We start from the raw sequence: 230686 nt of genomic DNA on the forward strand, positions 1-230686 counted from the left end.
GTCGATACGCCGTCTGTGTGGATCCCGATCTCAGCCAATGAATCTTCGAAGGTGGTCATCATACCGAAGATGCCGATAGATCCCGTCAGCGTTGTCGGTGTGGCAAAGATATAATCGGCGCTCGCCGAGATCCAGTAGCCACCCGAGGCGGCGTAGGTGCCCATGCTCACTACCACAGGTTTATTGGCCTCCTTCAGGGCCAGTACTTCCTGGCGGATCTGCTCTGAGGCAAACGCGCTGCCGCCAGGGCTGTCGACTCTCAGAACGACCGCTTTTACCTTGTCGTCGAATCTGGCCTTGCGTAGCAGGGCAGAGGTGCTCTCGCCGCCGATCTGGCCAGCCGCCTGGTGACCATTGAGAATGTTACCCTTGGCCACTATGATACCGACGGCATCGTGCATCAGCACCGGTGGGAATTGTTGAATAACGCTCTGGTAGTCATAGAAGCTAATCTGCTTGAAACTGTGACCCTCTTTGGCTTTACCAACTTGCTCTACCATGTCCAGACGGAACTGCTCGGCGGAGGCGAGTTTATCGACCCAGCCAAGGTTCATCGCCATCTGTGATGAGCGGCCTTTGGCCTTGTCGAGTTCGCTAAGGTAACGCTCGGCGCTGAGCATGAGGTCTTCCTGCTTGATGCCGCGGTTCTCACTGACTGTGGCTTCGTAGCTATCCCAGATGTCTTGCAGTAGTTCGCGGTTGGCCGACTTGGCGGCCTCAGACATGTCGTCGCGCATGAAGGGCTCGACCGCTGACTTAAAGGTGCCCACCCTAAAGACGTGCGCCTTGATCTTAAGCTTGTCCAGTGCCGACTTAAAATATTGACGATAGCGGCTCAGGCCTTCGATCTCCACCGAACCCTGGGGATTAAGGTAGATGGTATCGGCGAAGCTCGCCAGGAAGTATTGGTTTTGTCCATACCAGTTGCTCATGGCAATAATTGGCTTACCCGAGTCTTTAAAGCGACTCAGCGCATCGCCTATGCTTTGTAGCTTGCTGATCCCCGTCCATCTCAGGTGACCAATGTCGAGCACTATGGCGGAGATACGCTTGTCGCTGGCGGCGTTATCGATAGCATTTAGCAGATCGGCGAGCAGGATCTCCCCGTCACTCTGGCCCCCTTTGCCACTCTTCATGGCTGCCTCGATGGGGTCCACCTGGCGCTTCTGCTCAACCACACTACCGGAGAGATCCAGCACCAATGCTGATCCCTCTTCGACGGTCGGGCTCTCCTCGCCGGCGAGGATCACAACTAATAGGGCGATAAAACCGAAGAAGAATAGATTTAAGATCACCTTGCGTGTGGTATTCACCACCTTCCACAAGGTGGAAAAGATCCGTTTAAATATTGAGGGCTTAGCGGACATTATCCACTCCTTTATGACTCTGATCCCTCTATGCTAACTGAAAATAGCCATGGGGGCGAAACACAATTGTAAATGAATCTTAAGCTTTGGCGTGCATTGAGTATTGAGCAAAATGGAAACACCGGGTATGCTGATTTAAATCACTTGTTTAAAAAGGATGTTTAAATGTCGTTTCCGCATTTATTAGAACCCTTAGATCTTGGCTTCACACAACTGAAGAATCGTGTGCTCATGGGCTCCATGCACACTGGACTCGAAGAAGAAAAGGGCGGTTTTGAGAAACTGGCAAAATTCTATCAAGAACGTGCTGCCGGTGGTGTTGGTCTGATTGTCACCGGTGGGATCTCGCCTAACCTCAGAGGCCGACTGGCGCCTAATGCCTGTCAGCTTAGCTTTCCCTGGCAGGTGGCCAAGCATAAAATCGTCACTCAGGCGGTACACGAGGCTGGCGGTAAGATCTGTATGCAAATCCTCCATGCAGGACGTTACGGTTATCATCCTTTTTCCCAGGCGCCGAGCAAGATAAAGTCGCCTATTACGCCTTTTACCCCGTCGGCCATGTCGGGACGTCAGGTAAGAAGCACCATTAAAGATTACGCCACCACGGCGGCGCTGGCTAAGAAGGCGGGCTATGATGGTGTCGAAGTGATGGGATCTGAAGGTTACCTCATTAATCAGTTTATCTGTGCCAGAACCAATAAACGCAGCGATGAATGGGGGGGGGAATTTAGCCAAAGAGCCAGATTCCCGGTGGAGATCGTCAAGGGTATCCGCGAGAAGGTCGGCAGCGATTTTATTATCGTGTTTCGTCTCTCTATGCTGGATTTGGTGGATAACGGTTCTTCCTGGGAAGAGGTGGTGCAGCTGGCTAAATGGTTGGAAAGCGCCGGCGTGACCATTATCAACACAGGAATAGGCTGGCATGAGGCCAGGGTGCCGACCATTGCCACCAGCGTGCCTCGCGGCGCATTCGCCTGGGTTACCGAGCGCCTTAAGCAAGAGGTGAGTGTGCCGCTTATTGCCACCAACCGCATCAATACCCCTGAAATCGGTGAGCAGATCATTGCATCGGGTCAGGCCGACATGGTCTCTATGGCCCGTCCATTCCTGGCCGATGCCGAGTTCGTCAATAAGGCGGCGGCTGGAGAGAGCAAGCTAATCAACACCTGTATCGGTTGTAATCAGGCCTGTCTGGATCATACCTTTGCGCTGAAACGCGCCACCTGCCTGGTTAATCCCAGGGCCTGTTATGAGACCGAGCTAGATTTTACGCCAACTAACAACAAGAAGCGCATCGCCGTCATGGGCGCAGGACCTGCCGGCATGGCATTTTCCATCTATGCCGCCAGCCGCGGCCATCAGGTCGTGCTGTTTGAGGCCAAAGGCGAGGTAGGCGGTCAATTTAACCTGGCCCGTAAGATCCCGGGCAAAGAAGAGTTTGATGAGACCATACGTTACTTCACCGAGCAGATGAAGTTGCATAAGGTCGAACTCAGGCTCAACACCCGACTGGACGCCTCAGTGGTTAGAGACGAGCCCTTCGACGAGGTGGTGATTGCCGCAGGTGTCGTGCCAAGAGCGCTCGATTTACCTGGCTTTAAGAGTCCCAAGGTTGTGAACTATCAACAGGTTCTCAATGGCGAGGTAGAGGTTGGCGAGCGGGTAGCGCTTATCGGCGCCGGCGGCATAGGCTTCGATATGGCTCACTATCTTGGTGAGCAGGAGTCGACAACGCTTAAACCCGATACCTGGCTGAAGCAGTGGGGTATCGACAAGTCCTATGGCGAGCGAGGCGGTTTGACTACACCTGAGTCTGAACATCCGAGCCGTAAGATCTATCTGCTGCAACGTAAAACCAGCAAGATGGGTAAGGGACTTGGCAAGACTACAGGTTGGATCCACCGCGCCGTGGCTAAACACCATGATGTCGAGATGCTAAACGGCGTCAGCTACGAGAAGTTCGATGAGCAAGGCCTGCATATCAAGGTGGGTGAAGAGGCCAAGGTACTCGAGGTCGATAATGTGGTCCTATGTGCCGGTCAAGAGTCCAACCGCAGCCTGGTCGACGAGATGAAAAACAGCGGGCTGCCGGTACACCTGATTGGCGGAGTGGATGTCGCCGCCGAGCTCGATGCGAAACGGGCGATTCGCCAAGGCGCCGAGCTGGCCGCAAGCATCTAAGAAACTTAAAAGTTGGCTACCGCTAGCTTGTGGTTGTTAAAAGTGAAAAGCTAATCCTTTGGGTTAGCTTTTTTTATGGTCTTGACATAACTTAAGCTAATGCTTACTAAGGTGGATTAGATAATGAACGAAATTAGAACAAACGCTAATACAAGAACGAGTACCAAAAACCATCGCTTGCTCGTTACTTTGATGGGCGCAGTAGCGGCTCTGGTGGTGAGTTTGCCCCTAAGAGCCGAAAGCTATGATGCCGAGCTCGCAGCAAGAGTCGGCGCCGATGAATATGGCATGAAGCGTTATGTGATGGCCATGCTCATGAGCGGTCCTAATCGCGACCAAACCGAAGAAGAGGCAGAGCGGCTGCAGCGGGCGCACCTGGATAATATCACTCGATTGGCCGAGGCTGGCAAACTGGTGCTGGCAGGGCCCTTCTTGGAAGAGGGTGCGCTTAGGGGGATCTATATTTTCAACGTTACCAGCGTCGAGGAGGCCAAGGCATTAACCCAGTCCGACCCCGCCATTAAGGCCGGTCGCCTGGTGATGGAGCTGCATCCCTGGTATGGCAGCGCCGCCCTGATGGAGGTTAATCGGCTGCACGATAAGCTAGCGAAAAAAGCGATCTAATTGACAGCGCAGTAAGACAGCTGAAGACTGCCAAAGCAATATGCGCAGTTTGTCTGCTGCTTTTCTGATGGACTGTCTATGTGGGCTAAGGCTTTGCCTAAATTTCTGTACAAGGTTTTGTTGAAGGCTTTGGCTAAGTTTCTGTACAAGTTTTTTTTAAGGCTATGCCAAGTTGAGCGCAGAGAGGGGCGCTGAGTGAGTATCTGGGAGTTAGTCGGCGGCACAGGCTAACTCGACAGAGACCTGTGCGGTAACGACCTCTGCCCCCTGGGCCGAGAGTGCCAGATCCAGATCGCCATCGGGATGACAGCAGCAGGGCAGGCACTCATCCTCTTCCAGCTCGACCAGCGGCTCGGTATGGTAGACGACACTGCCGCTATTGACCTTGGTCTTACAGGCACCACAAAAGCCGTTGCGACACTCAGAGAAGATACGGACTTTCTTCTGCTCGAGCGCCGCCAACAGGCTCTGGTGGTTGCTGGTATAGAGTAGGACAGGTTGCCCTTGAAGGCTCACGATAGGAGCCTTCTTAAAGATCGCCTTGTTAAAGGCCTCTTTCTTATAGATCAAAGTCGGCAAACTCACTTTCGTCGACAGAGGCGTCGATCTGACCCACAAGATAAGAGGATACCTCGACTTCCTGTGGCGCGACCTGTACCGAATCACTCTCCAACCAGTTCTTCATCCAAGGCAGAGGGTTGCTCTGATCGGCATATGGGCTTGCCAGGTTGACTGACTTCATACGCTCGTTGGTGATGTACTCGACGTACTGACAGAGGATCTGCTCGTTCAGGCCGATCATAGAGCCATCCTTAAACAGGTACTTGGCCCACTCTTTCTCTTGCTCGGCTGCCTTAACGAAGATATCGATCGCCTGCTGTTCGCACTCTTTGGCGATCTCGGCCATCTCAGGATCGTCCTTGCCGCCTTGCATCAGCTTAAGGATATGCTGAGTGCTGTTAAGGTGTAGGGCTTCATCACGGGCGATCAGGCGGATGATTTTGGCGTTACCTTCCATCACCTTACGCTCGGCGAAGGCGAATGAGCAGGCGAAGCTGACGTAGAAGCGGATCGCCTCGAGCACGTTAACCGACATCATGCACAGGTAGAGGGCTTTCTTTATCTCGCGGGTGGTGACCACTAGGGTCTTGCCGTTGATCTCGTGAGTGCCTTCGCCCATTAGATGATAGATCTGGCTGAGTTCGATCAGGTTATCGTAATAATCGGCAATATCGCTGGCACGCTTGAGGATCTCTTCGTTCTGGACGATGTCGTCGAATACTACCGAAGGATCGTTCACAATGTTACGAATGATGTGGGTGTATGAGCGAGAGTGAATCGTCTCGGAGAAAGACCAGGTCTCGATCCAAGTCTCAAGTTCTGGCAGCGACACTAATGGCAGGAAGGCTACGTTTGGCGAGCGTCCCTGAATAGAATCCAGTAGGGTCTGGTACTTGAGGTTAGAGATAAAGATATGCTTCTCATGATCCGGCAGCGCCGCATAATCAATCTTATCTTTGCTGACATCCACCTCTTCTGGACGCCAGAAGAAAGAGAGTTGCTTCTCGATCAGCTTTTCGAACACTTCATATTTTTGCAGATCGTAACGGGCAACGTTAACCGATTGACCGAGAAACATGGGTTCAAGCAGGGCATTGTTAGGTGTTTGACAAAATGTTGAATAGGCCATTTTTCTATCTTCCGATAAAGGGGGCAAGGCCCCCTGATAAAAGGTTAAAACACGTAGAGTTAGATCTTACAGGCGCCGCCTGCACAGCTATCGTCTTCTTTCTCAATGGAGGTGATATCGTCATATTTATCTGACGCACCGTCACGTGTGTTGTGATAGTAAAGTGTCTTCACACCATATTTGTATGCCGTTAGTAGGTCTTTCAGCAGCACCTGCATAGGCACCTTGGCACCTGGGAAGCGGCTTGGGTCATAGTTGGTGTTGGCCGAGATAGATTGGTCAACAAACTTCTGCATCAAGCCTACCAGCTGCAGGTAACCTTCGTTGCCTGGCATGTTCCAAAGTAGCTCGTAGCTGTACTGGTACTTCTCGAAGTCCGGTACCACTTGCTTGAGCTGACCGTCCTTACTGGCTTTTACGCTGATAAGGCCGCGTGGAGGCTCGATACCGTTAGTCGCGTTTGAGATCTGCGATGAGGTCTCAGATGGCATCAGGGCCGACAGGGTCGAGTTACGCAGGCCGTGGGTCTTGATCTCCTCACGTAGCGTTTCCCAATCCAGGTGCAGTGGCTCGTCACAAATCTTATCGAGATCGCGCTTGTAGGTATCGATAGGCAGGATACCCTTTGCGTAGTTGGTCTCGTGGAAGGCAGGGCAGGCGCCTTGCTCTTTTGCAAGCTTCATCGAGGCCTTAAGCAGATAGAACTGGATCGCTTCGAAGGTCTTGTGCGTGATGCCGTTGGCGCTGCCGTCTGAGTAACGTACGCCTTCTTTAGCCAGATAGTTGGCAAAGTTGATCACACCAATTCCGAGCGTACGACGATTCATCGAGCCTTTGTGCGCCGAAACGATCGGGTAGTCTTGATAATCAAGCAGGCTATCGAGTGCACGCACGGCAAGATCTGCTAGGCTTTCGAGCTCGTCCAACTTCTTGATGGCACCCAGGTTCAACGCAGAAAGGGTACAAAGGGCTATTTCACCATCGGGATCGTCGATGTTGTTTAGCGGCTTGGTCGGCAATGCGATTTCAAGACACAGGTTAGATTGACGCACCGGCGCAACCTTAGCATCGAACGGGCTATGAGTATTACAGTGATCCACGTTCTGGATATAGATACGACCCGTTGAGGCCCGCTCTTGCATCATCAAGGAGAAGAGTTCTACCGCCTTGATCTGCTTCTTACGAATGCTCTCATCTTGCTCATACTTCACATACAGACGCTCGAACTCGGCCTGATCTTCGAAGAAGGCATCATATAGGCCTGGTACGTCTGATGGGCTAAACAGGGTGATCATGCCGCCCTGAATAAGACGCTGGTACATCAGCTTGTTGAGCTGCACGCCGTAGTCCAGGTGACGAATACGGTTATCTTCTACGCCGCGGTTGTTCTTCAGCACCAGCAGAGACTCAACCTCAAGGTGCCACATCGGGTAGAACAGGGTTGCTGCGCCGCCGCGAACGCCGCCTTGTGAACAAGACTTAACCGCCGTCTGGAAATACTTATAGAAAGGCAGACAGCCTGTGTGGAATGCCTCACCGCCGCGGATTGGGCTGCCCAGCGCGCGGATGCGGCCAGCGTTGACCCCGATGCCAGCACGTTGCGACACATATTTCACGATAGAAGAGGCGGTCGCATTGATAGAATCCAGGCTGTCACCACACTCGATCAGTACGCAGGAGCTGAACTGACGAGTCGGCGTACGCACGCCTGACATGATAGGTGTCGGTAGCGAGATCTTAAAGGTCGAGGTCGCGTCATAGAAATCTTTAACGTACTGAAGACGCGTCTCTTTCGGGTAGTTGGCAAACAGACAGGCCGCCACCAGAATATAGAGAAACTGCGCGCTCTCGTAGACTTCGTGGGTGACACGGTTTTGAACCAGGTACTTACCTTCCAGCTGCTTAACCGCGGCATAAGAGAAGTTCATGTCGCGCCAATGGTCGATATAGCTGTCGAGTGTGTCTAACTCCTCGCGGCTATAGTCGTTAAGAATATGCGTGTCATATTTGCCTAGCTCAACCAGCTTCACCACATGGTCGTATAGCGAAGGCGGCTCAAACTGACCGAAGGCTTTCTTGCGCAGGTGGAAAATGGCCAGACGTGCAGAGAGGAACTGGTAGTCTGGTGATTCCGGCGAGATAAGGTCGGCAGCGGCCTTAATAATGGTTTCGTGGATCGCTTCAGTTGGGATTCCATCATAAAACTGAAGGTGTGAACGTAATTCGACTTCCGATACTGAGACATTATTCAGTCCTTTGGCCGCCCAAGTGATCACTCGGTGGATCTTATCGAGATCGATAGTTTCACGTTCGCCACTGCGCTTCGTGACTTGCATATTGCTGTTCATTGAAGATAAGCCTTGAATTAAATATCGCTAGGGGTGAAAAGCTCCACCCTACGTTTCCATGTAAAAACAATCGAAGATGTTAAAAAAGTACCTGAGCACTACTGCAGTTCTAGTGGCTTCGACCGCCGCCCATACACAAGATATGGTGTTTTTTCTTTAATAGGATACAAGATAGTGAGGTTGGTGGGATATTGCAAGCGGGTTTTTAGGGGACAAGTTGTGGATATCTTGGGGGTAAACCAAAGGGTTAGTAATGGCTTACCTTTAACCCTTGTTTTCAATTACGATAGCAAAGTCGGGTCAAGTTTTAGACGACCGATAACGCCTATCACGAAAGCTAAAATATTGGCCAGATCCTATGGATCTTTTTGTGCTAAAAAAGGATCGCGCTCCCAGTTAAGACGACTTTTTACTGATGCGTCACACGCCAGCACACAATAGCATGTGATTCATCTCTCTTAACAGACACTTATCCCTGTTTTAGCAGCTCAAGTACCTTAGATGGCGCCTCGAAACCAAAGTCGTGCGGCCATAGGTGTGCGTGGTCATTGTTTCCAATATAACCCCAATGCGCGATGCCGCCGAGCATGTCACTATTGCGTGCCGCCTCGAGGTCTCGTTTGGCATCGCCGAGATAGAGAATATGCGCACAGCTCACACCCAGTTGGGATGCGGCCAGCCGCATCGGTGCGGGATGGGGTTTACTCTGGGTGGTGGAATCGCCGCTGATGATGGCTGGCATCTTACTGGCTAACTCAAGCCTGTGCAGTAGGGGCCGGGCAAAGCGCGCCGCCTTATTGGTGACGACACCATAGGGGATGCGCTGGTCACTAAGGTGTTGCAGCAAGGGGAGCATGCCATCAAACAGCTTGGCCGCCTGGCCATTGACCCTGTGATAATGAGTAAGTAGCGCCTGCTGGATTGCCGCTTTCTCTTCATCATTAAGGTGGGGCTGAGCGGCTTCGACCAAGGCCAGGCTGCCATGAGACGCCGCAAAGCGAATATCTTCCAGCAATTGGCTGGGCAGTCCGAAGTCGTTTAGTGCGAGGTTTAGCGCCAGCACGAGATCTGGCGCCGTGTCGACTAAGGTGCCATCGAGGTCGAACAGTACACCTTTTATCTGCATTGTATCGATAGCCACTGCATCGATAGGCACTGCATCAATAGGCATTGCATCGATAGACATGCCTTCTGTCGCCAACCCTTTAGTCATCCTGCTTAACCGTGGCGATCATATAGTTGACGTCTAATGACTTGGTGTAACGGAAGATATCGGTCAGCGGGTTATAGGTGATGCCAGTGGCGTCGACGCACTCTAGCTCCACCGCATCGGCCATGCCAATGAGTTCCGATGGCTTGATGTACTTCTTATGATCGTGGGTGCCCACAGGCAACATCTTAAGTAGATACTCGGCGCCAAGCACTGTCTCAACATAGGCCCTCAGGTTGCGGTTGATGGTCGAAAAGAACACATAGCCGCCAGGCTTGACCATGTCGCTACAGGCCTTGATCACAGAGGCAGGGTCGGGCACGTGTTCGAGCATCTCCATGCAGGTGACTACATCATACTGACCTTTATGGCTGTCTCTGTGGTGCTCTGCCGTGTCCTGGATGTAGTTAATCTCAACGCCCATCTCTAAGGCGTGAAGTTTAGCGACATCGAGGGGCTCGGCGCCCATATCCAATCCATCTACCTTAGCTCCCAGACGCGCCATGCTTTCGGAGAGAATACCGCCGCCGCAGCCGACATCCAGCACACGCTTACCAAATAGGCCACCGACGGCTTGATCGATATAGTTGAGTCTCAGGGGATTGAGCTTATGAATCGGTTTAAATTCCCCTTCGGGATCCCACCAAGTGGCAGCCATCTTCTCAAACTTGGCAATTTCTTGCGGATCGACATTGGCATTACTAGTCTCAGAAAAATTTGTCTCAGAAAGGTTAGACACGGAGAGTCCTCTGAAGGGGATAAATGATGTAGCTATTATACCCATCGCCTTAGATAAACAAAGAAGAAGCCAGCGAAAATGTCTGCTTAGTCATCAGATTGCTGTTAAAGCGTTCATTCTACCTAAAACCGACTTAGGTTTTACGCCGTAAACAGATATTTGAGGTGAAATTTCAATAGGGTCTAGCGCCTTTAAATATCTGTGTTAGAATGCCAAATCACGTTTTCTGGCTTGGTAAAATATTGCCTGGTTTTTAAGCAGTATTTTGTCGGCTAAATTTCAAGGGATCGAGCAGTTTATGACTGATCTGGCTTCATCTATAACACCAATTAATATTGAAGACGAATTAAAGAATTCATATTTGGATTACGCCATGAGCGTGATCGTTGGCCGTGCGTTACCCGATGTGCGTGACGGTCTAAAGCCGGTTCATCGCCGCGTATTATTCGCGATGAACGAGTTGAAGAACGATTGGAACAAACCTTATAAAAAGTCGGCGCGTGTCGTCGGTGATGTGATCGGTAAATATCACCCGCACGGTGACTCGGCCGTTTACGACACTATCGTTCGTATGGCGCAGCCGTTTTCTATGCGCTACACCTTGGTCGATGGTCAGGGTAACTTTGGTTCGGTCGATGGTGACGCCGCGGCGGCCATGCGTTATACCGAAATTCGTATGGATAAGCTGGCGCATCAACTGCTGGCTGACCTAGAGAAAGAAACCGTCGATTACGTCCCTAACTACGACGGAACCGAGCAGATCCCGGCAGTGTTGCCGACCCGCATTCCTGCTTTGCTGGTCAACGGTTCGTCGGGTATCGCCGTGGGTATGGCGACCAACATTCCACCTCATAACCTTTCGGAAGTGATCTCCGGCTGTCTTGCGCTGATCGATGAGCCAAGTCTCTCTATCGAGCAGTTGATGGAGCATATTCCAGGTCCAGACTTCCCAACGGCGGCGATCGTCAACGGCCGTAAGGGTATCGAAGATGCCTATAAGACGGGTCGTGGTAAGGCGGTCATGCGCGCCCGCGCTACCGTTGAGACTGAAGACAACGGTCGTGAACGCATTATCGTTACCGAGATCCCTTATCAGGTGAACAAGGCGCGTCTGATCGAGAAGATCGCCGAGCTGGTAAAAGATAAGAAGATCGAAGGCATCAGCGGCCTGCGCGACGAGTCTGATAAAGACGGTATGCGTATCGTTATCGAGGTGAAGCGTGGCGAAGTGGGTGAGGTGATCCTCAACAACCTATACGCCCAGACACAGCTACAGACCTCTTTCGGTATCAACATGGTGGCCTTGACCAATGGTCAGCCTAAGTTGTTTAACCTTAAAGAGATGCTTGAGTGCTTCATCCTTCACCGTCGTGAAGTGGTGACTCGCCGTACCGTATTCGAACTGCGTAAGGCGCGCGAGCGTGCGCATATCCTCGAAGCATTGGCGATAGCGCTGGCCAATATCGATCCTATCATCGAGCTGATTAAGGCATCACCAACGCCAGCCGAAGCGAAAACCAAGCTGGTTGCGCAAGGTTGGGCCCTTGGTAATGTACAAGGCATGCTGGAGAAGGCTGGTGATGATGCCGCGCGTCCTGAGTGGCTGGCGCCCGAGTTTGGTATTCGCGATGGCCTCTACTTCCTGACCGAGCAACAGGCTCAGGCGATTCTTGATCTGCGTCTGCACAAGCTGACCGGTCTGGAACATGAGAAGATCCTAAGCGAATATGAAGAGCTCCTAGAGCTGATCGCAGCCCTGCTATATATCCTCCGCAGCCCTGAGCGTCTGATGGAAGTGATTAAAGAAGAGCTTCAGGAAGTGCTGGAAAACTTCGGTGATGAGCGCCGCACAGAGCTTAACGCCTCTGCGGTCGACATTAGCCTTGAAGATCTGATCAACGAAGAAGATGTGGTAGTGACTCTGTCGCATCTGGGTTACGCCAAGTATCAGCCTTTGAGCGATTACCAGGCCCAGCGCCGTGGTGGTAAAGGTAAGGCCGCGACTAAGGTGAAAGATGAAGATTTCGTCGAGAAACTTCTGGTCGCCAACACCCACGACACCATCTTGTGCTTCTCCGATTTCGGTAAGATGTACTGGCTCAAGGTGTACCAACTGCCGCTAGCAAGCCGTCAGGCCCGTGGTCGTCCTATTATCAACCTGCTGCCGCTGGCGGAAGGTGAGCGCATTACCGCTATCTTGCCGGTGCGTGATTACGACGCCGACAAGTATGTGATCATGGCGACTTCTCACGGCACAGTGAAGAAGACCTCGCTGGATCAATACTCTCGTCCGAGAGCTAACGGTATCATCGCCGTGAACCTGAAAGATGGCGATCAGCTGATCGGCGTCGATATCACTAACGGTGATAACGAAGTAATGCTGTTCTCTAACGAAGGTAAGGTCGTTCGCTTTAGCGAAGATCAGGTTCGTGGAATGGGCCGCACCGCGACAGGTGTTCGCGGTATCAAGCTAGAAGATGGTCAGAGCGTGGTCTCGCTCATCGTGCCTAAGAATGATGGCGCCATCCTAACCGTCACCGAGAACGGCTATGGTAAGCGTACGGATCTGGATGAATACCCAGCTAAGAGCCGCGCGACCAAGGGTGTAGTCTCAATCAAGGTCAGCGAGCGTAACGGCGCCGTCGTAGGTGCGGTACAAGTGCTTGAAAACGACGAGATCATGTTGATCAGCGATAAGGGCACCCTGGTACGTACACCTGCATCTGGTGTATCGACAATTGGTCGTAACACTCAAGGCGTGACCATTATCCGTACGGCAAGTGACGAGACGGTAGTGGGACTGCAACGTATCGACGAGATCCAAGATGAACAGGAGTTTGACGAAGAGGGCAACCCTATCATCACAGATACTGTCGAAGAGCAACAAGTCGAAGGCGAGGCGCCTGAGGATGAGCCAGACGTTGAGCCAAACGAATAGCGTTTAGCGAGATTAACGGGCGTCCCTATGGACGCTCGTTTTGTTTGAGCAAGTCAAACCCGCAATAAACAATAAGCCAGTGGCATTTAATCTGACGCAACACAGTTGAAAGAAGAGCAAAGGAGAAAGCAGTGAGCGCGACATATAATTTCTGTGCAGGGCCGGCCATGTTACCTCAGCCCGTAATGCAAAAGGCACAAGAGGAGTTATTGGATTGGAACGGGCAGGGTGTCTCCGTGATGGAGATCAGCCATCGTAGTAAAGAGTTTATCGCGCTGACTCAGCAGGCCGATGCCGACATCAGAGAGCTGATGAATATTCCCAGCAACTACCATGTACTCTTTATGCATGGCGGTGGTCGTGGCCAATTTGCCGCTGTTGTGAATAATTTACTTGGCAATAACGGAAAGGCGCTCTATCTGGTCGATGGTAGCTGGTCTTCATCGGCAGTCGAGGAAGCCAAGAAACTGGCCGGTGATGCGCAGATCGACACACTTAATATCGTTGATAAAACCGATGGTATTAGCCGGGTTGTGTTACCTGAGCTGAGCGAGATCAAGCAAGCTTATCGTTATCTGCACTACTGCCCAAATGAGACGGTAGATGGTATCGAAATTTTTGATGAGATAGATTCTCCTTGGCCAATTGTTGCCGATATGTCTTCTAACATCATGTCTCGTGAGATAGATGTCAACCGTTACGGCCTGATCTATGCTGGTGCCCAGAAAAACATAGGCCCATCGGGTTTGAGCATAGTTATCGTTCGCGATGATTTACTGCAATATCCGCAGCTGACTCAGGCGTCCATTATGGATTATCGACTGGCAGTAAAACATGACTCCATGTTCAATACGCCGCCAACCTTCGCCTGGTACCTGGCCGCCGAAGTGTTTAAGTGGCTTAAGGCGCAAGGTGGCGTGGCTGAAGTCGCCAAGATTAATGAGCGTAAGGCCGAGACCCTATATGGCTTTATCGACAGTTGTGACTTCTATGAGAACCGCGTAGCGAGTGCAAATCGCTCGAATATGAACGTGACCTTTTATTTGAAAGATGAGTCCCTTAACGAGGCGTTTTTAGCCGAGGCCAAGGCCGCTGGCCTGGTCGCATTGAAGGGCCATCGCAGTGTCGGCGGCATGCGCGCCAGCATCTATAACGCCATGCCTTTGGCCGGCGTCGAGGCGCTGGTTAGCTTCATGAAAGCCTTTGCCGATAAACATGCTGCCTAACTGTAAAGAACATCAAAACAAAAAGGGGACCATCTGGTCCCCTTTTTTATGAGTTTTCAGGCTGTATTACAACACCTTGGCGATGGACTCGGCGAGGTAATCGACATTGCCATTACCTATGCCGGCGATGCTGATGCGGCTAGAATCTACCATATAGATACTGTGGTCCGCTTGGAGCTGCGCAACTTGCTCTGGGGTAATGCCGAGGAAGGAGAACATGCCTTTCTGCTTGGCAATAAAGCTAAAGTCACGGGTCACACCTTTTTCGATCAGCTTGTTCACCAGCATGGCACGGTTGCCATTGATGCGGTCACGCATCACTTTTAGCTCATCTAGCCACTGCTGCTTGAGTTCATCTGAACCCAAAATGGTTTCTACAATCGCCGCGCCATGGGCTGGCGGCATAGAGTAGATGCAGCGCACCACGTAGAGCAGTACAGAATAAGCCACATTGGCCTTTTGGCTATCTTTAGCGACGATAGAGCAGGCGCCGATACGCTCGCGATACAGGCCGAAGTTCTTCGAGCAAGAGCTACACAGGATCATGTCGTCGACGTTAGCGGCCATGTGGCGCACGCCATAGGCATCTTCATCGACACCATCACCAAAGCCCTGATAGGCCATGTCGATAAGCGGTGTGAACCCCTGTTGCTTGGTCAGCGCGATTACCTGATCCCACTGCTCGTTAGTGAGGTCCATGCCACTTGGGTTGTGACAACAGGCATGGAACAAGACCACATCGTCTGCGCTAATCTGGCCAAGGGTTGCCAGCATCTCCTCGAATTTCAGCGTTTTGTTTTCATGATCATAGTAGGGGTAGGTCTTGACCTGAATACCGGCCGCCTCAAACAGACCCGTGTGGTTGGCCCAAGTCGGGTCGCTCACCCAGATCACGCTATTTGGATTGATGCGCTTGATGAAATCCGCCGCGACACGCAGGGAGCCTGTGCCGCCTGGGGTAGATACGGTGCGAATGCGATCGGCTAGCAGCGCCGGATTGTCTTGGCCAAACGCCAATTCGCCCATCAGCTGATTAAAGGCGGGGGAGCCCGTTGGACCTATGTAAACTTTTGTTGCCTCGGTATCGATACGGTGCTGCTCGGCGCGTTTGACGCAGGCTAAGATCGGGGTGTTTCCCGCTTCGTCCTTATATACACCAACGCCTAGATCTACCTTGTTTGCATGGGGATCTTCACGGAATTTTGTCATCAGCCCTAGGATAGGATCGGCGGGCATAGGGGAAAGATTCTCGAACATGGCTCCAACTACCTTATTGTCTTGTTATAGGCCCTTAATGGCCTTCGCTGTGCGTAGCCTTAGGATAAACTAATTTTGCTCGGGATTTACAGCACAAGACACGATTTTATCGAAACTTAAACTTGGCAAATTTTCATGCCAGTGGCGGATGGCTTGCCTGTTTTTACCGTTTATTTGTGGGCCGATAGCGTACTAAGAAAGAAAATTACTCATTAACGGCCAAAAATCGTAAAAAAGGGTTGAATACTGCGGCTCAATCAGTAATTTTATAACCACGAGGCTCAGGTTAATTGAGCAGATGGCCATTTTGTCGTGATGGCAAGTGTTAAGTATCTAACAGTATCAATAATCCGCGGCCAGCCTTGGCTGCATCCAATTAAGAAGTGATTAATGAAACAACTACGACTCGATCCCATATCTAAGGTTCATGGCACCGTCAATATTCCCGGTTCCAAGAGTATTTCTAATCGCGCCCTGTTGTTGGCGACCTTAGCTGAAGGGAAAACCCGGCTCACCAATCTGCTCGATTCCGACGACATTCGTCACATGCTAACGGCCTTGAAACAACTTGGGGTGAATTATCAGCTGTCAGACAACAACCGGGTTTGCGAACTCGAAGGCCTGGGCGGCGCCATTAATAGTGACTCGGCTCAGACACTGTTCCTCGGTAACGCTGGTACGGCGATGCGTCCCTTATGTGCGGCGCTTACACTTGGACGCGGTGAATTTACCCTAACCGGTGAGCCTCGTATGGAGGAGCGTCCCATAGGTGATCTGGTCGACGCCCTTAGCGCCCTCGGCGCTGATATTCGCTACCTGAAGCAGCCAGGCTTTCCGCCATTAACCATAAATGCCACCGGACTCAATGGTGGTGATGTAGAAATTGCCGGTGGCCTGTCGAGTCAGTTTCTTACCGCACTGCTGATGGTTACGCCACTGGCTAAAGAGCAGGTGAATATCAAGATCAAGGGAGAGTTGGTCTCTAAACCCTATATCGATATCACCATCGCCTTGATGGCAAAATTTGGCGTCACCGTCATTAATCATGACTATCAGCGTTTCGAGATCCCTGCAGGCCAGAAATATGTCTCGCCCGGTACTGTGCTGGTCGAGGGCGATGCCTCCTCGGCGTCTTACTTCCTGGCCGCTGGCGCCATTCAGGGCGGTGAGGTGAAGGTCACTGGCGTTGGGCTAAAAAGCATTCAGGGCGATGTGAAGTTTGCCGACGTGCTCGAGGCCATGGGCGCCGAAATAGAGTGGGGCGATGACTTCATTATCGCCAGAAGCGCGCCGCTGCATGGGGTGGATCTCGATATGAACCATATCCCGGATGCCGCCATGACGATTGCCACGACGGCGCTGTTTGCCAGCGGCACAACCACCCTAACCAATATCTATAACTGGCGTATCAAGGAGACAGACCGTCTCGCTGCGATGGCGACCGAACTGCGTAAAGTGGGCGCCGAGGTCGAAGAGGGCCACGACTTTATTCGCGTCACGCCACCGGCTCAGCTAAACACTGCCGATATCGATACCTATAACGATCATCGTATGGCCATGTGTTTCTCGCTGATGGCCTTTGCCGATTGTGGCATTACCATCAACGACCCAGATTGTACCTCCAAGACCTTCCCTGACTATTTCGCCCAATTCGCGGCGCTGGCCCAGTAGGCTAAGTCTTTCACCTAAGTCCTCCAGCGCGGGGCAGCTCATATGACCCGCGCACTTAAATGATCCATTTGTGTTAATTCGTAACTTTTTGCCGCTTTATGCAAGCTTTTAGTTTATAATGCGCGCGCAGTTTTTCGAGGACGACATTCAGGATCTTTAGGGAAGATAGATTTAATTTGGAGAATCATATGTCACAACGGGCTCCCATCGTCACTATTGACGGCCCAAGCGGTGCAGGTAAAGGCACTATTAGTCAGATACTTGCTTCGCGTTTAGGATGGAAGCTGCTTGATAGCGGTGCCATATATCGTGTCTTGGCCCTCGCGGCTATTCACCACAACGTCGAGCTGGACAACGAAGCATCACTGGCTCTGTTAGCGGCGCACCTAGATGTGCAATTCATTTCGGCTAACGGCAACGGCATTAAGGTGGTGTTAGAAGGCGAAGATGTGTCCCACGCCATTCGTAGCCAAGAATGTTCAAACGCCGCCTCTAAAGTGGCAGCTTTTCCCCGCGTTCGTGAGGCGCTTCTTCGTCGTCAACGCGCCTTTGCCGAGGCTCCAGGTCTTATCGCAGACGGTCGCGATATGGGGACGGTCGTTTTTCCCACAACTCCAGCTAAACTTTATTTAACCGCATCGGCTGAGGAAAGGGCCCAAAGGCGCTATAATCAGTTGCAGGACAAGGGCTTCGATGTTAATATCGACCGTCTTTTGGCCGAGGTCGTAGAACGCGATGAGCGTGATATGAATCGTCCGGTTGCGCCTCTGGTTCCTGCCGAGGATGCGCTGGTGATCGATACGACTGGCATAGGCATTGATGAAGTGGTTGAGCTTGCGCTCTCACACATCAAGGAAAAATTACCTGATCTTGTTCTCTAGGGGGCAGGGTCTTTACGATTTGTCACACGGATGCGACAAATGATTAATCTGACTCCACGTCTAGGATGGGCCGTGGTTTATTACTTAAAGTAAATTAACATGACTGAATCTTTTGCTGATCTATTTGAACAATCCCTTCAACAACTTGAGTTCCGTCCAGGTTCTATCGTTCGTGGTACTGTAGTATCAATCCAGAACGGTATGGTACTGGTTGACGCTGGCCTTAAGTCTGAAAGCCCAATCCCAGCTGACCAATTCAAAAACGCTCAAGGCGTTCTAGAAATCGCAGTTGGCGACGAAGTTGACGTAGCCCTTGACTCTGTTGAAGACGGTTTCGGTGAAACTCAACTTTCTCGTGAGAAAGCTAAGCGTCACGAAGCTTGGATCGTTCTAGAAAAAGCTTACGAAGATGCTGAAACTGTAATCGGTGTCATCAATGGTAAGGTTAAAGGCGGTTTCACCGTTGAACTAAACGGTATCCGTGCATTCCTACCAGGTTCTCTAGTTGACGTTCGCCCAGTTCGCGACACTGCTCACCTAGAAAACAAAGAACTAGAATTCAAGGTTATCAAGCTAGACCAGAAGCGTAACAACGTTGTTGTTTCTCGTCGTGCAGTTATCGAGTCTGAAAGCAGTGCTGAGCGTGATGCACTACTTGAGAACCTACAAGAAGGTCAAGCCGTTAAGGGTATCGTTAAGAACCTGACTGACTACGGTGCATTCGTTGACCTAGGTGGCGTTGACGGTCTTCTACATATCACAGATATGGCTTGGAAGCGCGTTAAGCACCCATCTGAAATCGTAAACGTTGGTGACGAAATCAACGTTAAAGTACTTAAGTACGATCGTGAGCGCACTCGTGTTTCACTAGGTCTTAAGCAACTTGGCGAAGATCCATGGTTAGAAATCAGCAAGCGCTACCCAGAAAACACTAAGTTGACTGGTCGCGTAACTAACCTAACTGACTACGGCTGCTTCGTTGAAATCGAAGAAGGTGTTGAAGGTCTGGTACACGTTTCTGAAATGGATTGGACTAACAAGAACATCCACCCATCTAAGGTTGTTAACCTAGGTGATGAAGTTGAAGTTCTAGTGTTAGACATCGACGAAGAGCGTCGTCGTATTTCTCTAGGTCTGAAGCAATGTAAGACCAACCCATGGGATGATTTCGCAGAGCGTTATGCGAAAGGTGACAAGGTTACTGGTAAGATCAAGTCTATCACTGACTTCGGTATCTTCATCGGTCTAGACGGCGGTATCGACGGTCTGGTTCACCTGTCTGACATCTCTTGGAACGGTACTGGCGAAGAAGCCGTATCTGATTACAAGAAAGGCGACGAAATCAGCGCAGTTGTACTGTCAGTTGACCCAGAGCGTGAGCGTATCAGCCTAGGCGTTAAGCAGACTGAAGACGATCCTTTCAATGCATACCTTGCAGATAAGAAGAAAGGTGCTATCGTAACTGGTACTGTTACTGCAGTAGACGCGAAAGGCGTAACTATCGAGTTGGCTGAAACTGTAGAAGGTTACCTACGTGTTTCTGACATCTCTCGTGAGCGCATCGAAGATGCATCTACTGTATACTCAGTAGGTGACACTGTTGAATCTAAGTTCATGGGTGTTGATCGCAAGAACCGTACTATCAGCCTGTCTATCCGTGCGAAAGACGAAGCTGATGAGAAGGAAGCGATGGCTAACTTGAACAAGCAAGATGACGTTGCTATGAGCAATGCCATGGCTGAAGCGTTCAAAGCGGCTCGCAAATAATTCGCCTGAAGTTCGGGGATGGCAACATCCCCGCTAGGTGACTGTGTTTGGCTTGATTATAGAGGGTACAGGATGACTAAATCCGAACTGATCGAAAAACTTGCCAGTAGGCAGTCGCAGCTGTCGGCAAAAGAAGTAGAAAGCGCTATTAAAGAGATGTTGGAGCAGATGGCAACAACATTGGAAGGCGGTGACCGTATCGAGATCCGTGGCTTTGGTAGTTTTTCCCTTCATTATCGTGCACCACGTACAGGCCGCAATCCTAAGACTGGTACTTCAGTTGAGCTGGAAGGCAAGTATGTACCGCACTTTAAGCCTGGCAAAGAACTGCGTGAGCGCGTTGATGCTATCAACTCGTAAATGACATTGTTTTAAAAGCCTCCGAAAGGAGGTTTTTTTATGCCTAAATTCTAGGTATGGCTAGCTAGTTCGCTAAATTTCTTGGATAATCAACCCACCACCACGGGTTTATGGAGAGTAACGTGAAGTCATTTATCGCGACCGTGCTTGTCGCCCTGTTTTTTGTCTTGGCTTTATTGTTTGGTGCGCGTAACGAACAGCTGGTGACCATCAGTTATTTCGTCGCTCAGGGTGAATATCGACTACCTGTCGTGCTCGGCGTGGTGTTTTTGGCGGGTTTCCTGGTCAGCTGGCTGTTTGCCATCTATCACATTACCAAGGTGAGACTGCAACTGCGTAAGGCCAATAAGAAAATCGAGCAGCTAGAGGCCAAGTTACCGGTTGAGGCGCTCACGCCATCTTCTCAAATCGAACATCAAGCGAAGGAAGTAAACGCTTAATATGTTAGAGATTCTGTTTCTGTTGTTGCCCATCGCCGCCGGTTACGGCTGGTACATGGGGCGCCGTAGTATCAGGCACAAGCAGAATAGTAAGCGAAAGCAGTTAAGCCGCGATTACTTTACCGGCCTTAATTTCCTTCTGTCCAACGAATCGGACAAGGCGGTCGATCTCTTCATCTCCATGCTCGACGTGGATGATGACACCATAGATACCCATCTCTCGCTAGGCTCGTTATTTCGTAAGCGAGGCGAGGTGGACAGGTCTATCCGCATTCACCAAAATCTTATCGCCCGCCCAACCCTGACCACTGAGCAGCGCGACATCGCCATGATGGAGCTCGGCAAAGACTATCTGGCCGCCGGCTTCTACGACAGGGCAGAGGAGATCTTTCTCAATCTGGTTCGACAGGAAGATCACAGCGAAGAGGCCGAAGATCAGCTTATCGCCATCTATCAGGTGACCAAGGATTGGCAGAAGGCGATCGATATTATCAAGAGCCTTAAACGTAAGCGTCAGCAATCTCTCAAGCACCTGCAGGCCCATCTCTATTGTGAGCTCGCCGATGAGGCAAGCGATAACGAGCTAAAGCTCAAGCACCTGGCTCAGGCAATCAAGCAGGACGGGCAATGTGGCCGCGCCATGTTAACCAGCGCCAAGTTGTTTCTTGCGCAACAAGAATTTGGCCGAGCCAAAGAGATGTTGTGCCGGTTGAAAGATGCCGATATCGAACTCTTCCCCGAGGCGCTCGCCATAGCAAAAGAAGTTTACCAATCGACTAAGGATCTTGGTGCCTATCGCGAGCTGCTACGCGAGGCGTTAGAGCATGGGGCCGGTGCCAGCGTCGCCATCACGCTTGCGCAGCAGATGATTGCCCAGGGAGAAACCCAGGATGCCGAGAAGTTGATCCTCGATGGCCTCTATCGTCATCCCACCATGAAGAGCTTTCAGCATCTGATGAAGATGCAGATCCAACATGCCGAAGATGGTCAGGCCAAACAAAGTTTGAATATGCTCGCCGAACTGGTCGAGCAACAGATAAAATTCCGTCCCAGTTACCGCTGCACCGAGTGTGGTTTCCCGTCACACACTCTCTACTGGCATTGTCCCTCTTGTAAGAGCTGGGGCACCATCAAGCGGATCCGCGGACTCGACGGGGAGTAAATAGCTAATAAAATGCAAAGCAACAGGAGAACAGCATGAGCAACAAACCTATTATAGTGGCGTTAGATTACGATAATAAATCCGAAGCTTTGCAGCTCATCGATCAGTTAGACCCCAACATGTGCCGCCTTAAGATAGGCAAAGAGATGTTCACACTCTTTGGCCCTGAGTTGGTTAAAGAGATCCATAGCCGTGATTTCGACCTCTTCCTGGATCTCAAATTCCATGACATTCCCAATACGGTTGCCAAGGCAGTCACCGCAGCCGCCGAGCTCGGCGTATGGATGACCAATGTGCATGCCAGCGGTGGTCTTGCCATGATGCAGGCCGCGCGCGAGGCGCTGCTTCCCTATGGTGATAAGGCGCCGCTATTGATCGCCGTGACGGTACTGACCTCAATGAGTGATGAAGAGCTGGCGCTGCTTGGCATCAATGTGCCAGCGGCAGAGCATGTTAAGCGTCTGGCGAGCCTCACAAAACAGGCTGGACTGAACGGTATCGTCTGTTCGGCCCAGGAGGCCAGTATGTTAAAGGCCGAATTTGGCGCCGACTTTAAGCTGGTGACCCCGGGCATTCGTCCGGCGGGCAGTGACAAAGGCGATCAGCACCGCGTGATGACGCCGACCCAGGCACTGGCAGCGGGTTCTGATTACCTGGTCATAGGTCGTCCTATTACCAAGGCGGCTAATCCACTGGCTGCGCTAACCGAGATCCACGCGTCGCTTAAATAGCTTGACCTGATCCGCTGAGCCTCCTAATTTAATCGTTAAGGTTTTATCAGACAGGGAAAGAAGATGTTCGATTATCAAGGGAAAAACGTCTTTGTGGTGGGCGGTACCAGTGGCATTAATCTCGGTATCGCCAAAGCCTTTGCCAAGGCGGGGGCAAACGTAGCGGTAGCCAGCCGTCGTCAGGAGAAGGTCGATGCCGCCGTTGAGGCGCTGCGCGCGCTTAACGCGAAAGGTAATATGCTTGGCGTGGCATTCGATGTACGAGATCTCGACGCCCTAAAGGTTGGATTCAAGCTGGTAGCGGATGCCTATGGCCAACTGGACGTGCTGGTCAGTGGCGCGGCTGGAAACTTCCCCGCAGCAGCGGCGGATCTTTCCGAAAACGGCTTTAAGTCGGTGATGGATATCGATTTGCTAGGCAGTTTTCAGGTGCTCAAACAGGCCTATCCCTTGATGCGTCGCCCAGGCGGTGCAATCGTGCAGATCTCGGCGCCACAGGCCTATATCGCCATGCCGATGCAGTCCCATGTGAGCGCCGCGAAGGCCGGGGTCGACATGTTGACGAAGAGCCTGGCACTGGAATGGGGAGCAGAGGGAATAAGGGTAAACTCAATCGTGCCCGGCCCCATCAGCGGCACAGAAGGATTCAATCGCCTAGCACCGAGTGAAGCACTACAAGCGGCCGTGGCCCAAAGCGTGCCGCTTAAGCGAAACGGTATCAGCGATGACATTGCCAATGCCGCGATGTTCATCGCTTCGCCGATGGCAAGTTATATTACTGGTACAATCTTGCCGGTAGACGGTGGCTGGTCGCTTGGTGGTGCAAGTATGGCCATGAACGAATTGGGCAAGTTGGCCCGACAACCAAAAGATAAGTAGGTAGCGCCAGGCGCGCAACCCAGTAAGTGAGAAGATAGATGGCAAACCCATTTCAAGAGCAGTTGCTCAAGGCTGGCCTAGTCAGCAAACAGAAGGTTCGCGATGCCAAAACCCAGAAGCGTCGCGATCGTAAAGCCAAGGTCGATGATGGTTCGGCGGCGTTGAAACAGGAGATCGCGGCAAAGAAACAGGCGCAGATCGATAAAGACAAGGCGCTTAACGAACAACGCTTTGCCGAGGCGATGGAGAAGGGCCAGGTACGCGGGCTAATCACCGAATTTAAGCGCTGCGCCATCGAGCCGCCAAAGGATGCCGAAGTTAAGTTTAACTACACCTTAGGCACTAAGATTTTTAGCCTGTATGTGACCGAAAAACTCCAGAGTCAGCTGCTCAACGGCCAACTCGGTATCGTTCGTTACGAAGAGGTGAGTTACCTGGTGCCTCATAAGTTGGCCGAACGGGTTAACCTCTTGGTGCCAGACTGGTGTGGTTACCTATGGCAGGCCGAAGACGCCACCCAAGTGGTCGAAGAAGACGATCCCTACGCCGATTATGTTATCCCTGATGACCTCATGTGGTAACGCACAAACATTCAGTAAGCCTCGCACTCTAAGCGGGGCTTTTTTATTTGAGCGATCGGACAATATTTGACTAAAGGGCTTTATTCTCAGTGACAACTAAGATAGATTAAAACAACTGTTTTAATCTTACGTTTGAGAGAGACGAGATGAATCCATACCAGGCGCCATTAGCCGACATGAAATTTCTGTTGGAGCGCGTGTTCGATGCTCCGCAAACTTGGGGTGAACTAGCGGCCTTGGCTGAGACCGTCGATATGGACACGGCCGTGGCCATCCTCGATGAGGCCGATAAGATCTCGCGGGATCTTATCCATCCTATTAATCGCCCTGGCGACGAGCAAGGCGTAAGCTTTGAAGATGCTAAGGTGATCACACCGGACGGTTATCGTGAGGTCTACGACCAATATGCCGAAGGCGGTTGGGTCGGTCTGTGCGGCGATCCTGAGTTTGGCGGTATGGGGATGCCCAAGATGCTTGGCGTCCTGGTGGATGAGATGGCCTACAGTGCCTGTAACGCCTTTACCCTCTATGGCTCGCTTACCGCAGGTGCCGCGCTCTGTATCAATGCCCACGGCAGCGATGAGCTCAAGGAGAAGTACCTGCCAAACCTGTACTCGGGGCAGTGGGCTGGCGCCATGGATATGACAGAGCCACAGGCAGGCTCTGATCTTCGTAATATTCGCACTAAGGCCATACCTCAAGATGATGGCAGCTATCTGATCTCCGGCAGTAAGATTTTTATCACAGGTGGCGATCATGATCTCACCGAGAACGTGATTCACCTGGTACTGGCAAAACTGCCTGACACTAACGGTATCTCACTCTTCCTGGTGCCTAAGATAAAAGTCGACGACAACGGCGAGCTGGGCGAAGCCAATGGTGTCACCGTAGGTTCGATCGAACACAAGATGGGGCTTAAGGGCTCGGCTACCTGTGTGATGAATTTCGACGACGCCGAGGGCTACCTTATCGGAAAGGCCAATCGCGGCCTGGTGTGTATGTTCACCATGATGAACTATGAGCGCCTGGCGATTGGCATCCAAGGCCTGGGCACCTCGCAGGCGGCTTATCGAATGGCCAGTGATTATGCTAAGGAGCGTCTGCAGGGCCAGGCGGCTGGCGGTAGCGCCAACGCTAGCGATCCTATCCTGGTTCACGGCGATGTGCGTCGCATGCTGATGACGATACGCTGTTACACTGAGGCGGGCCGCGCACTCTCTGTGTTTACCGGCCAGCAACTGGATCTGGCCAAACATGCCGAGGGTGAAGTACAACAGAAGGCCGCGCGTTATGTTGGCCTGCTTACGCCGGTCGCTAAGGCGTTCTTGAGCGACCGAGGACTGGACGCGGCCGTCATGGCGCAGCAGGTGTTTGGTGGTCATGGCTATATTCGTGAGACGGGTATCGAGCAGCTGGTTCGTGATACGCGTATCGCGCAGATCTATGAGGGAACAAACGGCATTCAAGCCATCGATTTTCTGGGCAGAAAGACCACGGGAGACGACCTGCGAACTCTGACCGAGTTTGTTGCCGAGTGTCAAAGTCAGTTGGCGGACATGGCTAATGTGAGTGATGAACACAAGGCGCTTATTACGCCGCGCTTCGAGGCCTTACTGGCGAGCGGCGAATATATCAACGCCAACAAGTTAAACCAACCAGCCTTGATTAACGCCTGCGCCGTCGACTTCCTCGACGCCTTCGGTCACCTGGTTTACGGTTACTTCTGGCTACTGATGGCCGATAAGGCGAGTGATCACGAAGACGCCAGCTTTAGTAAGGCTAAAAGGCAGTTGGCCGATTTCTATCTGGCCAAACTGCTGCCTAAGGTGGACTATCACCTGGCTCAGGTTAACGCCGGGGATGCCAGCGTCATGGCCATGGCCGATGAGCTATTTTAATATTTGCCTAAACAGCTAATGAAAACGCCCGGATTGTTTAACCCGGGCGTTTTTTTATTGGGCGGTTTCGCGTTTCGCGTCGCTACTTGAATCGCTGTGATTAATGGCCGTTTGCTCGGGTTTACCGAGCAGGCTCTGCAGGAAGAGTGCACTAAATGGCACCAGGCTTTGCTTTTTACTCTTTTGGCTCTGGCCATTTTCCATCACCACAAATAACAGCTGTTGGTCGCTACCCAGTGAAAGGTAACCCGCTAAGTTATCGACGCCTTGCATTGAGCCCGTCTTGGCCGATACCTTGCTCATCAGCGGTGGCTGGTGAAAGCCTCTCTTATAGGCCAGAGTACCACTTATCCCCGCAACCGGAAGCAGTGCCATAAGAGGTTTTAATTTTTCATCTTTGGCGATAAGGCTTAACGTCTGCGCCAGTTGGCGCGCCGAGATAAGGTTATAGCGTGACAGGCCAGAGCCATCGATGAGCTGGGAGTGGGTCAGGTCAATTCCATCTGCCGAGAGTATCTCCTTAACGGCCTTTGCACCGGCATGAAAGCTCTCGGGCACCTTATAGTAGCGTGCACCAATGGCTTTAAACAGGCTGTCGGCAATCAAGTTGTCAGAATCGAGCAGCATGGTGCTGAGGAGCTCATTCAACGCGGCCGATTCATGGGTGACTATCGGTTTGAGTTCAACAGGCGCTCTGTGTGCGATGGCCACTTGGCCGCTTATTTTGATGTGGGCACTCTTTAACATGCGCTCCAGCATCTGTTTGGCATAAAGTGCAGGGTCGTCAACGGCAATGGCAAGACTAAGCGGCTTGTCGCCAGGATAGCATCCGCTGATGTGATAGTGATTATCGGGAAGCCTTGCCAGGTTTAGCTCACAGAATGCCTCTTGCTGCGACTTATCAAACACGGCGGTAGTCGATACCTTGATAGGCAGGTAACGCGGAAAGTTCAACTGGCTGGCATTGCTCGCCAGCTTAGGCTTTAGCTGTCCCTTGACGCAGTTTTGGTTGACGATAAAGCTTGAGACCGGCGCGGCGTAGCAGACCCCGAGATCGTCCCACACCCAACCAGGGGCTCGCGTCTGTTCCTTGGCCTGGCCAAGGAGCAAAAGGTTGCCCTTAATGGTATGAATACCCGAGTCTTTTAGCTGCTTTAGCATAGCCCTCAGGTCGTCGGTATTTAAGGTGGGATCGCCACTGAAGCTCAGGTAGAGATCGCCGGTTAACACACCGTGAGACAAGCGCCCCTTTGTCGAAAACTGGGTGGGAAAGGTAAATTCACTGCCGAGCACCCGCATCGCGGCTACGGCCGTCAATAGCTTCTGGGTACTGGCGGGCAATAACAAGGTGTCGGCATTGCGCTGATAGAGTATCTCTTTGCTGGTGAGATCTTGCGCAAACACTGCCAGTTGCGAGTGGGGGGGCGCAATCACCGACAAGAGGTTGTCATAATAACCCTGGCTATCAAGATCGCTGACCTCGGCCCTCGCACTGCCCATTAGCGGGAGAGTGAAGGCCGCGAGGATTAAAGGAAACGCTCTAGTCAGCGACCTTGGGAGAAGATGGGGAAGGGCGGTAAGCCTTCGAGTCAATCTGGTATACATAAGCGTCGAAACATGTCCTTGTTTACTGGGTTTAGGCTAATCGTCCTGGGAAGGCTCATCTTTTTCCATCAAGCGGTATAAACGTAGCGTGACAAATAGCACCAAGACAATGAAAAGCGGCAGCACCATAAAGCCTAGTTGCGCCTTAAAGTGAAAGATACCCCAAGCGGCTAACAGGGTTAATGCCAGGGTGAGAAGTATGGTTTTATTCATGCTGGAACCTAAAAGCAGACAGATGTGCCTATTGTAAGGTGTTTTACGCCCAATGTTGGAGGGTTAAACAATAATTAAGACAAAGGAGGCCAAAGTCACCCCTTTAGCCGCTGATTCTGCTTAATTTTAACCCGGTTTACCCCAAGTGCGACGCACAACAACAGAAAACCCTTGCCCCAAACCCGGTAAATGGGTAATTTCTACCCCTTAAGATTTGGGATGGAACCAGTATGCCACACATTCGTATGCGCGGTTTACCGCAAGAGGCGGTATGTCGAATCAGTGAAACCTTGCTCGGTGAGTTAGCGAACCAGTGTCAGGTTAAGACCGATAGTTTCACCTTAGACTGGGAGCCGAGCGTTGCTTTTCGTCATGGTAAGGTCGATAAGGCATTCGTGCAAGTCGAGGTACTCTGGTTTGCCAAAGATCCCGAAATTCGTCACGCAGTAGAGCAGATCATTCGTCAGGCCGTATTAGCTGTATATTCGCCTGCAAAACATATCTCAGTCATGTTTATGGCGCTCACGCCACAATGCTACTACCGTGATGGGCAGCATTTTTAAAGGAGGATACCTTGCTGGATAAGCTAGGTGGAATTGCGTTACCCGCCGACGCCATACGTTGGTTGCTGACGCCTGCGGCGCTAAAAGCCGAACTACTCAAACAGATTGCAAACGCCAAACGGGCGATCACCCTAGCCGCACTCTATCTCGAAGATGATGAAGCGGGTAGGGAAGTATTGGCTGCCTTGATGGCGGCTAAGGCGGCAAGACCCGAGCTGGACGTCACCATTTTGGTGGACTTCCACCGCGCCAGACGTGGCCTTATCGGTCATAAGGGTGACAGTGGCAACTACCTCATGTATCAAAAGGTGGTTAACGCCGCCGAGCATCCGATCAATATCCTTGGTGTGCCGGTAAAGTCCCGTGAATTTATGGGCGTGCTTCACCTGAAAGGCTTCATCATAGATGATACGGTGATCTACAGCGGTGCCAGCCTGAACAACATCTATCTGCACCAGGGCGAGAAGTATCGCTTCGACCGTTACCATGTGATCGAATCTAAGCCGTTGGCAGAGTCTATGCGCAACATGGTGATGGAGTATATCGCCAGCGACAGAGCCGTGACCTCGTTAACCCAGGACAAGGCCACCGAGAAGCTGCCCGAGAAGAACGACGTGCGTAGCCTGAAGCAGCGTCTGGCAAAGGCAAAGTACCGTTTTTCAGGCACCAAGACGGGTAATCGCATCACCCCAGTGGTTGGTTTAGGCCGTAAGAAGAATAAGCTAAACAAGCTAGTGATCGATCTGGTATCTCAGTCGCAGCGCTCACTGTTTATCTGTACGCCCTATTTTAATCCGCCTTATATCCTCTCCAGAGCCTTGGCCAAGCACCTCAGAAAAGGTAAGCGTATCGATATCGTGGTGGGTGATAAGACGGCAAACGATTTCTACATTCCGCCGGAAGAGACCTTCTCGACCATAGGTGCCTTGCCTTATATGTATGAACAGTCGCTGCGTAAGTTTGCCAAGCGTCAACAATGGGCTATCGATGCTGGGCTACTCAATATCCATCTTTGGAAGCATGATCGTAACAGCTATCACCTCAAGGGGATAAGCGCCGATGATCGTCTTCATCTGATCACAGGCTCAAACCTCAATCCTAGGGCGTGGGCCTTGGATCTCGAAAATGGCTTGTTGCTGCAAGATGAAACCCAAGCCTGGACCGAGCAGTTTAAGCAGGAACAGGCGCATATCCTCGAACATACCGAGCGACTCTATCATTACAGCCAGATAGATACCTTGAACAACTATCCTAAGCCGGTACGTAAGATCATGAACCGTATCAGACGGTTAAGAGCCGATTTTCTGCTGCGCCGCATCTTGTAACGCAAAAGATAGCAAGGCAAAGCTAATATGATGATACCTTTAGCTAGCCAGTTCGGATGATAAGTGAAAAGGGCGAACATTATGGTTCGCCTTTTTCACGATTGCGATTTAATTGGCTTTGCGAGCGTTATACTTAACCAGGTAGACAATCACACGTAAGGCTCAAGTTTTTAATAGGTTACTCAATGACACTTCCTCCCCATGCGGTGCATCAGCGCTATCAATATCGTAAGGCAATCTCTACCCGGCCCTACAACGCCCGCGGTAAGAACCTGGAGCGCTGTGATGCCTGTTTGCTGGCGACACGCTACTGCACCTGTGATACGCGTACACTGCTAAAATCTCAGGTGAGTTTTCTGTTGGTGATGTATGACGATGAGGTGTTAAAACCGAGTAATTCCGGGCGCCTAATAGCCGACCTGATCCCCGATACCCATGCCTATATCTGGGATCGCACTCGAACCAATCGCAGGCTGTTGGCGTTACTTAACTCACCCGAATATCAGCCTTACTTGGTGTTCCCTAGCGAGTATGCCATGCCTTCTCAAGTCGTGGTGCCAGATAGTGCGCTGAAAGCGCGTTTAGACACAGATACCAAGCGCCCCCTGTTTGTGCTGCTCGACGGTAGCTGGCGTGAGGCGATCAAGATGTTTAACAAGAGTGACTATCTACAAGATCTGCCTATGCTCTCGTTTGCACCGGATGCCGCCGCCCGTTATGGCCTGCGTAAGGGGAGTCGTGACTTTCAGCTGGGTACCGCCGAGGTGGCCAGTCTTGTGCTCAGTGCGGCGGCAGAGCCTGACAACGCGGCCAGTCTTTCGGCCTGGTTTTCACTTTTTATCGAATCCTCACTCTATAGCCGTAGTCGCAAGAGCCCTAAGGATCTCGAGCCATTAGACAGTCTAAAGGCCGAATTTCTCGCAAGCTTAAAGTAAGGGGCCAATCTGCGGTGTTGTGCTTCTTGCAAAGGACTTGGGCCATTTGCCGCAAACCACGCCTTGCATCTAGGTCTGTAAGCCGACGCAGAGCATGTTCGCAACTTACCTAGGTTTTGCGCCGCGGTGAATATTTTCTTATAGTGAAATAAGGGCCTTCACTTTAAATGCCTAGTATTTGTACCTGCTTTTCGTTAGGGGCCAGTTAGAAGAGCGTCGGGCATAGGACAAAATAAGGAGTGGCTATGTTAAATAGACTATTGCATAGATACTTGCGTAAACCTTTACCCATGAGTTTGCATGGCTTAGCGTTCGTTGGCTTCTTATTGTTACTAGGCAGCTTACCAGTAAGCACGCAGGTTAATGCATCGGCTACCGTATCTCGGGACGCTAGCGCATTTGATGCAGTGAGCTATAACCGTTATCAAGCCATCTATTTTTGCAAACAAAATCGCTGGGCCTTCTGCCAGAGTTGGGGCGAGCTGGGTGTCACGCGCCTTGCCTAATACCTAGAGAAAGCACTTAGAGCAAACTCCTAGATAAAGCTCCTAGACAAGAGTAGGGAATATGCGCCTTGGGCAATAGCCCAAGGCGAGTTTCAAACGTTGTTTTTCCACTGTAACAATCGTCAGTTCGCGCTCAGAGTCTTCCGTTCCCGAGCGCGACAGATAAGTTCAAATGATGGCCGTTAAATAGACCACTAATCGCTGGCTAGTTTTTGTAGATCACCCCATCCTTCATGACGAAACCCACCCTTTCCATCACCGAGATATCCGTCAATGGATCGCCATCGACGGCGATAATGTCGGCATAGAAGCCAGGTTTTAGCTGACCGAGGCTATCTTGTTGTTGGATCAGCGCGGCGCTGTTGATGGTCGCCGCTTGCAACGCCTGGGCAGGCGTCATGCCAAAGGTCACCATGCGGGAGAACTGTTTACCGTTGTCTCCATGGGGATAGATGGCCGCGTCTGAGCCAAACACCATCTTGGCGCCGGCTAGGGTTGCGCGTCTAAAGCTGTCACGCTGCGCCTTAGAAACCTGCTTCTCTTTTTCGATATTTTCTTCTGGCACTCCATTCGCCTGGCCAAAGGCCAGCGTGTATTCGGTATTGTAGATATCACAGGAGAGGTAAGTGCCGGCCTTAACCGCCATCTTGATCGCTTCCTCATCCATGAAACTGCAATGCTCTATGCTATCGATACCGGCGCGGATAGCCGCCTTGATGCCGCTGGTGCCATGGGCATGGGCGGCGATGACTAAGCCGCGTCGATGAGCCTCATCGGCCGCGGCGGCTAGTTCCTGTTCGCTATATTGCTGTAGGCCGACTTTGGTACCCTTGGAAAATACACCACCGGTTGCGCAAACCTTAATGGCATTGGCGCCATATTTGATGTTTTCACGCACCTTCTGTCTGACGGCCCAGGGACCGTCGGCGACACCGCCGGCTACGCTGTGCATCTCGGGCGCGGCAAAGTTATCGTCACAGTGGCCCCCCGTGATAGTCAGGGAATGGCCTACCGCCCAGATCCTGGGCCCCGGGATCTCGCCGGCATCGATGGCATCACGGGTCGCAATAACAGAGTAGCCTGACGCGCCGAGATCACGCACAGTGGTAAAGCCAGCCATAAGCGTATTACGGGCGTTTTTTACCGCTTTCACCGTCTGTCTTGGAATGGAGTAGTTCATCGATTCGAGAAAGTTATCTTCGGCATCACTGGAGAGATGAACATGCATATCCATAACCCCAGGTAGCAGGTATTTATCTTTAAGATTTATCACGCGATAACCATCTTGCTTTGGGACACTGGCTTGATGGCCGACTGAGACGATTTGATTGTCTTGCACCAGTATAGCCGCATCTTCAATGGTCTTTCCCTTGACGACATCCACATAACCCTTTGCCAGCAGCAGAGTATCTTGCGCCTGGGCGTAGCTTGGTAGCAACACGGCAAAGGCCAGCGCAAGCTTGCTAAGTTGTTTAGCAAACGGCAGAGGCTTAGTTAGTGGCAGGCCTAAGGGCAGAGACTCGTTCTGTCGATAAGCGTTATTGGGGCGTTGCGGCGTCATAGGGTTTCCTTATTGTTATCGATGTTCAACGGAATAATGTTTAACGCAATAATGTCTAACCCATTAATGGGTAATGCAAGCGCCATCTTAAGCCATAATTAGTCGCTTATTTAGCTGCTTATTTAGTCGCTTATTTAACTGCTTATTTAATGGCTTAAACGAGCGCGTTTTTCGTTGCTAAACATTACCCCTAAGCTTTTTTAACAGTTAACCGTGATCCTTAGCAAATACCTGATGCCAGAACTCGGCGCCCAGCGAACTGATGACCCGGGATTCACCGTTGAGCAAGATGGCAATGCCAAGGTCCAGCTCGGGTGAGTAGGCCACTTCGGTGACATAACCCGCGACCCAACCGGCGTGATAGATGAGGCGATGGCCATTAAACTGGTAGATGCGCCAGCCCTTGCCATAATGGGCATCGTCAAGATAGCGCCTCCAATCGCGGCGGCGAAGCTCCTTAGTGGTGCGAACCCCTGGCGTGGTGATATCTTCGATTATTCTCGGTGATAGTACCTTAGGCTGGTGTCCCATGTTGGCCATCAGCCACTTGGCCATATCCTTGATACTGGCATTGACCCCAGCGGCCGGTGCCAGCTGATAGTAATTAGGTTTTACCTTAACCTGTTTAAAGCCATGTTTGGTCTTGATGTGGGGCTCGGCGCGGTTGGGGGTGTGGGTAAAGGCTTCATAGCCAATTGAGGCCGTCTTCATCGAAAGCGGTGCAAAGATGCGCTTCTCGATTAATTGCTCGTAGGACTGGCCACTTTCCTGTTCTATCGCCTGGCCGATAAAGGAGAAGGCGACATTTTGATAGCTGTAGCAGACACCAGGGGGACAGATGGGCGTGAGCTCGGCAAATTTAGGAATGATCTTGTTTAACTTAACGTTGGCATTGACCAGGTTATCGTAGCTGTTTGGCATTAGCCCAGTGCTTTGGCCTATCACATGGCCTAAGGTGATCGCCTCTGAGTCGGTTGGCACCGCCAGAGAAAATTCTGGAAGATAGTGGTTGATCGGTTGCTGCCAGCTGAGTTTATGTTCATGCACCAATTGACTGGCCAGCGCGCCGGCAAAGGTTTTAGAGACTGACGCCAGACGAAACACGGTATCGGCATTAACCTTCTTACCACTGCCCTGACGGCGTTTCCCGTAGGTATCCAGGGTGATGATGTTCTCGCCCTGGACAATCACAAAAGCGCCGCCAGGTACCTTGTTTTGTTTGAGTTGTTTGTGAAAATTTTGCTGAAAACTTTTACCTATGTTTTGGTAAGACTGCGCCCAAGCCGGAGCATTGAGAAGGAGTGCGCAGGAACACACGGCGAGAGACGAAAGGGCCGTTTTTAAAGACATTAATGAGCTACCCGAATAAGCTAATTGTTTATAGTAGTTGTTATTGCGACGTCAATGTCGTGTCAAATTATGGATAAATGTCACGACTTTGACGCCCATGCCATACTAACTAAAGCGGGAAAAAGATGTAAGCCAGGTTCGCCCATTTCCCATTACAACGGCTAAGGATTAACCGCCTCATAAATAATAGGGCGTTTTTCATACACTCTCTGGCTACAGATTTATACAAAAGACGAAAACAATCTTAGGGTTTAGTTATCGCCATCAAATAAGCGAGCTCGGCGACATTATTCACCTGCATCTTCTGCATAACTTTTTGGCGGTGGAGCTCAATGGTTCGCTGGGCTATGTTGAGTTCAGCGGCAATGACCTTGTTTAACTTACCGGCGAGCACGGCGTGCATGACTTGTTGTTCTCTCGGCGTCAGGGAGGAGATTCTTTGTGCCACACTCGATGCCTTTTCTTTATGCTGGTAGGCGTCAAGGCTCATCAATGAAGCCTTTTTCATCAAGGCTTGGAGTTTGTCGCCATCGGCGGGTTTCTCTAAGAAGTCGATGGCGCCATGTTGTAAGGCTTGTACGGCCATCGAGATAGTGCCGTGGCCGGTGAGCATGATGACACTCAGGGGGCTGTCTTGCTGCTTGATCTGCTGCAGTAACTCTATCCCATCGACACCCGGCATCTGAATATCCAAAATAGCGATCCCGGGCAGATGCAGATCTACCTGAGTTAGGAAGCAGCTTGCATTGGTGAAGGTTTGGGGGGCGTAGCCCATGCCTTCAAGCATCCACTTTAAAGAATCTAAGACGTCTTGGTCGTCATCGACTAGATAGAGATTACACATGTACGTTTTCCTTAAGAGGCAGAGTGATCACTAAGGTGAGCCCTGTGGCGAATCTGGGAAACTCATCGCCAAGTTCCTTAGGTAAGTGTTGAGTTCTCGAGGCCTCTCGATTGTTGAAGGCTCGGATCTTGCCGCCATGCTCTTCGACTATCCGTTTGCAAACCACCATACCAAGCCCCAAACCATTGGCCTTAGAGGTCTCGAAGGGGAAAAATAATCGCTCTAATGCCTGTTCACTCAGGCCGGTGCCGCTGTCGGACACGACTATCACGGCATTCTCGCTATCATTAGTTATGGCTATCGCCAGTTGCGGATCGTCAGTCTTATCCATCGCATCTAACGCGTTGCGGATCAGGTTAACAAACACCTGCTGCATTAAGCTGATATCCAGGGTCACGGTTAAAGGCCAGAGAAACAGCTTAGGGTTAAGGTCGATGCGCTTAAAATCAGGTTGCATCAGATTAAGCGTATCTTGAATGAGCTCCTTTAGATCACAGTCTTGATAAAAGCTGGGTTGCTGGCAAAATTGGCGAAAGCGTTTAATGGTGTTTTGGGCACGGTCGACCTGTTGCAATATCTTACTGAGAGCGTGTTGCAGCTCAGTTTGCTGCGCTAAGAGCCGGTAGATACTGCCTTGGGCCAGATAGCGGATACCCGCCAGCGGCTGATTCAATTCATGGGCGATGCCAGATGCCATCTCACCGGTTAGCAGCACTCTTTGGGCCCTATAGAACTGTTGTTGCTGCTCGAATAGCCTCTTTTGAGTGTTTTTATGTTGTGTCATCTCATCACTTAGTGCCTGGGTACGTTTCTTCACCAGCCGTTTAACCCTAAGGTGGTGGAGGTAGCCAAGTGCCAGGATGATGGCTATCACTAAGACCCAGGGGATCGCATCCTCGGCCAATCGTTGCCAGTTGGTGACGAAGGGCCAACGGTCTAGTTGCTGGAGCAGGGTAAATACCTGGCTATCGTCAACCGGCACAGACCAAGTGTGATAACGCCCAAGTATTGCCTGCTGATCTTGGGACTCGATGTCGAGTAAGGCCCGCACAATTTGCCGCGCGACGTCATGATCTGTCTTGCCTAATTTAGAGAAGGCATAGCCAGGATAAAGGCTGCTAGAGGCTTGACAGCTAAAGCCCGGATGAAACTGCGGCAGAAGCACATGCAACTCACCGCGGGAAAACTTGCCTTGGGCGATGGCGGATTCAAGCACGCAGCTGGGGAGTATGGCCACATCGGCGCGATCATCTCTCAGAAAGTCGAGTAACTTCTCCTGTGGAAAGCCGACAAACTCAAGTTGTCTCAGATCGTTAAGTGGATCGATTCCCGCCGTGATCATTTCTCCGGCTATGATTTGAAAACCACCAAAGGCGTTTGGGTCTGAGGAAACGACTCTCAAGCCTTCAAGATCGCTTAAGGCATTAATTTCCAGTGAGCTTCTCGAAATCAGAGCAGTGCCAACGGCCTGCTCTGGATTAGCATGATTTAGCGGTACCAGAGTCAACAGATGGCTGACGCCATAGTCCTTCTTAAAGGCCACGGTGATGAGTGCATTGCCTATGATAAAATCTAGGCTGTTATTGGAGACACGTTCAACCAGCTCATCAGGTCTGAGGGGGACAAGTTCCAGCGCAATGCCAGTCTCCTTTGTGACCCTCGCCAGGGTAGGTGCCCAGCGCTGATACACTATCTCGGGTGCCGCAAAGGCAAGCGCGCCCACTGTGTATGAGCGAGACGTTAAGGTTGCTGCTTGATTCGAATCACTGTTAGCCAATGCACTTGGTACCGGGCTTGCTACCAGAGCGACAAATAGACCTATAAACAGGCCTCTAAACAAGGAGGTGAACAGCTGTATCGATACTTTCCATAAGTGCCTTATGTGCCTTAACCTTAAGAGCTGGGCGCGCTTTAAGTACTTAAGCGCCGATAGCTTAGCTGCAGCTTCGTTTGGGTGCTGATACCAATATCGGCTATCGCTTTTTCTAGCGATAGCTCTCTGTCTGTCGCAAATAGATGTCATAGGGGCATCAATTGATTATCTCTAGACTAATTATGACCTATGATGACGAAATACCTTAATGTTTTAGTGCTTCTCAGTGATCCGTTTCACATCTGAGCGTTTATTGCGGAAAACCGCTATATAAATATTGATAACTCTTGCGAATAATTAATGAGTGGCAATGTATTACATGCTGGCTTTTATATTTGCTTTGTTTTTTATTTTATTGTTTTTATCGTTATTGCTTCTACTGTTTGTTAGGCTTTTTTATTCCCATTTCCCGGTATATTGATTAAAGCCGGTAGATCTTATTTTGTCTCCTTTAGCATTAATATACCAAATTGCCTCGATCCATGGCTGACTATTAACATACTCAAGACCCTCGTCGACAGGCATTAAGAACAACATGGTTGATATCACGTCGGCATATATTTGATTGTCGCTTAAAACAACTGTCACAGATATGCCTTCGGTCTCTGGGTAGAGGGTTTTAGGGTCTATGATATGATGGTACTTCTTTCCATCGACCATAAAGTACTTTAAGTAGTTACCACTGCTGACGACTGTTAAGTCACTGCCAGCGATGAGCTCGTGATAACGGCCTTGTTCAGACTGGCATTTGGGTGAGCGATAGTGATTCTGCCTACAGATGGGATCTTCGATAGCGATATTAAAATAGCGCCCGCTTGGGTGTAGGCCATAGTGGCGTATGTTGCCGCCGGCGTTGATAACGAACCGGCTCATGCCATCGCGTATGAGCTGATCATAGAGCTTCTCTACCATCCAGCCCTTGGCGATCCCGCCGAGATCTATGCTCATCCCTTCGGCCAGCTGGATCTTGTTGGTCTGCCTGTCCAGGTGGATCTTATCGACATCGATATGCTCTGAGGCTTGTTTTAGTGCCATTTCATCGGGAGTTGAGCAGTTATCCTTTTGTTTCTCGCACGCAAATCTTTGCGCTCGCCACAAGGCGATCACTGGCGACAGCGCGATGTTAAATCGTCCTCGACTCTGTTGATGCCAATCGATGGCCGATGCGATTAACGCCGTCAATTGAGGGTCGATATCATGACTCTGTCCTGGTGCCTCATTGACGCTTTTAACGTTGGTGACATGGGGATAGGTCGAGTAGTCCGAGGCGAGATAGTGATACTCCTGGATCACCGAAAGCGCTCGACATAGGCTCGCCCGAGTCTGCTCAGTTGGTGCTTGATAAAGGCTGATGGTGATAGAGGTGCCAAAATACTTTAATGTCGTCAGGCTTGCGGTCTGGTTATCTAAGGTGATCACCGCATTATCTTCACAGCTGTAGTAACTATCTAATATTTCTGACGAGTATTTTTCTTTCGCCAGTTTGAATACATCCTCGTCACTTGCGGCAAAAACGGATGTAGCCGTCAAACAGGCTATTATAAAAATACTGGCGAGCAGCGCTGGCTTTATCATTCACATTAAACTCTTTAAATAATTCAGGTGATCAATATAAATCATGTCTTACAGTGAAATATAAACAGGATGTTTGTTTTTGTTAAGCAGATCAAAATAACAAACAATAAGATCTAAACCTGCGGTTTTCCGTAGTTGTTGCCAAATTTAGATTACTTATGCTTGCAAGTAATTTCTCGCAGTACAGGTAATTAACAATGGCAATGTCCAATAAATTAAAAAAAACAATCATAGTATCGAGTATTGGGTTGGCAACATTATCTGCCCTTGGCTGTGCCTCTTCGCACACTCAAGGCAAATACGTTGACGGCACTCATCTGGTTCAGGCCAAAGGGAAGAAAAGCCAAATCGTATTAGAGATCAAGGTCGATCAGGGCAAGATTGTCGATATCAAGACCAAGTCTCACAAGGAGACAGAGTCACTCTATCTAAATGCGGAGCGTCTACTGCCGAGGATTGTTGCCAACAATGGCCATGAAGGCATAGATGCGATATCAGGCGCCACTTACTCCTCTAACGGCATTCTAAAAGCTGTCAATGATCTGCCGCGCGCTAGCGGTGTGCAACCAGAATATGTGGCCGTTGGAGCGAAAGAGGAGCAAGGTGATGATTTCAAGCTCAAGTGGTCTATTCAGCCTAAGTTAGGTCTGCTAGTAGGAGACTATTACTACGAGGAGGCGAGATTCCGTCAGGGTCACATGGGTAGCATGACCATAGTGACCAACAGCCAGGATAGAAACGACATTATCTTGGCTGAGTTCAACGAGAGCGGCCGACCAAACTATTACACGCGCCTGTATCAAGACGTCCCTAAACGCATGTCTGAATATAACTTTTCGATGGGAAAGAAGAAGGGCACTGCCTGGGTACAGTCTGCCTTGACCATGGAAAAGCTCATGGTTGAACAAGATAAATTAACCTTCGAACCCAACCCTAATCATGATCCTAAGTTAGCCAACAAGTTAAAAGAACCTAATCGACTCAAATATTTAGGAATCGACGTCGTTGCCGGTGCCTCTAACAGCATTCAACAGTCGATGATCCCACTGACGGCAAAGATCCATCACAAGATTCATGGCGAAGGCACGACGCTGAAATTTTATCAACTTGCTGAAAAACTCGTTGACGAAAAAGGCCGCTGGACAGGTATCACGGCGATGTTGCGCCTGGTGGTAGACCCAGCCTCAAAGCAGATCGTTAAGGCCCATTTTGACGAGATCTTCGCAGATGAGAAGGCGCAGATTCAGGATGCTTCACTGAAGAAATTCTATCGCCAGTCGAAGTACGACTCTATCAACTATTCAGAGCCTGCACGCATAGGTTTTAACGTGATGATCGATGCGTTAAATGCGCACCTACAAGCCGGTGGCTCGCTATTTGACATCAATGACCTGCCGGCGACTGGAGATAGCGGAAACTATGCGGCGACGGGATTTACCAAACGCTCTAGCTCTTGGGATATCTACCTTAACCAGGCCGAGCAACTCTATAAAAAGATGCGTCTAGATGGTGTGATCGCCGAGCACAAGCATCCAGCAGCTAAATAACAACACTAAGCCTAAAAGAGATGATGATTATGAAAACTTTCCCACTTACATTATTGGCGACTAGCCTGTTTGTCGCCCCTCAGGTCATGGCCGAAGAACTTGTCGATTTTTATGGCCGACTCGATTATTCGGTAACACATTCCGACAGCGGTAGCGCGACCCATAGCGGCAAAAGCGGGACTATTCTCGAGAACAACTTCAGCCGTATCGGGGTGAAAGGGCAGACTGCGCTGACCACAGACTGGTCACTATTTTACAAGATTGAGGTTGGGGTGAATGGTGCCCAGCAAGATAAAGCGAGTAAGCCATTTTCTGCCCGTCCAACCTTTATCGGCTTTAAACATTCAAGCATGGGACAACTAGCGGTTGGGCGCATCGATCCCGTATTTAAAATGAGTAAGGGTTTTGCCGATGCCTTTGATAACTATAGCCTAAAGCATGATCGGCTAATGCCTGGCGATAAGCGCCATGGTGACTCATTGGAATACAAGAGCCCTAAGTGGAACAAGCTACAATTGGGTGTGAGTTACCTGATGGAAGACAACTACTTTAACGACTCTGATCTGCGTAAAGATAACGGTAACTATCAAATCGCTGTGACCTATGCGGATAAGTTCTTTAAAACGAGTAACTTTTATCTTGGCGTTGCCTATTCCGACGGCATCGAAGACATTAAAGCCACTCGTTTAGTCGGCCATGTGAAATTCGATAAGCTAAAGCTAGGCACCATCATTCAGCAAACCGAACTTGCTAATCCGACTAAGCCACATTATCAAGACCGTGACGGTGTCGGTTACATCCTTAGCGCCACTTATCAGATCGAACAGCTGTTGTTGAAGGCTCAGTACGGTAGCGATGATTCAGGTACGGGCAAAATCGCGGGCCGTGTGTACGATGCGCTGGGCGAGTCGGCCCTGGTCGTGCCTGAAGTTTCACAATGGGCGGTTGGCGCCGAGTACCGTTTATCTAAATCTGCTCGTATCCACACCGAAATTGGTCAATTTGACGTGAAGCAATACCAAGATTTTGATGACACCATCGTCAGCCTAGGTTTCCGTTACGATTTTTAGTCTGTAGAGACAGTATAAATAACTCCCCGGCGCATGGACGCGCCACTATTCACCTAACTCTCGTTACACCTAAGTCTTTAAACATTAGTCTTTATACATCTCACTTTACACATCTCGCTTCACTCATCTTTCTTCCTGTTCGCTGTCGAATGTATAGCTTGCTGAGGTTTATCTAAAGTGGCTATCATAGCCAGCTGACTGACGTTGAGCGCACTAATAATAACAGGGAGTCCCATGCAAATTGAAAACAGCGAGCGTTTACGCTTTGAGGTGGTCACCAAAGAAGATGCACAGCTTCTATTCGATCTAAACCAAGACCCAGAGGTGATGCGCTATATCAATGGCGGCAAGCCTTCGACCATGGCAGAAATTGAAGACTATTTTATTCCTCGCATCGAAGGCTTTACCAACCTTGATACCGGCTGGGGACTTTGGAAGGTCACCGCACTCGCCACCGAGACAAGCCTTGGCGATAGTTTTATCGGTTGGATCTTAGTGCGGCCGATGGATTTCTATACCGATGCGCCAAAACTTGAGGATCTCGAGGTAGGTTGGCGCTTTACCCAGGCCAGTTGGGGTAAGGGCTATGCCACAGAAGCGGCCAAGGCGGTTTGCCAGGCTTTGGTAGAACACTCTCAGTCTAATGGCAACCCTGTTACGCATTTCAGCGCCATCGCCGATCCGGCCAACAAGGGCTCAATTAACATAATGACCAAGCTTGGCATGCAGTATATTAAAAACGATAGCGTCGATACCCCTGACGGTGAGGTAGAGGTGGTGCTATACCGCATGTCCGTTTAAGAGCGCATGACTGAGAGATATACGGCGAGGATGGAATGTTTTCTCATCCGGCGCCATCTGGCCTATATTTATGCTGCTCAATTATCTTGAACCCTGGCATTAGACTAGCGTCTAACCAATTAAAGGCAGGGGAGTAATGTAAATTGATTTTCCTTTTGATAAAATGCCGCAAAATTTACTGTGAGAGTTAACTATGCCAATGTACGTTGTGGGTCATAAGATCCCAGATTCAGATTCAATTTGTGGTGCGATTGCACTGGCTTACCTGAAGAACCAAATCGGCGAAGAGGCCATTGCCGCTCGCCTGGGTGAGCCATCACCAGAAACCGCCTTTATCCTGGAACGCTTTGGTTTTGAAGCCCCGCTGTATAAAGAGCACTACGCCGGTGAGCAGGTTTATATCGTAGACCACTCTGAGCTGACTCAGGCGCCTGATGATATCGCCGAGGCGACCATTGTCGGTATCGTCGATCACCATAAGCTAGGTGACCTGACGACTTCTACACCGCTTGAGTGTTGGATCCGCCCAGTGGGTTGCAGTAACACAGTGATCAAGATGATGTACGACTTCTACAACGTCGAGATCCCAAAAAACATCGCCGGCATCATGATGTGTGCCATCCTGAGCGATACAGTGATTTTCAAGTCGCCAACTTGTACCACGGCCGATATCAAGTGTGTCGAAGCCCTGGCTGAGATCGCAGGTATCGAAGACTACAAGGCGCTAGGCATGGAGATGTTTAAGGTTAAGTCGGCTGTAGAAGGCACGCCGGTTCGCGATCTTGTGATGCGCGACTTTAAAGACTTCAACATGAACGGTAACCTGGTTGGTATTGGCCAACTAGAAGTGATCGACCTGTCTGTTTTTGATCAGGTTAAGGCTGAACTTGAAGCCGATATCGCGGCGCTTAAGGCCGAAGGCAATCGCCACAGCGTACTGCTGCTACTCACCGACATCATGAAAGAAGGCTCAGAGATGTTGGTCGTATCCGATGATGCCGATCTGACCGAGCGCGCCTACGGTAAGGCGACCGAGAACGGTCGTGTCTGGCTCGACGGCGTCCTTAGCCGTAAGAAGCAGGTGGTTCCGCCACTGCAAGAAGCCTTTGCCTAATTGCGGTAATCGCACAGATAAAAAAAGCCGGTCTCGTACCGGCTTTTTTATTGGTTAATGATTTGGATTCTAATCCTTTAGTCTTTAATCCTTAAACCTTCGCCTTTTGAGTGCGCTTAACGTGATCTCTTAGCTTCTGCAATCTGACATCGGCCAGGGCATAGAGGCTGTCTTTGGGATAATCTTCGAACTCAAAGTCGCGCTCACCGGCCGGGATGCCAGTTAAGATCTCAACCGCTTCATTAACGTGATCGATCGCCCAGATGGCAAACTCTCCCTTTTTAACGGCTTCGACGATATCACTTCTTAACATGAGGTTTTGCACATTGATGCGAGGAATGATCACCCCTTGAGCCTGATGGCGTCCCTTTATCTTACAGACATCGAAAAAGCCTTCGATCTTCTCGTTTACTCCCCCTATGGGCTGCGCCTGACCAAATTGGTTCATCGAACCTGTGATGGCAACATCCTGACGCAGTGGTACCTTGGCAAATGCAGATACGATGGCGCACAGCTCGGCCATAGAGGCACTATCACCGTCGACGCCCGAATAGTTTTGCTCAAAGGTGAGGTGAGTCGTAAGCGGGATCTTATCCGTCTGGCCGAAGATAGTCGAAAGATAAGCGGTTAAAATCATCACGCCTTTTGAGTGGATCTGACCGCCGAGTTCTACCTTGCGCTCGATATCAAATACGGCGCCTTCACCGAGGGAAACGCTGGCGGTGATACGACTCGGGGCGCCAAATTGATGATCCGATGTCGCCACCACAGACAAAGCGTTGATCTGACCCACCACGCTGTCTTGCGTATCGATAAGGGTTGTGCCGTTGATAAAGCTCTGCATCACATGGTCGCGCAGACGACAGACCCTGAGTTCATGGTTATGCAGCGCCTGCTCCACATGGCCGGCGCGTATCATGTTCGACTTACTGGTGCGGGCCACATAGTTAGATTCACGCAGCAAGTTGGCGATATCCGCCGAATGTAGCGACAACTTGTTTTGGGCATCGGCCTGGCGCGCGCTGAACTCTATGATACGTTTTATCGCGCCGCGGTCACAGTGCAGCATCTTGTTGCCCACGACGATACTGGAGATAAATTTCGCGTACTGCACCTCGGAGGCATCGGTACGTGGCATCTCATCTTCAAAATCGGCAGTGACTCTGAATAGCTCTTTAAATTCAGGGTCATAGTGCTGCAATAACTGGTAGGTCTGGTAATCACCAAAAAGAATAATCTTCACATCTAACGGGATAGCTTCAGGATCCAGGGAGATGGTGCCCGACAACGTCACCTCGCGCTCGAGGGAGCTCAGGCTGAGTTTTCGTGAGCGAAGCGCGCGCTTCAGACCGTCCCACACATAGGGCTGTTCCAATACCTTGATGGCGTCGATCATCAACACGCCGCCGTTGGCCTTATGCAGGCTACCAGGGCGGATCAGGGAGAAATCGGAAAAGATAGTGCCTTTATAGGTCGCGTTTTCGATATAGCCGAAGATGTTGTGATAGTTGGGACTCTCCTCAATCACAATCGGCATGGGGATATCGCCATGGTTAACCAGTACATTGACCTGGTAGCGCCGCGGCATCTTCTTGGCCAATGAGGCGTAGGAGAGGGCGATCTGCTCTTCATTTTGCTCGAGGAAGATATCCAGATTATCTAAGATATCTTTGTGCATCTCATTAAGGTGAGCCTTCACCTCGGGATATTGAGCATAACTTTCCTTCAAAGGTTCAAGCAGATGCACTAACACTTCCTGGGCTACCTGCTCGTCTTGCTTCTGCTGTTTATCCGAGTAGCTCTCTTCCCAGGCGGTGAACTTACGCACCACCTCACGCAGCTTAGACTCTAATGAACCGATGTTTTTCTCGAGTCTGGCCTGTTCCTTAGCGCTAAGCTCGGCAAAGCTCGACTCGGTGTGAGGCTCCTCGCCATTCATGGCAACCAGCTCGTAGCTGCCCTGAGGGTTGATAGACAGGCTGATCTGCTTAGCGGCGGCCTCTTTGGTGATCTGACCCAGTGCCGACTCCTGCTTGTCGGCCAACTGCGCCTTTAGCTTTTCGGCCCGTGAATAGTAGAGCTCGTTGTCAAAGGCTAAGGGGAGGGCTTTGACCAGGCGTTTCATCAAGTTTTCGATGTCGGCCTTGAAGGCCTGGGCCTGACCTCTAGGTAGCTTGAGCACCTTAGGGGTTCGGGCATCGTCAAAGTTCACCACATAACACCAGTCGAACAGCTGGTGATGACCGTTAGGGTCATACCTGTCCAGGTAACGCATCACCATAGTGCGCTTACCCAGACCATTTCGGCCGATGGCGTAGATGTTATAGCCTTTGTCTTTCATCGACATGGCAAACTCTACTGCCTGTTGGGCCCGTTCCTGGCCAACGATCTCATTTAGCGGCGTCAACTGTTTTGTCGATTTAATACTGGGATCGAGTAGGGCGAGTGTAGAAGAACGATAAAGCTTGTCACTGGCAAGAGGAGAAATTGACATAGGCGAGTGCCCTCATATGACAAATATTAAGCCCAGTGTAGGCAGCTCATTTTTCAATTTACAATCATTTTTTATGTTGAAAGAGGTATTTAGGCGTATCAAGCGGGTCGTTCGCTCATTATCTGTACAAATAGCGGTAGCCTGGTGCAATACCTCGTCATGATGATGATTTTGACAATTCATGAGCACAACACCGATTTAATTTAAATCCCGCAACGCCAGTCTAACTTGTTAATATAGCACTCGTAGTTAACACAACTATACTCTTGTTAGGTACAGGGAATGTCAGTTTAAATAAGAAGAGACCCTTGATATGCCGTATGACGCGTCCAATTTACATCCTGATCTGCTCCAGTGCCTCGCCAGCGACAGTTATCTGTTGCAGCTGACATTAGATTCCCTACCTGTGCCTATCTTTTATAAAGATAAGGATGGTGTATACTTGGGCTGTAACAAGGCGTTCGAGTCTTTCATCAAGCTTACCCGAGAAGAGTTAATTGGTAAGAGTGTGTACGAGCTTTTCGACGATGAGCTCGCCGAAGTCTACCAAAGGGCCGATCAGGCGCTTTTCGATAATCCCGGCGTGCAGATCTATGAAAAACAGATAAAAACGCTCGAAGGGGACTCGGTTTTTGTCCGTTTTCATAAGACAAGTTTTAATGATTATCGAGGCGAAGTGGCTGGCCTGATAGGTGTAATCTTTGATATTACAGAGCAAAAGGCATTAGAAGAACAGCTTACGCACCATGCCATCTATGACGACCTCACTCAGTTTTACAACCGCCGCGAAGGTATCGCCATTGGCGAACGTCTGTATCACGCCTGCAGTCAACAGCAGGGAGAACTGGGGGTCATCCTTATAGATGTCGATTATTTCAAGTTGATCAACGACACCTACGGCCACATGGTCGGCGACGAAGCACTGCGTCATATTGCCGCGACATTAAAGCGACAACAAGATCCCGAGGATATATTGATGCGCTGGGGCGGTGAAGAGTTTGTCGTCTTGGTTAATCGACCCTTTGGTACAGACAAGGATTTTGAGATCTACCTTAAAGACACTGCACAAGTCTATTGCGATGCGATTAGAAAGAATCGTTTTCAGATAGGCGATGACTCACTGCAGATCACTTTTAGCTGTGGCCTAAGCTCGTTCGAGCCGGGTAAGAGCCTGACGCAGATGCTACACGACGCAGACGCTGCGCTATACAGAGCTAAAGATGCAGGGCGAGATAATGTAAGCTGGTAACTTACATTGCCCGCAAAGTCTATTTAACATAATATACATTGTGCGCATTAATGTATCTAAGACTGTGCTGGAGAGTGAGCCAGATATCAATCTTACAAAGACTAGCCTATATGCCATTTCTACTTTCACTTTTGATTTTGCCATATCGGCGTATAGCCTAAAAGCTATCTGTCTCGAATACGCCCACTAAAATGAACAATTTAAATAATACTAAGTCCTTTCTCTTCTTTTATCAGTGCTATCTCTTTTTATGGGAATAGAGATTCAGCTCATTTAGCTGAGTTACAGTTGCTACAGTATCGCTATTCTTTTTCATACAAAGCGAATTTACTAAGACTGGCATCTCAACAAGCGCTCCGAGTCGATATCTTAATTCAGCTACTGGCCTTTAGGCAGTCCGTTAAAGAATCGTCTTGCCTTTCCTAAAGTCCTTATTGGTATCTAACGCATTGAGATATTCTTTCTGTGGAGCATTCTAATCAGCATCCAGGGTTTTACTTGCCTTGGATTGCTCAATCATTAGGCGTTGCTACGTGAAATCTGGTGGGTAATCCCCTTGTTTGAGCAATTTCATGCACGTAGCGACGCGTTTAATTTGTGTTGGTTTTTCCTGGGTCAGCTATCATAACCTTCGATCAGCAAGCACTTGGAAAGCTATGGTTAGTTTAGATGTTCTAGGTGTTACGGGGATTAGGAACCAACCAGGTTTGAGGGGTTGATCGTTTCGGTGCGTTACTTTGAATGCTTTACCTAATTTTAAACATTTAGATGTTTAATCTGGGGGCTTTCAATAGAGGAGTAATGCAAAACAGCGCGCATGACTAACCTAACTGCAGTACAGAACCTGGCCACCAATATGTAATCGGCACGTCTTTGTAACTTACCAGATGATTCAATTTAGCCCCTCAGATGCAAACGCTCAAAAGTAACCTAAGGGATCTTAAAAGTAACCTAAGGATCTTAAAAGTAACCTAAGGATCTTAGACGTCTTGATATTGAGAATCGCATATAGAATAAGAGTTGCTAGTCAGAATAATTGCTAAAAAGATATTTTAGTCAGATGCCGATAATGATACTTATCGGCATTAAGCGATTTGAAAAATGGCACGCCATTCTAATAGTTAAAAGTCTGGTCAAAATTCACGCACCCGGTCATCATAATATTTTTAGGTTGGCAGAAACTTTTAGTTAAGCATTAACTAAAGCGTCATATGAGTGACATGGAATCGCAAAACAGCCTATTTAAACTGATATCGTCAACTCAAATTAGAGCCCTGTCTATTAAGTCTTTCCTGTTTGAGATACTTAAGCGATGCGACCGCTTTAGGCTCCCTACCCGTGTCTGCCCGGACACGGGATTTTTTGATCATTCTATGCCGGCTAATCTATCCAAAGGCTTATTGGCTGCACTCTGGTGCCTCTCCGCCTGAGACGTGTGAAGATACTGAGATGTGGTATCGATGCTCTCATGCCCTGCATCGGCCTGAACGTGGGAAAGCGGCCTGCCATTAAGGTTGATATCGTGCGTGATCCCCGTGTGGCGGATACTATGCACTGTCAACTTTCGCATCACTTCTGCATCTTCTAAAAGTCCATCTTCTTCGGCGACATCGGCGGCCTGATTGATAAGCGACTGTACAGACTCCCTCACCTGGCGAATGCCTAGGTTGGCATCGATCAATCCCGCCTCCCGCCCCCGCCCGGCAGCTCTATGGCGAACAAAAATTGGGGTTTGTTCCTGATAGCTAGGTAAAGGTGCCAGGCCTAAAAACTTTCTGTACTGTTTTAGCGCGGTCAATAACGCATTAGACAAGGGAATTTGTCGCTGTTTGCCGCCTTTACTCTTGGGGATATGAAAACGCCAGATCCCTGTCTGCTTATCCTGCTTAAATTGACCCATGATAGGACTGTAACCTGCTCGTGCACTCACATCAGACACCCGCAGATAGCAACCGTATATCAACTTAATCAAAAACAGACTACGTTGATGCTGCTCTGGGTCAACCTTGGCTAGCCGTTCAACGGTTGAGATCACGTAGGACCATTGCAACTCGGTAAAGGCGAGACCAATGCCCTCCTCTTCGCTCATGGCAAACTTTCGCTTATGGGCAAACTTTGAATGGTTCATCCAGGCCTGAGCAGGATTGCGCTCGCAGTAATCTTCCGCCATCAAGAAGCCATAGAATGAGGAGAGAATCGCCATCTTAGTCTTCAGGGCATTATCGCTGAGGTGATATTTTTCGCCTCGCTTGCCGACAAAGGGCCGCCATAACGGATTGGGGACTCGCTGCTGACTCGCCTTGTCGAGTTTAAACTGGGCGACATTAAATTGACCGATCAGGTCTTGTGGTGGTGACTGGCAGTAAGCGACAAATTTATCCATGTCTCGCCTGCTGATCTGCCCGGGCGACTGCCGAACTACATCGAAGCACCAATGTAGGAAGCAGGTAATTTCACTGCGAAAGCTCTTATAGCTATTTTCGTTTTCTCGCTGCGCGAAAAGAAGATCCGACGCCAGTTCATAAACATAGCCCGCATCTTCGACGCAGTTCATGGTAATTGCCGTAACATGCTGATTGACAGTGGGATTACCTATTTCGATATAGTCTATAGCTTCAAATAAGGGGATGGCGTGCAAGAGTCGACTCCATAAAATTGAGGCACTTAAGTTTCGCTCAACCTACTATAACAATAAAACATACAAAATATTCAATAGAATACGACACTTAGGGGAACAATTACTCACCTGCTTAAGATTCAAACTCTAGCTTGAATAAAAATATGCCGGAACCGTTACTCTACCCGCTATGCCTAAGCCATCCTTTATCTTGACGGAGCTGGCTAACTGCCTCATTTATTCTACAATTTTAATTTCTTGCCAGTCTAATTTCTCCAGCCAAATTGAGCGCAAGTTACTACACTAAATATTAAGGTCTATTAAATTCACCTAAGAGGGGTACGGATGCTGATTGATATGGCAAAAAAGAGTCCACTGTTCTCAGGTAAAAAGAAAGCAGCCGAAACAGAAACAGGACCGGCCTGGCGCATACTCATCGTCGACGATGAGCCCGATGTACACACGGTAACCAAGCTGGCACTGTCTAGGTTCAAGCTAGATAACCGCGGCATCGAGTTTATTAATGCCTATAGCGGCGAAGAAGCTAAGCGCGTGTTACAAGAAGAAAAAGACGTGGCCATGGCGTTTATCGATGTGGTCATGGAGAGCGATCATGCCGGTCTTGAGCTGGTAAAATGGATCCGCGAAGAACATAACAATCAAAGCATAAGATTGATCCTACGCACCGGCCAGCCCGGGCAAGCGCCGGAAGAAGATGTAATCGTTAATTACGACATTAACGATTACAAGGCCAAAGCCGAACTGGATTCTCGTAAGCTGATCACCAGCGTCTACTCTGCCCTAAGAAGTTACCGCGACATCATGGAAATCGAAGCGGCCAAGCAGACGCAGATTCGCTACCGCGAGGGACTAGAACGAGTCGTTAAGGCCACCTCCGGCCTGTTTGAGTTGAGAACGCTGCATCATTTTGCCGATGGCCTGTTAACTCAGGTGGCCAATCTCCTCAACCTCAACAATGAGACCCTGCTGTTAACCTGCAATGCCATCGACGCAATGAGCAAAGAGTTAAGTACAGACAAACTCCACATCTTGGCTGGCACCGGCCAATTTGCCAGTCACCATGAAAAAGCCATCCCCGAACCTATAGAGAAATTACTCAAACGCGCCTTGGAGGAAAAGGCTTGTCTGTATGAGGACAACTTGTTCGTCGGTTACTTCCCCGCCAAGAGCGGTTGGATTAACCTGCTATATATGGACAACATACATGCGATTGGGGACTTGGATAAGAAACTTATCGACATCTTTGCCATCAATGTGGGGGTTGCTTTTGAAAACCTGCTGCTAAACAAAGAGCTCGAAGACACCCAGTCAGAACTCATCTTCCGCTTGGGTGATGTGGTCGAGAGCCGCTCAAAAGAGGCCGCCAACCATGTTAAGCGTATGGCCGAATACTGCTATACCCTGGCAAAATTGGCAGGCCTAGACGATCAACAGGCGGATCTGATTAAACACGCGTCGCCGATGCACGATATCGGCAAAATAGCGACCCCGGATTCTGTGCTTTTAAAGCCGGGTAAATTAACTGATGAAGAGTGGCAGATCATGCGCCAGCACCCAGCCATCGGCCATCAGATCTTGGGAAATTCCGAGCGCCCTATCCTCAACGCCGCTGCAATTATCGCCCTACAACATCATGAGAAGTATGATGGCAGTGGTTACCCTGATGGCTTGAAAGGAGAAGAGATTCATATCTTTGCGCGCATTGTCGCTATCGCGGACGTATTTGACGCCCTATCCCACAAACGTTGTTATAAACCCGCTTGGCCGCTAGATGAGGTGATTGAAGAGATTGCAAAAGGTTCGGGTACCCATTTCGACCCAGAACTAACCACGCTCTTCATCGACAACATAGAACATTTCAATAAGGTGCGATTAGCCCTGTCTGATGCCAATTAGCGAGTGCTATCGTTGAGCTGGAATGGGAACGAGTTTGGCTAACGCAGCGATCTTCGATTAGATCCTATTTTTTTATAATAGGATCTAGGGCTAGCTCACTACACAAAGCAACCTGTACAATTTTTAGTCGTTACGGCCTGGGTTATCGGCCAAGAAGTCGTACATAACTGTCTTAGACTGACCGCCTATCTCGAAGCTAGCGATAAGACGCCACACCATATAATTGCTGCTGCAAGAGCCGTATATTAGCGTTCCTTGATAGGCATTTTTAGCCGTTTCACTTAAAATAACTGGAATAACGCCCATAAACATATCTCTGCCCTCAACCCTTACCTTGAGGTTATCAAGTGTTGCACCACTACTTAAGGTCACAGACAAGGGTTTTTCGCTTGGTACATCTGCTGGAGAAATCGCCAGCGAAATAAGGGTTTCGCCTACCTGCTTATCGCAAGCGCCTCGATGAAAATCGCATAGGCTGGTGTCGATTTCAAAGGTGGCTTCAGTCGCGGATTTTACCTCTTGTTCAGGTGCTTTTTGGGGCTTTTCACAACCTGTTGCCAAGACCATCAAAAACAGGCTCGCAACGAGCGAAGTAACGGGGAAGTGTCGATTCAGTAGCACAATTATTAACCTTTTGAATCATAGTGTTTACATTCTATCCAGGTAGTTTGATCTGGATCAATATCCCTGGCCGCATAATTCCTATCTTTTTTGATATTGCTCAAGTATCATTGCGTTACTCGGCATTAATTTGCGTTAATGTTGCGTGACACATTGACACAATCTTGTTTGTTTCGTAGGGAAACAAGCCTTTGATGTCATTTTACCGGGTAAAGTGCCACTTTACTCAAACAATAAGTATAAGTAATAAGCAGTGGAAGCAATATGATGAACCATTCCCAGCCTCAAGGCGCTGATTACAATTACACCGTTGTCCGCCAATTTGCCCTTACAACAGTTTTGTGGGGGATTATTGGTATGACGGTAGGTGTATTGATCGCGGCCCAGTTAATCTGGCCACAACTCAACTTCGAAACTCCATGGCTAACGTACAGTCGTCTACGACCTCTGCACACAAACGCCGTGATTTTCGCGTTTGGTACTTCAGCGTTATTTGCAACATCCTATTATATCGTCCAGCGTACCTGCCAAACCCGCCTATTTGCACCTAAGTTAGCTGCATTTACCTTCTGGGGATGGCAAGCCATTATTCTTTCAGCCGTTATTACTCTGCCGCTGGGTCTGACCAGCAGTAAAGAATACGCTGAACTTGAATGGCCTATCGACATCGCTATTACCATAGTTTGGGTAGCCTATGCCGTTGTGTTCTTTGGCACAATTGTTAAGCGAACCACGTCACACATCTATGTGGCAAACTGGTTCTTCGGCGCCTTCATCATCACGGTTGCAGTGCTGCATATCGTGAACTCTATGGCAGTACCTGTCAGCCTGTTCAAGTCATACTCATTATACTCTGGCGCTGTCGATGCCATGGTGCAATGGTGGTATGGCCACAACGCCGTTGGCTTCCTACTGACCGCTGGTTTCCTGGGTATGATGTACTACTTCGTACCTAAGCAAGCGGGTCGTCCTGTTTATTCTTATCGTCTGTCTATCGTTCACTTCTGGGCTTTGATTGCACTGTACATCTGGGCGGGTCCACACCACCTGCACTACACAGCGCTACCAGACTGGACACAGTCACTGGGTATGGTGATGTCTCTGATCCTATTCGCACCTTCTTGGGGCGGTATGATCAACGGTATTATGACCCTGTCCGGTGCTTGGCATAAGCTAAGAACCGACCCTGTTCTGCGTTTCTTGATCGTTTCTCTGTCATTCTATGGTATGTCGACCTTCGAAGGTCCTATGATGGCCATTAAGACAGTTAACGCATTGTCTCACTACACCGACTGGACCGTAGGTCACGTACACTCAGGCGCGCTAGGCTGGGTGGCTATGGTATCTATCGGTTCGCTATACCACCTGATCCCTGCAATCTACGGACACGGTCGTATGTACAGCACACAACTGATTAACGTTCACTTCTGGTTGGCGACTATCGGTACTGTACTTTATATCGTTTCAATGTGGATCTCGGGTGTTATGCAAGGTCTGATGTGGCGTGCAGTTAACTCTGACGGCACCCTAACCTACAGCTTCGTTGAAGGTTTGGAAGCGTCATACCCATTCTACTTTGTTCGCTTCTTAGGTGGCCTGTTCTTCGTCACTGGTATGCTACTGATGGCATACAACGTGGTTAAGACAGTTAAGGCGCCAAAAGAATCTTTGCCAGCGCTGGCTGAAGCATAAGGAGTAGATTTGATGAAATTTAATCATGAGATAGTCGAGAAAAACATCGGTCTGCTGGGTATCTTTACCGTTATTGCTATCAGTATTGGTGGCCTGGTACAGATCACTCCCCTGCTTTTCCAAAAAGACACTACTGAGCCTGTAAATGGACTGCGTCCATACTCTGCGCTTGAGTTAGAAGGTCGTGACATCTACATCCGTGAAGGTTGCGTAGGTTGTCACAGCCAGATGATTCGTCCGCTACGTGCTGAGACTGAGCGTTACGGTCACTACTCTGTTGCCGGTGAGTCAGTTTGGGATCACCCATTCCTATGGGGTTCTAAGCGTACTGGTCCAGACCTGGCCCGTGTTGGCGGTCGTTACAGCGACAAGTGGCATGAAGTTCACCTACTTGATCCTCGCGCAGTAGTACCACAATCAAACATGCCTGCCTTCCCTTGGTTGGCCGAGAACGTCCTAGACGGCGAGCTAACGGCTAAGAAGATGGAAGTGTTCCGTGGTTTCGGTGTGCCTTACTCTCAAGAAGATATCGACAACGCTAAGAAAGCCGTTGAAGGTAAGACTGAGATGCAGGCACTAATTGCATACCTACAGTCGCTAGGTCACGCACTGAAATAAATTGGAGGCATAAATATGGATTACGGCACATTACAAGGGATCATTACCGTTGTTGTCATGGTGACGTTTGTCGGTATTTTTGCATGGGCTTATAGTGGTCGTCGTAAGGCTCAGTTCGACGAGGCCGCTAACCTTGTTTTCTCAGATGATGAGAAGAACAAGGACTCAGGAGAACATAAGTGATGATGAGTAGCTTCTGGAGTATTTGGATTACCGTACTCACAATTGTGGTAATCGCAGGATGTTTCATCCTACTGTTTGTTGTCTCTAAAAACACCACTGGTGTTGAAGAAGGCAAATCAATGGGTCACAGCTTTGATGGCATTGAAGAGATCAATAACCCACTACCTAAGTGGTGGAGTTATATGTTCTACATCACCATCATCTTCGGTGTGGTCTACCTGGCGGCGTACCCAGGCCTAGGTAACTTCAAAGGTTTCCTCGGTTGGTCAAGCTCGAACCAAAGCATTGGTACCGACAAAGGTATCAAGGAAGATTCTGCCGCAGCCGTTGAACTGGCTGAGAAGGAACATCGCTGGGTTCAGTATGACCAAGAAGTCGTCAAGGCTAACGCTAAGTACAGCCCGATTTTCGAGGCGTACCTGGCTACACCGCTTGAAGAGCTAGTGAAGAACGAAGAAGCCCTCAAAGTGGGCGGTCGTCTGTTCCTGCAAAACTGTGCTCAGTGCCACGGTAGTGACGCGCGCGGTAGCAAGGGCTTCCCTAACCTGACTGACGGTGATTGGTTATATGGCGGCGACCTTGCCACCATCAAGACGACCATCATGAACGGTCGTCACGGCATGATGCCTCCAAAAGGCGGTCTACCTATCGAAGACAGCGAGCTGAAAGGCCTAGCTGAATACGTGGTGAAGCTGTCTGGTCGCGATCACGATGAAGCGTTGGCCGCTCAGGGTCAGGCATCATTCATGAAGGGTTGTTTCGCCTGTCACGGTATGGACGGTACTGGCAACAAGTTCATGGGTGCACCTAACCTCACCGACAACACCTGGTTGTATGGCGGTAGCCGCGGTGTGATCCAAGAGAGCATCAAGAACGGTCGTTCTGGCGTGATGCCTGCTTGGAAAGATGTCTTGGGCGAAGAGAAAGTTCATGTCATCGCAGCCTATGTTTATAGCTTGTCAAACAAGTAATTACATATAAGTAACACCAAGGCCTCGAGACAGATCGAGGCCTTTTTTTTAAGTGCTATCACTGCCATTTACCGGTAAGATATGGCCAACAAAAATAACAGGTAGTATCCATGAATAAACCACAAGCTTGGTATAAACAGTTTTGGCCTTGGTTTCTGATTATTCTGCCGCTGTGCGCCGTATTTGCCAGTGTGAACCTCATGTTCCTCGCAGTCGAAAACAAAGATTCCCTAGTCTCTGAAGACTATTACAAAGACGGCAAGGCCATTAACATGGACCTGCGTAAGATTAAACATGCCAAGCAGCTCGGATTACAGTTTGAGTTACATCTTGCGAAAGATGAGATCACCCTTACCCAGCACGGCGGCGAGCCTTATGCCGCGGCGCTCAATGTCGAATTCTATCACCCTACCCTACAAGAAAAGGACTTTGGCCAGGTAGCCACCGCCGATGGCAACATGGTTTACCATATCAAGCTCAACACGCCAATTCAGGGCAGTTGGGAAGTCAGACTGGAAGGGTTTGATCGCAGCTGGCGCATCCAGAAACGTCTCGAGCTAAAAGATAATCAACAATACTGGTTAAACTAATCTTTTATGGATGCGTTGAACTGCTTTCATTGCGGCGAGCCGGTGACTACCGGCCGCCAATTCGAGACCCTTATCGATAATGTTCCTCAGCCTATGTGTTGTCCCGGCTGCCAGGCTGTCTCCGCAGCCATCATAGAGGCGGGACTCACCAACTATTATAAGTATCGTACCGAACCTGGCAGCAAGCAGACGGCGCTGGTGCCCGAGGCGCTCAATGCCTTTTCCGCATTCGATCTCAAAGAGGTCCAACAGGACTTTGTGCATCAAGACAAACAGAGTGCCAGTACTTCTCTTACCATAGATGGCATCACCTGTGCGGCCTGCGCCTGGTTGATCGAGCATAAGCTGCAGCATATTGACGGTATCAATAAGATAGCGGTTAACACCACCACAGAGCGCGCCCAAGTCAGCTGGGATCCGGAGAAGATTAAGCTGTCGGAGATCTTGGCGCAGATCAGCCGTATCGGCTATCAAGCCGCGCCCTATCAGGTGGATGACGAAGAGATTCAGAGCAAGAAGAATAGCCGCAAATTCCTGCTTAGATTAGGGCTGGCAGGCTTTGCCACCATGCAGGTGATGATGTTTGCTTTGGCGCTCTATTCGGATTACTTCACCGATCTCGATGTGGAATTCAGAGACTATTTCCGCTGGGTAAGCATGATATTCGCCGCGCCAGTTGTCTTCTATTCGGCGCAGCCTTTCTACTTTAGTGCCCTACGCGCCATGTTATCGGGCAGGCTCAACATGGACGTGTCGGTATCTATCGCCATCTGCGGCGCCTATATCGCCAGCTGTATCGCCACAGTGTCAGGCCAGGGTGAGGTCTATTTTGAATCGGTGAGCATGTTTACCTTCTTCCTGCTGCTTGGCCGTTATTTTGAGCAAAATGCACGGCAGAAGGCCTCTATCAGCTCAAATAACCTGCATAAACTTATCCCGCTCACCGCCAACCTGCTGGACGATGAAGGTAATCAAACCGAGGTGCCGGCCAAACGCCTCAAGGTGGGTGACCTCATCATGGTCAAGCCTGGTGAGGTGATCGCCGCCGATGGCGACATCGTCGAGGGTATGAGCAGCGTCAACGAGGCCATGCTCACGGGCGAGCAGATGCCGGTGACTAAAAACCTTAATAGCCAAGTGTATGCGGGTACCATCAATGTGGACCACCCGATAAAGGTGCACGTCACCGCGACCGGGCAAGATCAGCTAGTTGCCGAAATCATCCGCTTACAAGAGGCGGCATCGAACAACAAGCCTAAGGTGGCCCTCTACGTCGATACCATCTCCAACTATTTTACCTGGACCATTTTGGTCGTGGCCGCCCTCACCTATCTGGTGTGGAAACATTATTGGCCTGAAGATGCCTTTTGGGTCACGCTTTCCGTCTTAGTTGCCACCTGTCCCTGCGCGCTGGCGTTAGCAACGCCAACCGCGGTGACCTGCGCCACCGGACTCTTTACCAGACTTGGAGTGGTGGCGCGCCGTCCAGGCGTATTTGAGAAACTGCCTAAAGTCGATCAGGTGGTATTTGATAAGACGGGCACCCTGACTTGCGGCAGTTTAACCCTGCGCGAAACGCAGCGTTTTACTCAAGACGAATCCCTCGAGGTGCTAGCGATTGCCGCCGCCATGGAGTCACAATCGATTCATCCGATCGCTAAGGCGTTCACCCCCTATTACCAGACGGGTTATCGGCTAAGTGAGAGTCAGTATGTCGCCGGCGAAGGTGTGATAGCCAGTGTCAATGACACCCGCTATTTTCTCGGCAGCGCAGTTTTTATTCGAGGTAACACTCAGCTTAGCGATATCAAAGGCGATCACAGCGTCTACCTCGCCGATAAAACGCGCTTGCTCGCCGGTTTTACCCTGAGCGATACGGTTCGAGAGGATGCCAAGGCAACGCTGTACACCCTCAAGGAGATGGGCTTTGCCACCTGTATTGCCAGTGGTGACACTAGCGAACACGTCGAGCAAGTCGCCGCAGAGGTGGGTATCGACACCTTACATAAGGGGTTAAAGCCGATTGATAAATTGAAACTTATCAATCTGCTAAGAGATCAGGGCAAACAGGTAGTCATGTTCGGTGATGGCGTCAATGATGCGCCTGTGCTTGCGGGCGCAAACCTGTCGGTAGCCATGGGGAGCGGCGCCGATATTGCTAAAAACAGTGCAGACCTCATCTTGCTGGGCGATCAGCTTTCACGCTTTCCCCAGGCGGTTCGTATCGCCAAGCTGACAGAGCAGATCATCAGGCAAAACCTGATCTGGGCCCTTGGCTATAACCTGCTTATCATTCCTTTAGCGGTAACTGGACACGTGTTACCCTACATTGCCGCCATAGGTATGTCGGCCAGCTCATTAATTGTTGTCGCCAATAGCCTCAGACTACTAAAGGTTCGTTTATGAGTATTATCTATGTCTTGATCCCTATCGCCATGCTGTTTGTGCTGGTTGCCGTAGGCATCTTCTTCTGGGCCGTGAAATCTGAACAGTTTGACGATCTCGACAGGCAGAGCGTATCTATCTTGTTTGATGATGACATCAAGCAGAAGCCTCAAGACACCAAAGACGAGTCGACGCCGCGTTGATCGACTTTAGCATTACCGGCGCCTTCCTCGTCGGCCTAATGGGTGCTGGCCATTGCATCGGCATGTGTGGTGGCCTGGTGGGCGCCTTCTCCCAGCAGCTCCCTAAAAAAGCCAGCGATAATATTCTGCTGGCTCAGCTCAAGTTTATTCTCAGCTATAACCTGGGGAGGATCTTAAGCTATACCACGGCCGGCGCTCTGGTGGGCGGCTCGGCCAGCCTGCTCAGTACCCTCTTTAGTATCGATGCCTACCTGATTGGCATGCGCGTATTCGCCGGTGTGATGATGATAGTGACGGGTCTGTATATTGCGCAGATCTGGTCCGGTGTGGTTCAGATTGAGCGAGTGGGGAAATTATTATGGCGTCTCATCGGTCCTATCGCCAATAAGTTACTACCGATAAAAGATTTAAAACAAGCCTTTGCGGCAGGCCTACTATGGGGCTGGTTACCCTGCGGCCTAGTATATAGCACCTTGACCTGGGCGGTCGCGGCAAATTCGGCGCAGCAAGGCGCCTTGATCATGGCGGCTTTTGGCCTGGGCACCCTGCCAGCATTGGTCAGCGTCGGTGTCGCAGCGCGCTATTTTGCCCAGTTGGTTCAGGCTAAAAAAGTAAGGCTTATCAGTGGCTTAATCTTAGTAAGCTTTGGCATACACACTTTGTATATTGCATTTGCTCAGCTAGGCTAGCTGTCACTATTAAATTAGTTTAACATAAGCCTAATTGAGAAATTCGAGAGAGATTATGACAGATATTATTAAAAGTCGTCGTTCGGCTGTACCCGGATGCGCCATTCATTGTCATGACTGCAGTATGGGTACGTTATGTATCCCTTTCACGTTGAATAACAACGAGCTAGATCAGCTTGATGACATCATCGAACGTAAGAAACCGATACAGAAAGGCGAGCAAATTTTTAAGTCTGGTGACTCGTTAAAATCTCTCTATGCGATCCGCTCAGGCACCATCAAGAGCTACACCATCACGGAGCAAGGTGATGAGCAGATCACCGGCTTTCACCTGGCCGGTGATGTGATTGGTTTCGATGGCATTCACTCGCAAACCCATCAAAGTTTTGCCCAAGCCCTAGAGACCTCTATGGTCTGTGAGATTCCGTTCGATACCTTAGATGAACTCTCGGGCACCATGCCTAAGCTCAGACAACAGATCATGCGTCTCATGAGCAATGAGATCCAAAGCGATCAGGAAATGATCTTGCTGCTGAGTAAGAAGAACGCCGAAGAACGTCTAGCGGCCTTCATCAGCAATCTGGCCAGTCGTTTTGGCAGTCGTGGCTTCTCTCCCAAGGAGTTCCGCCTCACAATGACACGTGGTGACATAGGTAACTATCTTGGTTTGACCGTTGAAACCATCAGCCGTCTGCTGGGACGCTTCCAAAAAGCAGAATTGATCGAGGTAAAAGGAAAGTACATTACCATCGTCGATTTTGACTCGCTTAATAAGTTAGCCGGTAACAATAAGATAGGCCGCTAATTAGCCGGTTTTCTGGGCAAATTTGATCTAAAACAAGGCAATTTGCCCTATATCGCTCATTATTTAAGTACCACCTCAGATAAAGGAAGAATCTATGAAGGACTATCATAAGATCCTTGTTGTAGTGGATCCAACAAGCGACAAGCAATCAGCCCTCGCCAGAGCCGTCGAACTCGCCTCTAAAAACCAAGCGTCAATCACCGTTTTTCTCTCTATTTTCGATTTTTCCTACGAGATGACCTCTATCCTCTCGGGTCATGAGCGTGAAGCCATGCGCCAGGGAGTCATTGCACAGCGTCGCGCCTGGCTCGACGATATCCTGGCTGGCTACAAAGACAGTGGCGTCGCCATCGATAGCGAAGTGATCTGGCATAACCGCCCCTTCGAGAGCATCATCCTCCACGCAATCGAGGGTAGCTATGATCTGATCGTTAAGGGTACTCACGAGCACGATAAGCTCAAGTCTGTGATCTTTACCCCCACCGATTGGCATTTGATGCGCAAGGCGCCAGTGCCGGTTCTTTTGGTGAAAGAACATGACTGGCCGGTAGCCGGTAAGATCTTGTGTGCCATCAACGTGGCCTCGGAAGATGATGATCACCAAACCCTTAACGGCAAGATCATCGAACACGCCCAAGACTTAGCCAAGAAGTTCGATGCTCAGGTACATCTGGTTAACGGCTATCCAGGCACACCAGTTAACCTGGCCATCGAGCTACCTGACTTTGACGCGCACACCTATAGCGAAACCATTCGCATGCAGCACGAGCAGCGGGTGTGTTACCTGGCCAGCAACTATGGTATCTCCAGCGACTTCTGCCACATCAAGGAAGGTCTGCCGGAGGATGTCATCCCCGAATTGGCCGAGCAACTCGACGCCGAGTTGGTGATTCTTGGAACCGTCGGCCGCACTGGCTTCTCGGCGGCGCTAATCGGTAACACCGCAGAGCATGTGATCGACAGCATTAACTGTGACCTACTGGCCATTAAACCCGACGGCTATAAGTCACCACTAGAAGAGGAATGATCGCCTTAGGCCATCTTCTTTAGCCCAATTTTTTAAGCTATACTACGCGCCCAGAATTTTACGATACTAGGCGCGTTTTTTATTATGTCTGAAGAAACCCTCTCAAAGAAACAGATAACTCGGCTAAACAAGCTACAAAAGCGTCTTAGGCGCGAAGTCGGTAGTGCCATCGCCGATTACAACATGATTGAAGAGGGCGACACCGTCATGTGCTGTCTTTCCGGCGGCAAAGACAGTTATGCCATGCTGGATATCCTGGTCAATCTGCAGCAAAGAGCGCCGGTTAATTTTAATCTGGTAGCCGTCAATTTGGATCAGAAGCAGCCAGGTTTCCCAGAAGACATTCTGCCAGCCTATTTAGATAGCCTAAAGGTGCCTTACCATATCCTCGAGAAGGACACCTACTCTATCGTTAAAGATAAGATCCCCGAAGGCAAGACCACTTGCTCACTCTGCAGCCGTCTGCGCCGTGGCACCTTGTATGGTTTTGCGCAGAAGATTGGCGCCACTAAGATTGCCCTGGGTCATCACAGAGACGACATCATAGAGACCATGTTCCTCAACATGTTCTACGCCGGTAAGCTTAAGGCGATGCCGCCCAAGTTGCTGTCGGACGATGGCGCGAACGTAGTGATCCGCCCTCTCGCCTACAGCCGCGAGAAAGACATCGCCGAATATGCCGAGTTAAAGGCGTTTCCAATCATCCCTTGTAACCTCTGTGGCTCTCAAGAAAACCTGAAGCGTGCTGCGGTAAAAGAGATGCTCAAGAGCTGGGATAAGCAGTTCCCAGGTCGTATCGAAACCATCTTCACCGCAATGCAAAACACGAGTCCGTCACAGGGGGTCGATAGAGATCAGTTCGACTTTGTTTCTTTGAAACAAGATCCCGACGCACCGATGAAAGGCGATGTAGCGGAGTCGGATCTGCCGGCGTTTGACTTCCTGGATCTGGCTAACAGCGGTCATATCGATCTAGATGCGGCCAAGCGTAGTCGTGACCAACTAAAAATCGATGTGGTGAGCACCTATACGCCTTAGGTTTTAACCTAGCGACTTGCATGAATTGTCTTTATAGATAATAAAAAAGCCCTCTCTTGAGGGCTTTTTTACGTCTTTGTCCGTTTATGTCCGCGCTCTAAACGACAAGCTAACTAGGAGCTCTTGACCCAAGGGCTGACCACCTTAGGCGTTTCACTAAAACTTATCGTACTTAGCGCGCTAATTTCATCACTTGCTAAGCGATAGATGCCGTCAACCTGCTGCTCTTTACCATCGATCGTCACCTGCGCCTTACCTGCAAACTCAAAGCTGACCCCAGCAATATCATCGGCAAAATATTTCATTGGAAAGCCCTGCATCTGCTTGAGCAACTCATCCATCTGGGTTGCCAGCTCGCTAAGTGCTTCCTGGCTATATTCATTTGAGGGCGACTTGGCGCGGATCTGCATCGCCACCCCACAACGTGTGGCATCGTTCTTCATTTGTAGATTGATGAGGGCACGGTCTGACTTCAAGGTTTCATCGAATGGAATATAGAGACGTTGGTCACCGGAGAATGTCAGCGGATAGTTGCGCTTCTCTGTAGTGATTGAGCCGCTTTCGATAAGACAGCCATTTTCCTTAGGCACAGAGAAGGCGATGTCGATAAGCGAATAGTTGCCTTTATTCATCTGCTTCATTCTTTGATAGAAGCCCTGATAGTCGAGAGAAATGGGCGTTGCCTGAACAACACTCGTTGCCAGAAGCAGGCAACTACACAGCAGGCCTTTGTTCATGATTTTCCACCAAAAATTGATTGTTATGACGTAGCATATCAAGCAGCTCTTCAACGTAAGCTTCCTGACGTTCTGAGTAATTCATTAGACCGTAGACCAACTTCTCGGCGCTTACCGGCTGATTCTCTGCTCTTAAATCGGCGCGAATGGCCCTAAGAAGCGAGTATGCCGCGTTCGAGTTAAGGTTGCGCATATAGGAGCCCACCGAATCTTCGACGCTCTTAAAGACGGCTACTTCATGGCTTAGCCCTTCGGTGCGCGATTGCGGCACCAGACCGCAGCCCTTTTTAAAGCACCATTGGCCGAAGAAGTTCATCCCTTCTCTGGCAAAACGGCTACTGCCCCAACCGGTCTCGTTAGCCGCCTGAATGAGTACTAAGTCTTCGGGAATGGTATCGACTCGCGTTAATAGCTCATCCAGGGATTCGAGAGTGGCACCGCGCATCGAATACTGATATTTGCTTGCTAGTTGCAAGATGCGATAGGCCTCAGCCTCGGACAAGGGTTGTTGGTTAGCTAGGTGGGCGCGAGATTGTTCCAGGAACTTACGCTCGTCACTAATTACGGCGTTGTGGTGCCTGATCGCCGGACGAAGGAAATCGAAGAATGCCTGTTTCTTGGTCGCAATATCACTAATTGCCTGGAAATCTGGGATGGCACTAAATTGACTGCGATTCTTTAAAATCGTTCCCGGTGCCTGTTCTGGCTCGGCCTTGCGTTCTATCAGAAATAGCTTTACCGCCAATATTGCTAACGCAACAATCCCTAGGGAAAGTATCAACTTGTTGATGTGACCTGTTCTCAAATGCTTCGCTCTTATTATGAGTTCATGGGCGGCATTATATGTCATCTGAGTCATGAACAAAACCGCTATACCTATAGGACGAATGGGTTATAATGACCGACAGGTAAATGGGGATTCAGGAAGGAAATACCCGACATGCGCGATTACGCCATCAATCAATATCAACATGTTGTCGCCATCGGCGGAGGCCACGGACTGGGCCGAGTCTTATCCTCTCTCTCGTTTCTCGGTCCAAAACTCACCGGCATAGTGGCCACCACGGACAATGGCGGTTCAACCGGACGCCTAAGACAGCAGCAAGATTGTATCGCCTGGGGCGATCTGCGTAACTGCCTGTCTCAGCTCGCAAGTCGGCCCTCAGTCGGCTCACTGCTGTTTGAATATCGATTCGGCGGTAAAAGCGAGCTCGCCAACCACAATCTGGGTAACCTAGTGTTGATGGCGCTGGATGACCTCTGCGTGCGGCCGTTAGATGCGGTCAATCTGATCCGCAAACTGCTCAACATAGAGACCCAGGTGATCCCTATGTCGGAGCAACCAACCCATCTGGTCGCCATTCAGTCTTGTGGCAATCGTATCTTCGGCGAAGTCGAGGTGGATCAGAAGTGTGAAGATCCCATCGCCCTCTCGCTGGAACCCATGGTGGATGCCACCCTCGAGGCCTGCAATGCGGTTAGGCAAGCGGATCTCATTATACTAGGCCCAGGAAGTTTCTTGACCAGCATCATGCCGCCACTGCTGTTGCCTAAATTGAGCCAGGCGCTACACGACTCCAAGGCGAAGGTGGTCCTAATCGATAATCTGACCCAGGAGCCTTCCGCCGCGGCTAACTTTAGCCTGGAGAAACGTCTTAGCTGGTTTAAGCAGGTCATGGGCAATAAACCGGTCGATCACGTGCTTTGTCACGGTGACAGATATCTCACCACAGGCATAGTCACCCACTACCCGCTACGTAGTCGCCACCATCAGGCCCTCCACGACAGAGCGGCGCTGGCCGACGCCCTGTCTCTTATTGTTGAGCCTCAAGCGCTCGACGCGCTGGCATAAAAAAACGCCACGTTATTAATAGCGTGGCGTCTTTAGTAGAATATCGAAGCTTATAATACCTTAGCGATCGCCCGGCATATGGTATCCATGTTGGCGCGGGTCATGCCGGCAACACTAATTCGGCCAGAGCCGACGATATAGATACCAAACTCCTCTTTCAGGCGCGCCACCTGCTCCTTATTAAGACCTGAGAAGCTAAACATACCGTTTTGCGCCGAGATAAAGCTGAAATCTTGCGACACCCCCTGCTGAGCCAACGTCTTCACAAACAGCACTCGCATCTCGGCGATACGTTCGCGCATCTGTGTCAGCTCCGCTTCCCATAACTTTCTTAGCTCAGCATCACCAAGAATTGTGGCAACAATCAATGCGCCATGGGCCGGTGGATTAGAATAGCTGCTACGTATGGTGCTCTTAATCTGGCTAAATGCACGCTTCGCCGTCTCAGCATCTTCTGCTACTAGTGTCACGGCGCCGATACGCTCGTTGTAGAGACCAAAGTTTTTCGAAAACGAGTTAGCCACTAACAGTTCGGGCACCTTGCTGGCCACCAGACGTAGTCCTTTTGCGTCTTCTTCTACCCCGGTGCCAAAGCCTTGATAGGCAAAGTCAAACAAGGGGATCAGGCCTTTGTCGACACAAAGCTGGGCAATCACTTCCCACTGGCTGATGTTGAGATCGATACCCGTCGGGTTATGGCAGCAACCGTGAAGCAGCAGCAAATCGCCTTCCTCTGCATTTTCAAGGCTAGTGAGCATGGCATCGAAGTCGATATCGTGACTGGCCGCATCGTAATAGCCATATTGCTTAACGATTAAGCCTGCAGATTGAAAAATGTTGTTATGGTTTGCCCAAGTTGGATTGCTCAGCCATACGGTACGTGAATCAGTATTACGCACCACAAACTCGGCGGCCATTCTCAGGGAGCCTGTACCACCCGGCGCCTGAGCCGTTACCGCTCGCTTCTCGGTCATTACTGCGTGATCTGCACCAAACAACAAGCCCTGTACCGCCTGGTTGTAGGCGATGACGCCGTCGATACCCAGGTAACTCTTGCTGGTTTCAGTTTCTAGCAATTTTTGCTCGGCCAACTTAACTGACTTAAGAATCGGCGTCTGGCCTGACTCATCTTTATAGATGCCAACACCTAAATTAACCTTATCTGCGCGAGGATCGGCCTTAAAAGCATCGGTAAGACCAAGAATGGGATCTGCGGGGGCCAGTACAACCTGGTTAAATATCATGGTGATGTTCCTAAACGTCGTCATAAGAAGGGGTTCGGGGCTAGTTATACCACTGTCTTAGCGCCCTTCATAGCGGATATTTTTCTATATCAATATTTTTCTTATGCCGCCCTAGCTTTCCTGATTTTTAAAGGGTTAAAGCGTAATTCTTTTAGAGATTATCGAACGATATGAGCAAAATTTAGCAGATCCCTTAAGATGAGATCTCGCTCACATTAGCTCTGTTCAGGCCTGTTGATTTGCGTGCTTAAAATAGCGGAAGGTAACGGATGGATAGAATCGATTGCTCTAACAGCTGCGTTAGACTAAAAGATTTTCGGTCAAAGACAACAAAGCCCCACACTATAGTGAGACTCCCTACGATCATATTCATGATGTTACCCGAGGACTGACTTGAATAAAAATTACATACCTTTGTTTAATCATGCTTCAGTAAATATTAAGCACCCAAACAGCCCCCGCTATGCTTAACTAGCTATGATGTTCAAAAAAACCAACTTAATATGCACTTAGCTCATTTTGCGGCGAAGTCATCTAACTAAAAGGTTAAACAATTCATAAGCCACTTAAATAGGTCCGCCCTTGCTCAGAAAGTACATACCCATAACCCGGACGTTCGATTCCATACCCTAAAGCTCCAAAATTAGGAACAAACAACTTGATCGGGACTCTGTTTAAAAAATTGTATTCTGTAAGCTTCATCAACTTCCTACTGACCGTAGAATGACTTGGATAGTAGGCTCCTTTTTCTTTTCGATACGTCTCATAAACATCTGTCGCACAAATTTCACGGTGTTTACTGACAATTTCAAGGATGTTTATCTCCACACTTCCTATGTTGACCATTTTCAAATCCCCATTAAACATTTAAGGACTGTCAAGAAATGGGTTAGTCACCGGCGATTTCCGATAGCCAAGATTAATTGGCTTCTCATTTCTTATGTTGCCTTAAGAAAGCACATTTAACACCTAGATAGGCATCCATGTCGCATGTTCGTTCAATCGGGAAAAGCCATAAAACCTTCTGTTAGTACCTCACTTTACCATGAAATGTAATCCATTTTATGACAGCGAATCCGCTCTAGCAGCCTCTTACTCGCAGACTTTGCTAACGTGCACGAACAGTTTTTTTCATCCATTCCAAATTGTTTTCTGAAAGGCTTTTAAAAATAACTTGCTCCATCTATTGCATCAACATATGTACTATCCTTAGCATCTGGTCTAAATGATAAGACTATAGCAGCTGGTAACTTCTTTGCTGTAAATCCTTGAAGAGCGTCTGCTTTGGTCAATGCCCTCATTTGTCAAACTCCAAAGGGAGCATAACCTAATTAAATTAAGTCGCTATGCAATGAAAGTTGCGAGTTATCGATTGTTAAGGTCCCGTATATATGCAGAATGGGAAAAGGCAAGTTATATAGAAAATTTGATATAGTGATGAATAAACTAGCTTTTGCTGTTTAAATACGATCGGTTGACTGTAACGACAAAGGTAAAGGATAAGACCATTAATTTATAGGTCTTAATGTACATCATTGGATTACACTGATTATTGAGATGGTACCCGAGGACGGACTTGAACCGTCACGCTGTTACCAGCGAGGGATTTTAAATCCCTTGTGTCTACCGATTCCACCACTCGGGCCTAGTGTGTTTTATCGTGATTTACGTTAAAACGGAAAGTGGAGGCGCGACCCGGAGTCGAACCGAGATCGACGGATTTGCAATCCGCAGCATAGCCATTCTGCCATCGCGCCTTTATCTGAAGCGGTTTACGGCTTGACCGTAAATTTGGAGCGACATATCGGGTTCGAACCGATGACCTATACCTTGGCAAGGTATCGCTCTACCAACTGAGCTAATGTCGCATCTGAAACGCTTGCCAGCCAAGTGCCCTATCGAGCTTTCCCCTGACTGCGGAAAGGAATTCTACCGATTTACCTAAAAGTGTCAACGTCTATTTATGGCTTAAACAAGGTTTGTTGCATCAACTGCTGCATTAATCACCTTTGTGACTCTTTGTTAAGCATATTCAACTTCTTATGGATAAAAAAACGCCCCGGTACTTACCGAGGCGTTTAGATTTATCTAGCGGTTAAGGTTAAGCAGCAGGCAGAGATTGGTAGTTTAGACCAAGCATCTTCTGCATTACGCCAACAACCTGGCAGCTATAACCGAACTCGTTATCGTACCAAACATAAAGAATGGCGCGGTTACCCTCGGCAATGGTCGCCTGTGAGTCGACAACACCCGCGTAGCGAGAACCAACCAGATCAGAAGAGACGATCTCTGTTGACTCGGTGAAGTCAACTTGGTTTTGCAGCTCAGAACAAAGCGCAACATTACGTAGATACTCGTTCATGTCTTCTTTGCTGGTTTCGCCATTCAGGTTCAGGCTGATGATAGCCATAGAAACGTTTGGCGTAGGCACGCGAATCGCATTACCGGTTAGCTTGCCGGCCAGCACTGGAAGCGCCTTGGCAACAGCCTTAGCCGCACCCGTCTCGGTGATAACCATGTTTAGCGGTGCACTACGACCACGACGATCGGCCTTGTGGTAGTTATCGATCAGGTTTTGATCGTTAGTGTATGAGTGAATCGTTTCAACGTGACCGTTTACGATGCCATACTTGTCATTGACCGCCTTAAGTACTGGGGTAATGGCATTAGTGGTACAGCTTGCCGCCGAGACGATAGTGTCTTCGTCCAGGATGTCATTTTCGTTTACGCCGTAAACGATGTTCTTGATCGCACCCTTAGCCGGTGCAGTCAATAGCACCTTAGAAGCGCCGTTACATCTTAGGTGCAGTCCCAGGCCATCTTCGTCTTTCCAGATACCTGTGTTATCAACTACCAGCGCATTGTTGATGCCATAACGAGTGTAATCCACTTCGTCTGGAGAGTTAGCGTAGATCACCTGAATATAGGTGCCGTTGGCGATGATTGCGTTGTTCTCTTCGTCTACCTCAACAGAGCCGTTGAATGGACCGTGTACCGAGTCACGACGTAGCAGGCTAGCGCGCTTCTCTAGGTCACCCTTACGACCACCACGTAGAACGATAGCGCGAAGACGCAGCTTGTTGCTCACGCCGGTTCTTTCAATCAGTAGACGCGCCAATAGACGTCCGATACGACCGAAACCATAGAGCACTACGTCGCGTGCTTCTTGGTTGTCTTCATGATCGATTGCCGAGGCCAGCTCTTGGGCCATGTAAGCTTCGATCTGGCTCGCATCGTCATGCTCGCGCCAGTAGTTAACCGCTAACTTACCGATATCGACTTTACATTGCTTCACCGCTAATCTGCTAAGTGCCTCAACAAAAGGAAAACTTTCGCGTAATCTGAGTTTGTCACCCACATGACGACGCACTAAACGGTGTGACTTAATGATCTCGATAGTGGAAGCATTAAGAAGTGGCTTACCGTATAGAACGACTTCTACACCTTGGTTACGATACAACTTACCAAGTAGAGGCTGCATCGCCTCCGCCATTTCGAAACGTTCTTGCCAGCTTTGTAGGTGTTTATCAGCGGTCATTTACAGATCCTTTATCTCACTTTTACTACATTTATTGTAGAAATGATTGAGTAACAAAAAGAAAAGACCAATACTCTATTATTATCGGACGTCAATCCTGTTATTGGTCGGCGCCATTGTAATGAAAAGTGGGCTTTCGATCTAGTAAGATATTTTCTCTAACCATGTAATATTATTAGATAAAATCTAAAGGGGACGCACTTTTGAGATTAAATTTTGTAATCATTACACCATTATTGTCTCTTTTGGCGATTTTCGGCCTGTTTGGCTGCGATAATGCTGCTAATACCGCCACGATTTGTAAAAATAATCCTGAGCTTTGTGACGATTTACATCGCGATAGCTGGTGCAGATATGAGCGAGCAGACCTGATCCGCAAGCGTTTTGCCCTCAAAAACACCCCCTCACCCACCGGCAAGCAGATTTATCAGCATCTGATCAATCTGGAAAACTACAGTAAATGCATCGAACTGGCCGCTGGCGTGCAGCACATCATGCACCCAGAGCGCACCAACGATAGGGTGCGAGCCTTCGGCATCAGCGCACAAAACCTGGCACAACTGAGAGAGACGACCAAAGACAACCCGGATCTCTATCTCTCCTACTATCACTGGATCCGCCTCAATGACCAGGCGGCCCTGTCTCGCGTAATAAAGGGACAACAGGCAGGCAGCATAAAAGATCTCGAGATCCTGGCCAGTCTCGCCTCTTATTACCAGAAGTCGGATCTCGACAAGGCCAAGGCGCTCTATCTACAGCTGTTAGACAGTGCCGATCCAGACAGCTTTAATCCCGACTGGCTATTAGGCCTTGCCAGCATCTACCACCAGCAAAACGATCTGGAAAAAACCTATCTCTTCTCAAAAGCCAACGTATTGATGACGCGCAACACGGCATCCGATGCCAAAATGAACGCCTTAATCAATGGCAACCAGCAACTGGCGCAATTTTTAGATGAACAAGCCGATACCTTAGTGGAACATCTGAAAAACGGTGACTACGCTTCTAGTGAGATCCGCGCTCAGTTAAATACCTCGTCTTAATTGAGCCATTCTCCTTGCTGGCAAAATGTTTGCCACTAGTATTTTTTTTACAGAAATCGAGCCGGTTTTTGTAAAAAATCTGATCTTTGTAAAGAAAACAGCAAATTTGTTAAGCTAACTAGCCAATAAAACCCGATATTGCTTGACGATAGCTGTCAATTTGGTAATTTTACTACCAGATATTTTTATACATTTACCTGAGGGATATGAGATGACTATCCGCGTAGCAATTAACGGCTATGGCCGTATCGGTAGAAACGTACTTCGCGCACTTTATGAAAGCGAAAAGCAGTACCCCATCCAAATCGTTGCCATCAACGACCTGGGTGATGCTTCAATCAACGCTCACCTGACTAAGTACGACTCTGTACATGGTCGCTTCAACGCCAAAGTTGAGCACGACGACGAAGCTATCTACGTCAACGAAGACAAGATCCAAACTTTCTCTGAGCGTGACCCAGCTAAACTCCCTTGGGCCGAGCTTGAAGTCGATGTTGTGTTCGAATGTACCGGTATCTTCACTTCTAAAGAAGCGGTTCAGCCACACCTAAACGCTGGCGCAAAGAAAGTGATCATCTCTGCACCGGGTAAGAACGTTGACGCGACTGTTGTTTACGGCGTAAACAACGATGTGATCACCTCTGACATGACAGTGATCTCTAACGCTTCTTGTACCACTAACTGTCTGGCGCCTTTCGCTAAGCCGCTGAACGACGAGATTGGTATCGAATCGGGTCTAATGACCACTATCCACGCTTACACTAACGATCAGCGTCTGTCAGACGTTTACCACACTGACCTACGCCGCGCTCGTGCCGCAGCCATGTCTATGATCCCAACTAAGACAGGCGCTGCTGCAGCCGTTGGTCTAGTGGTACCTGAGCTGGCTGGTAAGTTCGACGGTATGGCAGTACGTGTACCTACAGTAAACGTATCTCTGGTGGATCTCTCTTTCGTTGCCGCGCGCGACACCACTGTTGAAGAGATCAACGCCATCATCGAGAAGGCGGCAAGCGTTGCACCAATGAGCGAAGTGCTTTCGGTCAACAAAGAGCCATTGGTTTCTATCGATTTCAACCACAACCCATACTCTTCTAACTTCGACGCTACACAAACCCGTGTAAACGGCCGTCTGGTTAAGGTTATGGCTTGGTACGACAACGAATGGGGCTTCAGTAACCGTATGCTAGACAACGCGGTTGCCCTGATGACGACTAAGTAAGCCAAGTTATCTAAGTAGTGTCACATTCATAAAAAAGGAGCCATTAGGCTCCTTTTTTGTATCTGGCAATCTTTCAAGGTCAAGCCATCTAAACATCACTGTGTTGAGCTAACCTCTCGATGCGCACTAAAAACGTTTGATGCGCACCACTTTCATCACCTCAAAATCGAAACCTGCTACGGTTTCCGTTTCTGGGTAATAGGTCATATTCACCTTGTGCCCCTGCAAGCTGCGGTATTTCTTGGTGCGGCGAAACTTAAAGGGGGCGTCACAGCCTTCTATGGTTACCGTATGTTGTACCCATTCATCAATCTCTCTCTGGGTATGGGATAAAATTTTCACGCCCTCTGAATGCACCAGTTTGTGATGTTTATCGAGCATCTTATCTACAACATGTTTCATAGCGGGTAACCTTTATCGATGAGTCTTTGCCTGATTGAAAAAACGACAGTAGCAAATTATAGAACATCTCATCGGCTTTGCGTGTGATTAGGCTATGGTAACAAAAATTGGCCGCTAACTGTACCTATCCCTTAGCCAAGCATATTGATAATAAGCACTTTGTCCCAATCGTCTTAGGCGCGCGAAGGGAAACTTAGGCAGAGGTGTTCGATAGAGCGGTAGCTCAGGCAGGCGTTCTCCGGCAATATGCTGTGCCAAACGATAGGCCGCCTGCGCCGAGAAGGCGACTCCGGCTCCGCAGTACCCCAGACTGTAGCCCATATCGCCCTTACTATAGACATGAGGCATATCATCCAAGGCGGCGGCAATCCATCCCGTCCAGTTATGGTCGATAGCGATATCGGTCAATGCCGGGAAGCAATCTGCCATCGCGCTTTTTAAACGTTCGCCATAGCGAGGATCTCTGGCATCCTTACCGCTTATCGCGCCGCGGCCACCAAACAGTAATCTATTGTCACCCAGCAAGCGGTAATAATACTTAAGGCGGCGGGTATCCATCACCACCTGATGTGTCTTAAGACCCGTTGCCTCAAGCTGCGCCTCACTCAAGGGCGCCGTCACTATGATGTTACTCAGTATGGGCAGATATCGACTATCGACCGCCGGATTAAAATGCTTAGGCGTATAAGCATTACCGGCGCTGACGACCTGCTTGGCGATAAGCTCGCCCTTGTCGGTGACCAACCTATGATGCGCGCCCTCTTTCAGCCAGGCTCTCACGCAGCTCTCTTCATGTAAGGGCACACCGAGAGACTGCACCGCACGTTTGTAGCCTAAACAAAGTTTTAAGGGATTCACGCCAAAACCATCATTGAGACGCAGGGCACCATAGGCTTGATGATTGTCCATATAGACCGCTTTTAGCTCGGATGGTGTGAGAAACTCGGCATCATCCCCCAGGTGCTCGGCGATGAAATTGGCCGCCGCTTTTAGCGTGCCATATGCCTTGGCATTATGCGCAATCTTAAGATAACCCTTGGGTCGGGGATCACAGGCGATATCATGCTGTTTTATCAACTGCTCGACACGGCGCACCGCCTGTGAAAATTCATCATAGATCCCTCTGGTGGTTTCCATGCCCCACTTCTTGGCCATCTGGCTATAGCCCATGCGCCCTGAACCTTTGAGCACGAAACCCGCGTTGCGTCCACTGGCGCCGAAGCCTATCTGGTTTGCCTCAAGTACTCTGGCCTCGATATTAAACTCGCTGGCAAGATAATAGGCCGTCAGCAAGCCGGTAAAGCCTCCCCCCACAATGGCCACATCGGTCTGCACCCGGCCGTTAAGCGCAGGCAAGGGCTCGGGCCGCGTAACTGTTGTGGCCCAGTAGGAGTCTGGCCAGGGTTGGTGGTCTGGAAAGTCGTTGCGTAAGGGATCGTAAGACATAGGGGTTCTCGACTAATGTTTTTCGCTTAAAGTTTGTCGCCGATAGTTTCTGGCAGATATAAAGTGATGACGCTCTAGTTAACACCTCAACCTAGAAAATGAGGATCATCTCGCAGGCAACGCAGTGACATTCGCTGCCACACAAGACGCAAACATAGTCGGGATGATCAGGATTATTGTTCCAGCGCTCAGGATGTTCCTTGATAAGCTTGCCGCCCGCATTGGTAAAGTAGCCCACGGCGGAATTATCCGGACTCTGTTTCCACAGGTGACTGACTCCGGCCAATGCCCCCTGAGCCTTGCAGGCCTCTATTGAATTTTGCAATAGGGCTTTACCTATGCCGAGTCCTCTCGCCTCCTCGGAAACGGTATTGCACTTGAAATAACAGCAATCTTCGGCAGCAACTGGCCAGAGCGTGGGCGAACACCAGCGATCCAGTGACCAATTTCCCGGTGCATAGGTGAGCCTAAACCCCACTAACTCTCCCCCTCGATAGGCGACAAAGTTAGCATTGATCCCCGATTTATAGGCCTTATCCTGCATCTCACTCAGCATCTGCCCATCGAGATAGCCATCACCGTGTACCAGATTGCCTAGCGCGATAACCGTCTCAAAATCGTCCTGCTTTAGGGGTCTAATTTCTACCTGGTTTTTCATCGCCTTACTCGCCTGTTTACCTTAAATTAACCTCAAGGTAACATAAAAAACCTTGGATAGAGTATGGATGCGACTAAGCGCATATTTCTTGAACAACCCCAAATAATAATGGAGTCATTGGGTGAATATAGATTTCTCACAACCTGCGCTGGAAAACAAATTAAAACAGGCCTCTTCAGTCCCGCAAAGATTCATGCAAGGCCTTAGAAATAAGTGGCAACGGCTAACATTGCCTCAAAGGCTCTATCTATTGGCAGCGCTTTTGCTAATGAGCGAACATTTAGGCTTAGTGGCCATCATCACCACCATCGCCCTCACCCTGGAATTTTGGCCCGTGTTCGAGCGTGTCTGGCACTCTCTCGCGGGTAAGGCTGTGTTGTTACTCTTTTACGCCATAGTGGCCAACTACGCGCTGGCGATGGCCAGCGCTATTGTCAACGAGGTGGTGGGTGTGCCGGCGACCCACTTTAACTACACCCATAACTTTGCCATCTTGCTGCTTCTGCCAGCCTGGATATTGGGTATTAGCGCGGTGGGACTCTTGTTTGCACAGATCTTGATGCCTTTCTACCTGCTGATCGCCCTAGTATTGAAGCCCATTGGGATCAAACTCTTTTCCCTTACGGGTAACAGCCACTATCGATTTACGACGTTGATGGTCAGGTTCATCCTCTCTTTCGTCCTACTCTACCATTTGCTCTTACTCATCGGAGACGTCGAGGAGAGAGTGGAATCGGCGCTGAGTGACATAAAAGCCATAGAGCAGACGGTAAAGGGAGATCTAAACCATGATCAGGACCAGTTAGCGACGATAGGCCTTGATGACGCTGCCGACAAGGAGATTAACCCGCAATTCGCCGCAGTTGAGCCAGAAGTGGAAGGCGGGCTCGCAAACGCCGAATCAGACGTTGAATTAGACAAGGAAGCGAATAAAGAAGCTAATACAGAACTGACTAAAGAGCCGAATAAAGCATCAATCACTGAGACAGCAGGTCTTCAGAACGGTAGTGAAGAAGAGAATACAACTGATACTCAAGCAGACCAGCAGCAAAACAGCACCACATCCCTTGCAAGAGAATACGCCTCAATACGTCACGCCTATCAGGGAGAGATACGCGAATTAATCGCCCAGTTTGCCTATCATTTTGAGGCAGACAGCCGATCGCGCTGTGAAAAGCAAGAAGATTCCAACGTCGTCGAACTCAATGACTATGAAATTCTCGAGGTGGTACCTGACGACACGGCAAAATACCATTATCGCTTTACCGTAAGAAAGTGTATTTCACCCGCCTTTCCTGCCACCTAGTGTCAACATTAGTGTCGATATTAATTTCAACATTAGTGCGAACATTCGAGGAGCTGGTTTACTGCTAGGGCGCTAACAGGCGCCCAGGACTTTTTACGCCTAGCATGTCGATACGTGTCGGTGTGAATAACAGCCCCCGAGATGAAACCTGGCTTAGCCAGCTACCAGGGGATCACCTTGCCATCAAAGTTTAAAAATTGCCCGGACTGGCTCGCATCTAATCTATCGATACAGGTAACCATCTGTTCTACCGCCTCTGTAACGGTGATCAAGGCATTGGGCCCGCCCATGTCCGTCTGTACCCAACCTGGATGAAACGCTACGCAAAAGATCGCTTCGCAACGCAAATCGATAGCCAGACTCTTAAGCGCGGCGTTGAGGCCCGCCTTTGATGAGCGATAGAGATAGCTGCCACCACTCTGATTATCGGCTATGCTCCCCATCTTAGAGGAGATACAGATCACCTTAGCGTTATTCGCCTTGCGCAACATGGGGTAACAGGTTTGAGTGATCATAATGGGCGCTATCGTATTGACTGCCAATACCTTTTGCCATTCTTCAGCCCTTAACTTACCGAAGCCAATCCCCTTAGGTCCATAATAGCCGGCGTTGTTGATCAAGATGTCGATAGCAGTATCGTTGAGATGTTGCGGCAAGGCGCGCAGCGACGCCTCATCTGTCACGTCCAGCTGAATAATATTGAGGTTGCCGTGGATTTCTGCCAGCTGAATTAACGCGCTTGCCTCGCCGGGCCGTCGGCAACAGGCGGTGACGCGATCACCTTTAGCCAGATAATACCTGACAAAGCCTAAGCCTATCCCACGATTTGCTCCGGTGATCACCACATGCTTAGTCATAACAACTCCTTACGCCATCATTAGATATCATCAGTTAACACCCAGAATCATAACCTAAGGCGTAAACTTTTGCCTGCATCCTAGCGTATCGGGGCCAATGCTAAGGCCTTAGGCTAAAAATTGGCATAAGCAAAGGCCTACTATATTTATCCCAGTCATTATTTTCATTCTCAATAGCAGCAAGACTATTGCAGCCTTTCCTCGGTTTTTATTGTCTGCGACAATGAGGCAAAATTGGATGATCCCAATAGTGCTTTCATAACCCACTCACACCCAAGGAACCACCTATCTTGAATATTGAGCAAATGCTTTGCCAAACACTCTCCTGCCAAAAGGCCACAAAGCTAGGCAAGTTGCAGACGCTCTGGAGTGGCTATGGCGAGATAGCCCGTTATCAGCTAGATGGGAAAGGAAGTTCTCAAACCGTCATTGTCAAGCATATCGCGCCGCCAAGGCAAAGCGCCCATCCCCATCAATGGGATTCTAAGCTCTCTCATCGGCGTAAGATGCGCTCTTATCAGGTCGAGCTAAATTGGTATCGGCACTACGCCAACCGTTGCCAAGACCTACTGAACCTCCCCACTCTTTTAGCGGCTCATCAAGACAGTGAGACCCAGGAGATGCTGCTGGTAATGAGCGATCTCGACGGGCTGGGATTCAACATGCGTCATTTGACGCTTACCGAGTCTCAGCTCTATGCCGCCATCGATTGGCTGGCAAGATTTCATGCCCTGTTTGTCTATAAAAATTCACCGGGAGAAACTCTATTTGCGGGCCTCTGGCCAATCGGCACCTACTGGCACCTTGAGACTCGGCCCGAAGAGCTTGCGGTAATGGCAGCATCTTCACTAAAGCAAGCTGCAGCAGCTATCGATGCCAGACTCAAACAGGCCAGGTTTCAGACCTTAGTACATGGCGATGCCAAGGTGGCTAACTTCTGTTTTCACAGTGATAGCGACACTATGGGAGTCGATGGTGTGGCGGCGTTAGATTTTCAATATGTCGGTAGCGGCGTAGGCGTTAAAGATTTCATCTATCTATTGGGCAGTTGCCTCGACGAGGAGCAGCTTTCAGCCCATTATGACACCGCTTGTAACCGCTATTTTCACACGCTTAGCAGGCAGCTATCCGCTAATTGGGCGGCCAATGAAATTGACGAACTGGTAGAGGAATGGCAAGCCCTGCTCCCTTTTGCCTGGGCCGACTTTGAACGTTTTCTTGCCGGCTGGCAGCCACAGCATCACAAACGAACTGGCTTTAGTCACAGGATGACGGAGCAGGCGCTTGCCGCGCTTATTTAAAGACTTTCTAGGGAACTCTTTAAGCACATTTTTAGAAAGATTTCTCTATACTTGAAAGGCAATATATCGTCATTAAAAAGGTTCAGCTGAGGCCCTAAAACACGGGGCAAATCGCCTCAAATAGCGCTACAATCATACTAAGAGAGTGCTCGATATACGCAAACGGGTGAGTACCCAAATGTGCTATCTAAGTTAGCCAATAACGCGGCATCACACTCTCTTTCTAATGCCTGATTTTTTAATATCGGTTTTCATTACCGGTTTCTATCGGTTCTTTAATTGCCTCTTTTGTGCCTCTTTTTTTGCCTATAAGTATCTGGCGTTAGCATTGGGTATTTGCACCGGCTTCCTTCATTGAGCTCAGGGGTGCTCGAAACCAAGCTATACGCCATCAGCCCCTAGTGCTTTACAACGCAAAGCCTAACAAGGCAAATTACATACCTGTTTACATTTAACCGCTTTAACAAATCCCCCATTTCGATAACATTTACCCTGCAAGAAGTCTTTCGCCAAAGTAAGATATTGTTTTTATCAATAGAATTAATACCATAGCTCCGACAAGAGGAAGTGTTTGTGGCTACAGCAAAACAGATCGTATTACCTATCGTCGTGCTGGCCGCCGGTATCGGCACCTTTGCCGTGCTAGCATCGATGAAAAAACCACCACAAGAGAAACCCGTCGTTGACAATACTCCCGTCGTGGCAGTCGACATAATCGACAAGGACCCCATGACCTTTACCGTTAACTCATACGGTATCGTCAACGCCAAGTATGAGACCGAGCTTGTCTCACAGGTCTCAGGTGAAATCGTCTACCTGAGCGATGCCTTCGTTCGCGGTGGCTTAGTCAAGAAAGGCCAGATCCTGGCAAAGATAGATCCCAGTGATTACGAGGCGGCTCTCATCGACGCCAAGGCTACAGTGGCCAGTGCCAAGGCGACTCTGGTGCAAGAGAAGGCCTATGGCAAGGTAGCCGCCGAAGAATGGAAACGGATCGAAAACGGCACGCCAACCGAACTAAGCCTGCGTAAACCTCAGTTGGCACAAGAAGTTGCCCGTCTTAACTCATCCGAGGCCGGCCTCAAGCGAGCCACCCGTAATTTAGAGCGCACTGTGATCAAGGCGCCTTACGACGCCTTAATAGAAAGCCGTCATATCGGCCTTGGCTCTTACGTCTCTACCGGTACCCAACTGGGTAAGCTGCTTAGCACAGAAAAGGCCGAGATCCGCCTGCCCCTACCCGATAAAGAGATCAGGTACCTGGATAACAAGGGCCTGGGCGCTCAGGTCATTGTCAGCGGAAACTTTGCCGGTGAACAAAAGACCTGGCGTGGTCAGATCGTGCGCAGCGAGGGGGTGATAGACAATCGCAGCCGCATGACCTATCTGGTGGCAGAGGTTATCGACCCCTACGGTCTCAGAGACAACAAACAGCCCCTCAGATATGGCAGTTATATCACCGCGAGCATACACGGTTCTCAGGCACAGAATGTCACGACCATCGCCAGACACCTGGTGGTTAACGATAGGGTCGCCATCATGACGCCGGAAAATACCCTGGCATTCAGAACTGTCGATATTTTGCGCCAACAAGGCACTCAAGTAGTGATCGGTGAAGGCTTAGAGGATGGCATGCGCCTCATTACCTCGGCGCTGGACTATCCCATTGAAGGGATGAAACTCGCCCTTGCCTCTGACAAGCAGGAGCCTGCTGAAGATGAAGCGGTCGTCCAACAACTTGCAATGGAAGACAAGGAGTAAGGGCGAATGCCAGATCCAAATAAAGGCTTGATCGCCTGGTTTGCCCGCAACAGTGTGGCGGCAAACCTGTTGATGATCATCATCATTATCGGCGGACTGTTAACTGCCAGCACCATACGTAAACAGTTCTTCCCTCAGACCGAGACTAACTGGGTCGAGTTCAGCGCCTTCTATCCTGGCGCGGCGCCGCAAGAGGTTGAAGAAGGGATCACCATTAAGGTCGAAGAGGCGCTCGAGCGTATACAAGGCCTGAAACGGGTGATCACCTATTCAAACCGTAACTCGGCATCGGGCTACTTCCGTATCGAAGATTCCTACGACCCTCAGGTGGTGCTGGATGAAATCAAGTCGGAAATAGATTCGATCTCGAGTTTTCCCGATGGCATGGAGCGCCCTCGCGTCGAGCGCATTAAAAATAGACAAGAGGTGTTCTATATCAGCCTCTATGGCGATCTGCCTCCCAAGCAGCTTAAGGAGTTTGGCGAGAAGATCCATGATGAGCTGATGCAACTGCCGCTGGTGAATATCACCGAGTTTTATGGCGGGCTGGACTATGAGATGTCCATCGAGGTCAGCAAAGATAAGCTTCGCGAATACAACCTCTCCTTTAACGATGTGGCCAAGGCCGTGCGTGGCTATTCGCGTAACATGTCGGCCGGTCAAATCAAGGCTGAGAATGGCTACATCAGCCTGAGGGTGCAAAATCAGGCCTATGTGGGCTATGAGTTTGAAAACCTGCCGCTGATCACCTTAGAGGACGGCACTAAGCTAATGCTTGGTGATGTCGCCAATGTGATAGACGGTTTCGAAGAGGGGATCCAATACTCCAAGTTTAACGGCAAGAACTCGGTCACCTTCTTCGTGGGCGCCTCAAACGACCAGAGCATGACGGATGTGGCTAAGGTGGTGAACCAATACGTCGAAGATAAGCAGGCCACCCTGCCCCAAGGGCTCAACCTTGAGACCTGGGTCGATATGACTTATTACCTTCAGGGGCGATTGGATCTCATGCTCGACAGCATGAAGAGCGGCGCCATCCTGGTGTTTATCATGCTCGCCCTCTTCCTGCGGGTTCGCCTGGCCTTCTGGGTCATGATGGGGCTACCTGTCTGCTTCTTAGGCACACTGCTGCTGATGCCGACAGCCATGATAGATGTCACCATCAACGTGATCAGCCTGTTTGCCTTCATCCTGGTACTTGGGATAGTGGTCGACGATGCCATCGTCATGGGCGAGAGCGCCCATACCGAATGTGAAGAGAAGGGGCAAACCCTGGACAATGTGATCCGCGGCGTAAAGAAAGTGGCTATGCCCGCGACCTTCGGGGTGTTAACCACCATCGCCGCCTTCTTACCCATCACAATGGATGACGGCCCCTCATCGGCCTTCGGTCAGTCTATCGGTTATGTGGTGATTCTGTGTCTGTTGTTTTCTCTGGTAGAGTCCAAACTCATCCTGCCGGCGCACTTAGCCAAGATGAAACAGAAAACCGAGATTAAGCCTGGCTCGAAGAATCCCATCAATTTGCTGCGTATCGGTGTAAACTACCTGCAGGGCAAGGTGGACGCCGGACTCCAGTTTGTGATCTATCGTCTGTATCAACCTTCACTGACCCTATCGGTAAAATACAGATACATGATCATCACCCTGTTCGTCAGTCTCATCTTGGTATGTGCCGGCCTCTATTCGGGTGGCGTGCTTCGCTATGTGGGGCAACCTAAGATCCCCCATGACTTTCCGAGAATCAGCGTCGAGATGAACCTGGACTCATCTGAGCATTCGACCCTCTCCGCGGCATTGGCGATCGAGCAGGCACTGCACAAGGTCGACGATCAGCTCGAGCAGGAGTTTGGCCAGCGGATGATTGCCGATATGCAGGTGGATCTGCAAGGCAGAACCCGTGCCCAGGTGATGACCAAGCTGGTGGATCCCGAGCTGCGCCCTATCGATACCTTCGCCCTCGCCGAGCGTTGGCGTATGGCCATGCCGCAGATCCCTGGGGTAAAGTCGTTCAATATTCGCGACAACCTCTTCGGCGGCGGCCGCGACGATGGCGATATTAGCTTCCGCCTCGAAGGCAAGGACGAAACACAGCTGGTCGCGGCGGCCAAGGCACTCAAGGCCAAGCTCAATAGCCTACAGGGCGTAGGCGATGTTAACGACAGCCGTCAATCCAGTGCCAAAGAGGTGCAGTTCAGCCTTAAGCCGCTGGCCAACAGCATCGGACTCACCCTCGCCGATGTAGCTTCTCAGGTCAGTGCCAGCTTCTATGGCCTCGAGGCCCAGCGTATTTTGCGCAACGGAGAGGAGATCAAGGTGATGCTGCGTTATCCCGAGGAGCAGCGTAACTCCATCGCCCATGTGACAGAGGTGATGATCCTCACGCCACAGGGCTCAGAAATCCCGCTCTCAGAAGTCGCCGAGATCCAGGTAACCCAAGGGGTGAGTGGCATCAGACGTGAAAATGGCAACCGCACCATCAACGTCTGGGCCTCGGTAGATGCCTCACAGGCAGAACCCTTCAAGTTAGCCCAGGACATACGCGATAACTTTATCCCTGAACTGCTGCGTCAGTACCCAAGGGTGAAGAGTGAAGTTGCCGGCAACATTCAGGAGCAGCTCGACAGCGCCAATACTCAGATGCGTAACTTCATCATCTCGCTACTGGTGATCTACAGCCTGTTGGCCGTGCCCTTGAAGTCCTATGTGCAGCCTATGATGATCATGTCCGTCATCCCCTTCGGCATCATTGGCTCTGTGCTTGGGCACATGCTGTTAGGGATAGATCTTAGCGCCCTCTCCCTCTTTGGCATCATCGCCGCCGCAGGTGTGGTGGTTAACGATTCCCTGGTGATGGTCGATTACATCAACCGAGCCCGCCTGGCTGGAGTCAGCATGAAGGTTGCCGTGATTGAGGCGGGTTGTCGTCGTTTTAGGGCGATTCTGCTCACCTCGCTCACCACCTTTATCGGCCTGGTACCGATTATGAGTGAGACCAGCATGCAGGCGCAGATGGTGATTCCTATGGCGGTATCTCTGGCCTTCGGCGTTTTGTTTGCCACTGTGGTCACCCTGGTGCTCATCCCTTGTCTCTATGTCGTCATCGAAGACACCAAGGCATGGTTGAGTAAGATCTACAACCGCTTAGCTAGTGTTAAGGTGAATCAAGAGGTCATAGCAGAGCAATAAGCGAGCTACCTACAAGTACAAACGCAAATGGCTTCCATCTTTGGAAGCCTTTTTTCTTGATGTTTCTGAGAGGACTGATAGATAGTGGGCTTAAACGTTAGGAACCCGGCTATTACTCGAATGCTTTAAGCTAGATAGCACAAAGCCCGCTCATTAGCGGGCATCGTTGATGTAGTTTAGAGATAGCCAGATTTAACTATTAGGAAGCCTAGGTTCAATTTACCCGCGTTTACCTGATAACTAATTAGTTCCTATCGAGGCTAAAACGAAAAAAGGCTTCCATTTCTGGAAGCCTTTCTTCTTAATTTGACAGAGAGATAGTGGGCTTAAACGTTAGGAACCCGGCAATTACTCGTATGCTTTAAGCTAGATAGCACAAAGCCCGCTCATTAGCGGGCTTCGTTAATGTGGTTTAGAGATAGCCAGATTTTAATATTAGGAAGCCTGGGTTCAATTTTCCCGTGTTCACCTGATAACTAATTAGTTCCTATCGAGGCTAAAACGAAAAAAGGCTTCCATTTCTGGAAGCCTTTTTTCTTAATGTGGCGGAGAGATAGGGATTTGAACCCTAGACGGGCTATAAACCCGTGCCGGTTTTCAAGACCGGTGCATTCGACCACTCTGCCATCTCTCCGAACGCCGCGAATAATATAGCGCCCTATTTCACTTGTAAAGGGAAAATATCCCGAAAAGATCTATTTGGCGAACTTACGCTCACTTTGTCGAATCTTCCTCCTGATGTAGCGCGATTTTCGCCGGATCCGGGGTAGAGATGGCACTGAACACGGCGCGCCAGTTGTCATAACCTCTGACCTGATACCCTATCAAGACACCTATTGCACTGACTACTATGCCTACGCCTATTGCCTTCTCGCCGGCATTTGCCCATAGGGCTACCAGGGAGGATGCACCGAAGGCGATACTTATCTGCAAAAAGTTCTGTAACCCTGCCGCCTTGGCCGAAGCTTGCTTAAAGACCTGCAGCGCAGTATTGACCACTATGGGATAACAGGCGCCGTTGGCCGCCGCCATCACCGAGAAGATACTCAATAGCGGCCAGATGGTATTCGAAGGATAACATAGGGTAACCAGAGCGATCCCAGCGACACAAGCCCCAAACAGCAACAGGATCCAGGTGAGCGACACCTCGGCGCCATAGCGACGAATAAACAGCTTACTCAGGTAGCCGCCGACGATAAACATCACGGTTTGCGGAATAAAGCTCAAACCTATCGCCTTGGCCGCATAACCATGCTGCTCCATGACGATGGGCCAGAGGGTTAGATAGGAGAAGAAAGCCGCCGAACAGGCACCAAATACCAAGACATTACCTAGATATCTTGGGCTGGCCAGCATGTTCAAGTAACTCACCCGAGCGACGTCTTGGCCTTGGCCTACTTTCTCATCTTGTTCAGACATAGCCTTGTACTGGGAGGCTTCACCCATGCCCCCTGAGGCTTCAGCTCTAACTAGTTGTACTTCTCTATCGACCCAGACGAGGGTTGCTAGGATAAGCAACAGGCTTAAGCCGCCCAGAATAAAGAAGATGCTGTGCCACTGTTGCCACTCCAATAGATAGGCACCCAAGATAGGAGCCAGGGCTGGCGAGAGCGCCACGAGCGGCATGATGTTACTAAACACCTGTTGCGCCTCGTTGGCCTTGTAGCGATCGATAACAATCGCCTGCCAGATAACCGATGCGCTGCAGGCGCCCAGGGCCTGAAAGAAACGCGCCACATTAAACATGGCAATCGAGTCGCTGTTGGCGATCGCCAGGCTGGCGCCGCCGAACAAAACAAGCCCCAATATCAGGCTCAATCGTTTGCCTATCGCCTGCACTAAGGGCCCGTACAATAGCTGGCCCAACGCCAGACCGGCGAGAAAGAAAGTCAGTGAGCTGGCGACCTGGGTAGCACTTGCATCCAAACTTGTTTCAATTGCTTTGAAAGCAGGTAAATACATGTCAGTCGCAATAAAGCCCAACATGCTAAGTAGCGCTAGATAGATAAGAAAAGAAAAATTAGCGATTTTATTCATAAAATTAGAAGATTCACTTTAACTAACCAAAGAAGTCGGTGAGTCTAGTGACTTGCCAATTGCTTGTGAAACGTTTATTTTTGCTTACAGCCTTCAAATATTCTCACGGCAAATTTAGGAGCAAATTCGAGATGCTTTCAGAACAGTCGATGCAATTAATTGATATGGTGGCCCGAGTCGGCAGTTTTACCGCGGCGGCCAACAAGTTACACAAGGTGCCCTCTGCCGTGAGTTATGCCGTTAAACAGGTCGAAGAAGATTTGGGGGTCGTGTTGTTTGAGCGCCACCATAGAAGCGTGAGCCTCACCCCGGCAGGCGAACATTTCGTCAAGCAGGTGCGCTCCATGCTTACCCACTTGGCATCACTTAAGGAAGATACCAAACGAGTCGCCAACGGCTGGCAACCCACACTCTCCATCGCGCTGGATAACATAGTGCGCGCCGATAAGATAAGTAACCTGATCGCCGATTTCTATCGCCATTTCGATAATGTCGAACTCATCATACGTATCGAGGTCTTTAACGGCGTATGGGAAGCCATTGCCACCGGCCGTAGTGACATCGCCATCGGTGCAACCACAGCTATACCTGTAGGTGGCGACTATCGCTTTAAAGATATGGGGGATATCGAATGGACCTTCCTGGTGAGTAAACATCATCCCTTGGCGGCCATAGATCGCCCCTTGCTCGACGATGAGCTGCGCACCTATCCCTCAATTTGTCTGGAAGACACCTCGCGCGAGATCCCAAAACGCATGACCTGGCTGCTGGATAATCAGCGTCGTCTGGTAGTGCCTGACTGGATCCGTGCCATCAACTGTTTCCGCGAAGGACTGGGCATAGGCTACATGCCAAAGCACTTCGCCACTCCCTTCGTGCAGGCCGGTGCACTGATAGAGAAAGAGCTAGAACGCCCCAAGGCGCCTAGCCCCTGTTGCCTGGCCTGGAATGACGCCAACATGTCACCAGCCATGGCCTGGGTGCTCGATTATCTGGGTGATAGTGAAAAACTACAGCGTGACTGGTTTAACTAGTGACGTTTAAGTTAGTTATGTTTAGTTACGCGCTCTTAACTGAACACATTAAATTTACCTGGCTTAATTAACCGCTTATCAAGCAGATGGGCTTTCACCCTCCCCTTGGCTCGGTTATGATAATAAGCCTGTAAGCAAGTTAAATCCGGTTCATGAAATGGAACTCTTGCAATCGATTTGACTCAAATAAACCATCAAGTTAGTGATAGTCACTGGAGATAAAGATGACGCAAGAAACACTATATGCAAGCCATGCTTCGACACAAGAAGTGAATAAGCTGCTTAAAAATACCTATCTGCTACTCTCGATGACACTGGGCTTCTCCGCGCTGTGTGCGGGGCTGGCAATGGTGTTGCAAATCAGTCCTCTCATGTCTATCGGTCTCTCGATCGGTGGTTTCATCCTATTGTTTGTCACCCTGAGAAAGGCCGAGTCGGCCGCGGGGCTGTTTTGGGTGTTTGCCTTTACGGGTATGGAAGGTGCCTCGCTTGGCTACATGCTTAATCATTATGCCGGCATGGCCAACGGTCCTCAGCTCATCATGCAGGCCTTAGGCTTGACTGCCGTAGTGTTCGTTACCCTGAGCGGCTATGCCATCACCACCAAGAAAGACTTCTCTTTCATGCGTGGCTTCCTGCTCGCCGGTTTGGTCATTGCCATCGTTGCCGGTATCGCCAACATCTTCATCGGTAGCGGCGCGGTATTCATGGCCCTCAACGCAGGTATCGCCCTGTTGATGACAGGCTTTATCCTTTTTGATACCAGCCGCATCGTCAACGGCGGTGAAACCAACTACATACGCGCGACTGTCGCCCTGTATCTGGATTTCTTGAACCTGTTTATCTCGATTCTGCATCTGTTAGGTGCCGGAAGCGACGATTAAACTGTTTAGACATTTAAAAGGCCCGCCCTATCGGCGGGCTTTTTTATGCCCAAGTGCATGATGATATTTGCCCAAACCTCAGTCGTATTCGCTAGACGTTTGGGATCGTGACAAAAAAACGCTAGAATAGCGCCCAGAATAGGCGCCTATGCGTCAGGACAATAAGTAAAGGTTAATGAGTAAGCTCATCATTCAAGTCAATCAGGCGGGATACGGCCAGGGTAGCAGCTATCAGGCGCTACAGTTTACCCAAGCTGCCATCGACGCCGGCCATGAAGTGCTCAAGGTCTTCTTCTATCAAGACGGCGTATTGTCGACCAACCATCTTCAATCGCCGGCCTCAGATGAATTTGCCCTCTATCAAGCCTGGCGAGAGTTGGGACAGACGCACAAGGTCCCCTTGGTGAACTGCGTTTCGGCTGCGCTGCGCCGTGGCGTGTTATCTGCGGCCGAATCGGCAGAAAATCAGTTACAACACTGGAATCTCGAGCCCCCCTTTCAGATGGGGGGGCTGGGCGAACTCGTGACCGGCATTGAGCAAGCCGATCGCGTGATCTGTTTTTAAACGCCAGATGTTAAGCATTCGCTTTTTGGAAAAATGATGAAAAAGATCACCATTATCTTCAGACACGCTCCCCATGGCAGCGCCAAGGGCCGGGAAGGACTGGATTTTGCGCTGCTCAGTGCCAGTTTCGAGCAGGAGGTCAGCCTTATCTTCGCCGATGAGGGCGTGCTCAATCTGATCCCACAGCAGGCACCGGAAACCATAGGCGCCAAAGACTTCCTCGCGGCCTTTAAAGCTTTGCCGTTATATGATATTGAGTCTGTCTATGCCTGCCAGCAGAGCCTAGCAGACTTTCAACTGGATGAGTCGGCACTGGCGATTCCACTCGATGTCAAAACGCCAAAAGAGATAGGTGAGCTGTTAACCCAAGCCGATGAGGTCTTTGTCTACTGATGATACTGCATGTCGTTCAATACTCGGCGGTACAAGATAACGCCCTTGCCACCTGCCTTCGCTATATTCAGCCACAAGACACGCTCTTGTTGATTGGCGATGGCATTAACGCCCTGCTGCTGCGAAAATGGCAAGAAGCACTGCATCACACTAAGGTCTGCCTACTCGAGCAAGATGTTGAAGCCAGAGGCCTGCAGGCAAGGTTAGGTCAGCATCAGCAGCTAAGTCAGGCCGAATTTGTCCAATACTCGTTAACTCACGCTAAGGTGATCACTTGGTAAATTATATTATGTATGGGGATAGTCAGATCCCGACCGATCCCCAGGGCTACCTGAAAAACGTCGGTGACTGGAATGAAGAACTTGCCGTGATTATCGCCGCCGAAGAAGATATCACCCTCACCCCCGCCCATTGGGAAGTGGTGCTCTTCGTGCGCGAATTTTATATGGAATTTAAGACGAGCCCTGCCATTCGTGTGCTGGTCAAGGCCATCGGCCAGAAACTCGGCGCCGAAAAGGGTAACTCTAAATATCTCTACACCCTCTTCCCGCTCGGTCCGGCCAAACAGGCGACCAAGATTGCTGGCCTGCCAAAGCCTGCAAAATGCATCTAAGCGAGCAACTTAAAACCTGTCTCATAGACTAGCCTTAATGATAAAAAAACCTTCGCTACTGCGAAGGTTTTTTTATGGTTAGAGATTTTTCATCACTAACATAATCGCTTTCCCAAATGTTGCTAACATTACTGCGGCGAAGATACAGATAATGACGACATAGGTCAGCCACTGAAAATAGCGCCCACCGTTATCCATGTTTCACACTATCTCTTTATCGCGTTAGCCTATTTGAGTCAGGCCGCCCATGTATGGACGTAGCGCCTCAGGTACTGTGATTGAACCATCGGCATTCTGATAGTTCTCCAGCACGGCCACCAAGGTACGTCCAACCGCCAGGCCAGAACCATTCAGTGTGTGCAGCAGTGCCGGTTTCTTGGCAGATTTGGCCTTGTAGCGTGCTTGCATGCGACGCGCCTGGAAATCCTGCATGTTGCTGCAAGATGAGATCTCGCGGTAGGTGTTCTGCGCCGGCAGCCAGACCTCGATGTCGAAGGTCTTAGCCGCGCCAAAGCCCATGTCGCCGGTACAAAGTACCACGGTGCGATATGGCAGGCCTAGGCGTTGCAGCACAGTTTCCGCGTGTTGTGTCAGGCTCTCGAGCGCCGCCATAGAGTCTTCTGGCTTCACCAACTGCACTAACTCTACCTTGTCGAACTGGTGCTGACGGATAAGACCGCGTGTATCGCGGCCGTATGAGCCGGCTTCGCTGCGGAAACAAGCCGTATGAGCAGTCATCTTAATCGGCAGCTCATCTTCATCGATAATGGTATCGCGAGCCAGGTTAGTCAGCGGCACCTCGGCGGTCGGGATCAGGCTTAGGCCCTGACCTTCTTCGGTCGCAGGCTTGGTGTGGAACAGATCTTCACCAAACTTAGGCAGCTGACCCGTGCCCAGTAGGCTGTCTTCGTTAACCAGAAGCGGCACGTATGTTTCAGTGTAGCCGTGCTCTGTGGTGTGTAGATCCAGCATGAATTGGGTTAGCGCACGGTGCATACGGGCGATTTGGCCCTTCATCACGATGAAACGTGAGCCGGTGATCTTAACCGCACTCTTGAAATCCAGGCCGGCGTGTTGCTCGCCCAGATCCACGTGATCTTTCACTTCAAAATCAAACTGCTTAGGCTCACCCCAACGGCGGATCTCGACGTTGTCGTTTTCATCTGCGCCAATAGGTGCCGACTCGTCCGGCAAGTTAGGTACGCTCATGGCGATGGCGTTAAGCTCTTCGAGTAGCTGGCTGAGTTCGGCCTTCTTGCTGTCTAATTCTGCGCCAAGATCGCCCACTTTCGCCATGATAGGGGCAACATCTTCGCCCTTAGCCTTGGCCTGGCCGATAGACTTGGAGATCGCATTACGGGACGCTTGCAGCTCTTCTGTTGCCACCTGCAGTGACTTACGCTTTTCCTCTAACTTGCTGAGACGATCCACATCCAGGATAAAACCACGGGTGGCGAGACGCTCGGCGGTCGCTTCTAATTCAGTACGTAAAAATTTGGGATCTAACATGTTTTTAGTTTCTTAATAGTTAAATGCGAGAAAAAACCAACTGCTGTCCTAAGTAAACCATGAATAAACATAGACATAGGTTCAGAGCGATATTTGTAAATGCTTTCAACCAGGCGCCCTGCTGCATCAATAACAGGGTTTCGTTCGAAAAAGTTGAAAACGTCGTAAGTGCTCCTAATAACCCAACACCTACTAATGCTTTAATTTCAGGACTGACCTGACTCGCTTCACCTAGGGCATAGATCACGCCCATCAGGAAAGAGCCGATCACATTGACCATGAGTGTACCAAAAGGAAAAGAAGAGCCAAACACCTGAATCATGAATATTGAAATAAGATAACGAAATACGGCACCAATAGAGCCACCCAAGGCTACAAAAATGAGATTATTCATAGCGTTTCACCTCACTTGCCCTATCCATTTCCGCCAAGGTAGCGAGCTTGGTCTTGATACGCTTCTCGAAACCATGCTCACTAGGGTGGTAAAACTGTGTACCTGCCAGCGCCTCGGGGAAATAGCACTCGCCGCTGGCATAATGATTAGGCTCATCGTGGGCGTAACGATAACCCTCGCCAAGGCCGATGTCGGCCATCAACTGAGTCGGCGCATTACGCAGATGGTTCGGCACTGGCTGACTACCGGTTTCCCTTGCCAACTGGCGCGCCGCTTTGAAGGCGGTGTAAACGGCGTTACTCTTGGGCGCGCAGGCGAGATAGACCACGGCCTGTGCGATAGCTCGCTCCCCTTCGGCCGGACCTACCCGATGAAAGCACTCCCAGGCGTTGACCGCCACCGACATGGCAACAGGGTCTGCGTTACCTATGTCTTCAGAGGCGATGGCCAGCAGCCGACGAGCAACATAAAGCGGGTCACAGCCCCCTTCGAGCATACGGCAATACCAGTACAGCGCCGCATCTGGCGCCGAGCCACGAATTGACTTATGCACGGCGGAGATAAGGTCGTAATACTGATCGCCATTCTTATCGAATCCGGCCAGCTGCTGTCCCGCCACCTCGATGAGCATCTGGGCAGTAAACTCGCCGCCATCCGGCAGCATGTCGCTCATCAGTTCGATAAGGTTTAGTGCCTTGCGTGCATCGCCGTCACACAGCTTAGCCAGTTTCTCGGCGACCTCATCTGGCATACTTAGCTGTCGCTTGCCCAAGCCACGGGCGTCATCTTCTAGCGCCTGACGCACTATCTTGATGATCTCGGCGTCTTGCAACCGCTTGATCAGATAGACTCTGGCGCGAGAAAGCAGCGCGTTATTGATCTCAAACGACGGATTTTCAGTGGTGGCGCCGATGAAAATGACAGTGCCATCTTCGATAAAGGGCAAAAAGGCATCTTGCTGACTCTTGTTGAATCTATGCACCTCATCGACAAACAGCAAGGTTCGCTGGCCGCGGGACTGGGCCACGCTTTTGGCATGTTCGATGGCGGCGCGGATCTCTTTCACCCCGGAGGTGACCGCAGAGATACGCTCTACATGGGCATTGGCATAATGGGCGACCAACTCGGCTAGCGTGGTCTTGCCTGTGCCCGGCGGCCCCCAGAACATCATGGAGTGGGCTCTACCCGCCTCTAGCGCCAGGCGTAGGGGCTTGCCCTCACCCAACAGATGATCCTGACCTATATATTGTGCCAGGGTTTCCGGCCGCATTCTGGCGGCGAGCGGACGAAAATCGGGCGCGAAATCGAAACTTAAGCTAGACACAAATAGCCTTAATCCAATGACTTAAGACGTTGATCGTCAATATCTACGCCTTCGGGGACGGTAAATTGAAACAGTTTGGCATCGGCCTCAGCCAGTGGCGCCTGGGCTGACAGATTAAAGACGCTGAGATTACCCTGCTGATCGGTCAGCTTCATCACCTCGAGTTGCTTATCCTTAAAGCAGACTTCGACCCCAATCACACTGGCATCGACGGCCTTAGGCGCTATCTGGTAGCAATCGTCCTGGCGCTCTACTCGGTAGTCCTGCCAGGTCGCCTCGTCTCGATGAACCAGCAGCGCGATCGGTGAGGCATCGATGGCTTGATTAAAGTCTAAAACAGAGACCTCTTCGGCGAATGGATTATAGATCCATACGTCCCGACCATCGGCAACGATAAGCGATTCATCTGGCTGAGTCAGATGCCAGTAAAACTGATTTGGCACCGCCAAGGCAAAGGCACCAGAGCCTTGTTGAATCACCTTGTTGTTTACGTCTGTCACCTGCTGGCTAAAATTTGCCTTGAGGTTGTCAAGCTGCGCCAGCGCGTCCTTTAATGCCGCGGTATCGTCGGCATAACTGGATGCCGCCATCATCAGCGGCAAGGCACAGACTAACTGAGATAAGGGTTTTAGCATTACAAATCCTTTCATTTCAAAGCGCTCGCTATTAACTAGGGTTATTCCCGCAAGTGTGTCACGAGAATGATTAACGAGAGCTTAATAATCTTTCGGCGGTGGCGGCGCAAGCACCTCACGGTTACCATTGTGTCCCTGTGAACTGACGACACCTTGCATCTCCATCTGTTCGATGATGCGAGCGGCCCGGTTGTAACCAATCTTAAATTTACGCTGCACGCTGGAGATAGAGCCGCGACGCGTCTCGGTAACGAAAGCCACCGCCTCATCGTAGAGTGAGTCCATCTCTTCATCACTCTCGGCCGCCTCACCAGGCAGCAGCACCTGTTCGCCTTCGGCCGAGCCCTGCAAGATCTCATCGATATATTGCGGCTTGCCGCGACTGTGCCAGTCGGCCACCACAGCATGCACCTCATGGTCATCGATAAAGGCGCCATGAACACGAATAGGCACACTGGTTCCCGGCGGCAGGTAGAGCATGTCACCCATACCGAGGAGGGTCTCGGCGCCCTGTTGATCGAGAATGGTGCGAGAGTCAATACGAGAAGACACCTGAAACGCCATACGGGTCGGGATGTTCGCCTTGATTAAACCTGTGATCACATCGACCGACGGACGCTGGGTCGCCAAGATAAGGTGAATACCGGCCGCACGCGCCTTCTGCGCGATACGGGCGATCAACTCTTCCACCTTCTTACCCACGATCATCATCATGTCGGCAAATTCGTCGACAACCACCACGATTGACGGCAGCTTATCCAGCTCTGGCGCCTGCTCTTCCATGCTGTCTTGCGAACGCCACAGCGGATCTGTGATCACCTCACCGCGTTCCTTGGCATCTTTAATCTTGGCGTTATAGCCCTTGAGGTTACGCACCCCGAGTGCCGACATCAGCTTATAACGACGCTCCATCTCACCGACGCACCAGCGCAGCGAGTTGGCCGCCTCTTTCATGTCGGTTACCACCTCACAGAGCAGATGCGGGATCCCTTCGTACACCGAAAGCTCCAGCATCTTAGGGTCGATCATGATGAAACGTACATCGTCCGGCCCTGACTTATAGAGCAGGCTGGTGATCATCACGTTAACCCCAACAGACTTACCGGAACCTGTGGTACCGGCCACCAGGAGGTGCGGCATCTTGCCAAGGTCGACGACCACGGGCTCGCCTGAGATATCTTGACCCAGCACCATGCTCAGATGAGACTGGCTATGCTCGAAGGCCTCGCTGCCGAGCACGTCGCGCATGAACACGGTTTCGCGGAACTTGTTAGGGATCTCAAGACCCACATAGGCCTTACCCGGGATAACCTCGACTACACGTACGCTTTCGGCAAGCAGCGAACGCGCCAAATCTTTAGATAAGTTAGTGATCTTAGAAGCCTTCACACCAGGTGCGAGTTCTAGCTCGAAACGGGTGACCACAGGGCCAGGGAAGACGCCGACCACCTTGGCCACAATGTTAAAGTCTGCAAGCTTGACCTCGACCAGACGCGCCACCTGGTCAAGTTCTTCCTGACTGATTGGGTTTGTCTTACGATTTGGTACATCGAGCAGTGAGATATCCGGCAACGGCGTAACAGGCTTCTTCGGCTGAGCCTCTTCCCCCCCCGGCAGCACGACTATGCCATCGACAATCTTTGCCTGCTCGACCTTCTGATTTTTAGGCAGTTTCTTGGGCAGCACGGCGCCGGTTGAATGCTTGGCATCGAAATCGATCGAGACGTCATTATCCTGAGCAGAGAAGCTCAGAGCAGGGTCTTGCGCTCCTACCTCGGCAGCAGGTTTTACCGTTGGCAGGCTGAAGCTTGGCTCCTTACCCCGGTCACGAGAAGAAGCTTCTTGAGCCTCATCCTCGTCATATTCATCATCGTAATCATCTTGGTCGTCCTCATAGGTGTTTTCTTCAGCCTTAGCCAAAGCCTTTTGACGACGAGACTCCTTATATCGGTCAAATACCGACATGAACCCCTTGGTATCATCGGTTTCGGGCGCACTCGAGAATTTCTCGGGAACATGTTTAAGCTGCTTCAAACACCAGATGGTGGCAAAGCCCACCATTTCGACCACGGTTAACCAACTGACGCCGGTCAGGAGCGTAAAGCCGGCTCCGACGAAACAGAGTAGCAGCAGTGTGGTACCCAGCTGATTAAAATAGGGAAGCATGGCATCGGCGATCACATCACCCGAGACACCGCCCGCAGAGAACTCGTAAATATCATTGGCATTCATGCTTGCCAAAGATGCCAGGCTAAAAGTGATCAGTAGGAAGCCGATCAGCCTTAAACCCACGGAAAAATAATCTATCTCCAACAAGCGGTGAATACGTTTGAACAGCAACCAGCCTGTCACCGCCACTATGATAGGAATTAGATAGGCGGTGTAACCAAAGAAATAGAAGAGGACATCGGCAAGCCATGCTCCCACGGCGCCGGTAACGTTTTTAATCTCGCCTTCAAAATTAGACTGACTCCATCCCGGATCAGACGAATGGAAGCTACTCAGTGCAAGCAGAATATAGGTGGCGACCATGCAGCAGAAGATGAGTCCGCCTTCGAGCAGACGCTGCAGACCGCTGAGTGTTTTGACACTATTTCCCTTAGACAAAAGACAACCCACAAAGCAAAAACAAAAAAGGTGAGCCTAAGATATCAAAATAATTCGCGCCATGCAGCGTTTTACCTGCCTATACAGCACAATAGCGAGGTAAAAGCCTATCATTGGTGAAAAACTATTCGAGATGAAAAAAAAGGAGCCTTTACGGCTCCTTTTTTACGACATAAATCGTTTTTAAGACTCAAGCGTTACATTGATTGCAACTCTATTGGTCTGCTTGACTTCTTCCATCACAACGTAGGTACGAGTATCAGAAACAGCGGGCAACTTAAGTAGAGTTTCACCTAACAAGCGACGATAGGCAGACATGTCAGAAACACGGGTCTTCAATAAATAGTCGAAGTCGCCAGACACCAGATGACATTCTTGAATATCATCAAGCAGCTGTACGGCACGATTAAACTTATCAAATACTTCTGCAGTATCGCGATTTAGCGTGATTTCTACGAACACAAGTAATGACGCCCCAAGGTAATGGGGATTTACTAGCGCAGTATATCCATTGATGTAACCTTGCTTTTCGAGTCTTTTAACTCTCTCTAAACAGGGAGTGGGGCTCAGCCCTACACGCTTTGACAACTCAACATTGGAAATGCGGCCGTCGATTTGCAACTCGTTAAGGATGTTACGATCGATCCGATCTAAGTCTTTTATAGGACTCTTTTTATTATTAACCATATTTATAACCTTGCTTTATCACTAAAACAACATTTACTGCTACGTATGTCAAAAGTTCAGCAGCATTAACTGCCGAAGTGATACTATACTAGATTTCCCTGAAACAATCACGTTCAGGACCTATAAAATAACAATTCAACCCAGAATAAATGGGTTTTTATTCAATTTGAGGCTCGAAGATGATAATTGGTGTACCTAAAGAAATCAAAAACCACGAATATCGTGTTGGTATGGTGCCGTCAAGTGTCCGCGAATTGACCCTAAAAGGTCATGAAGTATTTGTAGAGAAGAATGCAGGTGTTGGGATCGGTTTTAGCGACCAGGACTATGTCGATGTAGGCGCATCAATCTTAGACACTGCAGCTGAAGTGTTTGCTAAAGCAGACATGATCGTTAAGGTTAAAGAACCTCAAGCGGTCGAGCGTGCCATGTTGCGTGAAGATCAGTTGCTGTTCACTTATCTTCATCTTGCCCCCGATCTGCCACAAACTGAAGATCTTATTAAGAGCGGTGCCGTGTGTATCGCCTATGAAACCGTTACCGATGCCCGTGGCGGTCTGCCACTACTGGCCCCTATGTCAGAAGTAGCCGGTCGCATGTCGATCCAAGCCGGTGCGATGGCACTAGAAAAATCTAAGGGCGGCCGTGGCATGCTACTTGGTGGCGTTCCAGGTGTTGAGCCAGCCAAAGTGGTCATCATCGGTGGCGGCATGGTAGGAACCAACGCGGCGCAGATGGCCGTAGGTCTCGGCGCCGATGTGGTTATCCTAGATCGCAGCATCGATGCACTACGTCGTCTGAATGTTCAGTTCGACAACCGCGTCAAGGCTATTTACTCGACAGCCGACGCTATCGAGAAGCATGTGCTGGAAGCCGACCTAGTGATCGGTGGCGTACTGGTACCAGGTGCTGCAGCGCCTAAGCTAGTGACCAAAGATCACATTAAGCGTATGAAGCCAGGCAGCGCCATCGTTGACGTCGCCATCGACCAAGGTGGTTGTGTCGAAACTTCTCATGCAACCACTCACCAAGACCCAACTTATATCGTTGATGAAGTAGTACACTACTGCGTGGCTAACATGCCTGGCGCGGTTGCACGTACCTCTACCTTCGCGCTAAACAACGCGACACTGCCTTACATCATCAAGTTGGCCGACATGGGCTACCGTGAAGCACTGCGTCAAGACAAGCACCTGCTAAACGGCTTGAACGTAATGCACGGCAAGGTAACCTGTAAAGAAGTTGCCGAGGCCCTCAACTTCGAGTTTGTTGATCCAAGCGTACTACTCGCTTAATCAACCAAAGGGTGTAAACAAAGGGAGCCAATGGCTCCCTTTTTCGATTAGGACAATCTAAAAGATTGCCTTTACCCCTTAGGGGAAATTCCCTACAATCGCTGCAATTCGCTAAAGGCACGGAGAAAAAGATGAGCCAAGCTAGACACTGTAACTTATTAATTTTGGGTTCGGGCCCTGCTGGGTACACCGCCGCTGTTTATGCTGCCAGAGCAAACCTAAAGCCTGTTTTGATCACGGGTATGCAGCAAGGTGGTCAGCTGACGACCACAACTGAAGTCGAAAACTGGCCAGGCGACGCCGACGACCTCACAGGTCCGGCTTTGATGGAGCGTATGCAGAAGCATGCCGAGAAATTCGAAACAGAGATCATCTTCGACCACATCAACGAAGTGAACCTGCAAGAGCGCCCTTTCCAACTTAAAGGTGACAGTGGTGAGTACACTTGTGATGCACTGATCATCTCTACCGGTGCATCGGCCATGTACCTGGGCCTTGAGTCAGAAGAAGCCTTCAAGGGGAAAGGCGTATCGGCTTGCGCTACCTGTGATGGATTCTTCTACCGTAACCAGAAAGTTGCCGTGATCGGTGGTGGTAACACAGCCGTTGAAGAAGCGCTTTACCTGAGCAACATCGCATCAGAAGTTCACCTGATACATCGCCGCGACAGCTTCCGCTCTGAGAAGATCCTCACGAAGCGTCTGATGGACAAGGTTGCTAATGGCAACATAGTACTGCACCTTGACAGTACCTTAGATGAAGTCGTTGGTGACAACATGGGTGTGACCGGTGTGAAGATCAAGAGCACCAAAGATGAAAGCATTACCGAATTTGATGTGATGGGCGTATTCGTCGCCATCGGCCACAAGCCAAACACTCAGATGTTTGAAGGCCAGCTGGAAATGAACAATGGCTACATCAAGGTACAGAGCGGTCTTGGCGGCAACGCCACGCAAACCAGTATTCCTGGTGTGTTCGCTGCTGGCGACGTGATGGACCAACATTACCGTCAAGCGATCACCTCTGCCGGTACCGGCTGTATGGCGGCCCTAGACGCAGAGCGTTTCTTAGACGCACAATAAAGCGCGTTACCCTTCATAAAAAAGCAGGCCTAGCGCCTGCTTTTTTTTGTATTTATGATCGAGTAATACCAATCACAGTAAATATGTGCTCGGAAATAGCGCAGAAAAAACGCTTGAGAACAAAGCAGGATTTTTAGATAAGTAGTTATTCTACAATTAAAAATACTAATACAGTTATCGAGCATTTTAACAAGCTAGAATGATCAATTGTTTATTACGATTGGTATAAATAAATTTGCGATGATCGGGCACAAAAAAAGGGACCCTGAGGTCCCTTTCAAAGCAAAGCTCACTAATTACTTAGCTAGAGCTTCTTTTGCCTTTTCAACTAGAGTGGCGAAAACCACTTTGTCGAATACAGCGATGTCTGCCAAAATCTTACGATCGATTTCGATAGACGCCTTTTTCAGACCGTTGATGAAACGGCTGTAAGACAGACCATTTTGACGAGAAGCCGCATTGATACGTGCAATCCACAGTTGACGGAATTGACGCTTCTTCTGACGACGGTCACGGTAAGCATATTGACCAGCTTTGGTTACTGCTTGCTTAGCAACACGGTAAGTACGTGAGCGAGCTCCGTAATAACCTTTAGCTAGTTTTAGTACTTTCTTGTGACGAGCACGAGCGGTTACACCACGCTTAACTCTAGGCATTGTTCTTTACTCCTCTAATTAAGCGTATGGTAGTTGACGTGCAATTGCTGGCACATCAGACTTCGCAACTAAACATTTAGCACGTAAGTGACGTTTACGCTTAGTGCTCTTCTTGGTCAAAATATGACGTAAATGGGCTTGCTTGCGCTTAAAACCGTTAGCGGTTTTCTTAAAACGCTTTTGTACACCCTTGTCTGTTTTCATTTTAGGCATTGCTAAAACTCCGCATTGGGAAATTAATAAAACGCAAGGCGAGCAGAGTCCCTCAGAGAGGTCTCTGCTACTTTTAAATTTGCCTTACTATTTCTTTTTCGGCGCGAGTACCATCACAGCCTGGCGACCTTCCATTTTTGGAAAAGCCTCCACGATTGCTATCTCAGCCAGGTCGTCTTTAATACGATTCAAAAGATTCATACCAAGACTCTGGTGAGCCATCTCGCGACCACGGAAACGCAGCGTTACTTTCGCCTTGTCGCCGTCTTCTAGAAAACGCTTCAGGTTGCGTAGTTTTACCTGATAGTCGTTTTCGTCAGTACCGGGACGGAATTTTATTTCCTTCACCTGTATCTGTTTCTGCTTCTTCTTTTGCTCTTTTTGGGCCTTAGCCTTATCAAAAAGATACTTTCCGTAGTCCATTATGCGACATACAGGCGGCTCTGCGTTTGGGCTGATCTCTACGAGATCTACGCCGGCTTCATCTGCAAGTTCTTGCGCTTCGCGCAGACTTACAATGCCGATAGTTTCACCGTCTAAACCATTAAGGCGTACTTCTGAAACGCCAACAATGAGCTCGTTAATTCTATTCGCCGCTGCTTTACGCACGTCTGTTTTCTTGATCTTTATGACCTATTCCTCCAACAAATTTAGACTACGGAGCGAAATCTGTTCTTTGACCATGGCGGCAAATTGATCGATTTTGATCTTACCTAGGTCAACACCATCTCTGGTTCGCACCGCGACTTCCCTATTTTCCATCTCTTGATCGCCCACGACCAATAGATAGGGAACACGCCTTAGGGTGTGTTCGCGTATTTTAAAGCCAATCTTTTCATTCCTCAAGTCTTTCGAGGCACGAATTCCCTGATCTTTAAATAATTTGACCACTTCGTCAACATATTCAGACTGTTTATCTGTAATATTCATCACAACAGCTTGAACTGGCGCCAACCAGGTTGGGAACTTGCCAGCGTATTCCTCAATCAGGATACCCAGGAAACGCTCCAGTGAGCCCAAGATAGCACGGTGGATCATCACAGGCGTCTGACGGCTGTTGTCTTCGGCAACATAAGTCGCGCCAAGACGTCCAGGCAATGCATAGTCAAGCTGCACTGTGCCGCACTGCCACGCCCTGTCTAAGCAGTCATGGAGCGTAAATTCGATCTTAGGACCATAGAAGGCCCCTTCACCCGGAAGGATCTCATACTCGATATCGTTGGCTTTTAGTGCTTCCATCAACGCCTGCTCTGCCCTGTCCCACATGGCGTCATCACCGATACGCTTCTCTGGACGGGTAGAGAGTTTCACCACGATATCGTGGAAGCCAAAGGTCGCATAGGTGTCATAGACCATCTTGATACAGCCACTGACCTCTTGCTGAACCTGCTCTTCGGTACAGAAGATATGGGCATCATCCTGGGTAAAGCCACGAACGCGCATCAAGCCATGTAGAGAGCCCGACGGCTCGTTACGGTGACAGCAACCAAACTCGGCCATACGCAGTGGCAGATCGCGATACGACTTGAGGCCTTGGTTAAAGATCTGCACGTGACCCGGGCAGTTCATCGGCTTAACGGCATACTCACGGTTTTCAGAGTGAGTAGTGAACATCGCCTCGGAGTACTTATCCCAGTGACCACTGCGCTCCCACAATACACGATCCATCATCAAGGGGCCTTTCACCTCTTGATAGGTGTACTGACCCAGTTTCTGACGAATGAACTTCTCAAGCTCGAGGAACAGGCTCCAACCATCGTTGTGCCAGAACACCATACCTGGCGCTTCTTCCTGCATATGGTAGAGGTCAAGTTGCTTACCTATCTTACGATGGTCGCGCTTAGCCGCCTCTTCAAGGCGAGTCAGGTGCGCCTTAAGGGCCTTCTTATCTGCCCAAGCCGTACCATAGATACGCTGCAGCATCTTATTGTCTGAGTTACCACGCCAGTAGGCGCCGGCCACACTCATTAATTTGAAATGATGGCAGAACTTCATGTTAGGTACATGGGGACCACGACACATGTCGGTATATTCTTCGTGATGATAGAGCGCTGGCTGATCGTCTTTGCTGATGTTCTCATCCAAGATTGCCATCTTGTAGCTTTCACCGCGTGACTCGAAGGTATCGCGGGCTTCTTGCCAGCTCACGACGCGCTTCACCACGTCATAGTTTGTCTTAGCCAATGCCAGCATGCGCTTTTCTAGCTCGGCTACATCTTCATCGGTCAGCTTGTGGTCGAGATCAACGTCATAGTAAAAACCATTATCGATCACCGGGCCGATGGCCATCTTGGTCTCAGGCCACATCTGCTTAATGGCGTGGCCCAAGAGGTGAGCACAAGAGTGACGTAAGATCTCTAACCCTTCATCGTCTTTTGCGGTGATGATTGCCAGTTCGGCATCAGTCTCAATCAGATCGCAAGCATCTTTTAGCTCGCCATTGACGCGGCCTGCGATACAGGCTTTTGCGAGACCAGGACCTATGTCCGCGGCGACATCCAGGGTAGAAACGGCGTTAGCAAACTCGCGCTTGCTGCCATCGGGAAGTGTAATTACAGGCATGTATTATCCTTATCCAGTGGTGACCCCTACGTAGGGCCACTTGGTCATATTGAGAAAAAATTAAGCAACTGAAGCGCAAAACATTACCGGAGTTTTGATCTACTTCAGCGCAGGCCTGTCATTCTAGGGCTGCATAAGGTAAATCGCAAGGCTTAAGGCCGCTGCTAAGGCTTAAATTAGAGACTAGTATTCAATGTGAAGCGCACGCGATGGGATCTGTCACCAATTATCCATCTGTATGTCATTTAACAGTCATGGACGCTCCCTACTCTAGCCGCCATATCGTTAAGGCTAACTCACTAAGGAGCCCAACCATGATGAAGCTTATTCTATTAACCGCCCTCTTGTATCAGCCTTTGTACCCCAATGACGGTACACGGGGCGCCTCTATGCTTGAGACAGCTGCGCCGCTCACAGAAACGCAAACCCTAGAAAAGCGACCAGTAGGACAGCAGATAGTAGGACAAGAGATAATAAAACAATCGCCACCATTACCCCTCAATGTCAGTCAACTGGAAGCCGAGATCGCGCTTGAACTCGATAAACGGCTCAAGGCGCTACACGCCGAGCTGCCGCAGCAAGGCACAGAGCAAGCCTTGTTAGCAAGTCAGAGTCGTTAGGTATAAAAACTAACCTAAACGCCTTGATATTTTAGATGCTTATTCGTCTTGTCACCTTAAGGGGCAATGCTGTTGCTTAACGGGATCATACTATTGCCATGTGAGGAAAAGTCATCCAAGATCCTGTTTAAACACTACTAAGCAAATGGAATGACAATGACCAAATGGGCACTGGTAACCGGCGGCGCAAAACGTATCGGTCAGGCGATTGTATTAGCCCTGCACGACAAAGGGTTTAACATTGTGCTGCACTATAATGGCTCCGAGGTCGAGGCCATTTCCCTTGCAGAGAAACTAAACCTTGTTCGGGCTAACTCTTGCCAGACTGTAAAGGCGGATCTCGCCGATGAACCGGGTATAGACACACTCATTCGGCACATTAACGTCCATCGACTCCCGCTTGGGGTTTTAGTTAACAACGCCTCTTTATTTATGCCAGACAATAACCTGATTGACTGGTCGTCTAGCCAGCGGCTGTTAAACCTTAATCTGCTCTCCCCCTATCTGTTAGCCACGGCCCTTGGCGATAATCTGGCGAGCCACCAAGGCTGCATCATCAACCTAGTCGATATTCACGGCGAGCGCCCCTTAAAACACCATGGGCTATACTCTATATCTAAGGCAGGACTACAGATGGCGACTCGCGCCCTGGCACAAGAGTTAGCGCCTAAGATAAGGGTCAATGGGATATCGCCCGGTGCGATACTCTGGCCATCCAAGAGCGATCAAGCCGCTATCGCCAAGGTCACCCAGGCTATTCCTCTACAGAGAGCTGGCGGGCCCGAGGATATCGCCAATACGGTATGCTTCATCCTAGACAGTCCTTACCTTAATGGCCAGGTGATCGCCATCGATGGCGGTCGCAGCGCAACCGGATATACAGGAGCCGACGGATGAAAATTTTTGATAAAGTGATCTGTTGTCCCCACTGTGGACATCATCAACATATCAACCTAGATATCAGTTGTGGGGATCAGGACTACTACGATGATTGCCGGGTCTGCTGTAATCCCATCCATTTTCGAACCCATATCGATGATTCCCGGCAAAAAATTGAAGTCTATGTCGACTCAGACGATGAGCAATATTATTAGCCAAACAAGACTGACATGCGCCAATAGCCTCTTATAGACGACTGATTAAGTGCATGTGCGTGTTAAAGCAAATAAAACACTAGGGCCTGTTTATCTTTCGCGTTCATTTTTGCAGCATTCCGTATCGCTTTTATACAAGGCAGAGCGATTGTAATGTGGTGTGCTACATCAATGAGTGATAACGCAGTAGAAAAATGATACAGACGCTGCCAGCAGGGTTCGTATTGAGCACGCTCAACTCTTTGTTACTCGGCTTTTATATAGAATAACTATACTTCAAGCCTCATGCCGCGATTTGAACGTGCTCAAATAGAACAAAAATTGTTCTCAAAAGGTCAACAGGCCCTAGCCCAGGCGCTTGGCGAGTACCCGCTCTACGGTATCCACTATGGCCTGAGTCTGGCTGTCTATCTCTATGTTGAGCATGGCGCCAACACTGGCTTCGTCTAAGTTAGTGATCTCCAGGGTTTCTGGAATGAGATGCAGCATAAAACCCGACTCACTCACCTCTCCCACGGTCAGACTACAACCATTTACGCCGACAAACCCCTTATAGAGGATGTAGTTCATCCATTTTGGTTCGACTTCGAGACAGATGTCGAAATGGGAGGAGGTATGACTCACCTCGGCCACCCTCGCCTGGGTATGCACGTGACCCGATAACACATGACCACCTATCTCGCTGCCATAAGTTAATGAACGTTCGATATTAACTTTGCTACCTACCGACAGATTGGCCAAATTGGTCAGCCTTAAAGTCTCTTCCATTACATCGAAAAACACCCTATCATCAGCCATCTCGGTAACGGTCAGACAGACGCCGTTATTGGCGACACTTGCACCCCGCTGCAAGTTTTCCTTCAGGTGTAATGGCATCACAATTTCGATTGTATTAAGACCATCTTTTTTATGAATAGCCGCCACTTCACATGTGGCTTGAACAATACCTGTAAACATTTTTTACTCTCTGCATTAAGGCGTTTTCATGAATCAATTCGGCTTTCAAGCCAAAAAGCTCGTCCATCTCGCGTTGCCTGTGCTCATCGCCCAGGTCACCCAAACCATGATGGGTTTTATCGATACCGTCATGGCCGGACGGGTCAGCGCTTTGGATATGGCCGCGGTGGCCATCGGTGGCAGTCTTTGGCTGCCGGCACTCTTATTTGTACAGGGCCTGCTGGTTGCCTTTACCCCAGTCTTTGCCAGCCACCATGGCGCCGATAATCAAAACGCCATCCGGCCAATGGCCTATCAGGCAGCCTATATTGCCATAATCGGCGCCGCTGTTGTCATAGCCTTTCTGCTTTTTGCGCCACAGATCTTTAAATTAATGGGATTATCTGCCGATCTTGCAGAACTGAGCATCCGTTATCTCCACGGCTTCGCCTGGGGCGTGCCCGCCTTCGTCCTGTATCAGGTGTTGCGTGGCTGCAGCGAAGGGATCTCCTACACGCTGCCTACCATGGTGATAGGTTTCGTTGGTCTGGCGGTGAACATTCCGGCCAACTATATCTTCATCTATGGCCATTTAGGCGCGCCAGCGATGGGTGGTGCAGGCTGTGGGTTTGCAACGGCGTTAGTGTTCTGGGCCATGTTCATCACCATGATCATCTATATGCAGCGCCATAAACGCTTCGCAGCCCTAGCCCCCTTAAGTGCCTTCCACCTGCCAGATCTGGCAACTATGAAGAAGATGACCAAGCACGGCATGCCCATCGCCATGGCACTGTTTTTCGAGGTCAGCCTGTTTGCCATCATCGCACTGTTACTCGCGCCATTGGGCGCCGACGTCGTGGCGGGCCATCAGATTGCACTCAACTTCTCATCAATCGTGTTTATGCTGCCCCTCTCTATCGGTATCGCGGTCTCGATTCGGGTTGGCTACTATCTGGGACAAGATAAGGCTGTAATCGCTAAACTGGTGACTAAAGTCGGTCTGATTATCGCCTTTAGTCTGGCAGCCTGCACCGCGGTTTTCACTGTGGTGTTTCGCACTCAGATCGCGCTGCTCTATAACCAAAACCCAGAGGTAGTTGCCTTAGCGAGTAGCCTAATGTTCCTGGCCGCCCTGTATCAGTTGTCTGATTCGGTACAAGTTGTCACGGCGGGTGCCTTGCGGGGATACCACGACACCCGCAGCGCCTTCTACATTACCCTGATTTCCTATTGGGCCATTGGCATGGTACTAGGTTACCTCTTGGCTGAGACCGAACTCTTGGTGCCAGCTATGGGGGCACATGGTTTCTGGATTGGCTTGATTGCTGGCCTCACCAGCGCGGCGCTGCTTTTTGCCTTAAGGCTGAAGCATATTCAAAGGCACCCAAAACAACTCGCCTTGGTCGACCAGCCCGTTAGTCACACAGATTTATAGCCATCACAAAAACCGCCAAGGTGATGTTTAACTCTATAATCATCATCTTGGCTAGTTTCCTAGTTGTAAGTTTTGCCGAATTTACCGCCGCTTTGGCGTTAAATAGATCAAGTTGCACAGCAAATCACCGCTTGATTGAAAAATTACGATTTTTTGCTTGCAACTCACCTTACATCCCTCGTAATATAGCGCTCGTTCGCTGGCCGACAGGTCGTGAACGGTAAAGCAGTACAACCGTAGCTCAGTTGGTTAGAGCACCACCTTGACATGGTGGGGGTCGGTGGTTCGAATCCACTCGGTTGTACCAATTTTACAAGAGATACCAGTACAACCGTAGCTCAGTTGGTTAGAGCACCACCTTGACATGGTGGGGGTCGGTGGTTCGAATCCACTCGGTTGTACCATCTTGTAAAATGGATATCAGCCAGCGCAAGCTGGTTTTTTTATGCCTGTCGCCTACTCAGCTCCATCAGTGACCAACTCTGCCCCCGTTTCAATCACTCGAAACCTAGCCTACTTTGCACTAACCATCACCATAATCGGTTCCCCCCCAGCAAAAGATTGATTGCCGGCAAGATCGATAATACTCACCTTGGTCTTCACCCTATTGGCGATAGAGGAGTGACGCTCGAGGAAGAGATAACTTTGCTGCGCCTGATATTTATGAGAGAACTGCGCCAGACTCAGGCCATTACAGGAAATACTGTTCACACCAAAGCGCATGTTGTGGTCATAGTTAACCAATTTGCGTTTTAGCGCCGAACTGTTATCGCTACCCGCCGCAATACAGATCTTGGTCTCGACACTATTGTCTCGTGCCACAAATTGATAGTGAGGATTGGTATGAGTGGCGACCGCCGAGGTTTCGCTTAAAACCTGCGGCGAACTCAAGGCTAAGCCAATCGCCGTAACGGCCACACCGATAGAAAAAAACGCCCCTGTTTTCATGTTGAACTCCTTGAGCCGTTAAGGAAAACGGCACTGTGACGTCAGGATGTTACTGATTAGGCGAGGCGACGCCTATATTGACGCAAAGAAGACCAGCCTCACCAAATCAGCTCATCTCAAGTAAAGCCTAAAAGTGTCGCCAAGGTTGTTAACCCTTGATGTCAAAGTGTTGCAAGCTGTGTAGCGGCCTAGAGCTAACGTTTGGGTGGGGCTTATCCTACTAAAATCCTAGAGAAAAAAAGTACAACTGAGTTACACTGTCCCTTGGCGAGTGACAACAGGAGCCGGGAATGAGCCAGCGTACATTACACACCCTATTTAAACCTAAGTCGGTGGCCATCATAGGTGCCTCCAATGGCGCCAAACGTGCCGGTAATGTGGTGATGCGCAATCTACTGTCTGGCGGGTTTTCGGGGCCTATCATGCCGGTGACGCCTAAATATGATGCCGTGATGGGTGTCTTGGCCTATCCCAATATCGAAGCCCTGCCCCTTAAGCCAGATCTGGCCATCATCTGCACTGCAGCCAGCCGTGTACCCGCCATCGTCGAGCGACTCGCTCAATTTGGTTGTAAGGTGGCGATCATCAATGCCTCGGGCATGGCCAACCAACTCGATGAAGAGGGCCAAAACCTGTTAACCCTGACACGCGCCCATGCCAAACGCTATGGCATGCGGATCCTTGGTCCTAACAGCCTGGGGATGATGTTGCCTAATTTAGGGCTCAATGCCAGCCTGGCACACACCAGCGCCCTGCCCGGTAAAATCGCCTTCGTGTCACAATCTTCCGCCATCTGCACCACTGTGCTCGATTGGGCCAACAATAAGGGGATTGGTTTCTCGTCCTTTATCTCCCTGGGAGATGCGACCGACATCGATTTCGACGAGCTACTGGACTTTCTCGGTCGAGACTCGCGCACCACGGCCATCATGCTCTACATAGACTCGGTTAACGAGAAGCGTCACTTCCTCTCGGCCGCCCGCGCTGCCGCGCGCAATAAACCCATATTGGTGATCAAATCGGGTCGCAGCCTTGAGGGCACCACGGCCGCCAAGCTCCACACCGGCGGCGAGGTGGGTAACGACGCCGTCTACGAGGCCGCGTTTAGACGCGCGGGTATGCTGAGGGTCAACGATCTGGTGGAGCTTTTTGCCGCCGTTGAAACCCTGGCCCACTCCGCGCCGTTACAGGGTGAGAGGCTCGCCATTCTCAGTAATGGCGGTGGCCCCGCCGTGCTGGGGTTAGATCAGCTCATCTTGGGCGGTGGTAAGGCAGCCACCCTGGACGATGATACCTTCGATAAGCTCAATGCCTTGTTACCCGATACCTGGTCGGGACAAAATCCCGTGGATATCGGCGGTGATGCCGATGCGAAACGCTATACCCAGAGCCTGGACATCTTGATGAATGCCGATGTCACCGACGCCATCTTGGTGTTGCACTCACCCTCGGCCCTCGGAAATGGCATAGAGATAGCTAACAGCATCATAGAGCTCGTCTCAAAACATCCGAGGCGTCACAAGGTCAATGTGCTCACTAACTGGAGCGGTGAAGACTCGGCCTATCAGGCAAGAAAACTCTTTAACCGCGCCGGGGTGCCCACCTATCGCACCCCAGAGGGCGCAGTCGGTGCCTTTATGCACATGGTCGAATACAGGCGTAACCAAAAATTACTGCAGGAAGTGCCGCAATCTATACCGGATAATATCCCAACCGATGCACAGTTGGCCCGCTCGCTACTGCAACAGGCGATTGGTGCAAACAAGCAGGTTATCGAGACTCACGAAGCCAGCGCCATACTTAAAGCCTATGGGTTAAACACCATAGAGACACACTTTGCCGCCAGCGCAGAGCGCGCCGCCGAGATCGCCGAGCAGATAGGCTATCCCGTCGCCCTTAAGGTTCAATCGCCGGATATTCACCATAAATCCGACGTGCACGGCGTCACGCTCAATCTCACCTCCCACCAGGAAGTGTTGCAGGCCGCCGATGCCATGGTCGGCCGGGTACACTCGCTCAACCAGGACGCCGACATACAGGGCCTTATCGTACAGAAGATGGCCCTAACCGCCGGCACGCAGGAGATCCGCGTCGCCGTTACCCATGATCCTGTGTTTGGTCCGGCGATCTTACTCGGTGAAGGTGGCTCCGAATGGCAACCCACCACAGATGCGGCGGTTGCATTGCCGCCACTGAACATGACGCTGGCCCGCTACATGGTGATCCAGGCGCTGAAGACCCATAAGCTAAAAGACAGACACCTGCCTCTGGGTTTAGACATGAACGCCCTATGTGTCATGCTGACTCAGATCTCGCATCTCATCATAGATTGCCCCGAGATTGCGGGCTTAGATCTCAACCCTGTGCTGTGCGCCGGCGAGCAGATAACCCTATTGGATGTGAATATCCAGCTTAACGCCAATGCCCAGGACACCCCAAATCGCTTAGCCATCTGCCCCTATCCTAAGGAGCTAGAGGAACACGCGGTATTGAAGAATGGTCTTAAGATCATGCTCAGACCCATTCTGCCCGAGGATGAGCCCAAACACCTGGCCTTCGATAACTCTCTCTCCGACGAAGACAGGTATAAACGCTACTTTGGCGTGCGATCTAAGATGACCCACGAAGAGATGGCGGTACTCACCCAAATTGACTATGCGCGGGAGATGGCCTTCATCGCCACCACCAAGGGAGCCGACGGCGACGATATTACCCTAGGTGCGGTCAGGGCCTCCATCGACCCAGATAATACCGAGGCAGAGTTCGCCATGGCGGTACGCAGCGACCATCAGGGGATCGGCATAGGTAAACTGCTGCTGGAAAAATTGATCGCCTACTACAAGGCCAATGACACTGAGCTGCTGACTGGCTTTACCATGTTTGAAAACCGCAACATGGCGAGCCTGGCCAAAAAATTGGGCTTTAGCGTAACCTTCGACATGGAGGAGCACCTGATCAAAATGGATATGCCCCTCAAACCGAAACAGGACTGAACGCTATCCCTTTTAGGTTGCTAACCTTTTACGCAATTTCGGCCCGCCGACTTGGCTCTGTATAAGGCCTCATCGGCGCGCACGATATACGACTCTCTGTCATCGTCCTGGCGCAGTGTCGACACTCCGATAGAGACGGTGATCGCCCCTAAGGAGAGCTTGTTATCTTTGCCTATGCTCAGATGGCGCTCGGCAATACGGGAACGCAGTTGTTCAGCCACCACCATGGCTCCCGAGTGGTCGGTATCTGGCAACAAGATCACAAACTCCTCACCGCCATAACGCGCAACAAAGTCGTCCCCCTTCACCCCCTGTTTTAATGCGAGGGCTATGTAGGCTAATACCTTATCGCCCACCAAGTGACCATGGGTATCGTTGAACTGCTTAAAATTATCGATGTCGACCAGCAGCAGGCTGCTAAGGCGCTGCTCACGTCTAAATTGCTGGATGTGCGCCAGCACCTCCTCGTCGAAGGCGCGGCGATTACGCAGCGAGGTCAGCTGATCTGTCATCACTGCGATATTAAGATCTTCCATCTCGGCCTTTAAGGCGGCGACTTCCTGATTCATCGTCTTAAGATTCGCTTCCATCTCGCGGTTACTGGTAACGACCTGAGATACCTCTTCGGCCAGGGTATCGACCAGGCGCTCGAGCGTCTGGGGATCTGGGTCCTGGCTGATGTTCTGCTGGAAAGTGGTCAGGCTTAAGTTAAACTGCGCCGTGCCTGCGGTGACTTCAGATAAACGGGTCATAAAATTATTGATTAAGATCTGCGTCTCTATCTGCACATTCTCGATCACTTCCGGTGATTGCTCTCGAATAAAACCGTTATAGAGACCGGCATTAACCTCGGCCGTAAAAGCGGCACGACTCGCTACCAGGCTGTCGATGGCGCGTTTGAGATCTAAATTGACACCGCGAAAATACTCATACCAAACGGCATAGTTATCTGGGGTCACAGGAATATTGAGTTCGGACATGCGCGGAACCGCATGACGAAGAATTTTAGCGGAAAGTTCGGTTTCAGAGATTTGTTTAGCCAAATTCATAGAGATTTTCGCCATTGATATTATTAGAGAAACACTAGCGCACACTAGGAGCCTTCATTTGCGTAACACCATGAATGAAGGCACAATCTCTACAATAACGAAAATCTTAAGCCTTATCAGCTCTTTTTGTTGTTTTTATGTTGCAAAGCCACTATTTTCGTTCGGCAGGTTGCAAACATATCCATCTCCTTGCGGTAGACCTCGGTCGACACGTTCATCAAGCCCAATAGACTTGAGAAGAGATTATCATGGGAAAAACCGCCCTTGCCCGCAAGATCGCGCAGACACTGCTTATCTACTCCATTCTCGGCAGCAAAGTCGGGCGAGATCCAGGCCAGCATAGGGATCTTGATCTGCTCATCCGGCGCGATAGCATAAGGCGCGCCATGAAGATACATGCCACTTTCTCCTAGCGACTCGCCGTGATCCGACAGGTACAGCAAAGCGGTATCCGCATTACCCTCTTGAGCTTCTAGGCGTGAGATCACCTGGGCGATGATATAGTCTGAATATAAGATGGTGTTGTCGTAGGTATTCATCAGCTCTTCATCGCTACAATTTTGAATGTCGCTACGCTGACAATCGGGAACAAACTTGCGATGGGCCTCAGGGTAACGCAAATAATAGGTCGGGCCATGTGAACCTATGATATGCAGTACGATAAGAGTATCTTGAGCTACCCCTTGCGCAAGGCGTTTATCGAGTTCATTAAGCAGCACCTGATCGTAGCAATAGTGACCGTCACAAAGCGCCGGATCGCTGTTGAGTTCGATATTGATATGTTTGACGCGATCGCAAACTCCCTTACAGCCACTGTCATTATCCAGCCAATCAAGCGAAATACCGGCATGATCCAAGACATCTATAACTGTATCCTGAGCCTGCGCCCGACGCGCATCGTAATCTTTTCTGTCCATGCTTGAGAACATACAAGGCAGCGACACCGCGGTGGCCGTGCCACAAGACTCGGTATTTCTAAAGGGAATCATGTCAAAGGCCTTGGTATGGGCGTTGGTCGGCTTATCATAGCCATAGTACTCATAGTTATGCGCCCTGGCCGTCTCGCCTACCACTACCACCACCAAATTAGGCTTGCCGTTCTCATCTTTGGTGAGGTTCTTGGCGTCTTGGCCCTGGGCCTTATATACCAAAGGCTCTTGGAAATAGTTCACCTTCACATATTTTATCATCGAACCTATGGCATAGGTGGGCACTATGTAGCGCTTCATCTGATCGTTATTGCGACCGAAGGACACGTAGTTTTGATAGTAAAAGAAGCCGATCACCGCGATACCGGCGAGCATGGCAAACATGAAGGCGACTTTATGCAGAAGTTCTTTCACGAAAGGCTTGTAAACAATATCGGCCTTAAAGATCAGCAGCGCCGGCAGCAGCCCGGTCAGGATAAAGTTCAATATCGACGACCAGTTGAGATAGGTTAAGGCCTCGGCACTGTTGGTTTGCACGGTATTTTCGATCATGCCGTAATCGAACACCACGCCATACTGCAGCGCGGCAAAAAACACGCTGGAGGAGATCAGAGTAACAATAATAAAAAACGGCTTAAGCAGGTACTTAACCGTAAAAAGCGAAAAGATGAAACTTAACGCGAAGATAAGAAATAAGGGTATGGTGGCGATGAAGAGGTAGTTTACCTCGGCCTGATTCGTTATGCCCTGCTGGACGATACCGAATAGCGGAATGTTAAACACACAAACATAAAATAAGGCGGTTATCAGCGTAAACTGGTTCGCCGATAGAGTTTTAACGCGTGACAGCACTGAGTGTTCTCTCTGTAAATAAACGAAAAATCACGTTCAAAAGACTAACCTAGTCACCCAATCGAAGGGCCTGCGAATCAATTAGGGTCACTGCACTCTTCATGTATAGATTTCAGCACTAAATCGCTATTAGTAATGAAGCATTAGTCATGAGGCAAGTCATACTCAGAGCGGATGGCGAGTATCGAAATAGCAGTGACGCAAAAATGCTGCAACAATGTTACCAGCCAACACCCTGACAAACAAATGTAATTGTTTTTACAGACATATGCCATGCTGAGCTACTTATGTTAACAAGTATGAGTGTTAACATAAGTAGCGTGTTAACGACCATATGTGTTAACAACGACGGGCGAAGTTAACAGGCAAGGCTTCAAGGTTATGAATGAACACTTGGAGTTTACACGCCCGAGGTGAAAAAAAAGTGATATTACGGGCGTGTAGGAACCTCAAGTTAAAAACCTAGCATTAAAATTCGTTATTCATGCGCTGAAAGAAACTCAGCAAGAGCTCACGTTCACTATCGGAGAACTTAGCGGTTAACTGATCGGACAACCCATGGTGCAGCTGATCGTGTTCTCGATAGACATCCTGACCCTGCTCGGTTAGTCCAACCAAGATAGAGCGTCTATCCTGCTGATGCGCCTTACGCGCCACTAAACCCGCCTGCTCCATCTTGTCTATCTGCACCGTTAAAGTACCAGTGGTGATCCCCATCTTCTCCGCCAGCTCCTTCATGCGCAGGTCACCATTGGCGCCTAAAATCTCGACCGCATGGATCTGAGGCAAGGAGTGGCCGGCATCCTTAACTACGGCCATCTCCCAGGAAGAGAGCTTTTCATAAAATTCGACTATGGTGTGGCTCAATAGATCATTATTCATGGTTAACGCACTATTCCTTTTAAAAAATCCTAAATCTCTGCTTTATCGGCACTTTGGCAGGCACTTTGGCGACAGGTGATGAGTTCGACCGTCAAATGATCGATACGTTCAAATTTCTCGAGCTTCTGCTTGAAATAGTCCAGATCTTTAGGCTCATGGCTAACGATTGAGACCATAGCAGCGTAATGATCGGCACTGACGCGCCATACATGAATATCACTCACCTGATGGTCCCGCTCGGCTTCGATCAACTCAACCATCTGTTTAACATACTGCTTCTCTATACTGGCATCGAGCAATATGGGCCCCGTCTGTTTCATCAAGCCCCACGCCCAACTGGTGATGATCACAGCGCCCACGACGCCCATCAGAGGATCTAACCAGGTCAGCCCCAAATACTTACCAAACAGCAAGGCGCCGATGGCGAGTAGAGAGGTCAAGGCATCTGCCATCACATGGAAGTAGGCGGCGCGCAGGTTATGGTCATGATGGCCTTTGTCGCCATGGTCATGTTGGTGCGCATGGCTATGGTGATCGTGTTCATGGTGCTCATGGCTATGGTGACTGTGACCATGATGATGACTGTGATGATGATCATGTCCATGCCCGTGATGGTGATGGTGCCCGTGATGATCTTTTAGCAAGAATACTGAGATAACATTGACCGTCAGACCGATCACTGCGACAAAAATCGCCTCGTTAAAATGGATTTGCTCAGGGTTAACCAGGCGGCTCACCGATTCTACCACCATCAGCAGGGCCACCAGACCGAGAGCAACGGCACTGGTAAAGCCGCCCAGCACGCTCACCTTGCCGGTACCAAAGGCAAAATCTGGGCTATCGGCATGCTTCTTTGCGTAGTGGTAGGCAAACAGGGTGATCAAAAACGCCGCAGCATGGGTTCCCATGTGCCAGCCATCTGCCAGTAGTGCCATCGAGCCGTATACGGTACCGGCGACAATTTCGGCGATCATGGTAAACAGGGTTAGCAATAGGACATAACGGGTGTTGCGTTCGCCATCACTGTTTAAATTGGCAAACTGATGACTGTGCTGCCAAGGAGCAAGATGATCCTTTACGTTGGACATGAATAATTCTCTATTAATTGTTATGGGTTGGGCTTTGTAGGCACGCGATACTTTGTAGAGACGCGATACCCAGTACCATATACTTTGGTTATCAAACAATCGGCATATTAACTAGTTTGACTTTCAAAGTAAACAGAGGTGAGTAACATCAGATAAAAAGTGACTGACTCGTCACAGTCCGCCTTAAACTCGTCACGAACCACCTTAAAAATTAACTAAAAACAACTAATTAAAAAATATCACTTTGCTTTTAACCCTTTTCCACTATGCTAGCGTCTATACCTGGTATAACCGTTCAATTTAACGCTAGGAGCTTTCATGACATTTTCCTTGAACAAATACACACCGGCCCTATTACTCGGCCTGGGACTCTCCCTCTCGACGTTTTGTGCCCAGGCGACCAGCCCAGCTAAGCCTGAGTCTTTCACTATGCCCGTAGCAGTAAGCTACTCGGCGAGCGACTACCAGAGCGAAGAAGCCACTAAGATGTTTCCTGCGCCAAGCGATGGCCTAGTACAACATATTCTCACCCTGCCAAAGCTTGCTAACGAAGAGGACTATCGGCTGGAAATCGCCATCGGCCGCAACGAAGAGGTTGATTGCAACAAGCATGGTCTGTCTGGTGAGATTGAGCAACATACGGTACAAGGCTGGGGCTACAACTATTATCAGGTCGATGCCATCCACCAGGGACCAAGCACCATGATGGCCTGTTTCGACAAAGCCAAGAAGACCGCCTTTCTTACGCTGCCGGAGAAGCTGACATTAGCTTACGACAGTCGCCTACCTAAGGTGTTTTATCTCCCCGTCGGGGCTCAGCTAAGGTACCGCATCTGGCAGGCAAGCAGTGACTATCAATACAGCGAGGCCAAATAGCCACCTCTGCCTAACTCTCGATCAAATGCGCTAAGTTAGCCATTAGCCATAAAAAAACCTCTGCCTGGGCAGAGGTTTTTATTTATCATTTGCGACTAAATAGCAATTACAAGCCGTTGATGGCGTCTTTACACAACTGGGTGATGCGCGCCCAGTCGCCCTGCTCCATCGCATCGGTTGGCGCGATCCAACTACCACCGATACAGTCGACATTCTTAAGCGCAAGATAGTCTTTATAACTACTTGGCGTAATACCGCCGGTTGGGCAGAAACGAATATCGGCAAGCGGGCCAGAAAAAGCCTTCAGTGCATTCACACCGCCAGAAGCTTCTGCTGGGAAGAACTTAAAGTTGGTGTAACCAAGCGCCATACCCGACATCACCTCGGAGATGCTGGCAACCCCCGGGATTAAGGGCACGCTACCTTTCATCGCCGCCTTTAACAGCTCGGGGGTGGCACCCGGGGTGATCACAAACTGGGCACCGGCATCGATCGCCTGCTGCAGCTGCTCTTCGTTCAATACGGTACCTGCACCGACCAGGGCTTCAGGTACTTCTTTGGCGATCTTAGTGATCGCTTCCAGCGCACAAGGGGTACGCAGCGTCACTTCGAGTACGCTGATCCCACCATCAACCAGGGCTCTGGCGAGGGGAACCGCATCCTCAATCTTATTAATCACCATGACGGGAACGATCGGGCTACGTTTAAAAATATCTTGGGGTTGAATTGACCAGTTATTCTCAGCCATTGCTAAAAGCTTCCTCAATGATTAATAATTTTCGTCTATGGTCGTGGTGCAGCGCGCACCCGTCTCTGGACTACTTAAATTTGAACGCAATGCCGCGAATAGTTCGCGGCCCATGCCGAAACTCGTACTGCGTAGATCGACCTGTTCCGCTTCACGGCTCGCCAGCACGGCGTCATCGACCAACAGGCTCACTTCGCCGGTATTTGCATCGACGCGGATAAGATCGCCATTTTCGACCTTGGCAATTAAGCCGCCATCCAACGCCTCGGGTGTCAGGTGAATTGCCGCCGGTACCTTACCGGAGGCGCCAGACATACGACCATCGGTCAGCAGCGCCACCTTAAAGCCCTTGTCCTGTAGCGAGCCCAAGATAGGCGTGAGCTTATGCAGCTCTGGCATGCCGATCGCCTTAGGTCCCTGCCCCTTCACCACGACGACGCAGTCTTTGTCGAGCTCACCCGCCTTAAACAAGGCATCAAGCTTGTTCTGATCGTCAATCACCACAGCGGGCGCTTCGACAAATCGATGGGACTCGGCAACGGCAGAGACCTTGATCACGGCGCGCCCCAGGTTACCCTTAAGCAGTTTCAAGCCACCGTTGGCCTGGAAAGGCGATGCAACCGCAGTCAGCACCTCTTTGTCCAAGGACTCACTTGGGCCTTCGACCCAAACCAGTTCGTCGTCGATGAGGCGAGGCTCCTGGGTGTAACGACGCAGACCGTAACCTGCAACCGTCATCACATCTTCATGAAGCAGTCCAGCGTCCAGTAACTCTTTTATCAAGAAAGCCATACCGCCTGCGGCGTGGAAGTGGTTGATATCGGCGTGACCGTTGGGATAGACGCGCGCCAGCAGAGGCACTGCATCTGACAACTCAGAGAAGTCATCCCAGTTCACGATAATGCCGGCAGCGCGCGCCGCGGCAACGATATGCATGGTCAGGTTGGTCGAGCCACCAGTCGCCAGCAAGGCTACTATGCCGTTAACCACAGATTTCTCGTTAACCACCTCGCCGATCGGCGTGTATTGAGTACCCATTTCGGTGAGACGACACACCTGCTTGGCCGCCATCTTATTCAGGGCTTCGCGCAGCGGATCGTCCGGGTTAACGAAAGAGGAGCCAGGCAGTTGTAGACCCATCACCTCAAGCATCAGCTGGTTGCTGTTTGCCGTACCGTAGAAGGTACAGGTACCTGCACTGTGATAAGACTTAGATTCGGCTTCAAGCAGCGCATTGCGATCCACTTGGCCTTGGGCAAACTTTTGACGAACCCGCGCCTTTTCCTTATTCGGAATGCCTGACTTCATCGGACCTGCAGGCACAAACAACATGGGCAGATGACCGAAGCTCAGTGCGCCAATCAAGAGGCCGGGTACTATCTTGTCACAGATCCCGAGCAGCAAGGCGCCGTCAAACATGTTGTGAGAAAGCCCCACAGCTGTCGACATGGCGATCACCTCACGGCTCAGCAGACTTAGCTCCATTCCGGGTTGCCCCTGAGTCACACCGTCACACATGGCTGGCACACCGGCCGCCACCTGGGCAACGCTACCAACCTCGTGACAGGCCTCTTTTAAGAGCTGGGGATAGTGCTCGTAAGGCTGATGCGCCGACAACATATCGTTAAATGCGGTAACGATACCTATGTTGGCCTTGTTGAATGCCTTGATGGTATTTTTATCCGCCGGGCTACAGGCGGCAAAACCATGGGCCAGGTTGCCGCAACTTAAACTGCTGCGATGAACGCCGTTAGCTTTTGCTTCGCCCAGCGCCGCAAGATACTTTTCGCGAGTCGCTTTGCTTCTGGCAATGATCCTGTCGGTAACTGACTGTACTACTGAATGCATAATCGCTCCTTAAGCGCTCCAATAAACATCGACGGGTGTCTTATGCTGGGCCAGTACCGCACGTATCGGCATCGCCTTAGCATCGTCATTCTCGAGCGCCTGTCGGTAAACGGCTAGCTTCTGTTCACCGACTATGTGTAAATAGATTTGGCGTGACGCTAAGATCCCAGTCTTAGAGATAGTCATGCGTCCGTGTGGCGCCTCGCCCGGATTCACCGCCAGACAGAGTGCCTGGGTACTCAATGCCTGCTCTATCTCATGCGAGCAAGGGAACCAAGAACAGGTATGGCCATCGTTGCCCATGCCAAGCACCACCACATCGAAGGGCTTGGGGAAGTTGGCAAGCTGCTCTATAGCCATGTCGACCCCGGCCTCTGGCGTGGTAAACATATTTTTCAAACCGCGAAACTTGGCGCCCGCGGCGCGGTTTTGCAGCAGATGCTGTCTCACCAGGCGTTCGTTAGAATCGCTGTGCTCACTGTCGACCCAGCGCTCATCGGCCAGGGTGATATAGACATCGTTCCACTCGATTGCTTTGTGGCTTAACAACTTAAATAGCGCCAGGGGCGTCGAGCCGCCAGACACCACCAGGCTAGCCTTACCGCGAGCATCGATGGCGGCCTGTAGCTGCTCTGCGATGCGATCGGCCAGTTGTGCCTCTAGGCTGGCTTTGCTATCAAAAGATTTGAATACGGATTCTTTAATCATCTTAAATTTTCCTTACTCGTCCCAAGAGCGGCCGTCTTTAGCGATCAAAGCAACTGATGCTACAGGGCCCCAGCTACCCGCTGGATATGGCTTAGGCTTCTCGTTGCTCTCTTCCCACGCCTGGATGATGCCATCGACCCAAGTCCAAGCCTGCTCGACTTCGTCGCGGCGCACAAACAGAGCCTGATTGCCCAACATGGCCTCTAACAATAGACGTTCATAGGCATCGGCGATGCGATCGTTCTTAAAGGTATCGGAGAAACTCAAATCCAGCTTGGTGGTTTGTAATCTTTGTTTCTGCTCTAGACCCGGCACCTTGTTCATCATCTGGATCTCAACCCCCTCGTGAGGCTGCAGACGAATAGTCAGCTTGTTCGGCGGTAGGTTGCGATAACTTGAGCGATACAGGTTGTGAGGCGGGTTCTTGAAATAGACGACAATCTCAGAACTCTTGGTCGGCATACGCTTACCACTACGCAGATAGAAAGGCACACCCGCCCAGCGCCAATTGTCGATATCGACGCGCAGGGCGACGAAGGTCTCGGCGTGAGACTGGGTGTTAGCCCCTTCCTCTTCGAGGTAACCAGGAACAGGTGCGCCCTTCAGGAAACCGGCCGAGTATTGGCCGCGTACGGTATTTTCATAGATGTTATCGGCATCTATCTTACGCAGTGACTTAAGTACCTTTACCTTCTCGTCACGAATGCTGTCAGCGTCCAGGTTAACCGGTGGATCCATGGCGACTAATGTGAGCACCTGCAGTAGGTGGTTTTGGATCATGTCGCGCATCTGACCGGCTTTGTCGAAATAGCCCCAACGCCCTTCGATACCTACCTCTTCGGCGACGGTGATCTGCACATGATCGATCGTACGGTTATCCCACTTAGAGGCAAACAAGGAGTTAGCGAATCGCAGCGCGATCAGGTTCTGTACCGTCTCTTTACCTAGATAGTGGTCGATACGATAGACCTGGTTTTCATTAAAGTAGGCGCTGACTTGATCGTTAATGACTTTAGAAGAAGCGAGATCTGAGCCGATGGGCTTTTCGAGGACAACACGGGTATCTGGATAGATGAGGTTTTGTTCATGCAGGCAGCGACAGATATCGCCAAAGATGGCTGGCGGCGTCGCGAAGTAATTCACCATGACGCGCTTCTTGGGATCGAGGATCTCATGGAAGGCACTGTAACCTTCTGCCTCGGTGAAGTTTGTCCCAATGTAGACACAGCGCTGGAGGAATCGCGTAAGGGTTTCATCACACAAGCCTTCTTTAACGAAGCTCTTAAGCGCCGTGACAACCAGCTCCTGATACTCATCATGGCTAAAGGCGTCTTTGGCTACCCCGACTATCTTAGTCTCCTCGTTGAGCAGACCGGCCTTATCCAATTGATAAAGCGAAGGGAGTAACTTACGTCTGGCGAGATCGCCTTTGGTGCCGAACAATACAAAATCACAAGCTTTGGCTTCTGGTGATGTCATGCCCATAGCTTAAAAATCTCCTATGTACTGTGTCCCATCGTTTCGATGAGAAGCTCACATGTTTGTTGTAATATAACAACAGAATTTGTTAATTGCATCTAAATTTTGCAAAAAATGACCTATTAGTAAACTAGCAACGAGACACCAAAATCTGATATGCTTTTTGTGATTAAATTACTATATATAGTAGAAAGTTTGCTCTGTGTTTAGATCATAATTCGTCATATAAACCAAACTGTAGCACTTTTTGTTTGGTTCTATCATGACATAAAAGAATAAATATAATTACATTACAATCCAGTGGATGTACGCATATGAATACCCTAGAAAAGGTTCAGAAAAACCTAACACATTTCAGTAAGTCGGAACGTAAAGTGGCTGAGGTGATCTTGGCGTCACCACAAACCGCGATTCACTCCAGCATCGCCACCTTAGCCAAAATGGCCGATGTGAGTGAGCCTACGGTGAACCGCTTCTGCCGCCGTCTCGACACTAAAGGCTTTCCCGATTTTAAGCTGCACTTAGCACAAAGCCTGGCCAATGGTACCCCCTATGTCAGTCGCCACGTCGAGGAAGACGACAGTCCAGATTCATACACCACCAAGATCTTCGAGTCTTCTATGGCGGCGCTGGATACGGCTAGACAGAGCATGGACACGGCAGCCATCAACAAGGCCGTCGATATTCTTACCCAGGCAAAGAAGATCTCCTTCTTTGGCCTTGGCGCATCGGCCTCTGTCGCCCATGACGCACAAAACAAATTTTTCCGCTTCAACGTACCGGTGATCTGCTTCGACGACGTACTGATGCAACGCATGAGCTGCATTAACAGTAGCGAAGGTGACGTTGTCGTGTTGATCAGCCACACAGGCCGCACCAAGTCGCTCATCGATATCGCGCGCCTGGCCCGCGAGAACGGCGCCGCGGTGATCGCTATCACCTCGCGTAACTCGCCGCTCAGCGCCGAATGCACCCTCCCCGTCACCATGGAAGTGCCTGAAGATACCGACATGTATCTGCCCATGGCATCGCGCCTTGCACAGCTGGTGATTGTCGACGTGTTGGCCACAGGTTTTACCCTGCGTCGCGGCCCACGTTTCAGAGAGAGTTTAAAGCGCGTGAAAGAGGTGCTGAAAGAGTCTCGTATCGACAAAGAAGCGACTATATAGTCCAGTTTTGTAAGGATATTAGGCGGCCCTTGTATAAGGAGCCGCCTTTTTTTTCACTTTTAATCGCAGCGGTTCACAAAATTAATAATTTGAGATAGATCATTTTGTTTGTAATTTTCCTACAAAACTCCATTTTGTCTGTTAATATAGAGTAAGATTATTTAAAACTTAACGGAGTATCTCATGTTCCGCAGAACCAAAATTGTAACGACTCTGGGTCCAGCAACCGATCGTGACGACAACCTACGTCGTATTATCAAAGCTGGTGCAAACGTTGTTCGCCTCAACTTCTCTCATGGTTCACCTGAAGATCACCTGAAACGTGCCACCGACGTGCGAAATATCGCCAAAGAACTCGGTGTACACGTTGCTGTATTGGGTGACCTACAAGGCCCTAAGATCCGTGTCTCTACCTTCAAAGATAACAAGAAGGTGCAACTGGACCTGGGTCAGGCATTCGTCTTAGATGCCGACCTGGAAAAAGGCCAAGGTGACGAACACCAAGTGGGTATCGACTATAAAGAGCTACCACAGGATGTCAGCATCGGCGATATCTTAATGCTCGACGATGGTCGTGTTCAGCTTAAAGTTGAGAAAGTTGAAGGTAATAAGGTTCACACCACAGTGACTGTTGCCGGTCCCCTGTCTAACAACAAGGGCATCAACAAGAAAGGTGGTGGTTTGTCTGCCGCGGCACTGACCGAGAAAGACAAGCAAGACATTATCACCGCAGCAGCCATCAAGGTAGACTACCTGGCAGTTTCATTCCCACGCAGTGGCGCAGACCTGAACTATGCCCGTGAACTGGCACAGAAGGCTGGTAGCAATGCCCTGATCGTCTCTAAAGTTGAGCGCGCAGAAGCCGTAGCTTCAGACGAAGCGATGGACGACGTGATCCTGGCCTCTGACGCTGTTATGGTTGCCCGTGGCGACCTGGGTGTTGAGATTGGTGATGCAGCTTTGGTTGCTGTACAGAAGAAGCTCATCAGCCGCTCTCGTCAGCTTAACAAGAGCGTGATCACCGCGACTCAGATGATGGAGTCTATGATCACCAGCCCAATGCCAACCCGTGCAGAGGTTATGGACGTGGCTAACGCGGTGCTTGATGGCACAGACGCGGTCATGCTGTCAGCTGAAACTGCAGCCGGCGACTTCCCAGAAGAAACCGTTAAGGCAATGGCCAACGTTTGTCTTGGCGCCGAGTCACACCCAAGTGTTCAGGTGTCTAAGCACCGTATGGACGAGCGTTTCACCTCTGTTGAAGAGACAATTGCGCTATCGACCATGTATGCGGCTAACCACCTCGAAGGTGTTAAGGCAATCGTAGCCTTGACCGAATCTGGTGCAACGCCTCAGCTTATGTCTCGTATCAGTTCTGCCCTGCCTATCCTGGCACTGTCACGTCACGATGTGACCCTGGCTAAGATGGCGCTTTACCGCGGCGTACAACCTGTCTACTTCGATTCAACCGCTTACGGCGCAGACGAGCTAGCCAAGAAGGCACTAGAAGCCCTGACCGAAGCGGGTTACCTTACCTCCGGTGACATGGTACTGATGACCAAGGGTGACGCGATGGAAACTATCGGTGGCACAAACACCTGTAAGGTACTGATCGTTGCTTAATACGACTCGCTGAGCGCTAGGTCTTTATCTTCCTGGCCTAAGCAAATAAAGAAAAGGTACGCAATGCGTACCTTTTTTTATGTTCAAAGCTATCTATTAATGAAAGCTCAAAGCATTCGCTTAGTTACAGACTTTCAAACTCATCCACCGCAATTGCGATCTTACGTAGCCTATCGGCCTCGAGTAGCGTGTCGCGCTCGGCTTCGTTGATGATCTTAAGCTCATAGGCTTGGGCATACAGGGCATCGTTTGCTAGTTTACGCTCCAGTTTGCCTTCCTTCTGAGCCTTGCGCAGCATCTTAAACAGATGCTTTGCCTTGTACTGAGCGATAAACGCATCTTCCACCTCGGCAATACCACCATTGTCACCTTCGAAATCAGGGCACAGATGGGTCAATCTATCGCGGGCCGGGCCGGGTCTAAGCATGCTCTGACAAACGGCAATGGTAAGCTTGTCATCCGGGCCATTGAAGTGATTGCCAAGTGGGAACACCAGGGCGCGCATCGCATAGGCCAGCGGACGATTGGGGAAGTTACGCAGCGCGCCGTGTAGCGCCTTCGCCGCCCTTTGTAGCCTTAACTGCATCACATAATGCACTGTTGGTAGGTCGTCCTGCTGACGGCCATTGTCTTCAAACAGCTTGAGGGTCGCCGAGCCCAGGTAGAGTTCACTCAGCACATCTCCCAGACGCGCCGACAACATCTCCTTACGCTTGAGATCGCCGCCCATCACCAACATGGAAAGATCCGTCACGAAGGCTAAGGCCGCGGAGAGCCTGGTCATATCCTTATAATACTGCTTGGTTTCGCCGGATACGGGCGCCGAGTTGAAGCGGCTACCGGTTAAGGCGCCCCATAGCGAGCTTAGGGCATTACGCGCCGCATAGCCCATGTGGCCCAGCAGCAGGTTATCGAAACGCTCTAACGCCTCGCCGCTATCTTCCATGGCCGCGGCTTCCATCTCAGCCAGCACATAGGGGTGACAACGGGTCGCCCCCTGACCGAAGATCATCAGGCTACGGGTAAGAATGTTTGCCCCTTCAACCGTAATAGATATCGGTGTGGCCATATAGCCATGACCCAGATAGTTCTTAGGCCCAAGCTGGATCCCCTTGCCCGATTGAATATCCATGGCGTCGTTGAGCACGTCACGGCCCATCTCTGTCATATGATACTTAGCGATAGCGGTAACCACTGAAGGCTTTACCTTAAGATCGATCCCCGTTGTGGTCAGGCGGCGCGCCGCCTCTAGCTGATAGGTGTTGGCGATGATGCGTGCCAAGGCCTCTTGCACCCCTTCAAACTGGCCGATCGACAAGCCAAATTGATGGCGTACATAACTATAAGCCGTGGTGGTCTTAGTGGTCACATGACCCGAAGCCGTCGCCAAGGCGGGCAGCGAGATGCCGCGTCCAGCCGAGAGACACTCGACCAGCATACGCCAGCCACGGCCCGCGTACTGTGGCCCACCAATGATCCAATCCAGCGGAATAAAGACATCTTCGCCGCGGGTCGTGCCGTTCATGAATCCCATGTTAAGCGGATTATGACGATTGCCAATCTCGACCCCAGGATGATCCGTTGGGATTAAGGCGCAGGTGATACCAATTTCTTCTCTGTCGCCTAGCAGACCATCAGGGTCGCGCATCTGGAAAGCCAGACCCAATACCGTCGATACCGGAGCCAGGGTGATATAGCGCTTATCCCAATTCAGCTTGAGGCCTAACACCTCTTCACCCTGGAATTCACCTCGGCACACTATGCCTGTGTCAGGAATGGCGCCCGCATCTGAGCCCGCCTCGGGGCCCGTTAAGGCAAAACAGGGAACCGCCTCACCGCTGGCCAGCTTGGGCAGCCAATGATCGCGCTGCTCCTTGGTGCCATAGTGAGTCAATAGTTCACCTGGGCCTAGAGAATTTGGCACCATCACACTCACCGCCGCGCTGACGCTGCGACTGGCAAGCTTACTGACGATGGTTGAATTGGCATAGGCAGAGAAGGCCTTACCACCATACTCTTTGGGGATGATCAGGGCGAAGAAGCCCTCTTTCTTGAAGTAGTCCCACAGCTCGGGCGGCAGATCTTTGCGCTCCTGCACTATGTTGAAATCATCAATCATAGTCAGGGCCGTCATTACCTGCTCATCGATGAAGGCTTTCTCCTCTTCGGTCAGTCGAGGGCGGCCATAGCTGTGCAGCGTATCCCAATTTGGCTTGCCACGAAACAGCTCTGCTTCCCACCACACATCACCGGCCTCCATCGCCTCTTTCTCGGTATCGGAGAGCGGCGGCAACACCTTCTTAAAGAAGGCGAATACGGGCCGCGTAATGCACTGCATACGAATATTTTTCACGCCAAAAAGCACTATGATGACCAATAGTGCCAGAATAAAGAGTGTCATATTGCCCCCTACTGCGTTGTCACAGGCACTGCCACACCGGCAGCCAGATACGGAATCACCTTGCGGATCACGGCTTCGATATCGTTGTGCTCATTGAAATCGGCCTCGGCAATCTCTGTCAGGGCATCGGCGGATGCCATGGTGAAGACCACAGTGCCTAAGGTAAAGTGTAATCGCCAAAACATCTCTGCGGGGGGAATATGTGGCGCGCTTTCGGCAACAGCCTTAACAAACTCACTCAGATGCTCACCATAATGTGTGGTGATGAACCATCTTAAATGGCCCTGACTCTCGATATAGCCACGACCCAGCAGCTGCAGGAAGGTGCGAGTACCATCGGCCTTGAACTTGTTCAGCTCGAGCAGCGGCTTGACCAGCGACGAGAAGATCTCGTTCAGGCTAGGTTCGCTGCCCTGTTTTAATTGTACTACCGCATCGGAGGCTTCTGGCATGAAACGATCCAGATAGCGCGCGAGCACGGCGCGGATCAGCTCTTTCTTAGAGCCAAAATGATAGTTTACCGAGGCGAGATTAACCTCTGCCTTGCTGGTGATCAGCCGCAAGGAGGTTTCTGAAAAGCCGCGCTCGGCGAATAGCTTTTCTGCCGCATCCAGTATTCTTGTTTTCGTGTCGGATCGATTTGCCATTCCGTGACCTACAACTCTGATTTAAACGTGTGTTTAAATTAAACACTGGTTCACATATTGTCAAATGGAAATCGACAAGCTTTGCGCCTAGTAACACTCATTTGCGACTGATAAAGGCGATCGTGAAACACACAGAGACGCCATAAACTGTAAACTTTGGCGAAATTGAGTAAACTATGCCTCACAAAAAGCCCCACAAAAATAACAAAGGAAGCTCTTATGAAACCAATTTGTGCCAAGTTGACCCCAATTGCCGTGGTCATAGCACTCTCTCTAGGGATCAGCGGCTGTGAAGGTGAGACCAACGCGGCTAAGTCTAACGGTGAAGGAAAAGCGGCTCAAACGAGCCCGAAACAAGATCCAGTAGCCCAGGCTAATCAATTTATCGACAAGGCCGAAAACCAACTGGCCGAACTGTCCATCGAACAGAACCGCGCCGAATGGATCTACAGTAACTTTATCACCGAAGACACGGCCGCCCTCGCCGCCTCTGTTGGTGAGCGCCAGACCGCCCTGTCGGTACAGCTTGCGACCCAGGCCGCTAATTATAGCCAGCTACCGCTGGATGAGGTCAACGCACGTAAACTCAACATATTACGCAGCGCACTCGTGTTACCTGCGCCACTCGATCCTAAGAAGAATGCCGAGCTTGCTAACATTAGCGCCGAGCTAAATGGTCTCTATGGTAAGGGCAAATATTGCCTGGCCGATGGACGCTGCCTCACTCAGCCCGAGCTTTCGGGCATCATGGCTAGCTCTCGCGATCCCAAAGAACTAGAGGAGATCTGGCAGGGCTGGCGTGAAATCGCCAAGCCAATGCGCCCCCTATTTGAACGTGAGGTTGAGTTAGCCAATGAAGGCGCTAAGGATCTGGGTTATGCCAACCTGTCTGAACTCTGGCGCAGTCAGTACGACATGCAACCCGATGCTTTCTCTACCGAACTCGACAGACTCTGGGGCCAGGTTGAACCCCTGTATGAATCTCTGCACTGTTACGTCAGAGGTGAGCTAAACGAACAATATGGCGATGAGGTAGCACCTAAGCAGGGGCCCATTCCCGCACACCTTTTGGGTAACATGTGGGCACAGCAATGGGGTAACGTCTATGACATGGTTGCGCCGCAAGATGCGGATCCCGGCTATGACGTGACCGAGCTTTTGGCGAAACAGGGCTACGATGAGCATAAGATGGTAAAACAAGCCGAAAGCTTCTTTACCTCACTCGGTTTCGACCCGCTACCAGACACCTTCTGGAGCCGTTCGCTGTTTGTGCAGCCCAATGATCGTGACGTGGTCTGCCACGCCTCGGCCTGGGATCTGGACAACCTGGATGATATTCGTATCAAGATGTGTATCCAGAAGACGGCCGAAGACTTCACCGTTATCCACCACGAACTGGGTCATAACTTCTATCAGCGCGCCTATAAAGAGCAGCCCTTCATCTTTAAGAACAGTGCCAACGACGGCTTCCACGAGGCGATTGGCGATACCATAGCACTGTCGATCACACCAAGTTACCTGAAACAGATCGGCCTACTCGAGCAGGTACCTGACGCTTCTAAGGATATCGGCCTACTGCTAAGACAGGCGCTTGATAAAGTCGCCTTCCTACCCTTCGGTCTGATGATAGATCAATGGCGCTGGAAGGTTTTCAGCGGCGAGATCACTCCGGCACAGTACAACCAAGCCTGGTGGGATCTGCGTGAGAAATACCAAGGCGTTAAGGCACCAATCGCCCGTAGCGAAGCCGACTTCGATCCGGGTGCCAAGTATCACGTGCCTGGCAACGTGCCTTACACCCGCTATTTCCTGGCGCATATTCTTCAGTTCCAGTTCCACAAGGCACTGTGTGATATCGCCGGCGATACAGGCCCAGTCCACCGTTGCAGCATCTATGGTAACAAGGCGGCGGGCGCCAAGCTCAATGCCATGTTAGAGATGGGTCAGAGCAAGCCCTGGCCGGAAGCCCTTGAAGTGGTGACAGGCAAGAAGACCATGGATGCCTCTGCCGTCATCGACTATTTTGCACCGCTAAAAGTCTGGTTAGATGAGCAGAACAAACAGGCTAACCGCCAGTGTGGCTGGTAACTCTTGCCAGTAATACTTGCTGGTAACCGGCATTCTCGTTAAAAGGCGTGATGCGCCGGAGCTAAGATAGCAAAAACAAAAATCACCTCCTTGGAGGTGATTTTTTTACTCGGTTCTGACTAGGCCCATCTATGCGTGCCCTTGTGATGCTGCTCTACGGTATCTAACTTATCTTGGGCCGATTTGGCCAACATCACCATCATGGCACCAGCACCGCCCCAGGCAGGCGGCGCACTGTGAAAGGCCTGCACTCCCTCTATCTCGGCCAACCAGGCGCTGACATAAGACTTAAGCTTTGCGGGGATCGGCTGGCTATTCACACCCGTACCGTGAATGACGATAAGATTTCTCAGCCCGGAGCTCTGACTATTGGTGACAAAATCATAAAGCAGTTCTCTCGCCCTGGCTAAGCTCAAGCCGGTTAAGTCCAGATCGGCCTGTATCTCATACTTGCCCTGGCGAAACAGCTTAAACACCTGTCCCTGCACGCCCTGCCTTTTAACGCTCACCACGGCTTGTGGCGCCAATGGGGTGATATCATCCAACTCGAGCGACAGTTTTTCCAGCGCCAAGCGCCGCAGCGCCTCTTGGTGGCGTCTTTGCCCCTCCGGACTCGTCCCGCCCTGACTCGGGGCGACCTCATTATTTGCCTTTAACGGCTTAACACCTTGCATAGAAGCGAGAAATAAAGCGCTGTCATCTTCACTCATGCCTATCTCCTCCACTCCTGTTTTCAACTACACCGGCGTGATCACCTTAGTGCTGGCAACCTGTTGCTTCAATCTGCCACGACTATCCATCACGCCTATCCCATCATGACTATCCATCGCTACTATACGGTCACTCTCGCTGAAATGCTCCTCATTGGGAAAGTCTCAGCATCCCAGTCAGGTAAAAGTATCCGTTTAGGCTCACAAAAACTCAAGCCTCCTATAACCCATGGCAGACTAAGCGCCTCAAAAATCACCAGGAGCCCATTCAAAAACAAGGCAGCATCATGGAAAGCTCAACACCGGCTCAATAACATCACCTATACTGGCGGAAAGGACTATGAGTTAAGCGGACGACCACTTATATTGAAGAAAAAAACAACGTCCGGCGCCAGAGACACAATTTGTTAAGAACTAAATCTTTCGCATCAAAAAGTCATGGATTATAGTGACCCTAGTATTAGCAGCAGCGTATAGCTAAATGAAACTCTTCAAATTTGTCCTTATCTTGGGGCTCTGTGCTCTCAACTTCCAAGCCTTAGCCCAGAAGAATGACAATGATGCCTTAAATCAATTCTATAAGCAGTTCAGCGTCGCGTTTGAACAGCTCGATGAGTCTGTTATTCAAGATATTTACGCAGAAAACGCCTGCTACATTCCAGAGCAGCAGAATAAAGAGATCACCATGGGGCGGGATAATATTATCGCGCTCTACAAGCATTTCTTCGGCAAGATTAAACACAAGAATGCGCAGATAGAAGTGGATTTTCGTGTGGTCGAGCGTCAACTGGACAAGCAACAGGCTACCGACGTGGGCTACTATCTGATCCGTTTCTACCCACCTAAAGAAACCGAAGAACCGGTAAGTGAGTTTGCCGGCAAGTTTGTGATCGTCTCCAAGAAGAAGGCCGACGGCAAATGGTACCTCACGGTCGATACCAACAACCGCTCTGAGCCGTCGTTTTACTATAGTGCCAAGCCCTTACCTAACCTCTATTATGGTCGTCAGTTTTCGACCCTGAGCGAGTCAAGCAGCAAACATGACTAACCCCTCCCTTGCCCCTGTGGCAGGTCGGTAAAAGATAAGCCGCTCAGTTACAAAGAGTGTTGTGAACCTTATCATCTCGGCAGCATCCCGCCGAATCCTGAATCCTTGATGCGCAGCCGCTATTCGGCGTTTGTGCTCAAATGCCATCAGTATCTTATCGACACCCATCATCCCGACTATCTTAACGGCCTGAGTGTGCAGATCCTCGACCAGGAGAATCATACTCACTGGCTGGCGCTCAGCGTCAACAAGAGTAGCAGCGAACAGAATAAGGGAATGGTTGAGTTTCACGCCTGGTATCGGGATGACGACGGACTGGATGCCATTCATGAGATCTCAGACTTTGTTAAACAGGATGGTCGCTGGTGCTACACCCAGGGTGAGCAACTCTTGCCCAAATACCCTAAACGCAACGATCCCTGTGTCTGTCAGAGTGGTAAGAAGTTTAAGCAGTGCTGTCTTAAATAGTAAGGCAGCGTAGAAAACCTATACTTCAGGGAAACTCATCTAAGACGGCCATTTCGCTATCAGGCAGGGCGAATAGACTGGGCTATCAGGCTGAGCCATTGGCCTCGTCAATTGGCAAGCAAGCTCACAGGCTCAAGGCTAACTATCTAACATCTCAAAAGCTATCGCCTGCCTATCGATCACTGACCGGCTATTGCCGGCAGATTAATGCAGCGGCGTCTCTGTATTGGCACGAAGGAATTGGCTGAACTCGGCTTCTCGCAGCGCCGGGCTATAGAGGAAACCTTGTGCCTGATGGCAGCTTAACGCCGACAGGAAAGATTCCTGCTCGGCGGTCTCGACCCCCTCAGCTGTCAGCGATAGATTGAGCGCCTTGGCCATGGCAATGATGGCACTGACGATCTCGCGACTCTCACGGCTGACGCTGAGATCTGAGATGAATGATCTGTCTATCTTCAGCTTGGAGATGGGGAACTGCTTCAAATAACGCATCGAGCTGTAACCCGTGCCAAAATCGTCGATGGCCAGCCCTACCCCTAACTCGGCCAACTCCTTACACAGATGCGTCGCATAAACCACATCTTCCATCAGCTCGGTCTCGGTGATCTCCAAAATCAGGGTGTTGGGCCGAATACGGTAACGAGTCACCAATTGCCACACCTGATCATAGAGCTGAGTACTGAAAAACTGGCGCGCAGAGACATTCACATGCATGGAGAGGTTGATATTATGGTGCTGCCACAGGTTAAGCTGGCGACACGCAGCCTCTAACACCCATTCGCCTATGGCCGCGATCATGCCGGTTTGCTCGGCGATATCGATAAAGGCGCCGGGATAGAGGACGCCCTTCTTGGGGTGATGCCAGCGGATCAGCGCCTCGGCTCCTATGTAGGCCTGGCGGCCGAGATCTTTGAGGGGTTGATAATAAAGCTCAAACTCACGATTCTTTAGTGCCGCCTGCAGATCCCGCTCAATTTGGGCATCTTCTTTGAACGACTTTAACAGGGCGTGATTAAAGATCTGTATCGCACTCCCCTGCTTCTTCTTGGCATATTGCACCGCAATATCGGCGCAGGTGAGCGCCGAAAAACCTGCCTCTAGTGCGTTTATCTCGACGACCGACAGTGCAGGTTTAGCCTCGAAAGATTCGGCGCCAACCTGAACAGGCAGATTTAACTGGTGATAGAGACGCTTGATGGCGTAGTCCAGGCTCTGCTCATCCTCAATACCCTCGAGCACCAAGGCAAACTCATCGCTGCCCACACGAGCCATCAGCTCGGCCTTCTTGACGCTGGCAAAGTGTTTGATGCGGCGAGCCACCTCGATCAGCAGGCTATCGCCCTTCTCATGGCCGTAGGTATCGTTGAAGCGCTTAAAGCCTCTGAGATCGATCAGCATCAGGTGGCCACTGCGTATCTTTTCCAACGCGCGATTGAAATAGCTACGGTTGTAGAGGCCGGTTAGCGAGCAGCGCCAAGCCAAACGCTCGAGCTCATTCTGCTGCACCAACTCTTCTGAACAATCTTCCGCGGTCACCAGGGCGTAGTGATTGCCCCTAGGGGTGGTAAAGGGGCGAACCCGATAACGCAGCCAGTAACTCTCACCATCTCGACGGGTCAACTGGATATTTCCCTTGGCTATCTTACCCAGCTTGACTTGGGCCAGCACGGCGTCGGCCTGAACCGGCGACTGCTTAAAGAAATCCAGACAAGCTAAGGGTTGCCCCAAGATCTGCTGCTTAGGCACACCTGAGATGGCATGATGTGCGCCGTTAACATATTCAATCTTATCTGTGGCCAGGTTGACCACCATGCTGATCTGCTCCGACTGTTCGATTGCCTTTAAAAACAGGCTCAGGCGCTCGTCTGTGTCGTAAGCTCGTTGCGTCGCTAGGGTCAATGCCAGCTGATCGGCCACCTGGGAAACGATATGGATCTCGCTCTCTGGCCATTCATGGAACTGACCCGATTCGAGATAGAGCACCCCTTCGAGGTGTCCATTGATACGAATTGCCACATCAAGATGCGAGACCACCTGGTTTTCATTGAGGTAATCGACTAATTCGGCGACACGGCCATCATTTTCGACGTCGATTACGTCTATGGTGCGACTGCGTTTGAGTTGATCGAAATAATTGGGACACAGCGATTGCGCGGGGCGTGAAGCCTGGCCTTGCAAACTTGTATGAGCGATGAGCTCACAAGCCTGGCTACCGGAAAACAGACAAACACCTATGTTGTCGACCTCGAGGGACTGACTGAGCAGATCGCAGGCAAGCTCGGCCGTCTCTTTAAACAGGCCTTCTTGTTTTTGCGTCGAATTGACTATGGTTTCAAGCAGATGTTGAAATTGGCGCTTGGTCATAAAATCCTACTGCCGATAACCTTCTGCCGATAAAAGGTTACCGAGGTAAAAACCGCCAAAGGCGGTAACAACATAGATGTTATTGTTATTATTAAATGTTCAATTTGTGCACATTACACGAATAACTCGCTAATTAGCAAGCTAATATCGACGGCGCTGCTAGAGACCGTGTTCGAGTTGGAAGATCATCTTCTCGGCGCTGTAGCCAAAGGTGAGGCGCAGCTCCTGGCCACCTTCTACTGCCTTAATCTCACTCTCAACACCCTCGAAACGCTGCTTAGCCGCCTGTGCCATGGCTTGCAACTCGCTTTGGGCGTTGTCTCCATCACGTACCAGAGTCAGCACGGTATCAAACTCATCGATCACGGCACCGATATCGGCATAGCTGCCACAATCGTTACAGGTATCGTTTACCAACTCTGATTGACCCTCTTGAATCTTTTTCATTTTGACCCTTAACCTTTTAACTGAAAATGCTCATAGCTATATATAGCAAAAGCCGAGCTACCGCACTTAAAACTAAGCCAAAATGTCTCCTAACGCACGTTGCCTGACGATCTGCTCGGTAAAATGTGGTAATTCCAAACTAGGTGCGTCGGCATCGAGTTCATTGTGAAAACGCGCCAGGGTGATGGGATCGCAGTTAGCCAGCACCTCTTGCATCGCCAAAGGGTCCCGTCCTCTGTGGACTAAGGGTTCGGGACTCAGGTATTGCTGCAGATGAAAGCCGCTTAGCCCTGCCTGGTGAAACTGCTCGCTGTTATCTCTGTCTTCACCCAGCTGCAGTGCGCTGGTCAGCGCCTGTGGCTCGGGTAACTCAAATTGACGCTTGAGCTTTGTCTCAACATCGCTTGGCTCCTGATCCAGATGAAACTGCGCCATATCTCTAGCATCGTTTGACAACATGGCCAGCAGCAGACCAAATTCTCCCCGGCGATGATCCACTATCGCCTGGTTGAGTCGGGTCCCTAATTGATTCTCGTTGATGATCAACTGACTAGTTCGCATAAAAAAACATCAATAAAACAGCTCGTTGCTATTTAATCGACCGCTTGCGCCATAACTTTAGTAATTATTTTAAATTGGGGCTTTACAGCGCCAAGGATTCTGACTACTATTGCCGCCGCAATTGAGGAGGGGTTCCCGAGTGGCCAAAGGGATCAGACTGTAAATCTGACGGCTCAGCCTTCGAAGGTTCGAATCCTTCTCCCTCCACCATTTGCCTACAATGTAATAAAGAGATACTCGTGGAGGGGTTCCCGAGTGGCCAAAGGGATCAGACTGTAAATCTGACGGCTCAGCCTTCGAAGGTTCGAATCCTTCTCCCTCCACCATCTTTATCTCGTTATTATCTTGTGCTGCTGTACCAAAAAATATGGAGGGGTTCCCGAGTGGCCAAAGGGATCAGACTGTAAATCTGACGGCTCAGCCTTCGAAGGTTCGAATCCTTCTCCCTCCACCATTTTTTCTCTCGCATTATTTGCGCATCATTTAGTTCCTAAATTCAAACACTTCGCTTCATCTTTGTAATCATTTTGATGATATTATGCCCTTAGTTAATGCCTTGATTCGATGACTGATACTTAGTCCTTTAATTAGTGGATCATTCTTTCAGCCTCCCAAAATTTTCCTCCACGGCCAGCACTCCCTGTTATCCGTCGCATTTATTTTCGATTTTCCTTTTCGTTATAATTTATTTCGTTAAGCTATAACGACTATCCGCTCGATAACCTTAGGAGCCACAATGAATCAATCTTGGGTCAACCAGGCCATCGCCAAGATCGAGGCAGACTATCAACGCAGTGCAGACACCCATCTGATCAAGCTGGAACTGCCTATGCTGCCCGGCATCGATATCTACCTAAAAGATGAAAGCACCCATCCCACCGGCAGCCTTAAGCACCGCCTGGCGAGATCTCTGTTTCTCTACGCCCTGTGTAACGGTTGGATCACCCAAGATACGCCCATCATAGAATCCTCCTCGGGCAGCACAGCCGTGTCCGAGGCCTACTTTGCACGTCTGCTTGGCCTGCCCTTTATTGCTGTCATGCCCGCCTCTACCGCCAAGAAGAAGATACAACAGATAGAGTTCTATGGCGGCCGTTGCCACTTCGTCGACCATTCGAGTGAGATATACGCCGAATCACAACGGCTGGCCGACGAGCTGTCGGGCCACTATATGGACCAATTTACCTACGCCGAGCGGGCAACCGACTGGCGCGGTAACAACAACATCGCCAACTCCATCTTCGAGCAGATGCAGCGAGAACCACATCCTGTCCCTAGCTGGATAGTGATGAGCCCGGGTACGGGCGGCACCTCGGCCACCATAGGCCGCTATATTCGCTATCAATGCGCCAAGACAAAGTTATGTGTAGTGGACCCGGAAAACTCGGTATTCTACGACTACTACCACAGCGGTGATGCCAGCATCAGCTGCGCCGGTGCCAGTCGCATCGAAGGCATAGGGCGACCCAGGGCCGAGCCCTCCTTTATTCCGGGAGTCGTCGATCATATGGTCAAGATTGACGACAGCGCGTCGATCGCCACCATCTATTGGTTAGAGGCGCTGATCGGTCGCAAGGCAGGTCCCTCAACAGGCACTAACCTCTATGGCGCGCTGCAACTTGCCAGCGAGATGCACGCCAACGGCCATAGCGGCTCCATCGTCACCTTGCTGTGTGACTCGGGTGAGCGCTACCTAGACACCTACTACGACAGTGAGTGGGTAGAACAACATATTGGCAACATCAGCCAGTATCAGGCCAAGCTAACGGCCTTTAATCAGACGGGATACTTGGAATAACGCGCAGCGCTTTTAGTCCAAGAACAGGGATGAATAGGCTCGACGTGAGCTAATACCAATCGTAATAAATAATTGATCATGCTAGCTTGTTAAAACGCTCGATAACTGTATTAGTATTTTTAATTGTAGAATAACTACTTATCTAAAAATCCTGCTTTGTTCTCAAGCGTTTTTCCTGCGCTATTTCTGATCACATATTTACTGTGATTGGTATAAACAAAAAACGGCGCCAATGCGCCGTTTTTTATCTGTTACTACCAGCTAATCGATATTTAAATATTTGTGGGTTTGAATAGAGAGGCGCCAGTTTCGCTCGATGCAGATCTTCATCGCCAGCTCTGTGGCTCTAGGCTTCTGACTAATAGGCTGCAGGCAGATGGTCTTGCCCAGGGTGTCTATGCCTTTAAGCAGCTCATCGAGCTCCTCGATGTGCGAGGCCTTAGCCACCGGGTGTTTGATCTCATCGGCGCGTTCCAGTGCCTGCTCTAGCACCTTATAACCGCCCTTCATGTTGATCTTAGGCGATACAGTTACCCAGGCGCGGGGATCGACCAACACGTCGAAGGTACCACTTGTCTCGATTTGACACTGCATACCCGCGTCGGCAAAGGCCTGGGTCAAGGCGAAAAGATCATAGATACAGGGCTCGCCGCCGGTGATCACCACATGTTTAGCGCTGAAGCCCTGCACCTTGAAGTGCATCAATAACTCACGGGCATCTAGTTCGGCCCAGCGGCCAATGGTGCCGTCCACCTGGATAACTTGCTCGGGGGAGACACGATTCTCGGCTAAGGTTTCCCAAGTATGTTTGGTATCGCACCAGGAACACCCCACTGGGCACCCCTGCAGACGGACGAAGATCGCCGGCACGCCAGTGTACACACCTTCACCCTGGATGGTTTCAAAAACTTCATTAACCGGATACTTCATCTTTAACCTCGTCACATGCGGGCGGCTTTTATAGAAGATTTTGCCCCTACAAGCAAGTATAACCCCATTAATTCCCCAAGGTTTCACCAAATTGACCACCGGGAATGGCAATAGCGACAAGAAAATTTGCAAGGTCTCCACGGTCAGTTAAACTATCAACAAATTTTCTATCCGGACAGATTAAATGTCTAAAGCTGTAGTCGTGTTTAGTGGCGGACAAGATTCCACCACCTGTTTAATTCAAGCCCTGAATCAATACGATGAGGTGCATGCCGTTACTTTCGATTATGGTCAGCGCCATAGCGAAGAGATCGCCACCGCTGCCAAGTTGGCCAAGGAACTCAAGGTGGCCAGCCACAAGGTATTGGATGTGACTGTGCTGAACGAGCTGGCGATCTCCGCCCTCACCCGAGATGCCATTCCTGTCTCCAACGAATTGATGGATAACGGCCTGCCCAACACCTTCGTGCCTGGCCGCAACATACTGTTTCTCACCTTGGCCGGGATCTACGCCTATCAATTGGGCGCCGATGCCGTGATCACAGGCGTATGCGAGACTGACTTCTCCGGTTATCCCGATTGCCGCGACCAGTTCATCAAGGCGATGCAGTCGGCATTGGAACAGGGAATGGATCGCGAGCTTAAACTGGTCACCCCGCTAATGTGGCTCAATAAGGCCCAGACCTGGGCACTGGCCGACAAATACCACAGCCTAGAGCTGGTCAGAGACCAGACCCTCACCTGTTACAACGGCATCGTCGGCAGCGGCTGTGGCACCTGCCCCGCGTGTCTGCTTAGGGCCAAGGGGCTCGCGGACTACCTGGACGATAAAGTCGGTGTCATGGCCGAGCTGGATGCCAAATGTTAGGTCGGCTGACTTCGCGCGCCACCCCTTATGGCGTGGTGCTTGGGATCACTGTACTCTGCAGCCTGCTTTATTTTCTCCATCTAGACGCTGCGCTTGCCTTTAGACGCAGCGCCATTGCCCATGGTGAGTGGTGGCGCCTAGTGACAGGCAATCTGCTGCATACCAACCACTGGCACCTAATGATGAACCTTGCCGGGCTCTGGGTGATCAGCTTTCTGCACGAGAACCACTACCGCGCGGCCAATTTTTCCCTGCTGTTTGCCCTGCTCTGTCTGCTGCAAGGATTGGGACTCTACTGGTTTTTCCCAACCTTAGGCGGTTATGTGGGCCTTAGCGGCATGCTTCATGGCCTATTTGCCTATGGCGCCCTCAAAGACATTCAGATGAAGGTCCGCTCGGGCTACCTGCTGTTTGCAGGCGTCTGCTTTAAGGTTGCCTACGAGCAGTATTACGGCGCCACGGATCAGATCACTAAGCTTATCGATGCCAGGGTCGCCACCGAGGCCCACCTGGTTGGGGTGATCGGCGGTGTGCTGGTTTTTCTGCTCTATCGTCTCATCAGAAAACTGGCGCGCTAAGGGACTTCTCACGACGGCTCCAAGGTTAATGACAATTAAGACAAGTTACGCCAAGCAGATCTAAGCGCTGGCAGATATAGAAAAGGCTCACCTAGATGAGCCTTTTTCGTTTCTATGCGTTAGCACTAGGCCTTGATCAGCGCCTCTCGCAAGGCAAGCACCTCATCACGCAGTGCGGCGGCCTGTTCAAACTCCAGGTCTCTGGCATGTTGATGCATACGTTTCTCGAGTTCATCGATCTGATGGCTGAGGCTGGATGCATCTTGCTTGGCATAGGTGGTTCTGGACTCGGCCACCTTCTGGTATTTGGGCAATACCTTGGCGGTATGCTCGTTATGCTCACCCAGATCCATCACATCGGCGATCTTCTTCGAGACCCCTTTTGGTGTAATGCCATTGGCCAGGTTGAACTGGTGCTGCTTCTCTCGGCGTCGCTCAGTCTCGCCAATGGCCTTAGCCATGGATTTAGTTACGGTATCGGCGTAGAGGATCACCTTGCCATTCACGTTACGGGCGGCGCGGCCTATGGTCTGAATCAGTGAGCGTTCGGAGCGCAGGAAGCCCTCCTTGTCAGCGTCCAAGATGCACACCAGAGAGACCTCTGGCATATCCAGCCCCTCCCTGAGCAGGTTAATGCCGACCAGCACGTCGAACACCCCGAGGCGCAGATCGCGGATGATTTCTACCCGCTCGACCGTGTCGATGTCAGAGTGCAGATAACGTACCTTCACCCCATGCTCGTCCAGATACTCGGTGAGGTCCTCTGCCATTCTCTTAGTAAGCGTGGTCACCAACACCCGCTCGTTTACGGCCACGCGCTTATTCGCCTCGGATAGCAGGTCGTCTACCTGTATCGCCACCGGGCGCACCTCGATCTCAGGATCCAACAGGCCTGTTGGGCGCACCACCTGCTCGGCAATCTCGCCGTCACTCTTGTCCAGCTCATACTGGGCCGGTGTCGCCGATACGAAGATGGTTTGAGGCATCAAGGATTCGAACTCTTCAAACTTGAGCGGACGATTATCCAGCGCCGAAGGCAGGCGGAAACCATACTCAACAAGGTTCATCTTGCGAGAACGGTCCCCCTTATACATGGCACCTATCTGGGGCACAGTCACATGGGACTCATCGAGGATTAACAGGCCATCGGCGGGTAGATAGTCCAGCAGGGTCGGCGGCCCCTCCCCCGGACGTCTGCCAGAGAGATAGCGCGAATAATTCTCGATGCCGGAGCAGTAACCCAGCTCGGTCATCATCTCGATATCATATTGCACCCGCTCCGAGATCCGCTGGGCCTCGATCAGCTTATTATTGTCCAGCAGATACTGCTTGCGCTCCCTCAGTTCCTCCTTGATCTCCTCGGTGGCCGCCAGAATCTTCTCCCTGGGCGTCACATAGTGAGTCTTAGGATAGACGGTAGTACGGGCGATACGCTGCAAAATATGGCCGGTTAAGGGATCGAACAGGCTGAGTCGGTCAATCTCATCGTCGAACAGCTCGACGCGAATCGCCTGCTTGTCAGATTCGGCGGGAAAGATATCGATCACCTCACCGCGCACCCTGAAGGTACCGCGATCGAGTTCGATATCGTTACGGGTATACTGCAGCTCACTCAGGCGCTGTAAGATCTCCCTTTGCCCCATGAAATCGCCCTGCCGAAGGTGCAGCAACATCTTCATATAGGACTCGGGGTCGCCTAGACCATAGATGGCCGACACAGAGGCGATCAACACCACGTCCCGGCGCTCCAGCAGCGCCTTGGTGGCCGACAGGCGCATCTGCTCGATATGCGCATTGACCGAGGCGTCCTTCTCGATGAAGGTGTTGGTCGAGGGCACATAGGCTTCGGGCTGGTAATAGTCGTAATAGGAGACGAAATACTCCACGGCATTATGAGGAAAGAACTCCTTCATCTCGCCATAAAGCTGTGCCGCCAGGGTCTTATTGGGCGCCATGATGATGGTTGGGCGCTGCATCTGTTTGATAACGTTGGCAATGGTAAATGTCTTACCGGATCCCGTTACCCCAAGCAATGTCTGGCTTGCGAGCCCGGCATCCAGGCCGTCGACAAGCTGCTTGATCGCGCCCGGCTGATCGCCAGCCGGCGCATATTGTGAGACGAGATCGAACGCTGATTCACTCAATGGTGCACTCCTTTATAGCTGTGCACCTATCTTAAAGTACCCACAGCTATTAGCCAATTGAGAGCAGACATTTTCTTTATCGAGGAAATTCACCTAACCGCCCCATAAATGTCATCACTTTGTCATGTAAGTTTTGTACAAGAGGGTAAATCCCACTCTATGTTCAAAAAACAGGCTAAAACGCACGCCTGTAGCCAATTTAATACACAAGTTAGGTACAAAAACACATTACATATCTGTAACGTCATACAGATTATTGCTCAAAGGGGCTTGATTTTTATAAGCCGTTGATAATTGGTGCCAATATTAAGATGCGCTAATTCTTGTCATTTTAAGTACAACCCGCAAGCTCACTGCGTTTGGCCGGCGATTTTATGTCTCACCCACAGGCTTATCCACAGATTTAGTGGATAACTCTCTCAACCTCAGGATAATCGCGGCTTTAACCCCTTTTATACATTGAGGCTTTTTTATCTTCCGAGATGAAATTTTACTACATTTGAAAACCCAGTCTTATAGCAAAGCAGGTTTGGCTGTCATATTGACTGAGTGCAAAACCTCAATAGCCGATAGATTTCAGCCAGATATGGCCGTTAAAGCATCAAAATGCACACTTAGCGATCACTATGTGCATTAGATGAGCACTTAACAGCATAATTACACTTTTTTTGCCAAGTCGAGTTGACTCATGTGTAAGAGCGATTTAATATGCGCTCCGTCTTCAACGACGAGTCGCTTACACGATTCCCCAGTAGTTCAGTCGGTAGAACGGCGGACTGTTAATCCGTATGTCACTGGTTCAAGTCCAGTCTGGGGAGCCAAAGCGTCAAATCTTAGAAGATAAGTTAGCAATATTAGATGTTCCCCTGTAGTTCAGTCGGTAGAACGGCGGACTGTTAATCCGTATGTCACTGGTTCGAGTCCAGTCTGGGGAGCCAAATATTGTTAACGATATAAGTATCAATTCCCCAGTAGTTCAGTCGGTAGAACGGCGGACTGTTAATCCGTATGTCACTGGTTCAAGTCCAGTCTGGGGAGCCACTTATATAATAGAGAAGTATCTACTCCCCTGTAGTTCAGTCGGTAGAACGGCGGACTGTTAATCCGTATGTCACTGGTTCAAGTCCAGTCTGGGGAGCCACTTCACTATATTATCTCTTTCGATTCCCCAGTAGTTCAGTCGGTAGAACGGCGGACTGTTAATCCGTATGTCACTGGTTCAAGTCCAGTCTGGGGAGCCACCTTCTTTACGTTTCCTCTTCCGCGTTATCCTAAAAAAAGTCATCAACCATAAAGCGTTAGACTATCTGTTTCAAATTTAGCTAGAATGGGCAGTCGATCATCTTAGGTTACTTTTTATGGGCGTGGGAAAATCTATACATCTATTGCTGATTACGGCTTGTCTTGCCTTGGCGGCGCTGGCATATCTCAACCAGCGACAAGAAGTCGCCGCAATAGCCGACATCCAGCTAAAGGAGTATCAGGCCGATCCCGTTTGGCAACAGCCCCTGCCCGAGCAAGGCCAAGCACTCTTTAATCTGCTCAATAATAAGTATGAGTTACAGTTCTTCCAATATGTGCACCAGTTGGACGGCAGCCTCAACTATACCCATGGCCAACTCATTACCTCAGACACAGATCTAGCGACCGTGCTCTTTAATCAGGCAAGGGATAACACCCGAGCGCTGCCCCAAGGCCGCTTACAGGTCAAACTATCGAGCCGCACTATTGCAAATGACGCCCTCAATCATTATATCCAGCTCCTAATCTGGATAGTCGGCGGCTATCTGGCACTGGCGATACTCTTTACCCTCTTAATGGCCAGACAGAAACGCACCATAGGTCATGCGGTCGATGCCTTGGACGGCTTCGCCGAACTTAAATTTGATGCCATCGCCCACTCTCGTTTTCACGGCGAGCTTAACCCCTTAGGCAAGGCACTCGAACACTGTCGTGTCGCGCTGAATGATAAATTCGCCCAATTACAGCAGCATAACGAGCAGCTCAATCGTGAGGCTTACCAGGACCCGGTGACTCTATTTGGCACCCGACCTAAGTTTACCGAGAAGCTCGACGCCCTCGCAAAACCAGGCAAGGCGCGCATCGGCCTGATGGCGATGATCAAGGCCACGGAACTGGGCCATGTTAACCAGAGCCAGGGACGCGCCGCTGGCGATGACTATCTAGCCGGTGTCGCCACCTGTATCCGTAAGGCGCTACAGGGCATGCCTAACATTGAGGCGTTTAGGATCAGCAGCGCCGATTTCGCCGTCTTTATACCGGATCTGGTATTAAAGGATGCCCAGCAACCACTGGAAAAGTTAAAGGCCCAATTTGATGAGTACCAGCAAGGCAGCGATCTCGAGTCGGTCGCCTACATAGGCTTAGTTCCCTATGAGCAGGGTGGCGATGCCCTATCCTTGGTCTATATTGCCGACGCCGCCGTCAGCATCGCCCAGACCCTTGGACCTAACAGCTATCATGTGCAGGAGAAGCTCAGCGATGAGGAGCTGGTTGGGGATTCTCACTGGAAACTGGCCATCGAAGATATCATCAAGCGCCGCGCCATCAAGTTTCACGCCCAGGATATTCAACCCTGCCGCGGCGCCGATAACGTCTATAGTGAACTGCTGTCTCGCTTCTACAGTAGTGAGGGCAAATTTCTCCCTACTGGCACGGTTATCGCCATGGCCGAGCGCCACGGCCTGAGCATTGAGATGGACAAGATCATCATCTTGAGCACTCTTCGCCTGCTGCTCGACACCCCCACCTTCACCGGCGCCCTGGGCATTAACATCAGTACTGCTTCGGTCAACCAACCGGCCTTTACCGCCTGGCTGAAAGATATCTTTGTGCGACAGCGTCAGCTCGCCTCGCGTCTGGTGCTGGAGGTTAATGAGGCAGGAATGCAGGCCAATATCCGTCAGGCCCATAAATTTGTGCGCGACATGCATAGCGTCGGCGCGCGGGTGTCTGTCGAACACTTCGGCATGGGCTTTACCTCTTTTAAGTTCTTCAAGGAGGTCAGGCCGGACTTTATTAAACTCGATGGCAGCTATTCACAGGGGATCGACACAGATTCCAACAATCGTTTCTTCGTTAAGATGATTGTCGATGTCGCCCGTAAGCAGTCGGTTAGAGTCATAGCATCTAGCATCGAGCGTCAGGAAGAGAAGTTTGCCCTGGAGCAACTTTTGGTGGATGGCCTTCAGGGTTATTACATCGCTAAGCCTAAACCATTCACCGTAAAGGATGAACAATCTGCGCGCAGTCAGACGGCGGGATAAATAATCCCTTCATTCTTTGTGTTGTTTATCACGGCCGAAAGGCCGATAATAGCCCGTAAATTAGATATAGATAACCCATTGAGATGAGCGAATATCTCCTCCTATTGGTCGGCACAGTGCTGGTCAACAACTTTGTATTAGTTAAATTTCTTGGCCTCTGCCCCTTTATGGGGGTATCGAGTAAGTTGGAGTCGGCTATCGGCATGTCGATGGCCACCACCTTCGTACTCACCCTTGCCTCTATCCTGAGTTATCTGGTCGACACCTATCTGTTGACCCCCTTCGATCTCAGCTATCTGCGCACCATGGCCTTCATCTTGGTTATCGCCGTCGTGGTGCAATTTACCGAGATGCTGGTACAGAAAACCAGCGCCGCGCTGCACAGGGCCCTGGGGATCTACCTGCCGCTGATCACCACCAACTGCGCCGTACTGGGTGTGGCGCTGCTCAACGTCAACGAGAAGCACGACTTTATCGAGTCGGCCATCTATGGTTTCGGCGCCGCAGTCGGTTTCTCTATCGTACTCATCCTCTTCTCCGCCATGCGCGAGCGTCTGGCCGCCGCAGATGTGCCGGCCCCCTTCAAGGGTGGCGCCATCGCGATGATCACCGCAGGCCTGATGTCGCTGGGCTTCATGGGATTCACAGGTTTGGTTAATTAAGCATGAGCCAAGTTATTATTGCCATCATCCTATTAGGATTACTCGCCCTCGCCTTCGGCGCGCTGCTAGGTTACGCCGCCGAAAAGTTCAAGGTCGAAGGTGACCCCATTATCGATCAGGCCGAGGCCCTGCTGCCGCAAACCCAATGCGGTCAATGCGGCTATCCGGGCTGTCGCCCCTACGCCGAGGCGATCGCCAACGGCGAGAAGATCAACAAGTGCCCACCAGGCGGCACCGCCACCATGGAAAAACTTGCCGAGCTGATGGGTGTCGACCCCGAGCCGCTCACCGCCTCTGCCGAGACCCAAGTAAAGAAGGTCGCCTTTATTCGTGAAGATGAGTGTATCGGCTGTACAAAATGCATTCAGGCCTGTCCGGTCGACGCCATCCTAGGCACAGGCAAACAGATGCACACGGTGATCACAGATTACTGCACGGGCTGCGATCTCTGCGTCGAGCCCTGCCCGGTCGATTGTATCGACATGATCCCCGTAGGCAAAACATTACACAACTGGAGCTGGCAGCTCAATGCCATACCTGTGGTCAATATTAGCGAGGAATCTAAGTGTTAACCTTGTTAGAACAGATAGATAAAGGCACACTCTGGCGTATTCCCGGCGGTATTCATCCACCCGAGCATAAATCGCTTTCTAACCAGAGTGAGATAGCCAGACTCCCCCTTGCGGATCACTATCTGGTTCCCGTCCCGGGTGTCGGTGAGAACTGTACCTTGGCCGTCAAGGCTGGCGACACAGTGACCAAGGGGCAGCCGCTCACACTCGGCGAAGGTTTTCGCTATCTGCCGGTGCACGCCCCCGCATCGGGCAAGGTGATCGCCATCGAAGCGCGCGCCAGCAACCACGCCTCAGCGTTGCCCGTGCTGACCTGTGTGATTGAAAACGATCATCAGGAGCAGTGGATCGACACAGTTCATGCGCCGCTCAGTCCAGAACAGGTGGCACAGATGGACAATGATGCCATCATCAGCCGCGTGCAGGCAGCTGGCATCGCGGGTCTCGGCGGTGCGGCCTTCCCGACCCATATCAAGCTCAAACCTGTCAGCGATATCGAGCTGTTGATCATCAACGGCGTCGAGTGTGAACCCTATATCACCTCTGACGACAAGTTGATGCAGGAAGCCTGCGATGAAATCGTCCGCGGCATAGCGATCATCCACCAGTTACTCGGGCCCAAGCGCATCATTGTCGCCATCGAAGACAATAAGCCCCAGGCCATAGAGCAGATGAGCCATGCCCTCAACCGCAGCCAGCTACCGAGTCACTGCGCGCGAGTGAGTAAGATCCCAACTCTCTACCCGTCGGGCGGCGAGAAGCAACTGATCCAGATTTTAACCGGACAGGAGGTGCCATCGGGCGCCATTCCGGCAAACCTGGGAATTCTGGTGCAGAACGTCGGCACCGCCTACAGCATTACCCAGGCCGTCTACCGCAACATGCCGCTTATTGAGCGCGTGGTGACCCTGACCGGCCAGAATATCGCTAAACCCGGTAACTACTGGGTGCCTATCGGCACCCCCGTCGAGCATCTGCTCGCCGCCGCGCAGTTTAAAGGCGATGAAAATTCGCCGGTGATCATCGGCGGTCCCATGATGGGTTACATGCTGCCGAATGTCGCGGCGCCCATTACCAAGGGCACCAACTGTGTCTTGCTTCCGAGCGAGCAAGAGGTTGCACCGCCGAGTCCGGAGCAGCCCTGCATCCGCTGCGGCGAGTGTGCCCAGGCCTGTCCGGCGCAACTGCTGCCCCAGCAACTGTTTTGGCATGCCAAGGCTCAGGAATATGACAAGGCTGCTAGTTATAATCTGCGTGACTGCATCGAGTGTGGCTGCTGCAGCTTTGTCTGCCCAAGCGATATCCCTCTAGTGGAATACTATCGCGTCGCCAAATCGGCGCTACGCCAGGAGGCCGAGGAAAAGAAACAGGCGGAGCTCGCCAAGCAAAGGTTCGACTCCCGTACCCTGCGTCTAGAACAGGAAAAACAGGCGCGAGAAGAGAAAGCCAAGCAGGCTGCCGAACGCCGCAAGGCACAGATGACAGGGTCAGATAAAGACGCCGTCGCCGCTGCCATGGCAAGGATTAAGGCCAAGAAAGCCGCGCAAGAACAAGATCAGGTGCCAGCGACCACCAATATTGATGACGGCAAGGGCGCAGCAAAACCACAAGATAAGGTTGCCGCGGCAATAGCACGCGCCAAGGCTAAGAAGGCGGCGCAAAAGGCCAAGTCTGAAGCACCAGCCTCAACAGAACCGACTGAGTCGCACCAGCAAGCTACGACCGCAAATACTGGCGAAGCGGCCGCGATGAGTCAGAAAGATAAAGTTGCCGCCGCCATCGCCCGTGCCAAAGCAAAGAAGGCCGCACAAAATTCGGCTGAAGTATCTGAGGCCAGCCAAGGCGCCACTCAGGACGAAGTTCAAAACCTTGGTCAAGACGCCCAAGAAACTGCGCCCTTAAGCCAGAAGGAGAAGGTTGCCGCGGCCATTGCCCGCGCCAAGGCGAAGAAGGCGGCCCAGGCAGAATCGGCACACGAGGCTCCACCACAAGAAGATGCAGAGGGCGAGCAAACAGCAACAAAAGCGTCAACGCCTAACGCCACAGAAACTGAGGCGAGTAGCCCCGAAGCGATCAAGAAGGCTAAGATCGCCGCCGCGGTTGCTAAGGCCAAAGCCAAGAAGGCTCAGCAAGCAAACAGCGAAGAGCAAGTAGCTGAACCCGTCGCGACCGATGAACAAGCGGTTCAAGCAGTCCCTGCAGACGATCCTGGGGCCATCAAGAAGGCAAAAATCGCTGCTGCAGTCGAAAAGGCCAAGGCTAAAAAAGCCCAACAGGAAAAGACTGGCGAAAAAGCAGCCGCACCCGTGGCGCCTGACGAACGAACGGTTCAAGAAGCCCCCATTGAGGATCCCGAGGCCATCAAGAAGGCAAAAATCGCCGCAGCGGTTGCCAAGGCAAAGGCCAAGAAGGCCCAACAGGAAAAGACTGGCAAAGAAGTCGCTGAACCCGCCGCATCTGACGAACAAACGGTTCAAGAAGCGCCCTTTGAGGATGCCGAAGCAATCAAGAAGGCAAAAATAGCCGCAGCGGTTGCCAAGGCCAAGGCGAAGAAGCTGGCCAAAGCCCAGGCAGAGAACCCAAACAATGAGCACAAGGATTAATCATGGCATTTAAGTTGGCCTCATCGCCACACCTGTCCACCAAGGCACAAACTCGCGGCCTGATGTTTAAGGTCATGCTGTGCGCCCTGCCCGGCGTGCTGGCTCAGTGCTACTTCTTTGGCTGGGGAACCCTGATCCAGATAGCCTTGGCCATCGCTATCGCGATAGCCACAGAAGCGGCGGTATTGAAGCTGCGCGCACGTCCGGTCGGTAAGACCATCAGCGACAACAGCGCGGCCCTCACAGGCCTCTTGATAGGCGTTGCAATCCCTGCGATGGCGCCCTGGTGGATAGCCGGCATCGGCGTGGTGTTTGCCATCTTAGTGGTCAAACAACTCTATGGCGGCCTGGGCAACAACATCTTTAACCCCGCCATGGCGGCCTATGTGATGCTGCTTATCTCCTTCCCGGTGCAGATGACCAGCTGGGTTGCGCCGAGTGGCGCGGCGCTGAATGACCTAGGATTCTTGCAAAGCCTGAGTATCATCTTTCAGGGAGCCGACGCCGAGCAGATCCTCGCCTACCGCGCCGGTATCGATGGCGTAACCATGGCCACGCCACTGGATGCGGTCAAGACTGGCCTGTCTACCGGTTTAACCTTGGATGAGATCCTCGCTAAGGCAAGCTTCAGTGATGGCTTTGGTATCGGCTGGGCGGTGATCAACCTGGCCTACCTGGCTGGCGGTCTGGTGATGCTCAAGCTTAAACTGATCCGCTGGCAGATCAGCACCGCCATCTTAGCGAGTCTGTTTGTCTGCGCCAGTATCGGCTATCTGCTGAGCCCCGACACGCACATGGGCCCGCTGCTGCATCTGTTCTCCGGCGCCACCATGTTAGCGGCCTTCTTTATCGCCACCGATCCGGTTACCGCCGCAACCAGTACTCGTGGGCGACTGATCTTCGGTGCGCTGATTGGCCTGCTGGTCTATCTGATCCGCAGCTTCGGCGGCTATCCTGATGCCTTTGCCTTTGCCGTACTATTGGCTAACCTGTGCGCACCCTTTATCGATTATTATGTCAAACCCCGAGCCTACGGCCACAGAGCAAGCCGCTAAGCCCACGGCAGGAGTATGAAGTGAAACGTTCTATCGTCAAAAATGCTAGCTTACTGGGTTTATTCGCCCTCCTGTGTACCGCCTTGGTGGCCCTGGTTAACCAGTCAACCTTCGAGCGGATCAAGCAGCAACAAGATCTCGAACTCATGAGAACCTTGCATCAGATCATCCCTGATGAAATACATGACAACGCACTCATAGAGCACTGTATCCTGATCCAGGACGCCGACGTACTGGGAGTCGATGAACCCCTGCCCGCCTACATCGCTAGCCAAGGCGGCGAGCCCGTGGCCATCGCCATGGAAACGGTCGCGCCAGATGGCTATAACGGCCAAATCAAACTGGTCGTCGCCATCGATGTCAAAGGAGAGGTTCTGGGCGTGCGTACCCTCAACCATAACGAAACGCCTGGCCTTGGCGATAAGATAGATCTGCGTAAGTCTCCCTGGGTATTGAGCTTTAAGGGTCAGAGTATTCAAGGTGAACAAGACAAGCGTTGGGCGGTAAAGAAAGATGGCGGTCAGTTCGATCAGTTTACCGGCGCCACCATCACCCCCAGGGCCTACGTCGGCGCGGTTAAACGCACCCTGCGCTATTTTAATGCCAACAAGCAGACACTGCTAAGCCGCCCTGCCAACTGTGAGGTGCAATATGAGTAACTATCGTGATATCGCCTGGCAAGGATTGTGGAAGAATAATCCGGGCCTGGTCCAGCTCCTGGGCTTGTGTCCACTGCTCGCAGTCACCGCCACGCTCACCAACGCCATCGGCCTTGGGTTAGCCACGCTTGTTGTGCTGGTCGGCTCCAACGTGCTGGTCTCCCTGGTGAGAGAGTTTGTGCCTAAGGAGATCCGCATTCCCGTATTTGTGATGATCATCGCCGCCCTGGTGACCTGTGTGCAGCTATTGATCAACGCCTACGCCTACGGGCTATACCTATCACTTGGGATCTTCTTGCCCCTTATCGTCACCAACTGCGTCATCATAGGTCGCGCCGAGGCCTTTGCCTCACGTAATAACGTGGTTAAAGCAGCCTTTGACGGCCTGATGATGGGACTAGGCTTCACCCTAGTGCTTATGCTGCTTGGTGCTTGTCGTGAGATCCTGGGCCAGGGCACGCTATTTGATGGCGCCGACCTACTGCTCGGTGACTGGGCCAAGGGATTAACGATTCACCTATGGCAGGTGGATACCAACTTCCTGCTGGCGATGCTGCCACCCGGCGCCTTTATCGCCATGGGCTTCCTCATTGCCATCAAGAACATGATCGACAAGCAGCTCGAGGCACGTAAACCGGCCCCAGAGGCTGCCCCAGCAGTGACCCGCGCACGCATTACCAAGGTGAGTTAAGTTATGAATACCGAAAAGCGCCGTAAGATCCTGGAGATCTTTCGCGACAATAACCCTAAGCCAGAAACGGAACTTAACTTCTCCTCCCCCTTCGAGCTGCTGGTTGCCGTCACCCTGTCGGCCCAGGCTACCGACGTGAGCGTCAACAAGGCCACCGACAAGCTGTTTCCCGTCGCAAATACCGCCCAAGCCATCTATGACCTAGGCGTCGAAGGGCTCAAAGACTATATCAAGACCATAGGCCTGTATAACAACAAGGCCATCAACGTCATCAAGGCCTGCGAGATCTTACTGGAGAAGCATGGCGGTGAGGTGCCCGAAGACAGAGAGGCACTGGAGGCATTGCCGGGAGTGGGTCGTAAGACGGCCAACGTGGTGTTAAACACCGCCTTCGGCTGGCCAACCATCGCCGTCGATACCCACATCTTTCGCGTCGCCAATCGCACCAAGTTTGCCATGGGCAAGAACGTGGATCAGGTGGAACAGAAGATGCTAAAGGTTGTGCCTGCCGAGTTTAAGGTGGACGTACACCACTGGTTTATTCTCCACGGGCGTTATACCTGTGTCGCCCGCAAGCCAAGATGTGGCAGTTGCCTGATTGAAGATCTCTGTGAGTTTAAAGAAAAGGTCTATCCGGACGAATAAGCCTTCTGGTCTTGGTAAGCGCTAGAAGCATCAAGTCGAGATGGATAATACCAAGCACAGTAAACATGTGATCAGAAATAGCGCAGGAAAAACGCTTGAGAACAAAGCAGGATTTTTAGATAAGTAGTTATTCTACAGTTAAAAATACTAATACAGTTATCGAGCGTTTTAACAAGCTAGAATGATCAATTATTTATTACGATTGGTATAACTAAGCTCAAATATAAAAAAGCCGCAGAAGCGGCTTTTTTTGTGCGACTCGACTGCCAAATCAGGCAGACGAATTAAAACATGCTCATAAAGAACACAGATAGAAACAGTGCTATGGTGACCGTAAGTCCTAGGGCCATTTTTAGTTCGGTTGGCATCGACAGCTCCTCTAATAACCAGGCTTCATTATCTCAGCCATCCTGTTGAACACCAGAGACATAGGCTGATTCTGTGAACGGGATCATGGCAAGGCCAATCTTATTTCAATAGGGATTTATGACAAAAGCAAGGCTGATGTATCAGATTTAAATAGCGGATAAATAAGGTATACTTGGGCCTAGCAATTTCCTAAAAAGAGGTCCTTATGGCACAACTTTTACATACCATGCTGAGAGTCGGCGATCTCGATCGTAGCATACATTTTTACACCGAAATCTTGGGCATGAAGCTACTGCGCAAGTCTGAAAACCCAGAGTACCGCTATACCCTGGCCTTCGTTGGCTTCGACGAAGAGGCAACTGGCGCCGCGGTGGTTGAGCTCACCTACAACTGGGACACAGACAAGTACGATCTCGGCAGCGGCTTTGGCCATCTGGCGATTGGCGAAGAGGATATCTACAGTCGCTGCGCCGCTATCGAAGCTGCCGGTGGTAAGGTGACCCGTCAGCCAGGCCCGGTTGCCGGGGGCACCACAGAGATTGCCTTTGTCGAAGATCCCGATGGTTACAAGATTGAGTTTATTCAGATGAAATCTGCCCAGCAGGGTTTAGGCTAATCGTTAAACTTTCATAAAAAAAGCGCCCTAGGGCGCTTTTTTATTGCGTTCTACAACTTAGAACTTAACGGTTACACCGCCGTAGATCTGACGACCGATAGTGTCGTAAACCTCAGGCACTGTGCCCGCCTCGTTACCGCTGGCCACAATCACAGGCTTCTCATCGGTGAAGTTCTTCACGCCCAGGCTTGCCGTAATGCTGTCGTTGATGTGGTACATACCAGAGATGTTGTGGTACAGCACAGAGTCAACCGCATCACCATAGTTGATGTCGTCCATCTCACCGATATAACGGTTAGAGTACATCAGACTCCAGTCACCCTGGCCCGCCTTCACGCTAAAGTTATTCTTCACCTTAGCATAGCCACCGAACATGCCGCCGATGGTGCCAGTGTAGTCGATGCCATCCTGCTCAAACTCAAGCAGGTAGGTCAGATCGTTGCTGATGCTCCAATCTAAGCCAAGGCCCTCAAAACGGTAAGCCAGGTTAAAGTCGACACCACTCGTGTCTTGATAGCCCACGTTGGTCAGCGGGTTGGTTAAGTTTTCCAGGTTACCGTCTGGCGTGATACCGAAGGTCTCACAGGCAGTGGTATCTCCGGCATGACAGGCATTTAGACCCGCCTGAACGTCCAGACGCGAGATGGCATCTGTGATCTTAAAGCGCCAGTAATCCAAGGTCAGCGACATGCCATCGATATAGCTTGGCGAGTAAACTAAACCAGCCGTGTAAGACTCAGACGATTCCGCCTTCAGATCGGGATCTGAGGTGTAGTTCACCAAAATTTGTGGGTCCTGCTCGTTACCCCAAGGATCGTCTAGGTAGTCGTATGAACCCACGTTACCGCCATACAGCTCGCTCACGTTTGGCGCACGGAAACCGGTAGCCGCCACGGCGCGTAGCATAAGGTCGTCGGTCGCCTCATAGGTCAAACCTATCTTCCAGGTCGATGCGTTACCAAAGGTAGAGTAGTCATCGAAACGCAGCGCAAAATCACCGGTTAGCTTGTCGGTGAATGGTACGCTCACCTCTTGATACACAGAGATCACGCTGTAGCTACCATCGGTAGGATCTTGCTGCGCCGCCGTGCCTTCACCGGCGACGATCACAGGGTCGGGATTGTAGTAACCGCTGTCATGACGGTATTCGGCGCCGATCGCATAAGCGACAGGGCCCGCTTCCAGGTCGAAGGCTTCACCGCTGATCACACCAGAGACGATGTGCTGCTCGTTACCGCCCGTGGTGGACTCAAGGTAGCTGATGTCGTCAATGATGGCTTGAGACAGTGGGTCGCCGCTGAACCAGGCATCCTGGTTGTCGTAGACAGACTGTTCCATGTTCTTGGCATTGATAGAGTTATGAACCCAGGTTTCCGCCTTGTTCTTACCATAGGTGTAAGAGAGATCCCAGGCGATACCCGTATGAACATCAAACTCACCGGCTAGACCGGCAGATACGCGTAGGGTATCTGTGTCTTGCTCATAGATACGGTTACCGGCATCTGTGGTTCTTCTGCGGTATTCCACACGGCCTTGATCGTCAGGGGCGATACCGCCGGCAATCATCTCGTCGGTTAGCGTGATGCAGTTACCTGTTGAACTTGGCGTACACACATCCAACATCACAGAGGCCGGCTGAGCCGCCATCATCTGCTCTGATTGGCGCTTGGTGTATAAGAGATCACCAGTAAAGACGATGTCGTTAACCAGTTCTTGCGTCGCATTGGCGAAGAAACTGTAACGCTCATTTGGCGTCTGCAGCCAGCTATCCTGGGTATAGTCATAACCCTCGGTGCGATCGACCCAATTACCATTCTCATCCTGCACCTTACCGCCTAGCGAGCCGGTTGGGATAAAGCTACTAGCGCCCTTCTCCACCCAGTCGCGATCTTTTTGCATCACGCCGCCACGGTCCGAATAGGCCACACCAAAGGTGTAGTTACCACCATCGGTATTGAAACCATAGAGTGCACTGATCTCGACATTTTCACCGTCACCCTTGTCGGTGGCGCCGCCATTGATGTCTAGCTGGAAGCCTTCGAAATCTTTCTTAGTGATGATGTTAACCACACCTGCAATGGCGTCGGAACCATACACCGCGGAGGCGCCATCTTTCAGGATCTCCACACGAGCGATCATCGCCACTGGGATGGTGTTGAGATCCACGGCACTGTCTGCACCCGAACCTGAGTTCACCATGCGGCGGCCATTTAACAGTACCAAGGTACGGCTCGCCCCCATACCACGTAGATCCACCTGGGCGACACCGTCGGCACCATTGTTAGTGGTAGAGCCTACTGCCATACCCGCCATGGCAGGTTGCGCCTGTAGGATCTCATCGACCGAATTGTAACCCTCGGCGCGAATGGCACTGGCGTCGATAACGGTAACAGGTGAAGCCGTTTCCATGTCTTGACGTTGAATGCGTGAACCCGTTACCGCGATACGTTCAAAAGAGGCACTTTCTTCGGCAGCAACGGCATTGTTGGCAACAAAATATCCGCTGGTCGACACTGTCGCAATTAAACTTAATTTAACTGCCGCAGCTAATCTGCTTGTTTTAATCATGTAGGTCTACTCCCTAATTCAATTTTTATTCGGCGCCGTTCTTTTATTTATTCAACGCTCGATTCGATACTCCCCTTTCACCCCAAATGCGTCAATCCACCAATTTATTAACCAATGAAAAATAAACGTTAATACAAAGTATTATTTAAGTAACAACGCAAGTTTAATATTTCACCCGAGAGAGTGAATAAGCATTCACCTGGTTTAATTAGCTAGAAAATTTGATCCGAGCCAGTGTTTTACTCGGCAAGAGTTGCAACACAATCACAACGCACACAAAAGACAAAAGTGTGATCATCAACACAAAAGAACGGTCTAAACACTTGTTTCAATCTGGCGTTTTTACCCAGCAGGCACATAAACAGGCCACCATTAACAAATCCGCCGACCTGAGCCTTAAATGAATAAGGATGCTGAGCGATGATTAGACTTGCTTGTTACAATATTTTACAAACGTGCAGAAAAACAGCGTTAGTCAATTTATCTCTCTACCTAGTTTCCACGCCACAGCATTAAATCAATTACTGACTTAACGCATTTAATTTTAACGAGTAACCAAGTGCGGAATTAATAAAATGGATATAAATCAAGACTCAATTTAAATACACTCAATCTTTGTGGAGAATTAACAAAATCACTAACAATTATGCTTATTAAATTATATAAGTGTAACGCTTTGCATCATTTAATCCTTTAACAGGAACTCTTTTAGCTTAAATTTTAAACGAAATAATTCTGAAATAGGATTCAGGAATAGCTAGACAGCAACTGACTCGAATCGTCGGCCTGATTGCATAGAAATTCGAGTGCGTCCACAGCAACGACAGAACGACAGCAGCAAGATCATGACGCTCACGGCACACCCATGAAGACGTTATATTAGCGTCTCAGATTGAAGGCTTTGATTGAAGGCGTTGATTGAAAGCTTTGATTAAATGTTCAGACAGGGAGGTACTGGGTAGACAGCAAAACAGTCGTATGTAGAGCCAGTAGGTGAAAACAAAAAAGCGCAGTCTTTCGACCACGCTTTTTAACGCTCAACTCAATAATGTGAAGATAATAGCCGTTCGCCTAGCGATTATTCCGGCTGGATCAGGTTGAAGTGCTGATAGGCTCTGGCGGTGGCAATACGTCCTCTTGGGGTGCGCTGGATGAAGCCTTGCTGGATCAGGAAGGGTTCGAGCACATCTTCTATGGTTTCGCGCTCCTCGCCGATGGCGGCTGCCAGGTTGTCCAGGCCCACAGGGCCGCCCATAAATTTATCTATGATGGCCAGCAGCAACTTGCGGTCCATATAGTCGAAGCCTTCGACATCCACATCCAGCATATCCAAGGCGCTCTCGGCGACCACCTTGTTAACCTCGCCGTCATGCTTCACCTCGGCGTAGTCTCGCACCCGTCTGAGCAGGCGGTTGGCGATACGCGGGGTGCCACGAGAGCGCCTGGCCACTTCCACGGCCCCCTCTTGATCTATGGGCAACTCCAACACCTTAGCCGAACGAGCCACGATACTGCTGAGATCTTTAACATTATAAAACTCGAGACGCAGGGGGATGCCAAAACGGGCACGCAGCGGCGAGGTTAGCGCACCAGCGCGGGTTGTTGCGCCGATCAGGGTGAAAGGAGGTAGCTCTAGCTTAATGGAGCGCGCCGCCGGCCCCTCGCCGATCATGATATCCAGCTGATAATCTTCCATCGCCGGGTAGAGGATCTCCTCCACCACGGGGCTTAATCTGTGGATCTCATCGATAAAGAGTACGTCACCTGCCTCGAGGTTGGTCAGCAGCGCAGCCAGATCACCCGCCTTCTCCAGCACAGGCCCTGAGGTGGACTTGATGTTAACACCCATCTCGTTGGCCACGATCATGGCCAGCGTCGTCTTACCCAGGCCTGGAGGCCCGTAGATCAACATGTGATCTAAGGCTTCGCCCCGTTTCTGCGCCGCCTCGATAAACACCTTAAGCTGGGCCCTGGTATCGTCCTGACCCGTATATTCATCCAGCAGCTTAGGCCGCATGGCCCTATCTATCTGCTCATCCCGTTCCTCAGTGCCCTGAGGCTGGGCGTGAACTAACCTATCGGCTTCAATCATCTATTTCTCACTCTGGGCGCTAGAGCATCGATTTCAGCGATGCCTTGATCAAGGTTTCCGAATCCATGCCCTCTTCGAAGACACTGGAGACCGCCTTACTGGCTTGTGCAGGTTTATATCCTAACGCCAAAAGCGCCGAGATGGCATCTTCTTCGGCGGTGTTGACCACAGGCACAGGAGTATAGTTCGACTGCAGCACAAACTCGCGCTCGTTACCGTGGGACGCTTCCATCAGGCTCTTGAGCTTGTCACGCATCTCAACCAGCAAGCGCTCGGCGGTTTTCTTGCCGACACCCGGCAGCTTCACCAGAGTGGCGATGTCGTCGTGTTCAACGCACTTAACAAATTCGGCCGCCGTCATGCCTGAGAGTATGGTGAGCGCCAGCTTGGGGCCGACACCATTGGTCTTGATAAGCAGCCTAAAGAGCGCCCTTTCCTGCTTGCTCATGAAACCATAAAGCAGCTGAGCATCTTCTCGCACCACGAAATGGGTGTAGATCACCGCCTCTTGGTTTAATTCCGGCAATTCATAAAAACTGGTGAGCGGCATCTGCACCTCATAGCCGACACCAGCGGTTTCGATCAGCACCTCGGGCGCCTGCTTCTCGACGAGTAATCCCCGTAAACGACCTATCATCTATATCTTCCGTAAGTTCTCGCGCTAGCCTTACCGCCCATAGCGATCAGGCTCTGATATGTGTGGAAATGGCACAGGGCAACCCCCAAGGCATCGGCCGCATCGGCCTGTGGGGCAGCGGGCAATTTCAGGATCTGTTGCACCATGTGCTGTACCTGACTCTTCTGCGCCCGTCCCGTGCCGACCACTGCATTCTTGATCTGGGTCGCCGAATACTCGGCCACCGGCAGATCGGCATTGGTGGCGGCCACTATAGCGGCTCCGCGTGCCTGGCCGAGCTTTAATGCCGAATCGGCATTCTTGGCCAGAAACACCCGCTCGATGGCAAATTCATCCGGCTGGTATTGGCGGATGATCTCACCGATCCCGTCGAATATCACCTTAAGACGGGCGGGCAGATCATCCGATTGGGTGCGAATACAGCCACTGCCCAGGTAGATCTGCTGCCTGCCCTGACACTGGATCACCCCATAACCTGTGATACGCGAGCCGGGATCCACCCCCAAGATTATTGGCATCGCCTGCTTATTCGAGGCTGGCTAAGATCTCGTCAGAGATCTCGGCGTTATGATAGACCTCTTGCACATCGTCGTGATCTTCAAGGTTATCGATCAGGCGCAGGAATTTAGGCGCGGTGGCAGCGTCCAACTCTGCCTTGGTCGATGGCACCATGGTCACCTCGGCGTTGACCGCCTCCAGTCCTGCCGCGTCCAGTGCATCTTTCACGGCACCAAAGGCTTCTGGCGTGGTGTAGACATCGATAGAGGTATCATCATTGGTCACTACATCTTCGGCGCCGGCGTCGAGCGCCGCATCCATGATGGTGTCTTCATCGCTGCCTTCGGCGTAAGAGATCACGCCACGCTTCTCGAACAGATAGGCCACAGAGCCATCTGTACCCAGGTTGCCACCCGACTTACTAAAGGCGTTACGCACGCCAGAGACGGTGCGATTTCGGTTATCAGTCATGGTTTCGACCATCACTGCGGTTCCACCCGGACCATAGCCTTCATACATGATGGTTTCCAGCACCTGGCCGTCGAGTTCGCCGGCACCGCGCTTGATGGCGCGTTCGACTGTGTCACGGGTCATGTTGTTTGACAGCGCCTTATCGATTGCCGCCCTGAGTCTAGGGTTCGAATCGGGATCCGAGCCGCCTTCTCTGGCCGCTACCGTAAGCTCGCGAATGAATTTGGTGAAGAGTTTACCGCGTTTAGCGTCTTGTGCCGCCTTGCGGTGCTTGATGTTGGCCCATTTACTGTGACCGGCCATAGGGACTCCTTATTCGAGCTTGCCTCGAAAAAGCCGAGCAAGATGCTCGGCTTATTGGTTCAATCTTGATTTATTCCTGCTCTTTCTTCGCTTCCACTACGCTCACCCCAAGCTCTTCGAGCTGTACAGGGTTAGCGAAACCTGGTGCATTGGTGAGCGGACAGGCTGCCGTGGTAGTCTTAGGGAATGCCATTACGTCACGAATCGAACTCGCACCTGTCATCAGCATCACCATACGATCGAGACCGAACGCCAGGCCTGCGTGTGGAGGTGTGCCGTACTTGAGGGCTTCAAGTAGGAAGCCAAACTTCTCTTGCGCTTCCTCGTCATCGATCCCCAGAATTCTAAATACGGCAGACTGCATCTCACCGTCGTAGATACGTACCGAACCACCGCCCAGTTCACAACCGTTTAGCACCATGTCATAGGCGTCAGAGATGGCCGCCGTAGGGTTTGCTTCCAGCTCGGCCGGTGTGATACCACTTGGCGCGGTAAACGGATGGTGCATGGCATGCAGGCCGCCATCGGATGTGCGCTCAAACATTGGGAAGTCAACCACCCATAGTGGCTTCCAGTCACCTTGAAGTAGGTCGAAATCTTCACCCACCTTCAGACGCAGGGCGCCCATGGCTTCTGCCACGATATTCGCCTTATCGGCGCCAAACAGGATAAGGTCACCGTTGGCCGCATTGGTACGATCCAGGATTCCCTTAACCACCTCTTCGCTGAGGAACTTAAGCACTGGTGACTGAATGCCTTCCAGCCCTTTCTCCAGCTCGTTGACCTTCATCCATGCCAAGCCTTTGGCGCCATAGATGTTGACATACTTGCCATACTCATCGAGCTGCTTACGTGACAGACTAGCGCCGCCCGGTACACACAGCACGGCAACACGGCCTTCACTGTCGTTGGCTGGCTCCTGGAACACCTTGAAGTCGACATCTTTAACCAGGTCGGCTACATCGACCAGCTCCAGCGGGTTACGCAAGTCCGGCTTGTCTGAGCCATAACGACGCATCGCCTCGGCGAAGGTCATCTTAGGGAACTCGCCCAGGTCGACGTTTAGCAGCTCTTTAAACAGGCCGCGTACCATCTCTTCAGTCTTGTCCATCACCTGTGCTGAGGTCATGAATGAGGTTTCGATATCGATCTGGGTAAATTCAGGCTGACGGTCGGCACGTAAGTCTTCGTCACGGAAACATTTCACGATCTGGTAGTAACGATCGAAGCCAGACATCATCAGCAACTGCTTAAACAGCTGTGGCGATTGTGGCAGCGCGAAGAACTGGCCCTTGTAGGTACGGCTAGGCACTAAATAGTCACGTGCACCTTCTGGCGTCGCCTTGGTCAGGATAGGCGTCTCGATATCGAGAAAACCGTTACCGTCGAGGAAACGACGCACGGCGCTAGTCACCTTAGAGCGGAAGATGATGCGCTCGGCCATCTCGGGGCGACGCAGATCCAGGTAGCGATACTTAAGACGCTGCTCTTCGGTGTTGTGTTGATTTTTGTCCATGTTGATCGGCAGTGCCGGTGCGCTGTTAAGAATGGTTAGCGCCTTGCCCAGCACCTCAATCTCACCTGTGCGCATCTGATCGTTGATCTGGCTGTCAGGACGTGCGCGTACTAGGCCTTTGACCTGAACACAGAACTCGCTGCGCAGTGTGCTGGCGACATCGAATACCTCTGGCAGATCAGGATCATATACTACCTGAATCACGCCTTCACGGTCGCGCAAATCCAGAAAAACCACGCCACCGAGATCGCGACTGCGGTTTACCCAACCTACGAGAGTAACTTCTTCCCCAACATGAGACCGATTAACGTCTCCACAATAATGACTGCGCATCTAACACTTTCCTTTCATCCGTCAAGGCCGTGCTTGAGGATATTCAATACATGACAAAAGCGGCATTATAGTGAAATATTGCCGATTTCAAAACAACTTCATCCGCTTAAAATGAAGTAAACCTTTGGGTTGGATAAATATCCATCAAATCCTGAACTGGGGTCACAGTTCAGGCACTTTGGTAACAGCGCCCACCCTGTTTCACTGCCCGCGACATCAATTTGTCGGCGGTCTTGAGTAACTCAACGACAGTGTCGCCATCATTCGGGAACATGGCCACCCCTATGCTGACCGATAGTGCCACATCCAGACCGTTGATGGCAAAGGGCGCACTAAAGCCGCCCACTATGCCATCGGCTACCTGACACACGGTATCGAGATCTTTACTGCGATTGAGCACCATCACAAATTCGTTGCCACCAAAGCGTGCCAGGGTATCAGACTTACGCACCGCCGACTTGAGTCGCTGCGCCCCCTCGGCCAGCACCCTGTCGCCCACCTGATGACCAAAGGTCTGATTGATTTGGCGCATATTATCGAAGCTGATGAAGAGCACTGCAAAGGGCTGCATCTCACGCCTGTGCAGCAGTACCGACTGCTGCAGCCTGTCATCAAGCAGGCTACGATTAGGCAGGCCGGTAAGCGTATCGAACTGCCCAGCCCGGGTCAGCTCATGGGCTAGCTCCTTGGCAGCCGCGAGACGGCTACGCTGGGAGCGCAAGATAAGATAGACAAACACCACAAAGCTGAGTAGCGCCAAAAGATAGAAGGCACTCTGATAGTTCACCCAGGCCCTCCAGTTGCTGACTTCCTCCTTCACCCAGTGCTGATAAATTTCCTCTTGACGCTCAGGAGTCAGCTGAGCGATGGCCTGATCCCACAGGGGGACCAATTCCTTGTACTTGGGATTTAGCGCAAAATGGCTCTGCTGCTGGGAGAAATCCGCCAACACAGACATCTTAAGTGCCTTATAATCTGACTCCTTGAGCACCATGGCCATGTTGATCACCTTCTCGATGAAGGCATCGGCCTTACCCTGTGCCACTGCATCCACACCCGCGCGGCTGTTGGGCACGATCACCAGTTCGATGCCCAGCGCCTTATTCATCAGGTTAGCAATCAGATGGTAGCCCTCGACGATTGCCAGGCGCTTTCCACTCATCTGACTCAGGTTAAATACAGTCACCTGACTTAGGTTGGTCACCAGCCCCCAGGGCGATGGCCAATAGGGGCTGGTAAAGACCATTTCCCGCTCCCGCTCTGGGGTATGGGCGACACTGCCAACGATATCTATCTCGCCCTGTTTAAGCGCATCGAGCAGGCTGCTCCAGCGCTCGAACGGCACGCCTTCGATCGTCAGGCCAAGCTGATCGGCGACCCAGAGGCTGATCTCACTGTTGATCCCCATAAACTCGCCAGATGGCCCCTGAAACTCCATGGGCGCCCAGGCAGCAAGATAACCCACCTTAAGTGTGCCCAGGCCGTCTAAATAGCGCCGCTGGGATTCTGTAATAGAGAGCGGATTAAGCAGCGACTGCACGCTCCTATCGTCTCTGTCCAATATCCATTTATTCTCTATACTGGCCAGCTCTGCATTGCTGATCAGGCGAAAGCCCGCCGCAATACGCTGAGCCAGTCCCTTATCCTCGTTGCGAGTCAGGGCATAGATATCTGTCGTAAAGGCGAGAGCACGGAATTGGTGAAAGTCGGACCAGGATTCTGCTCTCAGCAAATAGTGTTGGGTCCAGGCGGAAGACGCCACGAAGGCGGCAATATGACCCTGCTGGGCGGCCTGAATCATCTGCGTCACATCGGTATAGAGCTTAAGCTCCGAGTTCGGCAGCGCCTGCTTGAGTTTATCCAGATAAGGCGCGGTGGGCACGGCGCCGACGCGTTTTCCCTTTAACTCATCTAAGCTATTGATGGCTTTGCCATAACTGAAGAGACGGCTCTTCACCTGATAGGTGCGCCAGGCTCTGGTCAGGTTGGACTTCATGGTGTCGCTTTCGGGGTAACCCACATGGATATCGGCGCGGTGAAACCTGAGCTCATCCAGGCCATCTTCCATAGCGGCCGGGCGAAACTCCACCTCTATCCCCGTCTTCTTAGACCAGAGCTTCCAGATATCGATATAGAGACCGTGTGGCTCACCATCGCCCCCGGTATCGACAAAGGGTTGAATACCTGTGGTGGTGGCTATCACTAAGGTGTTGGCATCACGGCTAAAGCCGAGCCAGCGCTTGTCGATTTCGGCGCGGCTGGTTTGACTCAGGCTATCGAAGCCGCGGTTGATCTCTGTGATAAGGTCGAGTCGTCCCTTACTGACCGCAGGCACCAGCGCCGTCTTCTTGATCAGCAGACGATTATCCAATGGGAACTCCTCCAGGACGGCGCGGCTAACGGCGTTATCCTTTAGGTAACCTTCCATGCCGGCAAACACGTCGACCTCACCGGCCACCACGGCGCGAAGCAGTTCGGCGCGGCTATTATAGTAACGGTAGCTCAGCCCATTCACCTGATGATTGAGTATCGATTCGTGTGACGAGCCCGCCACGACGCCGATACGATAGGGCTGGAGATCGGTAAAACTTTTCTTGCCTTTAAGTGTGTTACGCACATAAAGATAGGTGCTGACATAGGCGATGGGCGCGGCAAAATCGAAATCCCTATCCCGCTCCTTGGTGATGCCAAGGCCGATATGGATGTCGGCATCTCCCTGGGCGAGCTGTTTAAGCGAGTCCTGCCAGTGACGGGCGACGAAGACCACAGGCACCTGAGTCTGCGACGACCATTCGCGCCAAAGATCCACCAATACGCCTTTAGCGTCACCGTTCTCATCGACAAACTGATAAGGATAACTGTCCTCTCCCATCACCAGCACCAGTGGAGCCTGACGCCCGTCGGCAGCCAGATGCCAACTGGAAAGTAGGGGGAGCACTATGGCTAAGGGGACGAAGGCCATGCGCGCCAGTGCGCCGCGAACCTTGGCTAAAAAAGCCGATGCCAAAAGATGTAGTGGTGTCAAAGATCTATCCCGGTCTCTATTATCATTTTATTAGCGCTAACCTAACACGCCTTGATGTATTAACCATTACTATTGGGCTGTCTAAACCTAAAAACGATTCAAAACATTCACCTATAACCTGGCCAGCATATTCACCATATTTAAAAGGCGTTTTAAAGGCAGCTTCATATTACAAGCCGGCTACAAAAATAACCTTGGCGCCTTAGCTTAAATCACAAAGTCACCGCGCTGTAAAATATATGTTGTTATTAGGATATTAGACAGAATTTTATGCCTAATTACCAGTACTAGACTTGCTGCGAACTGTTATCATTAGCTAGAATGGAATATTGAATTTACTCAAAAAACTCTGATGAACTCGAATCAAGATACAATTTACGCCCAAGCCTGTGAACATATCAGTGACTTTCAATTCGACGATAGAGTCGCAGGTGTCTTTAGCGATATGATACGTCGCTCTGTCCCTGGATATGGACAGATCATCAACACCCTAGGCGATTTCGCCGATAAATGTGTCACCCCCAATAGCAAGATATACGATTTAGGCTGTTCGCTTGGCGCCGCCACCTTGAGCGTGCGTCGCCGTATCGAAGGCAGGGGCTGCGAGATCATCGCCGTCGATAATAGCGAGTCGATGGTAGAGCGCTGCAAACAGAACCTCAGTGCCTATGTGAGCGAGACCCCCGTCGATCTGATCTGTGCCGATATTCGCGACATAGAGATCCAGGACGCCTCCATGGTCATCCTCAACTTCACCATGCAGTTCCTGGCGCCCGAAGACAGACAAACACTGATCGCCAAGATCTATCAGGGACTCAAACCCGGCGGCATTCTCGTCCTGTCAGAGAAGCTCGTCTTCGAAGATGAGCCGGTGCAGCATCTGCTGGACGAGTTACATCTCGACTTTAAACGTGCCAACGGCTACAGCGAGCTTGAGATTAGCCAAAAGCGCAGCTCGCTGGAACATGTCATGAAACCAGACACCCTGCCCCAGCATCAGCAACGCCTTGAGGCTCAAGGTTTTAGTCATTTTAGTGTCTGGTTCCAATGTTTTAATTTCGCATCTATGGTGGCCATCAAGTGATCAGCTTCAGCTCCTTTTATCAGCAAATCGCCGACTCCAATCTTCAACATTGGTTAGAAGAACTCCCGACGATCCTCGGCCAATGGCAACGTGAACATAAGCACGGCAATCTGCCCAAATGGGAAAAGGTACTCAATAAACTCCATTACCCTGCACCAGACAGAATCGATTTCACCACTAAGGTAGAGGTGGGCAGCGGTGAGCAGCTCACCAAGGGCCAGCAAGAAAAACTCAAAAACCTGCTGAAACTCTTTTGCCCCTGGCGCAAGGGTCCCTTCGATCTTCATGGCATTCATATCGACACCGAATGGCGTTCAGACTGGAAATGGGAGCGGGTTCAGCCCCACATCTCACCACTGAAGAATCGTACCGTGCTCGATGTTGGTTGCGGCAGCGGTTATCACATGTGGCGTATGCTGGGTGACGGCGCAAAACGTGTCGTCGGTATCGACCCTTCACCGCTATTTCTGTGTCAATTTGAGGCGGTAAAACGCCTGGCGGGTAACGAACACCCAGTGCATCTATTACCCCTTGGCATAGAGCAACTGCCGCCGCTGGATGCCTTCGACACAGTATTCTCCATGGGCGTGCTCTATCACAGACGCTCGCCTATCGATCACCTGCTGCAACTGAGGGACCAACTCAGGACCGGCGGCGAACTGGTACTCGAGACATTGGTCGTCGATGGCGATGAAAACACGGTGCTGGTGCCAGGAGAGCGTTACGGTAAGATGAACAATGTCTGGTTCCTGCCGTCGGCCAAGGCTCTAGAGGCCTGGCTCAAGAAGGCAGATTTTGTCGATGTCCGCTGCGTCGATATTGATGTCACCTCATTGGCAGAACAGCGCAGCACAGATTGGATGCCTAATGAGTCGTTAGTCGATTATCTGGATCCTAACGATGTCAGTCTGACGGTTGAGGGCTATCCGGCGCCCAAACGCGCCACTTTTATTGCCGTGAAGAATCAGCCCAACAAAGATTTGATTTAAACGAAAATAGTAAACGGGAAGCACTATGTTAAAACAGATGACAACTCTCGCCCTGGTAACCAGCCTTGCAGGCTGCGCGGCAACTCAAGCGCCTGAGCAGCCCGCCCCGGTCGACATCGACACCTTTAATGCAAGCCTGAGTGAGCAAAAGAGCGAACTAGTCACCTTAATCAGCGCCAACCAAAGCGAGCAGCAGGCCGCGCTGACTTCCCTATCGACCCAGCTGGAGCAACTGTCCAAGCAGGTGGCCGCCGTTAGGACTCAGCCCGAGAAGCAGGTGGTACAGGTCCCGGTGCAGTGCGACCCATCGCCCATCGGCGACAAGTTTATTCTGGGCGCGGTAGAACATGTCTATGTCGATGAGATCAAGGCAGGCTTCGAGACTCGTATCGATACCGGCGCAGAATCATCATCGCTTGATGCTCACAACATCATATTGTTCGAGCGCAATGGTAAGCAGTGGGTACGCTTCGACGTCTTCACCCAAGGCGCCGACAAGCCATCGCAGACCTTCGAGTCTAAGGTGGAGCGCTTCGTTCGTATCAAGCAGGATGCCGATGAGAAGAATGACAGACGCCCGGTGATCCATGCCCATCTGCAGATTGGCAATTACAAGGCGGAAACCGACCTTAACCTAGTGGATCGTAGCCATCTCGACTATCAACTGCTGCTGGGACGTAAGTTTATGCAAGACATAGCAGTTGTCGATGTGGGTCAGAATTTTGTGCACGGTAAGAAAAATCCGTCAAAAACAGCAAAATAATAGGATGTAGACTCGATGCACTCTAAAAAACCTTTTTATATCTTAGTCGTCCTGCTGTTTATCGCAGGCATAGCCGCCAGTGTCTATCGTGGCATCGAACACAATGTGCCCTTCCTTCCGGGCGAACAGGTACAGAGCTGGGCGGTAGATGCCAAGGTCAGTTTTCAAGGCACCGGCGAACCCGCCGAGGTCACCTTCTCGCTGCCTAACGATCCAGCCTTCGAGATCCTAGCGGAAAACGCCACCTCGCCGGGCTACGGCATGTCGGTTACTCAGGCTGATAGCGGTCGCCAGGTCACCTGGTCGACGCGAGAGGCGATAGGTCAGCAAGATCTCTACTACAAGGTCACCTTAGTGCCGACCGGCAAGAATGAGATCCCAGCCGAACAAGCGCCCGAGACACCCCAGGCCTACAACTGGTCTGCCACAGAGAAGGCCGCCGCCGAACAGGTGATGAGCGAGATCTGGTCACGCAGCGCGACCAACCTCTCGTTTGCCCAGCAGCTCAACAAGAGCTTCAACGCCACCGAGCGCAGCCAGAATCTGGAATTGCTTCTCACCAGCAATTCACGTCCCGATCTTTTCATCCGCATGCTTAACAGCAAGGGGATCCCGGCCAAGAAGGTCAGCGGGCTATTTTTAGAAGATCAGCGTCGCCGTCAGCAACTGTCCAACTATGTGGAGGTCTACCACCAGGGACAGTGGCTCATCTTCAACCCCAACGATGGTACTCAGGGACGTCCTGATAACCTGCTTATCTGGGACAGAACCGCAAAATCGACGTTGGATGTCGTTGGCGGCGTCAACTCTCAGGTGAACTTCTCCATGTTGCAAGACACCCGCTCGGCGCTGGCGACCTCTATCGACATGCTGAAGAACAAGGATGCCCTAGACTTCTCCCTCTACCAGTTGCCGCTGGAAGAGCAGAGCCTGTTTAAAGGCATCTTGCTGATCCCTATCGGCGTGCTGATGGTGGTGTTCCTCAGGGTCATCATAGGCATCAAGACCTCGGGTACCTTCATGCCCGTGCTGATCGCCCTGGCCTTTATTCAGACCACCCTGCTGACCGGCCTTATCGGCTTCCTGTTGATCGTCGCCTTCGGTTTGATGATCCGCTCCTATTTGTCGGATCTTAACCTCCTGCTTATTTCGCGGATCTCGGCGGTGATCATAGTGGTGATAGGCATCATAGGCCTGTTCACCCTGCTCTCTTACAAGTTTGGCCTGAGCGAAGGGCTCACCATCACCTTCTTCCCAATGATCATCCTGGCATGGACCATCGAGCGTATGTCCATCCTCTGGGAGGAGGAAGGCGCCAAAGAAGTGATGGTCCAGGGTGGTGGTAGCCTGTTTGTCGCCACCTTAGCCTACCTGGCCATGAGCGCGACCTGGGTACAACACTGGGTATTTAACTTCCTGGGGATCCATCTGGTGATTCTGGCAACCGTACTGTTGATGGGCCAATACACAGGTTATAAGTTATTGGAACTTAGACGCTTTAGACCTTTAGCGGGAGAGTAACCATGCTATTTGCAAATCCGCTAAGGCTAAGGGATAACGGCGTGCTTGGCATGAACAAGCGTAATATCGACTACATAGGTCGGTACAACCAACGCAAGTTCTACAAGCGCGTGGACGATAAGTTAACCACCAAGCAGTTGGCACTGGCGAACGACATCGCCGTGCCTGCGCTCATCGGTACCGTCTGCCAGCAACATGAGATCATGCATATCCCAGAGATGGTCAACAACCGCGATGGCTTCGTGATCAAACCCTCACAGGGGTCCGGCGGTAAAGGGATCTTGGTGATCACTAAGGTAGAGAATGGCCATTATTTTAAGCCTAATGGCCACGAGGTCACGCCCAGCGAGATCGACCGCCACATATCTAACATACTCAGTGGCCTCTTCTCGCTCGGCGGTAAGCCAGATGTGGCCATCGTCGAAGGACTCATCGAGTTCGATCCCGTTTTCGACGGCTACTCCTTCGAGGGGGTACCCGATATTCGCCTGATCGTCTTTAAGGGATTCCCCGTCATGGGGATGCTGAGACTATCGACGGCCGCATCCGATGGTAAGGCTAACCTGCACCAAGGAGCAGTAGGCGTCGGCCTGGATATCGCCACCGGCAGAGGCCTGCATGCGGTGCAATTTGACCGCCCTTTAGACCTGCACCCGGATACCAACAAGAAACTCACCGAGATCCAGGTGCCTCACTGGGATACTCTTTTGCATACGGCCTCCAAGGCCTATGAGATGAGTGAGCTTGGGTATCTGGGCACAGACATGGTGCTGGACCAAAAGCTGGGGCCCTTGCTGCTTGAGCTGAATGCGCGCCCGGGTCTTGCTATTCAGATCGCCAATGCTCAGGGCTTGCTGCCGCGACTTAAGCATGTCGAGCAGATGAAAAACCAATCTATGTCAGTGGAAGAGCGCGTCGCCTATGCTAAAACGCATTTTAGCAGTCTGCCTGGCGCTTAACTACAGCGTGGCGGCCCAGGCCGCCTCTCCTATCACACTGCTGAGCAAGCAGTGCATCGACTACCAGGTCTCTCTGTCCCAGGCTCAGACCAGCGACACACCACAAGACGCCAGCGTGAGGCTCGAGCGCGAGTTGCTAGGCCTGTTTAATCTCAAAGACAGCGTGCGCTTCTATCGTCACTATCCATTGAATGCCGAGGATAAAGAGGCCTTATTGCAGTGTCAGCTGCATCTCGCCGATGAGTTTGAGCGTCTAGCCAAAGACCCTTGGCTCAAAACACAGAGCCGACAATGGGCGCAAAGCCAAGTGTCAGATCTCCGCCAACTCGGCCGGGGGCTTACGCAGCAGATAGCCGAGCAGATTGACCAGGTGCAGAAGGCGAAGATCCATACCGCTCAGGCAAGTATCGCCCATGGACTAAGACAGAAAGATCTGTCACTCATCATAGGTGAGAGCCGGTGTCGCCTCGACGATGAAGCTAAATCCCACGAAGCTAAATCCAAAGAGGCTCAGGCGCAGGCCTTCGATAACTCAATCGCCAGCTATCTGATCCATCAGCCAGATGAGGCCTGTAAGCGCCAGGTATGGCAGGCCTACCAAACCCGGGCCAAGCAGAAAAACCTGGCCGCCATGTCCCTCATCCTCGAGACCAAACAGGCGGTAGCAGAGGAGCATGATGCGCTCGACTATGCCAGCTGGGCACTCAGCCATCAGCAACTTGCGAGCCCGGAGCAGGTCAAACAATATCTAGACAGTCAAACCCGGATAGCGCCTGCCCCCTGGCGCCTAGGCGCTGTGCTTGCCGACCTTGCCAAAGTCGAGGTTCGGCCCCTGTCGGGTCGACAGCTGCTGAGTGAAATTCAGCAAGAGCTTGAGCCATTTGGCCTGCAGTTTGAGACCATTAACACCGACATGCTGCGTCTGTGGCACCAGGGGCGATTGCTGGGGGATATCTTTCTCAGCCAGGCGGCGACTCATCGAGGGGCAAAAACCCAGTTGAGTCCCCTAAGGCAAAGCGTAGTGGGTCAACAGTTTGGCCAGCTCACCCTCACGCTGCCAGATGAGATCGATGACTATCGCGGTCAAGAGCAGCTGATCATCGCAGCCGCCGAGATGGTCTCTCGCCTGCTCACAGGTGGGCGTTACTACCTCAACAACACCTTAGGCGATGGCCAGGCGATCGCCAGCCTCTGGCTGAGTCAATACCTGTCGAAGCGGCTGCTTCCCCAGTTGCCCAGAGATAGCCGCGAAGCCCAGCTCAAGGCGTTTGCATCCCAGCTCAAGGTGTTTCGCAGCAAGCTAGCCTTGCGGGCATATCAGGCACCCGAACATCGCCTCTATCGCGACCTAAATCAGGAATTTTCCCTGAGTTTCGGCGAGCCTTGGCCTGAAGCCGATGATGCCCTGTTTAGCTTTACCGGCGCCGTCACCCAGGGCCCCCTCTATTATCTCTCTCTGTGGCACCAGAGCCTGGCAGAGCAGATCCTGAGCGACACTCACCAGGAAGATAAGGCCGTGTTCGAACTCCTCCTCATCAACGAGCAGCAACTGTCTCTCGATGAGCAACTCAATTTGATTTTTGGCAGTGCACAGTCAGTCGCCACCATCCTAGAAAGGAGCCAACATGTTCAACTTAAGCCCGTACACTAGAATCTTTAGGGCACTCGCACTCACCTCCGCCCTGCTGCTCCCTAGCCTGCCAGCCTCGGCAAAGACAGCCAACTCGCTGGATGCACAAGGGGTCAAGCAGGCGATTCAACAGAACCTTGAAGATCATCTCTATCAACTCCCTCCTAGAGTGCAGGGGCACTATGGTATCCGCCTCTATCGCATGACGGGAGATGATAAGTATGCCAATGCCGCTTTAGTCGACCTATATGCCGTCACCGAGTCTCAGGCGTTTTATGCCTGTCGGCTGGATCAGCCTGGCTTTATAGAGAATGAGGCTCAGGCGGCCATCGATGTATTGGGTAAAGGCCCCAGAGCCAAGGCGCGTAAGAAGGCGCTCTCCCCCTTTCCTGAATTTCTCTTCTACACCGACGTGCTACTGAGATTCTCCAGCCGCATCGACGAGTTTGGCCTGCAAGGGCCCTGTCACAACAAGTTGGTCAAGGCCCTAAAGGCGACCGACCTTAAACGCGGGCTCACCGACAAGGCGATGATCGAAGCCTGGGCCGCGCAGCTCGTCAACTATGTCTACTGGGCCAAGCAGCTCGGTGTGGGCGACTATGTGCAGGAGTACAAGGCGGGTTTCAACCGAGTCTATCCCCTAAGCCGCGACCCTAAGCTCGACAAGAAACAGTTTCGCAATAAGATCTACGGCATGACCCACTTTATCTTCGCCGCCAGCGAGTATTATCAGCATCCGGTCGATAGAAAGGAATTTGCCTGGATCTTGGATTATTTCGAGGCCAACATAGACAGGATCCTGCGCGATGCCACCGACGATATCATCGCCGAAGTCGGCATAAGCTTCCACCTGGCAGGCATGTCGGACAATCCCGTAGTGAAGAAGACCCAGGCCCACATCATGGCGGCCTTCGATCCTAAGGTGCAGACCATCCCTTCACCCCGAGGTAATCCCGATCTTGCCCTGGGCGAGCATCGCAACGTATTAGGCATGATGCTGCTGGACTGGCCCAAGACACTACATCAGGGCCCCTATTTCCATCGACTCAAGGCAACCAAGAAATATCTGCCTAAGTTGGTGAGCATAAAAACCGACGGCGATGGCGTAAAAGCCGAGAAAAAGAAATCTCAGGGCGTTAAACATTAGGAGTCCAGGATCAGCATGAGTCAGGCTAAATCGACCTTCGAGCAATGGCGTATTCTACAGGCCGTCGTCGACTACGGTGGCTACGCCCAGGCGGCAGAAAAGCTTAATAAGAGCCAGTCCTCTCTCAACCATGCGGTGGCCAAGCTTCAAACCCAGTTAGGGGTTGCCTTGCTGGAAGTGAGAGGCCGAAAGGCTTATCTCACCGAGAGCGGCGAGGTACTGCTTAGACGTTCGCGTCACATCACCCGCTCAGTGAGCGAGCTAGAGCAGTTAGCTAGCAACCTGGAAAAGGGCTGGGAGCCGAGTCTGTTGCTCTCCAGGGAAATAATCTACCCCATGGAGCACCTCATCGACGCCCTGGCTGAGTTCGAACCTCTGGGACGTGGCACCCGCATCACCGTCTTAGACTCGGTGATCAGCGGCAGCGCCGAACTGGTGGAGTCGGAAGCCGTGGATCTCGCCATCATAGGTGGCACGCCGCCGAAAGGCCACCTGGCCCAGCCATTGTGCAATGTGGATTTTCAACTGGTCTGCCACCCTTCTCATCCTCTGGCAAGCATGGCGATGCCCCTGGACGATCAAACCCTGGCGGAGCAGTTACAGATAGTGATCAAAGATACGGGTCAGATCGCCCGCGGTGAACTGGGTTGGCTCAAGGCCGAACGGCGCTGGACGGTAGCCAATTTTCATGAGGCCCTGGTCGTGCTGGCCAAGGGCCTGGGATTTTGCTGGATCCCCAGCCATCTGGTGTGCGACGCCATCAAGGAAGGTCGCCTGGCCCGATTGACCCTGAGGGGGTCGACTCATCGCCAGGTGCCCCTGAGCTTGGTTATTCCCAATCGCGACAAGCAAGGGCCCGCCTCACAGCTGCTGGAACAGTTGATCCTTAAAAATCATTCGGTTTTAGAGGGTGAAAGTGAATGATGAAGATTGAGATTCGCCCGATTGATAACGCATCGACAGGGCTTCAGAGGTAAAGACAAGGCCATCGGATGCAAGGATATGACGGCTTATCCTCTCTATCGATTGCGACGGTGAGATGTCATCATCGAGTGGCGACGGTGAGTCGACTCTCGCGCCTGAGATTTTGCCCTCTTCATCCACACTACCACTCACCCTTGGGATCACAGGCTCGGGCAACTGGCGCTGCTGCTCGCTCTTACCAGCATCGATAAGTGGCTGCGTCTGCTGTGGGGAAATGGCGCTTTCCTGGCGCGCCTTTGCCAGTTCCGCCTTCGCCGTATTCATCTTACGCAGGGCTTCGCTCGCCACCCGAATATCGGCCATCGAAGGTGTCACTGGCGCCATCGCCGCCGCATAGACCTGTTTCATCTTATTCAGGGTCGCTAACGGGTCGCCGGGAATGGAGGAGATATCGATCGACACCTCACCATCCACCGCATAACGCCTGCCATCGCTGCCCTGTTCATACTTAAAGCTTGGGCTACGGGCAAAGGTGCCGCCGACGCTGGCATGGGCCTGCTCGTGGGCTCTGACCTCGGCGTCGCGTCGCGAAAGTTCTTTCAGCTCAGCCTCCTGACGAGCAAGCTCGGGATCTTGCCCTGGACTAGCCTCTTGCCCTAGGCTATTCTCTCGCCCCGCGTTATCTTGCTGCTCATGGGCAAAGGGATTGTACGCCTCATCAGATGTTTCATCCGCTCGGCCAAAAATATCGACTCGGGGCTTTTCACCATCAACTGCGCTGGCACCATTAGTGTCACGCCCTTCTCTACCCGGGCCTCTTGCGGGATCAGCGCTTGGCAAGCCATTACCCACACGTGAATCTGTAGCTTGCTTTCCTAAGCCACTTGCTCCCGAAAATACGCTTTGGTGAGAGCCTGCACCGCCATCACCGAGTCCCGGACTGGTGACTTGATTAAGCAATCCTCCAATCCCAAGGGGGCCACGGGAGAGGCTGTAACCCCCTTGGCCGGTTGAACTGCCTGAATTGGAAATGCTGGAAGTAACACTGGAAGTGATAGCCGAAGATGCCGGCAAAGAACCTGCCGTGTTTGCCTTGAGGCTTGCGCTTGCCGCGCGATTAGTGACAACTGGCGCCGAATTTACCGAACCGGACGTATACCCTGAAATTGAACCAGACTTTGAGCCTGAAATAGAACCAGAGTTTGAGGCTGAAGAGGAAGCTAGAGCGTAACTTGGAGCAGAAGAAGACGGCAACGCGCTCAGGCGCATTGCCGTTAAGGATGGCGTAGTCATGGCGCCGGCCACGGACTTACACCTCTATATCTATCACTGTACCTAGGGTCTCGTTTGCGGCCTCTAACACTTCTACCGCGGCTTCCCCTTGGTTTTTAGATTCGATAGCCGAGACCAGGGCCTGGGTTTTATCTGTGGCGTTAACGGGATTAGCCGTCTCTGTACCACCGGCTTCGCTCGCCTGCTGCGGGCTGGGTTTAGCAACATCCACAGTGGCCTGAGTCAAGCCAGACTGCGCACTTTGCAAACCGGCAAGACCGGATGAAAAACTTGATGGGATTTCCATAATCTAGGGCCCTTTCTCATGAGTCACACTTACGGCTAATTATTAATCAAAACCCAGTCAAAGTACAGCCCGGCAGTGGGCCCGGCTATCTCCTTGAATTGGTTAGCTTGCGCCTATCCAGCCAGCCTCCCAGTCCTTCCACACAGGGGTAAATCCTCGCCCGCGTAGTACGCTGGCAACCTCAGATGCACTGCGCTCATCGCTGATCTCAAACTGATCCAGCTGAGCCGCCGGATTAACATAGCCACCGGGTTCGGTGCGACTACCGGCACTCATCTGGGTGATGCCAAGTCCGAGAAGGTTATCTCTCAAACTCGGGCTTTCCCTAGTGGACAGGCTGATCTCAAGCTGCTCATTAAACAGGCGAAAGGCACAGATGAGCTGCACCAGACCTCTGTCGGTTAACTGTACCTTAGGCGCGATCCCCCCGACACAGGGCCTTAGCCTGGGTAGTGAGATGCTGTAACGTGATCGCCAGAAGCGCCTTTCGAGATAATCCAGGTGATAGCCCATCAAGAGCGCGTCCATGCGCCAATCATCGAGTCCTAATAGCACCCCAAGCCCTATCTTATCGACACCCGCCTCGGCTATCCGCTCCGGCGAGGCGAGCCGATAGCCATAATCCTGCTTGTTGCCCCTCAGGTGATGCTTACGATAGGTCTCTGGATCATAAGTTTCCTGATACAGCATCACGGCGTCCAGCCCTTTGTCGACCAAGATACGGTAGTGCTCGCCGCTCAGTGGCTGTACCTCCATGGCCACATGGCTGAACTCTGCCTTCACCAGGGGTAAGACCTCGGAGAAATAGTCGATGCCAACCTTAGTCTCGTGCTCGCCGGATACCAGCAAGATGGAATCAAACCCCTGGGGCTTGATCACCGCCATCTCAGCCGCCAATTCATCGAAACTGAGCACCTTACGTTTGAGCTTGTTACTCATGGTAAAACCACAGTAGTCACACTCGTTGGCGCACAGATTAGAGAGATAGAGCGGCAGATACAGGCCAATGTTATGACCAAAGCGGCGCCGGGTTAAGGCGGCGGCTCGCTGCGCCATGGGTTCGAGGTAGGCTTCGGCTGCTGGCGACAACAGCGCCAGAAGATGCCTTAAGTTACCCTGCTCTCCTTCGATTGCCGCTTCAACATCGGCAGCGGTGGTCGAATAGAGCGCCATGCGCAGCTTTTCACGGGAAAGTCCACTCAAAGTTTCCAAGAAACTCATAGATCTACTCCGTTAAGAAGCCGGTAAGCGCCTGCTGGGGGCTGGTGCCCATCGCCCTTTGATGTACCTGAGCCAGGCCAGCCTCATAGGCCTTGCGACCCGTGGCGACGGCATCGGCAAAACAGAGCGCCATTTTGACCGGATCGCGACTGGCGGCAATGGCCGTGTTAACCAGCACGGCACTCGCCCCCATCTCCATGGCCGCCATCGCCTGAGAAGGAGAACCTATCCCCGCATCCACTACAACCGGCACACTGGCCTGTTCTATGATGATCTTTAGAAAGGTCGCCGTCTCCAGACCACGGTTTGAGCCTATGGGGCTACCGAGTGGCATCACCGCCGCGCAGCCCACAGACTCTAGGTTGCGACACAGCACAGGATCGGCATGCACATAGGGCAAAACCGTAAAGCCGCGTTCACACAGCACCTTGGCGGCGTTAAAGGTCTCAATGGGATCCGGCATCAGGTATTTGGGATCTGGGTGGATCTCAAGCTTTATCCAGGAAGTCCCCAGCACCTCTCGGGCAAGCTCTGCGGCAAAAATAGCCTCCTTGGCATTACGCGCACCCGAAGTATTGGGCAGCAGCTTGACGCCACTCTGGCGTATGGGCGCCAAGATGTCATCGAAGCCCGCCTTGAGATCGACTCGCTTCATGGCCAGGGTGACCAATTGGGAGCCACTAGCAGCCAAGGCTGCCAGCATCTGATCGGCACTGGCAAACTTACCCGTGCCGGTAAACAAGCGGGAAGAGAACTGACTATCGCCTATCGTTAACATATTAACCTCCTGCCACTACACCAAATATTTCAATGACATCATCGGCCTGACACCCAACCTCAGACCAAGTCGACTTGGGGACCACCTCGCCACCACGCACCAGAGCGATGCTGTCCAGTGCGACCGCCTGAGCTTCTAACATGGCTTCGAGACTCGTATTGACGGGCACCTGAATTAGCTGTCCATTTAAACTTATGCTTATCTCATTCATTTTTATCTCCTGACGCCGTCTCTTGCGCTACTTCTACCGCCGTCTCTTTCTGCCGCTGTCCCTTTCGCCGAACAGACGGCGCAATCTGGATCACGGCGAAGCTTAAGCCGCTTCATCTCACCCGTTAACCCATCGAACCTGTTCAGCAGGCCTAAGCCAGGTAAACCCAGCAATAGCTTGATTGCCAGGAGTGACTGCATCGATGCCATACTGCCCACCATAGGGCCGAGCACACCTATGGTGCTGCAACTTTCGCTCACCTTGAGCTCTTGTGGAAACAGGCAATGATAACAGCCAAGTTGCGGCGCCTCATTGAGATCAAACGCCATCAACTGACCGGAAAAGTGTGCGGCCGAGGCCACCACATGGCGCTTCTTTAACGCCACGCAGGCACGATTTACGCTATGGCGGGTGGCGAAGTTGTCGCTACAATCGAGCACCAGGTCGGCATTAAACAGCAGCGCCTGGGCATTGCTATCATCGAGCCGCACCCGTTTTTCACGCACCTGGCAATCGCCCGTTTTAAGCCTCCCTGCCGCCACGCTGGCCTTGTACTGACCGCAATCCGCCTGACCAAAGAGCATCTGGCGAGGCAGGTTACTGAGCTCGACTCTGTCATCATCGATGAGGGTGAGTCTGCCGACACCGGCTGCGCTCAAGTATTGGGCGCATAGCTGACCCAGGCCGCCGACACCGACAATGACCACGCTCGCCTGCATCAACTTTTGCTGCCCCTGCTCGCCGACCTCGGGTAGCATGATCTGCCGCGAATATTGGATAAAGGCTTTGTCATCGAGCGCCATGAGCCATCTCCCACATGCTGGCGAGCCGACGATAGGCCTCGCCCGGTGATTCAGCCTGAGTCACGGCCCGCACCACGGCAACAGCCTCTACGCCGGTCTGCTTAACTTGACCCAAACGTGACGCATCTATGCCGCCAATCGCCACTCGTGGGCAATTGGGCGTCCACAGCGCAACCATGTGCGCGAGATGCTTAAGTCCCTGAGGATTGGATGGCATGGATTTGGTCGGCGTGGGAAAGATATGGCCTAACGCCAGATAGGAAGGGTTAAGCTGACTTGCCAATGCCATCTCGAATACCCCATGGCTGGAGATCCCCAGCGCTATGCCCGCCTTGGCGATCGCCTCGAGATCTGCGCTACAGAGATCTTCCTGACCCAGATGGATACCGAACGCGCCATGCTTGAGCGCAAGCTGCCAGTGATCGTTGATAAACACCTGAGCATCATACGCTCGGCCCAGTGCGATAGCCTCTTTGATCAAAGCCTCTAGCGCCGATTCATCAGGGGCGCCAACAGGCTTGATATCAGCTCGCCCGTCATCGGCAAGTTTTATCCTTAGCTGAGCCGTACTGGCACCTGCTGCCAGCACCTGCTCCAGGGTCTCTAGCCTATCGACCACGGGGTAGACGCCGATGGGGCGTTGTAGCTTGGGAAAGTTAAACGGCTGCGCCGCGTTGGCATGCATCTGTGCATCGACAATCAGAGGCAAAGATGTTAATCCGGCAGGCCAACCACAGTGTGCCAAGGGGCCGGCTCCTGCGCCAACGGCGCTCGCGAACCTGATGCCTTGGCTCACATAGGCCTTAGCCATCAAAATGGCATCGTGGAGCACCAGCCCCTGGGCGAGAAAACAGGCTATCGCCGATGACAAGGTGCAGCCACTGCCATGATGGTTAGGGTTGTCCACTCGCTCGCTACTCAGACGAAACCCTCTATGCTGGTGTATCGTCGAGGTGTGCGCCACCTCGTTGCAGACGAAGAGGTCCTCTGCCCACTCGTTTTGCCAGAGTGCGCCCTTGTCGCCGCCAGTGATCAGCAGATGACAGGCTAACTGATTCGACAGCATCTTAGCCTGGGGGAGTATCTCATCCCTCGATGTCGTCTCTTCTCCCAGCAATCTGCCAAACTCGCTAAGGTTCGGGGTGATGAGGCTTAGCACTCCCCTGAAGGGAGTGAAATCCAGGCCGCCTTGCTTTGGCTGTACTTGCATTTGCAGGCCTTGCTTTGACTGACTTTGCATTGGCTGCGTTGAGGATTCTCCCTCTTCCCCTTGCGTTTTCACTTGCGCTGCAAGCGCATCACCGCATGAGGCCACCATCACAGGATCGAGGATCACGGGGATAGGCTGACCCTCTTTCGTCCTGAGCGGTTTAATATGATTCAACAGCCAGTCGGCCACCAGATGGATCTGTCGCTGATTGGCGAGCAGCCCTATCTTTATCGCCCTTGGTGGTAAATCGGCCAGCAGGGTATCGAGCTGAGCGAGCAAGATGGACTCACTTACCGGCTCGACACCATTCACCGCCACAGAGTTTTGCGCGGTCACACTGGCTATCACGCTACAAGCGTGGCAACCAAGATCTGTCATGGTCGCCAGGTCCGCCTGAATGCCTGCACCGCCGCCGCTGTCTGAACCGGCAATGGTCCAGACAATTGGTTTATCAGCTGACATGACTATACCTCTTCAACGTCAGCCAATGCGGCACTGTGATAGAGCGCGCCACCACTTTGCTTAAACTGGGCCGACATCCGCGCCATCCCCTGCTGGACATCCGCCTTGGGGTTATCACCATCGACATCCGACACTTCAATCTCTCTCACCTCGATGGCTTGAGCCGCCGCGTATTCTCGTACCTCTTGAGTGATCTTCATCGAGCAAAACTTGGGGCCGCACATGGAGCAGAAATGGGCCACCTTAGCCGACTCCTGCGGAAGTGATTCGTCGTGAAACGCCCTGGCGGTGTCGGGATCCAACCCCAGGTTGTATTGATCTTCCCAGCGAAACTCGAATCTGGCCTTAGACAAGGCATTGTCGCGGATCTGCGCGCCAGGATGGCCCTTGGCCACATCACCAGCATGAGCAGCGATCTTGTAGGCGATCAGCCCCTGTTTCACATCTTCCTTGTTCGGCAGGCCGAGATGTTCCTTAGGCGTCACGTAACAGAGCATGGCGCAGCCATACCAGGCGATCATCGCCGCACCTATGCCAGAGGTAAAGTGATCATAGCCAGGGGCGATGTCTGTGGTTTGCGGCCCCAGAGTGTAAAACGGCGCCTCGTCGCACAGCTCGAGCTGCTTATCCATATTCTCTTTGATCAGCTGCATCGGGATATGGCCCGGCCCCTCGATAATGGTCTGCACATCATATTGCCAGGCCTTCTTCACCAGCTCGCCGAGGGTTTCCAACTCGGCAAACTGCGCCTCATCGTTGGCATCGGCAATGGAGCCTGGACGCATGCCATCACCCAGAGACAGCGAAACATCGTAGGCGGCGCACAGCTGGCAGATCTCATCGAAATGTTCATAGAGGAAGTTTTCCTTGTGATGAGAGAGGCACCATTTGGCCATGATAGAACCGCCACGGGAGACAATACCCGTGAGGCGTTTGGCCGTCATGGGCACATAGCGCAGGAGCACGCCCGCATGTATGGTAAAGTAATCCACCCCCTGCTCCGCCTGCTCTATCAGGGTATCTCTGAAGATCTCCCAGGTAAGGTCTTCGGCGACGCCATTGACCTTCTCCAGCGCCTGATAGATGGGCACTGTGCCTATGGGCACGGGTGAATTACGCACTATCCACTCGCGGGTCTCGTGAATATAGCGGCCGGTGGAGAGATCCATCACTGTATCTGCGCCCCAGCGGGTGGCCCACACCAGCTTCTCCACCTCCTCTTCGATAGACGAAGTGACCGCCGAATTACCTATGTTGGCATTGACCTTAACTAGAAAATTACGGCCGATGATCATAGGTTCGGCCTCGGGGTGGTTGATGTTCAGCGGCAAGATAGCCCGGCCCACCGCCAGCTCCTGACGCACAAACTCGGGGGTAATGGGCTCGCCCACCTTGGCACCGAAACTCTCACCCGGTGCGCGCTGGTTAAGCACCTCTTGGGTCACGCTCTCGCGGGCCATGTTTTCACGCAGGGCCACATACTCCATCTCGGGGGTGATGATGCCGCGCCTCGCATAATGCATCTGAGTCACCACCTTGCCATCAAGGGCGCGTCTGGGCCTAGGCAGATGCTCGAACCTGAGATGGTCTAAGCCTTCATCGGCCAGGCGCTGCTGGGTAAAACCTGAGCTAACCTGCTCGAGTACCTGGGTATCGCCGCGCTCGGCGATCCACTGAGATCGCAGCTTTACCAAGCCGTGACGCACATCGATATCGGCGTTAGGGTCCGAATAGGGCCCGGCGCAATCATAGACGTTAATGGGCGGATTCTGCTCATAGACAGGCGCCTCGGCGGTGCCGCCGATCAGGGTATCGGACTGAAAAATCTGCCGCATGGCAACCTTAAGATCTGGCCTGCTACCGCTTAGGTAAAACTTCTGGGAATTAGGGTGTTGTAGCGGTTTAAGGTTATCGATAAAGGCCTGGGCCTCTGCTCGCATTTCACGACGTGTTGACATAAGCAATCTCACTATAGGGTTAGATGAAGTTGCTTGTCTGGAGAAGTTTGGCGTTGAGGGCATTGAGTCAGGCCAAATGGCCTAATTCAAAAATATGCTGGGTGTCGCTCGAATTAAGCTCGCTGTTCATCAGCGCGGGCTTTCGACAGGCCGATAAAACGGCGGCGACACTATGGTCATATAATGCTTGTTTCCTTCGCAGGGACTAACCTGATCAGGTTCAACGGATCCCGAATTAACGGTCTCAGCCTAATGGCACTCCGACAAGAGGGCCTCAGTATAGACCTAAGAGATTGAGGGGGACAACCCCCACAACGATGCAGATACAAACAAAAATATCGACATTAAAATAACATCAAAAACATACACTTAAAAATCAGCAATAAGATAAACTATGTTTTAAGTGAAAATATATCACGCTAATTTTTCCCTTTTTGACTCACTCCCATCATGCTCAGATGCTTATCTAGCCCCTCTTTTATCGCCTGTTTCACCTTGTCGCCACTACACTTAAAGGGGAAGCCTAAGTTTTCCCCATGGGGGTTAATTGGTGTCGCCACACTCACCACGCGATAACAGGTATCCCCTATCTTGACGATGCGATTAGGATCCACCTTACTGTCTAAGGTGATTGCCGTCTCATACTCATTTTCCTTAGGTAGGGCCAATACCCTCATATCACCATCCATCTCACTCATGGACTTCTTCTGGGTGGCATTTGTGGCAGCACTCTGGACTAAGTTGTCCAACTGCGCCTGCCTGTCTCTGGCCATGTAGTCACCCGTCATGGCGCTTACCGCCCCCGAATAGGCTGATATCGGCTCACCAGCAGGGCCAAGATCTGAACTAAGGTCTGTGCTAATGTCTGAGCTAAGGTTAAGGCCGGGCGCATCTTCGAAAGAAAATGCCTTCTCCTCCTTGTGAGCATCAGAAGTCTCGGCTTTGGGCACAGCCTGAGATGCCTTACTATCTGTGGTTTTGGGATTCGTGGATTGAGTAGTAATTGGCTCAATATCGGTTGCTCGACTAGCAGCAACCTCCTCTGCAGATAACGGCTTAATCAGCGCGGCATTGGCCTTAACGGCACCCTGCGGCGTCGGTTTCTCCTCAGTCGATGCGCGCTGGCTATTTGCACTGTCATCTAACTCGCTTTGTGTTGGTTTAGGAGGCGTTTGTGTAGAAGCATTGGCAGGCAGAGAACGAGGTTTAAGCTTAGACTGAGGCTTAGACTGAACCTGAGACTGTACCTGAAATTGAGGTTGAGGTTGAGGTTGAGGTTGAGACCTAGCCCTCATGGCATCCAACTCTGCCTGAGTCAGCATATAGGCACTTATGGCTTTCTTGTCCTTCGGCATACTTTGCTGCAAATATGGCCCTTCGAACTGCCAACTCAACAAGGTCAGCAGTGCAAGATGCGTGAAGAGGACAACCAAGAAGATAGCCAGATCCATGCGGCCAACTCTCACAAGCAGGCCTTTAGCAAGGGGAACTTCTGTCAGCTTAGCTTGCTGACTGTCTGCAGGCTCATTGACGAAATGACTGAAGGCTGACGGCGCAACATCGATATCAAGATCAATATCAATATCAAGATTAAAATTGGGGCACGGCCAGGGAGGCTGACTATCCTTAGGGAGCACTCGCAATACCAACTCATCTTTTCCTTGGGTCACTTAGCGCTTTAGAGGTGATGAGATGCGATAAGTTCCGCCAAGGATACATGGTGGACAGAGTGAGATTTAAAAGCCAATATATTCAAACACTAAAATATATCCACACAATTTAAGCGTACACATGTACGCTAAATCATTTATTTTTTGAAAGCTTGCTGTTAGACTCGGCACTAATGAGGTCTAACCAGTTTTAGAGAGTGTAATGCCACCACAAACCATGCGGACACAAACAATGCCCCCCCAAGAGATCCCCCTGGATACCCAGCCCAACTTAGGAACAAACGTCGCCCCCTATAGTCGCGCCGAAGAGCTAGCCAATGCCCTCAGTCATGGCCTGGGGGTTATTGCAGGGATCATGGCATTGGTGTTTTCGCTACTCAAGGGATGGGACAGGCTAACCGATTTACAGCTTGGTGGATTGGCGCTCTACTGTTTGAGCATCATACTCCTGTTTCTCTGCTCTACCCTCTATCACAGCGTCTCCGCGCCCAAATTAAAACATCGACTCAAGATAGCCGATCACTGCGCCATCTACCTGCTGATCGCCGGCACCTACACTCCCCTGATGCAGATCCTGCTCGATAGTGTCGAAGCCGATGCCATTCTAGTCGCCATCTGGGCGCTGGCTCTTGGCGGTATCCTGTTCAAGACGCTGTTTATTCATCGCTTCAAGGCCTTTAGCCTGGTGCTCTATCTAGTGATGGGCTGGTTGTGTGTCATAGTGATGAAACAACTGCTGGCCGCCATGAGTCCGCTGGGATTTCAGCTACTCTTGGCGGGCGGGATCTTCTACAGTGTCGGGGTGATCTTCTACGTGGGTAAACGCATCCCCTATAATCACGCCATCTGGCATCTGTTTGTCCTAGCCGGCGCCCTCAGTCACTTTTTATGCGTCTATCTGACGGTGATTTAATTCAGATGATTTAACTCAGCTGCGCTAACTCAGGTGCGTTAACCTAGGCGCTCTAACCCTAGTGCTCCAACCCTAATGCTCCAACATAAAGGCGTCAAAGGCCTCATCCAGCTGCTGCGCCGCTTGGCTCATTCCAAAGCGATTCATCAGGCTAATGATGCACTCTATGGTGCACAGCCCCTCGGACAACTGGTTACGCCTCAGACGATAACGGGAGGGCTTGCATTCTTCTAGGGTCAACCGTCTTGCCGCTTGCAGATAGGGCGTTTGGCGCACCATCTTTCTCGCTTCCTGCCAGGTGGCATCGAGAATGATCACCTGTCCTACGCCCAGCATCCCACACTGGTTAGCCTGGTTCTGCTCATTCAGAAATGACGCTGCCAGAAGTTGCACGGACGAGTCAGCCTCATCCACACTCTCCCCATTATCTGCCTGATCAAGGTTAGATTCCTTGGGAAACAACAACAGGGCATCGCCCGACTCGCAGGCTTGTTTCAGCGCCTCATCGGGCGCAATCCGAGACCAGCGCACGCGGCGACAAAGTTCGGGAAAAGCGGCTAACGCCAGCTGACCAGTGTTACTGGGACGATCGTACTCTCGCTCGTGTGTTAGTAAGACAAACTTCACCCTTTCTCCTTCACTCTGTTGCTTTTCACCCAGTTTTCCCTTCACTCTGTTTTTCTTTTCCCGTCTTCCTTTACCCAGTATTCCTTTACCCAAGCTCTTCCCAGGCTTTTTTACCCATGGGGCATACTCAGCTAACGCTCGGTGAAAAGCCTTGATGAAAGGCGCTCTCCCCTTAGGTGAAAGCGCCCTATCTAAAAAAATAAAATGACAGAATAATGAATGTAAAATGCAAGCGATGAGTATACCTCAAAGTGCTATGACAAATGCCATAACAAGTACCATGACAAACGCCATAAGCAAAGTAACGCCAAGGCGCTCGGTGGAAAGACACTCAGTAGAGAGGCAAACAGTGGAGAGGCATTAAGTTGAACAGCACTCAGTTGAAAGATAAATAGTGGAGAGACAAACAGAGTACAGCTCCAATGGCTCCCGGCACTAACGAAAATCTCGCGAGCTTGACTCAAAATCATTCACCATGCCAGATAGGTCATCCAGCCTGCCGGCAATAATATGTGACACACCAGATTGCGTCTCAAGTACGCCGGTTACCTTTAAAATTTTTGATGTTAGAAATGGCTGTCGCTGCGCCCTGGCCGTGGCGCTCCAGACGATCACATTGATGTTGCCCGTCTCATCTTCCAGTGTCACGAAGGTGACGTCCGAGGCGGTCCCCGGACGCTGACGTCCCACGACCACTCCGGCCACGCGAACCAGCTGCCCGTGACGACAACCTGATAGCTCTGCGGCGCGCAGACAGCCTTTAAATGGCATCTGCTCCCTGAGCTGCGCCATCACATGGCGCCCTAGGCTGAGTCCCAGGTGGCGATAATCACTCTGCATGGCCGCCATCTCGCTGGGAGGCGCCAACACCACCTGGCTAGAAGCTGGCGGCAGTTCATCAAACAGTGGCAGGCTCGGCTGATAGGCACTGAGTTGCCAGCGCGCCTGATACCTGTGTCCAGCCAGGCTCAACAGGGCATCGGCGCTGGCCAGTAGGGTCAGACAGCCCTGAGACAGACCAGTCTCATAGAGCTGCTCGACTCGCTTAAAGCCCCCCTCTGGACGCGCCTGAATCAGCACCTTGATATCCTCATGCCTCAGGCCTTTGACCTGGCGAAAGCCTAGGCGGATCGCCGGTTCCTCGCCTTCCTGCAGGCTCACCAGACTATTCTCCCAGTCGCTGTGATTGACGCATACCGGCAACACCATGACATGGTGACGCAACACATCCTGGATCAGCTGCGACGGGCTGTAAAACCCCATGGGTTGGCTGTTGAGTAAGGCGCAGCAGAAGGCCGCCGGATAATGATGCTTAAGATAGGCCGACACATAGGCCAGCAGGGCGAAGCTGGCCGAATGGGACTCGGGAAAACCATACTCGCCGAAGCCCTTGATCTGCCGGTAAATCTGCTCGGCAAATGTTTGGCTGTAGCCGCGCGCCGCCATCCCCTTGAGCAACTTAGCCTCAAACTTATCCAGCTCACCGGTGCGTTTCCAGCTTGCCATCGCCCGACGCAGCTGATCCGCTTCACCGCCGCTAAAACCGGCAGCCACCATGGCCAGCTGGATCACCTGCTCCTGAAAGATAGGCACGCCCATGGTGCGAGATAACACGGACTCGACCGCCGGACTAGGATACTCCACCGCTTCCAGGCCGTCCCTTCGTCTCAGGTAGGGATGCACCATATCCCCCTGGATTGGCCCAGGCCTGACGATGGCGATCTGTACCACGAGGTCGTAATAGCAGGCAGGCTTAAGCCTTGGCAGCATGGCGCTCTGGGCCCGCGACTCGACCTGAAACACGCCTATGCTGTCGCCCTTCTGCAACATGCGATAGACCTCCGCCTCCTCCCAGACCACATCGGCCATGGAAAAGCCTTTCTCGGGTCGACTCAGCAAGGCAAAGGTCTTGCGGATCGCCGTCAGCATACCCAGCGCCAGGATATCCACCTTGAGCAGCCCTAGGGTCTCTAGATCATCTTTATCCCACTGGATCACTGTGCGCTCCGCCATGGCCGCATTTTCAATGGGCACCAGCTCAGACAAGGGGCCCGCCGAGATGATAAAACCGCCTACGTGCTGCGACAGGTGACGGGGAAAGCCGATCAGCGTCTGCACTAGGGGCAGCAACATGCGTCCGCGCCCCGAGTCTGGCAGCATGGCGGCCAGCTGAGTCGTCCAGTGGTGCTTGGGATCCCGGCGATCTATGCGCTTAATCATCAGGGCGATCTGCTCGGCATCTATTCCCAGCGCCTTGCCCACATCGCCCATGGCACTCTTGAAGCGGTAGCAGATCACCGCCGCGGCAAGCGCGGTGCGCTCACGGCCATATTTGCGGTAGATATACTGAATCACCTCCTCGCGCCGCTCATGCTCGAAGTCCACGTCGATATCCGGCGGCTCGTTACGCTCCTTAGAGATGAAGCGTTCGAACAACATGTTGATCTTAGTGGGATCCACCTCGGTGATCCCCAGGCAGTAACAGACCACTGAGTTCGCCGCCGAGCCCCGCCCCTGATAGAGGATCTGCTGGGATTTGGCGAAACAGACGATGTCATAGATGGTGAGAAAGAAATACTCATAGGCCATCGCCGCAATCAATTGCAGCTCCTTCTCATATTGCATCTTCACCTTAGCGGGCACCCCGGCCGGAAAGCGCCGTTTGGCCCCTTCCCGCACCGCCTGCGCCAGATACTCACTGGCCTGCATGTCGGCTGGTACCACCTCCGCCGGGTACTCATATTTGAGTTCATCCAGGGAGAAATGACAGCGACGGGCCAGCGCCAGGGCGTTGTCGATCCACGCCTGAGGGTAGCGTTTACGCTGCGCCGCTATTGGCTTGAGGCTGGCTTCAGCGTTGATGGAGCATAGGGCCGCACCGCTATCGAGATCCCGCCCATGGGCGATACAGGTCAAGATATCGAGCAGCGGCTGACGCTCCGCCTCATGCATGCGCACGCCACCGGCCGCCACACAGGGGATCGCCTGGGCCTGACTCAGCCATTGCCATTGCTGTAGGTTGAGTGCCTCTCCCGGCAGCAAGAGTCGCTCCATCAAGAGATGCAGGCGTCCCGAAAAGGCTGAAACCAGCCGTGAGGCTATGCCTCCTATGTGCTCACGATAACGAGATAACATATCGGGCTCTGCGCTCGCTCCCCCGCCGCCTTGCCTAAACTGCGCCAGAGTCGGTGGCCGCCACAGCAGCAGGCTCTGCTGCTGAGCCAGGATAGCCTCTAGGCTCACCCTGTACTCGCCCTTACTCTGACTCCGCCTGGCCTGGGTGACCAGGGCGCTGATCTCGCCATAGGCCAGACGACTGGGTGCCAGCAGCACAAACAGCCCCTCATCGAGATGAAACTCGGCGCCCAAGATCAACTTAAGGTTGCAGCGCTTAGCCGCCTCATGGGCCTTAACCACACCGGCGAAGGAACATTCGTCGGTCAACGCCAGCGCCTGATAGCCCAGGCGCTTGGCCTGCTCCACCAGCTCATGGGGGTGAGAGGCCCCCCGCAAAAAGCTGTAATTGGAGAGAGCGTGTAATTCGGCATACTGTGGCTCAGTGTGCTGTGATTGGGTGCGCATTAGCCAAACCATCCCTGCAGGAATAAGCCCTCAGGCGTGCGAAACACCCAGCAGAGTCCGCCATGGTGTCGGCGGGCAAGATAATAATCCCGCGGCGGACTCGCCGACCAGGGACTATGCAGTCGCTCCGGGCCCTTGAGCAGGCTCACCGACTCCTGCCCAATTGGCTCAGGCTGACGCAGTAGCCAATTGGGCCGAATGCGGCCGTCACACAGGCCATGAAACAGATCCGTAAACAAGGTCGCCTCCTCGCTCAGCGCACGGGTCTTACCCTGATAGCTGGCCCTTGGCTCGGCGCACAGGTTGCTCCCTGAGACCATAGCATCCTGACTCGCTCCCTTGCGTCCCTGGGCACCCAAACGGTTTTGAGAAAGGCTGCGGCTCTGCCAGCTCTGCTCCGGCAGGTGATGACTGTGATTCTCAAGTCCCTTAACCTTGTCTGCCCCTAAACGCGCCTCAAGCAGGGATAACAGACGCATGCTGGCATCGCTCTCCCCCTCACCCTTCCACCAATGGGGTGTCTGCACCGACAGTGCCACCAGCGTATCGGCCTGAATCGCCAGGCTAGTCACCGGTGCCTCCAGGGTAAGACGCTCCAGTTGCACGCGGCAAAGCTTAAGCAGGGCGTCGGCCCTATGTTCGGCGAAGGGGTAACGGATCTCACAGCGTAGCGGGGCTAGATTCAGATCGCGAAACACTAAGGTTAATGACAGCGCCAGCACCGCCTGTTGACGCTGTACAAGATAGGCCGATAGCGTCCCTAACATGCGCCCAAGGGGAAAGGCCAAGCCTTCGAGGTGACTCACCTCATAGAGCAAGGCCAGCTTGTGGCGATAAGACTCAGGCATCTGATAAAACTCATGCACCTGGGGTAGCTGACCTTTGAGGCGAGCCAGTAGGGTCAGCACGGTCTCGCCAAAACGCTCACCAAGCTCCTTGAACGGCAAGGTAAGCAGCGCCTTAACCTGGGTCAGCCCCATATTCTCAAGGGCCTGCAACACATGTTGCGGCAATGGCAAGACAGAGACCGGCAAAGACGCGATTTGGGCGAGAGTAACCTGGACAAACTCCTCCTGTGATAGCCTCTCTTGTGATAGCTCCTCCTGTGATAGCCGCTCCTGACCATAGGCCTGCTGCGCTAACACCTCGGGGGCTACTTCTTCAATCTCTGCGCCTTGGGGATAGGCTGGCGCCACTGACATGCCCTGCGGCTCATTGTCTCGCAGCAATCGCGTATTCTCTTGTGACAACGGCGCATTCTCTTGTGACAACGGCTCATTCTTTTGTGATAACGGCCAATAGTCATCTGATGGCTCACCAGCCTGCCTGAACATAGGCCGGTATCTGGCCCCTAGCTGAGCCAGCAGTGCATTCTCTCCCAGGGCAAACTGGCACTCGAGCCCATAATCCTGGGCTGTCTTATGATACTGGCTGATGAGTCTGTCCAGGCCGCCGAAAACCTTCGCCATCGAGCCGACCTCCAGCAGCAAGGTGTCTGTCAGACTCGGCGACTCATTCGGTTTCTTTTGCCTGGCCTGCTCGAACGGGCAGACGGGCGGCACGACCCTGGCGCTGTAACCATAGCTCCACTGGCACAGCCAATGGATGGCCTCCTGACTCAAAGAGGGCTCATAGGCTAATAACTGCAGCGATGGGCTGAGCGCCTGGGCGGTCGCCAGACTCTGGCCCGTCTCGACCCCCAGCTTAGCCGCAGCGCTTGAGGCGATAAGGATCTGACTGGACTGACGCTCGAAGAGGGCCAGCTCGCTGCCCTGGGGCAAACCTTGATGGTAGCCTTGATACTGAAGTAACCAGTGAGGAAAATAGACCGCAAGCCACAGCATCTAAGCACTCCAGGGACCTTGCAAGACTTGGGCGCTCTCCTGAGGCCTATCCAGCTTCCTATCCAGTTCATCCTCCCATTCCTTCTCCCGTCCCCTCTCTGTAGCCACATCGAGCATCAGGCTCTGAGCCAATAGCTCGGGCAGAAGCGATAAGGAAAAGCCCGGCGCCGGCCAACCACCACGGCGCTTTAAAATATCTACCTGGGTCTCGAGCGGCTTATCTGTTCCTGCCTCGGTGTTAGCCTGCAAGGCGATCCGCAGCGGCACGGGATGGGCCTGCTCCTTCATCTTATCCGGCAGATAGCAGAAACACAGACTCTCGCCCTTCTCGCAGGCAAGCTGCAAGCGCCTGGCCTGACTGACACTGAGCTCCTTAAGCCAACATAAGACCAGAGGCGAGACGCCGCTAGTTAAGATCTGCTCGAGCGCCCATAGCTGCTCCTTCACCGCCTGGGTGTCGATCCACAAGAGACGGCTGATATCTATGCCCTGCATCGCTAACGCTTGGGGATAAGGCACATGAGGCGGCGCCACCAGGCTCACCAGTCCGGTACCACAACCTTCGGTCGATGCGTTAGGGATCAGGCGGCGCATCAGCGGCAGTACAAGACTCAGCTCGCCAATCCCCTCACTGGTAGAGAAGATCTCGCATAGCCCCTGATTAGGCCAGCCTCCCTGCCCTAGATGGCGATTAAGCTCAGGATAACCGCTATCCTGCCCCTCTTGCTGGGGATGATAGGCATCGCCGCGCCAAAGATCGGCGCGCTGGAGTAAACGTTCAAGTTGAAGATCTGCCAAGGCCATGATGCACCCGCTCTCATTCGATTCGCTTAAGGGATGGCTGAGTTGTTAGCCTTGAGCTGTTAACACTAAGATGCCAAGAGCTAATCGCGACTGAATCATGACCTAGTCACGACCCAATCACGACTGAACCACGACTTATACCGCAGCTGGACCGTAACAGAGCCACGACATCAATCTGGCATCTTTCCCAGGCAGCGCTAACCCTGCTTACCTTAAACATGGAAATCGAAATAATACTGTATATAAATACAGTATATTTATAAATGGGCAGATCGCAAGCCCGAAAACGGGTGCTCTTTCGAGATCCTTCCACTGCTTGACGGCATAAGCCGCACTCTCTGCCTCTGGCTTAAGCAAGAGGGCAAGCTAGCCACTGATTTTCATCGGTGAACAGAGATAGCTGTTTTGCGACAATCAGTTGCAGCGGCTCATTGAAGTCAAAGCGCGGGATTCACACCGCGCAGGCACAAAAAAACCACCCTAAGGTGGCTTTATCGGTTATCAGCGTCGATCAACGGTATTTCTTGACCTTCTTGAGCGCTATCTGCTGCTTGAGGGGCGACAGGTGCTCGATAAAGACCTTGCCATCGAGATGATCCATCTCGTGTTGCAGCACGATTGCCAGGAAGTCATCGCTCTCGATCTCAAAGGCCTCACCCTGACGGTTAAGCGCCTTGACCTTCACCTTTTCGAAACGTGTCACCTTGGCGCGGTAGCCAGGAATTGAGAGACAGCCCTCTTCGCCGACGATCTCGCCCGAACGCTCGACGAACTCAGGATTGATCACCACGATGGGCTGATCGCGATCCTCAGACAGATCGATCACTAAGATGGCGTGTTCGCTGCCCACCTGAGTAGCGGCGAGCCCAATGCCATCGTCTGTGTGGTACATGGTTTCGATCAGATCATCGATAAAACCTTGCACGGCGGCAATGTCTTCTACGGGCTTGGCCTTACGTTTCAGGCGCTCATCAGGAATGGTCAATATATCGAGTACAGGCATAGTCTCAGGTTCTGGTTAATCAAATTAGGCATATAAAGTGGTGCCATTATGACCGAAATCACATTAAAGGCAACCGCAATCGGGTTTTCCCTTCAGGCCAAGCCTTGCAGCCGACTTGTATTTCATCGCTCAAGTCGATAGCATGACCAGATAAATGTATACAATATACGAGAATGATGATGACGACCCCTATACGTACCCCTCTGCCTAGTACCTTTTATGTGGCCAATACCATGGAGATCTTCGAGCGTCTCGCCTGGTATGGCTTCTTTACCCTCTCCTCCCTCTATATGACCTCTCCTGCTCACCAAGGCGGCTTAGGCTTTAGCGAACAGGAGCGTGGCCTGCTGCAGGGAATGATCCCCTTCTTTCTCTACCTGTTTCCTGTACTTACCGGTGCACTGGCCGATCGCTATGGCTACCGTAAGATGTTTCTTATCGCCTACGCCATCATGTGCCCCAGCTATTTCCTCCTAGGTCAGGTGAGCAGCTTTAGCGGCTTCTTCATCGCCTTCATGGGGGTCGCCATCGGCGCAGCCTGCTTTAAACCTGTGGTGACGGGCACTGTGGCACGCACCACAGATCACACCAACCGAGGCCTGGGTTTTGGCATCTTCTATATGATGGTCAATGTGGGCGGCTTCCTCGGCCCCTTCATCGCCGGCTATGTCCGCGCCATCAGCTGGGACTGGGTCTTCATCATGTCGGCAATCTGGATCGGCATAAATTTCATTCCGGCACTCTTCTTCTATCACGAACCGACCAATCCTCACCAGCAGCGGGGTAAGTCACTGTCTCAGGTATTCAGGGATATTCAAGAGGTGCTGGGCAATGCCCGTTTCGCCCTGCTGTTTTTCGGCACCTTAGTGATCCTGCTCTCCTACGGCGCCAAGTGGATCAGCGGCGAGCAGTGCCTGACCATCTACCTGGTGTGGTTTAGCCTGCATATGATCTGGAATGCCCTCGCCAAATCTGACAAGCAACTGCCCTGGTATCTGCAGAAGATCGCCCTTGGCAACAAGCCCTTCGTGATCTACCTGCTTATCCTTTCCGGCTTCTGGATGGTCTACCAACAGATCTTCATCACCCTGCCCATCTATATTCGCGATTTTGTCGATACCTCGGACCTAGTCGCCATGCTAGCCCCCTGGCCCGGACTGCTCGACTTCTTCGCCCCCGTGGATATCACGCTACTCGGTGACGAACTGCTCGGTACGGCAAAGGCCTATGGCGCCGGTAGCCTGAGCCTGTCAGACGCCTACTTCGATCTGGTGCATGCCAAAGTGATGATCCCAAGAGAAGAACTCGGGGAGGCGTTAGGAATTATCGCGCAAGCGCCAGAGCTCGCCAGTCAATATGCTCAGCAGTTTGCCCTGCAGTATCGCCAGATAAACCCCGAGTACCTTATCGGGCTCAATTTTCTCTCTATCGTGTTGATGCAGGTGATGGTGAGCCGCATCGCCGAGCGATTCAGTCCGCTGCCGGTTTTGGTGGCTGGCACCCTGATTCTTGGGCTAGGCACGGCGCTAGGCGGACTCGCCCACGGCATACTCATGGGCGGCGCCATGGTACTCACCTCCATCTTGGTATTTTCCATCGGTGAGATGGTGGCCTCACCTAAGAGTCAGGAATATGTGGCCAGCTTTGCCCCCCAAGATAAGAAGGCGATGTTTATGGGTTACTATTTTGTCTCATCGGCCATCGGCTTCTTGCTGGCTGGCCCGCTATCTGGCTACCTCTACGCCGAAGTCGCCAAGGGCGCAAACCAGCCCGCCTTAATGTGGTACATCATAGGCGGATTTGGCCTGCTGGCCACCATAGGGCTAGTGCTGTTTCATCGTATCGGTGCCAAACAGGCGTTATCGCCGGCGCAGCCTAATGCCTTAGGCGCACAGAGCTAGTTGGAAAATGCTTATCAAAAAAGGCGAGATTTATCTTGGTATTAGCAAGCAAGTAATAAATCGATAATCAAGCAACAGACAGGTCAAAGTCCCATCGACCTGTCTGTCATCCCACTCCATACATACTCAAGCCAATACCAGCGACGGTTAAACCATCCAGCCTTCACTTCACTCACCCCTTATCCTTAGAAATTATCTAGAAACTGGTTTACTATCAGAACATAGCCATTGCACCTAGCAAACGCCTGGCAAGACACATTAAACTCAGGCTATCTAGCATTTCCTTGACGATGAGATGCCTTAGGGCCAGAACGGAGACAGCGTGAATCAGACACAGTTATCGCCCATGGCCAAGATATGGCACGTGGTTGCCCTGATCCCCGAGGGGCATGTCAGCTCCTATGGCAAGATAGCCGATCTCGCCGGCCTGCCAGGGCGAGCACGCTATGTCTCCCGCGCCCTCAAGATGGCGCCCGATACGTTAGCGCTCCCCTGGCATCGAGTGATCAACAGCCAGGGAAAGATCGCCTTTCCCGAGACCAGCCCCCATTTTATCGAGCAGATGCAGAGATTAAGAAGTGAAGCGATAGAAGTGAACCGAGGTCGGGTAAAGCTGTCCAAGTATGAGTGGCAGCCGGATCTGGCGACCCTAGTGTTTGCATTACCCTTTTAACTTATCGTGACCGGGAGAAGGCCTTGTCGATATTCAAATCCGCACTCATGATTTCATCTTTCTGTGCCATTGCCTTAAGCGCGCAGGCCGATGAATCCCCCTTGACCCCGCACACGGCGGAGTATCAGGTGAACTATGGCAGCATAGAACTGGGCAAGGCACGCTATCAACTGCCGGCGCCCCAGGATAACTTGTACCAATACCGTTTCGACAGCAATGTCAGCCTGCTGATGCTATGGGATAAGCGCTCCGTCATCAGCACCTTCAGCGAGGAGGGAGGACAGCTGGTGCCCATGCGTTATATCCATAACCGCAGCGGTACCGGCTCAGACTATCAGGAGCAGTCGGCCTATGTGCTCGATCAGCAACTGGTACATAGCCGCTATAAGGATGAAAGGGCTAAGTTTCCCTATACGCAGGATCTCTTCGACCCCCTGATGGTACAACTGCAATTTAGGCTCGATATCATGAAGGGCAGCGACAAGCTGCACTACAAGATGCTCAAGAGCGGCGAGATCGATGAATATGACTTCAAGGTGGTCAGTAAGGAGCGCATGGTGCTCCCGAGCGGCACCTATGAGACGGTCAAGATAGAAGTCGTGCGTGACAACGACAAGCGCCAAACCTTTTTCTGGATGTCCCCCAAACTCGGCTACCTGCCCGTCAGACTCACCCACTTCGAGAAAGGCAGCAAACAGCTGGATATCCAGCTGCTGAATTATCACTACAGCGAGCCGATCATGGCGCAAACCGATAAACAAACCTCGGAGCAGCCAAAAGTCGCCGCCGATACGCCACCCCAGATGCCGCCAAAGTCATAGCCAGGATCATAGCAAGAGTCAATTGTCGCAAAGCTTGCGCGAGCTGCATTAAAAAGGGGCCTAGGCCCCTTCTTTCATTAAACGCTTATTCAACTAATCGTCGGCCTCTTGGCTTAAGACAATCTCGCCCCGGGCAAACAGTTTCCACTCTCCCGGCTTTAAAATGTGCCAGTCTTCATTATCGGTCAGCGGCCTGGTGGCGATAACGGTCACGATATCGTTAGGCGTGGTCTCCTTGTCGAAATCGATCACCACATCGGTATCGATAAGCTTGGCCTTGCCAAAGGGGGCTCGGCGGGTAATGTGGCACAGGTTGTTACTGCAATAACTCATCAGGTGCTCACCGTCGCTCAAGATCATGTTAAACACACCCAGGGCACGGATCTCATCGGCCAAGGTGGCGATAAACCGATACACGGGCAGCAGATCCGATGGCGCCTCATCGCCAAAGCGCTCGACCACCTTTTCTAAGATCCAGCAAAACGCCAACTCGCTATCGGTATCGCCGACTGGCTGGTAACGTCTCACGGCAAATTTTTGCTGATAATCGCTCAGCTGACCATTATGGGCATAGGTCCAATAACGTCCCCACAATTCGCGGGTAAAGGGATGGGTATTTTCCAGCGACACACAGCCGCGGTTCGCCTGACGAATATGGCTCACCACCACTTCACTCTTAATGGGGTAGGACTTGATCAACTGCGCCACATGGGACTGACTGCTGGGGGTTGCATCCTTAAAGGTACGACTCCCCTTGCCCTCATAGAAGGTGATCCCCCAACCATCGACATGAGGACCTGTGACGCCACCACGCTCTGCCAGCCCGGTAAAACTAAATACGATATCCGTGGGCACATTGGCACTCATGGCCAGCAACTCACACATAAAAAGACACCTTCACTCTAAAATTACTTATCTTGATTAATTCTAACGACTTGACCCAATTTGTGGAATCCTCGCCTCAACAAAAAAGTTAAACAATTGTTTGAAAAATGCTTGTATAAAACCCGCCATAGGGTTAGATTTTATGCGACACAGGTCTGACCAGCATCTATAATTGTGATTATGGTCATATAAAAAATGCTGACATCGAGCAGCTTTCGGTCGCTATTTAAGGAGAATTACCGTGACTAGCTTACTTTGGATTTTTGTGATGCTCTTTGCATTAGGCGCCTTAGCCTACCTTAGAGTATCCCTGCTGACCTCGACCATCATCGCGGCTATCGTGATGGCGCTGGGTACAGCAACCGCAAGCATTTCCCCTCTTGCCTGGCTGGTCTTTTTGGCCATCGCCCTTCCCATCAACATAGGTGCCTTCAGAAAAAGCGTGATCACCCGTCCGCTACTGAAACTCTATAAAGGGATCATGCCGGAGATGTCTTCCACCGAGAAAGAAGCGATCGAAGCCGGTACCACCTGGTGGGAAGCGGATCTCTTTGCCGGTAAGCCCAACTGGAAGAAGCTTCACAACTACCCTGTCGCCCGTCTAACCGCCGAAGAGCAGGCATTTATCGAAGGACCGGTAGAGGAAGTGTGTAAGATGCTCAACCAGCATCAGGTTTCTCACCAACTCGGCGATCTGCCAGAATCTATCTGGCAATACCTCAAAGACAACGGCTTCTTCGCCATGATCATCAAGAAGAAATATGGTGGCCTGGAATTCTCTGCCTATGCCCAGTCTCGCGTGCTGCAAAAGCTGGCGGGCGTCTCTAGCGAGCTGGCCTCAACCGTTGGCGTGCCTAACTCACTCGGCCCCGGCGAGTTGCTACAGCACTATGGTACGCCGGCGCAGCAAGATCACTACCTGCCTCGCCTGGCCAAAGGCCTGGAAGTCCCCTGTTTCGCCCTTACCAGCCCGGAAGCGGGTTCGGATGCAGGCGCCATCCCTGACTTCGGTATCGTCTGTAAGGGCCAATGGCAAGGCGAAGAAGTGCTGGGCATGAAACTGACCTGGAACAAGCGTTATATCACCCTGGCACCGGTTGCGACCGTACTGGGTCTGGCGTTTAAGCTGCAAGATCCCGACAAGCTACTGGGTGACAAGGAAGAGCTCGGCATCACCTGCGCCCTGATCCCAACGGATGTACCCGGCGTCGAAACCGGTCGTCGTCACTTCCCGCTAAACTGTATGTTCCAAAACGGTCCGACACGCGGTAACGAAGTGTTCGTTCCACTAGACTTTATCATAGGTGGTCCAGAGATGGCCGGTCAGGGCTGGCGCATGCTGGTCGAGTGTCTCTCGGTTGGACGCGGCATCACCCTGCCTTCTAACTCTGCAGGTGGCATCAAGACCGCAGCCGTGGCCACTGGTGCCTACGCCCGTATTCGTCGTCAATTCAAGCTGCCTATCGGTAAGCTGGAGGGGATCGAAGAGCCGATGGCACGTATCGGCGGTAATGCCTACCTGATGGACGCGGTCACCACGCTAACGACCACAGGTATCGATCTTGGCGAGAAGCCTTCGGTGATCTCAGCCATCGTCAAGTATCACCTGACCGACAGAATGCAAAAATGCGTCATCGACGCCATGGACATTCACGGCGGTAAGGGTGTGTGTCTGGGTGAAAACAACTACCTGGGACGCGGCTATCAGGCGGCACCTATCGCCATTACCGTTGAAGGCGCGAACATCCTGACCCGCTCGATGATCATCTATGGTCAAGGGGCCATTCGTTGCCATCCTTACGTCTTAGCCGAGATGGAAGCGGCGTTTGATCCGGACCTTAATAAGTCACTGAACGATTTTGACTCTGCCCTCTTTGGTCATATCGGCTTCACCACCAGCAACCTGGTGCGCAGCTTCTGGCTAGGCCTGACCTCGAGCTACTTCTCAAATAGCCCATACAAGGACAAGACCAAGCGTTACTATCAGCACATGAACCGTTTCAGCGCCAACCTGGCACTGCTATCGGATCTGGCCATGGCGACCCTTGGTGGCGGCCTCAAGCGTAAAGAGCGCGTCTCGGCGCGTCTGGGGGATCTGCTAAGTCAGCTCTATCTGGCTTCTGCCACCCTGAAGCGTTATCAGGACGAAGGCCGCCAGAGTGAAGACCTCGCGCTGGTACAGTGGGCGGTAGAAGATGCCCTCTACAAGCTGCAAGACTCGCTGGACGATCTGCTCAACAACTTCCCAATGGGACTGGGCCGTGTACTGAGAGTCATCCTCTTCCCATTTGGTCGTCCAATTAAACGTCCAAGCGACGTGCTGGACCATAAGGTGGCTAAGATCATGCAAACCCCTTGTGCCAGCCGTGATCGTCTGGGTAAGGGCCAATTCTGGACCCCATCGCCTTTCAATGCTGTGGGTATTCAGGAGCAGACCTTTAAAGATATTCTGGCCTGTGAACCACTGCACGATAAGATCTGCAAGGCGACCGGTAAGCGTCACCCCTTCATGTGGCTGGATAAACTCGCCGCCGAAGGTAAGGCGCTGGGGATCTTAAGCGATGAGGAAGTGGCACTGCTCGAGCGCGCCGAGATAGGCCGCATGAAGTCAATCAACGTCGATGACTTCGCCCCAGAAGAGCTTAGAGCCCAGACCCTGAGCGATGAGACGCAAAATCAAGCGGCCTGAACTAAAGCCGATTAGATAGGCGCCAACAAACCATAAAAAAGGAGGCTAATGCCTCCTTTTTTATTGCCCACTAACAAGCTCTACAACATTAGAGCCAATCACAGTAAATATTTGCTCAGGAGTAGCGCAGGAAAAACCTTGAGAACAACGCAAGATCTTTAGATAAGTAGTTATTCTACAATTAAAAATACTAATACAGTTATCGAGCGTTTTAACAAGCTAGCATGATCAATTATCTATTACGATTGGTATTAGCCTGTCGCTTTCTCATTGGCTGTCTGCGATGCCTTTTGGCTTTCCTCACTCATGCTGGCCTCACTCATGCCAGCCCCCTTGCCTTCGCCTTACCGGCAATAGCATCGCTGCTAGGTTCACCCTCACTACTGCCTCGTTCATCGCCGCTTTGTTCACTGCAGCTTTGATCGATTATCGCCTTCTTCTCATCGGCCAGCTGCGCCTCATTCAGGGCCTCTTCCGATAACAGGCTGATCAGCTCGATGCCCACAGGCAGGTCATCAACCGCCTCTGTAATTAATTTTACCTTACCCTCTTGCAGATAAATCAACGGCAAGGCGCCTTCACCATAACGCAGCTTAAAATCGGCGAAGGTGAAATTCTCCGTCAGGCTGGTGCTCTTGATCTTACCGCCCTTGGCCATGGTACTGGCGAGCCTGGCGTAGGTAACATTATCGCCAAACAGGCACAAACGTTTAAGGTAGGCCTCGGACAGCTGATGGCGGGCGCTGTTGCCCTCACCACTCCCCAGGCCAAACACCTTGTTCTTGCCGAGAATATCCTGAAAATGAAAGGTCACCAAGGGGTTAAGTTGACGATAGGGAGACAACACAAGTAGTCGGCCGACTCCCGTCATGTCGAGCGCGTTATCGGCATGTTCAGAGGCGGGATTACCAAAATAGACGGGGATATTGTCCATGCGCGACAAGCGTATGTTGTCCCAGTTATTATCCGCCAGTACCACCTGCACATTCTTCTGCAGCAGCACCTTAGCCAGCTCTCTGGCAAACTGCGAGGCGCCGAATATAAGCAGCCCCTGGGCAGACCCCGCCTTTACCCCGAGAAATTTCGCCCAGGCTCCTGCCGTGAGGCTCTGGGTAACGACCGTCCCTATGATGATCAGAAACACCAGGGGGACGATTTTATCGGCGCCGGCCACCCCGAGACGTTCAAGCTTGATGGCAAAGAGAGACGATACCGCCGCGGCGACGATCCCTCTCGGCGCCACCCAGCTTAGAAACCATTTATCGGCTCTGGGCAGCGAGGTACCAAAGGCGCAGCACCAGACACTCAGGGGCCTGGCAATAAACATCACCACCAGCAAAAGCGCCAAACCCTGCCAGCCCAACTGCATCAAGGCGGCAGAATCTAACCTGGCCGCCAACAAGATGAAGAGACCCGAGATAAAGAGTACCGTCAGCGTCTCTTTAAACTCCACTATCTCACCAATATCGACGCCGCGCATGTTCGCCAGCCAGATCCCCATCACGGTAACGGTCAGCAGGCCCGACTCCTCCTGAAGCAGGTTTGATGCCACGAAGGCGCCCAACATGATGGTGAGTACCGCCGTGTTTTTCAGATAATGAGGCACCCAGGCACGACGCAGCATTACGCCTATGCCGTAGCCAAACAGCGCCCCGAGCCCCAGGCCAACCCCAAGCATGAAAACCAGCGATAACAGCACATGACTCGCAGGCTCGGCCGCGACCGTAAGGTACTCAAACACCAGGACCGCGAGCAAGGCACCGATGGGATCGATCACTATCCCCTCCCAGCGCAGTATGCTGGCCAGTTGCGACTTAGGCTTGATACTGCGCAGCATAGGCACTATAACAGTCGGCCCAGTCACCACCACCAGCGCGCCAAACAACATGGCCAGCTGCCAGGAAAAGTCCATGATGAAATGGGTCGCAACACAGATACACAGCCAGGTGACTAAAGTGCCGAGCGACACCAGGTGGGTCACCATGCGACCATGTTCGCGGATCTCGGAGAAGTTAAGTGTCAGCGCCCCCTCAAACAGGATCACCGCCACACCGAGTGAGATGACAGGAAACAGCAGATCGCCGAATATGGCATCGGGATCCAGAAAATTAAATACAGGCCCCACGAGCAGACCACATAACAACAGTGGGAGTATCGCCGGTAATCGCAGTCGCCAGCCAAGCCACTGACACACAATTGACAAGATCCCCACTAGCCCCAACATGGCCGTGATCTGTTCTACCATTCTCGTTATCCCTTACATGTCTATGATAAAGAAGCGCCTGCAATTAGCATGAGTATAATCAATTAACTCTATGACACCCCATGGTTTGCAAGATAACACTGTCAGCTCAAATGTATAGCGCAAGCAATATGTAAGAATAGCGACAAAAAGACAGTACTGATTAGTTAGCGCGCGATTTGAGAAACAAAAGTCCCGTCATTGCTGACGAGGCTTAGATGGTGTTGGCACAACGGACGGGACTCGAACCCGCAACTCCGACGCGACAGGTCGCCATGCTTTCAACAGAGGTAACCAACTTAACTTAGATACAAGCGTTACAAGTGACAGAAACCACACGAACCCTGCTACGGGCACAACTCATCCTAAATATGGTTCGTACTATAAAAAACACACAAAAAAGCCCCGTCATTGCTGACGAGGCTTCAATGTAGTTGGCGGAGCGGACGGGACTCGAACCCGCGACCCCCGGCGTGACAGGCCGGTATTCTAACCAACTGAACTACCGCTCCTAAACTCGGATAAAACGCCTTGGCATTCCATCAAAATTAGGTACTTGATTGGCGGAGCGGACGGGACTCGAACCCGCGACCCCCGGCGTGACAGGCCGGTATTCTAACCAACTGAACTACCGCTCCACATCAAGTTGCGATGGATAATACTTAGGCCACCTAGTCCCGTCAATAACTTTTTTCCTGAAACAAACTAATCAGTTAAAAATTCGCCAACCAAACGAGCAGATTCAACGAGAAAGGCTAGCTTTTATCCGGTTCGGTGGCTTTTTGCTCGCCCTCTTCCGGCATGGTCAGATCGATCTCATCCAGAGTCGGTCCCATCTCCTTGGCCCGCTCCTCTTCTAGACGCGCGGCGGTTACCGCCAGTGCCTGCTTAAGGTTCTGCCGTTTACGCCATACTAGGAGTGCCAGGGTCCCTAAGATCAGCAGTGTTAGATTGACTGTGATTATCCAGAACATGGCATCATCTTTCGCCTTGGCCTCGGCGATGGCCGCCTTCTTGGCCGCAATGGCCGCCAGCTCTTCGGCCGTCGGTGGCGGCTCGGGCGGCGGCACCAGGTTAAAGAACTTTTCTGGCAGGGTCAGCAATACCTCGCGCCCAGAGACTGAGGTCGCCGCGGCAATGCCTTTAATGCGATAACTGCCAAACTCAGACACCTGTGGCAGGGTCAGCTGCATTCTTTTATCTGTTATGTTCTGCACCGGCAACGTCAGCTGCAGACCGGCAGGGCCGACTAACTCAAACTCGAAATGGGTGTTGGCCAGCTGTAGTTGCTCATCATCGACAATGACCTCCACCTGCCAGCGGCCTTTTAATGGATCTTCGGGGGCGATGACAGATAGGGAAACCGGCATGGGCAGTAGTACGATATCGCCGCCAGCCTCGCGACTGAAGATGCTGTTTTTTGCGCTGACCAAGAAACGGTAGTGACCCCAGGGCTGATTGAGGTTGATATCGGCAGTAAAGATGCCATCGTCCGGCGCGCCGTCTAAGCCCTCACCATTGTCCTTATAGCTACCGACAATAAGGGTACCGGCGGCAAAGTTCTCGTCTCCGGGTCTGTGCTCGCTGATAAATTTCGCCGTCCAGTCCACCAGGTAATCCAACCCCGGCATACGCATGCGCTGCTCGTCACCCAACAACTTAGCGGTTACCTTGATGCGCTCGCCCTGATAGAGGGGCTGTGGCATGGGGTCGACCTCTATGCCCAGTTTGGACACCTTGTCGATTTTAGAGCCCTTGGCGACTTTACCCAACAATTGCCAAGGCCCCGGCATGGGGGATTTGATGGTGATGATGTCGCCGCTAAGGCCGTCGACCCACTGTACCGACTCGGGATGACGGGAGACATACCACTTGCTACCGTCGGGCTGCACTATGATCACAGGCGCGCTGCCATACTCCCGTTGTACAAACAGAGTCAATTCATCGACCATATGGTCGATTCTGAAACGGTTTTTAAGCTCGCTCGCCTGGGAAGAAGGCACCACCTGGGCGGTGGCATTCAAACAGAGCAGCATTAATCCTGAGGTAAGAATCGCGCGCAGCAGCCAATTTTTCATAAAATGACGTTTATCCTCGCCAAATACATTGTCCTGATTTTTCGACCAAATCTAATCTTTGCTCATGCATACTCAGTTCATCGGCCGTTGCGCCGATCACTTTAAGGTTTGCGCGATTTTGAGCGAGACGTATGATGCCGCCACTCTCCTGCCCCGGCTTTTCATTTGAGAGTTCAAACTTGGTTTGTCCCCCGGTCATGATGAGGTAAACATCGGCCAGGATCTCGGCATCCAACAAAGCCCCGTGGAGTTCGCGGCGCGAGTTATCTATGCCGTAACGCTTACACAGGGCGTCGAGGTTGTTCTTCTGACCGGGATGGAGAAACTTGGCGATCTCCAGGGAATCCAGCACCTGACAGATATCTGTCGTCTTGGGCCCCTTTGGCGTAAGTAGCGAAAACTCATGATCCATGAAGCTCACGTCGAAGTTCGCGTTGTGCGCCACTATCTCGGCGCCGTCGATAAATTCGAGGAAGGCGGGGGCTACCTGGGCAAAGGTCGGCTTATCGGCCACAAACTCGTTGGTGATACCGTGGACGGTGATCGCCTCTTCGTCGATCGCCTGCATCGGATTGATATATTCGTGAAAATGGCGGCCGGTCAGCTTACGGTTAATCACTTCGACACAGCCTATCTCGATAATACGATGGCCAAAATAGACGGCACCGGCCCCCTGGTTCATACCCGTGGTTTCGGTATCGAGAATCACTTGGCGCTTAGCATTGGAGATAATATTCATATAATTACACGCTTTTACAAAAAAATATTGGGTATACTGCAGTCCGAATTCGCTATGGTAGCAACTTGATGCACGGACTGAAACAACTCTTAATCTTTACCGATGGTTCTTGCCTGGGCAATCCTGGCCCCGGCGGCTATGGGGTCGTGATGAAATATAGGGCCCATGTGAAAGAACTCAGCGGTGGCTTTGCCCTGACCACTAATAATCGCATGGAGCTTCTGGCTCCCATCGTGGCGCTTGAGGCCCTTAAGGAGCCCTGTGAGATCATTCTCACCAGCGACAGCCAATACATGCGTCAGGGGATCACTCAATGGATCCATGGCTGGAAGAAGCGCGGCTGGCTCACCGCCGCCAAGGAGCCGGTCAAAAACGTCGACCTCTGGCAGCGCCTCGATGCCGCCACTAACCAACACAAGATAGACTGGCGCTGGGTGAAGGGTCACGCGGGCCATATCGAAAATGAGCGCTGCGATACCCTGGCGCGAGAGGCCGCCGAGGCCAGCCCGAGCGCGGTCGATACCGGCTATCAACCCAAGGACTAACAGTTAACGGCTGATTACTTAGACCTGAACTGCTTCACCCGCCCCGCCGTCGGCGCGGTCGACCACTTAGGCTGACGCACCTTCTGCCTATCCATGATAGGGGTCAAGGGCGAATCGAGTTTACGGGCCACCAAGATATAGACGCTGCCACTACCTGGTAGCCAGGCCTGCAGCGCATGTTGCCAGATGGAGTCGCCGCGGATCTCACTGAGCAGATGATGGTAGACCAGACGCTCATCGCCCACCACCTGATAACCCAACAGCCCCAGCCAATCCTTCACCCTTGCAGGGGTGAAGAAACGGCCGCTCCAGGGTAATTTTTCCTGGCTGCTGGGCAACATCTTGCCTAAGAAAGCGGGACTCAACGGATTAAAGCCTATGATAAACAGATAGCCACCCGAGATGAGCACCCGGTCGGTTTCCCGTAGCACGCTATAGGGATTGGCCTCAAAATCAAGCAACATGGAGCAGACCACGGCGTCGATCACCCCATTTTGAATCGGCAGACGAGAATACTCCCCCTGCAGACAGTATAGGGCAGACTCACACAGGGAAAACTCCCGGCCGATAGGCAGGTTGGGCTTCTCTAAGGCATGACTAAGGGGCCCCATGCAGAGCATGTGATAGCCAAACACCTTGGGCCACCAGGGCATCAGCTTATCCTCTATGGCCTCTTGCAGCCACAAGCCGTTGGGCAACTCCTGCCAAGTCTGGGGTTTTATCACATTAAAGGACACTGGCCACTCCGCAACTCACTTTTCCGGTTTCCCTAATGATTTGACTATTTTAGTATTAAATCCCTAAAGCGCTATACACGCAATAGCTTTGCTCAGTAAACTAAATCCGTGTCACCCAATCCCAATAAGAGACGAGTATGCATACTGTTACCCCTATCCCTGCCTTCAACGATAACTATATCTGGCTCATTCATGCAAAAGAGAGCCGAGGCTATTATGTGGTCGATCCCGGTGATGCCAGCGCTGTATTAGACTATCTCCAGCGGCATCAAATTGTGCTCGATGGCATCTTAATTACCCACCACCACAGCGATCACACAGGTGGTATCGCCGAGCTTCAGGCGCAGCACGACCATAAGCTCACCGTGTACGGGCCAGATAACGAAAATATCAAGGGGATCAACCATCCTATCTCGGGTCAGACACGAGCGGTTAAACCCGAAAAACTCGACAGTGAGGCCAAGATATTTCACCTTCCCGGCCACACCCTGGGGCATATCGCCTACCTGATTGACAATCATCTTTTCTGCGGCGATACCCTGTTTAGCGCCGGCTGTGGCCGCCTGTTTGAGGGAACTCCCGCCCAGATGCGACAATCGCTACTTACCTTGGCTCAGCTCGATGATGACACCCTAGTCTATCCCGCTCACGAATATACCCAGGCCAACCTGGCCTTTGCCTTGACGGTCGAGGATGACAATGAAGCGCTCATAGCTCACGCCAACATGGTTAAACAGCTTCGAGAACGAAACGAGCCGAGTCTCCCAACCAGCATAAGTGTAGAGAAACAGATCAACCCCTTCCTTCGCCCCGAGCAACCAAGCATCAAGCAGAACCTGAGTCGTCATTTCGCTCAAGATGTGACAGATAACGACACCAGTTTCACGCTTCTACGTCAATGGAAGGACAACTTCTGATAATTCCTATACAATGGCGCGCTAATTAAGTCCCCGCAGAGCGAGCCTGAGGGTTTTCGCATTCCGAGAGGGACCCAAAAGTAAGGAATTATTGTCGATGCGCTTAACCATTGTCCTGGTTGCAGGGGGACTCTCCCTGCTTGCAGGCTGTCAAAGCTTTACCCAGCCGGAACCGGCCACGCCGACGATCACCACAGCGCCCGTGGTCGTCGAGCCTCAAGTCACAGCCCCTGTCGAGCCTGAACCGATTCAGATCACCGACGTATGGCAACGAATCCGCCTTGGCCTCAGCCTGCCAGTGCCGGATCAAAAACTGGTTAATCAGTACCGTAACTGGTATCTGAAGCATCCTCAGCACCTGGCCAGGGTATCGGAGCGCGCCGAGCCGTTCATGTATCTTATTGTCGAAGAGATTGAGAAGCGTAACCTGCCCATCGAACTGGCACTGCTGCCGATTGTCGAAAGCGCCTTCGATCCCTTCGCCTACTCCCATGGCGCGGCCTCTGGACTGTGGCAGTTTACCGCCCCCATGGCCAAACACTTCGGCCTGGAGATAAACTGGTGGTACGACGGTCGCCGCGATGTACCCGCCGCCACCGTTGCCGCACTGGACATGATGGAGTATCTCTACCAGAAAACCCACAACAACTGGCTGTACGCCATCGCCGCCTATAACACGGGCGAAGGGCGCGTGCTCAATGCGATCAAACGCAATCAGGCCAAGGGGCGGGCAACCGACTTCTGGGCACTAGATCTGCCGCGGGAGACAGAGCGCTACGTGCCTCAGCTGCTGGCGCTTGCCGATGTGATCGCCAACGCAGATGACTATGGGATCTCCCTCTACCCCATCCCGAACCAACCACAGCTTAAGGTTGTCGATGTGGGCAGCCAGATCGATCTGGCCCTGGCCGCCGACATGGCCGGAATGAAGCTCAATGAACTGCATTCGCTCAACCCAGGTTTTAATCAGTGGGCGACAGCGCCGGAAGGCCCACATCGTCTGGTGGTGCCGCTGGAGCACACCGAACTGTTTGAAACCAAGTTGGCCGCCAGCGATAAGGACCAACGCCTCAAATGGCAGCGTTACAAGATAAAGTCCGGCGATAGTCTCGGGCTAATCGCCAAGCGCTTCAATACCACGCCATCGGCCCTTCGCGCGGTGAACGATATCAAGAACAACCGCATCATCGCCGGTAAGCACCTGTTGATCCCTGTATCATCCAAGGATCCGGCTAAATATCTGCTATCGGCCGAGCAGCGCCTGCAGAAGCGTCAGTCAGGCGGTAGCGGCTATAAGCTGACTTACAAGGTAAAATCTGGCGATTCACTCTGGCTGATCGCCAAGCAGCACAAGGTGAGCGTAGCCAAGATTGCCAAGTGGAATGGCATGGCGCCAAAGGATCCCCTCTCTATCGGACAGAAACTGGTGATCTGGCAAAAAGGTAACGGCAAGTCAATTACCCGCACGGTGAACTACACGGTACGCTCGGGCGACTCCCTGGCAAAGATCGCCAGTAAGTTTAATGTCAGCGTAAACCAATTGGTGAAATGGAACAGCCTTTCGACCAAGAAATACCTGCAACCGGGACAGAAGCTGACCCTGTATGTGGATGTGACCAAGTCTCGGGTTTAATAACACGGTTTTAATCTTACCGATTGATAGAAACTCGCCTCTAATGACGATGTGTGAAAACAAAAAAGCGATGCCTAGGCATCGCTTTTTTATTGTTAGGCCAATCCTATAGTTAAGCCAATCATTGCTGGCTTGGTACTGACCTTTAGGCTCAGCCAATCACAGCCGAGCGTTACAAGCCACCTAGCTTCTTAAACAGCTTATCTTTCAGCTCATCGGTCGCCTTCTCGGTTTCCTTCTTGAGCTTGGCATCAAACAGGGCTGCCGTATCCAGTGAGAACTTAGGCTCGCCTATGGTACCGCCGATGGCAAATGGAATGTCGACGCCATAGAGCACATCTTTCTCCGCACCGCCCTGGCCCTCTAGCGAACCGACAACTGAGGTTTTAAGGACATAATCGATCGCCTCAGAGAGTAGATTTACATTGCCCTTACCCTGCAGGCGGATCAATGGTGATGCCATGTTGAGATCCGGGTTGGTCACTATCCCCTTAGCCATGGTAAAGCTGCCGGTCAGGCTGGTGAAGTCGGTTTTCTTTTCACCGCTTGAGGCGGCATTTAAATTACCGCCGAGTTTCGCCTTGGCATCGCGCAGCATCTGAGGGATGTTCACCCCGTAAAGCGCGCCATCGGCGACCTCAAACTGCCCCTTGGCGTTGAGATTGCGCTTGATGTTGTCGGGGATCAGGCTGAAGCCTGTTCCTGCCACCTCGAAGTTAGTGGTACCGGCCAGCATGTCGACCTCGGCGGCATCGGTCAGTAAAGGACGCACCTTAATGCCGGAGATCTTCTTGTTGAAGCGGTAGCTGGCCACAGATTTACGGCCATCTAGCTGAGCGCTGGCAAGTAATTTACCCTGATAGAGATCTGCGCTGAGCTGGCTGACATCTAGCACACCATTTTTCAGTGTCAGTTTCATCTGCCAGTTTTCTGTCTTGATCTTATCGGCAATCACCGACTTGGCATCGAGATCCAGCTTTAGGTTAACCGCCTTCATGCCGCTAAGATCTGGCTCCTTGGCAGGTGCCGCGCCCTCGCCTTTAGCCGTCTTATCTTCGCCCTTAGTGCCATCATCTTTGGCCATAAATGGCGTTACATCAATATCGCCAAAGCTCATCGAGGCCACCACATCCGGTACCTTGGCGCCGTAATTGACCGACAATTTACCTTGAGCCTTAATCTGCTCGATATTCAGGCTAGAGAGCACCAACGCCATGGTCTTGGCATTATTATCCAGCTCGAGTTGAGTGGTGAGATTAATGTTCATGCGCTTATTGGGAATGGCATCCCCTTCGAGGGTATTTTCAATCTCAAAATCCTTGATGGCTATTTTGGCCAGGTTGGTATCGACCTTGATCTGTCCCTTACCTTGGCTGCTGACCTTAATTTCAGGCTGGGTCATGGTGAACTTGTAACCCAGATCGGCAAATTGCCCCAGGGCAAACTCGCCTAAGGTTAACGACTCGAGGCTCAGCGCCTGAACCTGGCCTGTCGCCTCGTCATAGAGATTAACCTGAGTGTTAGTGATAGCGATGCCACCGATATTCAGGCTGCTAAGTTGCACGCTCCCCTGGGCAGCGCCTGATGTATCGGCCTTGCCTTCTGTCTTATCGGCGCCTTTCTCGCTACCTGAGGTCAGGCCGTCCATGCTGCTGCGGCCATTCTTGTAGCTGTCGAAGTTTAGTGTCAGGCCATCTAAGTTAAGCTGAGCTATCTCAACCTCTTTACTCAAAAGCGGTAACAGTGCCACCTCGGCTACTATGCCATCTACCTTGAGCATGGTGTCATGTTTAAAGCCTTTGGGATTCGAGAGGCTGATATCACCAAGGGTGATGCCTATGGTGGGGAAAAAGGTCCAGCTGAGATCTTGATTGATAAACAGATCGCGTCCCGTCTGCTTCTTTACCGCCTCGACAATTTGCGGCTTAAAGTCATTGGGATCGAAGATAAGCGTGAGATAGGCGATCAGTAATATAAAAAGCGAGGCAAATACGATCACTAACCATTTAACAAATTTCATAACAGGTTCCGTCTGGTAAGGGTGAGCAATGGGCCCATTAGGCCAATTGCGAGAGATCCAACTGCTCTGACGATAGGGCAACGCCGTTATCGTCGGCATATAGCATCATACCTGGCTTAATTATAACGCGATCTATCTCTAGCGTAACGTTGACATCGCCAATATCCCGCTTATCCGTCTTGATGGGGGTCGCGCCAAGTGCCTGAATTCCAATGGGCATCTGTGCTAACGCGCCGACATCACGCACATAGCCATTGATCACTATGCCACTCCAACCATTGTCCACTGCACTCTGGGCAATCATGTCGCCAAGCAGCGCACGACGGTTAGAGCCACCGCCATCCACCACCAGCACCCTGCCTTCACCAGGCTGTGCCAGTAGCTGTTTGACCTTAAAGTTGTCTTCGAAACACTTCACCGTAACCACCTCTCCCCAGAAGATACGCTTCTGGCCAAACTGTCGATAATGGGGCGCCAACAGCGACAATTGTGTGTCATATTGGTCAAAGAGATCGGGCAGTAAATCTTGCATTGCAGCCTCCCTGCGGGACAAAGAAAAGTTAAGTTACTATAACAAGGCACATATAAAATGAAAATTAGATGAATTTAAATTCAATCGGTTTTAGAATGTGCCTTCGCTAATATAGATTGGCGATTTAATCATCAAGATAATACAACAATATCCTGACTAACAGACCCGTCGATATTAGCCAATATCGACCAAGCAATAGTGGAAAATAATGACAGATCATATCGATTTACATGATGCAATGGCTGCGCTCGACAAATATGGTTACGAGCAAAAAAATAGCAGCGAACTGAGTCAGGCGCGAACCCATGCGCAGATGGATAAATATCTTAGAACATTAGACTTTAACCTACGCAGACTGCTGATCTTGCAAGAAGTCGTGGGCAATTTGGTTGACGAAGAGCAGGCCAACCTCGCCCGTCAGGAAAACATTCAAACCTATAAGACTAAGGTCATTAACCTATCCCGCGAATATGGCATCTCCTACGACCGCGTACTGGAGATCATGCAACAAACGTCGACGCAAACTAAATAACCTGCCGCCGCGCAGGTTATTTTTCACTACAGCTTAAAGGTCGAGATAAGAGACTCGAGATCCGCCGAACCCGATTTTATCTGCTCACTGGTACTGCCAATCTCTTCACTCTTCTGCTGATTCTCCAGCGATATATCGTTAATACGGGTCACATTCATATTCAGTTCGGCGATCACCGCGCTCTGTTCCTCCGTCGCGGTGGCGATCTGAATATTCATATCTGAGATCTGCCTGATAGAAGACTTGATGGTTTGCAGCGCCTCAACCACCTGACTGGTTTCACCTACCGTCTGCTCCGACTGTGACTTGGCTCTGGCCACCGAGGTGTTGACACTGTCTACCGAGGCGCGAATCGCCTCAATAATGGCATTGATCTCCTGAGTCGACTCCTGGGTTCGGCTCGCCAGGGTACGCACCTCATCGGCCACCACGGCAAAGCCGCGTCCGGCCTCACCGGCCCTCGCCGCCTCGATAGCGGCATTTAACGCCAGCAGGTTAGTCTGTTCGGCGATGCCGACAATCACATCCAGGATCTGTCCTATCTTACCTGAGCTTATCTGCAGCGCCTGCGCCTCATCGGCGGTTACCTCTAGCTCATTAGACAGGCCCTTAATCTTGGCCACGGCGCCATCGACCACGGCCACGGTATCGTCGGCCTCACCATCGGCGCTGCCAGCACTGTCGGCCGCGAGCTGGGCATTCGAGGCCACCTCAGACGAGGCCATGGACATCTCGTTGATGGCCGTGGCGACGCTTTGGGTCTCCGCCTGCATGTTGGCCGTCACCGCACTGGCCTGGGCTGAAATATCGGCTAAACCTTCGGCCAGCTCTCGGCTGTGGGTCACAGAGGCACTCACCGAATTCACCAGGGCCTGAATTTTGGCGACAAACTCGTTAAAGCTCGCGGCTACCTGTTTGAGTTCATCCCGGCCCGACTCTTCGAGCCTCAGGGTAAGATCCCCCTCGCCTCGCGCGATATTTTCAAAGGCGGCTATGGTATCGGCCATAGGCGCTGAGATACTGCGGGAGATAGCTCCTAAGATCAGAATCACAGGCAGCCAGACCGCGACGCAGATCAGCAGATACTTGCCGATAAAGGCCTGCATCTCCTCATCAATATCATCGACATAAATGCCCGTCCCCACAATCCAGCCCCAGGGCGGGAAACGCTTAACCACACTCATCTTAGGGCTCGGCGCCGAGGCGTTGGGGCGATTCCACATATATTCGATCAACGCATAATCGCTATTGGCCGTGCCAGTCACCATCTTCTCAAATAGCCTGACACCATTGGGGTCTTTCATCCCCAAAACATTGGTGCCTACCAGCTTCTTGGCAAAGGCATGCTGCACCATGACCCCTTGTCTGTCTATGGTCCAGAAATACTCGTTCCCCTCATACCTCAGGGCATCCAAGGCCGCGATAGCACTGCGCTGAGCCTCTTCCGTGCTCATGGTGCCAGCTTGTGCCGCCTCATAGAACTGGCTGATCACCTTCTCACCCACATCGGACAGCGCCGATAACTTGGCCTGTTTCTCCTTAACCAAGACCTCTTCAATGTTGGCCAGCGCAAACACAAACATGATGCCGGTGGCGACGATGGCCAGCAACAGCATAAATAGCAAACGGTGGGCAATTTTAAACTTGCGAAGCAGGACAAATATGGCGTTCATGGCGATCACCTTAAGGCAAGTGACAGAAAATTATGACAACCCCTTAAATCTCGCCCATTCAAAACCTTTTGTCAAAGCCGCTAACTACCTATAAATGCATACTTTAGTGGAATAAACAGGGGGTAAAAGCAAGATATAATACCTACTGGTGAATTATTCACCGCTGTCGGTCAATAACAACTAAACTAAAGTGTCAGTACTTTTTGTAGGGGTAATCTTTTACGATGAAAGCTAAAGGAATTATGCTTCTGGTATTGGCCTTGACAGGCCTCTTATCGGTCAGTTGGTGGGGAGGCAAGGCGCCCGCCATCGAGCCCCCCATTAAGTTAAAGATTGCCACCTCTACCACTCCCTTAAGCGCGCCCCTGATCATCGCCAGAGAGCTGGAACTCTTCAAACCCTACAACCTGGATATCGAGCTTATCCCCCTGCGAGGAGGCCACCTCTGCTTTCAGGCGATGATACAGGGCGTTGCCGATATCGCCACCAGCTCTGAATCAGTGATCATGTTTAATGGCTTCGAGCGCAGCGATTTTCGCCTATTGGCCAGTTTCGTCGAATCGGATAACGACCTGAAACTCCTCACCCTCAACGACAAGCAGCCCAAAAGCATGACTCAGTTAAATGGTAAGAAAATCGGCATGGTCAAGGCCAGCGCCAGCGAGTTCTTTGCCGATGCATTTATGATCATCAGCGGCCACCAGCAGCAGAATTTTCACAAGGTTTTCATGTCCCCCCAGGCGTTAGGGCCAGCACTGCTGGCCGGTGACGTAGATGCCATCTCGATTTGGGAACCCTTCGGCTACAAGTTGATTGAGGAGCATGGCGATGCTATCTATCAATATCCGGGCAAAGGGATCTACAACCTCTCCTTCAATCTAGTGACCTCGGCCGTCAACGCCAAACTACATCAGCAACAACACGCCAATATACTTCGGGCGTTAAAGAGCGCACAAAACTTTATTAATCAACATCCTGAAAATGCCAAACAGATCATTAGTGACTACCTGAATATTTCACAGCCAGAGCTGGAGTGGGCGTGGAATGATTATGTATTTCGGCTATCTTTAAATAACTCACTGATCTCAAATTTACATGCTCAGGCGCGCTGGGCGATCGCCAGCGGCACGGTTGATGCGCAAGTGCCTCCGGATTTTAGGCTGCTCCTGGATGATTCAGCACTCAAGCAGGCGCTCGATTACTAGGGTCTGTTGACCTTTCCTGTTTGTTTCTGCAGCATTTTGTGGGTTATTTATACAAGGCAGAGTCCGTATAGTGTAGTTATTCTACATGAGCGGGCGATAACGCCGTAGAAATGGCCTACAAAAGCTGCCCGAAGGGTTCATCTAAACGCGCCTTGCCCTTTGTTGCCTGCTATTTACATAGAATAGCTATGCCGCACAGCATGCGCCTTGAGCAAAACGCGTTTAGATCGAACAAAAATTAAACCTGAAAGATAAACAGACCCTAGGACGTTAACAGCAAATGATGATCAATACTCGCTTGAAGTTGCTGCTTTTTATCAGTCTGTTCCTGACGACCACCATATTACTGACCTTTGCCGGCCTGAAACACATACAGCAGGATAACCTACGGCAACTGTCCAGCATCATGGAACTGGAAAGCAACATAGATATACTCAGGAGTCGGCTTTGGGCCTTGCAGGAGTTTCAAGACCCGGAAGTATTGATCCAGACGCTCAATGCCCATCAAGAGCTTAAACAAAAACTTGCCAAGGCCCAGTTTCTCGCGCCATCTACTAAGATATTGACCACCAATTTAAATCGTCAGGCGGATAGCCTCGCGGCGCTGCTCGAACTCACCCAGCAGCATCTGAGTTCGACTCCACAGCGTGGCATCACTTCTGCTCGCGGCATGTTAACCACCCGATTCAACATCACGATACAGTCCATGAGTGAAGATCTCACCAGTCTGCAGCGCCAGGTGATCGACAGCTTAGCCGAGCAGCAATCACAGATCCTCTCCTCGACTATCTTGTTCCTGTTGGCGGGCTCCATCATCTCACTGCTGTTTACCATCTCGACCCTCAAGGCCTTCAGAGAGAGCCTGCATCCGATGAAGCAGGGGATCAAACGGCTCAGCCAGGGCGATCTGGACGGCAATATTGAAGTTGTTCATCACAATGAGCTCGCCATACTCGCGCAGAAGTTTAACGCCATGACCCAGAAGCTCAAAGAGACCACCATACGCAAGGAGGCACTACAGAGCGAAGTTCAATCGCAGACCAAACAGCTCAAGCGTCAGACCCAGAAACTAAAATATGTCGCGGAACACGACGACTTGACCGGCCTCTACTCTCGCAGCGCTTTCGAGCGGCAGATAGACACGGCGATCGCACGCTGTCAGCGCACTCAGATGCACGCCGCCATGTTATTCATCGATCTGGATAAATTTAAACAGGTTAACGACAGCCTGGGCCATGATAACGGCGACAAGGTACTCTCGACAGCGGCGAGGCGAATACAGAGCGCCGTGCGCAGCTCCGATATCTGCGGTCGCCTGGGAGGCGATGAGTTCGTGGTCTGGCTCGAGCCCATCAACGACATCGCCGAAGTCTCGATAGTGATAGACAAGATCATTGCTCAGGTCTCGCCCCCTATCGTCTGTGGTCGCACCTCGGTATCACTCACCGTCAGCATAGGCGTTGCCATGTATCCGGGCGATGAGCTAACCCGCCTGAACCTCATCAAAATTGCCGATGACAACATGTATCAAGCCAAAAAGATCAGTGGTAACAGCCACCGCTTTAGCGACACGATTGCCCAGCAGGTGGAAAAGAGTGAGGTTGATTAACCTAGCTCGTCCTCAGTGAAAAGCGCCGCTGCAACTGCTTAAAGTTAACTCTGATCAATAATAAAAAGATCAAGCCAATCAGATAAAGGCTCGGCTCGATCACCTCAGATTTAACTGACCAATAAAAATGGATTGGGGCCAGTAAAGCCACCAGATAGACCCAGTTATGTAACTGTTGCCAGCGCCGTCCCATGGCACGTCTGACCCTGGCAAACGAGGTGATCGCCAGCAGCAACAAGATGAGATAGGCCGTCGCGCCCACCATAATATAGGGACGTTTAACGATCTCACTTAGCAGCAGTTGCCAGGCAAACAGCAGGTCGAGGCTCAAGAAAGCCAAGATGTGTAAGCTGGCATAGGCAAACACATACAAGCCCACTAAGCGGCGGGTTTGCATCAAGAGCCCGAGCTTAAAATACTTTGCCACCGGCGAGATGAGTAGCACGGCGATCAGGGAATTGATCGCCCCCATTCCGGTATAGTGAATGATGTACTGAACCGGATCGCCCCCAAGCTGTTCGGTTAACACTCGCCACACCAACACTCCAAGGGGAACTAGAGCGATAAGGTGAAACACTAGCTTGAGCGGCAACAGATGCCTGGCTTGCAATCGAAACAAAGACTTCTCCTCTTTATGGCTCGCTTGTATTCAAATAAATCTAATAGTACTGACGCAGATCCATTCTCTTGTAGAGGTGGGCCACCTGCTCGCCATAGCCGTTAAAGGGTAAGGTCGCGATGCGCTGCGCCGAGAAGATCCCGCCCTCACCTATGCGTCGCTCTGTTGCCTGGGACCATCTAGGGTGATCCACCTTAGGGTTCACATTGGCATAGAAACCATATTCGTGGGGCGCCAGTTGGTTCCAGCTAGTGGGTGGCTGCTTGTCCATTACGCGGATCCTGACCACAGACTTGATGCTCTTGAAGCCATACTTCCAAGGTACCACCAAACGGATTGGCGCACCGTTTTGCGGCGGCAGCGTCTTGCCATAGAGTCCAACGGCCATGAAGGCCAGTTCATTGGTAGCCTCATCCAGTCTCAGCCCTTCCACATAGGGATAATGAATACCACCTCCCATCAGTCGGCTCTTCTGTCCCGGCATCTGGTCGGGGTCGAACAGGGTCTCAAAGGCCACATGGGTCGCACCAGCCTTAACCCCTGCCTTGGCAAGCAGGGCTTTTAAAGGAAAACCCACCCAAGGGATCACCATAGACCAGGCCTCGACACAGCGAAGGCGATAGATGCGCTCCTCCAGTGGCAGCAACTTGGTCAAGTCGTCCAGATCCAGTGTGAGCGGCTTGTCTACCATGCCCTCTACCCTCAGCGTCCAGGGATCCACCTTGAAGCCTTGAGCATTCTCGAAGGGATCTGTCTTACTGGTACCAAACTCGTAGTAGTTATTGTGGGTGGTCACCTTCTTCTCTGGAGTGAGGATCTCCTGCTGGCCGTAAGCCTTGTTGCCGCTAAAGGCTAACGGATGCGTCACAAAGGGAGCATGGGGCTCAGACTTACCGAACAGATCAAACAGCCCAGCCTGCACCTGGCCGGGTATGCTGGCTCCCAGTGCGCCCAGGCCGAGCGCCTTGATGATGTTGCGTCTATCGTTAAATACCGCCTCTGGCGTGACGTGCGCACTCTTCTCTTGCCAAGCTTTTATTCCCGTTCCTATGATGCCCTTCGCCATATCTGCTACCACCTTTTATACGTCGCTTTTCAGCCCATGCTTAATTAGATAGTCAAAACCCTTAAAAAATTTCACCTAAATAATATTTAACGAACAAGTGTTCGTCATTTGCCCTATCTCCCCTTGAACCTGCACTGGCCTCATGAGAGGCTTAACGCCAAGCTTATAACGGGTATCGACTATGTTGACACAACTTCCTCTATCTCTCCCACAAATCATCGTCTTAGCCGCGGTGGCCATGTTAGCACTGCTGATCGGTGCCCTACTCAACCAGCGCCTCACCCGCAGCAAATGGCAGAGGGTAAGAGAGGAGCTAATCCAGGAGCACGGCACCGCCATCGCGCTGCTGGAAGCATCGCTGGAAGAGAAGCGCAGCGACATTGCCCAGCTCAACCAGAAGCTTGAACATCAGATTAATCTGCTCGGCATGAGCCAGGCACAGGCCCAGCGCGCCGACGATCTCGAGCAGCAACTCCAGCAGAGCCAGCGCAAACAGATGGAGACCCAACTGGCCCTGTCCAAGTCCAACGCCATTCAGCAGACGCTGACGGTCAAGTTTGAGACCGAGCAACAGGCGCTGGAAGACAAGATTAAACACCTGCACGAATCAGAGTCGCGCCTGACCCAGCAGTTCGAGAATCTCGCCAACAAAATTTTTGATGCTAAGGCGCAGCGTTTACAACATGAGAGCGAACAACAGCTCTCTAATGTGCTTTCTCCATTTAAACAGCAGCTTGAAGGTTTTAGAAAGCAGGTTCAGGAATCTTATACTGTCGAGCAGAATGAGCGCAGCGCCCTGAAGCATCAACTGGAGTCACTCAAGGCGTTAAACCTGCAAATGAGTCAGGACGCCATCAACCTCACCAAGGCGCTCAAGGGCGATAACAAGCAGCAAGGTAACTGGGGCGAAGTGATTCTCGAGCGTGTGCTACAAGAGAGCGGCCTGAGAGAGGGCCACGAATATGAGACCCAGCAGGATCTCAAACACGACAATGGTAAACGCTTCAAGCCAGATGTGATCGTTCATCTGCCGGAAAACAAAGATGTGGTGATCGACGCCAAGATGTCCCTGGTGGCCTACGAGCGTTATTTCAACAGCGATGATGACAGCGTCAAGGCGGCCGCCATCAAGGAGCATTGCCTATCGATCCGCAATCACATCAAGGGCCTCAGTCAAAAGGATTACCAGGCGCTTCACGGCTTAACAAGCCTGGATTATGTGCTAATGTTTATTCCATTGGAGCCCGCGTTCCTGTTGGCGCTCGAGCATGAACCTAGCCTGATCAACTATGCGCTGGAAAACAACATCATGCTGGTCAGCCCGACTAACTTGCTGGTGGCACTGCGAACCATTAACAACATCTGGCGCTATGAATATCAGAACCAGAATGCCCAGCTCATCGCCAAGCAGGCGGGCAAAATTTACGACAAGCTATGTGGTTACCTCGAGGACATGGAGAAGATAGGTCGCGCGGTGGAATCGCTGGACAGACACTATCAGGCAGCCATGGGTAAGCTAAGCACAGGTAAAGGGAACTTGATCCGCCAGGCCCATCAGATGCAACAAATGGGTGTCACGACCAATAAGCAGTTGGATAGTCAGTTACTCGATCAGGCGCTCAGCGATCATATGGAGCATGACATAAAACTGAATTGATCAACCGTTACACTAGAGCCTGTTGATCTTTGCCGTTTGTTTTTGCAGCAGTTTGAAGGTGATTTATACAAGGCAGAGCCTGTGTCGTGTAGTCTTCTACACAAATTGGCGATAACGCCGTAGAAATGGCCTACAAACGCTGCCCAACGGGTTCATCTAAACGCGCGCTGTTAGAAATCGTTCCAGACGATTTCTTTGTTGTTCGCCATTCACATAGAGTAACTATGCTTCATGGCTCTCGCATCGCGCAAAACGCGTTTAGATTGAACAAAAATTAAACTTGAAAGATCAACAGGCCCTAGCAAATACAGATGCGTCACAGAGCGAATCGAGCAAAGCAGTAGACAAGGATAGGAAGACAATGCCAAAGCGGTTAGGCACACTTTTTCAGGCTAAACGTTATCTCCTCATAGGCTTAGGTGCGCTCATCCCCATGACGCTGTCGGCGGCTAGCCTAACCCAGAACCAGCAGCGCTACCTTGACGCCAGAGAGGCCCTGGATAATGGCAAACTGGAACGCTATCAGACCCTGAGAGCCCAGCTCAATGGCTACCCGCTCACCCCCTATCTCGACTACCACGCGGAAATAGACAACATACTCGCTGCGCCAGGCAGCGAGGCACGTAAGGCGATGGCGCGATTCGATGGCACACCGCTCAATAACAGTGCTCGCCATCGCTATCTGGAAAGCGCTGGTAAAACAAAGCGTTGGCAAGATTTTCTCGCCATCAGCCCTGAGGTGCCCCGCAGCATCAGCCTACAATGCTATTACTACCGTGCCCAACTAAGCCAAGGCGACAAGGCCATGGCCTTCGATGGTGCCAAGAAGCTATGGCTCCACGGACATTCGCGCCCCAAGGAATGCGATCCTCTGTTTACCGCCTGGGAGAAAGCCGGACACCGCAGTCAATCGCTGCTCTGGTCGCGCATGCTAATGGCTTTCAACGGAAGCGAATATAGTCTGCTCAAATATCTGGCCAGTAAGGTGACGGCTCATCAGAAAGAGGCCAAGCAGCTCCTTGCCGTGTATCAAGACCCCCGCACCCTGAGGCACACCAAACGCTTTAAGGTGAAGGCCGCCATCTATGGCGATATCGTCGATGCGGGTCTCAGGCGCCTGGCCCGAAAAGATCTCATCAAGGCGGTCAGCCTGTTTCAAAAATATGAGAAGGCCCACAGATTCAGCGACTATCAAGCACAAAAATTGGCGCGCTACCTGATGAAACGCGCCTTGATAGCCCAGGAGACAGAGCTCAAAGCCTTCGTCGATAACCGCCTGCCTAAGACTGACAGCGACGATCTAAAGGCGCTACGCCTGCGCTGGGCGATAAGAGAAGCCGACAATAAGAGCCTGGACAAATACCTGCCGCTGTTGAGTGAATCCAAACGCCAGAAAGCCCGCTGGCAGTATTGGATAGCGAGGCGCCAGATGGAGACAGGTACTGAGGTGGCCGATACAGCCCTGCCCGCCCTGAGTAAACAGCGAAACTTCTATGGCTTTACTGCCGCCGATCTAGTTTCGACCACCATCAACTTGGCACAGATCGACACTCAGCTCGACGACAAGCTAACTCCCCTGCTCGCTCAGGATCCTGGGCTTGCCCGGGTTGAGGAGCTGCTGGCGCTGGATAAAAAAATTGATGCCCGCGCCGAATGGGTATTGCTACTTGGGCGCCACCCGCAGCAGAAACAGGCGCAGTATGCCCTGCTGGCGAGCCGCAACCAGTGGCACGACCTAACAGTACAGGCCAGCATACAGGGACAGCTGTGGAACGACATGACGCTGCGCTTTCCCTATGCCGCCGAAGAGGCCTTCAAGGCAGCGAGCAAAAACGCCAGGGTCGATATCGATGAGATCCGCGCCATCGCCCGCAGAGAATCTGCCTTTTATCCCTACGCCACCTCAGGCGTGGGTGCCCGCGGCCTGATGCAGTTGATGCCAGCCACGGCAAAAGAGACGGCACGCAAACATGGCATCAAGTACCGCGGCAGCAAGAGCCTCTATGATGTCTCGCTCAATACCGGCCTTGGCAGCCGTTACTATAAGTCGCTGCTCGACAGATTCGATGGTAACCGAGTGCTGGCCACCGCCGCCTATAATGCCGGGCCCCACAGGGTCACGCGCTGGCTAGAACGCAGCCAGGGCAAGCTGGATGTCTTTGCCTTTATCGAGTCTATTCCCTTTACCGAGACCCGCGAATATGTGCAGGCGGTGCTGAGTTATCGCGCCATCTATCAGGCGAGGCAACTGAAACCTGTAGCACTGTTTTCGTCAAAGGAACTCGCCTTCAAATACTAAGGTTTTTCGCCAATGCTTCGGCATTGGCGATAAAATCAGCAAGTCTTCACGACTTATCAAGGGAAACATAGACACACTCCAACAAATGTGAATAATTATCATTTGCATTAATTTCCTAAGTGAAGCCATGAAGCTTAGCCAACTCACTATGGGCTGCGAATATCAGCCGTTCATCGCTCTCAACAGCGGACAGATCACAGGCTTTGAGGCGCTTGCGCGATTCTTTACTCCAAAGGGACAACCAACACCTCCAAATAAGATTTTTGAGCGCCTCCATGACACACCAAACCTGCTTGGTCGAGTCGAATATGCCGCCAAGCATTTACAACTTAACCTAGCTCCAAGAAACAAAGCCTTGTTTCTGAACCTAGATCCTCACGGATTATCAACCGCACTGACCACAGATTTGATAAAGCAGATCCATCGACGCCCAAACACCACTGTAGAGCTTATCGAAAATACCTGTGCCAGCGATGCCAGACAGGCACTCACCCTTGCCACCCGGCTGAGGGCCGCAGGCATTAAGATTGCGCTGGATGATATCGGCGCCCCTCATTCCATGCTCTCTTTGACTTTAATCACTCTGGTTGACTGTCTCAAATTTGATAAATGTTGGCTCAAGCAACTTCATCTTCCCCACACCCAAGAACTACTAAAAGCCTTGATCAGCTTTGCCCGCTATTCAGGTAAACTCACTATACTCGAGGGGATCGAAACCCGTGATGAACTCGCCATAGCCCAAGACTTCCAGTTCGATTGGGTACAAGGTTTTCTTTATCGAGACTCCTTCATCCAGGCAGAGATCAAACTGCCGCTTGCAGGATTACTTGAAACATAAACTATTGTTTAGTCCCCGAAGAACGACCAAAATAAGGTAGCCAATCACAGGCTTCTGCCTCATAGTTAAAGGTCATCATCAGGATTATTTTGACTACCGAGTGCTCGCAATAAGGAGTTCCATGTCTCATTCAAGCATCACGGCGATCTTAAACCAGCTGCAACGTGTGTTGCTGGGCAAGCCCCATCAGATCAAGCTGGCCCTTACCTGTATCCTTGCCAAGGGACACCTGCTGATCGAAGATCTGCCCGGCATGGGCAAGACCAGCCTCTCGCAGGGGATGGCCCAAAGCCTGGGGCTAAGCCATCAACGCATCCAATTTACCAGCGACATGCTGCCGGCGGATATTCTCGGCGTCTCTATCTTCGATAAGGAACAATCCCAATTTGTGTTCCATCCTGGCCCCATCTTTAAACAGATGATCCTGGCCGATGAGATCAACCGTGCCAGTCCCAAGACCCAGAGTGCGCTGCTGGAAGCCATGGCAGAGCAGCAGATCTCGATCGATGGCGTGACCCATGCCCTGCCGAGTCCCTTCTTCGTCATCGCCACCCAGAACCCCAGCGAGCAGTCGGGTACCTTTCCCCTGCCGGAATCCCAGCTCGACCGTTTCATGATGCGGATCTCCATCGGCTATCCTGACGAGACCGCCGAGATGGCCATGCTAAAGGGAGAAGATATCTCGCCCCAGTTACAGCACCTGCCCGCCTGTGTCGATCCCCTCACCCTCATTGAGCTGCAATCTCAGGTGAGTAAGGTCAAGGCCTCCGAGGCGCTGCTCAACTATATCCTGGCGCTGGTGAAGGGCTCACGCCAGCTCAACGAAGGCTACGGGCTATCCCCCAGGGCAAGCAAGGCGCTACTCAGTGCCGCCAAGGCCTGGGCCTTCATTCAGGGACGTAATTATCTGGTTCCCGACGATGTACAGGCAGTATTTGCCGCCGTGGCCGAACACAGGCTAAGGCATACCAGCCAGCAGCAGGGCGAAGCCCTCTCCCAGCGTCTGCTCGCGAGCACTAACCCCATCTTATAAGCCCATATGATATAAGCCATGGCGAATATTAAGGTAAAGCAAAACCGACTCAGTCAATGGTGGCAGGCCTGGATCGCCAGACGCCTGCCCGCCAGCAATAAGGTGACCCTGGCACACCGAAGCATCTTTATCCTGCCCACGGGTTTTGGCCTCTTCTGGCTGCTGTTCGTGGTCTTGCTGTTTCTCTTTGGCACCAACTACCAGAATAATTTGGTGATCGGACTCTCTATCTTACTGCTCAGCCTCTTCAACACCTGCATCATCTACAGCTATCGCAACCTGGCCGGCATGACACTCGAGGCCAAGACAGGACCCGAAGCCTACGCGGGCGAGACCCTGCTCTATGGCGTCATCCTCCATGCCAAGCAGGTGCAGCATCAGGTGGAGCTTAGCTATGAAAAACAGCGAGTACAGACCCTAAACCGAATCGACGACAAGCCCCAGGAGGCCTTGCTCCCCCTGAGTAACAACCAGCGAGGATGGGTAGCGCCCGGCCGCCTCAGGGTAGAGAGCCGCTATCCGCTAGGACTGTGCCGCGCCTGGTCCCATGTGGATCTCGCCAACACTCAGATAGCGTTTGCACAGCCTAAACCGGGCCTGTATGAACTCAGCGCCGAACAGCAAGGCGATGATCATCAAGCAAAAGAGAGGGGCAAGAGCGTCGTCGGCGTCGAGGAGTTTCACGGCCTCAAACCCTTCGTCACCGGTGAGTCACTCAATCAGATCGCCTGGAAGCAGTTGGCACAGGGACGCGGCATGCTCACCAAAGAGTTTGAGCAGCCCCAGAGCGCGCCCCAATGGTTAACCTTAGACACTAATGCGCCTTTAGAGGAGCAAGTGAGCCTGCTGACCTGGGCGGCAGATAGGCTCTCGGCCAAGGGACAGATCTTTGGCCTAAAGCTGCCGGGCAAGACACTGATGCCTGGCAGCGGCGAGCAACATAGACACTTGGTGCTCAGTACCATCGCCGTCTATCCTGAACATCTGGAGGCCAGCCATGGCCGATAGCAAGAGTGAGAACATAGGGCGTCAGAGCCTGCTCTGGTTGCTGCTGGTCAACCTCAGCGTATTGGCCCCCCTGTACGATAAGATGACGCCCTGGAGCATGGCGATTTGCGCAATCTGCCTGTTGTGGCGGGTGGGGATCTTTGTCGGTAAGGTGGCTAAGCCCCCCAGATACCTGGTGACCACACTAGCGATCGCCTCCGCCGTCACTCTGGCCTTAGTCACGGCGCAGATAGGCCTGTTAAACGGCTTGATCAACCTGCTGATCTTGGGTTACGCCCTCAAATATATCGAGATGCGCGACAGGCGTGACGTCCGCGCCGTGGTGCTGGTGGGCTTTTTCCTGATCGCCGTTACCCTCATCGAGAGACAGAGCCTCTGGTTCACCCTGCAACTGACACTGGTCGCCACCATCAACATCTGCGTATTGGTCAGCCTCTATCTAAACGCCAGCTCGATTCGGCGGACCGCCAAGCTAGGGGCCAAGCTCATGCTGCAGAGCCTGCCTCTGGCCATCGTCCTGTTTATGGTGCTGCCCAGATTGCCACCGCTCTGGCTGGTGCCCAACCCCAAGAATGCCACCACGGGACTGAGCGACGAACTCGCCTTTGGCGATATCGGCAAGCTGACCCGCTCAAGCGCCCTGGCCTATCGCGTCACCTTCGACAATCGTCGCCCGGCCAACAGTCAGCTCTATTGGCGCGCCCTAGTGCTGGATCACTACGACGGCAAGACCTGGACCCAAGATCCGCAGATTAAGACGCTACAACGACAACGAGTCATGACCAATGCTCGCCCCAATCCCGAAGGTACGCCGATAAACTACGAGGTGATCGCCGAGCCGAGTTACCAAAACTGGCTGTTTGGTCTGGACCTCGCCTACACCAATACCCGAGATATTCTTGAGCTACCCGATGGCCGTCTGTATGCCAAGGCCCCCCTGAGTCAGAAGTATCAATATCGGGTCAGCTCCTATCCAGAGGCGAAACTCGATCGCCGACTCTCGCCTGAACTCAGGCAGCGTAATCTTCAACTCCCTAAGGAATCAAATCCAAAGTCACGGGCACTGGGGCTTAAGCTGAAACACGAGTATCCCGCGCCCGAGTCGCGCCTTAACGCCATCATGACACTCTTTAATCAGGCACCATTTTTCTACACCCTGGAACCGCCTCGGGTCGGCCCACAGCAGATAGATGACTTTCTGTTTGAGAACCGCGCCGGCTTCTGCGCCCACTATGCCAGTGCCATGGTATTCCTCGCCCGACAATCTGGCCTGCCCGCGCGCATGGTAACGGGTTATCAGGGCGGCGAGTGGAACCAGGCTGGCGGTTACCTCAGCGTCTATCAGTATATGGCCCACGCCTGGGTCGAGGTCTGGCTCGAAGGTAAGGGCTGGACCCGCTTCGATCCCACAGCCATGATCGCCCCCGAACGGGTCGAGGCGGGATTCGATGCGCTGTTCTCACCCGAGCAGAGCTATCTTATCAATAACCCCTTCAGCAGCCTGAGGCTGCGCCAGTATCCTCTGCTCAATAATTTAAGGATGTCCCTGGCCAGCATAGATTACTACTGGAGCAAGTGGGTGCTGGGTTTCGACGAAGACAGGCAAACCCAGTTGCTCAAAGAGATCCTGGGTGAGATCAACGCCACCAAGGTAGCCATCTTTGTCATCGCCTCCTTCAGTGTTATCGCCCTCTTTATCGCCTACAGTGTCGGCCTGCTGCGCTTTAGCCGCCATCCAGACCCAGTAGTCGCCGGGTTCGAGCAGATCTGTACCATGCTAGCCAAACGCGGGCTGCCGCGCGCGCAAGGCGAATCTGTGGATGCTTATCAGGATCGGGTGCTGACCGCGGCGCCAGCGCTCAGCGAGCCCATGACACGCTACACCACAAGTTACATGACACTGAAATATCGCGCCCCCTCACCAAGAGCCAGCAAACAGCTCAAGCGTCAGCTAAAACAGGACCTACGCCGGCTGCGCATTGCCATCCTGAAACTTAAGGGCTCGTTAGAGACCAGTTAATGACTAAGACTAGCAAGGCTTAACCTGCACAAGGAAAACCAAGGGATCTAAATACTTGCTTAGACAATCATGATCCCAGTTCTCGCAAAGCCATTGAAAATGTGTGAAAAATAAGCATAAACTGAGCGAGGCTATCGAATTACACCGATATCGCACGGCGAGGATTGGCCGGATAACCCAGATGCCCTAGAATAGCCACACAACAACGAAATGGATAAGTGATCTCATGCTGTATTTGGTGCAATCGAATCGAATGGAGGCTTTGGCGCAGCTGCTCGCCAACGAACTGCAGACGCCCCCGGCGGGTCAGTCACCACTAAGCAATGAACAGATCTTAGTCCAGAGCCCCGGCATGTCTACCTGGCTGAGGCTAGCCATCGCCGAGCAAAACAGCGTCGCCGCCGCATTGGAATTCCCCCTGCCGTCTAGCTTCATCTGGCAACTGTGTCATCAGCTGCTGCCCGATGTGCCCAAGGAAAACGCCTTCACCAAACCGGCCATGACCTGGAAGCTGATGGAACTGCTGCCAGGCCTCTTGTCTCAGGAGGTATTCGCTCCCTTAGCTCACTACCTCAAGGACGATGCCATACTCGAGGACAGCGCGGCGCAGCACTCACTAAAACTGTTTCAGCTCTGCAGCCAGATAGCCGATATCTTCGACCAATATCTGGTCTATCGCCCGGACTGGATCTTGGCCTGGGAACAGGGCGAAGATCGCCTGCCGCCTAAGGAGCGTCCACTGGATGGGTCGCAGCAATGGCAGAGCGTGCTGTGGCGCGCGTTGATCCACTACAATCATCACACTTTGAACCAGAGCCGTTACCACAGGGCCAACCTGCACCAGGCGCTGTTTGATGCCCTAAGCAATCCCCAGTGCGATCTTAGCAAGCTACCGACACGCCTGTTTGTCTTTGGGATCTCCTCCATGGCGCCGCAGACACTTGAGGTGCTCTACTTCCTCGCCAAACGTATCGATGTGGTGATGCTCAATCTCAGTCCCTGCCAACACTATTGGGGCGATATCGTCGATCCTAAGCTCAGGGCGCGCATGGCGCTGCAATATGGCGGCAAGCAGCAATTGTCTATCGACTGGGAGAGTAAACTCGAGGTGGGTAATCCACTGCTGGCTAACAACGGCAAGATGGGCCGTGAGCTGTTAGATCTTATTCTCGAGCTGCCGGAAAATGACACTAACTTCAATTTCGAATGCTACCAAGACCCGGGTAGCCACACTGTGCTACAAGGGGTTCAGCAAGATATCCTCGAGCTGAGCACCCGGGGCCAGACCTTAGGGCCGGACGCCGAGCTCTATCTCACCACCCTGGGACGACGAATACTGGCAAGTGACGATGATTCCCTGACGCTGAGAAGCTGCCACAGCCCGCTAAGAGAGCTGGAGACGCTGCACGATCACCTGCTGGAACGCTTGTCGCGATCAGACAGTCTCGCCCCCAAGGATATCGTGGTGATGATGCCAGATGTCGCCGCCTACGCCCCCTACATAGATGCGGTGTTTGCCTCAAAACGCGGCGATCATTTTATCCCCTACGCCATCGCCGATCGCGGCGCGGCCCAGGAATCGCCGCTCATCAACAGTTTTCTGCACCTGCTTGGGCTCAACAAGAGCCGCTTCGCCCTGACCGACATTCTAGGCATACTCGAAGTGCCCGCCGTGATGCGCCGCTTCGAGTTGAACGATGACGACCTCCAGCTTATTCGCCGCTGGCTGGAACAGGCAGGCGTACGCTGGGGCCGGGATGAGCAGAGTCGTCAGGCCCAGCAGCTGCCGGCCTTTGAGCATAACTCCTGGGCCTTTGGCATCAAGCGACTGATCTTAGGCTATAGCTTTAGCGATGAAGCCCCCATCTACCATGACAGCCTGGCACTGCCCGGTGTCGAAGGACAATCCGCCCAGGCCTTGGGTAAGCTGCTCAACTTTATCGAGGCGATCGACGAATTTAATCGGGAGCTCGATTCACATTGCCCCCTCGGCGTGCGTATCACTCAGCTGCAAAACCTGGTAGAGACCTTCTACGACTGCATTGAGGAGGAGCTAAATCAGAAGCAGGAGTTGTTACAGGCGATCATGCGACTGAGTGAGGAACTGACTGCAACTGACTACCAGAGCGAACTCGAACTCGAGGTGATGCAAAATTGGTTTACCCGCCACCTCACCGAATCACGGGTGGGGCAGCGTTATCTGGCGGGTAGCGTCAACTTCTGTACCCTGATGCCGATGCGATCCATCCCCTTCAAGGTGGTCTGCCTATTAGGCATGAATGATGGTGTCTACCCCAGGGTACAACACCCCGTGGGCTTCGACTTGGTGGCGCAAGAGGGGCCGCGCAAGGGCGACCGCTCCCGCCGACTCGACGACAGATACCTGTTCCTCGAGGCGCTGCTCTCGGCCAGAGAGCAGCTCTACATCAGCTATATCGGCCATAGCGAGCGGGATAACAGCGAGCGCATCCCCTCTATGCTGGTCTCTGAGCTTATCGAATACTGCCAGCTCTGCTACCTGCCGGCGTCCTGTGCAGACATGCTCAATGGAGACACAGACACGGCGGATATCGCCCAAATCGAACGGGCCATTTTAGCGCAGCTTATCGTCACTATGCCGCTACAGCCCTTCGACGAGCGCCTCTATTTGGCGCAAGAAGCGCCTCCGGAAGGTAATCACCAGGCTCAGCAACTGCGCCAGAGCTATAGCGAGCAGTGGTGCCCAACCACTCATGCTGAGGAAGCGAGTGAAGCAGACGGCGCCCCCCATACTCAGCCCGGCCAGTTTATCACTGAGCCACTGAGCCTCATCGCCGACGAAGACAAGGACGAGCCGCTGGAGCTCTCGGCACTGATCCGCTTCTTCCGCAATCCGGCGCAGTACTTTTTCAATCGCACCCTCAAGCTGGACCTTAGCCTCAGCATACAGATGGATGAAAATGATGAGCCCTTCGCCCTCAATGCTCTGTCTCGCTATCAGTTGCAATCGCTGCTGATTGAAGATGCGGTCAAATCGGGCGAGGAGCGGCCATCGGATAACCTGCTCAAGCGCCTGAGGCTCTCGGGTCAGCTACCCCTTGCCCCCTTCGACGATATTCTACTCAACCAATATCAGCACGATATTCGCGCCTTAGTGGGGCGTACCCTCTATCTACAGGGGGAGAGCAGTCATACTCAGGATATCGACCTGACGCTGAGTGATAGCGCCGCCACGAACCTGGTGGGCAGAATAGACGGCATCAGTGCCAAGGGGCTGGTTAACTACCGTCCGGGCACGGCGAACGCGCGAGATCTTATTCGCGTCTACTTACGTCACCTCTGCCTCAACGCGGCAGCTGATAAGGGGCAAGCCACTCCTTGGCAGCGCCACAGCTACCTGTTAGATATCGGCCATTTCCATGGCTTTGCGCCGATAACACCCGAGCAGGCGCTCAATCAGCTATCGCGCTGGGCCGAGCATTACCATCAGGGTCAGTGCGAGCCCCTGCCCTTCATGCCTAGGACCGCCTTAGCCTATGTAGAGGCCGAGGGAGAGCATAGAGAGAAGCTAATCGCCGCCCAGCCACAATGGCTGGATGAGCAGTCTAACCTAGGCGAAGGCCAGGAGGCCCACTACCAGAGGCTGTTTACTTTCCCCGACGACTTTAGCGAGGCAGGCTTTGGCACCATTGCCACCTCCCTGCTATCTCCCATGCTGAGTCTCTATCACAAGGCGCCGCTAAGCGAACTGGCCGATTTCGTGGAGGGCCAATAAGATGGCGACACAGACACTCGATCCCCTAAGCCTGCCCCTGTCAGGCGCACGTCTCATCGAGGCCAGCGCAGGTACAGGTAAGACCTACACCATCGCCGGGCTGTACGTGCGCCTGCTGCTGGGCGATAGCCAGCGCGCGCCCCTAAGCTGCGAGCAGATCCTGGTGGTGACCTTTACCAACGCGGCCACTCAAGAACTCAGGGATCGTATCCGCAAGAAGATACAACTCGCCTACCGCGCCTTTCTCGGCATGGAGGTGGACGATCCGCTGATCAACACCCTCTATAACGAGGCAGAGCCCGAGGAGCGCAGTCAGGCGCTGAAACGATTCGATCTCGCGCTAAAATCCTTAGATGAGGCGGCAATTTTTACCATTCATGGCTTCTGTCAGCGCATTCTTAGCGACATGGCCTTCGAATCGTCGCTATTGTTTGAATCTGAATTTACCCTGGATGACAGCGAATACCTGCACCATGCGGTGCGGGATTTCTGGCGTGAGGCCTGCTATCCGCTACCTGGCTATCTGGCGCAGATCATCGCCAACAAGTTTAGCGATCCCGACAGCCTCACCAAGCAGCTAAGGCCCCTGCTCGGCGCCAATCAGGCCAATGTCTCACCACAGCCCGAAGCCTTCGCCAAGGTATCTGAGCGCCTGAGTCAGAGCCTGGCAAGACTGCGGCTTATCTGGCCCCGTGAACGCGATTCGGCGATTGAGCTACTCAAGGCACTGCCGCTCAACGGCACCCGCTTTGGTAAAAAAGATCAGGGCTACCCCAAGCTGGAAACCCTGTTCGCCACCATGGATAACTGGGCGGCACAGCCACTGTCCCTGCCTGATAACAAGGTCCTCGGCGCCCTGGCCCTAAGTGGCCTTAAGCTCAACAAGGGCGGTGAGATCCCGACACCGGAGCAGGCCCCGCTGCTAGCCCATATTGAGCGCGTCGCACAGACCATAGAGACCCTGATCCCGAGTTTTCTCTATGGCGCCCGCGATGGCATCAAGGCGCGCTTTGCGGCCCAGAAACAACTGAAGAATCTGCGCACGCCGGACGATCTGCTGATCGCCCTGGCCGATGCCCTGAGCGAAGAGACCGACCATGAGCAGGCCCTGGCCCGGGCCATCGCCAAGCGTTTCCCCATCGCACTGATCGATGAGTTTCAGGACACGGATCCGCTGCAATATCAGATCTTCAGTCGCATCTATCAGAGGGACGCTACCCTTGCGAATAACGACCTTGGCCTCTTGATGATTGGCGACCCCAAACAGGCGATCTACGCCTTTCGCGGCGCCGATATTCATACCTATATCCATGCCAGAGGTCAGACAGCAAACCATTACAGCCTGGACACCAACTACCGCTCGAGCCGAGCCATGGTCGAGGCGGTCAATCAGCTGTTCTCAAGAAGCGACGACCCCTTCATCAGCCAGGCTATCCCCTTTGAGATCATCAAGCCCTCGCCCATGGCGGCAGAGAAGCGCCTGACTGAGAAGGTTCCCCAAAGCAGCGCCCTTAGGCTCAAGCTACTCAGCGAAGATCCCAACGCCGGACTGAACAAAGCCAGCGCCCGCAGCCAGCTGGCCGAAGATGCCGCCAACGAAATAGCCAGGCTGCTTAACGAAGCAGAACGGGGCGAGTGCCTAATAAAGGACAGATCGCTCAAGGCGAAGGATATTGCCGTGCTGGTGCGCGATCGCAACGAGGCAGCCTATATCAAGTCGGCACTCAGCAGTCGCAATATAGGCGCCGTGTTTCTCAGCCGCGACAGCGTGTTCGACACACTCGTGGCCAGGGAGCTCGCCCTGGTGCTGCTGGCCATCGCCAATCCCAAGGATGAGCGCGCGCTGCGCGGCGCCATGGCCACAACCCTGCTGGGCTATGATGCCCAGGCGATACATGCCTTTAACCTGGATGAAGATGTGCGTCAGCAGCAACTCGAGGCCTTCGACAACCTGCATCAGACCTGGCTTAAACGCGGGATCATGCCCTGCATGATGGCGCTTGCGGCTGAAACCCGCCTCATCGAGCGACTGCTCGCAGGCGAAGAGGGTCAGCGCCGCCTAACCGACTTCAGACACCTTGGCGAGCTGCTACAACAAAAGGCGATGGAACTCGATGGCATCAGCGCCCTGCTCAACTGGTATCAACAGACGTTGATCGAGCAAAGCAACACCGAAGAGGCACAACTGAGGCTGGAGAGTGAGCAGAACCTGGTGCAGATAGTCACCATACATAAGAGTAAGGGACTCGAGTATCCCATCTGTTTCCTGCCCTTTGTCAGCCTGGCCCGGGACAATCGCCGCAAGCCGGCGCCCATGCTCTACCATGAGCAAGATGCCCTGGTTTGGGATATCACCCAGACAGATGAAGGCTGGGCCAAATACAAGGCGGAGAATCTTGCCGAAGACCTGCGCCTACTCTACGTGGCACTCACCCGCCCGGTACTGGCCTGTTACTGCTACATCGCCAACCATTCACGCTTCACCAAGCGTGATGGCATCAGCAGCCAGTTGTTTGAAACCGCCATCGGCTACCTGCTGGGGATAGAATCCAAGGCCTGTGAGTTTGCCGATATTCGGGCCGCCGCCGAGCAACTCATCAGCGAAGATATTTCGCTCGACCTGGTGCATAGCACTGCGCCCAAGCAAGACTTTGAGCCCCTGGAAACCGCTCATGAGCTCACCCTGGCACCGCGAACGCTTACCCGCAAACGCGAGACCCCTTGGCGGGTCGGCAGCTATTCAGGCCTGGTGAAAAACTCGGCCCACGAGCAGGTCAGCCCTGGCATGGGCGATGAGGCCTTTCCCGAGTTAGAACAGCTAGTGACAGATAGCGAGCAATTGACCCGCTTTAGTTTCGAGCGCGGCGCCAACGCCGGAAGCTTCCTGCACTGGGTGCTAGAACAGATAGACTTCACCGACGCCGACACCACACTGCGCCAGGAACTGCCCAAGGCGATGGAGCGCTTTGGCATTGGCGAACAGTGGCAAGTGATGCTCCATGACTGGTATCTGGATTTGCTGCATACGCCGCTCGATGGCGAGCAGCTGCGCCTTGCACGCCTCAGCCCGGCGCAAAAGCTCGTGGAAATGGAGTTTTACATGCCCATTGGCCAGCTCGACGCCGCGGCGCTTAATCAGCTCCTCGGCCAATACGGCTATAGTTCAGGGCTTAACTTCGATACCCTGCAAGGCATGCTCAAAGGCTTTATCGACTTGACCTTCGAATATCAAGGCAAGTTCTATATCGCCGACTATAAGTCCAATCATCTGGGCGATCATCTGAGCCACTATGATAACGCCGCCATGGAGCGGGCGATTGTCGGACATCACTACGATCTGCAATACATCATCTATAGCCTGGCGCTGCATC

At 51.8% G+C, this 230686-nt stretch carries 186 protein-coding genes, 16 tRNA genes and 1 riboswitch (2 of these 203 running past the window's edge); of the genes, 110 read left to right on the forward strand and 92 right to left on the reverse strand.

Going from position 1 to position 230686, the window contains the following annotated elements; genetic code table 11:
• Nucleotides 1–1367, reverse strand: the 5' portion of a protein-coding gene (gene sppA / locus L1D43_RS07360; RefSeq protein ID WP_239850510.1) for a signal peptide peptidase SppA. The gene continues 475 nt to the left of window position 1, outside the view; only the first 1367 of its 1842 coding nucleotides appear in the window; it begins with the start codon at nucleotides 1365–1367; its stop codon lies beyond the left edge, outside the window.
• 165 nt (nucleotides 1368–1532) lie between these two features.
• Between sppA and L1D43_RS07365 the strand changes: the two genes are divergently transcribed.
• A complete protein-coding gene (locus tag L1D43_RS07365) occupies nucleotides 1533–3548 on the forward strand; it encodes an NADPH-dependent 2,4-dienoyl-CoA reductase (protein WP_239850511.1) in 2016 nt (671 codons plus the stop codon).
• A 192-nt stretch (nucleotides 3549–3740) separates the two neighbouring features.
• Nucleotides 3741–4172 carry a YciI family protein gene (locus tag L1D43_RS07370; RefSeq protein WP_239850512.1) on the forward strand — a complete coding sequence of 144 codons (432 nt, stop codon included), beginning with the start codon at nucleotides 3741–3743 and terminating at the stop codon, nucleotides 4170–4172.
• 210 nt (nucleotides 4173–4382) lie between these two features.
• Here L1D43_RS07370 and yfaE read toward each other — a convergent pair whose 3' ends face one another.
• The 5 genes from yfaE to ubiG all read right to left on the reverse strand — a co-directional run bounded on the left by yfaE (nucleotide 4383) and on the right by ubiG (nucleotide 10204).
• Nucleotides 4383–4751, reverse strand: a complete 369-nt coding sequence (gene yfaE, locus L1D43_RS07375; protein ID WP_239850513.1) for a class I ribonucleotide reductase maintenance protein YfaE — start codon at nucleotides 4749–4751, stop codon at nucleotides 4383–4385.
• Entirely contained in the window at nucleotides 4732–5862 is a 1131-nt protein-coding gene (nrdB, locus tag L1D43_RS07380; RefSeq protein ID WP_041511282.1) for a class Ia ribonucleoside-diphosphate reductase subunit beta, read from the reverse strand. Before nrdB ends, yfaE begins: the two co-directional genes overlap by 20 nt.
• A 59-nt stretch (nucleotides 5863–5921) precedes the next feature.
• Nucleotides 5922–8210: a class 1a ribonucleoside-diphosphate reductase subunit alpha gene (gene nrdA, locus L1D43_RS07385; protein WP_239850514.1), complete on the reverse strand. Its 2289-nt coding sequence runs from the start codon at nucleotides 8208–8210 to the stop codon at nucleotides 5922–5924.
• 469 nt (nucleotides 8211–8679) lie between these two features.
• Nucleotides 8680–9423: an HAD-IA family hydrolase gene (locus tag L1D43_RS07390; protein WP_345773699.1), complete on the reverse strand. Its 744-nt coding sequence runs from the start codon at nucleotides 9421–9423 to the stop codon at nucleotides 8680–8682.
• Nucleotides 9416–10204 (reverse strand): bifunctional 2-polyprenyl-6-hydroxyphenol methylase/3-demethylubiquinol 3-O-methyltransferase UbiG, encoded by a 789-nt coding sequence (gene ubiG, locus L1D43_RS07395; protein WP_275659057.1) that lies wholly within the window; start codon nucleotides 10202–10204, stop codon nucleotides 9416–9418. Before ubiG ends, L1D43_RS07390 begins: the two co-directional genes overlap by 8 nt.
• Before the next feature lie 253 nt (nucleotides 10205–10457).
• Here ubiG and gyrA point away from each other — a divergent pair, with 253 nt between their 5' ends.
• Nucleotides 10458–13097, forward strand: coding sequence for a DNA gyrase subunit A (gene gyrA, locus L1D43_RS07400; protein WP_239850515.1), 2640 nt, complete (start codon nucleotides 10458–10460; stop codon nucleotides 13095–13097).
• A gap of 131 nt (nucleotides 13098–13228) precedes the next feature.
• Nucleotides 13229–14323: a 3-phosphoserine/phosphohydroxythreonine transaminase gene (gene serC, locus L1D43_RS07405; protein ID WP_239850516.1), complete on the forward strand. Its 1095-nt coding sequence runs from the start codon at nucleotides 13229–13231 to the stop codon at nucleotides 14321–14323.
• A gap of 66 nt (nucleotides 14324–14389) precedes the next feature.
• Here the strand turns inward: serC and L1D43_RS07410 are convergent, their stop codons facing one another.
• Complete coding sequence (locus tag L1D43_RS07410) at nucleotides 14390–15580, reverse strand: amino acid aminotransferase (protein ID WP_239850517.1); 1191 nt, start codon at nucleotides 15578–15580, stop codon at nucleotides 14390–14392.
• Between the two features lie 390 nt (nucleotides 15581–15970).
• On the opposite strand from L1D43_RS07410, the gene aroA reads away from it, so the two are divergent.
• From aroA to L1D43_RS07460, 10 genes are all read left to right on the forward strand, one after another.
• Nucleotides 15971–17251: a 3-phosphoshikimate 1-carboxyvinyltransferase gene (gene aroA / locus L1D43_RS07415; protein ID WP_239850518.1), complete on the forward strand. Its 1281-nt coding sequence runs from the start codon at nucleotides 15971–15973 to the stop codon at nucleotides 17249–17251.
• Between the two features lie 188 nt (nucleotides 17252–17439).
• The gene (gene cmk, locus L1D43_RS07420) at nucleotides 17440–18132 is read left to right on the forward strand and encodes a (d)CMP kinase (protein WP_041511276.1); all 693 of its coding nucleotides are present in this window, start codon (nucleotides 17440–17442) and stop codon (nucleotides 18130–18132) included.
• 99 nt (nucleotides 18133–18231) lie between these two features.
• Nucleotides 18232–19899 (forward strand): 30S ribosomal protein S1, encoded by a 1668-nt coding sequence (gene rpsA / locus L1D43_RS07425; protein WP_041511275.1) that lies wholly within the window; start codon nucleotides 18232–18234, stop codon nucleotides 19897–19899.
• A 72-nt stretch (nucleotides 19900–19971) separates the two neighbouring features.
• Nucleotides 19972–20259 (forward strand): integration host factor subunit beta, encoded by a 288-nt coding sequence (gene ihfB / locus L1D43_RS07430; protein WP_033540518.1) that lies wholly within the window; start codon nucleotides 19972–19974, stop codon nucleotides 20257–20259.
• A 122-nt stretch (nucleotides 20260–20381) separates the two neighbouring features.
• Entirely contained in the window at nucleotides 20382–20699 is a 318-nt protein-coding gene (locus L1D43_RS07435; protein WP_041511274.1) for a lipopolysaccharide assembly protein LapA domain-containing protein, read from the forward strand.
• A gap of 1 nt (nucleotide 20700) precedes the next feature.
• On the forward strand, nucleotides 20701–21861 hold the full coding sequence (gene lapB / locus L1D43_RS07440; protein WP_239850519.1) for a lipopolysaccharide assembly protein LapB: 1161 nt from the start codon (nucleotides 20701–20703) through the stop codon (nucleotides 21859–21861).
• 35 nt (nucleotides 21862–21896) lie between these two features.
• Entirely contained in the window at nucleotides 21897–22592 is a 696-nt protein-coding gene (gene pyrF, locus L1D43_RS07445; RefSeq protein ID WP_144199282.1) for an orotidine-5'-phosphate decarboxylase, read from the forward strand.
• Nucleotides 22593–22655: 63 nt separating this feature from the next.
• Nucleotides 22656–23471, forward strand: coding sequence for an SDR family oxidoreductase (locus L1D43_RS07450; protein ID WP_239850520.1), 816 nt, complete (start codon nucleotides 22656–22658; stop codon nucleotides 23469–23471).
• 38 nt (nucleotides 23472–23509) lie between these two features.
• Entirely contained in the window at nucleotides 23510–24052 is a 543-nt protein-coding gene (locus tag L1D43_RS07455) for a DUF2058 domain-containing protein (RefSeq protein WP_239850521.1), read from the forward strand.
• A gap of 146 nt (nucleotides 24053–24198) precedes the next feature.
• Nucleotides 24199–25950 carry an acyl-CoA dehydrogenase gene (locus tag L1D43_RS07460; RefSeq protein WP_239850522.1) on the forward strand — a complete coding sequence of 584 codons (1752 nt, stop codon included), beginning with the start codon at nucleotides 24199–24201 and terminating at the stop codon, nucleotides 25948–25950.
• A gap of 54 nt (nucleotides 25951–26004) precedes the next feature.
• On the opposite strand, the gene dacB is transcribed toward L1D43_RS07460, so the two are convergent.
• Complete coding sequence (gene dacB / locus L1D43_RS07465; RefSeq protein ID WP_239850523.1) at nucleotides 26005–27450, reverse strand: D-alanyl-D-alanine carboxypeptidase/D-alanyl-D-alanine-endopeptidase; 1446 nt, start codon at nucleotides 27448–27450, stop codon at nucleotides 26005–26007.
• Between the two features lie 141 nt (nucleotides 27451–27591).
• The gene (locus L1D43_RS07470) at nucleotides 27592–27768 is read right to left on the reverse strand and encodes a hypothetical protein (protein WP_239850524.1); all 177 of its coding nucleotides are present in this window, start codon (nucleotides 27766–27768) and stop codon (nucleotides 27592–27594) included.
• Between the two features lie 230 nt (nucleotides 27769–27998).
• Here L1D43_RS07470 and L1D43_RS07475 point away from each other — a divergent pair, with 230 nt between their 5' ends.
• From L1D43_RS07475 to L1D43_RS07485, 3 genes are all read left to right on the forward strand, one after another.
• Nucleotides 27999–28331: a DUF1904 domain-containing protein gene (locus tag L1D43_RS07475; protein ID WP_239850525.1), complete on the forward strand. Its 333-nt coding sequence runs from the start codon at nucleotides 27999–28001 to the stop codon at nucleotides 28329–28331.
• Between the two features lie 11 nt (nucleotides 28332–28342).
• The gene (pssA, locus tag L1D43_RS07480) at nucleotides 28343–29656 is read left to right on the forward strand and encodes a CDP-diacylglycerol--serine O-phosphatidyltransferase (protein ID WP_239850526.1); all 1314 of its coding nucleotides are present in this window, start codon (nucleotides 28343–28345) and stop codon (nucleotides 29654–29656) included.
• Between the two features lie 185 nt (nucleotides 29657–29841).
• On the forward strand, nucleotides 29842–30591 hold the full coding sequence (locus L1D43_RS07485; RefSeq protein ID WP_239850527.1) for a DTW domain-containing protein: 750 nt from the start codon (nucleotides 29842–29844) through the stop codon (nucleotides 30589–30591).
• Between the two features lie 711 nt (nucleotides 30592–31302).
• Here L1D43_RS07485 and L1D43_RS07490 read toward each other — a convergent pair.
• The 5 genes from L1D43_RS07490 to L1D43_RS07510 form a co-directional block, all read right to left on the reverse strand.
• Nucleotides 31303–32658, reverse strand: coding sequence for an amidohydrolase family protein (locus L1D43_RS07490; protein WP_239850528.1), 1356 nt, complete (start codon nucleotides 32656–32658; stop codon nucleotides 31303–31305).
• Between the two features lie 207 nt (nucleotides 32659–32865).
• A complete protein-coding gene (locus tag L1D43_RS07495; RefSeq protein ID WP_239850529.1) occupies nucleotides 32866–34008 on the reverse strand; it encodes a serine hydrolase domain-containing protein in 1143 nt (380 codons plus the stop codon).
• Between the two features lie 244 nt (nucleotides 34009–34252).
• The gene (locus tag L1D43_RS07500; RefSeq protein ID WP_239850530.1) at nucleotides 34253–34852 is read right to left on the reverse strand and encodes a response regulator; all 600 of its coding nucleotides are present in this window, start codon (nucleotides 34850–34852) and stop codon (nucleotides 34253–34255) included.
• Nucleotides 34845–36629, reverse strand: a complete 1785-nt coding sequence (locus L1D43_RS07505; protein WP_239850531.1) for a PhnD/SsuA/transferrin family substrate-binding protein — start codon at nucleotides 36627–36629, stop codon at nucleotides 34845–34847. The genes L1D43_RS07500 and L1D43_RS07505 overlap by 8 nt, the downstream gene beginning before the upstream one ends.
• Before the next feature lie 492 nt (nucleotides 36630–37121).
• Complete coding sequence (locus L1D43_RS07510) at nucleotides 37122–38300, reverse strand: FAD:protein FMN transferase (RefSeq protein WP_239850532.1); 1179 nt, start codon at nucleotides 38298–38300, stop codon at nucleotides 37122–37124.
• 197 nt (nucleotides 38301–38497) lie between these two features.
• Between L1D43_RS07510 and L1D43_RS07515 the strand changes: the two genes are divergently transcribed.
• From L1D43_RS07515 to L1D43_RS07530, 4 genes are all read left to right on the forward strand, one after another.
• Nucleotides 38498–39847, forward strand: coding sequence for an FMN-binding protein (locus L1D43_RS07515; RefSeq protein WP_239850533.1), 1350 nt, complete (start codon nucleotides 38498–38500; stop codon nucleotides 39845–39847).
• Between the two features lie 29 nt (nucleotides 39848–39876).
• The gene (locus L1D43_RS07520) at nucleotides 39877–40917 is read left to right on the forward strand and encodes a porin (RefSeq protein ID WP_041511260.1); all 1041 of its coding nucleotides are present in this window, start codon (nucleotides 39877–39879) and stop codon (nucleotides 40915–40917) included.
• Between the two features lie 234 nt (nucleotides 40918–41151).
• Nucleotides 41152–41718, forward strand: coding sequence for a GNAT family N-acetyltransferase (locus tag L1D43_RS07525; protein ID WP_239850534.1), 567 nt, complete (start codon nucleotides 41152–41154; stop codon nucleotides 41716–41718).
• A 193-nt stretch (nucleotides 41719–41911) separates the two neighbouring features.
• Nucleotides 41912–42832, forward strand: coding sequence for a manganese-dependent inorganic pyrophosphatase (locus L1D43_RS07530; protein ID WP_011865773.1), 921 nt, complete (start codon nucleotides 41912–41914; stop codon nucleotides 42830–42832).
• A 91-nt stretch (nucleotides 42833–42923) separates the two neighbouring features.
• Here the strand turns inward: L1D43_RS07530 and L1D43_RS07535 are convergent, their stop codons facing one another.
• Complete coding sequence (locus L1D43_RS07535; RefSeq protein ID WP_239850535.1) at nucleotides 42924–45326, reverse strand: ATP-binding protein; 2403 nt, start codon at nucleotides 45324–45326, stop codon at nucleotides 42924–42926.
• A gap of 313 nt (nucleotides 45327–45639) precedes the next feature.
• On the opposite strand from L1D43_RS07535, the gene L1D43_RS07540 reads away from it, so the two are divergent.
• The gene (locus L1D43_RS07540) at nucleotides 45640–46575 is read left to right on the forward strand and encodes a GGDEF domain-containing protein (RefSeq protein ID WP_239850536.1); all 936 of its coding nucleotides are present in this window, start codon (nucleotides 45640–45642) and stop codon (nucleotides 46573–46575) included.
• A 1366-nt stretch (nucleotides 46576–47941) separates the two neighbouring features.
• Here L1D43_RS07540 and L1D43_RS07545 read toward each other — a convergent pair.
• Nucleotides 47942–49213, reverse strand: a complete 1272-nt coding sequence (locus L1D43_RS07545) for a site-specific integrase (RefSeq protein WP_239850537.1) — start codon at nucleotides 49211–49213, stop codon at nucleotides 47942–47944.
• Between the two features lie 324 nt (nucleotides 49214–49537).
• Between L1D43_RS07545 and L1D43_RS07550 the strand changes: the two genes are divergently transcribed.
• The gene (locus tag L1D43_RS07550) at nucleotides 49538–51109 is read left to right on the forward strand and encodes a DUF3369 domain-containing protein (RefSeq protein WP_239850538.1); all 1572 of its coding nucleotides are present in this window, start codon (nucleotides 49538–49540) and stop codon (nucleotides 51107–51109) included.
• A 123-nt stretch (nucleotides 51110–51232) separates the two neighbouring features.
• Here the strand turns inward: L1D43_RS07550 and L1D43_RS07555 are convergent, their stop codons facing one another.
• Nucleotides 51233–51730: a hypothetical protein gene (locus tag L1D43_RS07555; RefSeq protein WP_239850539.1), complete on the reverse strand. Its 498-nt coding sequence runs from the start codon at nucleotides 51728–51730 to the stop codon at nucleotides 51233–51235.
• Nucleotides 51731–51994: 264 nt separating this feature from the next.
• Here L1D43_RS07555 and ccoN point away from each other — a divergent pair, with 264 nt between their 5' ends.
• From ccoN to ttcA, 11 genes are all read left to right on the forward strand, one after another.
• The gene (ccoN, locus tag L1D43_RS07560) at nucleotides 51995–53422 is read left to right on the forward strand and encodes a cytochrome-c oxidase, cbb3-type subunit I (RefSeq protein ID WP_041511255.1); all 1428 of its coding nucleotides are present in this window, start codon (nucleotides 51995–51997) and stop codon (nucleotides 53420–53422) included.
• A 12-nt stretch (nucleotides 53423–53434) separates the two neighbouring features.
• The gene (ccoO, locus tag L1D43_RS07565; RefSeq protein WP_041511254.1) at nucleotides 53435–54040 is read left to right on the forward strand and encodes a cytochrome-c oxidase, cbb3-type subunit II; all 606 of its coding nucleotides are present in this window, start codon (nucleotides 53435–53437) and stop codon (nucleotides 54038–54040) included.
• Between the two features lie 15 nt (nucleotides 54041–54055).
• Entirely contained in the window at nucleotides 54056–54223 is a 168-nt protein-coding gene (locus L1D43_RS07570; RefSeq protein WP_041511253.1) for a CcoQ/FixQ family Cbb3-type cytochrome c oxidase assembly chaperone, read from the forward strand.
• A gap of 2 nt (nucleotides 54224–54225) precedes the next feature.
• The gene (gene ccoP, locus L1D43_RS07575; protein ID WP_239851095.1) at nucleotides 54226–55194 is read left to right on the forward strand and encodes a cytochrome-c oxidase, cbb3-type subunit III; all 969 of its coding nucleotides are present in this window, start codon (nucleotides 54226–54228) and stop codon (nucleotides 55192–55194) included.
• A 110-nt stretch (nucleotides 55195–55304) separates the two neighbouring features.
• Nucleotides 55305–55784 carry a FixH family protein gene (locus tag L1D43_RS07580; RefSeq protein WP_041511252.1) on the forward strand — a complete coding sequence of 160 codons (480 nt, stop codon included), beginning with the start codon at nucleotides 55305–55307 and terminating at the stop codon, nucleotides 55782–55784.
• Between the two features lie 6 nt (nucleotides 55785–55790).
• A complete protein-coding gene (locus L1D43_RS07585; RefSeq protein WP_239850540.1) occupies nucleotides 55791–58190 on the forward strand; it encodes a heavy metal translocating P-type ATPase in 2400 nt (799 codons plus the stop codon).
• Complete coding sequence (ccoS, locus tag L1D43_RS07590; RefSeq protein WP_239850541.1) at nucleotides 58187–58372, forward strand: cbb3-type cytochrome oxidase assembly protein CcoS; 186 nt, start codon at nucleotides 58187–58189, stop codon at nucleotides 58370–58372. The genes L1D43_RS07585 and ccoS overlap by 4 nt, the downstream gene beginning before the upstream one ends.
• On the forward strand, nucleotides 58369–59061 hold the full coding sequence (locus tag L1D43_RS07595; RefSeq protein ID WP_239850542.1) for a sulfite exporter TauE/SafE family protein: 693 nt from the start codon (nucleotides 58369–58371) through the stop codon (nucleotides 59059–59061). Before ccoS ends, L1D43_RS07595 begins: the two co-directional genes overlap by 4 nt.
• Before the next feature lie 55 nt (nucleotides 59062–59116).
• Nucleotides 59117–59866 carry an electron transport transcriptional regulator EtrA gene (gene etrA, locus L1D43_RS07600; RefSeq protein WP_041511248.1) on the forward strand — a complete coding sequence of 250 codons (750 nt, stop codon included), beginning with the start codon at nucleotides 59117–59119 and terminating at the stop codon, nucleotides 59864–59866.
• Between the two features lie 94 nt (nucleotides 59867–59960).
• Nucleotides 59961–60893 carry a universal stress protein UspE gene (gene uspE, locus L1D43_RS07605; protein WP_239850543.1) on the forward strand — a complete coding sequence of 311 codons (933 nt, stop codon included), beginning with the start codon at nucleotides 59961–59963 and terminating at the stop codon, nucleotides 60891–60893.
• Between the two features lie 84 nt (nucleotides 60894–60977).
• Complete coding sequence (gene ttcA, locus L1D43_RS07610; protein WP_239850544.1) at nucleotides 60978–61931, forward strand: tRNA 2-thiocytidine(32) synthetase TtcA; 954 nt, start codon at nucleotides 60978–60980, stop codon at nucleotides 61929–61931.
• A gap of 113 nt (nucleotides 61932–62044) precedes the next feature.
• On the opposite strand, the gene L1D43_RS07615 is transcribed toward ttcA, so the two are convergent.
• Nucleotides 62045–62668, reverse strand: coding sequence for a DUF2987 domain-containing protein (locus L1D43_RS07615; RefSeq protein ID WP_239850545.1), 624 nt, complete (start codon nucleotides 62666–62668; stop codon nucleotides 62045–62047).
• Nucleotides 62646–63473, reverse strand: coding sequence for a glucosaminidase domain-containing protein (locus L1D43_RS07620; protein WP_239850546.1), 828 nt, complete (start codon nucleotides 63471–63473; stop codon nucleotides 62646–62648). The genes L1D43_RS07615 and L1D43_RS07620 overlap by 23 nt, the downstream gene beginning before the upstream one ends.
• 135 nt (nucleotides 63474–63608) lie before the next feature.
• Here L1D43_RS07620 and yvcK point away from each other — a divergent pair, with 135 nt between their 5' ends.
• Entirely contained in the window at nucleotides 63609–64520 is a 912-nt protein-coding gene (gene yvcK / locus L1D43_RS07625; protein WP_239850547.1) for a uridine diphosphate-N-acetylglucosamine-binding protein YvcK, read from the forward strand.
• 50 nt (nucleotides 64521–64570) lie between these two features.
• Here the strand turns inward: yvcK and L1D43_RS07630 are convergent, their stop codons facing one another.
• From L1D43_RS07630 to L1D43_RS07655, 6 genes are all read right to left on the reverse strand, one after another.
• On the reverse strand, nucleotides 64571–65764 hold the full coding sequence (locus L1D43_RS07630; RefSeq protein ID WP_239850548.1) for an amino acid aminotransferase: 1194 nt from the start codon (nucleotides 65762–65764) through the stop codon (nucleotides 64571–64573).
• Nucleotides 65765–66319: 555 nt separating this feature from the next.
• On the reverse strand, nucleotides 66320–66610 hold the full coding sequence (locus L1D43_RS07635; protein ID WP_239850549.1) for a hypothetical protein: 291 nt from the start codon (nucleotides 66608–66610) through the stop codon (nucleotides 66320–66322).
• Between the two features lie 712 nt (nucleotides 66611–67322).
• Nucleotides 67323–67409 (reverse strand) — tRNA-Leu (locus tag L1D43_RS07640).
• A 38-nt stretch (nucleotides 67410–67447) separates the two neighbouring features.
• A tRNA-Cys gene (locus L1D43_RS07645) sits at nucleotides 67448–67521 on the reverse strand.
• A gap of 35 nt (nucleotides 67522–67556) precedes the next feature.
• A tRNA-Gly gene (locus L1D43_RS07650) sits at nucleotides 67557–67632 on the reverse strand.
• Between the two features lie 233 nt (nucleotides 67633–67865).
• The gene (locus L1D43_RS07655; RefSeq protein WP_239850550.1) at nucleotides 67866–69302 is read right to left on the reverse strand and encodes a glyceraldehyde-3-phosphate dehydrogenase; all 1437 of its coding nucleotides are present in this window, start codon (nucleotides 69300–69302) and stop codon (nucleotides 67866–67868) included.
• Between the two features lie 203 nt (nucleotides 69303–69505).
• Here L1D43_RS07655 and L1D43_RS07660 point away from each other — a divergent pair, with 203 nt between their 5' ends.
• Nucleotides 69506–70345 (forward strand): DUF2989 domain-containing protein, encoded by an 840-nt coding sequence (locus tag L1D43_RS07660; RefSeq protein WP_239850551.1) that lies wholly within the window; start codon nucleotides 69506–69508, stop codon nucleotides 70343–70345.
• 211 nt (nucleotides 70346–70556) lie between these two features.
• Nucleotides 70557–71567 carry a type I glyceraldehyde-3-phosphate dehydrogenase gene (gene gap, locus L1D43_RS07665; protein ID WP_239850552.1) on the forward strand — a complete coding sequence of 337 codons (1011 nt, stop codon included), beginning with the start codon at nucleotides 70557–70559 and terminating at the stop codon, nucleotides 71565–71567.
• Between the two features lie 126 nt (nucleotides 71568–71693).
• On the opposite strand, the gene L1D43_RS07670 is transcribed toward gap, so the two are convergent.
• From L1D43_RS07670 to L1D43_RS07680, 3 genes are all read right to left on the reverse strand, one after another.
• Nucleotides 71694–71969: a hypothetical protein gene (locus L1D43_RS07670; RefSeq protein WP_239850553.1), complete on the reverse strand. Its 276-nt coding sequence runs from the start codon at nucleotides 71967–71969 to the stop codon at nucleotides 71694–71696.
• Nucleotides 71970–72083: 114 nt separating this feature from the next.
• Complete coding sequence (locus tag L1D43_RS07675) at nucleotides 72084–73415, reverse strand: FAD-binding oxidoreductase (RefSeq protein ID WP_239850554.1); 1332 nt, start codon at nucleotides 73413–73415, stop codon at nucleotides 72084–72086.
• Nucleotides 73416–73506: 91 nt separating this feature from the next.
• The gene (locus tag L1D43_RS07680) at nucleotides 73507–74073 is read right to left on the reverse strand and encodes a GNAT family N-acetyltransferase (RefSeq protein ID WP_239850555.1); all 567 of its coding nucleotides are present in this window, start codon (nucleotides 74071–74073) and stop codon (nucleotides 73507–73509) included.
• 268 nt (nucleotides 74074–74341) lie between these two features.
• On the opposite strand from L1D43_RS07680, the gene L1D43_RS07685 reads away from it, so the two are divergent.
• Nucleotides 74342–75379 carry a hypothetical protein gene (locus L1D43_RS07685; protein WP_239850556.1) on the forward strand — a complete coding sequence of 346 codons (1038 nt, stop codon included), beginning with the start codon at nucleotides 74342–74344 and terminating at the stop codon, nucleotides 75377–75379.
• Between the two features lie 161 nt (nucleotides 75380–75540).
• Here the strand turns inward: L1D43_RS07685 and L1D43_RS07690 are convergent, their stop codons facing one another.
• Nucleotides 75541–76236, reverse strand: a complete 696-nt coding sequence (locus L1D43_RS07690) for an SDR family oxidoreductase (protein ID WP_239850557.1) — start codon at nucleotides 76234–76236, stop codon at nucleotides 75541–75543.
• Between the two features lie 353 nt (nucleotides 76237–76589).
• Between L1D43_RS07690 and L1D43_RS07695 the strand changes: the two genes are divergently transcribed.
• The 3 genes from L1D43_RS07695 to L1D43_RS07705 all read left to right on the forward strand — a co-directional run bounded on the left by L1D43_RS07695 (nucleotide 76590) and on the right by L1D43_RS07705 (nucleotide 82487).
• Nucleotides 76590–77537, forward strand: coding sequence for an ecdysteroid 22-kinase family protein (locus tag L1D43_RS07695; protein WP_239850558.1), 948 nt, complete (start codon nucleotides 76590–76592; stop codon nucleotides 77535–77537).
• A 573-nt stretch (nucleotides 77538–78110) separates the two neighbouring features.
• Entirely contained in the window at nucleotides 78111–79298 is a 1188-nt protein-coding gene (locus L1D43_RS07700; RefSeq protein ID WP_239850559.1) for an efflux RND transporter periplasmic adaptor subunit, read from the forward strand.
• Nucleotides 79299–79304: 6 nt separating this feature from the next.
• Entirely contained in the window at nucleotides 79305–82487 is a 3183-nt protein-coding gene (locus L1D43_RS07705; RefSeq protein WP_239850560.1) for an efflux RND transporter permease subunit, read from the forward strand.
• A gap of 543 nt (nucleotides 82488–83030) precedes the next feature.
• Here L1D43_RS07705 and L1D43_RS07710 read toward each other — a convergent pair.
• Together L1D43_RS07710 and punC are read right to left on the reverse strand one after the other, a co-directional pair.
• Nucleotides 83031–83121 (reverse strand) — tRNA-Ser (locus L1D43_RS07710).
• 80 nt (nucleotides 83122–83201) lie between these two features.
• Entirely contained in the window at nucleotides 83202–84524 is a 1323-nt protein-coding gene (punC, locus tag L1D43_RS07715; protein WP_239850561.1) for a purine nucleoside transporter PunC, read from the reverse strand.
• A 131-nt stretch (nucleotides 84525–84655) separates the two neighbouring features.
• Here punC and punR point away from each other — a divergent pair, with 131 nt between their 5' ends.
• From punR to L1D43_RS07745, 6 genes are all read left to right on the forward strand, one after another.
• Nucleotides 84656–85558 (forward strand): DNA-binding transcriptional activator PunR, encoded by a 903-nt coding sequence (gene punR, locus L1D43_RS07720; RefSeq protein WP_239850562.1) that lies wholly within the window; start codon nucleotides 84656–84658, stop codon nucleotides 85556–85558.
• 224 nt (nucleotides 85559–85782) lie between these two features.
• Nucleotides 85783–86442 carry a Bax inhibitor-1/YccA family protein gene (locus L1D43_RS07725; RefSeq protein ID WP_239850563.1) on the forward strand — a complete coding sequence of 220 codons (660 nt, stop codon included), beginning with the start codon at nucleotides 85783–85785 and terminating at the stop codon, nucleotides 86440–86442.
• Nucleotides 86443–86617: 175 nt separating this feature from the next.
• The gene (gene tusD, locus L1D43_RS07730) at nucleotides 86618–87007 is read left to right on the forward strand and encodes a sulfurtransferase complex subunit TusD (RefSeq protein ID WP_041511232.1); all 390 of its coding nucleotides are present in this window, start codon (nucleotides 86618–86620) and stop codon (nucleotides 87005–87007) included.
• A 36-nt stretch (nucleotides 87008–87043) separates the two neighbouring features.
• Nucleotides 87044–87400 (forward strand): sulfurtransferase complex subunit TusC, encoded by a 357-nt coding sequence (gene tusC / locus L1D43_RS07735; protein ID WP_239850564.1) that lies wholly within the window; start codon nucleotides 87044–87046, stop codon nucleotides 87398–87400.
• A complete protein-coding gene (gene tusB / locus L1D43_RS07740) occupies nucleotides 87400–87681 on the forward strand; it encodes a sulfurtransferase complex subunit TusB (RefSeq protein WP_239850565.1) in 282 nt (93 codons plus the stop codon). The genes tusC and tusB overlap by 1 nt, the downstream gene beginning before the upstream one ends.
• Nucleotides 87675–88013 carry a TusE/DsrC/DsvC family sulfur relay protein gene (locus L1D43_RS07745; RefSeq protein WP_239850566.1) on the forward strand — a complete coding sequence of 113 codons (339 nt, stop codon included), beginning with the start codon at nucleotides 87675–87677 and terminating at the stop codon, nucleotides 88011–88013. The genes tusB and L1D43_RS07745 overlap by 7 nt, the downstream gene beginning before the upstream one ends.
• Before the next feature lie 222 nt (nucleotides 88014–88235).
• Here the strand turns inward: L1D43_RS07745 and serS are convergent, their stop codons facing one another.
• The 6 genes from serS to lrp all read right to left on the reverse strand — a co-directional run bounded on the left by serS (nucleotide 88236) and on the right by lrp (nucleotide 95169).
• Nucleotides 88236–89522, reverse strand: a complete 1287-nt coding sequence (gene serS, locus L1D43_RS07750; RefSeq protein ID WP_239850567.1) for a serine--tRNA ligase — start codon at nucleotides 89520–89522, stop codon at nucleotides 88236–88238.
• A 19-nt stretch (nucleotides 89523–89541) separates the two neighbouring features.
• Complete coding sequence (gene crcB / locus L1D43_RS07755) at nucleotides 89542–89916, reverse strand: fluoride efflux transporter CrcB (protein WP_011865819.1); 375 nt, start codon at nucleotides 89914–89916, stop codon at nucleotides 89542–89544.
• The gene (locus L1D43_RS07760) at nucleotides 89909–91240 is read right to left on the reverse strand and encodes a replication-associated recombination protein A (protein ID WP_239850568.1); all 1332 of its coding nucleotides are present in this window, start codon (nucleotides 91238–91240) and stop codon (nucleotides 89909–89911) included. Before L1D43_RS07760 ends, crcB begins: the two co-directional genes overlap by 8 nt.
• 8 nt (nucleotides 91241–91248) lie before the next feature.
• The gene (lolA, locus tag L1D43_RS07765; protein ID WP_239850569.1) at nucleotides 91249–91875 is read right to left on the reverse strand and encodes an outer membrane lipoprotein chaperone LolA; all 627 of its coding nucleotides are present in this window, start codon (nucleotides 91873–91875) and stop codon (nucleotides 91249–91251) included.
• Nucleotides 91876–91956: 81 nt separating this feature from the next.
• Entirely contained in the window at nucleotides 91957–94482 is a 2526-nt protein-coding gene (locus L1D43_RS07770) for a DNA translocase FtsK 4TM domain-containing protein (RefSeq protein WP_239850570.1), read from the reverse strand.
• Nucleotides 94483–94665: 183 nt separating this feature from the next.
• Nucleotides 94666–95169, reverse strand: a complete 504-nt coding sequence (lrp, locus tag L1D43_RS07775; RefSeq protein ID WP_011865823.1) for a leucine-responsive transcriptional regulator Lrp — start codon at nucleotides 95167–95169, stop codon at nucleotides 94666–94668.
• A gap of 179 nt (nucleotides 95170–95348) precedes the next feature.
• Here lrp and ald point away from each other — a divergent pair, with 179 nt between their 5' ends.
• Both ald and trxB read left to right on the forward strand, forming a co-directional pair.
• Nucleotides 95349–96464, forward strand: a complete 1116-nt coding sequence (gene ald, locus L1D43_RS07780; protein WP_041511223.1) for an alanine dehydrogenase — start codon at nucleotides 95349–95351, stop codon at nucleotides 96462–96464.
• Nucleotides 96465–96595: 131 nt separating this feature from the next.
• On the forward strand, nucleotides 96596–97546 hold the full coding sequence (gene trxB, locus L1D43_RS07785; RefSeq protein WP_011865826.1) for a thioredoxin-disulfide reductase: 951 nt from the start codon (nucleotides 96596–96598) through the stop codon (nucleotides 97544–97546).
• 296 nt (nucleotides 97547–97842) lie between these two features.
• Here trxB and rplT read toward each other — a convergent pair whose 3' ends face one another.
• The 4 genes from rplT to thrS all read right to left on the reverse strand — a co-directional run bounded on the left by rplT (nucleotide 97843) and on the right by thrS (nucleotide 100977).
• Complete coding sequence (rplT, locus tag L1D43_RS07790) at nucleotides 97843–98202, reverse strand: 50S ribosomal protein L20 (RefSeq protein WP_011865827.1); 360 nt, start codon at nucleotides 98200–98202, stop codon at nucleotides 97843–97845.
• 18 nt (nucleotides 98203–98220) lie between these two features.
• On the reverse strand, nucleotides 98221–98415 hold the full coding sequence (gene rpmI, locus L1D43_RS07795) for a 50S ribosomal protein L35 (RefSeq protein ID WP_011865828.1): 195 nt from the start codon (nucleotides 98413–98415) through the stop codon (nucleotides 98221–98223).
• Between the two features lie 87 nt (nucleotides 98416–98502).
• Nucleotides 98503–99045, reverse strand: coding sequence for a translation initiation factor IF-3 (gene infC, locus L1D43_RS07800; protein WP_041511221.1), 543 nt, complete (start codon nucleotides 99043–99045; stop codon nucleotides 98503–98505).
• A 3-nt stretch (nucleotides 99046–99048) separates the two neighbouring features.
• Nucleotides 99049–100977 carry a threonine--tRNA ligase gene (gene thrS / locus L1D43_RS07805; protein WP_239850571.1) on the reverse strand — a complete coding sequence of 643 codons (1929 nt, stop codon included), beginning with the start codon at nucleotides 100975–100977 and terminating at the stop codon, nucleotides 99049–99051.
• A gap of 314 nt (nucleotides 100978–101291) precedes the next feature.
• Between thrS and L1D43_RS07810 the strand changes: the two genes are divergently transcribed.
• From L1D43_RS07810 to L1D43_RS07820, 3 genes are all read left to right on the forward strand, one after another.
• Nucleotides 101292–101597, forward strand: a complete 306-nt coding sequence (locus L1D43_RS07810; RefSeq protein ID WP_239850572.1) for a hypothetical protein — start codon at nucleotides 101292–101294, stop codon at nucleotides 101595–101597.
• Between the two features lie 156 nt (nucleotides 101598–101753).
• Complete coding sequence (locus L1D43_RS07815; protein ID WP_345773700.1) at nucleotides 101754–102494, forward strand: SDR family oxidoreductase; 741 nt, start codon at nucleotides 101754–101756, stop codon at nucleotides 102492–102494.
• Nucleotides 102491–102691, forward strand: coding sequence for a CPXCG motif-containing cysteine-rich protein (locus L1D43_RS07820; RefSeq protein ID WP_011865833.1), 201 nt, complete (start codon nucleotides 102491–102493; stop codon nucleotides 102689–102691). Before L1D43_RS07815 ends, L1D43_RS07820 begins: the two co-directional genes overlap by 4 nt.
• 345 nt (nucleotides 102692–103036) lie before the next feature.
• Here the strand turns inward: L1D43_RS07820 and L1D43_RS07825 are convergent, their stop codons facing one another.
• Entirely contained in the window at nucleotides 103037–103648 is a 612-nt protein-coding gene (locus L1D43_RS07825; protein WP_239850574.1) for a riboflavin synthase subunit alpha, read from the reverse strand.
• Between the two features lie 28 nt (nucleotides 103649–103676).
• Here L1D43_RS07825 and L1D43_RS07830 point away from each other — a divergent pair, with 28 nt between their 5' ends.
• The 3 genes from L1D43_RS07830 (at nucleotide 103677) to L1D43_RS07840 (ending at nucleotide 105466) form a co-directional block, all read left to right on the forward strand.
• On the forward strand, nucleotides 103677–105062 hold the full coding sequence (locus L1D43_RS07830; protein ID WP_239850575.1) for an MATE family efflux transporter: 1386 nt from the start codon (nucleotides 103677–103679) through the stop codon (nucleotides 105060–105062).
• 230 nt (nucleotides 105063–105292) lie between these two features.
• Nucleotides 105293–105369, forward strand: a tRNA-Val gene (locus tag L1D43_RS07835).
• A 20-nt stretch (nucleotides 105370–105389) separates the two neighbouring features.
• Nucleotides 105390–105466: transfer RNA gene (locus tag L1D43_RS07840), tRNA-Val, on the forward strand.
• A 109-nt stretch (nucleotides 105467–105575) separates the two neighbouring features.
• Here the strand turns inward: L1D43_RS07840 and L1D43_RS07845 are convergent.
• Nucleotides 105576–106010: a DUF3718 domain-containing protein gene (locus L1D43_RS07845; protein WP_239850576.1), complete on the reverse strand. Its 435-nt coding sequence runs from the start codon at nucleotides 106008–106010 to the stop codon at nucleotides 105576–105578.
• A gap of 290 nt (nucleotides 106011–106300) precedes the next feature.
• Between L1D43_RS07845 and L1D43_RS07850 the strand changes: the two genes are divergently transcribed.
• Nucleotides 106301–109003: a bifunctional acetate--CoA ligase family protein/GNAT family N-acetyltransferase gene (locus L1D43_RS07850; protein WP_239850577.1), complete on the forward strand. Its 2703-nt coding sequence runs from the start codon at nucleotides 106301–106303 to the stop codon at nucleotides 109001–109003.
• Nucleotides 109004–109023: 20 nt separating this feature from the next.
• On the opposite strand, the gene L1D43_RS07855 is transcribed toward L1D43_RS07850, so the two are convergent.
• From L1D43_RS07855 to dmeF, 4 genes are all read right to left on the reverse strand, one after another.
• Entirely contained in the window at nucleotides 109024–110052 is a 1029-nt protein-coding gene (locus L1D43_RS07855) for a GGDEF domain-containing protein (RefSeq protein WP_239850578.1), read from the reverse strand.
• A gap of 116 nt (nucleotides 110053–110168) precedes the next feature.
• On the reverse strand, nucleotides 110169–111833 hold the full coding sequence (locus L1D43_RS07860; protein WP_239850579.1) for a phosphoethanolamine--lipid A transferase: 1665 nt from the start codon (nucleotides 111831–111833) through the stop codon (nucleotides 110169–110171).
• A 468-nt stretch (nucleotides 111834–112301) separates the two neighbouring features.
• The gene (locus L1D43_RS07865) at nucleotides 112302–112715 is read right to left on the reverse strand and encodes a MarR family transcriptional regulator (protein WP_239850580.1); all 414 of its coding nucleotides are present in this window, start codon (nucleotides 112713–112715) and stop codon (nucleotides 112302–112304) included.
• Between the two features lie 29 nt (nucleotides 112716–112744).
• Nucleotides 112745–113803: a CDF family Co(II)/Ni(II) efflux transporter DmeF gene (gene dmeF, locus L1D43_RS07870; RefSeq protein WP_239850581.1), complete on the reverse strand. Its 1059-nt coding sequence runs from the start codon at nucleotides 113801–113803 to the stop codon at nucleotides 112745–112747.
• A gap of 318 nt (nucleotides 113804–114121) precedes the next feature.
• Between dmeF and eco the strand changes: the two genes are divergently transcribed.
• On the forward strand, nucleotides 114122–114679 hold the full coding sequence (gene eco / locus L1D43_RS07875) for a serine protease inhibitor ecotin (RefSeq protein ID WP_239850582.1): 558 nt from the start codon (nucleotides 114122–114124) through the stop codon (nucleotides 114677–114679).
• A gap of 106 nt (nucleotides 114680–114785) precedes the next feature.
• On the opposite strand, the gene L1D43_RS07880 is transcribed toward eco, so the two are convergent.
• The 4 genes from L1D43_RS07880 to zwf are packed head-to-tail and all read right to left on the reverse strand — an operon-like array spanning nucleotide 114786 to nucleotide 119468.
• A complete protein-coding gene (locus tag L1D43_RS07880) occupies nucleotides 114786–115427 on the reverse strand; it encodes a bifunctional 4-hydroxy-2-oxoglutarate aldolase/2-dehydro-3-deoxy-phosphogluconate aldolase (protein ID WP_239850584.1) in 642 nt (213 codons plus the stop codon).
• Nucleotides 115428–115448: 21 nt separating this feature from the next.
• The gene (gene edd / locus L1D43_RS07885) at nucleotides 115449–117275 is read right to left on the reverse strand and encodes a phosphogluconate dehydratase (RefSeq protein ID WP_041511195.1); all 1827 of its coding nucleotides are present in this window, start codon (nucleotides 117273–117275) and stop codon (nucleotides 115449–115451) included.
• A gap of 9 nt (nucleotides 117276–117284) precedes the next feature.
• The gene (gene pgl / locus L1D43_RS07890; protein ID WP_239850585.1) at nucleotides 117285–117983 is read right to left on the reverse strand and encodes a 6-phosphogluconolactonase; all 699 of its coding nucleotides are present in this window, start codon (nucleotides 117981–117983) and stop codon (nucleotides 117285–117287) included.
• Between the two features lie 12 nt (nucleotides 117984–117995).
• Nucleotides 117996–119468 (reverse strand): glucose-6-phosphate dehydrogenase, encoded by a 1473-nt coding sequence (gene zwf, locus L1D43_RS07895; protein ID WP_239850586.1) that lies wholly within the window; start codon nucleotides 119466–119468, stop codon nucleotides 117996–117998.
• 308 nt (nucleotides 119469–119776) lie between these two features.
• On the opposite strand from zwf, the gene L1D43_RS07900 reads away from it, so the two are divergent.
• The gene (locus L1D43_RS07900; protein WP_041511193.1) at nucleotides 119777–120631 is read left to right on the forward strand and encodes a MurR/RpiR family transcriptional regulator; all 855 of its coding nucleotides are present in this window, start codon (nucleotides 119777–119779) and stop codon (nucleotides 120629–120631) included.
• Between the two features lie 183 nt (nucleotides 120632–120814).
• Nucleotides 120815–122254 (forward strand): pyruvate kinase, encoded by a 1440-nt coding sequence (gene pyk / locus L1D43_RS07905; RefSeq protein WP_239850587.1) that lies wholly within the window; start codon nucleotides 120815–120817, stop codon nucleotides 122252–122254.
• Between the two features lie 124 nt (nucleotides 122255–122378).
• Here pyk and L1D43_RS07910 read toward each other — a convergent pair whose 3' ends face one another.
• Both L1D43_RS07910 and L1D43_RS07915 read right to left on the reverse strand, forming a co-directional pair.
• Nucleotides 122379–124655 (reverse strand): acyl-CoA dehydrogenase, encoded by a 2277-nt coding sequence (locus tag L1D43_RS07910; protein WP_239850588.1) that lies wholly within the window; start codon nucleotides 124653–124655, stop codon nucleotides 122379–122381.
• A gap of 8 nt (nucleotides 124656–124663) precedes the next feature.
• Nucleotides 124664–125302: a TetR/AcrR family transcriptional regulator gene (locus L1D43_RS07915; RefSeq protein WP_041511190.1), complete on the reverse strand. Its 639-nt coding sequence runs from the start codon at nucleotides 125300–125302 to the stop codon at nucleotides 124664–124666.
• Between the two features lie 219 nt (nucleotides 125303–125521).
• Here L1D43_RS07915 and L1D43_RS07920 point away from each other — a divergent pair, with 219 nt between their 5' ends.
• Nucleotides 125522–127390 (forward strand): M2 family metallopeptidase, encoded by a 1869-nt coding sequence (locus tag L1D43_RS07920; protein ID WP_239850589.1) that lies wholly within the window; start codon nucleotides 125522–125524, stop codon nucleotides 127388–127390.
• A gap of 119 nt (nucleotides 127391–127509) precedes the next feature.
• Here L1D43_RS07920 and smrA read toward each other — a convergent pair whose 3' ends face one another.
• Nucleotides 127510–128100 (reverse strand): DNA endonuclease SmrA, encoded by a 591-nt coding sequence (gene smrA, locus L1D43_RS07925; RefSeq protein WP_239850590.1) that lies wholly within the window; start codon nucleotides 128098–128100, stop codon nucleotides 127510–127512.
• 481 nt (nucleotides 128101–128581) lie between these two features.
• Here smrA and L1D43_RS07930 point away from each other — a divergent pair, with 481 nt between their 5' ends.
• Nucleotides 128582–129148: a DUF4440 domain-containing protein gene (locus L1D43_RS07930; protein WP_239850591.1), complete on the forward strand. Its 567-nt coding sequence runs from the start codon at nucleotides 128582–128584 to the stop codon at nucleotides 129146–129148.
• A gap of 105 nt (nucleotides 129149–129253) precedes the next feature.
• The gene (locus tag L1D43_RS07935) at nucleotides 129254–129616 is read left to right on the forward strand and encodes a YchJ family metal-binding protein (protein ID WP_345773701.1); all 363 of its coding nucleotides are present in this window, start codon (nucleotides 129254–129256) and stop codon (nucleotides 129614–129616) included.
• 204 nt (nucleotides 129617–129820) lie between these two features.
• On the opposite strand, the gene L1D43_RS07940 is transcribed toward L1D43_RS07935, so the two are convergent.
• The 3 genes from L1D43_RS07940 to L1D43_RS07950 all read right to left on the reverse strand — a co-directional run bounded on the left by L1D43_RS07940 (nucleotide 129821) and on the right by L1D43_RS07950 (nucleotide 132988).
• A complete protein-coding gene (locus L1D43_RS07940) occupies nucleotides 129821–131980 on the reverse strand; it encodes an EAL domain-containing protein (RefSeq protein WP_239850593.1) in 2160 nt (719 codons plus the stop codon).
• 159 nt (nucleotides 131981–132139) lie between these two features.
• On the reverse strand, nucleotides 132140–132427 hold the full coding sequence (locus L1D43_RS07945) for a DUF406 family protein (protein ID WP_239850594.1): 288 nt from the start codon (nucleotides 132425–132427) through the stop codon (nucleotides 132140–132142).
• A 72-nt stretch (nucleotides 132428–132499) separates the two neighbouring features.
• Nucleotides 132500–132988 (reverse strand): VC2046/SO_2500 family protein, encoded by a 489-nt coding sequence (locus tag L1D43_RS07950; RefSeq protein ID WP_239850596.1) that lies wholly within the window; start codon nucleotides 132986–132988, stop codon nucleotides 132500–132502.
• Nucleotides 132989–133113: 125 nt separating this feature from the next.
• Between L1D43_RS07950 and L1D43_RS07955 the strand changes: the two genes are divergently transcribed.
• The 4 genes from L1D43_RS07955 (at nucleotide 133114) to L1D43_RS07970 (ending at nucleotide 134786) form a co-directional block, all read left to right on the forward strand.
• Nucleotides 133114–133198: transfer RNA gene (locus L1D43_RS07955), tRNA-Tyr, on the forward strand.
• A 31-nt stretch (nucleotides 133199–133229) separates the two neighbouring features.
• Nucleotides 133230–133314: transfer RNA gene (locus L1D43_RS07960), tRNA-Tyr, on the forward strand.
• 43 nt (nucleotides 133315–133357) lie between these two features.
• Nucleotides 133358–133442 (forward strand) — tRNA-Tyr (locus tag L1D43_RS07965).
• A 282-nt stretch (nucleotides 133443–133724) separates the two neighbouring features.
• Nucleotides 133725–134786 carry a PLP-dependent cysteine synthase family protein gene (locus tag L1D43_RS07970; RefSeq protein ID WP_239850598.1) on the forward strand — a complete coding sequence of 354 codons (1062 nt, stop codon included), beginning with the start codon at nucleotides 133725–133727 and terminating at the stop codon, nucleotides 134784–134786.
• Between the two features lie 261 nt (nucleotides 134787–135047).
• Here L1D43_RS07970 and queE read toward each other — a convergent pair whose 3' ends face one another.
• Nucleotides 135048–135716 (reverse strand): 7-carboxy-7-deazaguanine synthase QueE, encoded by a 669-nt coding sequence (gene queE / locus L1D43_RS07975; RefSeq protein WP_239850600.1) that lies wholly within the window; start codon nucleotides 135714–135716, stop codon nucleotides 135048–135050.
• Nucleotides 135717–135900: 184 nt separating this feature from the next.
• Between queE and queC the strand changes: the two genes are divergently transcribed.
• A complete protein-coding gene (gene queC / locus L1D43_RS07980; RefSeq protein WP_239850602.1) occupies nucleotides 135901–136584 on the forward strand; it encodes a 7-cyano-7-deazaguanine synthase QueC in 684 nt (227 codons plus the stop codon).
• Nucleotides 136578–137162: a rhombosortase gene (gene rrtA / locus L1D43_RS07985; RefSeq protein WP_239850604.1), complete on the forward strand. Its 585-nt coding sequence runs from the start codon at nucleotides 136578–136580 to the stop codon at nucleotides 137160–137162. The genes queC and rrtA overlap by 7 nt, the downstream gene beginning before the upstream one ends.
• Nucleotides 137163–137287: 125 nt before the next feature.
• On the opposite strand, the gene uvrB is transcribed toward rrtA, so the two are convergent.
• Nucleotides 137288–139306 (reverse strand): excinuclease ABC subunit UvrB, encoded by a 2019-nt coding sequence (gene uvrB, locus L1D43_RS07990; RefSeq protein ID WP_239850606.1) that lies wholly within the window; start codon nucleotides 139304–139306, stop codon nucleotides 137288–137290.
• 745 nt (nucleotides 139307–140051) lie between these two features.
• On the opposite strand from uvrB, the gene L1D43_RS07995 reads away from it, so the two are divergent.
• From L1D43_RS07995 to gloA, 14 genes are all read left to right on the forward strand, one after another.
• Nucleotides 140052–140127, forward strand: a tRNA-Asn gene (locus tag L1D43_RS07995).
• A gap of 41 nt (nucleotides 140128–140168) precedes the next feature.
• A tRNA-Asn gene (locus L1D43_RS08000) sits at nucleotides 140169–140244 on the forward strand.
• A gap of 27 nt (nucleotides 140245–140271) precedes the next feature.
• A tRNA-Asn gene (locus tag L1D43_RS08005) sits at nucleotides 140272–140347 on the forward strand.
• 24 nt (nucleotides 140348–140371) lie between these two features.
• Nucleotides 140372–140447: transfer RNA gene (locus L1D43_RS08010), tRNA-Asn, on the forward strand.
• Between the two features lie 24 nt (nucleotides 140448–140471).
• Nucleotides 140472–140547, forward strand: a tRNA-Asn gene (locus L1D43_RS08015).
• A 144-nt stretch (nucleotides 140548–140691) separates the two neighbouring features.
• Entirely contained in the window at nucleotides 140692–142593 is a 1902-nt protein-coding gene (locus tag L1D43_RS08020) for a GGDEF domain-containing protein (protein ID WP_239850608.1), read from the forward strand.
• 83 nt (nucleotides 142594–142676) lie between these two features.
• Nucleotides 142677–143255 carry an electron transport complex subunit RsxA gene (gene rsxA, locus L1D43_RS08025; protein WP_239850610.1) on the forward strand — a complete coding sequence of 193 codons (579 nt, stop codon included), beginning with the start codon at nucleotides 142677–142679 and terminating at the stop codon, nucleotides 143253–143255.
• A gap of 2 nt (nucleotides 143256–143257) precedes the next feature.
• Nucleotides 143258–143827, forward strand: coding sequence for an electron transport complex subunit RsxB (gene rsxB, locus L1D43_RS08030; protein ID WP_239850612.1), 570 nt, complete (start codon nucleotides 143258–143260; stop codon nucleotides 143825–143827).
• The gene (rsxC, locus tag L1D43_RS08035; protein ID WP_239850613.1) at nucleotides 143821–146430 is read left to right on the forward strand and encodes an electron transport complex subunit RsxC; all 2610 of its coding nucleotides are present in this window, start codon (nucleotides 143821–143823) and stop codon (nucleotides 146428–146430) included. The genes rsxB and rsxC overlap by 7 nt, the downstream gene beginning before the upstream one ends.
• Nucleotides 146431–146432: 2 nt before the next feature.
• Entirely contained in the window at nucleotides 146433–147485 is a 1053-nt protein-coding gene (rsxD, locus tag L1D43_RS08040; RefSeq protein WP_239850614.1) for an electron transport complex subunit RsxD, read from the forward strand.
• Between the two features lie 20 nt (nucleotides 147486–147505).
• Nucleotides 147506–148144, forward strand: a complete 639-nt coding sequence (rsxG, locus tag L1D43_RS08045; RefSeq protein WP_239850615.1) for an electron transport complex subunit RsxG — start codon at nucleotides 147506–147508, stop codon at nucleotides 148142–148144.
• Complete coding sequence (locus L1D43_RS08050) at nucleotides 148137–148835, forward strand: electron transport complex subunit E (protein WP_041511172.1); 699 nt, start codon at nucleotides 148137–148139, stop codon at nucleotides 148833–148835. Before rsxG ends, L1D43_RS08050 begins: the two co-directional genes overlap by 8 nt.
• Before the next feature lie 3 nt (nucleotides 148836–148838).
• Nucleotides 148839–149480 (forward strand): endonuclease III, encoded by a 642-nt coding sequence (nth, locus tag L1D43_RS08055; protein ID WP_239850616.1) that lies wholly within the window; start codon nucleotides 148839–148841, stop codon nucleotides 149478–149480.
• Between the two features lie 574 nt (nucleotides 149481–150054).
• Nucleotides 150055–150465 (forward strand): lactoylglutathione lyase, encoded by a 411-nt coding sequence (gene gloA, locus L1D43_RS08060; RefSeq protein ID WP_041511168.1) that lies wholly within the window; start codon nucleotides 150055–150057, stop codon nucleotides 150463–150465.
• A 57-nt stretch (nucleotides 150466–150522) separates the two neighbouring features.
• On the opposite strand, the gene L1D43_RS08065 is transcribed toward gloA, so the two are convergent.
• From L1D43_RS08065 to L1D43_RS08095, 7 genes are all read right to left on the reverse strand, one after another.
• A complete protein-coding gene (locus tag L1D43_RS08065) occupies nucleotides 150523–153033 on the reverse strand; it encodes a TonB-dependent receptor (protein ID WP_239850617.1) in 2511 nt (836 codons plus the stop codon).
• 1078 nt (nucleotides 153034–154111) lie between these two features.
• On the reverse strand, nucleotides 154112–155125 hold the full coding sequence (ruvB, locus tag L1D43_RS08070; RefSeq protein WP_239850619.1) for a Holliday junction branch migration DNA helicase RuvB: 1014 nt from the start codon (nucleotides 155123–155125) through the stop codon (nucleotides 154112–154114).
• A gap of 19 nt (nucleotides 155126–155144) precedes the next feature.
• Nucleotides 155145–155762 carry a Holliday junction branch migration protein RuvA gene (gene ruvA, locus L1D43_RS08075; protein WP_239850621.1) on the reverse strand — a complete coding sequence of 206 codons (618 nt, stop codon included), beginning with the start codon at nucleotides 155760–155762 and terminating at the stop codon, nucleotides 155145–155147.
• Nucleotides 155759–156280, reverse strand: a complete 522-nt coding sequence (gene ruvC, locus L1D43_RS08080) for a crossover junction endodeoxyribonuclease RuvC (RefSeq protein WP_239850623.1) — start codon at nucleotides 156278–156280, stop codon at nucleotides 155759–155761. The genes ruvA and ruvC overlap by 4 nt, the downstream gene beginning before the upstream one ends.
• 7 nt (nucleotides 156281–156287) lie before the next feature.
• Nucleotides 156288–157034, reverse strand: coding sequence for a YebC/PmpR family DNA-binding transcriptional regulator (locus L1D43_RS08085; protein WP_041511163.1), 747 nt, complete (start codon nucleotides 157032–157034; stop codon nucleotides 156288–156290).
• Nucleotides 157035–157104: 70 nt separating this feature from the next.
• Nucleotides 157105–158883 (reverse strand): aspartate--tRNA ligase, encoded by a 1779-nt coding sequence (gene aspS, locus L1D43_RS08090; protein ID WP_239850625.1) that lies wholly within the window; start codon nucleotides 158881–158883, stop codon nucleotides 157105–157107.
• Between the two features lie 169 nt (nucleotides 158884–159052).
• Entirely contained in the window at nucleotides 159053–161908 is a 2856-nt protein-coding gene (locus L1D43_RS08095; RefSeq protein ID WP_239850626.1) for a transporter substrate-binding domain-containing protein, read from the reverse strand.
• A 352-nt stretch (nucleotides 161909–162260) separates the two neighbouring features.
• Here L1D43_RS08095 and cmoA point away from each other — a divergent pair, with 352 nt between their 5' ends.
• From cmoA to L1D43_RS08135, 8 genes are read left to right on the forward strand one after another with little or no spacing between them, the layout of a single operon-like run.
• On the forward strand, nucleotides 162261–162992 hold the full coding sequence (gene cmoA / locus L1D43_RS08100) for a carboxy-S-adenosyl-L-methionine synthase CmoA (protein ID WP_239850627.1): 732 nt from the start codon (nucleotides 162261–162263) through the stop codon (nucleotides 162990–162992).
• Entirely contained in the window at nucleotides 162989–163981 is a 993-nt protein-coding gene (cmoB, locus tag L1D43_RS08105; RefSeq protein ID WP_239850628.1) for a tRNA 5-methoxyuridine(34)/uridine 5-oxyacetic acid(34) synthase CmoB, read from the forward strand. Before cmoA ends, cmoB begins: the two co-directional genes overlap by 4 nt.
• Nucleotides 163982–164006: 25 nt before the next feature.
• Nucleotides 164007–164744, forward strand: coding sequence for a RimK/LysX family protein (locus L1D43_RS08110; RefSeq protein ID WP_239850629.1), 738 nt, complete (start codon nucleotides 164007–164009; stop codon nucleotides 164742–164744).
• A 15-nt stretch (nucleotides 164745–164759) separates the two neighbouring features.
• Nucleotides 164760–166265 (forward strand): inactive transglutaminase family protein, encoded by a 1506-nt coding sequence (locus L1D43_RS08115; protein WP_239850630.1) that lies wholly within the window; start codon nucleotides 164760–164762, stop codon nucleotides 166263–166265.
• 2 nt (nucleotides 166266–166267) lie between these two features.
• Nucleotides 166268–167224 carry an alpha-L-glutamate ligase-like protein gene (locus L1D43_RS08120; protein WP_239850631.1) on the forward strand — a complete coding sequence of 319 codons (957 nt, stop codon included), beginning with the start codon at nucleotides 166268–166270 and terminating at the stop codon, nucleotides 167222–167224.
• On the forward strand, nucleotides 167187–168875 hold the full coding sequence (locus L1D43_RS08125; RefSeq protein WP_239850633.1) for a hypothetical protein: 1689 nt from the start codon (nucleotides 167187–167189) through the stop codon (nucleotides 168873–168875). The genes L1D43_RS08120 and L1D43_RS08125 overlap by 38 nt, the downstream gene beginning before the upstream one ends.
• Nucleotides 168850–170001: a DUF3541 domain-containing protein gene (locus L1D43_RS08130; RefSeq protein WP_239850635.1), complete on the forward strand. Its 1152-nt coding sequence runs from the start codon at nucleotides 168850–168852 to the stop codon at nucleotides 169999–170001. The genes L1D43_RS08125 and L1D43_RS08130 overlap by 26 nt, the downstream gene beginning before the upstream one ends.
• Nucleotides 170002–170016: 15 nt before the next feature.
• Nucleotides 170017–170925, forward strand: a complete 909-nt coding sequence (locus tag L1D43_RS08135) for a LysR family transcriptional regulator (protein ID WP_239850637.1) — start codon at nucleotides 170017–170019, stop codon at nucleotides 170923–170925.
• On the opposite strand, the gene L1D43_RS08140 is transcribed toward L1D43_RS08135, so the two are convergent.
• Nucleotides 170905–171999 (reverse strand): putative metalloprotease CJM1_0395 family protein, encoded by a 1095-nt coding sequence (locus tag L1D43_RS08140; protein WP_239850639.1) that lies wholly within the window; start codon nucleotides 171997–171999, stop codon nucleotides 170905–170907. The genes L1D43_RS08135 and L1D43_RS08140 overlap by 21 nt on opposite strands.
• Here L1D43_RS08140 and L1D43_RS08145 point away from each other — a divergent pair.
• Complete coding sequence (locus L1D43_RS08145; protein ID WP_239851118.1) at nucleotides 171956–172156, forward strand: hypothetical protein; 201 nt, start codon at nucleotides 171956–171958, stop codon at nucleotides 172154–172156. The two genes, L1D43_RS08140 and L1D43_RS08145, sit on opposite strands and share 44 nt — an antisense overlap.
• A 78-nt stretch (nucleotides 172157–172234) precedes the next feature.
• Here the strand turns inward: L1D43_RS08145 and L1D43_RS08150 are convergent, their stop codons facing one another.
• From L1D43_RS08150 to L1D43_RS08185, 8 genes are all read right to left on the reverse strand, one after another.
• Nucleotides 172235–172504 carry a hypothetical protein gene (locus L1D43_RS08150; protein WP_041511152.1) on the reverse strand — a complete coding sequence of 90 codons (270 nt, stop codon included), beginning with the start codon at nucleotides 172502–172504 and terminating at the stop codon, nucleotides 172235–172237.
• A 102-nt stretch (nucleotides 172505–172606) separates the two neighbouring features.
• Nucleotides 172607–173725, reverse strand: a complete 1119-nt coding sequence (gene thiH, locus L1D43_RS08155; RefSeq protein WP_239850641.1) for a 2-iminoacetate synthase ThiH — start codon at nucleotides 173723–173725, stop codon at nucleotides 172607–172609.
• A 4-nt stretch (nucleotides 173726–173729) separates the two neighbouring features.
• Nucleotides 173730–174503, reverse strand: a complete 774-nt coding sequence (locus L1D43_RS08160) for a thiazole synthase (protein WP_239850643.1) — start codon at nucleotides 174501–174503, stop codon at nucleotides 173730–173732.
• A gap of 1 nt (nucleotide 174504) precedes the next feature.
• The gene (thiS, locus tag L1D43_RS08165; protein WP_239850645.1) at nucleotides 174505–174714 is read right to left on the reverse strand and encodes a sulfur carrier protein ThiS; all 210 of its coding nucleotides are present in this window, start codon (nucleotides 174712–174714) and stop codon (nucleotides 174505–174507) included.
• A gap of 2 nt (nucleotides 174715–174716) precedes the next feature.
• Complete coding sequence (locus L1D43_RS08170) at nucleotides 174717–175517, reverse strand: HesA/MoeB/ThiF family protein (protein ID WP_239850647.1); 801 nt, start codon at nucleotides 175515–175517, stop codon at nucleotides 174717–174719.
• A complete protein-coding gene (thiE, locus tag L1D43_RS08175) occupies nucleotides 175504–177189 on the reverse strand; it encodes a thiamine phosphate synthase (RefSeq protein WP_239850649.1) in 1686 nt (561 codons plus the stop codon). The genes L1D43_RS08170 and thiE overlap by 14 nt, the downstream gene beginning before the upstream one ends.
• Nucleotides 177190–177191: 2 nt before the next feature.
• Nucleotides 177192–179147: a phosphomethylpyrimidine synthase ThiC gene (thiC, locus tag L1D43_RS08180; RefSeq protein ID WP_275659059.1), complete on the reverse strand. Its 1956-nt coding sequence runs from the start codon at nucleotides 179145–179147 to the stop codon at nucleotides 177192–177194.
• A gap of 174 nt (nucleotides 179148–179321) precedes the next feature.
• Nucleotides 179322–179420: riboswitch (TPP riboswitch) on the reverse strand.
• A gap of 146 nt (nucleotides 179421–179566) precedes the next feature.
• Nucleotides 179567–180817: a hypothetical protein gene (locus tag L1D43_RS08185; RefSeq protein ID WP_239850651.1), complete on the reverse strand. Its 1251-nt coding sequence runs from the start codon at nucleotides 180815–180817 to the stop codon at nucleotides 179567–179569.
• Between the two features lie 232 nt (nucleotides 180818–181049).
• Between L1D43_RS08185 and L1D43_RS08190 the strand changes: the two genes are divergently transcribed.
• The gene (locus L1D43_RS08190; protein WP_239850653.1) at nucleotides 181050–181730 is read left to right on the forward strand and encodes a hemolysin III family protein; all 681 of its coding nucleotides are present in this window, start codon (nucleotides 181050–181052) and stop codon (nucleotides 181728–181730) included.
• Between the two features lie 72 nt (nucleotides 181731–181802).
• Here the strand turns inward: L1D43_RS08190 and L1D43_RS08195 are convergent, their stop codons facing one another.
• From L1D43_RS08195 to def, 5 genes are all read right to left on the reverse strand, one after another.
• Entirely contained in the window at nucleotides 181803–182357 is a 555-nt protein-coding gene (locus L1D43_RS08195) for a tRNA-uridine aminocarboxypropyltransferase (protein ID WP_239850654.1), read from the reverse strand.
• Between the two features lie 435 nt (nucleotides 182358–182792).
• Nucleotides 182793–185939, reverse strand: a complete 3147-nt coding sequence (locus tag L1D43_RS08200) for an error-prone DNA polymerase (RefSeq protein WP_239850655.1) — start codon at nucleotides 185937–185939, stop codon at nucleotides 182793–182795.
• Nucleotides 185939–187783, reverse strand: a complete 1845-nt coding sequence (locus L1D43_RS08205) for a DNA polymerase Y family protein (protein ID WP_239850656.1) — start codon at nucleotides 187781–187783, stop codon at nucleotides 185939–185941. Before L1D43_RS08205 ends, L1D43_RS08200 begins: the two co-directional genes overlap by 1 nt.
• Complete coding sequence (imuA, locus tag L1D43_RS08210; RefSeq protein ID WP_239850657.1) at nucleotides 187784–188587, reverse strand: translesion DNA synthesis-associated protein ImuA; 804 nt, start codon at nucleotides 188585–188587, stop codon at nucleotides 187784–187786. It abuts the gene before it with no gap.
• 511 nt (nucleotides 188588–189098) lie between these two features.
• Entirely contained in the window at nucleotides 189099–189590 is a 492-nt protein-coding gene (def, locus tag L1D43_RS08215) for a peptide deformylase (protein WP_239850658.1), read from the reverse strand.
• Between the two features lie 179 nt (nucleotides 189591–189769).
• On the opposite strand from def, the gene L1D43_RS08220 reads away from it, so the two are divergent.
• From L1D43_RS08220 to L1D43_RS08230, 3 genes are all read left to right on the forward strand, one after another.
• Entirely contained in the window at nucleotides 189770–191491 is a 1722-nt protein-coding gene (locus L1D43_RS08220; RefSeq protein ID WP_239850659.1) for an MFS transporter, read from the forward strand.
• A gap of 346 nt (nucleotides 191492–191837) precedes the next feature.
• Complete coding sequence (locus L1D43_RS08225) at nucleotides 191838–192164, forward strand: MGMT family protein (RefSeq protein WP_239851099.1); 327 nt, start codon at nucleotides 191838–191840, stop codon at nucleotides 192162–192164.
• Nucleotides 192165–192211: 47 nt separating this feature from the next.
• Nucleotides 192212–192985, forward strand: coding sequence for a DUF3108 domain-containing protein (locus tag L1D43_RS08230; RefSeq protein ID WP_239851100.1), 774 nt, complete (start codon nucleotides 192212–192214; stop codon nucleotides 192983–192985).
• Nucleotides 192986–193078: 93 nt separating this feature from the next.
• Here L1D43_RS08230 and L1D43_RS08235 read toward each other — a convergent pair whose 3' ends face one another.
• Nucleotides 193079–193870, reverse strand: a complete 792-nt coding sequence (locus L1D43_RS08235; protein ID WP_239850660.1) for a class II glutamine amidotransferase — start codon at nucleotides 193868–193870, stop codon at nucleotides 193079–193081.
• A gap of 241 nt (nucleotides 193871–194111) precedes the next feature.
• Between L1D43_RS08235 and fadE the strand changes: the two genes are divergently transcribed.
• Complete coding sequence (fadE, locus tag L1D43_RS08240) at nucleotides 194112–196559, forward strand: acyl-CoA dehydrogenase FadE (protein ID WP_239850661.1); 2448 nt, start codon at nucleotides 194112–194114, stop codon at nucleotides 196557–196559.
• Nucleotides 196560–196878: 319 nt separating this feature from the next.
• On the opposite strand, the gene L1D43_RS08245 is transcribed toward fadE, so the two are convergent.
• From L1D43_RS08245 to dnaQ, 5 genes are all read right to left on the reverse strand, one after another.
• Nucleotides 196879–198804: a sodium:proton antiporter gene (locus L1D43_RS08245; protein ID WP_239850662.1), complete on the reverse strand. Its 1926-nt coding sequence runs from the start codon at nucleotides 198802–198804 to the stop codon at nucleotides 196879–196881.
• Nucleotides 198805–199236: 432 nt separating this feature from the next.
• A tRNA-Asp gene (locus L1D43_RS08250) sits at nucleotides 199237–199313 on the reverse strand.
• 49 nt (nucleotides 199314–199362) lie between these two features.
• Nucleotides 199363–199439, reverse strand: a tRNA-Asp gene (locus L1D43_RS08255).
• Nucleotides 199440–199556: 117 nt separating this feature from the next.
• Nucleotides 199557–200837, reverse strand: coding sequence for a TIGR03503 family protein (locus L1D43_RS08260; protein ID WP_239851102.1), 1281 nt, complete (start codon nucleotides 200835–200837; stop codon nucleotides 199557–199559).
• 52 nt (nucleotides 200838–200889) lie between these two features.
• The gene (gene dnaQ, locus L1D43_RS08265) at nucleotides 200890–201618 is read right to left on the reverse strand and encodes a DNA polymerase III subunit epsilon (RefSeq protein WP_239850663.1); all 729 of its coding nucleotides are present in this window, start codon (nucleotides 201616–201618) and stop codon (nucleotides 200890–200892) included.
• Between the two features lie 68 nt (nucleotides 201619–201686).
• Between dnaQ and rnhA the strand changes: the two genes are divergently transcribed.
• On the forward strand, nucleotides 201687–202163 hold the full coding sequence (rnhA, locus tag L1D43_RS08270) for a ribonuclease HI (protein ID WP_239850664.1): 477 nt from the start codon (nucleotides 201687–201689) through the stop codon (nucleotides 202161–202163).
• Between the two features lie 14 nt (nucleotides 202164–202177).
• Here the strand turns inward: rnhA and L1D43_RS08275 are convergent, their stop codons facing one another.
• On the reverse strand, nucleotides 202178–202900 hold the full coding sequence (locus L1D43_RS08275) for a methyltransferase domain-containing protein (RefSeq protein WP_239850665.1): 723 nt from the start codon (nucleotides 202898–202900) through the stop codon (nucleotides 202178–202180).
• 137 nt (nucleotides 202901–203037) lie between these two features.
• On the opposite strand from L1D43_RS08275, the gene gloB reads away from it, so the two are divergent.
• Together gloB and L1D43_RS08285 are read left to right on the forward strand one after the other, a co-directional pair.
• Nucleotides 203038–203817, forward strand: a complete 780-nt coding sequence (gene gloB / locus L1D43_RS08280; RefSeq protein WP_239850666.1) for a hydroxyacylglutathione hydrolase — start codon at nucleotides 203038–203040, stop codon at nucleotides 203815–203817.
• A gap of 97 nt (nucleotides 203818–203914) precedes the next feature.
• Nucleotides 203915–205450 (forward strand): LysM peptidoglycan-binding domain-containing protein, encoded by a 1536-nt coding sequence (locus tag L1D43_RS08285; protein WP_239850667.1) that lies wholly within the window; start codon nucleotides 203915–203917, stop codon nucleotides 205448–205450.
• 172 nt (nucleotides 205451–205622) lie between these two features.
• Here L1D43_RS08285 and L1D43_RS08290 read toward each other — a convergent pair whose 3' ends face one another.
• Nucleotides 205623–207470 carry an AsmA family protein gene (locus L1D43_RS08290; protein ID WP_239850669.1) on the reverse strand — a complete coding sequence of 616 codons (1848 nt, stop codon included), beginning with the start codon at nucleotides 207468–207470 and terminating at the stop codon, nucleotides 205623–205625.
• Nucleotides 207471–207507: 37 nt separating this feature from the next.
• Nucleotides 207508–208002 (reverse strand): putative 4-hydroxy-4-methyl-2-oxoglutarate aldolase, encoded by a 495-nt coding sequence (locus L1D43_RS08295; protein WP_239850670.1) that lies wholly within the window; start codon nucleotides 208000–208002, stop codon nucleotides 207508–207510.
• Nucleotides 208003–208210: 208 nt separating this feature from the next.
• On the opposite strand from L1D43_RS08295, the gene L1D43_RS08300 reads away from it, so the two are divergent.
• A complete protein-coding gene (locus L1D43_RS08300) occupies nucleotides 208211–208534 on the forward strand; it encodes a hypothetical protein (protein ID WP_041511129.1) in 324 nt (107 codons plus the stop codon).
• Between the two features lie 26 nt (nucleotides 208535–208560).
• Here the strand turns inward: L1D43_RS08300 and L1D43_RS08305 are convergent, their stop codons facing one another.
• Nucleotides 208561–210207 (reverse strand): methyl-accepting chemotaxis protein, encoded by a 1647-nt coding sequence (locus tag L1D43_RS08305; RefSeq protein WP_239850671.1) that lies wholly within the window; start codon nucleotides 210205–210207, stop codon nucleotides 208561–208563.
• Between the two features lie 260 nt (nucleotides 210208–210467).
• On the opposite strand from L1D43_RS08305, the gene L1D43_RS08310 reads away from it, so the two are divergent.
• Entirely contained in the window at nucleotides 210468–211412 is a 945-nt protein-coding gene (locus tag L1D43_RS08310; RefSeq protein WP_239850673.1) for an ABC transporter substrate-binding protein, read from the forward strand.
• A gap of 280 nt (nucleotides 211413–211692) precedes the next feature.
• Nucleotides 211693–213021 carry a diguanylate cyclase gene (locus L1D43_RS08315; RefSeq protein ID WP_239850675.1) on the forward strand — a complete coding sequence of 443 codons (1329 nt, stop codon included), beginning with the start codon at nucleotides 211693–211695 and terminating at the stop codon, nucleotides 213019–213021.
• A gap of 1 nt (nucleotide 213022) precedes the next feature.
• Here the strand turns inward: L1D43_RS08315 and msrQ are convergent, their stop codons facing one another.
• Complete coding sequence (gene msrQ / locus L1D43_RS08320) at nucleotides 213023–213640, reverse strand: protein-methionine-sulfoxide reductase heme-binding subunit MsrQ (protein WP_239850677.1); 618 nt, start codon at nucleotides 213638–213640, stop codon at nucleotides 213023–213025.
• Between the two features lie 40 nt (nucleotides 213641–213680).
• On the reverse strand, nucleotides 213681–214706 hold the full coding sequence (msrP, locus tag L1D43_RS08325; RefSeq protein WP_239850679.1) for a protein-methionine-sulfoxide reductase catalytic subunit MsrP: 1026 nt from the start codon (nucleotides 214704–214706) through the stop codon (nucleotides 213681–213683).
• Nucleotides 214707–214887: 181 nt separating this feature from the next.
• Between msrP and rmuC the strand changes: the two genes are divergently transcribed.
• The 8 genes from rmuC to recB all read left to right on the forward strand — a co-directional run.
• On the forward strand, nucleotides 214888–216363 hold the full coding sequence (gene rmuC, locus L1D43_RS08330) for a DNA recombination protein RmuC (protein WP_239850681.1): 1476 nt from the start codon (nucleotides 214888–214890) through the stop codon (nucleotides 216361–216363).
• A 361-nt stretch (nucleotides 216364–216724) separates the two neighbouring features.
• Complete coding sequence (locus L1D43_RS08335; protein ID WP_239850683.1) at nucleotides 216725–218662, forward strand: transglycosylase SLT domain-containing protein; 1938 nt, start codon at nucleotides 216725–216727, stop codon at nucleotides 218660–218662.
• A gap of 127 nt (nucleotides 218663–218789) precedes the next feature.
• Nucleotides 218790–219500 carry an EAL domain-containing protein gene (locus L1D43_RS08340; protein WP_239850685.1) on the forward strand — a complete coding sequence of 237 codons (711 nt, stop codon included), beginning with the start codon at nucleotides 218790–218792 and terminating at the stop codon, nucleotides 219498–219500.
• A 121-nt stretch (nucleotides 219501–219621) separates the two neighbouring features.
• Nucleotides 219622–220533 carry a MoxR family ATPase gene (locus L1D43_RS08345; RefSeq protein ID WP_239850687.1) on the forward strand — a complete coding sequence of 304 codons (912 nt, stop codon included), beginning with the start codon at nucleotides 219622–219624 and terminating at the stop codon, nucleotides 220531–220533.
• An 18-nt stretch (nucleotides 220534–220551) separates the two neighbouring features.
• Complete coding sequence (locus tag L1D43_RS08350) at nucleotides 220552–221541, forward strand: DUF58 domain-containing protein (RefSeq protein WP_239850689.1); 990 nt, start codon at nucleotides 220552–220554, stop codon at nucleotides 221539–221541.
• Nucleotides 221531–223561, forward strand: a complete 2031-nt coding sequence (locus L1D43_RS08355; protein ID WP_239850691.1) for a DUF3488 and DUF4129 domain-containing transglutaminase family protein — start codon at nucleotides 221531–221533, stop codon at nucleotides 223559–223561. The genes L1D43_RS08350 and L1D43_RS08355 overlap by 11 nt, the downstream gene beginning before the upstream one ends.
• Before the next feature lie 226 nt (nucleotides 223562–223787).
• On the forward strand, nucleotides 223788–227315 hold the full coding sequence (gene recC, locus L1D43_RS08360; RefSeq protein WP_239850693.1) for an exodeoxyribonuclease V subunit gamma: 3528 nt from the start codon (nucleotides 223788–223790) through the stop codon (nucleotides 227313–227315).
• Nucleotide 227316: 1 nt separating this feature from the next.
• Nucleotides 227317–230686, forward strand: partial view of an exodeoxyribonuclease V subunit beta gene (recB, locus tag L1D43_RS08365; protein WP_239850695.1) — the 5' portion only. The gene runs 287 nt beyond the window's last position; only the first 3370 of its 3657 coding nucleotides appear in the window; it begins with the start codon at nucleotides 227317–227319; the stop codon falls past the right edge of the window.

The sequence above is a fragment of the Shewanella sp. Isolate8 genome (genome assembly GCF_022398495.1).
Lineage (GTDB): Bacteria > Pseudomonadota > Gammaproteobacteria > Enterobacterales > Shewanellaceae > Shewanella > Shewanella aquimarina.

Coding starts and splice junctions, on each gene's coding strand:
- L1D43_RS07550 (WP_239850538.1), top strand. CDS start 49,538: ATGCTGATTGATATGGCAAAAAAGAGTCCACTGTTCTCAGGTAAAAAG.
- L1D43_RS07630 (WP_239850548.1), bottom strand. CDS start 65,764: ATGATATTTAACCAGGTTGTACTGGCCCCCGCAGATCCCATTCTTGGT.
- L1D43_RS08355 (WP_239850691.1), top strand. CDS start 221,531: ATGGCCGATAGCAAGAGTGAGAACATAGGGCGTCAGAGCCTGCTCTGG.
- nrdB (WP_041511282.1), bottom strand. CDS start 5,862: ATGGCCTATTCAACATTTTGTCAAACACCTAACAATGCCCTGCTTGAA.
- ihfB (WP_033540518.1), top strand. CDS start 19,972: ATGACTAAATCCGAACTGATCGAAAAACTTGCCAGTAGGCAGTCGCAG.
- L1D43_RS07725 (WP_239850563.1), top strand. CDS start 85,783: ATGACGCAAGAAACACTATATGCAAGCCATGCTTCGACACAAGAAGTG.
- punR (WP_239850562.1), top strand. CDS start 84,656: ATGCTTTCAGAACAGTCGATGCAATTAATTGATATGGTGGCCCGAGTC.
- L1D43_RS08200 (WP_239850655.1), bottom strand. CDS start 185,939: ATGCGCACCCAATCACAGCACACTGAGCCACAGTATGCCGAATTACAC.
- lolA (WP_239850569.1), bottom strand. CDS start 91,875: ATGCTAAAACCCTTATCTCAGTTAGTCTGTGCCTTGCCGCTGATGATG.
- L1D43_RS07410 (WP_239850517.1), bottom strand. CDS start 15,580: ATGTTCGAGAATCTTTCCCCTATGCCCGCCGATCCTATCCTAGGGCTG.
- L1D43_RS08150 (WP_041511152.1), bottom strand. CDS start 172,504: ATGGAAATCCCATCAAGTTTTTCATCCGGTCTTGCCGGTTTGCAAAGT.
- queE (WP_239850600.1), bottom strand. CDS start 135,716: ATGAAGTATCCGGTTAATGAAGTTTTTGAAACCATCCAGGGTGAAGGT.
- L1D43_RS07865 (WP_239850580.1), bottom strand. CDS start 112,715: ATGAATAATGATCTATTGAGCCACACCATAGTCGAATTTTATGAAAAG.
- L1D43_RS07820 (WP_011865833.1), top strand. CDS start 102,491: ATGAAAATTTTTGATAAAGTGATCTGTTGTCCCCACTGTGGACATCAT.
- aspS (WP_239850625.1), bottom strand. CDS start 158,883: ATGCGCAGTCATTATTGTGGAGACGTTAATCGGTCTCATGTTGGGGAA.
- L1D43_RS07470 (WP_239850524.1), bottom strand. CDS start 27,768: ATGAATAAAACCATACTTCTCACCCTGGCATTAACCCTGTTAGCCGCT.
- L1D43_RS07525 (WP_239850534.1), top strand. CDS start 41,152: ATGCAAATTGAAAACAGCGAGCGTTTACGCTTTGAGGTGGTCACCAAA.
- L1D43_RS08345 (WP_239850687.1), top strand. CDS start 219,622: ATGTCTCATTCAAGCATCACGGCGATCTTAAACCAGCTGCAACGTGTG.
- edd (WP_041511195.1), bottom strand. CDS start 117,275: ATGCATTCAGTAGTACAGTCAGTTACCGACAGGATCATTGCCAGAAGC.
- trxB (WP_011865826.1), top strand. CDS start 96,596: ATGAGCCAAGCTAGACACTGTAACTTATTAATTTTGGGTTCGGGCCCT.
- L1D43_RS07585 (WP_239850540.1), top strand. CDS start 55,791: ATGGATGCGTTGAACTGCTTTCATTGCGGCGAGCCGGTGACTACCGGC.
- L1D43_RS08335 (WP_239850683.1), top strand. CDS start 216,725: ATGCCAAAGCGGTTAGGCACACTTTTTCAGGCTAAACGTTATCTCCTC.
- thiE (WP_239850649.1), bottom strand. CDS start 177,189: ATGTCAGCTGATAAACCAATTGTCTGGACCATTGCCGGTTCAGACAGC.
- pyk (WP_239850587.1), top strand. CDS start 120,815: ATGTTCCGCAGAACCAAAATTGTAACGACTCTGGGTCCAGCAACCGAT.
- L1D43_RS07635 (WP_239850549.1), bottom strand. CDS start 66,610: ATGGTCAACATAGGAAGTGTGGAGATAAACATCCTTGAAATTGTCAGT.
- L1D43_RS08115 (WP_239850630.1), top strand. CDS start 164,760: ATGCACTCTAAAAAACCTTTTTATATCTTAGTCGTCCTGCTGTTTATC.
- L1D43_RS07915 (WP_041511190.1), bottom strand. CDS start 125,302: ATGGCAAATCGATCCGACACGAAAACAAGAATACTGGATGCGGCAGAA.
- L1D43_RS08230 (WP_239851100.1), top strand. CDS start 192,212: ATGATTTCATCTTTCTGTGCCATTGCCTTAAGCGCGCAGGCCGATGAA.
- lrp (WP_011865823.1), bottom strand. CDS start 95,169: ATGGTTAATAATAAAAAGAGTCCTATAAAAGACTTAGATCGGATCGAT.
- punC (WP_239850561.1), bottom strand. CDS start 84,524: ATGAATAAAATCGCTAATTTTTCTTTTCTTATCTATCTAGCGCTACTT.
- L1D43_RS07855 (WP_239850578.1), bottom strand. CDS start 110,052: ATGAATTTGGCTAAACAAATCTCTGAAACCGAACTTTCCGCTAAAATT.
- dmeF (WP_239850581.1), bottom strand. CDS start 113,803: ATGTCCAACGTAAAGGATCATCTTGCTCCTTGGCAGCACAGTCATCAG.
- serS (WP_239850567.1), bottom strand. CDS start 89,522: ATGTTAGATCCCAAATTTTTACGTACTGAATTAGAAGCGACCGCCGAG.
- dnaQ (WP_239850663.1), bottom strand. CDS start 201,618: ATGAATATTATCTCCAATGCTAAGCGCCAAGTGATTCTCGATACCGAA.
- L1D43_RS08285 (WP_239850667.1), top strand. CDS start 203,915: ATGCGCTTAACCATTGTCCTGGTTGCAGGGGGACTCTCCCTGCTTGCA.
- L1D43_RS07675 (WP_239850554.1), bottom strand. CDS start 73,415: ATGTCTTACGATCCCTTACGCAACGACTTTCCAGACCACCAACCCTGG.
- L1D43_RS08225 (WP_239851099.1), top strand. CDS start 191,838: ATGGCCAAGATATGGCACGTGGTTGCCCTGATCCCCGAGGGGCATGTC.
- L1D43_RS07945 (WP_239850594.1), bottom strand. CDS start 132,427: ATGAAAAAGATTCAAGAGGGTCAATCAGAGTTGGTAAACGATACCTGT.
- lapB (WP_239850519.1), top strand. CDS start 20,701: ATGTTAGAGATTCTGTTTCTGTTGTTGCCCATCGCCGCCGGTTACGGC.
- L1D43_RS07515 (WP_239850533.1), top strand. CDS start 38,498: ATGGCAATGTCCAATAAATTAAAAAAAACAATCATAGTATCGAGTATT.
- tusC (WP_239850564.1), top strand. CDS start 87,044: ATGAAAAAGATCACCATTATCTTCAGACACGCTCCCCATGGCAGCGCC.
- L1D43_RS07455 (WP_239850521.1), top strand. CDS start 23,510: ATGGCAAACCCATTTCAAGAGCAGTTGCTCAAGGCTGGCCTAGTCAGC.
- msrP (WP_239850679.1), bottom strand. CDS start 214,706: ATGGCGAAGGGCATCATAGGAACGGGAATAAAAGCTTGGCAAGAGAAG.
- L1D43_RS07370 (WP_239850512.1), top strand. CDS start 3,741: ATGGGCGCAGTAGCGGCTCTGGTGGTGAGTTTGCCCCTAAGAGCCGAA.
- eco (WP_239850582.1), top strand. CDS start 114,122: ATGACATTTTCCTTGAACAAATACACACCGGCCCTATTACTCGGCCTG.
- pgl (WP_239850585.1), bottom strand. CDS start 117,983: ATGATTAAAGAATCCGTATTCAAATCTTTTGATAGCAAAGCCAGCCTA.
- L1D43_RS08205 (WP_239850656.1), bottom strand. CDS start 187,783: ATGCTGTGGCTTGCGGTCTATTTTCCTCACTGGTTACTTCAGTATCAA.
- ccoP (WP_239851095.1), top strand. CDS start 54,226: ATGAGTAGCTTCTGGAGTATTTGGATTACCGTACTCACAATTGTGGTA.
- L1D43_RS07495 (WP_239850529.1), bottom strand. CDS start 34,008: ATGTCTTTAAAAACGGCCCTTTCGTCTCTCGCCGTGTGTTCCTGCGCA.
- L1D43_RS07920 (WP_239850589.1), top strand. CDS start 125,522: ATGAAACCAATTTGTGCCAAGTTGACCCCAATTGCCGTGGTCATAGCA.
- L1D43_RS08300 (WP_041511129.1), top strand. CDS start 208,211: ATGACAGATCATATCGATTTACATGATGCAATGGCTGCGCTCGACAAA.
- L1D43_RS07530 (WP_011865773.1), top strand. CDS start 41,912: ATGCCAATGTACGTTGTGGGTCATAAGATCCCAGATTCAGATTCAATT.
- L1D43_RS07520 (WP_041511260.1), top strand. CDS start 39,877: ATGAAAACTTTCCCACTTACATTATTGGCGACTAGCCTGTTTGTCGCC.
- L1D43_RS07540 (WP_239850536.1), top strand. CDS start 45,640: ATGCCGTATGACGCGTCCAATTTACATCCTGATCTGCTCCAGTGCCTC.
- L1D43_RS08350 (WP_239850689.1), top strand. CDS start 220,552: ATGGCGAATATTAAGGTAAAGCAAAACCGACTCAGTCAATGGTGGCAG.
- L1D43_RS07670 (WP_239850553.1), bottom strand. CDS start 71,969: ATGAAACATGTTGTAGATAAGATGCTCGATAAACATCACAAACTGGTG.
- L1D43_RS07390 (WP_345773699.1), bottom strand. CDS start 9,423: ATGACTAAAGGGTTGGCGACAGAAGGCATGTCTATCGATGCAATGCCT.
- ccoN (WP_041511255.1), top strand. CDS start 51,995: ATGATGAACCATTCCCAGCCTCAAGGCGCTGATTACAATTACACCGTT.
- imuA (WP_239850657.1), bottom strand. CDS start 188,587: ATGGCCTTGGCAGATCTTCAACTTGAACGTTTACTCCAGCGCGCCGAT.
- L1D43_RS07475 (WP_239850525.1), top strand. CDS start 27,999: ATGCCACACATTCGTATGCGCGGTTTACCGCAAGAGGCGGTATGTCGA.
- ald (WP_041511223.1), top strand. CDS start 95,349: ATGATAATTGGTGTACCTAAAGAAATCAAAAACCACGAATATCGTGTT.
- L1D43_RS08220 (WP_239850659.1), top strand. CDS start 189,770: ATGACGACCCCTATACGTACCCCTCTGCCTAGTACCTTTTATGTGGCC.
- L1D43_RS07680 (WP_239850555.1), bottom strand. CDS start 74,073: ATGAAAAACCAGGTAGAAATTAGACCCCTAAAGCAGGACGATTTTGAG.
- ruvB (WP_239850619.1), bottom strand. CDS start 155,125: ATGATTGAAGCCGATAGGTTAGTTCACGCCCAGCCTCAGGGCACTGAG.
- L1D43_RS08120 (WP_239850631.1), top strand. CDS start 166,268: ATGCTATTTGCAAATCCGCTAAGGCTAAGGGATAACGGCGTGCTTGGC.
- L1D43_RS08065 (WP_239850617.1), bottom strand. CDS start 153,033: ATGATTAAAACAAGCAGATTAGCTGCGGCAGTTAAATTAAGTTTAATT.
- gloA (WP_041511168.1), top strand. CDS start 150,055: ATGGCACAACTTTTACATACCATGCTGAGAGTCGGCGATCTCGATCGT.
- L1D43_RS07510 (WP_239850532.1), bottom strand. CDS start 38,300: ATGATAAAGCCAGCGCTGCTCGCCAGTATTTTTATAATAGCCTGTTTG.
- L1D43_RS07845 (WP_239850576.1), bottom strand. CDS start 106,010: ATGAAAACAGGGGCGTTTTTTTCTATCGGTGTGGCCGTTACGGCGATT.
- pyrF (WP_144199282.1), top strand. CDS start 21,897: ATGAGCAACAAACCTATTATAGTGGCGTTAGATTACGATAATAAATCC.
- cmoA (WP_239850627.1), top strand. CDS start 162,261: ATGAACTCGAATCAAGATACAATTTACGCCCAAGCCTGTGAACATATC.
- L1D43_RS08315 (WP_239850675.1), top strand. CDS start 211,693: ATGATGATCAATACTCGCTTGAAGTTGCTGCTTTTTATCAGTCTGTTC.
- L1D43_RS07970 (WP_239850598.1), top strand. CDS start 133,725: ATGAATCAATCTTGGGTCAACCAGGCCATCGCCAAGATCGAGGCAGAC.
- L1D43_RS08050 (WP_041511172.1), top strand. CDS start 148,137: ATGAGTAACTATCGTGATATCGCCTGGCAAGGATTGTGGAAGAATAAT.
- L1D43_RS08295 (WP_239850670.1), bottom strand. CDS start 208,002: ATGCAAGATTTACTGCCCGATCTCTTTGACCAATATGACACACAATTG.
- smrA (WP_239850590.1), bottom strand. CDS start 128,100: ATGAGTGAAGATGACAGCGCTTTATTTCTCGCTTCTATGCAAGGTGTT.
- yvcK (WP_239850547.1), top strand. CDS start 63,609: ATGCGCGATTACGCCATCAATCAATATCAACATGTTGTCGCCATCGGC.
- dacB (WP_239850523.1), bottom strand. CDS start 27,450: ATGGGCAGTGCGAGGGCCGAGGTCAGCGATCTTGATAGCCAGGGTTAT.
- rmuC (WP_239850681.1), top strand. CDS start 214,888: ATGTTGACACAACTTCCTCTATCTCTCCCACAAATCATCGTCTTAGCC.
- rrtA (WP_239850604.1), top strand. CDS start 136,578: ATGTTAGGTCGGCTGACTTCGCGCGCCACCCCTTATGGCGTGGTGCTT.
- L1D43_RS08340 (WP_239850685.1), top strand. CDS start 218,790: ATGAAGCTTAGCCAACTCACTATGGGCTGCGAATATCAGCCGTTCATC.
- ubiG (WP_275659057.1), bottom strand. CDS start 10,204: ATGGGTATAATAGCTACATCATTTATCCCCTTCAGAGGACTCTCCGTG.
- rplT (WP_011865827.1), bottom strand. CDS start 98,202: ATGCCTAGAGTTAAGCGTGGTGTAACCGCTCGTGCTCGTCACAAGAAA.
- L1D43_RS07830 (WP_239850575.1), top strand. CDS start 103,677: ATGAATCAATTCGGCTTTCAAGCCAAAAAGCTCGTCCATCTCGCGTTG.
- rnhA (WP_239850664.1), top strand. CDS start 201,687: ATGCACGGACTGAAACAACTCTTAATCTTTACCGATGGTTCTTGCCTG.
- L1D43_RS08235 (WP_239850660.1), bottom strand. CDS start 193,870: ATGTGTGAGTTGCTGGCCATGAGTGCCAATGTGCCCACGGATATCGTA.
- L1D43_RS08170 (WP_239850647.1), bottom strand. CDS start 175,517: ATGGCGCTCGATGACAAAGCCTTTATCCAATATTCGCGGCAGATCATG.
- L1D43_RS07815 (WP_345773700.1), top strand. CDS start 101,754: ATGACCAAATGGGCACTGGTAACCGGCGGCGCAAAACGTATCGGTCAG.
- ruvA (WP_239850621.1), bottom strand. CDS start 155,762: ATGATAGGTCGTTTACGGGGATTACTCGTCGAGAAGCAGGCGCCCGAG.
- ccoO (WP_041511254.1), top strand. CDS start 53,435: ATGAAATTTAATCATGAGATAGTCGAGAAAAACATCGGTCTGCTGGGT.
- rpsA (WP_041511275.1), top strand. CDS start 18,232: ATGACTGAATCTTTTGCTGATCTATTTGAACAATCCCTTCAACAACTT.
- L1D43_RS07450 (WP_239850520.1), top strand. CDS start 22,656: ATGTTCGATTATCAAGGGAAAAACGTCTTTGTGGTGGGCGGTACCAGT.
- L1D43_RS07365 (WP_239850511.1), top strand. CDS start 1,533: ATGTCGTTTCCGCATTTATTAGAACCCTTAGATCTTGGCTTCACACAA.
- gyrA (WP_239850515.1), top strand. CDS start 10,458: ATGACTGATCTGGCTTCATCTATAACACCAATTAATATTGAAGACGAA.
- L1D43_RS07810 (WP_239850572.1), top strand. CDS start 101,292: ATGATGAAGCTTATTCTATTAACCGCCCTCTTGTATCAGCCTTTGTAC.
- thrS (WP_239850571.1), bottom strand. CDS start 100,977: ATGCCTGTAATTACACTTCCCGATGGCAGCAAGCGCGAGTTTGCTAAC.
- gloB (WP_239850666.1), top strand. CDS start 203,038: ATGCATACTGTTACCCCTATCCCTGCCTTCAACGATAACTATATCTGG.
- rsxA (WP_239850610.1), top strand. CDS start 142,677: ATGAGCGAATATCTCCTCCTATTGGTCGGCACAGTGCTGGTCAACAAC.
- L1D43_RS07655 (WP_239850550.1), bottom strand. CDS start 69,302: ATGACCGCTGATAAACACCTACAAAGCTGGCAAGAACGTTTCGAAATG.
- L1D43_RS07950 (WP_239850596.1), bottom strand. CDS start 132,988: ATGCGAACTAGTCAGTTGATCATCAACGAGAATCAATTAGGGACCCGA.
- L1D43_RS08190 (WP_239850653.1), top strand. CDS start 181,050: ATGCCCCCCCAAGAGATCCCCCTGGATACCCAGCCCAACTTAGGAACA.
- L1D43_RS08145 (WP_239851118.1), top strand. CDS start 171,956: ATGCTGGAAGTAACACTGGAAGTGATAGCCGAAGATGCCGGCAAAGAA.
- L1D43_RS07685 (WP_239850556.1), top strand. CDS start 74,342: ATGAGCGAACATTTAGGCTTAGTGGCCATCATCACCACCATCGCCCTC.
- rsxD (WP_239850614.1), top strand. CDS start 146,433: ATGGCATTTAAGTTGGCCTCATCGCCACACCTGTCCACCAAGGCACAA.
- ruvC (WP_239850623.1), bottom strand. CDS start 156,280: ATGCCAATAATCTTGGGGGTGGATCCCGGCTCGCGTATCACAGGTTAT.
- queC (WP_239850602.1), top strand. CDS start 135,901: ATGTCTAAAGCTGTAGTCGTGTTTAGTGGCGGACAAGATTCCACCACC.
- recC (WP_239850693.1), top strand. CDS start 223,788: ATGCTGTATTTGGTGCAATCGAATCGAATGGAGGCTTTGGCGCAGCTG.
- ccoS (WP_239850541.1), top strand. CDS start 58,187: ATGAGTATTATCTATGTCTTGATCCCTATCGCCATGCTGTTTGTGCTG.
- L1D43_RS07880 (WP_239850584.1), bottom strand. CDS start 115,427: ATGGCTGAGAATAACTGGTCAATTCAACCCCAAGATATTTTTAAACGT.
- L1D43_RS07930 (WP_239850591.1), top strand. CDS start 128,582: ATGAAACTCTTCAAATTTGTCCTTATCTTGGGGCTCTGTGCTCTCAAC.
- L1D43_RS07570 (WP_041511253.1), top strand. CDS start 54,056: ATGGATTACGGCACATTACAAGGGATCATTACCGTTGTTGTCATGGTG.
- L1D43_RS07705 (WP_239850560.1), top strand. CDS start 79,305: ATGCCAGATCCAAATAAAGGCTTGATCGCCTGGTTTGCCCGCAACAGT.
- L1D43_RS08160 (WP_239850643.1), bottom strand. CDS start 174,503: ATGTTAACGATAGGCGATAGTCAGTTCTCTTCCCGCTTGTTTACCGGC.
- L1D43_RS08085 (WP_041511163.1), bottom strand. CDS start 157,034: ATGGCCGGTCACAGTAAATGGGCCAACATCAAGCACCGCAAGGCGGCA.
- L1D43_RS07580 (WP_041511252.1), top strand. CDS start 55,305: ATGAATAAACCACAAGCTTGGTATAAACAGTTTTGGCCTTGGTTTCTG.
- L1D43_RS08290 (WP_239850669.1), bottom strand. CDS start 207,470: ATGAAATTTGTTAAATGGTTAGTGATCGTATTTGCCTCGCTTTTTATA.
- L1D43_RS08110 (WP_239850629.1), top strand. CDS start 164,007: ATGTTAAAACAGATGACAACTCTCGCCCTGGTAACCAGCCTTGCAGGC.
- L1D43_RS08135 (WP_239850637.1), top strand. CDS start 170,017: ATGAGTCAGGCTAAATCGACCTTCGAGCAATGGCGTATTCTACAGGCC.
- L1D43_RS07940 (WP_239850593.1), bottom strand. CDS start 131,980: ATGACCAAGCGCCAATTTCAACATCTGCTTGAAACCATAGTCAATTCG.
- L1D43_RS07910 (WP_239850588.1), bottom strand. CDS start 124,655: ATGACACTCTTTATTCTGGCACTATTGGTCATCATAGTGCTTTTTGGC.
- aroA (WP_239850518.1), top strand. CDS start 15,971: ATGAAACAACTACGACTCGATCCCATATCTAAGGTTCATGGCACCGTC.
- thiS (WP_239850645.1), bottom strand. CDS start 174,714: ATGAATGAGATAAGCATAAGTTTAAATGGACAGCTAATTCAGGTGCCC.
- L1D43_RS07535 (WP_239850535.1), bottom strand. CDS start 45,326: ATGTCAATTTCTCCTCTTGCCAGTGACAAGCTTTATCGTTCTTCTACA.
- rsxB (WP_239850612.1), top strand. CDS start 143,258: ATGAGCCAAGTTATTATTGCCATCATCCTATTAGGATTACTCGCCCTC.
- L1D43_RS07460 (WP_239850522.1), top strand. CDS start 24,199: ATGAATCCATACCAGGCGCCATTAGCCGACATGAAATTTCTGTTGGAG.
- zwf (WP_239850586.1), bottom strand. CDS start 119,468: ATGGGCATGACATCACCAGAAGCCAAAGCTTGTGATTTTGTATTGTTC.
- ttcA (WP_239850544.1), top strand. CDS start 60,978: ATGTCTGAAGAAACCCTCTCAAAGAAACAGATAACTCGGCTAAACAAG.
- L1D43_RS07690 (WP_239850557.1), bottom strand. CDS start 76,236: ATGACTAAGCATGTGGTGATCACCGGAGCAAATCGTGGGATAGGCTTA.
- L1D43_RS08125 (WP_239850633.1), top strand. CDS start 167,187: ATGCTAAAACGCATTTTAGCAGTCTGCCTGGCGCTTAACTACAGCGTG.
- L1D43_RS07850 (WP_239850577.1), top strand. CDS start 106,301: ATGAGCCAGCGTACATTACACACCCTATTTAAACCTAAGTCGGTGGCC.
- crcB (WP_011865819.1), bottom strand. CDS start 89,916: ATGAATAATCTCATTTTTGTAGCCTTGGGTGGCTCTATTGGTGCCGTA.
- thiH (WP_239850641.1), bottom strand. CDS start 173,725: ATGAGTTTCTTGGAAACTTTGAGTGGACTTTCCCGTGAAAAGCTGCGC.
- thiC (WP_275659059.1), bottom strand. CDS start 179,147: ATGTCAACACGTCGTGAAATGCGAGCAGAGGCCCAGGCCTTTATCGAT.
- L1D43_RS07615 (WP_239850545.1), bottom strand. CDS start 62,668: ATGAACAAAGGCCTGCTGTGTAGTTGCCTGCTTCTGGCAACGAGTGTT.
- tusD (WP_041511232.1), top strand. CDS start 86,618: ATGAGTAAGCTCATCATTCAAGTCAATCAGGCGGGATACGGCCAGGGT.
- cmk (WP_041511276.1), top strand. CDS start 17,440: ATGTCACAACGGGCTCCCATCGTCACTATTGACGGCCCAAGCGGTGCA.
- tusB (WP_239850565.1), top strand. CDS start 87,400: ATGATACTGCATGTCGTTCAATACTCGGCGGTACAAGATAACGCCCTT.
- nrdA (WP_239850514.1), bottom strand. CDS start 8,210: ATGAACAGCAATATGCAAGTCACGAAGCGCAGTGGCGAACGTGAAACT.
- uspE (WP_239850543.1), top strand. CDS start 59,961: ATGAAGGACTATCATAAGATCCTTGTTGTAGTGGATCCAACAAGCGAC.
- L1D43_RS07490 (WP_239850528.1), bottom strand. CDS start 32,658: ATGACGCCGCAACGCCCCAATAACGCTTATCGACAGAACGAGTCTCTG.
- L1D43_RS07900 (WP_041511193.1), top strand. CDS start 119,777: ATGAATACCCTAGAAAAGGTTCAGAAAAACCTAACACATTTCAGTAAG.
- etrA (WP_041511248.1), top strand. CDS start 59,117: ATGACAGATATTATTAAAAGTCGTCGTTCGGCTGTACCCGGATGCGCC.
- L1D43_RS08245 (WP_239850662.1), bottom strand. CDS start 198,804: ATGGTAGAACAGATCACGGCCATGTTGGGGCTAGTGGGGATCTTGTCA.
- rpmI (WP_011865828.1), bottom strand. CDS start 98,415: ATGCCTAAAATGAAAACAGACAAGGGTGTACAAAAGCGTTTTAAGAAA.
- L1D43_RS07825 (WP_239850574.1), bottom strand. CDS start 103,648: ATGTTTACAGGTATTGTTCAAGCCACATGTGAAGTGGCGGCTATTCAT.
- L1D43_RS07485 (WP_239850527.1), top strand. CDS start 29,842: ATGACACTTCCTCCCCATGCGGTGCATCAGCGCTATCAATATCGTAAG.
- nth (WP_239850616.1), top strand. CDS start 148,839: ATGAATACCGAAAAGCGCCGTAAGATCCTGGAGATCTTTCGCGACAAT.
- L1D43_RS08130 (WP_239850635.1), top strand. CDS start 168,850: ATGTTCAACTTAAGCCCGTACACTAGAATCTTTAGGGCACTCGCACTC.
- gap (WP_239850552.1), top strand. CDS start 70,557: ATGACTATCCGCGTAGCAATTAACGGCTATGGCCGTATCGGTAGAAAC.
- L1D43_RS08260 (WP_239851102.1), bottom strand. CDS start 200,837: ATGCTGCTCTGTTTGAATGCCACCGCCCAGGTGGTGCCTTCTTCCCAG.
- L1D43_RS08305 (WP_239850671.1), bottom strand. CDS start 210,207: ATGAACGCCATATTTGTCCTGCTTCGCAAGTTTAAAATTGCCCACCGT.
- def (WP_239850658.1), bottom strand. CDS start 189,590: ATGCCTGTACTCGATATATTGACCATTCCTGATGAGCGCCTGAAACGT.
- L1D43_RS07500 (WP_239850530.1), bottom strand. CDS start 34,852: ATGTGTAATCTCTATCTAGTCGATGACGACCAAGACGTCTTAGATTCT.